Genomic DNA, 230,686 nt, shown 5'->3' with positions numbered 1-230,686 from the left:
TATCGCTCATGAAAATGGCATTCCGCTGATCGTCGACAATACGTTCGCTACCCCTCTGCTCTGCCGTCCCTTTGAGCATGGCGCTGACATCGTAGTTCACTCCACCACCAAATTTATCGGCGGCCATGGCACGGCAATTGGCGGCATTATCGTCGACTCCGGCAAATTTGACTGGAACAACGGCAAATTCCCCGGACTGACTACGCCAGACCCGAGCTATCACGGCGTTGTCTTTACGGAAGCAGTCGGCCCGCTGGCCTACATCATCAAGGCGCGTGTGCAGCTTCAGCGGGATATCGGGGCGGCAGTTGCTCCGTTCAACTCCTTCTTGTTCTTGCAGGGGCTGGAGACCCTTCATCTGCGGATCGAGCGCCACAGCGAAAACACGCTGGCCGTCGCCCGTTATCTGGAGCAGCATGAAGCCGTCGAGTGGGTCAACTATCCTGGACTGGAAAGCAGCCCGTATTATGAACTGGCGCAAAAGTACCTGCCGAAAGGGGCGGGAGCCATCCTCACCTTTGGCATCCGCGGGGGAGTCGAGGAAGGGAAGAGGCTGATTGAATCCCTCAAGCTGTTCTCCCATCTGGCCAATGTGGGCGATTCCAAGTCCTTGGTGATCCATCCTGCCAGCACCACTCACCAGCAAATGACTGCCGAGGAGCAGCTTGCCGCCGGTGTCACTCCGGGGCTGATCCGCCTCTCTATCGGTACAGAAGCGATCGACGATATCATCGACGATCTGGAACAAGCGCTGCAAGCAGCCCTGCAGGTTAGCAACGCGTAGGCTCGGAGCGGATAAGATTGCAACGCATGCGAATAGCTATCTGATGGATCAGCACGGCTCCATCACCAGAAAAGAGACCGAGATTTCTCCCGGTCTCTTTCTTCATTATATATGGTGCGGTTGTAGGGACTTATTTTGGCTCGCCAGCTGTTTGCTTGCCTTCGAGCTTCAGCGTCAGGTTGAGGCTGTCTTCCTGGAAGCGGTTTTGGTCGGTGTTGTCATCATGGAACTCGATACCCAGGTAGATTTCGTCAGTCGTGTCAGGAGGCAGAGTGAGCAGTTTTGTCGCCCAGCTGCTGATATCCAAATCGCCGCCGGCTTTCAGTTCTTTCAGAGTTTTTCCGTTGCGCGGGTGGATGATGATGCGCTCGGAAACCGGGATGTTCGGGTCAGCACTGGACAGCCAATACACTTTCAGATGGTTGTCGAGATCGTCTGCACCGTTGTCACCTTTTACGTCATTAATGCTGTAATCAATGCTCATGAGCAATTTGTTAATGTCGATGGTGCCTGTATTGGTGATTTCGAATGTTCTTTCAAACCAGTCGCCCGGCTTCATGTTCTCCACTTGGAATACGGATTCAGCGGGTGTCGCGCCGATTTCCATTTTACCAGCGGCAAATGTGTTGTTTTCGATCGCTGTCGTAGCGTTAAACCATGCAAAGGTTCCCCCGCCGATCAACGCTGCGCCCAGTCCTACGGAAGCCAGTGTGACTGCAAATTGCTTTTTCAAGCCCATTTTTCTTCCTCCCACATCTTCAATATAATTTTTATGATGACTTGAAGCCTGATACCAGAATTCCTGTTATCAGCCCACAAGGTATCACCACGCTGGGTGATTATGGCTGCGTTTTGGCTGCCGTCTTTGCTTCCTCTTCCTTGATCATCCGAAGCAGCTTCCAGACCTGGCTGACGATCAGATAGATTCCCGGCACTGCGAGCATGATCAGCATTCCCAGACCCGATTTGGCAAACTCGATGAAGTATCCGACCCAAGGAACGGAATACTGCACTTTACCGATCAGACGATCTGGCGTGACCGGGGCTGTGTCCTTGCCGTCATTGGCGTCCCCTTTGGTAATCAGTTGTCCCTCTCCTACCTCAACGACGCGGTGGGTGATCGTCAGGCCTTCCGGGTCCTTGAAGGTAATGATGTCGTTCTCTTTCACATCCTTGAAATCGACCGGCTTGACAGCGACAATACTGCCAGTGTCAAAGGCCGGAGACATCGAGCCGCTGAGTACCACCATGATCTGACTTCCGAACAGGACTGTTTTTCCCCCGCTGATCTTGCCGACGAAGAGAATACCCGTAATCACTATGACCAGGATCAGGAACAGACTCGTCAGAATCGATATGCTTTTTTTCAGTAGCTTCACTGGTTTATCTCCTCGCTTTCCTGGTGTTTGGCTGTGTGCCGTTCACTGTTTTCATCTTACGTTTTTTTCCATTTCCCATCTTCCTGCGTCAGGGTGAACTTCCTGTATGATCGGGATGAACCGTTGTATCATCTGGTATGGATGCCGCCTCATACTGAGGGATGATCTCGTCTCCGCTTTGCGGAAAAATAATGGGAACGATGCCTCAGGTATCTGAAAATAGTCCTCGCAGATGCCTGCCTTGGTGAAAAAAAGAAGTACCAGCAAGCTGCTGCCCGCTGGTACGTTTATGCTGTACGGAAAGATGGCTTTTGCTGAAACGAGGAAGCCCCTGTGGAATCCGGCGGGTCTCTCCGTTTCGACGTTGGTGGCGAAGGGTCTAAACACCTCCCGCATCTGGAGACGGCGCTTTGTCTCCCCCTGCTCCCGGCGGGGATGGTTTCTCGCTACCCGTGCCCGCTGACGGCGCGGGTTCTCCTCCTGCTCCTGGCAGGGACGGATTCTCGCTGCCCGTTCCCGGGTGCGGCGCGGGTTCTCCCCCTGTTCCCGGTGGTGACGGGTTTCCGCTGCCCGGTCCCGGTTGCGGCGCGGGTTCTCCTCCTGCACCCGGCGGTGACGGGTTCCCGCCTCCTTGGCCCGGTGACGGCGCGGGTTCTCCTCCTGCTCCCGGCGGTGACGGGTTTCCGCTGCCCGTTCCCGGTCGCGGCGCGGGTTCTCCTCCCGTTCCCGGCGCCGGTGGATTCTCGCCTCCCGTACCTGGTGGCGATGGATTTGCCGCCTCTCCCGGACTGGGCGGTGCCGGATTTTCTGTGCCGGGCACCGGTGGTACGGGCGGTGTTTCTGTCGGCGGCTGTTCAGGCGGCAGCGGGTTGGGGACTGGTGCGGGAGTCCCTCCCGGAGGCGGACTGCCCGGCACCCCAGGGATGGGAGGCGGACTTGGAACACTGATCACATGTGTGCTCTCTTTATACTGGGTCTCCACAGTCAACGGAATGACATGCTGGTAAAAGCCGCCCAACGCGGTGATATGCAGCTCCCCTGTCAGGAGGTCATCGCTGTATTCCACCTTGCTGCGGATATGGCCAATCCGAAAAACGATGTCCTCCTCGCTGTCCTGCCGCTCAATCTGGAGAAGATCTTTCGCCTCCCCCGTCACTTGTAAATCTTGTTCATCCAGATCCAAATGTGGACGCTGCGGCTTCAACCTCAGATAAAAAGCCCCTTCCTGTATGCTAAATTTCACATCACGCTCTTCCGAGGCCTCTTCTCCGCCGCCTTCCTCCCCGTCCACTGATTTTCTGGTAATCGTCACCTTTTTGGTTACTTCAGTCACGATCTGGATGGATTCCGTTTCGGTCAGAAATACATCCTCATTCGTTCCCAGGCTGACAGGAGCCCTCTGCTTTTTTTCGCTGGTCAAAAATGAGACCGTCGTCTCAAGGGGATGGAGCATACTGATCAACGCTACTGCCATGACAACAGACACCAGCTTTTTCAATGCACTCCCCCCTATTCCGAAAAGATTGCATCCGGTGTCGCCTGTTTGGCCAGAAATCGAATTTCCAGCTCACCGGCAAGCGCTTGATAGGTGTGATCGACACCCTCTTTCGGCAAATAGACCGTGATCAGAAAGGTTTTCTTCCGCTGATCCGCTGAAAAGTGATCTTCTGTCCCGTTGAGATGGCGCAGACCGGGCTTTTCCTGATGAAGGCCGCTCACCGGTCCGTCATACACCAGAGAGCCGCCGCTCTCGATGCGCATGTGCAGGACTTCCTCCAGCTTTTCGGCTTCCTCCAGCTTTTCTGCATCTTCCTTTTTTTCTGGGTTCACCACTCTGGCGACGATCTTGTAGTCAAACGCCAGGTCGCTCTCTCCCCGTGAGAGTGTAGCTTCGAGCTCGCGGGCATCTCCCGGAATCATCCGAGCTAAATCAAACGTCTGATTGCCTCCCTCCAGAACCCGCCACTTCTCCCCAAAAGAGCTGCTGGTGATGTCCAACAGACCGATAACAAAGCTGTGCCCCGTATCTCTGGCTTCCTTCCACATCCAGCTGTAAGTCCCCGCTGGCTGTGTCCACAGCGCAGTCGTCAGCCCGAGCAGAAACACTCCCCCTGCCCATCGCTCCAAAAGGCGTGAATGATTCCGTTTGATTTTACGTCTGCCGGGGTTTTCAGTATTTGTTGTCTTCGAAATAGAGGTCTGCTTTGAAGAGATGAAGGGCGAGTTTTTGGACATCTCCGTTCACCTCGCTTGTCTCCCTGAATCCCTCGATTCCATCTCCTACCCGAACACCGCCGCTGTCTACTGCGTATTTGTTTACCCGCGTAAAGTCATTGCCGACCATTTGAACCTCGGACTCTTTTTGACTGGCAACGACGACAGCGTGATTGACAGCCTGGAATGTATTGTTGGCAATGAACACCGCCTTCATCGTCTGATCCACCACGATCGCTTCCTGCGCCCCGCTAAAGACGCTGTCTTTAACCGTCAGTCCCTCCAGCGTCTTCTCACCGGAGAGATCCGGTTTTGGCCGGATCGCCGCATCGAAGCTGCCGTCAAAGGTGCAGCCGCTAAAGCTGACATTGGACCCCACATACAAGCCTGTCCCCCTGCCCTCAAAGCGGATTCCCTCAAACGCCGCGTTGCTCACCTGCAGTTCATCAGCACGCACGATCACCTTGCCCTCTTTGCCGGGGGCCGCTTTCCACGTGATCTTTTCCGGCAGTTTCATGGAGGACAGATCATAACTGCCTTCCTCCAGCACAAAGGTCATTCCTTTGGCGCTGTCCCGCTCCGCTTCCTTGCTGGCCAGCCGCAAGGTTTCCGCCAGCTTGATTCCGTTCAGGTCCTGCGGGGTAAAGGTCATGACAGGGCCGCCCTGGGCAAAATAATGACCGTTTTCCTGCTGGGTGGCTAAAAATCCGAATGTCACATCTGCCGACTTTTGCTGGACGTCATTTCCCGTGCTCTCCGGCAGATACACAGAAAAATGAAGCTGGTCGCTGTCATTTTTGGGCAGTTCGGCAATCACGACATTGGCCTGGTTGAGCTGATTGACCCGCCCGTGGTAGAGCAGCTCGCCGCCCTCGCCCTCTCTTCTTACTTCCACGACCAACTGATTGTAGACGATGTCATCACCGTCTTCTTTTTCCGCCAAAAGCGCATATTTGACCGGAACGTCACTGCGATTTTGAACCGTCAGTGTTTTGCTGAACCGGACGCCGGGCAAAAACGGACGGTCGTCATCGGTCTCAAACCGGGCTTTGTTCTCCCCCAGTGAAATCTCCAGCTTGCCCGCGGCAAATGTACTGGATTCCTCCACGGAACTGGTAAAGTACGCATAAGTCCCAAAGCCGGTACTGATGATAATCGAGGAAATCACAGCCGTTCCAAGCGCGATCCGCTTCCATGGCCAGTGTTTGACCTGTTCCCACTTCATGAACGTTCCCCCTCAATGGTCTTAAGATTGTATCTGTGCGGGACCGCTTCGCTCCCGGCGATGCGAATACATCAGGACGATGATAAAAAGAGCCAGAACAGACAGGAAAACGGGCGGCTTTTGCAGCCCCTCCTGCACGGCAGCGGCGTAGGGAATCCTGGCGACCACTTTGCCTACCAGCCGTTCGGGATCGGTCCAGCCTCCATCCAAATCCTGATTCGCGTCTCCCTTGGTTTGCAGATAGCCGTTTTCCAATCGCTGCACGATCCGGTGAGTGGTGAGGGATTGGCTGTGTTTCTCCTGCCAGTAGGTGACAATATCCCCTACGAGCGGCTCCTCTTTCCCGTACGCCCGGACAATGACCATATCCCCCGCTTCGATTGCAGGGGACATACTTCCCGTAATGACCGAGAGCACGCGCCAGCCGCCGACCCCGGGCATGCGGTCATCATTCAGATGACTGGTTATGTACAAAAACAGATTGATAAAGACAAAAAGCCCCAACAGGACGATGCAGATTCTTTTGGTCACACGAGAAGCCACGCCGCTCACCTCTTTCCCCCATTTTACGCAGAATTCAGGGGGGCATCTTCCACCACGGGAAGGACAGCGGATACACATGAGGAGGAAGATTTTTATTCGCGGGGATGGGAGGATCTCATACTGAAGAATGAGGAAGGGGGAAAATGAAAAAGCCTGCAGACCTGCTTTTCGGCTGCGGGTCTACAGGCTGATCCGCTTCCCCTCCGGCGCTTTTTCTCCTGAGGGGTGCTGCGGACAGGGAGGGACAAGACGGATGGGAACAAAGTGGACGGATGCCGGGGTGGCACGCAAGAGGGTAAGATTCTTGCCGCAATAGGGGCAAAGCCACTCATACCACTCCTGGCTGCTGTACGAACGCTTTTGGCAATCCAGACACCGTTTCTGCCACACAGTCCTTCCCTCCTGAGCCACCAACTCTTTCCAAATACATTACCATAATTTCCATATATCGGTATCATCACTGAGAATGTAAATGCCTAGCTTTCAGGTGTAGTTCTAGCCCACCATGGGGGGCACATCAGGTACTCTTTTCGAGGCTTGGATCTGCACGGTTCGCGTAAAAGCTTGCACGATTTGCTCATCATAGGCTGTCCCGGCCATCAGGCAGATTTGCTCGTAGGCCTCTTCTACAGTGAATGGGCCTCGGTACGCCCTCACTGCCGTCATAGCGATGAAGCACTCGACAATCCCAAGCGCTTGTGCCAGCAAAGGGATTTCCTTCTCTTTCAATTGGGCTGGATAACCCGTACCGTCATACCTCTCATGATGATGGCGAAGAGCCGTAATCACCCGTTGGTAGGACGGATCATCCTTGAACAGCTCCGTGCCCATGTAACAATGCTCCTGGATCAACTGATATTCATACGTCGTCAGCTTGCCTTCTTTTTCAAACAGATAGTCCGGCCATTTGATACGACTGACATAGTGCAGGAGGGAGAGTAAATTGATCTCCCAGTCGCTCACCGTTTCCTCGGGAAACTCCTGGAGCAGCCTTTTGATCAATCGCCCCATCTGTTCGATTTCCCGGCTGCTGGTGTGCGTTTTTCGCTCAACTACCGGAACCAGTTCATTCAGCAGGCTCATGACGTATTCCCGCTTTTTGATATCTGCTTCCCGCTTCGCCCCCCCGACCCATTTGCTGAGCGAGAAGAAGCCTAACCAGGCACAAATCACACTGCCCATCGCGAGCGTGACATGGGCAAAGACATCCATCAAGGCGTGCTGCTCCATTCCTGCAACAACGGAAAGCAAATAGACCAGACCGCTGATCGTCCCCCAAGTAAACAGAAGCCATTTTTCGTGAAAGAAGCTCAAGTACAACGGATAGATCAAAAACACGTTCCAGATACCGGTGAATTCAAGGGGGTTGTAGAGACAAAGGAACAGCAGCAAAGCGATACCGAGAAAAGCAGATGGATGCCGTGAATCCGTATCTGGCAACACGTAGCGCTGGTGCAGGAAGTACACCGTCCAAGAGACCGCTCCGCAGATGGTAAGCCCGATGACGTTTGACCAGGTCGAAGAGACGAGACCCGCCGAAACCAGAAACACAGCCATGGCCGCACCAGCCGTGACCAGCACCGACAGCCAGTAAAACATGCTGTCAGCCAAAACTTCGGTATGATTTCCTTTCCTCTTTCGCAGTTCCATGAAATACCCTCTTTACCGTTTTTACAAAAGGTTTCCCGAGACTAGCGGACTACTTTCACCATACCTTTTTTCAGCCCGTACAAGACGGCTTGCGAGCGATTGGGTTGGCCCGTCTTGCGAAGGATGCTGCTGACGTGCGTTTTGACGGTTGCCTCGGATATAAACAGCCGTTGGGCAATCTCCTGATTGCTGAGATTCTCGACGATCAGTTCAAAAATTTCCTGTTCCCGTTCGGTCAAAAGAACATTCGTCTCTTCCTTCCGTCTTCTCTGCAGCTTGGAGTGGAAGCAAGAGTAGCCCATCATGACCATATCCATCGTGTGCAGGATTTGTTCGGGCACGGTATCCTTCATGACATACCCATCCACCTGGGAGTCAAGTGCCCGGAATACGTCTTCACTCTCATCATACGCGGTCAAAATCATCACTTTCAGTTCAGGCATCTCCTCCTTCATCGATCTGCAGCTATCGATGATGGAGGTTCCCGGCATTTTCAGATCGGACACAATCAGGTCCGGCTTGCAGCTCATCGCCTTGGCTACCAGCTCGTCGCCATTGTTCGCTTCCTCAATCACGGCGTATTTGGACGAACTTTCCAGGATCATTTTCAGACCCTCGCGTACGATCCGGTGATCATCTGCAAGCAGCAATCTCACCTTATCCATATCTCTCCACTCCTTTTTTCGGTACGATCGCGATGATCTCCGTTCCTTGCTCCGGTTTCGAGCGTATATGCAGGGTTCCCCCGACATCGGCGATGCGCTCCCTCATCCCCAGAAGTCCATAGCTGTCGGCAAGACCAGCCTTTTCCTCGGGAACAAACCCGATGCCGTTGTCCTTGATGCGGATTGTGATTTGCAAGGCAGACGACTCCACGCTGACCTCCAGCATGGTGGCAGCCGCATGCTTGACGACATTGGCCGACGCCTCTTCCACCAACCGGTAGATCGCATCCAGGACCGGCAGAGGCTCTTCTCCCAATCGCCCCCGTTTCACGAATTCCACCTGCAGGTCTGTGCCCACCGTAATTCGTGTCAGCAATTGCTGAACAGCCTCTTCGATACCCTGATTGGGCCGGGCATCGCGCAGATGGGTGATGTAATTGCGCACCTCGCCGTGGCACCATTGAATGCGTTCTTCCATCTGGCGCAGCTTCTCCAGCAGGTTTTCCCTTTCTTCGGGGGGCAGTGTCTGTTTGATTCGAAAAAGCTGGGCGGACAAAAGAAATAACTGTTGGGCCAAACCATCATGCATGTCTTGCGCCAGCTTTCTTCTCATTTCTTCATGAAGGGAGCGAGCCATCTGATAGCGAATCCGGTTTTGCTGCAAATACTGGAAAAGAGAGACCGCCATAAACCGAAGTAAAAACTGCTCAAAACGGCTCAGTTGTTTTTTCGGATGGACGGAAAAAAGCAGGCACCCCCAGGAATGTCCTTTCTGTCTCAACGGCCAGCATACGTATGTATCTTCTTTCCCCGTAAAGTCTTGCAGTGAAATTGTTTGGTAGCGCCCCCACCCTTCCGCTCCCAGATCGAGCAATCGCTGAACAAAATAATCCCTCCGCCAGTTCCCCTCACCCTCCCGTTCTTCAAACAGACAAAGATAGGCACTATCTGCACGAAAAAGGCGTTTCAGCGTTTTTTCTGATTCTTCACTCAATAGAAGGTCTGGTTTGGACTCCGCCACTTTTCTCATGAACAGATAGATTTGCAAAGCTTTGGAATAGGCCCCTTTTCCTAAATAAATGATCATAAATACCCAGTAAGACAAACTGGCCCATAGCAAAAGATCGAGCAGAAAACGAAGAAGATTCAGATCGGATTGTGGAAGGAGCAAATCGTGAGGCAGCCATGCTTGAAAAGAAGGGTATGCGAAGAGAACGATCAAGGCGACAACAAGAAACTGCTCGAACCGTAAAATCGCTGTCAGCCACAAGAGCGTGGTGTACGCATACAGCATGAACGGACTATTCCACTTTCCCGTCAGGGTAATGAAAAAGAGCGCCATCCCCAAATCGACCAATCCCATCAGGAGCCAGCGTCTTCTCGGGAGTGCATACCACAAACATGCAGCGTAGATGATAATCAGGCCAAGCAAGAGGAAAAACAGGGAGTTTTGTTGGGAATGGGAATTTATGTAGAAGTAAAAAAAGAACAGAAACAGAATCCATTGCAGCACATACAGCATCAAACGGATTTCTTTCAGGATTTGATTCATTTGAATCCCTCAATGCGCGGCCCAGGGAGTCCATAGACCGATTTACATAACAGACGACCTTATCGTACTGTAACTGCCAAAGATTTACAATAAGGAAAAAGGTCGATTTGCCCCTTTCATTTTCAGACATTTCGACGGCGGCCAACAAGCTCTGAACGAATCGTTTTCCTGCCTTGTTCGAAAAATATTGAATATGTTGTTCGAAAAATATAGGATATAGTTAGAAACTTTTTCTGGAAAGTGGTGCATTGATCTTGAAAATACTGGATATGAGTTTTGGACGCAACAGTTACCATGTCAGTTTCTATTCCTCTCCCCTCTTCGAAGGGGCATTGGGAATAGCAGCCGCTACCTATGACGAAATCCATCCGACTTTGGAGAAACCTCGGGAGTATTGGCAGATGATGATCGAGGCTTTGCCTGACCGGGTCCAAGCGGAGTTACTCTACGCCAAACGGCATAACACCTGGAAAACGCTGCTTCAGTTGCTGCACACCCATCCCTTTCCCGACCTGGAAGCCTTTCTCTCCTTTTTGGAAAACCTTCCCGATCAGCAGCTCCTCTATGAGGCGCTCCCCTGTTTGGGACAAGAGCGTGAGGAAGCGCGGCGGCGAGCAGTCGAAGGGGATGCGGCGGCCGTGGAAGAACTTTTGGCCGCATGCAGCGCGCACAAGTTTTTCCCTGCATATCTCTCGTATCTCTGTCAGTTGGATATGGGTGTTCTGCGCCGTCACCTGATTACGCTTTTTCAAGGCTGGTACACCCTTCATGTCATGCCGAGAGAAGACGAGCTCCGCCGCCTTTTGCAGCGAGATTGCGACCAAAAAAGCGGCATGCGGGAAAAGCTCTCGCCGGAAGCCTTGGTCGAGTGGGCCCTCGGTGGTGCGGCCTATCCTCCAGAGCCTTCCATCAGTCGGGTTCTGCTGATCCCGCACACACTCTATCGCCCCTGGACCATTCAGGCCGATGCCAAGGGCACGAAAATCTTTTATTATCCCGTGGCCGATGAAAATATGGCGGAAGAGATCGATCCCTACCAACCGCCGCTTCGGCTGATCCAGCTGTACAAAGCAGTAGGCGATGAGCATCGTCTGCGAATCATCAAATTTTTGACGGAACGGGCACATAGCTTGCAGGAACTGACAGAACGGATGGAAATGGCCAAGTCTACACTGCATCACCACCTGTCGATGCTACGTTCTGCACAAGTAATCGAGATGAACGGCACGAGATATCAGTTGCGTCCTCACGTCCTGGGGCAGCTTCCGCTCTTTTTGGACGACTATCTCGGCAGGGGGTAATCGGATGAAAAAGACGGGCCAAACAGGCTTTCCTGCTTCTTTTTGGCTGATTCTCTCGGGACAAGCAGTGTCCGAGATGGGGGCCAGCCTGGGGACGCTGGCCAACAGCTGGGTGCTTTTGCAGGCTACCGGCTCTCCAACAGCCGTAGGCAGCATGTGGCTGCTCTACTTTCTGCCCTCTCTTATGGTTCAGCTCTTTATCGGTCCTTATCTGGACCGCTGGGACCCGAAGCGGGTGATGATTGCCTCCCAGCTGGCCCGCGGTGCGGCTTTTGCCTGCAGCTTTGCGGCCACCTCCGCGGGATTTGCAGGCTTGTGGCCGGTCTATCTCACCTCCCTGGTCAATGGACTGGTGCAGCCTTTGTACGTTCCGGCCAGTTTGTCACTTTTGCCTTCTGTGGTGCGGCCGGATACCCTGACGCGGGCGAATGCTGCGCTGGACGGCTCCCTGCGGCTGGCCATGATCGCCGGACCAACGCTGGGCGGTCTGCTGATCGGCCTTCTCGACGGCCCGGGAGCCCTTGCTTTGACGGCAGGAGCTTTTGCCATCAGCGGCGTTCTGCTGTCATTTTGCCAAAGCAGCACCCCTCTTGAACGAGCGAAGCAAGAGGCCTGGGTGTCCATGTTTGCCGCCGGTTTACGGGTCTTTCGGGAGGAACCGCTGCTGCTCCGTTTGGGCGTATTGCTCTCGTTTGTCCAGTTTGCCGTCGGGGTTTCCATGGTGCTGACCTTGCCCTATGTGACCGCCGAGCTTCAGGGGACTTCGGCACATGCAGGCCTGCTGTTAGCCGGTTTTCCGCTGGGGTATGTCTGCGGTTCCATGCTGGTAGTCCCGCTCTCTCGCAAATGGTCCCGCTCCGCGCTCATGATGTTCTCCCTCTTGGCCGGCGGCGCCAGCTTTGTCCTGCTGGCTCTGGTCCATTCCATCTGGCTGGCCATCCTGATCGAGATTTTAGCCGGGATAACGGCTCCCTTTTTCCACGTTCACAGCACCAGTCTGTACCAGACCAGAGTTCCCAGCCATTTGCTCGGGCGGGTGCTCTCTGTCCGGCTGCTGATTATCCGCGTTACCATGCCGCTCGGCGTTTGGCTGGGTGGCCTCCTGGGTGAATCAGTTGGGATTCGCCCCGTCTATGCCGGCATGGGCCTGCTGGTCGTGATTGCGGCCGCGCTCCTTCCGCTGCGAGCGCGCTACCTGGAGGCAGAGAAAAGGGAGTCAGCGGTCAAGTATTCTTGATCAACCGATAAAATTTTGTGAAAATTTGGCAATGTCAGGATTCCTGATTGTATAATGGAGAGCGAGTATTCGATTTTCCATTTCTTCGAAAAAAGGGGAATTTCCGAACATGACACATCCAAAATTACAGCTATTACTTGATACCATCAACCGGGTAATCGTCGGCAAAGAAGAGCAGGTTCGCCTTTTGCTGACAGCGATGCTGGCCCGTGGCCACATCCTGCTGGAGGATCTGCCCGGCATGGGCAAAACGGTTCTCGCCAAAACCTTGGCCCAGGCGATTGGCGGCACTTACAACCGCGTCCAGTTTACCGCAGACCTGCTCCCTTCGGATGTTGTGGGGCTTCACGTCTTCAACCCTCAGTCCCATTCCTTTGAGCTGCGGCGCGGACCCGTTTTTGCCGATGTGCTGCTGGCCGATGAGATCAACCGCGCGACGCCCCGTACGCAATCCGGCCTGCTGGAATGCATGGAGGAGCGTCAGGTGACGATTGAAGGGGTCACGCTGCCGCTGCCCGCTTCCCTGCTGGTGATCGCTACGCAAAACCCAATCGAGTCGGAAGGTACCTATCCGCTGCCGGAAGCGCAGCTCGACCGATTTTTGTTCCGCCTCTCCCTCGGATACGGAACCCGAGAGGATGCGCGCGAGATTTTGCGCCGCTTCCGAGGCCAGTCTCCGTTAGAGCGTGTACAGGCGATCGTCACCCCGGATGAAATTGCCCAGATGCAGCTTGAGACGACGACTGTTCACGTCAGTCCAGCCGTAGAGGATTACGTGATCAACCTGACTGAGGCGACCCGCCATCACCGCGCCATCGACATCGGGATCAGCCCCCGGGCGATGCTGGCTTTGCTTCGTTCATCACAAGCCGCTGCCTATCTGGACGGCCGTACCTATGTACTGCCTGATGATGTCAAACAGGTATTCACTCCACTTGCTGTGCATCGGGTACGGCTTTCACTGGAAGCGGAGCTTCACACAACCGAACAGGAAGTGATCCGGGAAATCCTGAAAGAAGTGCCCGCTCCGGTAGAAAAGGGCGTGTAGCCGATGAGCACCAGGCAGAAGTATCACGGATTCGGCTTTATCATCCTGCTGTTCGCCCTTTTCTCGGGCAGTTTGTTTCTCTGGCTGTTTGGCGCGTTCTTTTTCTTCATGGCCTTGTTTACCGCCTGGTGGAATCGCCGTCTTCCCCAATGGGTGCAAGTAGAATGGGAAGCGGATCAAAGCCGCGTCATGCCGGGGACTCCGATTACAATTCGCCTCCGCCTGCATAATCGCTCCTGGCTTCCGCTGCCGGGTACGCTCGTCCAGTTTTCCTTTCCTGACCATGTGGTTTGCGAGCAGGCGGATGAAGTCGTGATGCGGAACCAGCGGACATTTCTTCGTTTTCACTTTCATTTGCCACTGCGAAAAAGTGCGGAGCGGCTGTTCGTCATCACCCCCCACAAAAGGGGCGTGCTCTGGTTGAGCGAGGCGCAGTTCGAAACCATTCCGTTGTTTGGAGAAGAGTCTGTTTCGCTGCCGCTCCCGCTCTCTTTTTCCGTGCTTGTCTATCCGCTGCCCCTGCCGCTGCCTCCTCTCGATCTGACAGCGACCGAGCCGGAAGGAACAGTCGTCACCAGACGCCATCGGATGGAGGATGTGACTTTTTTGCGAGGGGTCAGGGCCTATACTCTAGGGGATCGCCTGAAGCATATTCACTGGAAAGCGAGCGCCAAAACCGGTCAGCTGCAAACACGGCTGTTTGAGCCAACGGCCAGCCCAAAATGGAAGCTGATCGGACATATTTTGCCCTCCTACGAACCGCTGCTGCAAAAATACAACGACACCGTCAATGAGCGCACCATCTCTGCATTGGCCGCTCTTTCGGTCCAGTGCCGGAAGCAGTCTCTTACCTATGAGCTGCTGTTGACGGTCAAACAGCGCGGGCGGGAGCATTATCACCTCCATGCAGGCAGCGGCAAAGCGCATCATGTCCAGGTCATGACGCATCTGGCGAAGCTTCATCAATACGGGCCAACCTCGCTGGCTGCTGTTCTCCATCGGCTGGAGCATCAAAGCGCTGCCGGAGAAATGATTATGGTCGTCACGCCTCGGCTGGACGAGCAGGCCCGGGACATGATCGAAAGGCTCGCGCGGCGCGGCCATCGCTTTACGGTATTGGATGTATCGGAGGAGCAGCCTGTCATCCGCCGATTTGAGCAGGTCGGCTCCGCCTCCGCTCGTAAAAGGAAGGTGAGCCAGCAATGAACCGTGCCCATCTGATCCGACAGTCGATGATGTTCTGGCAGGAATCAACGTTGGCGGCCATCCTGTTGATGCTGGTCGGTTGGCTGCCATCCACGCTGGAGAGCTTCGCCGGATTCGCCGTTTCCGCAACCATTCTGCTGGCGATCGGCCTGTGGCTGTACGAAGGCAGCAGCGGACGGTCTGCGCTCCACCTGCTGCTCTACCCACTGGTGATCGCAGCGGGAATTTTGATGTACCAGACGTTTGATTCCTTGCTGCTTGCTGCTTTGGCGGCCGCTCTCTTGTTTTGGAGAATTCACACTCTCTCGTCTCTCTCCTACACGAGTGATTCACTGCAGCGCATGTTTTTGATTACACTGGCCATCTGTCTGTTTCATCTGGCGATCACGGCCTTATTCGGATCGATGATGAAGGAGGTACAAACCGCGCCAGATCAGCTCTTTCCCGTTCTGGCTCTGTTGCTTGCCGGCTATCTCCTGACCAGTTTCGTAGAGTACCTGACCCGCGAGCAAAATGGCAATACTTCTGCCTCATCCCGCCTGCCTCTGTGGATGGGCGGTCAGCTTGTCGGCTCCCGTCTGCTGCTGGTGGTTGGGTATATGGCTGCAGGCACCCTTTGCCTTGCGATTTTGAATCTATTTTGGGGACTGATCAAAAAGCCGCTCGGCGATTTGCTCACCTGGCTATTGGGCCCTGTTGTTCAGGCAGTCAGCGACATGGTGGAAAATCTCGCAGCCTTCCTGAACAAGAACCAGAAGGTGCACGATCTGCTGGACCAAAAAAACGAATCGAATCAAGAAATACCGCTGGAGGAAGCCGTTCATACAGGTGACCCCCTGATGACTTTGTGGCAGCCCTATCTGATCGCCGGTGCTGTGGCGATCATCGCAGTCGTCCTGGGCTGGGTCATCTGGAAACGTAGAAAGACATCGATTCGTACAACAGAGATTGCAGACGCTTCCGCTATCCCGGAGGTGCTGCTGAGCGAGCTGCCTTCCGATCACGCGGATGAAAGTAAACCTGCCTGGGACTTGGAGGCGCTCCGCCAAAGCGTAGCCAACTCGGAGGATGATCCGGTTCACTACAGCTACTTTCGCTTTTTGCTTCACATGGTTGGGATCGGTCTGCGGATTGCGCCCTACGAAACAACACAGGAATACCTGCGCCGTCTGCGCCAGCAATGGCCTGATCCTGCAAAGCTGGAGCTGGCTGCCCACATCACGAGATACTATGAGCAATCCCGGTATGTGGAGAAGCCGCTGACAGCGGAAGAGCTGGCGCATTTGCAGCAGTGCCTGGAAGCTCTTCTGAAGGAAAAAGGCAACTGAACGGGGCGCTGACAGAAACAGCGGCAGTCTAGGGCTTTAAACGCTCTTCCTAGATTACCGCTGTTTTCTTTGTCCGGGGCAGAATAAAACTATTTCCGGATTCATTTTAAAAAGCAAGATTTTCTGGCCGAATCTCATACTTATCGTACAGCTCCTGATTCTCACCAATCGGCATTCGAACCATTAGCTCTTTTTCTGCCGAGAAATAATACCAGATGGTAACATCCTCTTTTGGGTCTTTAAGGGATTTGGTAGCGGCGCGCACAAAATAGGCACCTACCATTTTCCCGTCCTGATAGATAACTCTTGGGTCAGGAAGAGAAACCACATTTACCTCATAGCCCAAACCTTTTGCATCATTCTCAGCGGTTTGGACAACCTCTCGCAATCTTTCGAATGACTCTTCCTCAATTTTCAAGCTGTTTTTTGCGATATCGTAAGGCTGTTCTGAACAGCCCGTCATAAGCAAAAAAGCAAAGCTGGCAACAATCAGAAATAGCAAGGCACGTCTCATAATTTTCCCCCTTTCAGCACAACCTATATATTACCATTTTTTCAAATCGGAACAATGGCACGAATCCTCGCTTTTCCCCGCCTTCAAAAAATCAGACCTTTCCCGTTGACAGAATCCTCTCCCCCATGCATAATATCTTCACTTTTGCCCTTTTAAAATTTCAATTAACCATTTTGTTAATTAATCAGGAGGGATAGGATGCAAGACTTGCAGCAGTGGCTTCGCAAACGGGTCACCGTCTCTTACATACCCGGATATGAATTTTTCCTCAGTCTGCACGTGCTGGGAAATCCTGAACACCACACCTCCCGCATCAGTTGGATTCGCGAGACCCAGGATCAGCTCCCCCGCACGCTGCTGCGCGATTTGAAATCATTTGATGTCATTTCCAACCACTTCCTGGAGGTCATGGACTTTTTGTTTCCCTGGGAAGAGAAATACCAGCATTCCGTGGAAGCCGGGCTGGAACGGATTGAGAAGATGAGTCCGGAGGAATTCGTCGAGGCGATGATTGGTCCGATCCACCATCGCCGATTGGTAAAAAGCTGGATCGACGGCCATACTGACAGCGCCTTCGAACAGTTGAAGCCGGAGCATCGGGAGCTGATCCGCCGTCCGTTGCGAGCCCAGCGATTGTTTCTGGAGTTCTGTTACGCCTACTTGCCTTTTTTCAAAGAGGAAGAGCGACGCATCGAGCCCTGGCTGATTCGCTCTGTCCATGAAAGCGTGGAGGTTCTGCAAAAGGACCCGATAGCCTTTCTCTCGCAGATTCATCCGCGCCTGCACATCCGTGATCGGTTTGTCCAGTTTCACAAGGCGAAAACCTATCAGTTCGCCTATGAAGATCTGTCCCATATCCATCTGTTCGTCTCCAGCTTTATTTCGCCGCATCTGCTGCTCGGCGTCTATCCCCAGCGGATTTTGACTGGGATTCAAGTGAACGTGCCGGGGCGGGCAGAAAAACCGGTGATTGCCGCAGACTTTGTGGCCAAAATGAAGGTGTTCAGCGATCCGACCCGCATCGCTATCTTGAAATCCTTGCTCAATCATCCGTACTGTATCCAGCAGTTAGCTTGTTTGCATAAAATCAGCGAACCGGCTGTCGTCAAGCATATGAAGCTGATCGTCGACGCCGGCTTTGCCTGGAGCGAAAGACGGGGGCGGTTTGTCTTCTACCGGGGGGTACCTGCGCGACTGGAAAAACTCGCTGTCGATATCCATGAGTTTATCGACATGCCGGACCCCAGCTTTCTTCTGGAAAACGACACGACGGAACGGGGGACCTAAGATGTATGCCATCCTGCAAGTGGCCAAAGCCACCTTTATCCGCAATACGCGGGTCATGCTTCGAGCTTACCCGTGGTCTTTTGTCATCGGTCATATCCTGGCCGGTGTGTACACCGTGCTGTTTGCTTTTTTTGCATACCAGTATGTATTCGACCGACAGTTGGACCCCCGCTTTGCCAGCTACGCCGGGTCGCCGGACTACCTGAGCTACGCCATTTTGGGCGGCGCCTTTTACTCGTTCGCCGTTTCCACCCTGATGAACGTCAGCCGGTCACTGATTACCGAGCTGCGCGAAGGGACGCTGGAAGCGCTGCTGCTGACTCCTTCTTCCCGCAAAGGCTACTTTCTCGGCAACGTCTCTCAGCAGCTCATGCGGACGATCTTTGAGTTTGCTGTTATTTTGCTGGCTGGTTCGCTGTTTGGTCTGACGCTGGGCGGGGCCAATAGCGGCGGCGCGATCGCGGTGTGGCTGTTTTCGACAGCAGCTTTTTTCTGTCAGGCCCTGGTTTTGGGTGCGCTGATGCTGCGCTTCCGCGATACCTACATCACCCAGAACACGCTGTTTGTGGCTATGGCCTTTCTCTCCGGCGTCACCTATCCGGTGGCGTACCTCCCGGAATGGCTGCAGCCGCTCAGCATGCTGATGCCGCTCACCCCTGCCCTCGAAGCCTTTCGCGCTTGCGTTATTCTGGGAAAACCGCTTGCGACGAGTGCTCCTGCGCTTTTGCATCTGGGAATCCTTTCGCTGATCTACCTGGCACTTGGCACCGCCGCGATCAGGCGCATGGAAAAGCGGGTGCTGGAATCCATATTCGGCTAATTTAGCGCGGAAGCTTGGCTTTTTTCAGGTTGTTTGCGCAATGTGCTCGGCTTTAATCAAGTGTTTAAACACTGTCGTGTGTACGCGTCGGCCGATAGGGCTGACGATACCGGCTTTGGTGTTTCCCCAAGCGGCAGAAACGACTGTAGCTGCCGGATTTTGATAAAAACAGGAGGGATTCGCAGATGTTGATCGTTGACGATGTGCGGAAAATTTACCGGGTAAAGGAGAGAAGCGGCTTGTTTCGCAGCCAATGGCGAGAGGTGGAAGCCGTGGGCGGCCTCTCTTTTCACATGCGCCCGGGGAAAATTATCGGATTATTGGGAATCAACGGGGCGGGGAAGACCACCACGATCAAAATGTGCAGCACTCTGCTGGAACCAACCGACGGAACGATTACGGTAGACGGTTATGATGCTGTACGGGAGGATCGGCAGGTAAAGGCGCTCGTCAACATGATCGCCGGCGGTGAACGAATGCTGTACTGGCGCCTGACCGGAAGAGAAAACCTCCAGTATTTTGCCAGTCTCTACGGGCTGTTTGGCAGCCGCATGACAGAGAGAATCGACTTTTTGCTGGAGCAGGTCGGTTTGACGGAAGCAGCCGATACCCCGGTAGAGCGCTATTCCAAAGGGATGAAGCAGCGTTTGCAAATCGCCCGCGGACTGATCAATGACCCGAAATACCTCTTTCTCGACGAGCCGACGCTCGGTCTGGACGCCCCGATCGCCCGTCAGTTGCGCCGACATGTCAAGCATTTGGCTGCGGAGCAAGGAAAAGCTATCCTTCTGACCAGCCATTACATCCATGAAGTCGAGGAATTATGTGACGAGGTGTTTATCATCGACAAAGGCCGGCTCATCGCCCATGATACTCCGGCCGCACTGACGCGGATGCTGGCACACGGGACCAGACTGGAGGTGGAGATTCCTGCCCTCTCCGACGCTCTCCAGCGTGACCTGCAAAAAATGGTGACCCAGCATGGCGGGACGTGGCACATCGTGGAGACGCCCGCCCAAAGCTGGAGCGTTCTTCTGCAAAGTGAGACGGATATGACAGCTCCCCTGCTCTCCTTGCTGGCTGCCCACCAGTCCCCTGTTCTGCAGCTTCGCACACAGCAGCCTTCACTGGAGGACGTCATTTTGGAGCTGGCTGAAAGGAGAAGCGCATGAAACAGACCTTCCAACTGCTCGCAGCCGAAATCAAAAAAGAGCATCGCCACTCCTTTCACAGCCGGATGGTCTACTTCAGCCTGCTGATCTGGCCTGTCGTCATGTTTGTCACGGCGTATTACTCCTTCGCGCCGTTTCGCATGGGAGCCGACAGCCCGCTCGCCCGCTTCGTCGCCCCCGATCAGCTTCCGCTCTTTCTGTTGACCGGTTATCTGGGGTATATCTTTTTCTGGTGTCTGGTCCAATCTGCTTGGCAGATGAGCTTCGAAAGACAGGCGGGCACGATGGAAATGATCTTTATCAGTCCGGTGAACCGGCTTGTCTTCATCTACGGACGCTCTCTTTCCTCTCTCCTCGAAGGCGTCTGGCTGTTTTTTACCTTTGCCCTGCTCGCCGTGGTGCTTGTCGGCGGTATCCAGATCAGCGGCTGGTGGGCGATTCCGCTCTCCTTTTTGATTCTGCTCAGCTCGGCTGTGGTCTGGGGCGGTTTTCTCAGCGTTTTGTTTCTCTTTTCGCGAGATGCCAGCTTTTTGTACACGGTATTGGATGAACCGATGCTGATTTTTTCCGGCGTCAGACTCCCGCCGCTCGCCTTTCCCTTTTGGGCGAAGCTGCTCTCCTTTTGCTTTCCGCTCACCTATGCGCTTGATCTGATCCGCGCTTTGCTGATGAAAGGCTCCGGTCTGACGGAGCTGGCGCAGGAGCTTTTCCTGTTGGCCGGCGTACTGTCGCTATTGGTGGCAGCATCCGTCTTTTTGTTAAAAAGGGCAGAGCGGCATATGAAGCGCACAGGCAATATGGTCCTTTATTAATCTGTAGATGTTCCAGTAAAGTCAGGACAGTGGTTCCAAATGCTTCAGAAACAAAACCCGGTCATGCCCTTTTCCATCGTAATTGGTGGTGACGGGGACGCCGTCTACCTCGCCATCTCCCATTTCCACCTGAAATCCCATGCGGGTGTGAAAGGCGATCGACACTTTATTCACCGGAGAGGTTACGCATCGGACTGTCCTGCACCCTTTCCGCTTTACTTTCTCAAAAAACAATTCGTACAACTGCTTGGCGATCCCGTCTTTTCGATACGCGGGGTGAACACCGACAAAGTGGATATAGGCCTGGTTTGGGTCCGTCTGCGAAACAAGCCCGATCAAAAAGCCGAGCAATTCGCCCTCCTTTTCCATGACCAGACTGGTGTCCTGAAAATGCTGAAAAAAGAGCTTGGGGAGCATGTCGGCCATCTGCCGTCCTCCCCACCAGTCATTAATCACTGAAATCACTGGTACATAGTCGCTTTCACGTACATGCCGGATGTTCATGGGATTCCCCCTCTTTTTCTCGCCGAGATTATCACAGCCGAGGCTATTTTCGTATGGTTTCATTGTGCTTTTTCTCCTTTTTTGATACATTCTTTTGAATCATTCGAATGGAAAATCTGCGAACGACCCGAGGAGATTTACTGCGAAACAAGCGGGAAAGGCCATTCGGATAGCAACCATGCTTATTCTACCACGAAATGGAAGCAGAAATTGACGATCTGATGATTTCATCCCCCGCCCTGTGGACAAGCCATTAGAAAATGTTTATATTATAAGAGAGAGCGATACCCATAATTTCCCTTCACATTGAGAATATACCTATACACATCATTGAGGAAACGATGATCTGCCGTTTGTACGTGGGCACTTGAATGGCGGGGAGTAAGTAGTGCAACCGACCCTAATCTTCCTGATAGGGTCGGTTTTGATTTTACATGGCAAAAAATTGAAAAATAGGAACACTGGGGGCAAACAATGAACCTGTTTACGAAAAAGCCAAAGTCATGGAAAAACTATTTGGAGTATTCCCATTCGACAAATATCACCCAAGTGGAAGATCACATTCAGGAACGCCTGGCTTTTATGGGGATCACCCAGGACACACTGGATGCGATCAGAGAAGCTTCCCACGTGATTGCGCCGCATAAGTCTGAGATGATCGACCAGTTTTATGCATCGATCACCTCTGTGGAGCATCTCCAGCAGTTGATCCAGATCAATTCTACTGTGGACCGGCTGCGCAAGACCATGGTGCGCTATCTGGATCAATTCCTGCAGGCCCGGATTGACCATGAGTATGTCATGAACAGAGTTACTATCGGACAAGTTCATAGCCGCATTCATCTGACAGCCGAGCATTTCATTTCCGCTCACCATTTGCTCATTCAGGCCATGACTTCGATTCTCATGGAAAAATGGCATCATCGCCCCGATCAAATGATGCGGGCTGTACTGGCTGTGCAGAAGCTGGCCGCATTCGATCAGCAGCTGATCGTGGAAATCTATATGGAAGAAACGTTTAAATCCTTCCTCTTCGGAGTCTCCGACATGCTTAATCACATGACCCAACTGGACACAACAAAGCAACTCATTACTGTGATGGATCAGCAGATCGAGGAGTGTCATAGTGTGACGGCCGCGACAGAGGAAATGAGCGCCTCCATCCAAGAGGTCGCCAACCACGCGGTCAAAGTAGCTGAGGTAACGGACGAGGCCGTTCAATCCGCCGAACAAAGCAAAGAAGTCATCAACAGAGCGCTGGAGGATATCCAAAAGGTTGGTCACGTCTATACCGAAGTTGCTCAACAAGTCCAGCGACTTCACCAAGATATCGGCTTGAACCAGGACGTTATTAAAATCATCCGGGACATCGCCGAACAAACCAATCTGCTCGCACTCAATGCCAGCATCGAGGCGGCCAGGGCCGGAGAGCATGGACGAGGTTTTTCCGTGGTCGCGACTGAGGTGCGAAAGCTCGCTGAGCATACCAAAGAACAGATTTCCCGGATTACAGCCAATATGGAGTCGTTGCAGGAAGTATCCCATCAGGTCATGCAACAAATTGGCGAGACCGGAAAACTGGTGGGCCAGAGCGTCCATGATGCACAATCGGCCGATTCTGCTCTGGAAAAGATTGTGGACGCGATGCAGGGGCTCAGTCAATCCACCTCCCAGATTGCCGCCATGACGGAGGAGCAGTCTTCCACGGTGATGGATATCGCCGAACGCAACTCCACTATTTTTGATTTGAGCACGCATTCGCAGGAGATCTCAAAAGAGACTGCCAAAATTATTTTGGAACTCAGCAGATACATGGATGATTATCGGCAAAGCTTTTTTTCAATCAACGTCAAGTTCTCTTCCAAGGATATTGTCCGCGTAGCGAAAACCGACCACCTGCTGTGGAAGTGGAGAATCTACAACATGCTGCTGGGATTGGAAACATTGAACTCCAACCAGGTCGCCTCACACCATGCTTGCCGGTTGGGAACCTGGTACTATGGAGATTTGCCTGACCAAGTCAAAGGTCATCCCGTATTTGCACAGCTCGAGGAGCCTCACAAAGCCGTGCACACCTATGCCAAACAAGCGGTGCAGTGCTATGAAGAAGACAATATCGCCGGGGCGCAGGCAGCCTTTGAACAGCTTCAACTCGCCTCCAGCCAGGTGATCTCGCTGCTGACGGAATTGGAGGCAGCCGTGTAGGTATTTTTTTCCTTGAAACAAGAAAAAACAAGCCTCCAGCGCACCTTCTGCAAGGTCAGCGTGGGGGCTTGTTTCTTCCAAGGGGATCAGCCAGCCGCTACAGCATCTTCTCCATCATCGTAAACGACCTTCTACAGAAGAGGATGGGGAGCTTTTTCGCTTTGGCCTGACTTTTGACGTGATAGGACAGATTGTGATTGACGAAGTCGGTAAACACTACGATCATTTTTGTGTCTGACGGGATGTTCACTTTGTATTGCGAATGCTTTCTCCCCGTGACATGGTAAATTTGCTGATAACCTCGATCATGCAGCAGATCGGTGATATTGCCTAAACGGTCTCCTCCAATAACCAGAACGGCTGACATTAGCTTCTCCCCTCCTTGTACAGGAAACCTCCTGATGCTTCAGCAGGTTATCTTTTTAATACCGAGTATTTAGATAGGTTTTTGTTTAATTATAGGAAGAGAAACGTTATCTGTCAACTTTGTGGTAGTTTCCATGCTTGGGTAACGTGCTACGTGGCCATAGCGAGAAGAATCATGGTTCCCTGCTTGGCTCCGTACTCCGCCCGCAAGGGAGGGTTCACTGTCCGCTCCACAGCGGCTGGCGGGGGTCCGCAAAAGCAGTAGCGCTTCGTGGTCATCCCAAGGTTGCGTCCCTTTTTCCCGCCATCCACTGCTCCGCTGAGTGGGGCTTCACAGTCGCACCGCAGGGAACCATGATTCTTCTCCGGACATTTGCTTCTCCGCGGAATCTTAATGATGAAAAAAGAAGGTAATACCAAGCGCTAAAAAAACAAATTAATTTTGTTTAAAAAACCTAGTGCCTTTCGGTCAGCAGATCAAACACTAAAGAAACGTTACATCCATTTTTTACATTTCATTGAATTAGAAATCATTTAATTTTCATCTGTGAAAGAGCCAAGAACTTAACCGATCAACGTTGTATCATAATATTACTTTCAACGTTTTTGATCTGTGTAGTCTATCTTTGTTTCTATCTTTGCTTTTCATCATCGATTCACCCACAATTCTTTTATCAGCACCGGTATCGCGAAGAAGCATGTTTCCCTGCGGTGCGACTGTGGAGCCCTTGCTCAGCGGAGGGGTGATTCGCGGGAAAAAGGAGCGCAACTTTGGGATGACCTCGGAGCGATGCGGCTTTTGCGTCTCCCCCGCGAATCGCCCTGGAGCGGACAGTGTATACCCCCCTTGCGGGCGGAATACGGAGCTGAGCAGGGAAACATGCTTCTCCACCACAGCCCCGCTCCCAAACGTAAAAAAAGCCCGCGCAAGCAAGGAACTTTGCTCACACGGGCAATTACAACGGATGTATGATCTATTGTTTCTATCAAAATTCAATCAAAAAGCGCGCTCGTACTGCTTCGGAACGGCTGGCTCCCCTCGGAGACTTTTGATTGCATGAAGCGCCCAGTAAGGATCGCGGAGCATAGCGCGCCCGATCGCGACCAGATCGGCATCTCCATTCCCCAGCGTGGCTGCTGCCAGATGCGGATCATCCAGAATGCCGACCGCGATGACAGGAACATTCAACGCTTCCTTGATCGCGCGAGCCATCGGCACCTGATAGCCGGGATGAATGCCGGGTTTGCCTGCAGAACCGATGGGCCCCTCTCCGCCGCTGGTGATATGGAAGAGATCGACGCCAGCTTCCTGATAACGGCGGCACAGCTCCGTGCTGTAGTCCAGCCCGTAGCCTCCGTCCACATACTCTACGGCTGATACGCGCATAATCAGCGGCATCTCTGGCGGCAATACGCTTTTCACCGCCTGGATCACTTCAATCCCGAACAGCGCCGGGTCTTGTCCGTACTCATCCTCGCGTCTGTTGGTCAGCGGAGAATGAAACTGATGAATCAGGTAGCCGTGCGCTCCGTGCAGCTCGATGGTATCCACCCCTGCTTCCACTGCCCGGCGTGCTGTGTCGCGGAACCTTTCCACCATCTCTTTTACTTCTGCGGTCGTCAGCTCGCGCGGCGTCTTGAACTTCTCATTAAAAGGGAGCGCAGACGGTGCGACCGGGACCTCGGCATCCTGGGCCTTGCGTCCGGCGTGGGCGATCTGGATGCCGATTTTCGCCCCGTATTTATGTACTTCGGAGATGATCCAGGCGAATGCGGGAATCTGCTCATCCGACCACAATCCCAGATCATAATCGGTAATCCGGCCATCCGGGTGGACATCCGTCATTTCCATAATGATCAGACCCGCTCCGCCTACGGCCCGGGATACGTAGTGAACAAAATGCCAATCGTTCGGCACGCCGTCCTTGGCTTCGACGGAATACTGGCACATCGGAGGCATGACAATGCGGTTTTTCAGTGTCAATCCCTTGAATTGAAATGGCGAATCCAGCTTGATGTTCGTCATAATTTGGCTCCAGCTCCTTCTCGAAATCCTTTCTTTCCGTTATCATCTCAAAACTTCCCGGGATACGCAAAGCCTCTCTGCACTTTCAGCTTTTGGAATCCAGGCTACCCGATACACTGACTTTCCCGCCTCTTACATTTAGGAGAAGAATATGAAATCCACTGTCTGCCGGGGCCTTATAAAAGATAAAACCCTTCAGGGGTACGACTCCACCTGAAGGGTTTCTGCTTCTTCGTCTCGTTAGGCTCTTGGGGCCGGACCGATATCTGGCCAGTTCCCGGTGCCCAACCAACGGTTTATTCCGGCATCGAGCCGATGTAATTGGATTGCGGACGAATAATCCGGTTATTGCTCGCCTGCTCCAGAACATGGGCGCTCCAGCCCACCACTCTGCTGACAGCAAAGGTCGGGGTAAAGAGGGAATCATCCAGTCCTACGGCACGCATCACGGCAGCAGCGAAAAACTCCACGTTGGTGTTCAGCTTGCGGCCCGGCTTGTATTCGTCCAGCAGCTTCAAGCCTACCTGCTCCACATGTGTCGCCAGATCAAACCACGGATCGTCTGCGGACAGCTCGGAGGCGACGACGCGCAGTGCTGTTGCGCGCGGGTCGATGGTTTTGTAGACGCGGTGTCCAAAGCCCATCAAACGGCCGCCGCTCTCCAGCTTGGCCCGGAGCCAAGGCTCAGCGTTTTCCTTGGTCCCAATCGCTTCGATCATCTCGGTAACTTCGGAAGGCGCTCCGCCGTGCAGCGGTCCCTTCAACGCACCGATCGCCGCCGTGATCGCGGAGATCAGATCCGACTGTGTGGAGCTGACAACACGGCCAGAGAAGGTAGAAGCGTTCATTCCATGCTCTTGTGTCAGGATCAGATAGGCATCCAATGCCCGTACATGAGCGGCAAGAGGCTCCGCGCCTTTCAGCATGTACAGGTAGTTGGCTGTATGACCCAGGTCCGTACGAGGAGAAAGAGGCTCCCGTCCAACGAGACGCGCATAGCGATGAGCAACGATCGTCGGCATTTTGGCCGTCAGGGAAATCACTTGTTCCAGGCTAGGCGGCCATGCATGGTCAGGAGTACCCAGCGCAGATACACCTGTCCGCAGAACACTCATCATGTCGACATCAGATGGAATCAAATCAAGAATGCCTTTGACATGAGCGGGAAGCTCCCGATTTGCTTTCAGCTTGTCTTGCAGCTCGGCCAATTCCCGTTCGCTGGGAAGATGACCGTACCACAACAGATAGGCTACCTCTTCAAACGTATGATGAATCGCCAAATCACGTGCCCAGTGACCGCGGTAAACCAGCAGGCCGTTGGTTCCATCGACCAGACTCAAATCTGTTTCCGCAACCGCAATTCCATCCAAACCAATTGCTAACGTATGTGTACTCATTGGTCGCCACTCCTTCATTCCTTATCTCTTCCTATAGTATATCGATTAAAAATCAACAGGTGAAATAAAAGAAACGACACTTTTTGATCATAAACTATAATTAATCATCTGCATGTCACTAATGAATCGGCGTCATCGGTGCGTACAGGCCCGCCAAAATGTCGGTAAATCCTTGTGCCGCCTCGCTGATGCCTGTTTTCGGTACCAACAGGTAAGAAGCTGCCTTGGGCATCAGCAGGCCCGGTGTTGGAAGTTCGATAAAACGGTTTTCAAACAGTTCACGGCTAATCGCGGAACGGGGCAAAAAAGAGACACCCAGCCCCTCCTCAATAAACCATTTGGTAATATCGACATGTGAAACGGCCATCGTCCGCAGTGACAGACCGCGCTGCCGCAGCATCAGCAGCAGATCATCCCAGTAGACGGGATGATTATGGGTCAAAAGCCGTTGTGTCTGCAATTCATGCTCCCAGTCCGGAAGGGGTGCATCCATGTCTCCTCCGTTATGCGGCACGGCAAACACCACCGGGTCTTCATACAGCTTGTATACCGATAGCTGCAGCTCTCCCGGAATCATCCGCGTCAAGCCAATATCTGCCTGACCGCTTTGGACAAGAGGGCCGATCTCCACAGAATCTGCCAGCTTGATGGATACATCCACGTCGGGATACTGCTTGGTGTAGCGATGGAGCAAATGGGGCAGGCGGGTGCGAGCGATGATCGGCGAGACAGCCACGTGAAGCTTTTCGCGGTACCCTTGCCGCCACGCCATCAGATCCTCCATCCCGTTATGCCATTGTTCCAGTATTCCTCTGGCATGCGGCAAATAGCGCTTGCCCGCTGGCGTCAGTCGAACCCTTTTTCCGACGCGTTCAAAGAGCTTAATGCCCAATTCCTTCTCCAGCAGCCGTATATGCTGACTGACTGTCGGCTGCGCAATGAACAGCGCCTCCGCCGTCTGGTGAAAATTCTCTGTCGTAGCAGCCATCACAAAAGTCTGCAACACGCGAAAATCCAAAAGGGCGCACCTCCTTCTCCCCTCCTACTATTGTGCCATTTTGCGCGGATAACCGAAAGGGTTGAAGTTATCACCCTTTCTTCCTGGTTCCATATTCCTCTTTTTTCAGGAATTTACCAAAATTCGACATCTTTTCTATTCACTTGTGGTACAATACGAAATCGGGTATGAAAAAGGACTTTTTTGCCCTACAGAGAGAAAATCATTGAGGAGGAAGAAAATGGAAACCAGTACACAAGTGACCCCGCCACGCAAGAGCTCCAAAAAGATGTGGATCATCGCCGGAGTGGCCGGGATCGCGATTCTGGGCGGATTGGGAACGGCCTATGCCAAGCTTGATCTGTTCAAAAGCCCTAAGGCAATTTACCTAGAAGCAGAGGCAAACAATCTGAAACAAATGGCGGATGACCTCTCCCGCTCCTTTGAGGAATACGAAGCATATGTAAAGCCGTACCTGGATCAGCCGGTGCACTCCACCATGGAACTGAGCCAGTTTCAAATTGATGCAGACATGCCAGACCCAGAGTCGCAAGTCGTTCTGGATCTGCTGAAAACAGCCAAACTCGTTGTTCAATCCCAGTCCGACGAACAGAAAAAGCAGCACTACGGAAATTTTGAAATCCATCTCAAAGATAACAAGCTGGCAAGCGTAGATTATTTCTTGGACGATACCAAAATGGGCTTCCGTTTGCCGGACTTTTATCCCAAATACGGCTATCTCGATCTGAATGACCGCGATGCCATCAAACAAAAATTTGGTGAAGATCTGCCGAAACGCCTGATGACAAACAAGGATTTGTACGAAGCGATGAAAATGAATCGTGAAGAAGTATCCAGTGCCCTCGCCCCATACGCTGAGCTGTACGTGAACAGCTTGAAAGACGCGCAGGTGACCATAAATAAAAACGCCTCTTTCTCGGAGGATGGCTATCAGACGAACGCCCGTGAGCTGACGGTGACCTTATCCGATGAAGAAGCGAAAGTCCTGTTCACACAGTTGGCAGAGAAAGCAAAAGCCGATGAAAAGCTGTTCGACCTGCTCTACACCCGCTACCACAATGTATCCACCCTGCTGATCGACAGCGGATACCCGGATGTCAAAGCACTGTCCAAAGAGGATTTCAAAAAGGAATACACGAAAGTATTTGACGATTTCCTGAAAGACACCAAGGATACCAAAGCTTCGAAAGATCAACTGAAAATGACGGTATTGGTAGACAACAACCATCAGATCCTCTCCCGCAAGCTGGTCATTGTCGACGAAGCGGGCAAAGAAGATTCGAGCTTTTACACAAGCGCCGGCTACACGAACGGAGCTGACACGTACAAGCGCTACTCTGTGAAGATTGATGAAGATGGCGAAAAAGGCGAGATGACATTCCGCTACAAAGCAACAAAACAAAACGACAAAACGACAGGTACCGTCAGCCTCCTGTTCGACGGACAGCCAGAGGTGCTTTTGGACCTCTCCACCAAGTTTGAAACGACGAAGCAAGCCGACAAAGAGACGGGCACGTATGATTTCACGCTGAAAGCAAAATCGGATACAGACCCTGAAACGGTTTCGCTCTCTGGAAACATTACCTCCTCGATGACAAAAGCCGCGAACGGCCGCGACACAGACAGCACGGTGAAATTGAATTTTGACCAATCGACACCTGACTTGCCAAAGAGCATCGGGCTCAGCATCAAAACCAAGGAGGAATTTGGCAAGGCTGTATCCATGCCGTCACTGGGTGCAGACAATGCGATCAACCTGACCACACTCACCGATCAGCAAATGATGGAGATTCAAGAAGAGGTAGGCATCGCCGCCCAGTCCTTCATGATGAAAAATATGGAGCTGTTCCAGGAATTCATGCCGTCGATGGAATAACCATTCGCGGGCGAATTCGCACCGAAAAAGCTGCCTCACTCCCTTTCGACCCAGAAAGGGAGTTTTTTTAACGATAAAAAAAAGTAAAAAAATTACTTTTATCCTAGAGGAAAATTCTTACTTTCAGTCGAATGATTACCAATATTTTGAATTTATTTACAAGACAGGAGGAGAAGAAGTGAAAAAGCGAAAGAAATCGTTAGTACCCTTATCTCTCACCGCCGCCTTGCTGTTCAGCGCAATTCCTGGCAGCGCTTTTGCATCGGAGGGATTCAGCGCCCGAGAGCTTTCCTCACTGAACAAAGTGACCCAGGCAGCAGCGGAGGCAGGCTCATCTGCCGCCAAAATCTCTCCCCGTCTCAACACAAAGTCAAGCAAAGAAGTAAGTGTCATCGTCCAGTTGAAGGGGGAGCCTGCAGCTGCGGATCAATCGTACAAGCGCGGTTCCCGCTCGACCGCCATCCGTTCTGCCGAATCCCGGGTATCTCGCGAGCAATCCACCTTTATGAAGGAAGCGCGCAACAAGAAAATTGACGTGCAAGTCGAGCGAACATTTTCACATGTGTTTAATGGAATGGAAGTGACGCTCCCGGCCAACGAAATCGAAGAGCTGGCGAGCCTGCCACAGGTAAAGGCGATTTTTGAAAACACTCATTACTCGATTCCCGATGTGGAGATCAACCGTTTGGGCGGCGGTCGCGAGTTTAAGTACGACATCGCTCCGCTGAAACAAATTGGCGTGCTGGACATGTGGGATGCCGGCCTGACGGGCAAAGGGCTGAAGGTAGGGGTCATCGACACCGGCGTCGACTATCTGCACCCTGATTTAAAGGATGCCTATAAAGGCGGCTATGACTCCTATGACAACGACAAGGACCCCTATGAAGAGGCGCCCATCGATCCTGATGATGACGCGACCAACAAAGGCGGCTACGAAGGCTCCTCCCACGGCACGCACGTCGCAGGCACAATCGTCGGCCGGGCCAAAAACAAACAGTCCGACGTACAGGTAAAAGGGATTGCCTATGAGGCCGATCTCTACGCCTATCGCGTACTCGGACGAGATGGCGGCACCTCCGCCCAGGTTATCGACGGGATTGAAAAAGCAGTCCGCGACGGCATGGATGTGATCAACCTGTCGCTGGGCGCAGACAACGAAAAGAATGCTGATTCTCCGGATTCGATCGCGGTCAATTACGCGATGCGTGCAGGTGTTATCACGGTCGTAGCCAACGGGAATGCTGCGAATAACGAGCCCGGCAGATTTTACTATACGGCTGGCTCGCCGGCTGGCGCCAAGCTGCCGATCTCGGTCGCAGCCGTCAACTCCCCCAGCTTGCTCTACGATGGTTCCGCCACCTCGTCTTTGGGTCAAAACTATAACTTCCATGTCTTTGCTTGGCAGATCAAAGAAGATAATTTCCGTGACATCATCGGTACCAACCCACTTCCTGTTGTCTATGCCAACCTGGGCTCCCAGCAGGATTTTGCAAAGGTAGATGTGAACGGAAAGATCGCACTCATGTCTCGCGGAACGCTGGCGTTCACAGACAAGATTGCGAACGCGAAAAAAGCGGGCGCTGTTGCCGCCATCATCTTTAACGGAAACGACAAGGACGGTGATGGACAAGCGGATCTCGACCTTGCGCCGGATGATCGCGGCGGTTATATCGATACCATTTTGGGCGACCAGATGGATGCGATTCCAACCTTCGACATGAAGGGAACAGAGGGACGGGCTCTTGCTCTGGAGCTGCTCGCCAACCCGGCGACACCCATCACCCTCACCTTCTCCGCTAATTATCCATCCACACAGGATGAAGGGGATCAGGTCGCCAGCTTCAGCTCTCGCGGTCCTGTTCTGGGCGACAATTACTCCATCAAGCCTGATGTAGGCGCTCCGGGTGTCTCCATTCTCTCGGCCTATCCTGCTTGGGCAAAACTGATCGATGGCGCCAGCTACGAGAAGGCTTATGCCCGCAGCAACGGTACCAGCATGGCAGCGCCGCATGTCGCCGGTCTGGCCCTGTTGTTGAAACAAGCTCATCCGGAGTGGACACCGTTTGATGTGAAGGCAGCCCTGTCCAACACATCCAAGCCGCTGTACGAAGAAGATGACGTTCTCTACGACGTCTACTCTCAAGGCGCAGGCCGTGTTGACGGATTCGCCGCCATGAACACGCCTGCTCTCCTGCAGACCGTGGAAAAGCTCACGATTCTGAACGAAAACTACGAGCCGGAAACCATCGACTACTACGGCTCCAACTACAGCTTTGGCCTGCTGCAAGCCGGCAGCAAAGCGGTTTCCCAAACCCTGCAGGTGAAAAATACCTCCAACAAAGCTGTTACGTATACTGCGAAAGTCAAGCTGCATGATTCCGTGACAACCGATCCGTATCGTCCGAAGGACACGCCAGATCCGGATAACATCAAGGTCAAACTCTCTTCCACATCCCTGTCCGTTCCAGGGGGAGAAACCCAAACCTTCAATCTTACTGTCCAGCCGACTAAAGGCGCCGAGGAAGGTGTGTACGAAGGAGAAGTGCTCCTGACAAGCAGCAACCGATATGATCCGGAACTGCACCTTCCATTCGTGATTCACGTTGGCGAGCCGGAAGATACACAGTTCGGCTTTGATAACATGACACTCTCCAGCACGATTCTCTCTCCAGGCGGCGATCCCATCACCGTTGAAGCATTGCTGCAAGCGGAAGGCGTCAATGTCATCGAGCTGGAAGCTTGGAACCTGGACGATGAATACGTCGGTACCCTCGCTGCCCTGTTCAACAATTACGAACCATTTGCACCGGGCCCTATCACCTTCTCCAACATCGACGGCACCTATGTGAGCGGCTCTCTGATTCCGAAGAAGCTGGAGCCGGGCGTCTACAAGCTGCGACTCGCTGGTCACATCGTTGACCCGGATCTGCCAAGAGGGGAACAGATCGTCGAAACCTATGAAATCTGGAAATCCTTCAAAGTCGAAGCGAAGAGCAACCGCAGCACTTTGAGTACATCCAAAGAGCTGAAGCAAATCGCGGATCAATTCAAAGCAGACGTGGTCAATACGGAAGAAGTGGGCAAAGCTGTGCTGGAGCTGCCCGAGAAATCGGATCTGGTGACCTTCTCTGTCACAGAAAGCTCCCATCCGGACCTGATTGACAATGAGGGTGTGCTGGTTGCTCTGCCGGAAAAAGGTGCACAGACCGTCACGCTGTGGATCACGCTGACATCCAAAGAAAACCCGGATGAGACCGCACAGGTGAAAGTAAACGTGAAGCTGAAGGCTGAGGCCAAAGAAGAGGCTGAAAACGACGCGGACGAAGCATCTGAGGGCTTGACCGAAGGATAAGAACTGTAACCAATTCGTAAGGCTGTCCCTACACGCGTAGCATTCTACGCTAGGGGCAGCCCTATTTTTCTATTCCAAAGATGTATCCTACATTTTCGGTTCGGGCCAGATGACGCAAATCCTCCAGCAAAAAGGACACAACCCGAAGATGCAAACCGGGCTGTGTCCTCTTTTTTCTTTATGCCTGCTACAGCTTCTCAATCACCTTATCCACGATCCCGTAAGCCAGTGATTCCTCTGCTCCCATGAAATTATCCCTGTCTGCATCCCGCTCGATCTTTTCCAGCGGCTGTCCCGTGTGTTTGGCCATAATCTCATACAAGTGGTGGCGCTGGCGCAAAATCCGGTCAGCCTGAATCTTGATGTCGCTGGCCTGTCCTTGGCTCCCGCCCCAGGGCTGATGAATCATGATCTCGGCATTCGGCAGTGCATACCGTTTCCCGGCTGCACCTGCAAGTAGCAAAAAGGAGCCCATCGAAGCGGCCATTCCGATGCAGATCGTGGAGACATCCGGCTTGATGAACTGCATGGTATCGTATATTGCCATGCCTGCGGTAATCGAACCGCCAGGAGAATGGATATACAAGTGAATATCCTTTTCCGGGTCCTCAGCTGTCAGGAAAAGCATCTGGGCCACGACTGCATTGGCTACCTGATCATCAATGGCACTGCCCAAAAAGATGATGCGGTCTTTTAACAACCGCGAGTAAATATCATAGGAACGCTCTCCGTAACTGGTTGATTCAACAACTACCGGTATCAAATTCATCGGTATGCCTCCTTTTAATGGATGGTTAGGTGTTCACCGCTCTTGTTTATGCAGCCAGTCTCATACCCAGCATGGCAGAAGGGGCTGCCTGCGGGGACCGCTGCTGTTTGGTCTCAAAGCCTGACGAGACGATGCGGACAGTAGCCGGTCTTTCCGTAGGACCCACTGTCCAGCTGCTCACAGTAGCTTCCTGCTCCACGCGTCTTGTATTGTGGCGGACAGCATCATTTTCCCAGATGACGACCGCCTGTTTTTGCAGCTTCTCAATCATTGTTCTTCTCCTCCTTGAACGGGCTTCGGATACAAAGCCAAAACGACTTGATACGAGGCTGCTCCTGTGTCCGCAGACTGGTATTTCTCCACGAGCCGGTTGACCAACTGCACATACTCCTGGACAAAAGCACTCCGCTGCTCACTGCTGCCCAACCGGATCAGCGCATCCAATGTAGCACTGGGAATCTCCTCCTGCTGATCTGATTTTTCCAGAAGCACGAGTGCGTCCCGCTTGATTCGCTCGGCTGCCGTTACCAGGTGGGACAAAGAGCCCTGATCCTTGATGCGATCCACCGTTTCTTTGGGCCAGTTTAGCGTCTCTGACAGAATATAGGTGCGAGCGATGGCCTGATACAGCACTTCCACCAAATTCCGTACCTGACGTGTACCGACGCGGCGAACCAAGCCCACCTTTTCCAGCGCCTTCAAATGATAATTGACGCGCTGCGGGATTTCATTGATTTCGCGTGCCAGTTCTGCAGCGGAGGCTGGTTCAGTCAACCGGCCGAGAATTTCCGCACGCAGCGGATTGAGCAAGGCCATGGCCTGCTCCGGCAACTCCACCAGATACGATTCCAATACTTGTTGCTTCACCATAAACACCTCAGGAAATTTGTCATTCACGTAAAAACATTTTATTACGTTATGCTTGTCAATGTCAAATGTTTGGAAGTCAGAATCAAAAAACTTTTCCTCTTGCCGGATTGCCCTTTCCGATTTACAATGAGCAATACCAAGAACCACGGTTCTTGCAAGCGCTAAAAAAGGGGGGAAATCGCCATGGAAGAGTTTCTTCTTCTCCTGTCGCTGGATGATTTCTTCGCCTTGCTTTCCCTGTTTGCGGGCTTCTATACCTCTGTGGTCTTTATGCAGAGATATTACCGTCCGCAGTCGTTGCCCCTTCGATGGCGTAACATTGATACTTACGAACCCTCCATCAATCGCTGCTTGATCGAGACGTATCCAAGGGCGGCAAGGCAGCCGTATCGCAAGCACATCCTGCGATGCCTGTTGTATGTCGACAGCGATTGCGAAGGGTCTCCCCTCCTGTTTTCCGGCATGATGATTAGGTGATCAGTCGAAAAATAAGGAGGACGATTTGAATGGTAGCGAAATTTATCGGTGAAGCACTGTTGTATGTGGTTGCACTTCCGTTGCTCGGGTATCAGACGATAGAAGGTCTGCATGCTCTTGCAGATGTCTTCGCCCAAATGTCCGACTATATGTACTGGAAATAAGCACAGAACGCCTGACCGTATGACTGCGGTCAGGCTTTTTTTGGAGGATATCCATGTTTTTCTACAAAAAAAGTACGAAAAAAGCGTTTACAACCCTCCTTTACTACGTTATAATCAACTCATAATTAAAAACGTACGAAATTTTAGGAGGAGCCTGTCACCAGTGGCTTTCTTTTGCCTTTTTTCGGCAAAGGAGCTAGTGGTGGCAGGCTTTTTTTGTTTCTTTGCTTTTGCCACATTATTTAGAAAAAGGTGGGGATACCGTATGCTAATCTTACAACTGGCTATCATCTTGCTCGCTTCCAAAATCGCCGGAGACATCAGTGCGCGCTTGGGGCAGCCCTCCGTTCTCGGCAAATTGCTGATCGGGATCATCCTGGGCCCGTCTGTTCTGGGCTTGGTCAATGATACGGAGATTTTGAAGGAAATCAGTCAAATCGGTGTCATCCTGCTGATGTTTATCGCTGGATTGGAAACAGATATCGACGAGTTCAAACGCACCGGAAAGGCTTCCATGAATGTCGGCATAGCCGGAATCATCGCTCCTCTTGCTCTGGGCTATGTCGCCGGTATGGTCATTGGTCTGCCGCCGTTTGAATCCGTATTCCTGGGTCTGTTGCTGTCTGCTACTTCTGTTAGTATTTCTGTCCAGGCGCTGAAAGAGCTGGGCAAATTAAAATCAAGGGAAGGCGCTACTATTCTGGGTGCCGCTGTCATCGACGATGTCGTCGTGATTCTCATTCTGGCGTTTGTGATGAGCTTTGCCGGAGGCGACGTCAATCTGGGAATGATCGTCCTGAAGAAAGTGCTCTTCTTTGGTATCGTCATCCTGTTGTCCTGGAAAGTGGTGCCGTGGGTTTTGCGGAAGTTCGCTCGCCTGCAGGTAACCGAATCTGTCGTAGCTTCTGCGCTGATCATCTGTTTCCTGTTTGCTTATCTGGCTGAATACACCGGGGTGGCCGCGATCATCGGCTCCTATATCGCGGGTATTGCCATCAGTCTGACCAAGTTCAAAGAGGAAGTCACGGAAAAGGTGGAAACCATCAGTTACAGCGTGTTTGTTCCGGTCTTTTTCACCTCAATTGGGGTATCTGCCCAATTCGCCGGGATCATCGACCATCTGTGGCTGATTATCAGCCTTAGCTTATTGGCAGTACTGACTAAATTCATTGGCGGTGCGTTTGGTGCGAAAATATCCGGCTTTGACTGGCGCAGCTCCTGGGGAATTGGTTCCGCGATGGTTTCCCGCGGAGAGGTGGCCTTGATCATCGCCTCGATCGGGCTGGAAGCAAAACTATTGGCACAGGACATGTTTGCCGTACTGATTGTCGTTGTTCTGGTCACTACCGTGGTGACGCCGCCGATGATGAAGATCTTCTTCTCCGAGAAAAAGACAAGGCCGGAAGAGCTCGCCTTGAGAAAAGAAGCGTAAAGACAGGCGGTCGTATTCACCGCCCCCCGTCATCTCCTTCATCTAAACAAAAACTCTCCTCCTGGACGCTCAGGGGAGAGTTTTTTGTGTAAAAAGATGTTACTTTGTTTCCCGATGAAGGGTATGCTTTTTCAGCCGGGGCGAGTATTTTCTCAGTTCCAGACGCTCCGGGTGATTCCGTTTATTTTTCGTGGTGATGTAGTTACGATCTCCTGTTTCTGTGCATTGCAACGTCACCTGCACACGCATGTCATACTCCTCCTTTTGTAGAAAATAGTGCTGGATCGAGCAGGCAGCGGGTCCCGGTTTTGCTTGCGGCCTTGCCCTAGACCAATGTCTCCACTACGGTGTCACTGGTTGGAAGCGGGTCGGGAAGTGTGCTCCAATCCCCTTGAAGCTCAACGTCCGTCAGCAGACAATCATCCAGCTCCCGCTCGATTCTCTCGCGATCCATCCCGATGCCGATAAAGACCAATTCATTTTGCCGATCCCCGTGCTGCCGGTCCCAAGTGCTGACCCACTCCGGATCTTCTGCCATAATCGCTGCCTTTTCCGGTTCAGGCAAAGCCGCTACCCAGTAGCCGGCAGCTCCGATTTCGATCGAAGTACCCGCCTGACTGAGGGTCATCGCCAGGTCATTGCGGGTCGCAATCCAGACAAAGCCTTTGGCCCGCACTACCTCTTCCGGCCAGTTCTCCAGCCATCTGCCCAAGCGCTCTGGATGAAACGGTGTCCGTCTGCGGTACACGAACGAAGAGATTCCGTATTCATCCGTTTCCGGCACATGCTCTCCCTGCTCCAGTTCTTTGATCCAGCCGGCAGAGCGGCTTGCCTTTTCAAAATCAAACAGACCGGTATTCAGAATATCCCGCGGATCGATCTTTCCACGGCTGGTGCGAATCAGCTTGGCTTCCGGCTGCAATTTGCGCAGGACGGCTTCCAGTTCGTTCAACTGATCCGGTTCGACGAGATCACATTTGTTGAGAATCAGCACATCACAAAATTCAATCTGGTTCATCAACAAATCGACAACGTCCCGGGTATCCTCATCCCCCGCCGCCTGCATCCGTTCCAGCAAGCTTTCACCAGAGGAGAAATCATGCCAAAAACGATTCGCATCCACCACGGTCACCATCGTATCAAGACGGCAGTAACGGGACAGATCGATCCCCATCTCTTCGTCGACGTATGTAAAGGTCTGGGCAACCGGGACAGGCTCCCCGATTCCGGTTGATTCGATCAGGATATAATCGTATTTTCCCTCTGTGGCCAGCCGCTCTACCTCTGTAAGCAAATCCTCCCGCAGGGTGCAGCAGATGCAGCCATTCGACATTTCGACGACCTTCTCCTCAACCCGAGAGAGTCCGCCGCCCTGGGCAATCAATTCTCCGTCCACATTCACTTCACTCAAATCGTTGACGATGACCGCCACTTTCATGCCCTCACGGTTATTCAGCACGTGATTCAGCATCGTGGTTTTCCCAGCACCCAAATAACCGCTCAGCACCGTTACCGGAATTCTTCTATCTGTCATGATCCGTACACTCCCTGAACAAATATAAATCGTATTGATTACGATTTAAATACTATCCTAACCCGACTCTTCATCCGAGTCAAGACAAATCGTAAGCATTACGATTAAAAGGCAAGCGCTGTCATTCTCTGCATATTTTTGTGAGAGATTATAAACATTTAGTTAGAACAACCAAAAAATACTGAATTATTCGCACATTTTTTGGTTGCGCTGCCACATGCAAAAACCTGTTCCACTTCTGTATATTCATGGTACCATTCCAGGAAATGCGGGGAATTCTGATGAGCTCATTTTCCTTTTTACAGGACGGTTTTTTGACGAGATTGTACAACTTCTGCATGAAGAGACTGGCCAGCATATCAATATTATGGGCGAAGGCGGCTTGATTCTCTCTTCGACACGCCCGGAACGTATCGGGACGATCCACGAAGCTGGAAAATCGGAGGGCCGAAAACAAGAGAGGTGCCCCTTCTGTCTTCACCAGACAGGAGGAAGCACCTTCTCTTTTTTATTGCGTACCTTATTCGCCGGCTGGCACCGCCTTTTGCACGGCGAATCCGACCCCGTGAGTATCCGTCACGACCTTGTAGGCCTGCGGGTTATTCAGCTCTGCCTGGTCAATCAAGACCACCGGGTGGCTATCCTTCCAGCTGATCGCGCTGTACACATTGCCATGTTCGGTTGGAATCGTTACGAGAATGTTCTTGCCCCCATCCTGATTAACAGGACCGATGCTCAGCTTTGGCAAGACTCCTTTATCCATGGCACCGACGGACGCATGGGTCTGCTGTTTTGTTTTCCCGTCCAGGACGACGATGTGGAGGTTTTCCGCCGGCAGCCCCAGGTATAGGCCGGGTTTGTCGCCAATCAGCAGGACGTGATCTCTGATTCCATCCCCCGTAACATCGGCGTACTTGGTATCCAGTACAAAGGTAATATCTGTAAACATGCTAAACCCGTTGTTGATGAACACGTCTAAAGAGGGCATGTTGTCTGAATCACCCGAAGTTACCGTCAAACTGACGAGCTCCGCCTTCTGATCCTTGACTGACCACACGCTCGTGGCGTTGGCAATCCGATTCTCTCCATTTATCCCCCAAATTATCTGTCTGCCTACGTAATGAATCGATCCATCTATCGCCCGGTAAGGGATCAGCTCTACCAGCTGCTCCGCAAAGCCGTTCGTTGGTTTTTTCAATCTCCCTTGGGCATCATAGATTCCTCTAAGCAAGTACTCTTCCCTGCTTGGCGTCAAATCCACCCAGGTTGTTTTTCTCGTCTTGTTGTCCGTCACTTTGGCCCGAAAGCCATCCATGAATTGTATGCTAAACAAAATGGTCTGCTCCGGTAAAATACGTACGATGCTGGCAGGCTTCTGCAGTTTTTCTTCTGCTCGTACAGGGACACCCGTCCAGGCAGAGGTTGTCGTGATAAGGACGCCCAAAACGGCTGCCCAGAATGATCGATGCCATGCTTTCATGCTCTCTTCCTCCCTTATTCTCCATGCTTCTTCTCTGTATCTCCCGCTGTCATTGGAAACAGGCCTTGGAGTGGCGCTGCTGCATGCCATGTGTTCTCTCATACATAAACGGAGTTTTTCCGCGAATAGTTGCAAAAAGAAGCCTTTCTCAGCCTGTACTTTTTTGGAAATTCTGATTCTCTATTTTTACCGGTTTGCAACAACTTCGCCCATCTGGCAAGCTACAATAAAAGAAAAGGAAATGATCCCTCTCGATAAGCACCAACAGAAAGGAACGAATAGACAGATGAAAAAACTTGGGCTGTCTCTCGCTATCCTGTCTGTCATTTTGACAGGCGGATGCGGTTTTACGGATACTCCCACTGAGTTGATGCGGGCTCCTGCCGCCGACGGCAATCAGCAGTCGATCAACCAAGCAGTGATGCAATTCCTTCCCCCTGGCTCACAGTTGACCGTACCCTTACATCCGGAGGAATCCAGTGCTGTGTCCCTGCAGGATTTGACCGGAGACGGTTCACCTGAGGTGATCGCCTTTTACAAAACGGAAAAAACCGACTACGAGATTGGCGTACTGGTCTTGACGCAAAGCGGGGGAAACTGGAAAAAGGCAGCTTCTTTCTCCGGGATCGGTCGTGAGCTGGACTATGTGCAATATGTTGATTTGACCGGGGACGGAATCCCGGAAATGCTGATTGGCTGGGGTGGAGGCGACGGCCTGAACAAAGAGTTGTCCGTCTATTCGTTTAAAGAAAACACACCGCAGGAACTGCTGAAGCAGTCGTACACCGTCATGGCTGTTGGCGATCTCATCGGGGATGAGCAGCAAGAGCTGACATTGATTATCCATGATCACAGCAGCCTCACCTCCAAGGCAGAGGTGTACGGAGCGACAGACAACACCCTAACCAAATGGACGGAAATTTCACTGGAAGGCAGTATAAACGGCTACGAAAAAGCCATCATCGGGAAAGCCTCCGCCACAACAAAAGGGATCTTTATCGAGGCCGGACTGGGCGCACATTCGGCGATGACGGAGCTGTTGATTTTCGACGACGGCCATTTGCGTCGTCCCCTGGCAAATCTCGGCGAGGAAAACCCGACCTTCAAGCCCTATTCCTTGTACAGTGAAGACATCAACGGCGATGGGATTATCGAGATCGGCATTCATACCCAGCCTCCAGGTACCGATGATCTGTCCATGGCGGAAATCCCCTGGATTGCCTCCTATTATCAATGGGACGGGGGAACCGGACTTACGCATGTCGAAGATCACTTTCAAAGCTATAACCTCGGCTTTGATTTCCGCATCCCGGAAAAATGGAAGGACAAATTCACCGTCGAACGAAACCCTGATCCGGGGGTAAACGTTGTCCATATGGTTTATAACGGCCAAAATGGAGAGAACAAGGCGACCCTGCTGACGTTCCAGATGATTCCCCAACAGGAATGGGCCAAGATGGAAAAGTCTTTTGAAGGCAAACAGACTCCTTATCTGGTATTGTCAGAAGCAAGCAAGAAAGTTCTGGTCGCCATTCAACCGCAAAAACCCGGTAATCTGAGTGGAGCTGCCCTGCGGGAGTACAATTCCTTGCTGCTCACCACAGATGAGATCAGGCAGTTGTTCCGGCCGTTAAAAATGCCGTTGTAACATCGGCCGATTCGGTTTTGTAAGGAGACGTCAATCATGAAAGTGTTGCTGTTGGAAGATGAAAAGTCGATCCGCGATTTCGTCAGAATCAATCTCAAGCGTCACGACTGCGAGGTGATCGAGGCTTCCTCCGGTGAAGAGGCTTTGGAGATCGCAGATAGGCAAACCGATATTGAGATTGCCATCCTCGATGTGATGCTCCCGGGCATCGATGGTTTTGAGGTATGTGACCGGCTGCGCCGCAAATACCCGCGCATGGGAATTATCATGCTGACCGCCAAAAGTCAGGAGCAGGACAAGGTCATGGGGCTGGAGTACGGAGCGGATGACTACGTGGTCAAGCCCTTTAGTCCGACGGAGCTTTTGGCCCGCGTGAAAGCATTGCATCGCAGGCTGACCGCCCTTGACGTGAAAGCGGAGGAACCGCATGTGATTGACATTCCCCCCTTTCAATTGCTGCTGGACGAAAGAAAGCTGGTCAAACAGAAACAAGAGATTGATCTCACGCCGAAAGAGTTTGCCATCCTGAAGCTGCTGGCGGAAAACGCCAACAAGGCCATCAGCAGGGATGATATTTTGACAGAGGTGTGGGGCCAGTTTTACGTCGGCGATCTGAAAGTGGTGGATGTCAATATTCGCCGCATCCGTCAAAAGATCGAGGATGATCCCGCCCACCCTGCCTATGTGGAAACCGTCTGGGGCTACGGCTATCTCTGGAGAAAGGAAAGCACCGATGAAGGGAATTAGAGCACGGCTGATTATCCATTTTGGATTGATCTTGCTCTTGATCGTCCTTCTGTTGGAAGGATTGTTTTACTGGGCCGTGCACACCTATTACTTTGGAACTGCCACGGAAACACTCGTCACCCGATCCGTAACCTTCACCAATTTTGTTAACAAGTATGCGGGCGGCTATGGGCTCAAAGACAAGTCCCGCTACATCCTGGAGAATGTCTCCAAAGAGGAAAATGCGAAGATTGAAGTCCTCGCGCTGGACGGGAGAGTACTGCTGAATTCATACGGCTTCCAGACAGCCGAAGTGATCGGCACGCCAGATGTCTCTTCTGCCTTGCAAACGGGCATGGGCTTGTACGTCGGCAAAGCCCCGCAGACAAAGGAGCGCGTGATCGCTGTTTCCAATCCCCTCACGTATCTGGGGGATCATGTCGGCGTATTGCGCTATTCCATCTCGGCAGAGCCGCTCTACGCTGCCGTGAACCGTATCGCTATGTACGGAGCGGGCGTCGGCTTGATCGTCGTCGTATTTGCCTTTGCGCTCAGCTTGATCATCGCCAACCGCATCGTCGGTCCCATTCAGGATTTGACTCGCGCAGCCACCCAAATGGCGACCGGCAATTTCTCCACGCGCGCCAAGAAACAATTCGATGATGAGGTCGGTACGCTGGCCGAAACCTTTAACTACATGGCGGAAGAAATCGGCAAAAACGAGGAAATGAAAAATGACTTTATCTCTTCCGTTTCCCACGAGCTGCGTACGCCGCTTACGTCGATCAAGGGCTGGGGAGAAACCCTGATTTCCGGCGGGCTCGAAGATAAAGAGGAGACGATGCTGGGACTGGAAGTGATCTCCAAAGAAACGGACCGTTTAATCGGGCTGGTCGAAGAACTTCTCGATTTTTCCAAATTTCAATCCGGTGAACTGCGGCTGCATGTCGAAAGGCTGGATCTTCGCGATATCCTGGAGGATGTGCGGATTCAGTTTACTGTTCGCGCCCAGGAGAAAAATGTGGACTTTGATGTCCAAATTCCCTCAGCTCCTCTGCCTGTTTCGGTTGATCCCAATCGAATGAAGCAGATTTTCGTAAACTTGCTGGACAATGCCTTTAAATTTACTCCCGGCGGCGGCTCCGTTCAGGTGTCCTGCCAAACGGACCAAAGCCATGTGCGGGTCTTCGTTCGCGACACCGGTGATGGCATTTCCCCGTCAGACATGCCCCGCATCACGGAGAGATTTTACAAAGGCCAATCCAAACAGCCGGGAAGCGGCCTGGGCTTGTCTATCTGCCGGGAACTCATTCATTTGCATAAAGGCCAGTTTCACATCGATAGCACGCAGGGAACAGGAACAACCGTCTCCGTCGAGCTTCCTCTCGCCCAGAGCCTGCCATCATCGTAAGGAAAACCTCTATCAAAGCTACGTCCAACAGGAAAAAGTAAAAAGAACACCCGGCACTGCGGGTGTTCCTCCTCATCGAGGGTTTGATCAGAAACTGTTTTCAATAACCAGCTCATCCAGTCCAAAGCGCGATGTGGGGTGAGCCGGTACACTCGCCTTGCCCACAGTGATGATCATCGATGGCAGATAGCGGCCGGGAATGTTGAATGCCTGGATCAGCGCATCCCGGTCAAACCCTCCCATGGGGCATGTGTCATAACCTTTGGCCTTCGCTGCCAGCATGAGCTGCATGGCGGCCAGAGAAGAATTGCGAATGGCTTCATCCCGGGCGAGCTGCGGATTGTCACGATACGCATTTTCGATTTGAGCTACCAGCGTATCACGCACCTGCTCGTTCACGAGGCCCTTGGCAAGCGAATCATTGTAAATCGGCAGCGCAGATTTGTCTGCCTCCAGATCTGCCAAAATCACAATCACGGCTGGGGCATCTACGACCTGCTGTTGTCCATAGGCAATCGGCAGCAGGCGCTCCTTGTGGGTCTGATCTGTCACGACCAGGAACCGCCAGTGTTGAAGGTTCCAGGAGGATGGGGCTGTAGCCGCCAACCGAAGGATTTCGTTCAGTACTCCCCGAGGGATCGCTTGGCTCGCATCGTATTTGCGTACACTGTGACGTGCTTCCATCACTTGTTCCGTGGTAAGTTTGACTTCTGTTTGCATGAGACATCCTCCTCGTCACTTCTAAGATGAATAGCGCTAACACTCACTTTACTATAGTTACAAACGGGATTTCCACCCCGAATGTTGCTTGAAATTCAGCTAGAATCAAAAATCATTGCTTACAGTGTTCGGTAATCAGGGGTTTTTCATGCAGCCCCCTATCTATTCTTAGCGGGAGGTTTTTTATGCCGTTTTCTGAAAAAGTTGTCGTCGTCACAGGTGCAGGACAAGGCATCGGTTATGCGATTGCAGCCATGTACACAGCGCGCGGGGCGAGAGTTTGTATCGCGGAAAAGAATCCGGAGCTGGGAGAGAAGGCCGCAGCCAGGATTGCCAAGACGGGCGGACATGTCTTTTTTCAACAGACAGATGTCAGCAAGCCCAAAGATATCATCCGGTTGATGGAAGAGGTGGCCGAACGGTGGGGGCATTTGGACATTCTGGTCAACAACGCCGGCGTCTCCAGGTGGAAATCCCCATATGAGCTGTCCGTTGAGGAATGGGATGATGTCATCCATACCAATCTGCGCAGCGTCTTTCTCTGCTCACGCGAAGCTGCCCTGCTGATGCGCAGAACCGGCGGCGGCGCTATCGTCAATCTCTCCTCGACGCGTGCCCATATGTCTGAGCCCCACTCCGAAGCATACGCCGCTTCGAAGGGCGGCATTTTATCACTGACCCACGCTCTGGCCCTCTCACTCAGCCCCGACCGGATCAGAGTGAACGCCATCTCACCCGGTTGGATTGAAACCGGCGATGAAGAAGCCCTCCGCCCGCAGGACCATGAGCAGCACCCGGCCGGACGCGTGGGCAAGCCCGATGACGTAGCCCGTGCCTGCCTGTTTTTGACCGATGACGAGAACGATTTCATGACAGGGACAGAGCTTGTTCTGGACGGCGGCATGACGCGAAAAATGATCTATCAGCTTTGAGGAGAATCGTATACTTCTACCTCTATCGCGTTAGCGAAAGTAAACTTTCTGAAGGTACAAGAAAGCCACTCGGTACAAAGGCCGAGTGGCTTTTTTACATGTCAGATGATCGATGCGCCGCCTACCAGGTGCGGAATGGCGGAGATCCAGGCGGGTTATGCGTAAGCTGCTCGGCAATCGGCAAGCCGTATGCCAGAACACAGAGGAGAACGAGGACTCCCAACCAAACCGGCCAGCGCTCGAGGATTTTCGGTGTATGCTGCTCGGTTTCTGTCTCCGCAGTCGGGTATTCCGTATTTCCTTTTGGAGCGAAGAAAGTCAGATAGCCCAGGATCAGAATCAGCAGAATCGCTGCTACGAACAGAAGTCCGCCGCCAAAGGCCATCACGCGCTGATAATCCAACCAGCCTACGGCCAGCGGGTGATCCATGTAAGTGGTGAAACTGGTACGGCGCGGAGAGCCCTGCAGACCCAGGTAATGCATCGCGTAGGACATCAGGAACATTCCCACCGACCAGAATACGGTTTGCACCATTCCCATCCGGTTCGCGGTCGGTGTCAGAGTGCGGCCAGTCAGTACAGGAATCAGCCAGAAGCTGACACCGAAGAAGGTGAGAGCGACAGCGGCACCCACGGTAATATGGAAGTGACCGGTGATAAAAATCGTATTGTGAACGACTGCGTTCATCTGGTTACTTGCGTTGATGATTCCACCCGCACCTGCCGGGATGAAGAAGAGCATTCCGACAAAGGGGGCAAAGAAGCGAACATCGGACCAAGGCAGCTTTTTGAACCAGCCAAACAGCCCTACTCCACCTTTTTTACGGCCGGTTGTCTCGAAGGTAGCGAACATCGAGAAAGCCGTCATAAGTGAAGGCACTACGACGATCAGCGTCAAAATAACGTGGATCATTTTCCAGCCGGGAGAGATACCGGGCTCCATGAGCTGATGGTGGAAGCCGACCGGCATGGAGAACAGAAGCAGCGAGATGAAAGCCAGGCGAGCCAGCGAATCACTGAATACATGTCCGCCGATAATCCGCGGGACGCATACATACCAGGCGATGTACGCAGGCATCAGCCAGAAGTACACGAGTGGATGACCGAAGAACCAGAACAAGGTACGGCTCAGCATAATGTTGATGCTCGACGTCCAGCCCAGCGACCACGGAATCAGCTGAAAGAGAACCTCTACAGCCACCGGAATGGTTGCGATCAGCCACAGGACAAAGGTCGTCACCGACATGAAGACGAACAAGGGAGACATTTTTCCTCTGTTTTCCCGTCTCCATTTACGGTAGCTGCTGAAGACGGCGAAGCCGCCAAACCAGCTTCCGACGACCAGCAACGCTGCTCCGATGTAAAAGAACGGAGATGCCTTCAACGGCGCGTAAAAGGTATAGAGAACCGATGCGTCATTCGTTACGATGGTCACGACCGCCATCGCGGTCCCAACTGTCATCAGAATCCAGCCGATCCAGCCAAGTCCGAGCGCAGTACCGTGCAAGGACCCTCCCGTTGTTTTGGCAACTCCGGACAGCAGGAATCCGACGATAAAAAATGTGGTAAAAATGAGTGCCATCAAGACCCCATGTGCGGTCAAAATCTGATAATAGTTGGTCCAGCTCGGCAGCTCAATGAGTCCGCCGCGCACCATGCCTTGCAGCATTCCAGCCAGTGCGGCCAGCCCGAAAGCTGCGTATGCAACCCAAATGTATGCCAGACTGAGACGAGCAGACGGACGATCCACCTGCGCCTTTCCCATATGTGTTTGCATCATATCGAAATCACCTGCCTTATTTTACAATAATGGTTGTCGCCATCACCTGGTGGCCGGCGCCGCAGTATTCATTGCAAAGGATCAAGTATTCACCAGGTTTTTCAAAGGTGTACGACGCGGAGTTGATATGCCCCGGCATTACCATGAAGTTGACGTTTGTACCCGGTATTTGAAATCCATGAACCACGTCGGGGCTGGTTACGTGAAAATTCACCTTTGCCCCTGCCGGAACTTCCATCTTATTGGGGTTGAAGCCAAAAGCAAACGCCGTCATGTAAGCATCGTACTCCGTGTCACTGATCTTTTTCAGACCAGGATTGTCAAACGGAGGTGTCTCCGATACTTTCGTCGGGTCGATCATTTCCATGTTGCTCGGAGGGGCCATACCCATTGCGAAGGCGTTCACACAAAGCAGCACAATAAACAGCGCCAGGCCTCCTGCCCCCAGAATCAGCCAGATTTTTTCGTAACGGTGCAGATGCATCGTTTCACAACCTCCCTCTCTTCCCTGCTATGCACGATCCAGGAATAATCCGAATACACCAAACCAACTTAGGAGTATGATAGCGCCAACCAGTAATACAGCGATAAATGTCCCTTTCAGGTCCTGCGATTCAGGCTTCAGTTTCTTTGCCTCTTCGAGTTGACGCTGTGTTTCTGTCTTTGTCTCCACGGCTCTCTCCTCCTTTCCCGATACCGTACGAGCTGTTCCTTTTTACGACTTCATTCTACTCTCTGGCGGCTTGCACTGTAATTCAGGGAAAACCCCTAAAAACCCCCGGGAACCTCCTGATATTCCCTAATTCCTGACACATTTTGGACATAACCGACAATCTTCGTCATCCACTTCTTAACAAAAACCGGCAGCCCGTATGTACAGGACTGCCGGTCGTGATTCGTGATCGATTTTATGGCGTTTCTATGCTAGTTCCGACGTTATTCTTTCATGCTCGTACGTTTTTTCTTTCATGCCTGTTCGCGACGGTTTCTTCTGATCTCGTAGCGTTCTTTTGCTTGTTCATGCTGCCGCATTTCCTCTTCTGTTTCAGGAATAACCTGTGGGACAGGAGCAGGCTTGCCGTTTTCATCCAGGGCGATAAACGTCAAATATGCACGTGCGGTTACTTTCCTTTCGGCTGTTATCAAATTCTCCGACTCTACCTTTACATAGATTTCCATCGACGTTTTGTGCACCCACGTCACATACGCCTCCAGGTTGATCGCTTCTCCGGTTTTGATCGGGGCCAGGAAGTCAAAACTGTCGCTGGAAACGGTGACGACGGGCTTGCGGCAGTGTCTCATCGCCGCTATACACGCGATTTTATCGACATAGGCCATTACTTTGCCGCCGAAAATCGTATTGTGGTGATTGGTATCTGGGGGAAAAACCAGATCTGTCATACATGTTCTGGATTCACGGATGGGTTTTGCTGGTTGTTGCATGAGGGACCTCCCATTATTGCGTATTGGCAAAGCAAGTGCTCTTGTCTTGCGCCCGCATCTGCTGTTTCGCTGAAAATAGAAAAGGCATCTCTATCGATCCAATGGAAAGTTAGAGATGCCAAAATGAGCAGGGGCTTGCAAAGCCTCCTGCGTGATTCACGCTAGCCACCCTAACACCTCCCTATCTCCCGTAGGTCAAGCAGTGTCGTCGAAACAGGCAGGTCTCCTGACTAAAGGCTCTCCATCAGCAACCGCCTTCCCAATCCTTCCGGATCAGTGGCTCATATGGTGCTGACTCCCCTCTTACAGTGGCGGGACCGTGTCGGATTTTCACCGAGCTTCCCTTTTCATCCTTGAACGCCGCGTTCAAAGAACCTGTTTCCACTTATGTAGTTCATACGACTGCAAAATAAACACTGAATCCATGGTAGCATTTTCGCCGAAGCTCGTCGACATGCAGAACACAAAAAAAGGCAAGCTGCTGTGCTTGCCCATGCGACCTATTCAAAATCAAGCCAACCTTTCTTAATCGCATACCGCACCAGATCAGGACGGGTGCGCAGATGAAGCTTCTCCATGATGTGCGCCTTATGGGATTCGACCGTCTTCACGGATACGGTCAACTGTTCGGCAATCTCCTTGTTGCTGAAGCCTTTGGCGATCAGGATCAGGACTTCCTTTTCCCGCTCGGTCAGAATCTCGTATTTCGCCTGCTCTTCCCCATTTTTCACCATTTGCAAAAACTCTTCGATCAGCGATTTGGTCGCGGACGGATACAGATAGGCCATCCCTTTTGACACCGTGCGGATCGCCGCAATCAGATCCAGATCAGGAGCGCTTTTTAAAATATAGCCAGCCGCTCCTGCCTGCAACACACGAAACAGATATTCCTCGTCATCGTGCATTGTCAGGACGAGCACCTGAATTCCGGGAGCTGCTTCTTTAAGCCGCCCTGTAGCCGAAAGACCGTTCTCTCCCGGCGGCATGCTGAGGTCCATCAGCACTACATCCGGCCGAATTTCAAGCGCCTTGTCAAATGCCTCTTTGCCGTCCGCTGCATAGCCGACAACCTCCATATCCGGCTGGGCGTCAATCAACATGCCCAAGCCCGTGCGCACGACAGCGTGATCATCCGCGATCAAGACTCGAATGCCCATCTTCTGCTTCCCCCTTTGCGACTGGTATACGAACAATCACCGTGGTTCCCTCTCCGATCACGGAGCGGATATCAACACTGCCTTTCAAGAGTTGAGCCCGTTCCTTCATCCCGAACAGCCCCAGACCAGAGCCTTTGTTTTCAGCCAGCTCCACATCAAAGCCGACGCCGTCATCGACAATGGTCACCACCAGTTCTTTTTCCCGAGCCTCAAATATAATGCCCAGCGTGTGGGCTTGTGCGTATTTTGCTGTATTGGTCATCGCCTCCTGGACGATGCGGTAAAGGGCGGTCTCCACAGGCGCAGAGTACCGCTGCCACTCTCCCTGAACATGCAGGTCTACAGATAGGCCAAAGCTTTTTTCCACCCGTTTGATCAGCGAACGCAGAGCTGGCAACAGCCCGAGATCATCCAGAGCGGAAGGGCGCAGCTCCAAAGCCATGCGCTTTACTTCCTCCATCGCCTTCGCCGTCATCTGTTGGATTTCGGTGACATGCTGCTTCATGGGACCGCTCAGCTTTCCTTGTCCCAGTACGTTCAGCCCGACCAGGATGCTGTATAGTGCCTGCCCAACGCCGTCGTGAAGCTCGCGGGAAATGCGCTTTCGCTCTTCTTCCTGAGCCTGAATCACAAAATTGGTCAGCTTGTGTTGATAGCGTTCTTTTTCCGCCCGCAACTGCATGGTCATATCACGGAGAATCATCACCATTTTTCCATCTGCCCCCTCGGGCAGCCTCGTAGAGCTGGCTGCGACGGGATACTCACGCCCATCTTTTGTCCTTACCCGCATTTCAAAGGAGGGCATCTGGGTACGCTTGAAGAAACAGTCCGTACAGGTACTCTCCTCCTGACAAGTAGCCATGCCCAAACAGATTTCACATATATGCTTGCTACCGACCAATTCTTCCTTTGACCAGCCTGACATCCGTTCCATAGCGGCATTCACGGTCACGATTGTTCCGCTGTGATCCACGACCAAAACAGCGTCACTGATATTCGCAAATATGGACTGTAAGAGCGTATCGGTTTCTTGTGACGCACCCATTTCTTCCATCCACGCGTTCATGGTGATCCTCCTCACAGACAAACATCCTATCGCTATTGTAGGGGGTGGGGCGTGGAAAGTGAATCGGGGAATTCCCTTAACATCCGGGGAGCTGACTTAGGAAGCTGCTTCCCCAACCCGCAATTTTGGGGATTTTCTGTCTAAACAAGTGGAAGAATTCCCTGCTTCGTGGTACTTTTTGATCATGCATCATCCAAAATCACGGAAGAAAGAAGGGCGCCCCATGGACCAAACCCATGACCTGACGATCAGAATCTTGCAGCCGGAGGACGCAGAGTCGTATATTGCCTTGCGTCTGGAGGCTCTTCAGCAAAATCCCGAGGCCTTTTTAACCACCTACGAGGAAATGCGCCAGGATCCCAACATGCTGGAGACCTGGAGGGCCCGCTTGAAGCCGACAGCGGATTTATTCACGGTAGGGACATTTATGGGGCGCTCTTTAATTGGCGTAGCCACACTCAGGCGGGAAAGCCATCTGAAATTACGCCACAAGGCTTCACTCGTAGGCGTTTATTTTACGCCTGCCCAAAGAGGTCGCGGCTCCGCCAAAATGCTGATTTCTCACCTGATCGAAATAGCGCGGAAACAGGAAGGATTGGAACAAATTCATCTCACGGTCGCAAGCGACAATCTTCCCGCTGTATCGCTCTATGCCGCTCTTGGGTTTACGAGATTTGGCACAGAAAAAAACGCCCTCAAATACGACGGCGTTTACCAGGATGAAGACTACATGACATTGTTCCTCTAATCAAACCGGCATGAGCGTGATGGGTAAAATAGCAAGAACCCCCGGCCAGATCAGGAAAGCTGCCGGGCTACGTGTACATTTTTCCAAATCCCGTACAAGTATCTAAGCATTTTCCACTCGAGCCTCGTACCATGGTAAAAGCATGGGAAGGGAGGTATCTCTTGGTGGATCCTATTCAACATCATCGTGATCGCATGCATTATCACACCAGAATGGCTGATCATTTCCATCGTCAGCGCATTGCCAGCGGACACCATGGCAGGCTTCATCACATGTATGCTGAAAGAGAGCATTTTCACCGGGGGCGCGCCCACCATCATAGAATGATGATGGAAACCTATCGTCATCATCACCACTGATGGCCGCTCCACTGAAGTCATCTCCTTGCTAGACTTCCTGACAGTGACAGGGGGTCTTTTTTTTGTCTTGCCTTTGACGATTCATTCATTTTTCACCGTTTTCGGTGTTCTCTCCACTCCAACCCGGAAGCTCACCGGCATGCAATGCGCAGAGGGCATACGTCTGGATCGCAATTTCCATCACGCGCTCATCGATGTCAAATTTCTCGTTGTGATGCCCAGCCGCCAGCGTCGTCCCAATCACCAGATAGGAAGCCAGACCGCCGTTGTCCTGCACTCGTTGCAGCATGTAGGTAGCATCCTCCGAGCCCCCCGCTACGACAAAATCACGAACCGCATGCACTGCTTCCACCTTCTCCGCCTGCGACCGGATAAAGGGGATCAGCTCGCTGCTGGAGTCGCAGCTATTCGCCATGCCGACGATCTCGATGCTCTCTTGGACATCATGCATCACAGCGGCGCCTTTGATGATTTGAATCGCTCGCTCCAGCATGTATTCATTGATATCCGAGGTAGCCCCTCGCGTCTCCACCTTGAGATAAGCTGCGCCCGGCACGATATTTCGGCCGCTGCCAGCCTGCAAAACCCCGACGTTGATCCGGGACGAGCCTTGGGAATGACGGGGAATGCTGTGCAAATTCAGTGCAGCAGAGGCCGCCGCCAACAACGCGTTTTTGCCATCCTCCGGGTGTCCGCCGGCGTGGGAGGAGTACCCCTTGTAGGTGACATCCAGCTTGGTGGTCGCCAGATATCCTCTCGCTCCGCACACGACCTCGCCCAGGGGAACCCCGCTGCCGATATGCCCGGAGAAAAAGAAGTCGACGTCGTCCAATACGCCCGCTTCCACCATTGCCTTGGCTCCCCGCACGCCTTCCTCGGCCGGCTGGAAGATGAGCTTGATCCGCCCCTTCAGTTGATCCTTCATTGCCATCAATACCTGGGCCAGTCCTAAGCCAATCGTCGTATGGGCATCATGGCCGCAGGCATGCATCATTCCCGGGTTGATCGAGACATAGCCGTTTGCTGCCGGCAAGTGATCCTGCTCGTCGGATTCCTGAATGTCCAGCGCGTCCATATCGACGCGAAAGCCTATCGTAGGGCCAGGTCTTCCGGTATCGAGAATGCCGACCACACCGGTAAAGCCGCCAGAGAAGACAGGCAGCCACTCAGGCCTTGCGCCTTGCCCCAGGGCGCGCTTTTCCTGCTCGGCCAGAAACGCTGCCGACGGAACACCCATCCGCGCTTCGTCTCGGATGACTTCTTTCCCTGCCTGAATGACATATCCCCACTCCTGCAGCTTTTCTGCCACAATAGAGGCTGTACGGAATTCGACCCAGCCGGATTCGGCGTACTTGTGAAAATCGCGTCTCCACGCCGTCCATTCTGGAGACAGGCTCTCCACCAATTGCTTGAGCTGCTGATTCATTTGCATCTCCTCTTTTCGATCATGATGCTTTCCTGTGAAAAAGGCAGCGGTCTCTCATTTAGAGAGAACGACTGCCTGATCACGGAAACCTGTGTCTGCCTTCCTACTGTCAGTCCTGTTTCCGTTTACAAAAAACTCGCATCTATTCGTACAGATGGCAGGCGACATGACGGCCAGGCGACACCTCGCGCCATTCCGGCACAATTTCCCGGCAGCTGTCCTTGACATACGGACAACGCGTATGGAAGGTGCAGCCGCTCGGCGGCGATTGCGGATTAGGCACATCGCCTGTCAGCACGATCCGCTCGCGTGACGATTCCGGGTCAGGGACCGGAACGGCGGACATCAGCGCTTTTGTATAGGGATGAAGCGGTTCCGCAAACATCTCAGCCGTAGGCGCCAATTCCACCATCCTGCCCAGGTACATGACGCCCACCCGGTCGCAGATAAACTTGACCACGGATAAATCATGCGAGATAAACATATAGGTCAGCGAGAACTGACTTTGCAAATCCTGCATCAGGTTGAGCACCTGTGCCTGAATAGACACGTCCAAAGCGGAAACTGGCTCGTCACAAACCACGAATTTGGGTCTGAGTGCCAATGCACGGGCGATCCCGATCCGCTGCCGCTGTCCACCGGAGAATTCATGCGGAAAACGGCTGGCATGATAGGGAGCCAATCCCACTACGCTCATCAGCTCGGCAATCCGCTCCTTGATTTCCGCATCCGAGAGCTGCAGATGCGTGCGCAGCGGCTCTTCCAGCGTCCGCTGTACTGTCCAGCGCGGGTCCAGCGAGGCGTAGGGGTCCTGAAAGACGATCTGCATATTTGTGCGGAATTTCCGCATCTCGTCTGGCTTCAGTTGGCGGATATCCTGTCCTTCAAAAAGAACTTCTCCTGCCGTCGGCTCAATCAAGCGAAGAATGGCCCGCCCGGTTGTCGATTTGCCACAGCCTGATTCGCCGACGATCCCCAGCGTTTCTCCGGGCTGGATGGAGAAAGAAACGCCATCCACCGCCTTGACTGCACCCACCTGTTTGGCAAACAGCCCTTTCTTGATCGGAAAGTGCTTTTTCAGATCCTTTACTTCCAATAGCGGTTTCACGCTTCCACCTCCTGATACAAGAGACAACGGCATTTATGTTCAGCCTCTACCTCCACCAGCTCCGGTTTCACACTGTCGCAGGCATCCGTCTTGAACGAGCAGCGCGGGGCAAAACGGCAGCCCGGGGGCATGTCCAGCGGATTAGGCACGTTTCCAGGAATCGACTGCAGCCGGGTCTGGTTCCCCGCCAATTGCGGCAGGGACGCCATCAACCCTTTTGTATACGGGTGCTTGGGATCGCGGAACAGCGTCTTCACATCCGCCTCCTCGACGACCTGCCCGGCATACATCACCACGACCCGGTCACACATCTCCGCTACGACGCCGAGATCATGCGTAATCATCAGAATCGCCGTGCCTTCCGTCTTTTGCAAATCCCGCATCAAGTCGAGAATTTGCGCCTGAATTGTCACGTCAAGCGCAGTCGTCGGTTCGTCGGCGATCAAGAGCTGCGGATTGCAGGCCATCGCCATCGCGATCATCACCCGCTGCCGCATCCCGCCGGAAAGCTGATGCGGATATTCATCGGCGATTTGCTCGGGGCGCGGAATTCCCACTTTTCTGAGCATCTCGATGGAATGCGCCCAAGCTGCTTTTTTCCCGAGCTTCAAGTGGAACCGGACGGATTCGGAGATTTGGTGACCGATTTTAAACACGGGATTAAGCGAGGTCATCGGCTCCTGAAAAATCATCGCCAGCCGGTTTCCGCGAATCTTGCGAATCTCCGCTTCCGAGAGGGACAGAAGGCTTTTTCCTTCAAATTGGATGTCGCCCGAGGAGATGCGGCTCTGGCCTTTGGGCAGCAGCCCGATGATCGACAGCGACGTCACGCTCTTTCCGCAGCCTGATTCGCCCACGACGCCCAGGGTTTCGCCTTTGTGCAAAACCAGATCAACCCCGTCCACCGCCCGAACCACGCCCCCCTGGGTTACAAATTCTGTTTGTAAACCGGTGATTTCCAGCAGTGGTTGCATCACGAGTCGCCTCTCTTTCCTATTTTTCAGCAGAAACGCCGCCGAGTGTCTGCAGGTGTTTCATCGAGCCGTACAATTCCTGAATACGGGCAAACTCTTCTTCTGAATGGAACGAGCATTTGCCTCTGCCGTAGTTTTTGGCTGTCTCTACCGCAAAGCGGGCAGCCAGCGCGATATCGGTTTCGTGTGAAGCGCCTGTCGCGCATCCAGGCACTGTGGACATGGCCGTGATCGCGACACCGACAACCGGAGCCGAGGTGGCAACGGACGGCTGCAAAATGCTGTTGATATGATACAGTCCGTTTCCATAAGGGGTAATATCCTGTGTCGTCACGGCGAACGTCACCGCAGGCTGACCTGTCACGGTCTGGAGAATCTCTACCAAATCTTCGCTGATCCGCAGGACGTATCCTTCTCGTACGGTCGGGGAAATGGCGATGCCTTTGTGATTGATAACGCGGTTCCCCTTTGTCGTATCAATGGAAAGAATCGCTTCCATCTCAGGCGATACCTCGTGTCTGTTCATGGTCAGAATATCCGTCGGTGAATCCATAAACGGAACGGGATCATGCGGTCTTGTCGGCGCATCGGGGCAAATATGAGTGGCGATAATGACGTCTCCGTCCAGGGTATCCCCTTTTGCTTGCATTTCAATCAGTTTGGCAGCCGCCGCGATCGCTGCAGCCGCACCGTCGCCATCGGAGACAAAGCCGATTTGTTCGGGACGGGCACCGATGCCGCCGAGACGACCGATGATGCCAAGCGTCGGACTTTGTCCGCCGCTGATCCGGCCTGTTTTCCCCGGGATCTTGATTTGGATGAAGTCTGTCGAGCCTTTCGGTGAAGAGACCGTTTCTACGTGAATCGTCGCAGCCCCCTTGCTACGCAAGTACGCTTCTACCTGTTTTCCGTCTACTGTTGCGTCGTCGAGCAGATTTACTACTTCCAATACTTGTTTTAACAAGGTGGTACCCTCCTTTTACTTGTTTGCATCTGTGGTGCCGAGATATTTCAAAGCTGTCAGCGCGTACACTTTTGCCGCCTGGATGACCTGATCGACAGGTACTCGCTCGTTGAAGGAATGAATGCCGGCCAGCTCGGAAGGGCCGTACTGCAATACCGGTATTCCGTGTTTTCTGAAATGGCGTGCGTCACTGGACGCCCATTGCAAGACGCCGTAGGCTTCTTTTTGACTGACGTCGGAGATGCTTTCCACCAGCAGACGAACGATGTCTTCGGAGTCCGATGTCCAGTTGGCGTTGCCCTGGAATCCAAACGGCTTCAGCTCGACGTCGATGCCCACTTCAAGCAGCAGACGCTTCGCCTCGGCCAGCACGTCTCTGTAATCGAGACCAAACGGGACGCGTGTATCCACTTGGACCGTGCAGCGGTCTGCCACTACGTTCACCTTTGTCCCGCCGCTGATCGTCCCGATGTTGATCGTGACATGATCGTGTACCGCGCTGACGTCTTTGCCGGGATTTCGGACAAGCGCAAATTTTTTCGAGATATCGATAATTTCCTGGACCTCTGCCGGGATGTCAGGCTTCAGCTCCCACAGCTTTTGCAGGGCTTGAATCGCTTTTGCCGCCTTCAGAATCGCGCTCTCCCCATTGAGCGGGGAAAGGCTGCCGTGACCAGGAGTTCCTTCGACGGTAAATTCAAACCAGCAGCTTCCTTTTTGCCCAATCGTCGGGTTCTGCGGATGGGATGGTTCTGCAATCACCGCCGCCGTTCCCGTAATCAGGCCGCGATCCAGTACCCAGGGAACGCCGAGATCGCCGCCGGTTTCTTCGTCAGGAACGATAAAGAGCGACAGATTTCCGGCCAGTGGCACACCCAGTCTCGCAAACAATCCGGTGACGAAAATCAGCCCGGCCAGACCGCCCTTCATATCGGTAGCTCCCCTGCCGTGGATGAATCCATCCTGGACCAGGCCGCTGTATGGCGGTACGTCCCACCGCGAGAGATCGCCAGCCGGTACGACATCGGTATGTCCGCAGTACAGCAGGTGACGGTCGGGTGACGGCGTGCCAACGGTAGAGATCAGATTCCACATGGTTTCCCCGGACTCGTGAATCGCCGTGTCGATTCCTTCCTGCTTGAGGTAGTCGATGATAAACTTGCTGATCGGGCGGGAATCCCCCGGCGGATTTTCGCTGGGAAACTGAATCAGTCTGGAGCATAGCTCAATCAGTTCGTCTTGTCGTTTCTCAATTTCTTCGATAACCAATCGGTTCCAATCAGTCATGGGTACACCCCTTTTCCAGCAGTAAGTGAATGTGTCCGCTCACGCAAATGAAATGAGCCACATGTCGAAAGTGAGTGCCCCCGTTGTGTGAACCGGGGGCGAAATACGCTTTTGACTACTCTTTGGAGAGCGGGTAGAAACGGATGATTTCATCTGGATAGAACGAGTAGCCTTTCAGGTTCTTGTTCACACCCACCACCCGGTTGTATTCGTACAAGTACGCCCACGGCGCTTCCGACGTAATGATCTCCTGCGCCTCTTTGTACATTTCATAACGCTTGACCGGATCAGACTCGACATCTGCCTTCTCCCACAGCTCATCCACCTTGGCGTTTTGATAGTTGATGTAGTTGGAAGACCCTTTGCCGTACAAAAGGAAGCCCAGATGATAGCCCGGATCGTTTACAAAGGAAGTCCATTTGGACATAAAGGAAGTGAGATTTTTCTCTTTTTGCATTTGCAGGAACTGCGCGCGCGCCACTTTTTTGATATCCATCTTCACGCCGATTTTTTCCAGCTCAGCCTGGATCAGCACAGCGTCATCTTCCCAATCCTGGAATCCGGAACCGAGCGTAAAGTCAAAGGAGAATCCATTTTCATAGCCGGCTTCCTTCAGCAGCTGTTTGGCTTTTTCCAGGTCGTTCTTGTAGACAAAGCCCGCATCGGTAGAACCTGGCGTGTTGCTCGGAACGGCGCTCTTCAGTTGTTTGGCCTGCCCGTACATGACGTCGTTGATCAGCTTGTCATACGGGATTGCATAGGCGATGGCCTGACGAACACGGGCGTCGTCAAACGGCTTTACTTTGTTATTCATGGCGAAGTAGAGAATCCGGTTACTCGGATTGGAATGCACCTGTACGTTTTCGTTCTGCTTCAGGCTGTCTACGTCTTTGGCCGGAATTTCAATCGCCAGATCGACGTCTCCCTTGCCCAGCAGCAGCACGCGGCTGGATGCTTCTTTCGTAAATTTCATGGTGACCTTCTCTACCTTTGGTGCGCCCTGCCAGTAGTCGGTATTGGCAACCAGGATGGCTTCAGAAGCAGGGTCCCACTTCTCCAGCTTGAAGGGACCGGAGCCTGCTGCGTTGTTCTTCAGGTAGTCGTCTCCCTTTTCTTTTATGACCGACGGATCGATAATCGAGAAGTTGTACTGGGCCAAATATTGAAGAAGCAGCGGATTTGGCTTTCTCAGCTTCAGCTCGACAGTGGTCGCATCTTTGGCCGTGACGGTCTCGATACCGGACAGCTTGAAGATGCTGGACTGCCCGTTCTTCAAGTGATCCATTGAGAAAACAACCGCCTCGGCGTTGACCGGATTTCCACTGTGAAACTTCACGTCATCACGCAGCGTGAATGTGTAGGTCAGTTTGTCGTCAGAGATTTTCCATTCCTTGGCCAGCATCGGTTTGACCACTTCGGTATCGGCGATGTCCGTGCCGTCTACATTTTTGGTTCCGAACTGAACCAACTGGTCGTAGGTTGACACGATCAGGGTATCCGAAGTCAAATCGCTTGCCATTGCCGGGTCCATCGTCGTTCCGCCTTCGGAGTAGGCGATGGTAATGGCTTTTCCTACAGGAGACTGGGCCTGTTGTTGGTCAGGCTGTTTCTGTCCCTCCGCCGGCTTTTGCTGGTTGGCATTGGGACTGCAGCCTGCAGCTACCAGCATGGCTGATAAGGTTAGTACGGCTAGCCACTTGCGTTTCTTCACATGAATCTCCCCTTGCTATTCTTTATTTTTTTACCTGCTGGAGCGAAGGCGCGGATCAAGTACATCGCGCAGGCCATCACCCAACAGATTGAAACCAAGAATGGAAGTAGCAATTGCCAGACCCGGGAAAGTGACCAGCCACCATTCACCGGAGATGATGTATTCTCTCCCCTCTGAGATCATCGCTCCCCACTCGGCAATCGGCGGTTTTACCCCCAGCCCGAGGAAGCTCAAGCTGGCAGCAGTCAGGATGGCAAACCCCATGCCAAGCGTCGCCCGAACGAGCAGTGGTGCCAAAGCGTTGGGGAAAATGTGCCGGAACAGAATCAGGGAATCCTTCACACCGGTTGCCCGGCAAGCCTCTACGAATTCCTTTTCCCGCAAGGAGATCGTCTGTCCGTACATTAACCGGGCAAACTCGGGAATCCCGACAATCCCAACCGCGATCATCGCACTGATCAATCCCGGTCCGATGGAAGCGGCAATCGCCATGGCGAGCACGAGCGACGGAAAAGCGAGCAGCGTGTCCATCACCCTCATGATCACCGTGCCGGTCACGCCGCCGTAGTAAGCAGCGATCCCGCCGAGCGGCACTCCGATAAAAAAGGAGATTCCCACGGCGATCAGGCCTGTCCAAATCGAGATTTGCGCACCGTAGATGACACGGGTGTAAATATCGCGGCCGAAGTTGTCTGTACCGAACCAATGCTCCGCGCTTGGCCCCTGCAGCTTGACGGAGGTATCCGGCGTATTCGGCGAATAGGGAGCGATCAGCGGTGCCACCAATGCGGCTACCGTCCACATCACTATGAAAAACAGTCCCAGAGCCGCCAGTCTGTTTTGCAGCAGCAGCCGAAATGTTGATTTTGGCTTGATTGTCTTTGTCTTTCCAACGGTTGTAGTACTCTGTGTAGCGCTGTTCATGAAATCCCCCCTTTGCTCTTGTGTCTAGTCATACCGGATACGCGGATCAATGAATCCGTATATCAAATCGACTGAGAGATTAATCAGGCTGTACAAGAGTGCACTGACCAGCGTAAACGCCTGGATGGGCGCGTAATCAGTCGCCAGAATGGATTCGGTCACATAGCTTCCCAGGCCGGGCCAGGCAAAAATCGTTTCCGTGATGACCGCTCCGCCCAGCAAATGACCGAACTGAAGTCCCAGAATCGTGAGGGTAGGAATGAGTGCGTTCACCAGTCCGTGCTTGAAAATCACGATTCTCTCTACCAGTCCCTTGGCTCTTGCTGTCCGAATGTAATCCTGGCCGATTACTTCCAGCATGCTGGATCGCACCATCCGCGCCACGATCGCCATCGTCCCTGTACTCAGGCAGATCGCCGGCAGCAGAATATGGGAAAGCGCTTGCTTGAAGGCGATCATATCGCCAGACAACAAGCTATCCACCAGGTAAAGCCCGGTGATATGGGTCGGTGGATAAATCTCCCCGCTGATCCTGCCCATCGGAGCGGGGGACCAGCCCAGCTTGGAATAAAAGAAGTAAATCAAGATCAAGCCCAGCCAGAAAACGGGAACACAGGCGCCGATCAGGGAAAACACGCGTGAGATATGGTCGGTGATCGATTCTTTTTTCGTAGCGGCGACTACCCCGACGGGGATCGCCACCAGAACCGCGATCAGGATGCTGAACAGCGTCAGCTCCACGGTCGCCGGAAATCTCGTGAGAAAATCCTCGACGACGGTATGACCGGTATGCCAGGCAAAGCCCAGATTGCCCTGGGCCAAATCTCCCAGATAATCAAAAAACTGAATGTAGAGTGGATTGTTTAAGCCCAGCTCTTCTCTGATCTTCGCCAATTGGGCCGCGTCCGCTTGTTCTCCCGCTATCATCAGGGCAGGATCGCCAGGCAGCACCCGTGACAGAAGGAATGTGATCAGGATGATCCCCAATAAGCCGGGAATCATCAGCAGCAATCGTCGAAAAATGTAAACAAGCAATCCCCCAACCCCCTTATACTTCTGATCTAGGTCTGAAATATTATAATTTTCATATAGTTGTGGTTATTTTACCCGTATACCCCTTTCGTCCACTACGTCCGCGCCCGCTAAAAAAGGAGGGGAAGGTTTGTCTCCGGTGAACAAAGAGTCTCTGTTTGCCATGTGCCGGCTTGTGAGAGTGATGGCTTGTGCGGTGAAAATGTATCGGGGTGATTTGGCCTGAAGGCATAAGAAAAACGCGGAAATGCATCCGTGTAACATGCATCCGCGTTTTGCGCTGTAGTTTTGGGCTGTTAGTTCCATCTGACTGTTGTTCCAGCGTTACTGTTGTAGTACTGTTTCGTTGTTCGTCCTGGCCAAGTCCGTGCTACGGGGCCGCAGGGAGAAGAATCATGTTTCCCTGCTTGGCTCCGTATTCCGCCCGCAAGGGAGGGTTAACTGTCCGCTCCTCAGCGGCTGGCGGGGGTCCGCAAAAGCCGTGTCGCTCCGGGGTCATCCCAAGGTTGCGGCCCTGTTTCCCGCCATCCGCTGCTCCGCTGAGTGGGGCTACACAGTCGCACCGCAGGGAAACAGGATTCTTCTCCGGTCATTTACTTCTCCTCGGAATTTAAATGATGAAAAACAAGATAATACTGCTTTATAAAAAAAATCATTTTTGTTTAAAAACCTAGTGCCTTTCGGTCAGCGGATCAAACACCAAAGAAATGATGAATCCATTTTTTTACATATTATCGAATTAGAAATCATTATATTTTCATCTGCGAAAGAACCCTGGAACTCTTAAGCGATCAACGTTGTATCATAATATTACTTTCATCTAGTATTTGATCTTTGATTCTATCTTTTTATCTATCTTGTTATTTCTATCACGATTATTTCTTATCTCGTATATCTATCTCCTTATGCCTTTCCTGTTTGTATCATTCTTCTCTTTTTGTTTTTATCTTTGCTTTTCATCATCGATTCCACCCACAATTTTTTATCAGCACCGGTATCGTGAAGAAGCATGTTTCCCTGCGGTGCGACTGTGGAGCCCTGCCCCAGCGGAGGGGTGATTCGCGGGAAAAGGAGCGCAACTTTGGGATGACCTCGGAGCGATGCGGCTTTTGCGGCTCCCCCGCGAATCGCCCCGGAGCGGACAGTGAACCCTCCCTTGCGGGCGGAATACGGAGCTGAGCAGGGAAACATGCTTCTTCTCCCCGCAGCCCCGCTCCCAAACAAAAAAGCCGTCCAAAAGACGACTTTATAATAATCATGATCCCCGCTATTCATTCGTCTTCAGATAGTGATAAGTCAAACACAAATGGTAGACAAATCGCTGCCGGGCACAGCTCAGATCGATCGGAATGATCTCCCGAATCCTCTGCAGCCGGTATTTTACGGAATTCCGGTGAATGTACAGGCGGTTGGAAGTCTCGATCAGATTTCCCGATGACTCCAAATAATAGTAAAGCGTCCGCAGAAAATCGCTTCCGTGCTCTAGGTCATGCGCGTGGAGTTTCCCCAGCTTTCTTTCAAACAACTCGGAAAAATGAACCTGATCCACACTCTCCGCGAGCAGTTGGAAAGCCTCCACATCCGGAAAGGCCGTCACTTCCATCGGGCGCGACAGCTTCACCCCGATCGCCAGGGCCTTTCTCGCCTCCGTATAGCTCTGATGCACATGCCACAACGGATACGAGCCTCCTTTTCCGATATGGATGTCATGGCGCTTACCGCTCTGTTCCTGCAAAAGGCGCTCAATGACACTACACCAATCGATACAGCCTGTCTGATCCGTCTCAAGCAACCGCTTGCCCTTGCCGGATGGTTCCACAGCCACGGGCTTGCTGGAAAGCAGCAGCACCAGCGAGCTGTGTCTCGACTCGATATGCGCCTGCAAACCGTTCTGCTGAGCCTCTCTGTCCAATGTCTGCCGAAAGTGGGAAGCCTCACTCGAGAGTTGCTGCATAATCGTTTCATTGCCTTCAATGATTGCGACTTCCCAATGCTGGAGCGGATTCAAGCCCAGTTGTCTGCCCCTTCTCTCGACTTCATGCCTGGCTGGAGGAACAGCGGACAGGAGTTCATCAATCAGATTTCCACGCAATCTCTTCTCGGTATCGACAGCCGTCTTTGCCCGCATCAGCTCCAGAGCGACCACGACCCGGGCTTGTTCCACACAAACCTGCTGGATGTCATCCAGCCGCTCCTTGTCCACCTGCAGCTTCCCGACTATCTGTCTATCTACGGCAATGTCCCATTCCAAATGCTTTGACTTCGGTTTCCAGTCCGGCGGTACGGACACAATCACCTGACCGAAGTTATCCAGAACGCGGACAGCACCCTTGACCAAGCCGGCAATGTTGTCGGCAACCGCCTGCAGTCCGCTGTTTTCCAAAACCATGGTCGTCAACGTCCGGTATACTTCGTCCGAACGGCGCAGCAGTGCCGCCTGACGATCCAGCACTTGCTCCATCACGGCATGTGTGATGTCCATATACGGGATCATCGCCGGCAGTTCAATGATAGGCAGCTGGTAGCGATTGCTGACCAAAATCATCTCTTCTGGCAGATCATGAAGGAATCGCTCCGGCTTGATCGCCAATGCTGCTGCTCCCGCTTGCGCCATATGCTCGACGATCTCGGGCAAGCGGGAAGGATCGTGACGGATCGAGTACGCTGTCGTCAGCAACAGTTCCCCTTCTCGCAGCCACCCTCTTAAATCCGGCACTTCCATGATGTCAATATACCGAACGACGCGATCTACGCCTTCAAAGCCACTAATGACACGGGCATCCTTCAAGGGCGGGATTTCCATTAACTCCCGAATGGTTACTCCGTTCACAACCTTCCCTCCTTCGTCGTGCTGTATGAATGATAGTGTAGCAAAAAAATGAAGTCAGAATAGATAAAACATTAAAATTAGATGTATAATTTTTTATTATGACTGAAAAAATAGGAAAGCCGGAACAATCCGATCCAGTAGTTTTTCTACTCGTCGAACTGTCCCGGCCTGTTTATCCACTCCGTACCGTTCCTTTCCAATATGAGCCTACCCCAGCTCACCCAATACCCGGGCAACCATCGTTCTCGACAGGATTACCGGCTTTCCGGTGACGGCCTGAACGGTTTGCTTCATCGCCTCGGTGTAACCGATGCAGTCCAATACAATCAGGTCTACATCATGCTGCTTCAGAGATCGTGCAGCTTGCTCAATCTGGTCGCCCGGCAGATAGGGTGATCCCGCCGCTATGAACACTTCCAGCCCGTCGCGCTCCCATTTTTCGAGAGATGCCCCGCGCTGTTCCGGTACGGGATTGATGACACCCAGTCTGCCAGTGGAAAGCAATCCCCGCACAGCATGGTTGAGAATGCGGTCCGGCTCCAAGAGCAGCGTCTGGCAACGAAACGGCGGAAAGTGGCCGGTACATAATAGCAGAATCGCTTCGACACCCTCCTGTTCCAGCTCATCGATCCGCATTTGCATCAGATCCAGCACAGCTTGCTTGGACATCGTGACCTGGGAGCCGTCTCGCAACCGACTCACCAGAACGTTCTCTCCCGGTTTGGGGGCGATTGCAGCCAGTTCGTCAGGCCCCATCCCGTCCAACGCGCCTTTTTCCACAACCGTGACATCTCCAAGATACGGCAGCATCTCCGGTGTCACATCAACACGAGGCGATTGCCCGATCGTAATCGTCCCTAATTTTTTCATGCGCGAACACCATCTGCCGGTATTAAATTCTGTTTATTCAGAAACATGGAGGCAGACGCACCAATCGCCATGATGGGGTCCATCGCCGGCAGTTGCAACGTTTCCATCAATTCCTCAGCGAACCCGATGGTGGCAAAACCGGTACAGCAAAGCACAATGGACTCTGCCCCCTGCTCCTTCAGCTCCTTTGCGGCTTTGAGTGCGTTTTTCCTTCCTTCTGGTGTCTGCAGATCCAACGTGGTTCTAACACCCTCCGGTCTTTTGACGCCAATGTACGCATCACCCAGAATTTGCTTGACGAGCGGGGGGGCATCATCGAGAATGGTCAACACGCCAGCCTTTCTTGATACGGACATGGCTTGATGAGCAGCTGCTGAGCCTGCTCCGATCACCGGAATGCCCACTACCTGTCTCACATCAGCCAAAGCCGGATCAGCAGCACAACTGATCCCGATCACCTGGCAGCCCTTTTCCTTGAGACGTTTGGCCACTTCGATAATCTTGGGAATCGCGATTTCTTCTGTCTCCTGATCGTAAATGCCCGTTGGCTGATCCCAGATGCACTCGCTGATAACCGGGATCTGATACTTTCGTTCGATCAACTCCCCGTGACGGTGGACGTCACGCGGATCGGTCAACGTAATGACACGAATAATTCCGAGCATGCCTACTCCTCCTGTCTAGCTTGCATTGTTTTCCTTTCATTATAGGCAGAGGAAATTGGCGGGGAATACGGCCCGGTCAGCCAAACTCGCCGGGAAAACTTTGTCCCGTACGAACAACCATCGATTCCCCCTGCAAACAAAAGACACATTCTTCAAGAGAGAATGTGTCTTTTTGGGCATACCCGGTTATTCGGCCGCTAATTCTTCTGCAGGTTCTACCACAATTTTCTCGGCCACTCCCTGCGGAATCAGGCTGCGCGTCAGTTTGGGGCTATAATAGGCAAACACCTTCATGTCCGGCTTCACATCTGCCTTGGTGAGCGTTTTGCCGTCTGTCGTAAGTACTTTTGTTTCATCGGTAACTACCAGACGAATCTCTTCAAACGAGTTGTCCGTCAACCGTTCACCTTTTACGCCGATCAAGACATTGCCATCTGTGCTCTTTTCAACGGATTGGACTGTGCCAAAGGTGCCCAGCACTTCGGGTGTTTCCAGACTGTTTTTGATGACGATCTCTTTTGCTGACGTTTGCGGAGGGAGGCTGAGTGCCATGAAATTGGCGTGAACCGCCTCAATTTCCGTGCCCAGCTTCAGGTCTTCCACCGTTCCAGGCTTGCCGTCTGCTTTCACGATTTTGGTCTCATCCCCTATATGGAGCAAAATCCCTTTCTGATAGCCGTTTACAAGAATGGATACCTTGCCGTCAACACGATTGATACGAGTGATGGACCCCGCCTTTTTCACGCCTTCCTGCTCGGCTTGATCCGCAATGCTGACAGAATCACCGCTGACCTGTACCGGCGTCTGGAGAATATCCTGTACAAACGCTACAGTCACATATGTTTTGTCATTGATTACTTTCGGAACGGCTCCTACCGATTTGTACATTTTGGCATAAGGATAGTTATCTTCTCCCGCCTTGGCGTAGCTCCACTGCGCTCCCTTTTTTACCTCTGCAGCTTTATTGGTACTGTTCCAACTGACTTCATAACCCAGTGCCTCTGCTACCTGACGCAGGGGGACCAGAACCGTCTGTTGTTGCTTGTCATCAATCGCGTGAAGCTCCAGTTGCTGCCCGTTTACCTGGATGGACAATTCCCGAACGGGCTCTGATGTCGCAGAGGCACCTGTTATGTTTGCTGACAGGATCGCTGCTGTCATAAGGGTCAGGGAAGCATATTTCATTTTTTTCATGCTGTCATCTCCATTTCTATAGCTTCTATGTTGTCCTGGTAATGAGACGACAGATTCACGGGAAACGTTTCATTTTTTTGCGGAGCGCATCGTTTGTGCTAAAATTGACTCCTCTTTATGGCTGTCCTGCCGCAGGCTTTAGCTGCGACTGCGGGTAGGGGACATCGGGCTTGCCGTACGGATTATTGTAGAGATAGTCGGGAACCTTGCCTACGATAATGGCTTCGGTTATCGGGATCATCGTCGTCACTGTTTTTTGCTCTGTGGCAAAAGGGATGACAATCCGCAGATTGACTTCTACGTTAATATAGACCGTCACCAGCACCATGTTGATACCCGCCTGCTCCATCCCGGTTTCCAGCCGAGTCTTGACTGAACCGACCGGCACCAGCGAGACGGGGATTTTCGGTCCGTAATGCTCCAGAAACACGCTTTTGGTAGCCAGGCCCAGCGGAACCGCAATCTTTACATTTTCTTCTTCAAACTCTTTCATCCGGTTCTGTATCCGGCTGGTCGTCTCCCCCACAATCCGTGAGTATTGCTCAAAATTAAAGTTGACCGCCATGATTTTCCCTTCTTTGTCTTTTTCCATGACGATGATTTCATCGAAGTCGACCCCTTGTTGTGTCAACCGCTTGGTAACCGCATCGGTGATCGCCAGCTTTGCCATCTGGTCTGCCTTCTGGGTAGCGATCAACATCAGCGTCGGTTCCATCCGCTTCTCTGCGATGAGGAACAGGACAAACAGGATGATCAACCAGATGATCAGTATGAGCAGGAGACGTTTTCCCCGCTGTCGCCAGCTTCCTTTTCGATAGCGCGCCACGTTTTCGCTCTCCCCCGCCGTGTATATTTGCTTCTTTGCAGGGTCAGGAGCGAGCCGTACGTGCAGAGGACCGCCGTGCCCCTCCTAAAGCCCCTCTTCGCAGCACGCCTCCCATGCCCGCGACAAATGTCGGAATCCCCGCAGCGACGAGAATTAATGCCCAGTCGCGGAAGTAGAGATTGGTCGTTTTGAAAATGGGCTGCAGCGCTTCCAGATAGACAACGCCCAGAACCAGTACAATCGAGGAAATCACGGCCCAAACCAGATATTTATTTTCAAAAATATTGCGATGGAACACGCTGTGTTGACTGCGGCAGTCAAAAACGTGGATCAACTGTGCCATCACCAAGGTCACAAAGGCCACGGTCTGGGCATGAACCAGATCGTCCGGATTCTCCCGCCAGGTCAGCCAAAATGCCAGAAGGGTCATCAGCCCGATCAAAAACCCGCGGCTGATAATTTTCCAGCCCAGCCCCCGTGCGAAAATATTCTCGTGTTTGTTGCGGGGCCGCTGATACATCGTGTCCGCTTCAGGCGGATCAACCCCTAGGGCCATGGCAGGCAGGCCGTCTGTCACGAGGTTTACCCAGAGAATCTGGATCGGCACCAACGGCAGCGGCATCCCCAGAATCATCGCAAAAAACATAACCAGAATTTCACCGACATTGGAAGCGAGCAGATAGCGAATGAATTTGCGGATGTTGTCGTAGATATTGCGCCCTTCCTCTACTGCTGAAACAATCGTGGCAAAGTTGTCATCACGCAGCACCAGATCGGCGGCTTCTTTGGTCACATCGGTGCCGGTAATCCCCATAGCAATCCCGATATCCGCCGTTTTGATCGCAGGCGCATCATTTACGCCGTCACCGGTCATGGCCACGACGTGCCCGTTGCTTTGCAGAGCGCGGACAATTCGCAGCTTGTGCTCCGGCGAGACACGCGCGTAGACAGCGACGCGCTCTGCCCGCTCTGCCAGCTCCTCATCACTGATGCGATCCAGCTCCCGGCCTTCCATAACCTCTCCGTATCCGCGCATCAGCCCGATTTGCCGGGCAATGGCCTCGGCTGTAATCCGGTGGTCGCCGGTAATCATTACGGTCTTGATCCCCGCCTGGTGGCATAGATTGATGGCTGCACTCACCTCTTCGCGCGGCGGATCAATCATCCCGACCAGCCCCACGAAGGTCAGATCGCTTTCCTTGATCTCTCCCGTATGGCCGGTACGATACCCCTGCAGCGGTTTGTAGGCAAATGCCAGCACACGAAGGGCTTGGGCGGCCATCTTTTCTGTCTGATCCAAAATCCGGTGACGCATCGTTGCAGACAGCGGCTGTACCTGCCCCTTCCACAAGATATGGCTGCATCGGGAAAGGACTGCTTCGGCTGCCCCTTTCGTCTGCATCACGAAACTGCCGTCTGCCTTTTTATCCACAACCGACATCATTTTACGGTCAGAATCAAACGGCAGCTCTTCGACGCGGGCAGCCATCTTGCTTCCTTTTCCGTGTTCAACATCAAAGCCCAAGCCCTTGGCAGCCAATACCTTCAGCGCTCCCTCTGTCGGATCGCCGATCACCTGCCATCTCTTCACGGTTTTTCCCATGCTGAGAAGTCTGCGCGCCTTCTCCTCTTCATAGGTCAGCTGCGCATTGTTGCAGCTGTTTGCGATCTCCAGAAGCCTTGCCAATGCCTGATCGCGCTCCGGCGCGCACTGCTTGCCCTGCAGGAGGAAAGCCCCCTGCGGCTCATAACCGCTGCCTGTAACCTGAAACGTGTCATCCCCATGCCAGATATGTGTAACGGTCATTTTGTTCTGGGTCAACGTCCCGGTCTTGTCGGAACAAATGACGGAAGCGCAACCGAGTGTCTCTACAGAGGGCAGCTTGCGGACGATGGCATTTCGCTTGATCATCCGCTGAACGCCCAAAGCCAGCGCTACCGTCACGATCGCAGGCAGGCCCTCGGGTATGGCTGCTACCGCCAGGCTGACTCCGGCAAGGAACATCGTGAACAGCTCATGTCCATGCCACACCCCGGCCCCGATCACCACCATGGTAAGCAGAACAGCAACCACTACGAGGATTTTCCCCATCTGCTCCAGGCGAATCTGCAGCGGTGTTTCGGCGATCTCCGCTTCGTTCATTAGATGGGCAATTTTTCCGATCTCCGTCTGCATCCCGGTAGAGATCACCAGTCCTTGCCCGGTCCCCCCTGTGACCATGGTTCCCATGAAGGCGAGGTTTTTCTGATCTCCGAGCGGCACTTCATCCGGGCTGCCTGCTGCCAGCGTTTGGGCTGTTTTCGACACGGGAACGGACTCTCCGGTCAGGGCCGATTCCTCGATCTCCAGTCGATTGGCTGTGAACAGACGAAGGTCAGCCGGCACCCGATCTCCTGCTTCCAGCAAGACCAAATCACCGGGAACCAGTCTGGATGCGGGGAGCATGGAAAGCTGTCCATCGCGCAGGACCCGGGCCATCGGGGAGGCCAAATCCTTCAAAGCCTGCAGTGATCGCTCTGCCCGTGCCTCCTGAATGAAACCCAATACCCCGTTGATAAAAATAATGGCAATAATGGTGATCGCATCGAGGTATTCACCGAGAAAATACGAAATTAGGGTAGCGACGAATAGAATCAAGACCATAAAATCTTTAAACTGATCCAGCAAAACCGAATACAACGGCTTGCGTTTGCTCGCCGTCAGTTGGTTGGCGCCGCTTTTGGACAGTCTTCGCTCAGCCTCATCCCGCGAAAGGCCCTGCTTCAAGTCGCTTTTCAGCATCCTGGTCACTTCGACTGCCGCAAGTGTGTACCATTTTTGATTCGGCCTCGTCTCCATCTGTATCCCTCCATCACGTTCACACTTCATCTCATATGTATGCAGACGAGCCTCAAAATAACCCACCTGTCCCATCAATCCTTTTCGATGGCTGGCTGAGCTTTCGTTACGCGCAACGGGGCTGTGGCGAGAAGAATCATGTTCCCCTGCTTGGCTCCGTATTCCGCCCTGCTGGGAGGATTGACTGTCCGCTCCACAACGTTTGGCGGGGGTGCGCAAAAGCCGCTTCGCTTCGAAGTCATCCCAAGGTTGCGCCCCTTTCTCCCGCCAAACGTTGTTCCGCTGAGCTGGGCTTCACAGTCGCACCGCAGGGGAACATGATTCTTCTGCGAACATTCTGCTTCTTACTTGCTTTATAAAATAATTTAAAATGATGAAAAACAAAAAAAGATTTTTCTAATGAAATGAAAAGACTGGTGCACCCCCCTAATGCAAGAAACCCATCTGAAAATATCTTCAGATGGGCCTTTACGTTAATCCTTCACTTCTTTCCAATAACCGCGGTAGACTCCATTGGGGCTGATATTCAGTTCCCCTTTAAGAGTTAATGTTTGCATAGTTAATTCCCAGACCTTAAATTTACATTTAGGGTATGGTGTAAACTGTGATCCTATCTACAATAGAGTATATGTCCACAGTTCAAAACCAGCATGATGCACGAAATAGAAAAATTGTACAGGGTGTGAATCTTTATGAGATTTTTATTTAGGCCCAGCGTGATCATATTTTTGGTCGTCTTGATAATAGGAATTGTAAATCTAATTCCAAGTGACAATATGATGTCACTAGTTTTAGCATTGATACTCATTGCTAGTTTTATTGGTTTAATAGTTGAGTGGATAATAAAAAAAATCTCAGGGTCCCGATAATGGACCTTATGTAACAGGCGTCCCAATCTTTTAAGTTTGGGCGCTTTTCGCTGTTTTGGTCGATTATTCTCTTTCTGGCCTCCCCCCCAAAAAGTCCTTTCCTCGTTTTTCTTCATCGCTTTCACCCGCATTTGCTTGCAAAAGTCCGGCTACATGAAGAAGCATGTTTCCCTGCGTTGCGACTGTGGAGCCCTACCCAGCGGAGGGGCGATTCGCGGGAAAAAAGGAGCGCAACTTGGGATGACCTCGGAGCGATGCTGCTTTTGCGATCCCCCGCGAATCGACCCGGAGCGGACAGTAAACACTCCCTTGCGAGCGGAATACGGAGCATAGCAGGGAAACATGCTTCTTCTCACTATAGCCCCGTTTCCACTCGCCTTTCGGCAAGAAAGCTGCTAGTAAAGACGAAGAGTAACCACCGAAGCTACCATCTTCCGTCAATGAGAAAAACCCGTCTCATAAAAAAAGAGACGGGCTCAACCAGTATGCTAGGTTATGCTTTTGACCAAACCGATACAGATCAGCAAAACAGGGGGAAACCAGGTAAGCCGGGACAGCCATTTGAATCTCCCTGCCTGCCGTCCTAGTCCAATGCCGACAAACAACAATCCTCCGCTCATCACAGCAATACATGCAGCCACCGAAAGTGGCGGATAGCCCAAGAAGGTCAAGCTAATTCCTGCACCAAAGGCATCCAGCGACAGTGCCAATCCCAGCATCACGGCTTCCCAGCCCATGATATGGCCGGACCGATCCGTATCGGCATGCGAAGGGTCCTTGAGAATCTGAATGATCAGCCCAAACATCCGGAATTGGGAGACCAGCGCCGGACTGTTTTCTTCGGCAACACTGCTGTCTTTTGACTCATCTGTTGTTTTTGAACGCGCCGAGATCAGCCGCCATAGCGTAAATGAGCCCATCCCGATCAGTACGAACGCCCCAATTTGTTGGCCCCACTCCGGTGACAGCCAAAAGACAAGCGTCGAGCCCACCCACATGACTCCATACACTACGGCAAAGGAACACCCTGCCACAACGGCAAGGGATGTTAAAGGAATCCGCATATGCCTGAGACCGTAGGTCAAACCGACAGTGACGCTATCCATGCTGATCGCCAGGGACACAAGAAGAAGAGAGAGCCATCCGCTCATTTTGCCATCACCTCTTTTTCCCGTTGCCCTTTAGAATACGCTGCGTGTTTGTCCTTGGTGCCCGTATCCGACTTGACGGTTATGCGAACGTTTCTCCACGTTTTCATTGTTGGGCATCAGAAACGAACGCAAGCAAAAAAAGGGCCGAATGATTCCGCGCCCCTCTTGCCCAAAAGTGTACCGGGCAATGCACGCAGCATCACCCGATACACAGTCCAGCCAGCAGCTTTTTTATACGACGTCATACCCCTGGTCTTCAATCGCTTCTTTGATCGCTGCCTCCGTCAGGTTGTTTTCATCAAAGGTGACTTCCACGCTTTTCCCCGCAAGGTCCACTTTTCCCGCAGCGCCGATCTCCTTGAGTGCTTTCTCGATCGATTGAACGCAGTGATTGCAAGACATTCCTTCTACTTTCAGGGTTACGTTTTTCATTTGGACTCTCTCCTTTTTTCCTTACTGATTTTTTTGGTTAACCATACCGCTCGGGTTCCCGAAAAGCAACCCGGGCCTCCTTCTGTTACAATTTGACCCTTTGCAGACGCAAGGCATTCAGCACCACAGAGACGGAGCTGAAGGCCATAGCCGCCCCGGCCAGCCACGGTTCCAGAAACCCGAGGGCCGCAAACGGAATCCCCAGCGTATTGTAGGCAAAGGCCCAGAACAGGTTTTGCTTGATATTGCGGATCGTTTTGTGACTCATGACGATGGCGTCTGCGACACTCATCAGGTCACCGCGCATCAGCGTGATATCAGCTGCTTCCATGGCTACATCGGTACCGGTTCCAATGGCCATCCCGATATCGGCGGTCGCCAGAGCGGGCGCATCGTTGATTCCGTCCCCCACCATGGCTACCCGGCGGCCTTGTTTTTGCAGCTTCTTCACTTCATCTGCCTTGCCCTCCGGCAATACCTCGGCAATCACCTGGTCAATCCCCGCCAGGGGAGCGATGGCCTCGGCCGTCTGCCTGTTGTCCCCGGTCATCATCATGACGGACAGCCCCATTTCCTTCATCCGCTTGACGGCTTCGCGGGAAGTTGGCTTGATCGTGTCGGCCACCGCAACCATTACGGCCAGCTTTCCATCAACGGCCGCGAGCATGGCTGTTTTTCCTTCCCTCTCCAGTGCCGACATGGCTTCTTCGGCCTGTGTAAAAGGAATCTGATGCTCAGTTAGCAAGCGGCGAGTTCCCACAAGCACTTCCCTCCCGTTTACCACAGCGCGTATGCCGAATCCGGGAATGGCTTCAAATGAATCGGTGCTGCCGAGTGCGATCCCTTTTTCTGTGATTCCCTTCACGATGGCTTGTGCCAGCGGATGCTCGGAGTTTTTCTCGGCCGCTCCAATCAGGGTCAGCAGTTCGCTCTCTTCGGCGTCATAGCTGAAGACATCGGTCAGCTCCGGCTCTCCCTTGGTCACGGTGCCTGTTTTGTCCAGCACCACGGTATCCAAGCGGTGGGCCGTTTCCAAATGCTCTCCACCTTTGAACAGGATACCCAATTCGGCAGCCCGGCCTGATCCCGCCATAATCGAGGTGGGGGTCGCCAAACCGAGTGCGCACGGACAGGCGATCACGAGGACTGCGATCCCTTTTTCCAGGGCAGACGCGAAATCACCCGGCGCAACCAGCCAATACCAGATGATAAAGGTCAACACGGCAATCCCTACGACAACCGGGACAAATACGCCGGAAATACGGTCAGCCAAACGCTGGATCGGAGCTTTGGAGCCTTGGGCTTCCTCGACGACTCGAATAATTTGGGCAAGCGCTGTTTCCTTCCCAACCTTGGTCGCCTCAATCTGCAGAAAACCATTCTTGTTCAGCGTTGCCCCGATCACGTTGTCACCCACGGTTTTGTCGATCGGAATACTCTCTCCCGTCAGCATCGATTCATCGACTGCCGACTGACCTTCCCGCACGATTCCATCGACCGGGATTTTTTCACCTGGCTTGACGGAGACGATGTCACCCGGTCGCACCTCTTCGACGGGAATGGTCAGCTCCTTGCTTTCCCGTATGACAACGGCGGTTTTGGCCTGCAATCCCATCAGCTTGCGAATCGCCTCGGAGGAGCGTCCTTTGGCCTTGGCCTCGAAGAGCTTGCCGAGCAGGATCAAGGTGATCAAGACGGCGCTGGTCTCAAAATAGAGATCAACCATATGGGCCTGCGTACTGAGGGATTGAATCGACAGATACAGACTGTAGAAATAGGCTGCCGAGGTTCCGAGTGCGACGAGGACATCCATGTTGGCACTTTTGTTTCGCAGTGCCTTGTATGCTCCTACATAAAACTGTTTCCCCACGATGAACTGCACGGGAGTAGCCAGTGCAAGCTGGACCCAGGGGTTCATCAGCATGTCGGGCAGCCAGATGAACGAGGTAAAGGAAAAGTGGCTCACCATCGCCCAGAGAAGCGGCAGGGACAGGATCAGCGAAAAGAGAAACTTGCCCGTCTGCTGCTGGATCTCCCGGGCGCGGCGGTCTGCCGTCTCCGACTCGCTCTGGTCATCCTTTCGCACAGCCTGGTAGCCCAGTTTTTCCACCTGTCTGATCAGATCTGTCACACTGGTCTGGCTGGGTTCGTACTCCACGGAAGCCGTCTCCAAGGCGAGATTGACATGAGCCCCCGTCACGCCTGTCAGTTTGTTCAGCCCTTTTTCAATCCGCGTGGCACAGGCTGCACACGTCATCCCGGAGATGTTCAGCCCCACTTTTTCGGTAATCACCCCATACCCCAGATCCTCGATTTTCTGGTGGATTTTCTGCAGGTCTGTTTTCTCGGCGTCATAGACGACGGTTGACTTTTCGAGAGCGAGATTGACATTGGCTGATTCCACGCCCTCCAGCTTTCGCAAACCCTTTTCTATCCGCATGGCACATGCTGCACACGTCATGCCGGATATCGCGACGATCGCTTCTTTTTCTTTGCCGCTCATGTTTGATTCCTCCGAATCACATACCTATGAGGGGTATATTTTTGTTAGTCTTCCCTGAAGAGATGTTTTTTATCTGAACTCAGTATACAATACCCCCATACGGTATATCAAGCGGTTTTTTCAAAAAAATTCCCTGCTCCTATTTTAGAAGCAGGGCTTTGCCATTTTTCATGCTACTTTTTATTTTTGGGTGGCCTGGTAGGCAGCCGCAATCTGTGCAGCAACGGCTGCATTATGCTTCACCAGCGCAATATTGGTTTTCAGACTTTTGCCTTCGGTCAATTGTTTTACTTTCGCCAAAAGGAAAGGGGTCACCTTTTTACCGGCGATGCCGTTTTCCTTCGCTTCTTTCAGGGCCTGCAGGATGACCGCTTCAATCTCGTTGTGATCCAGAGCATCGGCCTCCGGCACCGGATTGGCGATCACCATGCCGCCCTTTTGTCCCAGCTTCCATTTGGTATCCATAACGGCAGCCACTTCTTCCGGCGTATCCAGACGGAAGTCAACGCCGAAGCCGCTCTCGCGGGCAAAGAAGGACGGGAAGTCACTGGTCTTGTATCCGACGACAGGTACCCCTTGGGTTTCCAGGTATTCCAGCGTACGGCCCAGATCCAGAATCGATTTGGCCCCGGCACAAATCACCGCTACACCGGTCTGCGCCAGCTCAGTCAAGTCCGCCGATACATCCCAGGTAATTTCGCCTTCGCGGTGAACGCCGCCGATGCCGCCTGTCGCGAAGACGCGGATGCCAGCCAGCTGAGCCCCGATCATCGTGCCGGAAACCGTCGTGGCGCCGATTTTTCCGCTTGCCAGGATGTACGGGAAGTCCCTGCGGCTTACTTTTTCCACAGACTGATTGGTAGCAAACTCCTCCAGCTCACTCTCCGACAAGCCGATTTTGATTTTGCCGTCCATGATCCCGATTGTCGCCGGAACCGCCCCGTTATCGCGGATGATTTGCTCTACTTCTTTCGCCATCTCGATATTTTGCGGATAAGGCATGCCGTGAGAAATAATGGTGGTCTCCAGCGCTACGACAGGGAGATTGTTCTCCAGCGCATGTCGGACTTCTTCTGTATAGGTCAGAAATTCTTTCATTGTTTATCGTTCCTCCTCGTATTTTTGCATGGTTTGTTCCAGCATCTCCGGCTTGAGCTGCGGAGATACCGAGTGTTCCGTACTCAATGTCAGAGCCGATGCGGCCATCCCGAACCGGCACGCTTGGCCCAGCGATTCCCCGTTCACGATGCCGTACAGCAGCCCCGATGCGAAGGCATCCCCGGCCCCTGTCACATCCACGACCTCGGTTGGGTAAGGGGTCAAAAGCTCCGCTTCTTCCTCCGACTGGCAGTAAACACCCTGCTCGCCCAAAGTGACAACGACACTCTTCACACCTCTGGCCCGAATACGGCGGCAGGCTTCTTCACAATCATCCTTGCTCTCAATCTTCATGCCAGACAAAATCTCTGCTTCTTCGCGATTGGGGAGAATTGTCTCTACACCCGCCAGACGCTCAGGCAGCTTTTCGGCCTTGGCCGAAGAAACCGGGTCAACAAACAGCGCTATCTTTTCCTCCCGGCAACGCTCGATGACGTAAGCCAGACAGTCGGCAGGCAGATTGGTATCCAGATAGACAGCGCGGGCTGCGGCGATATGCGACCAGCGCTCAGCCAGCATTTGCGGCGTCAGCGCGTCGTAGATATCCATGTTGGCCAGCGAAACGACCATCTCGCCGTCTCTGTCCAACAGCGCGGTGTAGGTGCCTGTACGCTGGGTAGGCAACCGCCATACCTGACTGATATCGACGCCGTGCCTGCGGGTCTCCTGCAAAATCCAGTCGCCTTCCTTGTCCTCTCCGACACAGCTGATCAACGCGACATTGCAGCTCAGACGCCCCAGATTTTCAGCGATATTGCGTCCGACTCCCCCGCAAGATTCCGAGATCGTGACCGGATTGGACGAGTGCAGCCGAACCTCTTGCTTGGCGCGTGCTTTTCGGTCCAGATTGGCCCCGCCGATGCAGACGATTCGCTCTTCATCGCGCAAAACATACGCTCTTCCCTTGATATCGCCACGCTTGGTCATTTGGGCAATATAACCGGCAACTGCCGAACGGGATATCCCCATTTTATCGGCAAGCTCCTGCTGACTGACAAAAGGGTTTTCCCGAATATAACGGAGAATCTGCTTTTCCTTATCCATCGCTCTCCTCCTTTCTCTCAGACAGAGAAGATCTGCTTATTGGACAAACGTTTCGCTTTCACAACAAAAGTTTAACATACAAACAAATGTTTAGAAAGAGGAAAATGCTTACCATCGCAAAAAAGCTGCCGAGTTCTTCTCGACAGCCCATTGTCTTTCGTTATCCGGGAATCACTCTTCGGGCAAAGAGGTAATTCTGGTACCAGTACTCTCCCTCTTTTTCATCCTTGTGAATGTTGCTGATGACAACGCCGATGCCCGGTTCGTAGGTGTGCAGGATTTTTCCGTCCCCCATGTAAATGCCGACATGCCTTACCTTGTTTAAACCGGTTTCATTGGGATAATCCTCATCGGAAAAGAACATGAGATCTCCCCGACGCATGTTCATGAAAGGAATTTCTTCCCCTTCCACTGCCTGCTCCCGGGCATTGTATCCGAGCTTAATCCCTTGTTTGGCGTAGAGGTACTGCACATAGGAGGAGCAGTCAAATGTCTTGTCATTAAACCGCTCTGCCCCGTAGACGTACGGTGTCCCCATATATTTCATACCGTCTGAAATGATCGCATCCGCCGTTTTTCTCCACCGGGGAACCGCAGCCTCGTTAATCGTCAGATGCGGCTGAGTTCCGTCTACGCGATACGGATGAACCCTCGGCTCTGGCGCAGGCTGCGCACTCTTCCGCGGACCGCAGCCGGCCATCGAGCTGAGCATAAGTACGGTCATGGTGATCCATATGACAAGCTTCCTTTTGGGCTTCATCTGACACCTCCTTCTGTCTATATTGTTTAATCAGAGGAGGTGTCCTATGCGGAGAGGGAGATCGCTAAACTTTTTCCAGCTTCCCCCGCCTTGTTTCGTCACTGGCGACGCCGAGCGAAACCTCTTTGGGCTTTTCGCGATGACGTGAGAGAGCAAAAACGGTCCCGATAATACAAAGGCAGCCGATCCATTCAAACAAGCCGAACGATACATGCAGCCAAAAGACAGCAGTAATAACGGCAGACAGCGGTTCCGCCGAAGCGAGCAGGCTGGTTTCTGTCGGCCGGATGTAATTCAAGCTATCTACGTACAAATAAAAAGGAATCAACGTCCCGAACAAAATGATAAACAGCACGGCCAATACAGAAGGAAGTGTCCAGATCATCTCCGTATAGGTCCAGGTTTGCGTGCTGAGCCCCAATACCACACCGCCGATCAGCATGGACCAGCCCAATACGACAGTAGATCCCCAGCGCCCCAGCAACAGTGTGGGGTAAACCGTGTAAAAAGCAAGCGCCAGCGCCGAGGCAAGCCCCCATGCAAGTGCGCCAGCGGAAATCGTCAGCTTGCCGGGATTTCCTCCTGTGATCAGAAAATAGGTTCCGCCAAGAGCCAGAACCAAGGCTGTTACTTGGGCCAATGAAGGCAACTTCCGCGTACGAATGATGAAATAGAGAACCAGAAAAACTGGCCCCAAATACTGAAGCAGAGTCGCTGTTGCGGCATTGCCCGCTTCAATCGCGGCAAAGAAGGTATACTGCACAGCGAGCATCCCCAGGATCGAAAAGATGAGCAGCCGTACAAAATCGCCGCCCGAGCGCAAAAGATGCCAAACATTTTGACGATGCTGGCCCAATAAAGAAAGAGCCAACAAAATCACTCCCGAAGAAAGCAGGCGAACGGCAACCAGCCAATCCGTCTGAAACTGGTAGTGCTGCATGAGTGACTGTGCCACGGTTCCCGACACTCCCCATAAGATGGAGGCCACGATTACCATGGTAAATCCTCGTATCCGTACTGAAGCAGACATGATTTTCTTTCCTCTCCACTTCTTTTTACCTGCAATATATCGCGTACTGCAACTAAACACAACCTGAAGATGCGTCCCTGCGCCAAATCGAATTACTTTGACAGGCGGGTTCATGGTCTGTATAATTATCTTTAAATTAAGATATGTTTCGTTCACACCTGAAAAAAAGGGGGTTCCACGATGTCTGATCCACAGCAACAACGAGACGATTCATTGCAGCTCATGGTTGTTTTGGCCCGCGCTTACAACTGGGTAACTGCAAATACAAACAAGGAAATTCGCGGACACGGATTGAATCCGACCGAATTTGGCGTACTGGAATTGCTGTATCACAAAGGTCCCCAACCGCTTCAGCAAATTGGCGAAAAGATCCTGATCTCCAGCGGAAATATTACGTACGTAGTGGACAAACTTGAAAAGAAGCAGTTGTTGGTCCGCAAGCCCTGTGCCGAAGATCGCCGGGTGATTTACGCAGAGCTGACGGAAAAAGGAGAGCAATTCCTGGCCGCCATCTTCCCCTCCCATCGAGAGGCAATCGAGCAGGCCGTGAGCGGTCTGAACCAGGAAGAGAAGCAGCAGGCTATTGAGCTTTTGAAGAAATTGGGGCGTTCTGCTCAAGAGCGCTTTCAGCTATAACAGCACCGAAGTACATTGGCGGTGAAAAACCTCTTGACAAACCACCTCAATCGTAATAATCTTAAAATCAAGATTTACAATTTAAATGTTAGCTACTCACATTTCGAAAGGGGATTAACCGCAACATGAGCAAAGTACTGTTTATCAAAGCAAATAACCGTCCCGCGGATCAAGCGGTCAGCGTGAAGCTTTACCAAGCATTCGTGGAAACCTATAAAGAGACTCATCCAAATGATGAGATCGTCGAGCTGGACCTGTTTGCTGAAAATCTTCCTTACTACGATAACGATAAAATCACGGCCATGTTCAAAGCCGGCAAAGGGATGGAACTGACAGCGGAAGATCAAAAACATTTCGAGCTGGTCAGCAAATACCTGAATCAGTTCATCGAAGCAGAGAAAGTGATGATCGCTTTCCCACTGTGGAACTTCACGGTACCGGCTGTCCTCCACACCTACTTTGACTACCTGTGCCAAGCTGGCAAAACATTCCGTTACACCGCTGAAGGTCCAGTCGGCCTCTTGGACAACAAAAAAGTAGCTCTGTTGAATGCTCGCGGCGGCAACTACTCCCAAGAGCCAATGGCTTCGATCGAGATGAGCGTGAAATACGTTCAAACCCTTCTCGGCTTCCTGGGTGTAAAAGACATCTCCACTGTTATCGTGGAAGGTCACAACCAAGCACCGGACAAAGCAGAAGAACTGGTGCAAGCAGGTATTGAAAAGGCTGCAAAACTGGCGGAATCCTTCTAAGGCCCGCCGGCCTTTTTTCTCAAATATCTTAAATTTAAAATACTTTAATTTTAAATACTTTTATGAGGAGTGAATATGATATGGTACATGCAGGTTTGTTGATTATTCGATTGGTGATTGGTCTTACCTTTGCCGGTCACGGTGCACAAAAGCTGTTTGGGTGGTTTGGCGGTCATGGCGTGAAGGGAACAGGCGGCTGGTTTGAATCCATCGGGATGAAGCCGGGTATCATGATGGCCCTGCTCGCCGGTCTGAGCGAATTGATCGGCGGACTGTTGTTCGCTGCCGGGGTCGGCACATGGCTGGGCGCTCTGTTGATCATCGGCACCATGATTGTTGCGACTGTCAAGGTGCATCTGGCCAATGGCTACTGGGCCACGCAAAACGGCTACGAATACAACCTGGCGATTATCGCTGTCGCTTTGGGTGTCGCTATGATCGGGCCAGGTGCTTACACGCTGCTGTAATCTCGCTGTACGTTTGACCAAAAAGGAGGAGCCCTTATGAACATCTCCCTGTATTCAAAGGATCAACAAGGAAAAGGACATTTCGGCAATGGCGAGATCGTAGAGAGCAAACCGATTGCCTTTCCTCACGAGGATACCGCCGTCAAACGGGTCGGCCCCCTCTTTTACTGGGCCTGGGCCAAGTCGCTGACCACTTTTGAAATCCCGCTGCATCCCCACTCCGGCTTTGAAATCGTCTCGTACGTGCTGGCCGGAACAGTCGGCCATCGCGACACGCTGGGCAATCTGCAGCAGGTATCGACCGGCGGCGCCCAGGTGATGCAGACCGGCTCCGGGGCTTACCATGCCGAAGAGATGAGCACAGGCACAGAGATGTTCCAAATCTGGTTTGAGCCTCACCTCTCACAGGCTGTCAAGGTTCCGCCAACATACAACCAGCACGATCATGAGGAGTTTCCGCAAGAGGTCATCGATCAGGTGCAGGTAAAGCGGATCATCGGTGCAGACGCCCCGGTCTCCCTGGTAACTGACTCGGTCATGCAGGATTTGCACATTCCGCCGTCCCATTCCTTTACCTGGACGCTTCCAGCCGGTTATTCCCTGGCGATGGTCGCCGTCTCTGGAAAAGGCGATCTGCAGCCGCTGGCGGATGAGGCTGGCACAGCAGTCATTGGCGGAGATTTTGCAGTCGTGACCACCGATCAAGACGGCGAGATTCGCTTCACAGCCGATTCGGCAGAATCCCTTCGCCTCGTCGTGATTCAGGTGCCCGCTGAGGTGGACTATCCACTGTATCGAAAATAATCCTTTTCACAGGCAAAAAACACCTGGACGCAAGATGGCAAAAAAGCCAGGCAAACAGGCTGCTCGCTAACCTAGCGAAGCGGCCTGTTTGCTTTTCCGTTGCATACTCAGGTCCCTTTCAAGAGACATTAACAAGGGTAGATTTACAATGCACGGTCTGAAGGGAGCCAACTGGTTTAGCTGGCATGTTTCCATTAAATGCAAAATTCTACCCATACGTTTTCCTCATAGGCGAACCGCTCTCCCGGACCTGCCGCAACCTCCAGTTCCTCTGCGCCGACAGCGATTGTGTAGAGCCACTCTCTGCCCTGGAACTGCACATGTTTGATCTGTCCCTCCAGAAAGCCGGCTTCGCGGCTGGGCTGGCTGTCCCTTGGATGAAGACGAATTTGTTCGGGCCGCACCGGCAAAACACCTTCTGCCTTGAAAGCAGAAAAATCCCGAGATACCCGTAAAGGGCGAGGACTCCTGCCCGCCATGATCAGCTGAAAGGTGCGGGAATCACTCCAGACCCCCGGCAAAAAATTGGCCTTCCCGACAAAGCGGGCCACAAACGGCGACTCAGGAGCAAAGTAGATGTCATCCGGCGTGCCGTCTTGCTCTATTCGCCCATCCTTCATCACCACGATACGGTCCGCCATGGCCAATGCCTCTGACTGATCATGCGTGACATAGACGATCGAGGCGCCCAGTTCCCTGTGGAGATGCTGAATTTCTTTGCGCATCTGGACGCGCAGCTCCACATCCAGGCTGCTCAGCGGCTCATCCATCAGGAGCAGAGACGGGTGAAACACGATGGCCCGAGCCAGAGCTACACGCTGTCTTTGTCCGCCTGACAACTGACTGGGGTAGCGCTGTCCCATGCCGCCCAGACCGACCATTTCCAATACTTCCTCAACGCGGGAGCGCGGGTTTTTCCTGTACGACTCGGGTACTTCACGCTGGTGCTGCAGGGGAAAAAGCACATTTTGGAAGATGGTCATATGCGGCCATAGTGCAAAGGATTGGAACACCATCCCGACTCTCCGCTCTTCGGGCGGTTTGTTCAAGGCCGCATGGGCAGCAAGCTGGCCGTTAATCCAGACTTCGCCTGAGGTTGGCTGTTCAAACCCGGCCAGCAACCGGAGCAGTGTGGTCTTGCCGCAGCCGCTCGGCCCCAGCAAGGCCACAAATTCACCGCTGCCCACCTGCAGTTCCACCTCGCGCAGAACCTTTACCTCTCCAAATTGCTTATAAAGCCCCTTTACATAGGCACTGTTCATGCTTTCATCCTCCGTTGCCAATATCGTTTCAGCAGATGGCCCGCTCCCAAAGTCAGCAGCACCGCCGCAACGATCACCGTCGAAAGAGCTGTGCTCTGAACCGTAGAACCAGCCTGCTCAAAGCTGAAGATGACCACGCCAATCGTTTCCGAACCGGACGACCACAGCAGCGAGGAGATCGTCAACTCCGTCAGGGCGGTCAAAAACACCAGAAAGACACCGGTCAGCATGCCAGGGGCGTAAAGGGGAACAAGGATTTTTCGCCAGCGTACCGGCGTTTTTCCTCCATTGATGCGCGCTGCCTCCTCAACCTCCGCTCCTACCTGCATGATCGAGGCCGAGCTGCTTCGCACCTGCAAAATCAAAAAGCGCGTCACGTACGAGAACAAAAGCAACCAAACCGTCCCGTAAATCCCCGGCTGCCATCCCGGAATCGGTTCGATCCAGGTCAGGATCATCGCGAGTGCGACCACCATGCCCGGCAGCGCATACGGCAGAGAAATGATGCCTTCCATTCCTTTGTTCAAGGAAGTGGGGCGCTGAATCCGCCAGAAGGCAAAGGCCGTCCCGACCACCAGACAGATGAGCGCAGCCATGCCCGCCAGCATCAGGCTGTTTTGAATCGCGCGGGTTGTCGCTGCATGCTGCAACAGCACAAAAGAAAAGTGCTTCCACGTCAGATTCTCCAGAGCAAACGGCAGCCCATACGCCTTGAGCAGCGCCGTCGTCGCCATGGCAAGCAGCGGCAGTACACCTGTCACAAGCAGAAACAACCAGACGCCGGCTTCCACGGCCACACGCTTTCGGCCCAATGTGTAACGAACTGACTTATCCTCCCCATACGTCTGATCTGCTCTGCTTTTGCGCAGCAAAAACCACTGCACCCCTGTTCCGGCCAGCGCGATCAAGCCGAGCAGGACAGAAAGCGCGGAGGCGGTAGAAAAAGCCGAGGGTCCAAAGCCCACCACCTGTTCGTAGATCAGCGTGCTCAGCACGGAGACGCCGGCGGGAATGCCGAGAAAAGCGGGAATTCCAAAATTATCGAGACTGGAGATAAAAGCGAGCAGCCCGCCGCTGGCGATGCCCGGCAATGCCAGCGGCAGCGTCACTTTGGACAGAACGGCGAGTCTGCCGGCTCCTGATGATCGCGCAGCCCACTCCAGCTCCTTGGGAATGCGGTACAGGACAGACAGCGTCAGCAGATAGACCAGGGGATAGTGAGTAAGCCCCATGAGCACGATAATGCCGTCCAGACCGTACACATTCCACAAAACGGTCGGCTCTCCCAGCAACTGGGATGCCCAGCGGTTCAGATAGCCCTGCGGCCCCGCGAGCTGCGTCCAGGCCAGCGTCACAATATACGATGGCAGGATAAAAGGAAGGAGTGCAAACAGATGGACCCAGCCTTTCCCCCGGATATCGGTGTACGCGCAGATCCACGCCAACGCGACGCCGATGAGGAGCGAGAGAATCGTGGAACCAAGCACGGTCCACATCGTGTCCTGGATCGTCGTCCACGTCCGCTCGCTGGACAACAGCTCCCGATAGTGATCCAGGCCAAGGCCTGTTTCCGTCTGCACGCTCAGGATGAAAAGCCGGAGGACCGGATACGCGAAGAGAAAGACGATGACCGCGTACAGGAACCAGGTCCCCAGCTTTTGCACAGCCCGTTTGCCAACAGGCAGTCTTCCTTTCCTCTCATGCGGTTTCGTCAGGAGCGGTTGCCACTCACTTGCCACCCATCATCTCTCCAAACTTTTTCTTGTCCTCTTCGCGGGCAGCTTCCAGCTGGGCGATGTCAGCGGAGAGTATCTGCAATTCTTCCACACTCTTCAAGCCTTCGGGAGCCTGCACGCCTTTTTGGATGGGGGTATAGCCTTGGCTGGCCGCCAGCTTTTGCCCTTCCTCGGAAAGAACGAAGTCGACAAAGGCTTTGGCTGCATCCGGATTCCGGGAATCTTTCAGAATACCGATAGGCTCGGTAATAACAGGAACCCCCTCTTTGGGATAAACCAAGTCAATCGGAGACCCTTCCTTTTTGGCGCGGGCGGCCATATAGTCAACAAGCATCCCGTATTGCTTTTCACCGCCTGCCACACTTTTGAGCACCGCTCCATTCCCTTTAATAACGGTCATTTTGCTTTCTTTCAGTGCCTGGAAAAACTCCCAGCCAAAGTCCGGATGACGTGTAAACACACCGACGTTGTAGGCCGCAGCCCCCGAATAGAGCGGGCTTGGCATAATCGCCTTGTCTGCCGCCGCAGGCTCCGTGAGCACTTTCCAGCTTTCCGGAGCTGACTTGGTCAGATTGGTATTGTAAGCAAGCACCGTGGCCATTACCTTCGTGCCTGTATAGGCGCCGTCTGCGTCTTTCCATTCAGCCGGAATCCCTGCTGCTTCCGGAGAAGAGTAAGAAAGCAGGAGATCCCGTTTTTTCAAACCGGCAAAGGTTGGAGCATCTGCCAGCAATAGAACATCTGCCTTCACCTGCTTGGCTTCGGCTTCAGCCAAGAGGCGGCTCACCACCTCTTCCGTGCCGGAGCGAAACAGCTCTACGCGAACCTCGGGGTATTTTTGGGTAAACGCTGTGATCAGCGCATTCGCATCCTCATCAGGCTGAGATGTATAAAACAGCAGCGTTCCCGCAGCTTTTGGGGCTTGTGACGGTTCCGCCCCGCCAGTGGCTGGCTTCGCTTGCGGCTGTGCATTTGTCTGTGTCTGTTCGCTGGTGCCTGCGGTGGGAGATGCCTGCTGGGGCTGTGTTCCGCACCCCGTCAGACTGATCAGGGATAAGGCTGTTGCCAGTGCAATCGACCATCGTTTTACCATTGTGAATACCTCCTCAGATTCATTTCGCGTTCGTTGTGTGGGGGGCGGGAAACCATTTCATCATTTTGGCCCGCATGGCTGTATTGGTCATGTTGAGCTGCAGGGGTGTCACAGTCACGTAGCCATCCTGGAGACGCTGGTAATCGCTCTCTTCTTCCGCAAAAGCGAGCTCCCCCAGATTGTCGCGCAGCCAATAGCAAAGGTAGCCCTGCGGGTCGTTCAGGCCCACGTATTGATAGCGGAGAACATCCATCGCGAGCGGAGTTACAGCCACACCGCGAGCCATTTCTTTTGAAAGATAGGGAATATTGACGTTCAGCACCGTGTCCGGGGTCAATTTGTGCTGAAACAATGTTTCAAACAGCTCATACACCAGCGGCTCGACAATGCCATAATTGAGATTTTGCTTAAAAGAGGCCAGCGATACAGCAATAGACGGAATTTGGTACATCGCGCCTTCGACTGCCGCTGATATGGTTCCGGAGTAAAAGACATCCCGTCCCAGATTGGGCCCCAGGTTGATTCCGGATACAACCACATCCGGCTTTTCTTTCAAAATGACCTCAATCGCCATCTTCACGCAGTCCGCCGGCGTTCCGTTGACCGCCCAGGCTTCGCATGCCGTATCGAAGAAATTCACTTTATTTGCTTTTAACGGGGAACGCAGGGTGATCGCGTGACTGATCGCACTGCGCTCCTGATCGGGACAAACGACATAGATTTCGCCAAAGGGCTGAAGCGCCTTGACCAGGCTGTGCACGCCCCCCGAAAAAATACCGTCATCATTTGTCACCAGGATTTTCATTGCCATATCCTCGCTCCTCGTCCTGTGTTCAACCACTCGTTCCGTTCCAAATACGAAATATTTTCACGCAGCAGCGGCAGTTCCCGGGATGTGTCCAAACCCTCGACGACCATGATCTCTGCCCGTTCTTTCATCAGGGACAAAATCGGTTCCAGATCCAGCTCGCCCTTGCCAAGCGGCAGATGAAGCTTGTCTTTGGTCGCATCACTGATGTGTACCTTATCGACGTCAAGCAAGTCAAAGTAAAACTGAATAGCTGAGAGATCAAGCGGAACATGGGCGATATCAAATGTCGCGGTCGTCGGATAAGAGAGTTCGGAACGCAATTGATTCAAAGCACTGGCTGTTGTGATCAGCTCTTTGGGCAGCGGCTCGATATGCTCGATGGACAGGATCAGCCCTTTTTGATGAGCCATGCAAGCCAGCTCATCCAAACTCTCCGCCAGCAGTGAGAGATGATGTTCCCGCCAGGCGTTTGTCAACGTCAGCTTGCCCGGATGAACCGTCACACTGTAGGCTCCAATCGCCTCCGCCAGTTCGATGGACCGCTTGATCTCCCGAACAGACTGCTCGCGGATGCCGCGATTCAGTGCACATAGATTCAAATCCCAGCTTGCGGCATGCAAAGAGAGTTGCATCCCGTTTTTCCGGGCGGCGCTCCGAATCTTTTCCGCGCTGCTTTGGTGATACCAGACGTGCTCTGCCCACACCTCCACCCCGGAAAATCCATGATGTGCGGCGACTTCAATCGCCAGCTCAACCGGATAGACCCACATCAATGTTGATGAAACATACAGCATGTCCACCATTCCTTTACTTCAGGAGGCATGCCGACGCTTCCCGGCAGCTGGGGATTGCGTGACCCATGTCCGTGAAAATCGCTGCCCCCTGATCGTATCAAGTTGTGTTTTTTTGCCTCCCGTTCCCATTTGACCGTCTGGGCTGGCGTATGCTTCGAGTAGTACACCTCGATGCCATCCAAACCGTAGGAGAGAAGCGCGGAGAGATTGACTTCAAACGAATAGATGCCCGGATGGGCCAAAATCGCGATTCCGCCGATTTCATGCGTAGCCTCGATCGCTTCCCGCGCAGAAAAGGAAGGGCGCGGCATATAGGCCGCTTGACCTTTGCGCAGATATTGTTCAAAAATCGCTTGCGGGGAGCGTCCGTACCCGTGGTCTGCCAGTTCTTCGGCGATATGGGTGCGAACGACGACGCCCCCTTGTGCTCTGGCCACACAGGCCTCAAAGGAAATCGGCATGCCCAGCGCTCTGCATCTTTCTACGATCTCAGCCGCCCACTCCAGACGCTCTCTTTTCCGCCGATCGAGCAAATAATGAAGGCCCGGCGCCTGCAGGTCAAAGCCGTAGCCGAGAATATGCAGCTCTCCGTCCGGCCCGTCCGTATTCCATTCCACCCCGGAAATCAGGCTCACCCCCTGGCGTTTGGCCTCTTCCCTCGCCGCCAGATACCCGTCAACGGTGTCGTGATCCGTGATGGCTGCATAACGAATCCCCCGGTGATTCAGTTCTGCTATCAGTTCCTCGGGCTGCATGCATCCGTCGGAGGCGGATGTATGCATGTGCAAATCCATATGCTTTCTCCTCCTGCTGTCCATCAGATTTTCAGTGATTGGAAACACTTGAGACTCATTGTATGGGTCCAACGTTAACCCCGTATAAAGGGAGAACCAAGATTTGAATCGAGTAGGAGGGGGTGGCTAACCCCCGTCCTCTCACACCACCGTACGTACCGTTCGGTATACGGCGGTTCACCAAGCTTGACGAATGTCAAAATATCGCTGTGTTAAGCTTTTGAGCCCTTGTTGTTGCCAGTAGGCAATGCCGAGGGCTTTGTGTATATGCGGAGTCTTTGTAGTACGCCATGCCCCCTTGCGGGTGTTTGCAATTTCAATTGCTTTTGTGTGAGATATACCAAGAGAACGGAGTTCTCGATATCTGGTTCTCACTCGTTTCCACTGCGTCCACAAGCAAAGACGGAGCCTACGCCTTGTCCATTCCTCAATGGATTGTAAGATTCCCTTTGCGTCTGCAAGGGCAAAATATCCAATCCAACCCATGAGATACTGGTTTAACCTTTCAACCCGTTCCTCAAGCGAGATACTCCACACTGGATTCGTGATCGTGCGGATTTTCTCTTTTAACTTGAGAAGGGATTTTGGGTGGATACGAACCGTTGTCTGTTTAACGAAAGTAAAACTAAAGCCAAGGAATTTACGTTTCCACGGCCGGTCCACCGCACTTTTCTCCTCATTTACTTTTAGCCTAAGCACCTTTTCCAAGTAATCTTTCATGCTCTTCTTAACCCGTTCTCCTGCTCGTCTTGTTTTCACGTAGACGTTGCAATCGTCCGCATAGCGGCAAAAGCGATGTCCCCTCTTTTCTAATTCCTTATCCAGATCATCAAGCAAGATATTTGCTAATAGTGGGCTTAGCGGTCCACCTTGCGGTGTCCCCTCACTTGAGGTAGTACAGATTCCTTTTATCATGACACCTGCGTTTAGATAGGATCGAATCAGCTTTAGAAGGCGCTTGTCTTGGATTTTACGAGCCACGCGGCTCATCAGGATATCATGGTTGACACGATCAAAGAATTTCTCTAGATCGATGTCCACCACGAATCTGTATCCTTCCCTGATATACGCTTGCGCTTTCCTTACTGCCATGTGGGCGCTACGTTTCGGGCGAAATCCGTAACTGGACTCCGAGAAGGTGGGATCGAAGATCGGTGTTAATACTTGGAGGATGGCTTGCTGGATGAAGCGGTCCACCACGGTGGGAATGCCTAATAACCTTACGCCTCCGTCAGGTTTCGGGATTTCGACTCTGCGGACAGGTGAAGGTCGATAGGTTCCTCTTTCCAATTCCTCACGGATAGTTTGCCAGTGTTCGTGTAGATAGTCGCGTAGTTGTTCGGTTGAAACACCATCGACTCCACCAACACCTTTGTTTGCTTCTACTCGTTGAAGTGCCATCCGTAAGTTTTCCCGTGATAAAACTTTCTCCAGCAAGTCCATAACGATATTCCTTCCTTCGCACATGCGGGTTCCGTGTTTGCTGAACGATACTCAGCCCTCTTTTGTACCCTCGGGGCTTCACCCCTGCTCTTCAAAAGTAGTTCCTTTCTGGAATTCTGCTTCGACGTATCGTAACAAAAGACATGGATCGCGTGCTGACTTGATGTTCAGCCCTTCCCCATTCAAGCGTCCTCTACTCGGGTACTATGGCCTCTGCTGACTTCTGCATGTTCAGCGCCTCCTTACGGAGGCGGTTACCAACAGTTGAAGGCGTTCCATGCAGACCTCCCCAGGTAAGAACGATAACTTTCATCCCATGTACCTGCCCAAGTTTACTGCTGTATCCCTTGGCTGTATGGGGCTTTGTCTTGTTTAGCAGACTCGCCCGAATACAACAGCCTCAAATTGGGTTCGTGTACCTCAGGTCGGGATTTTGCCGCTGGCTTCCTTCAGATTCGACCTCACGGTCGACACCCTTGCCTTGAGCTAACGGTTGGGACAGCCACCCCCCGTTCGGGACTTCCACCCTATAGCTATCGCCCATGCTGGGCGCACTAAAAGAAAAAAGCCGCAACCAGGCGGCTTTTGAACTTTGCAGAATGCTTTTATCTAGTTTTTGTAAAGGATTTACACAATCTTCATACAGATTTGGCAGGAAGATCGTTTTCCATATGGCGGGCAGGCATATTGAGGTGAAAACCTATCTTCGGTGATGGACCAGTTCATTGGCCAAACGGATATCTTCTGGACGCACCAAAATATGATAGGTGGTGGCAAATCCGTATCCGCCGCCCTCTCCCCCGCCGCCACTAACCGACTCCGTTTGAAAAGGCACGTTGGATGCCGATAGTGCGCCGACGATCTCCGAGTAGCGTTGAACATCTTGCGTGGAAAAAATCACTTCCCACTTCTCCCTCCCGAATATGTTGAGGAAACCCATTTTGTCCACCATTACCTTCCTATTTTTTGAATCTCGCTGATCAACTTTTCCGGCAAGATGGTTGCTGCCTTTACATATTTCATTTCTGCCCGCCCCTTATTTATTTTGGTAAAAGAAATCAGGAGCAAAGCCAAACTATCAGAAATGATATATGCTTACGCCGGTGATCATTGTTAAATGCTCTCCCTTTACATGGACGGGTTCACTGTTCAGTAGTTGCTTTTGCCCAGCACGGGAAGAGGATCGACATCATGGCGGCAAGCTTCACTCCATTTGAAACTTGTATCCCTTTCCTACAATATTCACAATGATATCGACCCCCGCCGCTTTCTTTAGCTTGCGTCTTACATTGCTCAAATGCACGCGAATTGCGTTAGTGAAAGGATTTACCTGTTCCCCCCAGATATGTTCCAGCATATCTTCCAGCGAGACAATTTCGGGATGGCGATAAGACATATACTGCAAAACATCAAATTCCTTCGAGGTTAGTTCAATCTCTTGACCGTCGTAGGTGACTCGATGAGCGCCTGGATCAATTTCCAATGGGCCGATACGGATGACGGGACTCATTTTATTGAAGCTCCTTCTCAGTACCGCATACATGCGCGAGAGCAGTTCACGAAAATCAAATGGCTTGACCACGTAATCATCTGCGCCGATATCCAGGCCATTGATTCGATCCGACACTTTATCATTGGCCGTTAGCATGATGACTGCTGAATTAACCTGATGTGCCCTGATGCTTTTGCATACCTCCAGTCCTGTTTTGCCGGGAAGATTGATGTCCAGGATGATCAGATCGTATTCGTTGACCAGTGCTTTCTCCTCTCCGTCGATCCCATCATAAGAGACATCGACGGCGAATTTTTGCTTTCTAAGCCCGAGAGCCAAAAGATCATTCAGTTCTTTCTCGTCTTCGATCACCAGAACGCGCATGTAATCTCCCCTCCTTTCATTCCACTTTTAAGGGAAGCAGTCGCCCGTTCTGAATCGTCCATATTTCATCGCAGCTTGCAGCTACCTCCTTGGAGTGAGTCACAATGATCACGCATTTCTTTTCCTCGTGGGCTATTTTTTTCAACAGGTCGATAATCATCTCTTGATTTGCTTCATCCAAATTCCCCGTAGGTTCATCGGCCAGTACCAGATCAGACTGGGATACCAAGGCTCTGGCAATCGCAACACGCTGCTGCTCTCCGCCGCTTAGATGAACGGAGCGTTTATGTGCCTTCTGCCTATTGATCCCTACTTGCTCCAAGATCTCGACAGATTTCTTGTTCATATCTCCTGGATATCCATTAACGGTAAGCCCTAACTGTACGTTCTCAATCGCAGTGTAATGGGCAATCAGATTATAGTGCTGGAAAATAATGCTGATCTTGCTGCTGCGGTATTCGTCGCGATCGATCTCGCGCAGATTCTTCTCTTTAAAATAGATGGCGCCCTCTGTCGGGTGATCCAATCCGGCAAGCAATGACAGCAAGGTCGTCTTCCCGGATCCCGATTGTCCGACGATCGCATAGGTCTTTCCTTGGACGAATTCGCCGGTTGCTTCTTGAATGACGCAGGATGCACCTGTTGATTGCGCGTACCTGTATTTCACATGATCCAAAGTGATAACTTTATCCATTGCGGGTCCCCTCCTATTTGTCGCTCGCCAGGATTTTGATCGGCTCGTAACGCACAATCATATAACTTGCGGTAACGGTTCCGGCAGTGGTAATGAGCAAGCCCATGAACACAATGAGCAGATAAGTACTGGCATCCAGTGACGAATCGACTGCCTGGAGCCCTTGAGCACTCCAATCAAAGCCCTGCATCGACGCCTGCAGCTGGTCATTGGCGGCAATCTCATGCTTCGTGAGCTGCCCATTCACCATTCCCGCGGCAGCATGCCCGACGCCCAAGCCAATCGCCAGCGCCAGTACGGTAATCACCAGCGATTCTGCGATTAGCTGACACACGATCGTTGGTTTCCTGAATCCTAATGAGCGTAAGACCCCGATCTCTTTCTTCCGCTCACGGGCCGCAACCGCCATGATCAAAATCATTATCGCCGCTCCTGCAATCAAAACCGATTTGATGGTCAGTTCGGCGAATGATTTCATGTTTTCAAGCGGCGCTAACAGGGGTTTGAGCATGATGTCATTCGAGACAAAGTAGTAATGGTCTGTGCCCAGTTTTTCTTCTCCTTGTTTGATGAAACGATCAATATAGTTGGCGTCCTTCAGATAAAAGGTGGCGTAAGCAATCGTCAAATCCTTTTGGCCGCTTTCTTCTTTTGCACTCTTCAAAAAGCCGTAGGGCGCATAGAGCATGGCGAGAGGGTTTTGCGATGTTTCGGCATTTTGCCTGAAGATCCCCACCACCTTCACTTCCTTGACGGCGTCTATACTAATCAAATGGACCTTAAAAGTATCGCCTACCTTCAGCTTGGCGTGTTTTGCCATATTCTCGTCGATGACGACGACGGGCGAGCCTTTTTTCATCTCTTCCTCGTTATAGAAACGGCCATCAACCACCTTCCAATTTCCGTTGGCGAAGTTTTCGATCCGGTCTGGTTTTTGGCTGGTTAATATACTGCCGTTGACCGGAAGCTCCTTCCCGTACATGTTGACAGTAGCAAAAACAAAATCCTCCAGTCCGGGCAGATCAATCGAGACAGAATCCCCCATGAAAAAGTCGTAATCTCTTACATCCTCCGTGAGGACACTTTTCGCTATCTCATCCGTCAGCTTATTTTTTTCATAACTGGAATCGGGATAAAGTTGGACTTGATTCCCTGCTTCATTGCGAATTTTCCTGATGCTCTGTTCCGCTCCCTCTTTCACGGTAAAACCGATCACCGAGAGAATGACCACGATCGATAGCACCGCAATCATTAAAGCGCTGCGGCCGTAAAATCTAAGCAGGTTTTTCATCGACCTCGAGACCAAATTCACGTTTATCACACCCTTTTATTTTTCGCTCGCAAGAATTTTGATCGGTTCATAACGCACAATCATAGAACAGGATGTAAGTGTTCCCACGCTTGTGATCAGCAAAGCCATCCATACGACCAGCAGGTAGGTGGTGATTCCGAGCGACGGGTAGACTGCTTCAATGACTTGTCCGTTGAGGTCGAAGCCTTGCATCGAATGCTGCATCTGTTCATTCACTTTCATCCCCTGGTTCAATAGCTGCTGGCTTGCGGTATCAGAAGCAACCCTCCCGACAGCCAAACCGATTGCAAGCGCCATCAACGCAACTGCCAGTGCTTCTGTCACAAACTGGAGCATCACGGTCGATTTCTTGAATCCCAAAGAACGCAAGATCCCAATCTCTTTTTTCCGTTCACGCGTAATTATGGCCATGAGCAACATCATCACAGCCGCCCCGGCAATCAGAACCGCTTTAATGGCAAGATCAGCAAACGAACGCATATTCTCGAAAGGAGCCAAAAGGCGTTTTAACATTACATCATTTGCCGTAAATTGAAATTTGGGGCCTGCTTTTTCTTTGCCTTGTTCGATAAAGCGATCGACAAACGAGGCATCTTTCAGATAGAAAGTGGCACTGCCAATCGTGATTTGCTTGATTCCGCTTTCTGTTAATACGTTCTTCAAAAAACGGTAAGGCGTGTACATATTGGTCAAAAGATTAAGATTTACCTTTTCCGCATTTTTTCGATAAATGCCGGTCACGGTCACTTCTTTTGTCGCATCCGCATCATAAAAATAGATGCCGAAGCGATCCCCTACTTTTAGCTGAAAGTGGTTCGCCATTTCTTCATCAATCACCACTACGGGGGCACCGCTTTTCTGCTCTGCTTCATTGTAGAAGCGGCCATCAATCACTTCCCACTTCCCGTTGGCAAAATTCTCGATACGTTCCGGCAGCAGATTGGGATTCAGGCTGGCATTTACATGGATCTCTTTGCCCTTGTAGTTAATGGGGGCGGAAGAGAATTGGTCCATATTCGGCAAATTCACAATCACCGATTCCCCTGCCGAGATGTCATACGCCTCTACATCCTCTGTGAGAATGCTTTTGACCAATTCATCTGTAAGCTTTTGAGAATCCCTGTTGCCTGTAAATGCCTTTAGCGAGAGCGTCACCGAATTCCCCGCATTGGTACGAGCTTTGGCGATGGTTTGTTCCGCCCCCTCTCTGACGGTAAAACCGACCATCGAAAGGACGATGATCACCGATAAGACAGCGACCATCAAAGCGGTGCGCCCATATAACCTGAAAAGGTTTTTCATTGATCTTGACAGTTGATTCAAATGGATCCCTCCCGAAAGATCAGCTCTGCTTTCTTTCAGGGGTCATTATATAAAACCGGCTATAAAGAGAATATAAAGAACCGGTTACGCCGTCGCTTTAGGAAAAGAGAGGTAGAAGGTGGTTCCTTGCAGCTCATTGCTTTCCACCCACACGTCTCCGCCCGATAACCGCACGACATGATCTACAAAGGCAAGTCCAACTCCTTTTCCGCGTTCCCCTTTATCGGTGGTATAGTATGGTTTCCAGATATTTTGCCACTCCCTTTTGGGGATACCGGTCCCTTCATCTTGTACGGTGAGGATAACGGCGCCTGCCCGCTCCCTGAGGTGGACGACAATCCGCTTCTTTGCCCCTGCATACTTGCGAGCGTTATCGAGCAGATTGCTGATGGCCCGGTACAGCCATACTTCATTCGATTCAACCGCAAACTCCCCATCTTCCAGCAAAAAATCAATGCTGGCTCCGATCGATTGGTATTCATCCACAGCGGAGGCGACTACCAGGGCAAGATCAACAAGTCCGTTGTTCCCGGCAATACGGTCCGCGGACAAAGTTAGCAAGTTGTCCACTGTCTGGACTAATTTGGCGCTATACTCCTTTACTTCGGCCAGCGCCCTTTTGGGATCATCTTCTCCGATTACCTCGATCTTGGCGTTGATGACGGCAAGCGAGTTGCGCAATTCATGGGAAGCATAAGCGTTAAACTCCTCGCGATTTTTAATGAGCTGCTGCTTGTTTTGGATCGCTTTTTCGTATTGGTCGATGAACGACTTAAGTTCGACATACGCTGTGACAGGCTGCTTTTTCGTCTCCTGCTCGCCCCTTTCTGTGATATCCGTTATCGTCTGGATGACAGGTCTGAGGATATATCTGGACAAGTACAGGTTCAGGGCAAAAGATCCAACCGACATGACGAGAATGATAATGACGCCCTGAGTGATAAGTCTGATCTGCACCTCTGATTTCACTTGGGGATTGAGATTGAGAGCTGAGGAATGTCCACTTCCTGGAATTAAATTGGCACCTGGCAAGCCTGAGTTCGTATCTGCAGATTGAGTGGAAATGACGGGAAGGATCGGGTTTCGTTCAATACTAGCATTAAGGGAAAAGTAGATAGACAGGAAGAGAACCACTCCAAATAGAAACAAAAAGATGCTATTAATAAGGGCCGTTCGCAGCACTATTGATTTTGACTTCATTCGGTTGTCTCCTCTCTGGTATAGATGGTAAAGCGAGCGGGGAATCCCGTGATGACCAGTATACCATCCTTTTTCTCCCCCTAATTGGGAACGTAAGGGTATTAGCAGCTGAAGATGAATGGCGGAAGACCAAAAAACAATCGCTGCGGCAGTTCCTATCCCATCGCGACTTCCAAAATAGAAAGCGTGGGAAGATAGCGACGGTAGCGTATAATAATCGCGTAGAGTTCATCTCATAATGAGAGGATTGCTTTACACATTCCCCTTCTGTTTTGGAGCATACACATAGAAGCCTTCTCCTTTTTCAGAATAGGCTTTTCGAAGTAACGGCTGAACTTGTTTTTAAAAAAACTGGCTTCCTCCCATTAACGGGAGGAAGCCAGTTCCTTTATGAGCATGCTGCCTTCCTGTGCATAGCGGGTATGCCAGGAGAAAGCCTTTTCCAGTACGTGGGGCGTGTGTCCGCCGCGGGTCAGTGCCTCCTCGAAATATTCGCGAAGCTGGTCCCGATACAGCGGATGGGCACATTTTTCGATGATCAGGCGGGCTCTCTCACGCGGAGCCAGTCCGCGCAGATCAGCCAGTCCCTGCTCTGTCACAATGATGTCTACATCATGCTCCGTATGGTCCACATGGGAGACAAACGGAACGACGCTGGAGATATTTCCGTTTTTGGCGATCGATTTGGTGACGAAGATCGCCAGACGGGCGTTGCGGGCAAAGTCGCCCGATCCGCCGATGCCGTTCATCATCCGCGTGCCCAGGACATTGGTAGAGTTGACGTTGCCGTAGATATCTACCTCCAGGGCCGTATTGATGGCGATCAGACCGAGTCGGCGAATCAGCTCCGGATGGTTGGTGATCTCCTGGGAACGCAGCAGCAGCTTATCCCGATAGAGATGCATATTTTCCATCACATGCTTCATGGTTTCCGCTGTCAGCGTGATCGAGCAACCGGAGGCAAACGCTATTTTTCCCGCGTCGATCAGTGCAAATACGGCATCCTGAAGCACTTCCGAAAACACGGTCAAGTCAGAAAACTCTGATTGGAGAAAACCGTTAAATACGGCGTTGGCGACGGAGCCGATGCCCGATTGGAGCGGAGCCAGATTCGGCGGCAGATGCCCCTTTTCCACCTCATGGCGCAAAAACTGAATCAGATGCTGCGCGATGACAGCCGTTTCCTCATCCGGCTCCACAATCGTCGAAGGGGAATCAAGCTGATTGGTGATCACGATTCCCTTTACTTTTGCCGGGTCGATGGGAATCCCGATTTGACCGATCCTCTGATCGACAGCGGTGAGCGGAATCGGCTCTCGCTCCCCCTGCAAACCAGGAGTATACACATCATGCAAGCCTTCCAATGCCATCGGCTGTGCCATATTTAGCTCAATAATGACCTGCTTCGCATGCTCGACAAAAACATTGGAGTTGCCTACAGAAGTCGTCGGGATAATGAAGCCGTCCTCTGTCACTGCAATCGCTTCCACGATCGCAAAATCGATGTCTCCCAGCACTCCGGAACGAACCCACTCGGCGGTGTGCGACAGATGCTGATCGATAAACATAATCTCGCCGCTGTTGATTTTTTTGCGCATCACGGGGTCAGCTTGAAAGGGAAGCCGTTTGCGAACGATGCCCGCCTCGGCCATGATGGCGTCCACTTCAGATCCCAGCGATGCTCCTGTATATACGTTGACAGACAGCTTTGTTCCTTCACGCTTCACCCTCTCTGCGAGGGCGATCGGAACTGCCTTGGCGTCCCCGGCTCGAGTAAATCCACTTAATCCAAGTGTCATTCCATCCTCGATCCAGCTCGCCGCTTCCTCTGCTTGAACCACTTTATCATGAAGGCGTTTATCACGTAAGCGCTCCCATACCATTTGTGACCCACCTGCCATTAATGTTCTTGTTTTTCTAAACAGTATCACACACAAACTGAGCGGTCACTCAATCTGGAGTGAACCAGGAAATTTGGCGTTGAAGCAGAAAATTTAAAGGTAAATCATCCATAGAGAAATACTCCGAAGAAATGCCTTCTGACTCCCCGTAATACCTTTTGGATTGCTACGCGAAAATATTCGTCAGTCTGTGTGTTTTCTGCTTCACTTACATTGTATCGGAAAAGGAATGGGCTGCTTGTGATAAAAATCACAATATTGAATTTGGGTGACTTGTTTTGGTAACCGAAAGCATTTTTCTGTTTGACCCAAACTCAATATGGATCTGTTCTTCGTTTACCCGAACGATTTGAACCCGTTCCGAAAACTCTATGTCTTACTGCCTTTCCAACAACCAGCTTGATTGCCCTCCACAACTCCACTCCTGTAATCCTCCAAGGATGGAATAATCCTATCGATTAGGTCAGTCGCTTTTTCTTTGAATGGATCCGTCTAAAACATCACTCCCATCAGACAAACATTTAGTAAATAATGGATAAAACGGTTGACGAAGTAACCCCCCCAAACTAAAATACAATTCAAGGAAGAAAATAGGCAATTCATCGTATTTATGGATAAATTTAACATTTCGGTTTGCCCCGCAATTTCACTTTAGTGAGTTCTCAAATACACTCCCATGAATTTGACCATGGGAGTGTATTGTTTACTAATTGAGGATGGGGAGGGAGATTATGAAGAGCAAACGTTACCTGATTCTTTTCGTATTCATCGCGGTTGCAATAGGAGTTTTATTTTCAACAGGAATAATAGGAGGTTCCTCTCAAGTGAATCAATCAGCAAAAGAAAATGACGTAATTCATGTGGTTACGACAATGAAAGATACCGTAAAAATAGGATTATCCAAGAATGAAATTAAGAAGATTTATGGAAATGACTATATCCTGGTCAATCATAATGGTGATTTAGAGAACGAGGAAGATGAGTATTGGATGTATCGCCTACTCTCTGATCCAGAATATAAATCGAATGTTCCTGATCATGTAATCGATCGAGAAGGTTTTCGTAGTGGGAAAATCGGTGTTCAATTATTTATTGGTTGGAAAAATGAACGAATCTCCTTATACACCATCCAATATTTAGGCAAAGACAACAATTTGTATATGTACGGAAACGTTAATGGAGAGATTTCGGAGGACATTGTTGATTAACTAGTCCTCCTCACAAATCTCGAAAGGAGTAAGAACATGTTCAAGATACAATACCTCCCCAACATTCCCATAAGCGAATGGAGTCAAATGAGTTTAGAAGATTTTGAGGGAGAAGAATACGGAAATGTGATCTACGGGCAGTTGGAGATCAATGTAAACGGGCAAACGTATGGTTTTTATGATCCAGATGCGCCTACTCCAATCGCTGATTTTTTCGAGGAATGCATTGATGCTTGGCTCGGTTACTTAAATGATGTTGTGCTTCTATTATCTAATCACGACTATACTGCTCTCCATACGATTGATGATGTGTTTGTATGGTTTGAATTTCAGAAAACCCGAGATGAAAATCTGCTCGTGAGTTTGGCTTATGTGGAAAATACGAATGTAGGAATGGTTGAAGAAGGAGAGAATTATGCAATACTGACATCCATACTAACCGAACCGATAGATTGTGTCTCGAAATACCTTTGGAGGGAAGAGATCAAACTGCAGGAGTTTGTCGATGAAGTTCAGAACAAAACAAAGGAGTTTATTGCATTTTTTGAAAAAACCAATCCGGCCTTACTGAAAAGCCAGTGCCTGAAAGTACTGCGAAGCTATATCAGGAGCTCGTAAAAAAGAAAATACGTCACCATCCCCCCCTTTTCCAATCAAACCAAAAAAACAAGCCACTTTCCAGCAGCTTGTCTTCAAAAACCCAAAATTTGACGAAATGAACTGGCATACGACTGGCTTACCGGCACCCGCGTCCGATGCTTGTCTTTCATCTCCAGCAAAAACGTCGAATGAAAGTGCGGATGAATAAAGCCGATCGCTTCGACATTCACCATATACGATCGGTGACAGCGCAAAAAGCTGGCAGGTGACAGAAGCTGCTCCAGCTCGGTCAAGCTGTACCGATTCACATACGAATCAGCAGCGGTATGCAGCCAGGTTTTGCCGTCCTGGGAACGGATAAAGGTGATATCCGCCAAGCGAAGCGGCACCCAGCCGTTTTCTCCTTTGCCAATCAGCACTTTAGGCTCCGGCATCAAAGCCGTGAAGGGCATCATGTCCTTGGGGTAAATCGCTGTAATGCACCCGACCACCTGACCGTCGCGAACAAGCGGCTTGGAAATGCCGTAATAGGGGACACCAAAAACGTCACCCTCCACGTACTCGGCTATTTTTTCTCTGACCGCCAGCGCTTTGTCTGTTGCTGATCCTTCTCGCACCTGGTCTCCGGGTTTAATTTTCAGATCAATTACGGGACTCGGCTGGTAGTAAATGTAGCGACGCTCGTAGGAGATCGCCACGGATACATCAGCCGGTATGACCTCGCCGACCATTTGCAGTACTTCGGGCACTAATGTCGTTTCCATTTTTCATCCCTCTGCATCCCATTTGTTGTTACTTCTATTAAACCATATTTTGAGCGGCTGCGATAAACCAAAAAAAACTGGCATTGCCCAAGGACAATGCCAGCATCTGTTTCACTGATAACCTTGGCTCCATCAGGAAGTTTTGCGTTTCTCCTTGGGAGCATTGTATTCCTTTTCCCAGAAATCGGCGTTCTCGATCCCCAGCTTCACGGGATCAAACACGGGATCTTTCCCTGCCTTTTTCTGCTCCTCGTAATCTTTCAGGACCTTCAGCGCCGGTTTCGTGAGCAACAAAATGGCGATAATATTCAGCCATGCCATGCTGCCTACACCGATGTCACCCAATGTCCACGCCAGGTCGGCCGACTTCACGCTTCCAAAGATTACCATACCCATGATGACAAGTTTCAGCAGATGCTCGGACCAGACACGTCTCACCTTGCTGTTAAGATAAGTGAGGTTGGTCTCGGCCATGTAGTAGTAGGCCATGATCGTTGTAAACGCGAAGAACAGCAGGGCAATCGCCACAAACGGCGCTCCAAAGCCTGGCAGGACAGACTCAACCGCATGCTGCGTGTAACCGGGACCCGGCCCCATGTCACCCAGGTTGTTTACAATGGGTGGGACACCATCCGGCGTTACGTTGTACTTGCCGGTAATCAGGATCATAAAGGCAGTTGCCGAACAGACGAACAAGGTATCTACATACACGGAAAACGCTTGAACAATCCCCTGCTTGGCCGGGTGAGAAACTTCGGCTGCGGCTGCCGCATGAGGAGCCGTACCTTGACCGGCCTCATTTGAATAGATTCCGCGCTTGACCCCCCACATGATGGCCGCACCGAGAATTCCGCCAAATGCCGCCTCTGTACCAAACGCACTTTTGAAGATCAACGCAATCATATTGGGCAATTCCGAAATATTAAGAAGGACAATGATGAGAGCGACTAAAATATAACCCAAAGCCATAAACGGAACCACTACCTGCGCCACGTTGGCAATACGTTTGACACCGCCATAAATGATAAAGCCCAAAACAGCAGCGAGGAAAATACCGGTTATCCATGGACTGATCCCAAATGCATTTTCAACGCCGGATGCGATACTGTTCGCCTGAACGCCTGGCAACAGCATGCCTGTAGCAATGACCGTAACAACTGCGAATAATACAGCGTACCACTTCAGTTTCAACCCTTTTTCAATATAGAATGAAGGACCCCCGCGGAATTGGCCTTGCTGCTTCGTTTTGTACACCTGCCCCAGTGCGGCCTCTACATAACCGGATGCTGATCCCAGGAAAGCCATCACCCACATCCAGAAAATCGCGCCAGGACCCCCGTAGGCAATTGCCGTGGCGACACCCGCGATATTCCCGGTACCGACGCGTCCAGAGAGGGCCATGGATAAAGCCTGAAAGGAAGAAACGCCCGCTTCAGAGCTTTTTCCTTCGAACATCAGCTTGATCATGTCTTTGACGTGTCTGATCTGCATGAAACGCGTAGCCAGTGAATAAAACAAACCTGCTCCCAGACAGAGGTAAATCAATGCCTGACTCCAGATGATGTCATTTAGCCAGTTTACAAATGCCTCCAAAAAATAACCCCCTCTTTATAAAGTAAATATGATCTTGGTTAATTATAAAATATTGAATATATTCGCACAACATAAAACGTTTACATTTCACATAAAAAAGGGAATTTTCAACCGATTGAACCAGGCAAAAAGCGCGTCATGACTAGCCTGAGCCGCTCTGAAAATCCGTGAATTTTTTTTAGAAAAAAGAAGAGCAGTTGACATTTTTGCCTTTTTTTCACTCTGCCAACAGCCTGATCTCCATAAAAAAAATCATCTGCTTGCCGGCTTGGATGCTTTGTCTTTCAACAACACACCGTATCGTCGGTGGCGAAAACAGCACGTGAACGAGTGCGTGCCACCTGAGGCCCTGCGTACTATAATAAGAGTATCTGCCATGATCAAGGGGGGAGCATGCTTGGGCAACAGTCTGACTTTTATCGAACAAATCACTCCAGATTTTCTGGCTGAACTCTATGCGCTTTCTACTGAAAAAGCAGTCTCCGCCGGGTCCGTTCTCTACATGGATGGGGACCGAGCCGATTATTTGTACCTGATCTCTTCCGGGCAAGTGAAGCTGACCAAAACCACGGTCGACGGAAAAGAGCTCACGCTGCAGGTCTTTGGAGCAGGTGAGCTTGTGGGATTGGCCGGTTTGTTCGAGGCCAATCTGACCTACGATGCCAGTGCCGAAATGCTGGAGGGGGGAGCAGTCCGGCCAATCCCCCTTGCCGGTCTGGAGCAGCTCCTCAGTAGCCATGGAGAATATAGTGTGCCCTTCATGCGCTGGATGGGGATGATGAACCGCCGGATGCAATCGAAATTCCGCGATCTGCTGCTCAATGGCAAGGTGGGCGCCCTGTATTCCACGCTGATCCGGATGTGCAACACCTACGGAGAGGAACGGCCGGATGGCATCTATATTCAATTATCCCTGACCAACCGCGACCTGGCCCAATTTATCGGGCTGACCCGTGAGAGTGTAAACCGGATGCTGGCCGACTTGAAGCGACAGCAGGTGATCGATCTGCTGCCGCATGGGCATATTCTGATCAAAGACCTTCGCTATCTCAAGGAAACGATCTGCTGCGATGACTGTCCGCCCGAGATCTGTCGGCTTTAGCAGCCAAAAGACACCCTGTCTGTTTTTTTCAGCGGGGTGTCTGTCTGTCAATCATCACAGGTGCAGTTTTTGCGACTTTCGTTATCGGGCTTGAGCGATCAGGCCATAGTTTCCGTCATTTCGTTTATAAACCACGTTAACCTGGAGATTTTCCTGGTTGGTAAAGACAAAGAAGCTGTGTCCCAATAGCTCCATCTGCATCACTGCCTCTTCCACATCCATTGGCTTGAATTCAAACTCTTTCATGCGGACTACGCGCTCACTCTCTTCAGCGTCAGCCGCGCTGTTGAAGTGCTGATCATATCCCGTCTTGCCGCGTTGTTCCGCCCTGTTTTTGTATTTCCGGATTTGCCGGTTCAATTTATCTACTACCCCGTCAATCGAGGCGTACATATCATCGGAGGATTCCTCCGCCCGAAAGATCATGCCCCCCACCGGGATCGTCACTTCCACGGTATGTTGTTTGCGGACAACCCGCAGAGTTACCCGACAATCTGTCGCCTGCTGCATCAGATCGAATTTTTCCAAACGGAGCAGCTTTTGTTCCACGTACTCTTGCAAGGCAGGGGTAACTGTCAAATGTTCTCCATGAATCGTGCAATTCATTGTGCATTCTCCTTCCGCCTACTTCGGTAACGATTGCTACACCCTGATTATCTCTTCTTTTTTGCTTGCAGGTTGTGATATTTATCACAGGTACCCTGCGGCTTGTCCATTTCCTAGAGCCTGCATACTTCTTTGGCGCAATTCATGCAATGGCACATGTTTTTTAATGCATGGGAATCCTGAACGATCAGGTAGCCGTCTTCCACCGAGAGAATCTGTTTTTTCCGCCATTTGTTGACCATGCGATTGACACTCTCTCTGGTTGCGCCGATGAACTTCGCCAGATCGGCGTGTGTAAATCGCTGCTCGATGCGGATTTCACTGTCCCTGCGAACTCCGTACGTATGGCAGAGACGCAGCAGGGTGGCCGCCAAAGCTCCTTGTTTTCCGTATAAAAACAAATCGCGCAGCTTTAATTGCAAAGAGCGCTCCATGAGCGTCAACCACTTCACGAGCTGTACGGCCAACTCCGGATGCTCTTTCATTAGCTCGCGCAGCTTCTCGACTCCGATAACCCCCACTACGCTGTCCGCAGTCGCTTCTGCCTGAAAGCAGCAGGGAATGTCCGGTTGCTCGGTGCTTGCTCCCAGCAAATCGCCAGGATGGTACAGTTGAATCACAAAGAGCTTTTCATCCCCTGTCGTATTCATCACCTGAATTTGTCCCTCCCAGACATAATAGAGATGTTTGGAAGGTTCTTGCTCCTGAAACAGCGAGGTTCCTTTGGGCACCTGTCTGGTTTCCATGTTTGCCTTCAGCAAATCCATCATCTGCTGGGAAAATGGCGTCGTATTCACGTTCGATCCCCTCTCATTCTCTCTTTTCCGTTCACATCAAAAGTGTCTACTCTCATCCTAACGGATTGTGCCATTCCGTCATGTGACGAACATCACATCTGCGCCAGGAAAAACAAAAAGAGGCGGCAGTATGCCACCTCTGTGATTGTGGGAGGGAAGTAGTGAAGTATTCAAACGCGACCCAACAGGTGAAATCGATTAGTTGCTCGTGGTGGATGAAGGAGCCTGATTGGCTTCGCCATCACTCGATCCGGACGAAGAATCCGGTGTGGATGCATCTGTGGAGCCAGACTGCGAATCTGTTTCCCCGGCGGACGCATCTGGCTTCGCAGCATCATCCGGTTTGGACTGATCCTGAGAATCAGCGCTATCAGCAGATGGAGTAGATTCCGTTGGAGAAGAAGAGCCTGGGATGGCTGCGCCTCCGTCTTGCTCCGTCGCTGGCTCCGGATTGCTGGTTGGGCTGGAGCAGGCCACCAGGCTGCCGGACAGTAGAAGCGCGACTGCCGCTAAAGATATCCATCGTTTGTTCATGATTGAACTCCCCTTTCCTTTTCTGTGCTTCGTGCCGTCTTTCGGCCACGTCTCTATGGTAGCTGGGAAAAATGTTCAATCTGTGAGGAGTGTGGGAAAAAATCATGAACAAGATATGAAAAAAGTATGACCATCCTCCAGTTTTAGGAAATCATGCGCTCGCAGTCCATGGCTGGCAGCCGCACCGAAAACGTGCTTCCCTTGCCTGGCTCGCTGGTAAGCGTCACCTCGCCGTCGTGAAGCTCGACCAGCTCCTTGACGATTGCCAGGCCCAATCCGGTTCCTTTGTTCTTTTTGGAGCGGCCGCGATCCACTTTGAAAAAACGCTCCCAGATGCGCTCCTGGTCATCTGCTGAGATACCGACCCCGCTGTCTGCAACCGAGATCTCAACCCACTCGGCTTCACTGCGAGCGGACAGACGTATCGTCCCTTCATCCGTAAATTTGATCGCGTTCTTTACGAGATTTTTCATGATCTGGGCGATCCGGTCTTTATCGGCGTAGACCTTGGGCAGTTTTTCCGGCATCTCCACGAGGATCTCGACCCCTTTTTCCTCTGCCTCCGGTCGGAAGGCAAGCACCACTTTATCGATAACGCCCCCGACATCAATCGGGAATTTTGCCAAAGCCAGCTCGTTGTTTTCCAGCTTCATCAGGTCCATCAAGTCATCGACCAGCCGCGTGATGTGCAGTGTTTCCGAATACATGACGGCATAGTATTTCTGCCTTGCCTCTTCTTCCTCAACCAGCCCGTCCTGCAGTGCCTCCAAAAAGCCCTGCATCGCCGTCAGGGGTGTCCGCAGCTCATGGGAAACATTGGCCAGAAAATCATTTCTCACCTGTTCCAGATGATGCCTCTCCTGCTCGACGCGCTCCAGTCTGCCGGCAAGTGTATTGATGGTCTGTGCCAGATCGCCGATTTCATCCGCAGTGTCTACCTTGACCCGCTCCGTGTAATTGCCGCGCCCGATCTCCGCTGTTGCCCGTTCAATCGTGCGCAGCGGTTTGGAAATCGACCAAGATACATAAGAAACCATCGCGGTGGACAAAAGAACGCCGAACAAGGTGGCCCAGAGGATCGTCTCCCGCATATGAGCAAAGGTGCGCTCGACTCCTTCAATCGGTGCATGCAGGATAATCCCCCCGTACACCTTCTCCCCTTTTCCCCAGGGGATGGCTACGGACAGCATCGGATCTTCCAAGCCTTCTATTTTTAATTCTGAAACGGCATTTTTCCCCTGCAGGACCGAATCCGCGATGGAACGGGCCACTGATTTTCCGGTAAACACCTCATCCTTCATCGACGTGGCGACAATTTTGCCGTTGCTGTCAAAGAGCCAGATCCGCGTATCAAACGACTCATCGAGCAGCGCCAGGGTGCCGATCAGCAGTTGATTTACCTCACTGTAGTCCTGAATCGCCGCATTTACCTTTTTCGCCTGACGCAGCATGGTTTCTTTTTGTGCTCCATAGATGTATTCTTTGGCAAAAAAGGAGATGAGGATTCCAGAAAAGCCCAGCCCGATGAGTACTGTAGCCAGAAAGCTAAACAGCAGGCGGCGAAAGATGCTTTTCGACATCCCCATCACGGTTCATCCACTCCGAATTTATAGCCAATTCCCCACACCGTGTGTATACACTCATACGGCAGTTTTTGCAGACGCTGCCTGATCTTTTTGATATGCACATCAATCGTTCGCGCATCGCCGAAATAATCAAAACCCCAGATTTGTTCCAGCAATTGCTCGCGTGAAAATACGCTTCCCGGCGATCGGGCCATGTGGACCAGCAAATCGAATTCCTTTGGCCGAAAATTGACCTTCTCCTCTGCCGCCAGAACCTCCCGTTTTTCGATGTCGATGACAAGCTGATCAAATGACAGCACATGAAGGGTTTCTTCCTCCTGCTTTTCCCTCGGCTGCATTCTTCTCATAATCGCTCGAATCCGGGCCAACAGCTCACGCGGACTGAACGGCTTGGTCACATAGTCATCTGCCCCCAGCTCCAGCCCGAGAACCCTGTCGAATTCTTCATCCTTGGCCGTCAGCATAATAATCGGTATGTCCCACTTTTTGCGAATTTCTCGACATGCTTCAAAGCCATCCATTTGCGGCATCATGACATCGAGAATGATTAGATCAGGAAGCTCCTTTTCAGCCAGCTCCAAGGCTTGCTTCCCGTCGTTTGCCACCACCAGGTCCATTTGTTGTTTGGAACAAAACAGACGGATAATCTCACACACATTCGGATCGTCATCCGCAACCAATATTTTGGTATTCGTCATGACCAACAACCTCCCTTCCGGGGACAATACCGGCTTTCCGAAGGCAGCGTAAAAACGAATTTTTTACATGGTACCACAGTTTGGCCCGCTTGGGGACCTGCATAAGTCATGCCGCCTTAGTATGATTTTCCAAAACAAAAAGGATGTGCCATTTTGCAGCACATCCCCTGCCTCTCTTACTTCATGATCGTCAAAAGCTTGCACACGCCGTATTCCGCTTCCTCTCGCTTCTCTTCAGGCAGCCGGCGCAGGAGATCCATGGCTGCATAAGGCACCTTCAAGGCATGCGGGTCTTGGTAGGTTTTGCTCCAGTATTCCAGGGAAAGAACGGAGGTAAAGAGCGGCTGCCGCACCTGTTCACTCAGCAGCTCCTCGGGCATCTGGCGATTGAGGTACATCTGGATGCGGTGGTTGACCATGCCCGCTTTCACCAGATCGGTGTAGCCGAATCGCTCCAGATCGGTCAGCGCTTGGGCAAATGTGACACTATGTTCGATCTCCCCGGCAAAATGGTACATGACACCGTCAATTTTTCGTCCGGCTACCACGGTATGCAGCTCGCCAAAGGTGCGCTCTGCCATCTCCAGTGTGTCTGCGTAGGGAGGAAAATCCTCGGCGATATCTGCTTCGGTTACCTCCTGGTAGTTGCGGATGCCCCAATAGCGATTGGCTCTGTCCCGGGTCGTATCGTCCAATACCTGGACCAATCCCTCCACCACTTCATGCGTGATCAGGTCGGGTCTTTGCCGCAGGGCTTTCAGTGCGAGAACGCCCAGAGCAAAGCCGTGTCCGGATGACGTCAGCTTTTCGGTGTTGACCGCCAGCCCGTTGATCACTCTCTCCAGCAAGGCAGGATCTGTCTTTGGCTCGTTGAGGGGCAGGTACCATTCCGGGTTGTTCCGCCGAAAGCCTTCTCCAATCTGTTCGATGCCCCGCCTTACATGCTCCGGGAGATCATGCTCCTGGTTCATGAAATACCCTGCCAACAGGGCGGCGCCGAAATGGGCATAAAACCATCCCTGTTTTCCTCCTCTTGCCATACCGATCAGACCTGACTCCAGATAGGAATCGAGAAGCTGCATGGAACAACACTCCCTTCTTTTGGTAAATCCATTATATATGATACATTATTGTTTTTAAAGTATGAAAATATAAAATATTCTAAGGGGAACATCGAAATTTATCTGCGTTTTCTTTACTTTTCTCTTGAATATTTGACTATGGTTATCCAGAGAGGGAGTATTTTCGTGCTGCGCAGTCGCGGTGAGAAGAATCATGTTTCCGTGCTGCGCAGCCGCGGTGAGAAGAATCATGTTTCCCTGCTTAGCTCCGTATTCCGCCCTGCGGGGAAGATTCACTGTCCGCTCCACAGCGTTTGGCGGGGGTGCGTAAAAGCAGCAGCGCTTCGAGGTCATCCCACGTTACGCCCCTGTTTCCCGCCAAACGCTGCTCCGCTGAGCTGGGCTTCACAGTCGCACCGCAGGGAAACATGATTCTTCTCCGAACATAGTGCTACTTCTCACTTTTTTAATTATGAAAAGCAATTACAGTAATGAGCAACGCTTTTGAATTCGCATACGAATTGAATGCCCTCCACGAATCGGTGCAAAGCGCGTTTGAGTCAGGTAAATGATCACTAATCGCCTCATCCAATTTCGTTGTCCGAATCCGTCTGCGTCCAAGAACGCCAGAGTAAGTCATTTTCTGTCGGTCACGGGCAACCAGTACACACACTTGGTCGTTGCTGATACCAAGATATTTGGCTTTGCCACCACGTTTAAGCGGCTTGCGTTCGGTGATGTTCCGTTTACCTTTTTCAGAGAATAAGAAATAAGTCTCGTCCATTTCGACGTTACCCTGGTATTTTTCTTCTTCATTTTTCATTTTGCATCAAAGCTTTTGCCCACAAATTTTTGAAAAACTCCGGCTCATGAAGAAGCATGTTTCCCTGCGTTGCGACTGTGGAGCCCTTGCTCAGCGGAGGGGGGATTCGCGGGAAAAAGGAGCGCAACGTGGGATGACCTCGGAGCGGTACTCCTTTTGCGTCTCCCCCGCGAATCACTCCGGAGCGGACAGTCATACTTCCTTGCGGGCGGAATACGGAGCTGAGCAGGGAAACATGCTTCTTCTCACTGCGGCCCCGTTTCCAATGCTAATTAATCGTTACGGGTACACTGGAACTTGTGTTCCTTCTATATTTCAACACTTTCACACATGAAAAAAGGCTTTGTCACTCCCCACAAGGGAAGGAACAAAGCCATGCTCCCGCGCTCACGCACTACGAACGCTTTCGTCTCAATTGATAATAGGTAACCGCCAAAGCAAGCGCCAGAACGATCCCCTTTACAATATCATACGCGTAATAAGGAAGGTTCAGCATCGTCATGCCATTGAGCAGGACACCGATCAGAATCGCCCCCACAAAGGTACCGAAAACATTGGGCTTGCCTGCACCAAAGACGGAAAACCCGACAAACGCCGCTGCCACGGCATCCATCAGCAAAGAGCCTCCGCTGCTGACCTGCCCCGTACCGATCCGCGCAGCCAAAAGCATTCCGCCCAGCCCGGCGAACAGCGCGGAGAGTACATAGGCCAGCGTGCGGTAGCGATTGACTGGAATCCCGGACAGGCGGGCAGCCTCCACATTGCCTCCCGTCATGTAGAGCATGCGCCCCTGGCGGGTATAGGTCAGGTAGATATGTGTCACCAGCACAAGCAGGAAGGTGAGCACGACAGGCACTGGCACGGAAAGGATTTCGCCCTGGCCCAGCCAGAGAAACCAGTCCTGGAACTTGCCGGGTGCGGTCGTTCCATCTTCCATCGGCATGTTGGCGTAGATGGAATACCCCTTGGAATAGGTCATGTGGACGCCGTTGACGATATAGAGCATAGCCAGCGTGGCCAGCAGGTCGGGAATCCGGATTTTCACGACCAAAAGTGCATTGATCAGTCCCACCAGAATGGCCAGGGCGATCGGGACGATCAATGTAGCCGCCGCTCCCTGCTCGTACCAGACCATCATCGACGCAGAGACGACCGTGGTCAGAGATACGGTCGACCCGACGGACAGGTCAAAGCCGCCCACAATCAAGGAAAAGGTCACACCCACTGCCACGAAGGTCACAATGGAGATGGACCGCAGAATATCCGTGAGATTTCCGTAGGTAAAAAAATACGGGTTGGTCAGGCTAAAGAGCAGAATGACGATGGCAACCACGGCAACCGTCCCGTATTTATAAACAAAATCGAACAAGTTCAGTTTTCTTGCTTCCATTCTACCCACCTCCGCTTGCGTAATACATGATGGACTCCTGTGTGGCTTCTTCCCGGCCAAACTCTTTGACGATCTGTCCCTCGAACATGACGAGAATCCGGTCGGCAATCCCCAGCACCTCGGGGAACTCACAGGAGAAATACAGAATGCCTTTTTTCTCTGCCGCCAGCGATCCGATCAGCCGGTAGATATCGCTCTTGGCTCCGACGTCAACGCCCTTGGTCGGTTCGTCGAACATAAAGAGACGGGCATCCGTCTGGAGCCATTTGCCGATGGCCACCTTCTGTTGATTCCCCCCGCTCAAATGGCCGACTGGCTGGCGTATATCGGCTGTTTTTACCCCCAGTGTCCGAACGATGTTTTCCGCTTGCTCCAACTCCGCTCTTTTTTGTACAAACCCGCGCTTCGACCATTTGGCCAGCGACGCCACTGACAGATTGCGAGCGACAGACTCTTCGACGAAAATCCCTTCTTTGCGCCTCTCTTCCGGCACCAGGACCACGCCCGCCTCCACAGCCTCTTTCGGCGAGCGAGGGCGGAGCGTACGCCCGTCTACGCGAAGCTCTCCGTCCTCCCACTCATCCGCACCGAAAAGCAGGCGGGCCAGTTCGGTTTTCCCCGCTCCGACGAGACCGACCACACCGACGATCTCGCCTTCGCGGACATGCAGGTCCGCTTTGCGCACTTTGCCCCCTTTGGCATTTCGCACCTCCAGGATCGTCTCTCCGATGGGAACCACCGTTTTTGGAAACTCCTCGGAGAAGCTTTTGCCCAGCATGGAGGCGATGACCTCATCCATGTTTGTTTCTGCTGTCGCTTTCGTGGAGATGCGCTGTCCATCCCGCATAATCGTAATCCGGTCACAGATTTCAAAGATTTCCGCCAAGCGGTGTGAGATGTAGATAATGCCCATTCCCGCCTGTTTGCACTGTTCGATGATCTGGAACAACCGCTCCGTCTCGTGATTGCTGAGCGGTGCCGTCGGTTCATCAAAAATAATGAACCGGGCCTTTTGCACGGCTGCGCGCGCGATCAAAATCAGCTGTTTTTCCGACAGCGTACAGGATTCCACCAGCTTTTTTACCGGGATGGAAAAGCCGAACTGACTCAAGACCGCTTCCGCTTGCTCGTACAAACGGCGCCAGTTGATCAGTCCCTTTGTCTGAATCTGCTGGTCCAGCAGGATATTTTCCGCCACACTCAGGTACGGAATCAACGCCGTATCCACCTCCTGGTAGACGCATTGGATTCCCAGTGCTTTGGCAGCCTGCGGCGATTGGATGGAGGAAGGCTGCCCGTCGATCATGATTGACCCCTCGTCCGCTTCATAGGCGCCTGTCAAAATCTTCATCAACGTACTTTTCCCGGCCCCGTTTGCTCCGAGCAAGGCATGTACCTCTCCTGCCTTCAGATCAAAGTCGACGGATCGGAGCGCAGGCACACCCGAAAATGATTTGGATATGCCGTTCATTTGCAAGGTTGTCATGTCGGAAACCTCCCCTCTTTTAAGGAAGAAACCCGTTGATTCGCCATCAACGGGAAACAGCTAACGATTTATGCGTACATCACTTGCCCCACTCTTTTACGTACTCGGAAAGATCGGCCATCGTAATTTTCTTGTCTGTCGGCAAATCCTCGCGTTGAACCAGCACCGGGTTCAGCTTCACGTTGTCGGGCACTTGCTCGCCTTTGATTTTCTGGAAGACGGTTTGCGCCTGAATGCGTCCAATGTTGCCCGGGTCTACGGCTGCAGTGGCGACCCAGGAGGCAGCCGGGTCCTGAATGAATTGCAGGTCCTCATCGCTCAAATCAATCGAGTAGACTTTGATCTCGGTGCGTCCAGCCTGTTGAATCGCACGAGTCGCTCCTTTGGCGAACTCATCCCAGGACGCCCATACAGCAGTGATATCCCCTTTGTTCGGGTATTTCTTCAGGATCGCTTCCATTTGAGATTGTGTGTCCAGCGCTGTGTTGTTGGTGGCACTTCCGAAAGCAGCCACTTCCTTGATGTCCGAGTATTTCTTCAGGAAGCCTTCATAGGTAATTTGACGTTTTTCCATTGGAGCAAAGCCCGCTACCCAGATTTTCACGATGCTTCCTTTACCGCCGTTATCGGCTGCCAGCTTCTCCAGGCTCAGCTCAGCCAGCTTCTGGTCATCCTGCTCGACGACCGGCACGCCCGGCAGTTTGATATCGGTGTCAAACAGCACCAGCGGAATGTTTTGTTTGACGGCCTTCTCGGCACCCTGCTGCAGGGCTTCGGCCGTACCGTGGTCAATCAGAATGCCGTCAAATTGCTGATTGACTGCCGCATCCAGATTGGAAGCCATTTTCACGAGATCTGTATCTGCATTGAAGACGGACAACTCTCCGCCATTCTTCTCTACTTCGGCTTTCACACCGGCGATGTACTGGGCTGAGAAGGTACCGACGTTTTGCCGCATGATGAGAGCAATACGCTTGGGCTTCTCCCCGGAACCGCTGCCTCCTCCGCTATTTCCTGTGGAAGCGCTGTTGCCGCCACCGCAAGCCGTCAGCATCAGTGACAGAGACAGGACAAGTGCACCAATCACACCAAACTTCTTTTTCATATCGGAAAACCCCCTTTTAAAGATAAAACGATGCGCTTTTCAGTCCTGAAACCGGAACATGAAATCATTTTCTCCCACCAAAAAACCCCTTTCCAAATGAAAGGGGCAGAATTCCAACTAATTCGCACCTCTCATCTGTCAGGTATTTCTACCTGTTGGAGTTAGCACCTTGGCTCGAAAGATCGGTGTCTTTCGCGCTAGGTTGCCGGGCTTCATAGGGCCAGTCCCTCAGCCTTCTCTGGATAAGAGTCATATTCTTGTATCAAAACCTTTTGTATATACAGAATATAATCGCTGTTTTCCCCCCTGTCAACCGGCATTTTTATTTTTGCTGGTATTCGATCTTGGTTACCTGCCAGCCGTAATGATTGGACGAAGCTGGCTCCAACATGTAAGTGACCTGGTAGCTGCCCGTTAACGGATGCTGGTAGCTGCCCTTTGCCCAGAGACGGTTGGGATGGTTTTCATCTTTGTTCAGTGTCAGATTTCCCGCGTAGTCATGAAGCGGAAGCGGCGCAATCTCCTCCAGTGTGCGCTGGGCGCTTCTGCTGAAGAACTGGTCAATCTGCTCCTGATCTCGCTGCTGATAGGCCCGATCGGCTGCCGTCAAAAAGAGATTGGTGATCGCTTTTTGCTTTGCCGCAGTGTCATGGAACTGCTTGGGCGCATCGTTTTTACAGAAATCATAGAGACGTTTCAGAACAACCGCGAACTGGGCACGCGTCATCTGTTTATTCGGCTCAAATGTCTTTTCGCTGACAAAGAGGTTAAAGTCAGCAATCGCGGCCGCGTACGGAGAATCCGTATCGACGTATTTCCGATCTTGCTTCCACTGGTAATAGCCGGAAAAATAAGGCTCTACCTCATCTACTCGAAAGTTGGAGGTCCGCATCTTGTAGGGCGCAAGCACGTGGAAGAGAATCATGCTCGCTTCTTCCCTCGTCAGGGGCTTATGCAAATATTCATCAGACAGCCACCAGTCGCCATTCTTTTTCTGCGGCTGCTTCATGCCGCCGCGTTCGGATAAGTGCAGATAATAAAGCATGCTGTCACCGGGGTCAAAGGAATTGACAAAGCCGGTCTGGACATTCAGCATCACATGCATGTTTGCAGCCAGTTGTTCGGTTTCCTGCTTATAGGAATAACGATGATCGATGTGGGAATTCGACTTCGCCACTCCGAGAGGACCGTAGACGCTCTCCAGCACACGGTTCAAAAGCACAAGCGCTTCTCCCCTGGCCATCGGGTTGTCGGGATAAAAATTCCCGTATTTGAGGCGGTATACGTTCACATTGCTTAGCTCCTCAATCTCCCTCTGTGCCCAATGCCCCTGGACATCCTCATAATAGGCGGCCGAGACGGCAGGAACAAACAGGGCTTGAAAACAAAGGCTAAGGACAAAAAACCAGACAAACGAACGTTTTACCATATCGGCACATCTCCTTTCTCCTTGCAAAACAGATAATAAAGGGCATTACTCGATTGCTGCTACTTGCTTGCGGATGAAATCACACTCCTCCGAAAGGATTCGTCCAAAAAGCGGACTGTGAAATCCATTTTTTCTCATACAATAAAATCATGCCGCATCCTCCTGCCAGATAACAACTATGATTTCAAAACATTTCCTTTATAGACCGAAAAACCTACGAAATGGTTGCAAAAAGTAAGAAAAAAACCCCATTTTTTATCATTTTTCTTCCAATCCCCTCTGTTTTCCTGAAAAACCTTCCTGCAAACAGCCCAGATCCGGATGTTTGGCATCATTTTGCCGTTTCTCCCTGTCCTTTTTGATAGGTATGCATGCCTACAGCCTGTTCATGACAAGAAGGAAGACGGATCAGATGCAATTGCACCTCCGGCGAACAAGGCGTCAGTATCTTCGGCAGTCCCAAGCCGAGTGTGGAGAAGTGCTGGGAGAGCTTGGATGGGCGGGTTGGCCAGGCTTTTGGCACGATCTGACGGCTTGGTTTTGGCCTCTTTACGCAAAAAAATCGGACTTGGCGAAAGTCCGATTTTTTCTATGCAATCACCTGCCCTGGCCGGTGATCCATTTTACGGCATCATCTACCTGAAACTCCACATCATGCGGTGTATAACCAAACCATCTGTCGAAATCGATCTCAAACACATGGTTATTCTTTACCGCCGGGAGCGCCTTCCACAATGCGCTTTTTTTGATTTCATCGTAATGACGCTTGGAGTCGCCATCCTGGAAAGTGGTGATAAAAATATAATCTGCCGCGTATTCCGGCAGCATTTCCAACGTGATGGGGGTCGCCCAGAAGTTCGGGTCTTTCTCGATTTCTTTCCGGACCGGATCAGGAGGCGTCAGCCCCAATGATTTGTACAGCGTAAAGCCGAAGTTGCGCACGCCGTACACGTAGAATTCTTTCGGGCGGATGTTGTAGATCGCTACCTTTTGCCCGTCTGTGAGCGTTCCTTGTATCTTTTCCTTCGCCGCCTGGACCTTGGCCTCAAATGATTTTTGCCAGGCTTCGGCTTCCGCCTGCCGATTCAGGATATCACCGATTACCTTTACGTGTTCGGGCATGTCGTAATCCATCCAGGGTATCACGACGGTCGGTGCGATTCCGGACAGCTTTTCATAAGTATCCTTCTCCACATCACCCGCGATAATCAAGTCAGGCTCCAACGAGAGGATCTTCTCGTAATTGAACTTGTCGATATCGCCCACGCTTTCGATTCCCTTTGCGACTTCCCCCATGTTTTCCAGCAGAAACTCCGGCGCGCCAATAGGCTTTACCCCGACAGAAAGCATCTGGCTGACATACTGAAGCGTCACGACCTTCTCCGGTTTGACCGGGATCAGTGTCTCTCCCATACTGTGTTTGTACGCGCGTACACCGGATGGGTGGGCATTTGCACCAACGGCCTCGGACGTTTTTTGATTTGCATTTCCGTTGCCGCATCCGACCATCGCCAGGACGAGCAGGAGGGCAAAAAAATAGGATATGCGTCGATACATCAGGAACTCCTCCATTCAAACAACCACTTTTATTTTGCTTTTGCCTCTTGTTCCGCCAGAAAGCGGAGCCGCTTTTCCTCCCGCTCCTCTTCGCTGATCCGCGGACAGGTATAGCAGTAGCCATGTCCGTTCTCCGTCCGGTAAGCAAGACAGCAGGTGGCTTTGCGCGGGATCATCGCCTCCGGATCTCGCGGACTCTTTACAAAGCTCAGCTTCGTTTGGTACGGATTTTTCTTCCTGCCGAAAATCTCCGGGGCCATTTCCGCTGTGACAAAATGATAGTCTTCCTCCATCAGCTTGCGCGCTTCCACTGTCTCAAAGACGTTGAGCCACTTTTCGCGGCTCCAGTACATGGCCATGACGACCTGGCCCCAGATTTGATGAAGATCATGACCGGTCGCGTGGGAAAGGGTGTCAAAAAGAGGGCGCACAGTCTGGGTATAAAAGATCTCCAGCGCTTCTTTTCGCCAGCTTGCACGGTCATGCTGATCCCTTTGCCTGGTTGCCACACGGGAATCTTTTATTTTGAACGTCAGCCATGTGTGATGATTCTTTTTATAAAACTGTACCTCCAGATTGGCTGGAGAAAAGTCCGGGGCAGCATGATAGCGAGAAATAAGATATTGAAACCCGGTGCAGACGTAACCAAACCATCCGGCAAAATACGCGGCGGCCACGTCCGGCCCCAGTCCTTTGATCTCCGCTTGATAAAAGGCCACCATGTCTGCCATTCCCTCTGCCTGCATCAAATTTTCCAGAGGGCAACGATGCAAGATGTTAGGGATATCCTCTGTGGTCAAGGCATGGTGTTCGCTGAGATATGAAAAATCAAAGAGTGTCATTCCTTTCACTCCCGTCCTTTTTTGTACAGGCTCGTTAGATTTTGACGGCCTTATCTCTAAACGGCCGGCATCTCTTCTTCCCCGGCGTTTGCTTTCCCGGCAGCCTGCTGCATCTCGGCCATCTCTGTCATCTTGGCCGCTTGCTCCCGCAGGTCCGCGTCCTCCATCCCGTCTGTACTGTCCAGCTCATAAGGAATGCAGACCGGGACACCTGTACGCGGGTCCGGGACGATATCCGCCAGCACACCGAAGACGCTTCTCATCGTCTCCGCCGTGACCACCTCGGATGGCGTGCCTTCCGCTTCCAGGCGGCCATTTCGTATCGCCACGACATGGTCGGCGAAACGCGTGGCATGGTTCAGATCGTGGACCACCATCACAATGGTCCGCTTTTCCGTCTGGTTGAGCCGATGCAGGAGCTTCAGCACCTCCAACTGATGGGCCATGTCCAGATAGGTGGTGGGTTCATCCAAAAGCAACATCTCTGTTCCCTGCGCGAGTGCCATGGAAATCCAGGCCCGTTGACGCTGACCGCCGGAGAGATTGTCCACCGGGCGATCGGCAAATTCCATCATCCCCGTCACGCCAATCGCCCATTCGATGATCCGCCTGTCTTCCTCGCGCAACGTGCCAAATCCCTTTTGATAGGGGAACCGGCCATAGGCAACCAGTTCGGAGACCAAAAGGCCCCCTGGCGCCTCCGGACTTTGCGGCAAAATCGCCAGTTTTTTTGCTACCTCCTTGGTCGACTCTTTATGTATGGCTTTGCCGTCCAGATAGACACTGCCAGAGACAGGTTTCATCAGTCGGGCGATCGCTTTCAGGATGGTTGATTTTCCGGAACCATTGGGTCCCACCAAGGCCGTGATCTTTCCCGCCGGTATCCGGATATCCAGATTTTCCACAATCAGACGGTCTCCGTAGGAAATCACCAGTTTTTCTGTATACAAGCGTGAACGCATACCGCTTCCTTCCTTTCATCCGGTTTTTAGGCTTTGGAGCGAGCCAACAAGTACAAAAAATAGGGGGCACCGATAACGGCAACGACGATCCCTGTTGGAAGCTCACTGGGCGCCATCAGGTTGCGTGCCGCAAAATCGGAGACCAACAGCAGCAATGATCCAAGCAGCGCTGTCGCAGGAAGCATTCTTTCGTGCCTTGGCCCCACCAGCTGACGAGCCAGATGCGGAGCCACCAAACCGATAAAGCCAATCCCGCCCCCAATCGATACACATGAGCCAGCCAATGCTACAGACGTGCAGAGCAAAATCAAACGCTCTTTTTCCACCGCGGTTCCGAGGCCTGCTGCAGCCTGATCGCCCAGACCGAGGATGTTCAGGCTGCCCGCCTTGTACATGGCAAAAGGAAGCAACAGGAAGATCCAGGGGAGGAGTACTGCCACGTACGTCCAGTTGCTCCCCCAGATACTTCCCGCCAACCACACCTCGACGTAGAGGTAGGTGTGCGGGTCCATTTTGATGGACAGCAGGATCATCAGTGCTGCAAAAGCGAGCCCGACGCCAATCCCGACCAGAATCAGTCGGATCGGGGTCACCCCGTTTTTCCACGCCACCAGATAAATCAGCCCCGCTGCTGAAAAAGCGCCCAGTAAGGCGACAAAAGGAAGCAGCAACACGGATTCCCCGCCGCCTTTTGCAAAGACCATCAGGTAGGCCGCGACAGCGAAGCCCGCTCCCGCGTTGATCCCCATCAGGCCAGGATCAGCCAGGCCATTGCGGGACACACCTTGGAGAATTGCTCCAGACACTGCCAGCCCCGCTCCGACCAGAACCGCAATCACGATGCGCGGCAGCCGAAAATCAAAGAGAATCATTTCTTGTTTGGCCGTTCCCAGGCCGACCAGCGTTTTGAACATATCAATCGGCGTCAAACGAACTTGGCCCGTACTCATGCTGACAACGAAACAAATGATGATCAAAACGGCCAGTACCGCCATGACGATATACGTCCGGGCCTTTCTCCGCCCTTCCGCCTGTTGGATGGATACCTGGTTCACCTACAATCCCCTCCGATCCCGACGTGCCAGATAGAGAAAGAACGGAACGCCGATCACAGCAGTAATTACGCCAATCGGTGTTTCCACCGGAGGATTGACCATACGAGCACCGATGTCAGCCAGGACCAAAAAGAGCGCGCCCAGTACGGCCGAGCTGGGAATAATCCAGCGATAGTCCGTCCCGACCAGAAAGCGTGTCAAATGCGGAATGATCAAACCGATAAAGCCCACCGGCCCGGCTGCCGATACAGACGCCCCTGCTAGCAGCAGGACAATGACAGAGCCAATCAGCTTCACCCGCCCCGTTTTTTGTCCAAGTCCGGTCGCAAGCTCTTCACCCAGACTCAAAATGCTGATGGAACGGGCCATGATGAACGCTCCGATCAGACCGATCGCAATCCAGGGGGCCAGGATCGCCACTTGACTCCATTTGGAACCGGCGACACCGCCCGCGTACCAAAAGCTGATCTCCTGTCCGACTTTAAAGGAAATAGCAATCCCGCTCGATAACGCCTGAAGCAGCGTCGCGACCACTGTGCCAGCCAGCGCCAGCCGCAGAGGAGTAAGCCCTCCCGGTGCAAGCGAACCGATCCCGTACACGATCATGGTCGCCAAAGCGGCACCCGCAAAGGAATACAGGATTACCATGTGATAGGAAAGACCGGGAAAGAAAGCAAACACAAGCGCCAGGACAAACGCAGCCCCCGCATTGATCCCCATAATGCCCGGCTCTGCCAGAGGATTGCGGGTCATCCCTTGCATAATGGAACCGGCTACGGCCATCGAAGCTCCTACCATCGCTCCCACAAGCGCTCGCGGGATTCGCAATTCCTGAATAATCTGGTGCTGGGTGAGCTCAGGCTGAAAAGCAAAAACAGCCTCCCAAACGGTCCCAAGCTTGATGTCTGCCGCCCCCAGCGAAATGGAAATACCGAGAGAAAAGAAAAGCGCCAGCAGACCAGCAGCAATGATGAGCGTAGCAGCAACTGGCCGGGATGCGATTTTGGGAGTCACTACACGCTGATTGTGTGTAACGCTGGCAGACTGGTTTCCTACCATTGCTCAACACCCAACCTTGCCGAAGGTAACGATACAGTCAAAGAAATCACTCCCGATAATAATAATCATTATCAACATACGCGAAAATAGTAAGGCTTCCTGCAGGAGCCTCTCGAAAAATCAATGATTATGATAATCGTTTTCAATTATAAAAGATGTTGTAAAAATTGGCAAGGAGGATTCCCTAAATTTGTGTCGCACATACACCAGAAGCTGCCTGGTCATCCAATCGCAAAAAAACTGAGCCTCCCGGAATCGTACCGTCAGCCCAGCTTCTTGTTCCATTCATCTGTTCATTTTTGCCCGATCACGCTTTCTGCTCTCTTGAAGCAACCTCCTACTGTTTGTTTCCATCAAACAGATAAAAGATGTAGTCCGTGGGTACCCCGGCCAATCCCTGCTGCCTGAGCATCGCCGTGATATTCCCCCGATGATACGTGCCATGGTTGACAACATGCTGCACGATATCTGCATACCGTGCCTCCAGCGATCCGAAATGCGGGTGAGTATATGTTTTCAACGCATCCAGATCAGATTGTTGGCCAAAGAAGGCCTGATACTGATCAGAAGCGCCCTGGAACAACCGCTCCATCTCTTCGATGCTCTTCCCTTTGGTCTCTTCAGGGATTCGTCCGACTGCTTCCCTTACTTTGTCAAAGCTATCGCCCCGCATCGTAAAGAGCCAGACATGATCCACCGTGTAGATATGTACCAGCGCCTCGAACACGGAAGGGAATACACTGTTTAGCTGCTCCGTGATTGCCTCCGCCGGCAACGCCTTCAGATGCTGAAAGAGTCGTTGATTTGCCCAAACATGATAGTCGTACAGCTTGAGTGCGTGGTGTTTCATGAAAAGACGCCTCCATTCTTTAGCCCAATCGGTTGAAACTTGCTTCTCTCTTGCTCCTATCATACATCATACCGGGGTTTCACTGACAGTCACAGTCAGTGAAGCACGGCCAGCAGAACTAAAAAGTTTGGTAATGCTTCAGAAGCTCTGTGGTGACGCTGACCATCCTCTCCTGCAAAAGCTTCGGCTCCAAAACCCGTATCGCTCTTCCATACGGCAGAAGAAAATAGGGAGCATACACGCGAATCGCTTGCTCGTCCAATTGAAACAAAGCCTCGTCCTCGGAGCGCTCCACCAGCATGCGCCCAAACAGCCAATGCTCGCAAAGACCCTGAAGAGCTTGCGGCTTCCCCTGAATACGGACCGCGATCAGCTCGTTCCTTTCGGCGTCGGGCAATACTTTTTGCAGGAAGAATTGCCCGGCAGAAAAATCTTTCGGCGGCTGAAAGCGATGCGGACTCCTGGATACAGATTGTATTCGGTCGACGCGGAAACTGCGAATTTCACTGCGCAGGTGGCAATACCCGACGACATACCAGCGATTCTTCCAAAAAACCAGGCCGTATGGATTGAGGAGGCGTTGACTCGGGGCTTTGTCATTGCCTTTTTGATAAGTCATGGAAAGAGTATGCCCGTCTCCGACTGCTATCTGCAGCTCCTGTAAAATCAGCTTGGACGAGGAATTGGCAGGGGATTGAATCACATCAAAGCCCCGCTCATGGCTCTGGATGCGTTGCAGCTGCTCCTCATTGGTATACAATTTCAGCTTGGAAATGGCATTGTCCAATGCTTCGTCGAAGGGATAGCCCGCCTCTTTGGCAAATACGGCCGCATGAATCAGCGCTTTTTGTTCGTCCAGATTAAAAAACAAGGGTGCGTCCGCAAAGTTGTCCGGCAGGCTGTACCCTCCGTTATGCCCGGCATCCGCGAGAATCGGCACCCCGCTCGCGCACAAGGCATCGATATAGCGATAGACGGTTCGGACATGAATCTCCAGCTCATCGGCCAACTGCTTGGCCGTCATGCGTTTACCTGTTCGCAGCAGCCAGAGAATGGACAGCATACTGTCGGCTTTTGACATGGGATCGAGGTTCCTTTCATTTCTTGTATAGACTGGTTTCGTGTTTTTACATATTGGCTACGCTTGCCTGTTCTCCCTGTCATTTTTGCCGAAATTTTATGGCCAGCCAAAATCCCTGGCGGTTCTGCCAAAATCATTCACGGGGATCAGGCTCTCCAATCCGGCATCTCCGCGCTGCACACCCCCGTTTGACGGGAACGATGGGGATTTCCGGACTAAATATCAGAGAATCCGCTGGCGTATCGAATACCATCGAACATGTCATGACATCTGTATCTCCGATCAAGATCAGTGACGCCCGAAAAACATCATTTACCTGAATCGACCCTACCTGTAGCTTGTGATTGGTAACGGTCATTTTCACAACTGCACACCTCCCTGCCCAGACATCGCCTATTTCGATAACATGATCATTAGTTTATGCATCACTTTCAGGTTAGGTGTTTGCCCGGGTACTGAGAAATCAGAATGAACACCTAGTCAATTGTCACATACAATACTGAAAAGGAAGCCTGAAAAGGGTGTAATGCGGATGCCTGCCATCGTTGGTGTTGTCAATGTAGTCAGCGTAGACCGAGGCATATTTAATATTGGCGATGTAAGGATCATCTCGCCGCGAATATCCGAAAAAACGTTCGCGGGTGGGGGATCTTTCAACTCAGGTACCAATTTGAAAATAGACAATTCAAATACTGCATTGAATGTGTATGAGTCTTCGGTTGTCGATCAAGGCATATATATGCAGAATGATTTGCTGAGTTAAGGGAGGGATGCTAATGAATTTTTTTATCAATCAAACAATCGTAATCCATAACTTGAAAATTGATAGCATTTCCAATTCCTCTGTCTGTCAGATTGGCAGTGCCGGTATCATAAAGCCTTTATCCATTTTTTTCAATACAGGAGGTTTTACAGAACCAGCCCCACCTGCCGGACCACAACCAACTAGTGAGCGACCACGATTCTTTGTACCTCTTGTAGGACCAAGATGATCATTGGCAATAAGCTGCCTGTGAAGTGAAGAAGGTGACAGACTGATGTACATGCGTTCGGATTTCATGCAGTATTTCCAACAACTGCATGGTTACCTACAAGCACAATGCGAAAAAATCGAAAAAATGAACCAGTTGATCCAACAACTGCAGCAAGACCTCCATCAGATGAAGGAAAAACAGACACCGCCGCCTGTGATCAGAAATGAATACAAATTTGACCTGCTGAAGATAGAAAAATTGGAAGGAACATTAAATATCGGGCTGACCCCCGGCGGAGCTGATTCCTCCATCGGGGAAATGGATGTGAACCAAACCATGAATGTGCCGACCATGGTCAAGCAAAACTCTCCTCTGGCCACAAGTATTCGTGAGAAAATTGATCATTATTTGACATGCGAGGCCCCTCAAATACTGGAATGTTATGAATATCAATATCACTACCCATTGGACGAATCGTATCGTCAGTTTATTCTGGATGATATTCGAAAACAGATCGATCAACGCATACTGCATTACGTCGGGCGGCTAGGTACAGAGCATCTGGATGCCGACCAAGCAGCAGCAACGGAAGAAGCGATCGTGAAAAAAGTAAAAAAAGATATCGACCATACATTGGAGGCATTTGTAAAAAATCTTCCCAAAGGGCAGGAAAACGCATGAACTATAAAATGATCAACGGTGATGTCTCCGTGAAATCAATACAGATTACCAATCTGGCTGGCGCCTCCACTGTTTTTGTCGGCGATACGAATTGTGTGTCCTTATCCATGTTCTTTGAAGGACCGCCCGAAGAGCTGATTGTAGGTGTCTCATTGGGAGTTGCCCCACCTGTTCGATTGATTCCCCTTGTCTAGTCCTTTACAAAGGTGGTTGTCCCTTGCAAAAAAGAATTTCATATGTACAACGTATCGATATTCTTTCTCTCGGCCCCAGTTGTGTTGCGGAAATCGGTGACACGGAAAAGCTGACGCCGCGATCACACGTGCTTGCACTCCAACGCGAACAACCGATTTTTTTTGATGATGAGCTGAATTTTCGTGATTATTCCATGTTCTGCGAGGAAATACCTCAACCGATCGTGAATGAACAGATGGAAATGATGACGGTCAATCAATCACCGTTTATTCGCGTAAAGGATATCTCCATTAACAACGTCGCCGCCTCTGCGATCGTACACCTCGGTTCAACCAATCTTATTCGTTCGGAAGCACGTGCGAAGAATATCCGACATCTACTGAGATATAAGGATGAATCAAGATTGCGGTGAGTCATGTACAGGCTGGTTTTTCGTAATCATGTGAGGAGGGAGATTCCTTGCCGTGCGTGATTGGAGCATTGAATATTAACAGTAATTCAGGGACTATCAATTTTGGCGATACACTAAATCTGTCTCCGAAAAGTACCTCCAAGTCATTCCTAGGTGCAGGGAGTTCGAATACGGGAAATATTGTAAACGCGGTGGTTGGAGCCAGCTCGATCAATACGCTTGAGCCCCATCTGGCCGATCAGGTACAAATCGGGAATCTGTAGAAAGCAGTCTGTTCATGAACAGCGGTATGAAAAAACAGGTAGACAGCGAGCTGTGCAACACGCTGTCTACCTGTTTTTTCATCTAGTACCCAAAATGAATCGTAACCTTCTCTCGGGACGCTGATTTTCTCGCTTTTTTAAAAAAATGAAATTCCAATATTCCGTTGACGTACTGGGATTTGAGTCCTTCGGTTGTGACGCTGTGCGGAAGCGTGATTTTTCGTTGAAAGGCCCCAAAGTACCTCTCTTTTTTTACGACGTAGGTAGCATACCGGGACTTCGCGATCTGGCCCTTTATAAGCAGCTCCCGGCCATTTGCGAGCGAGATTTCCATGCTGTTTCTCTCCAGCCCCGGTGCTTCACAGGCAACGATCACCTTATTATTCGTTTCATACACATCAACATAGGGGACGTACAGATCATCAAAGAGATCCTCTTGCCGTTCCTGCGGCTCCCTTTCCGAATCGTTTTCCGACACAACCTCCTCATACTCTACTTGTTCGCTCTGTACGTTTTTTCCGATCGTGTTGGTCATTTGGACCATTTTCTCCCAAAAATCCTCATTAAATATTTCTTGAATATTTCCGATCGATTTGAGAGGCTCGGCATAGTCGCTGTGGAAGTGGCCTAATGACTGGGTCAGTTTTTGCAGATTTTTCATCGCATCTTCCAAATGCTTCACGAAATCACTCCTTTCACCAGAAGAGATGGATCGCGGGCTGGAGAAGTTCTGACACAGTATATGTACAAATGCCCCGGTTCGGTTACACAGCCAATCGGGCTTGTTCCCCCAAAAAAGAGGCCTTCACCTGGAAGGCCCCTGCTTTCTTTATTGTAATCCCGCCGCGATCTCCTTCACCATTGCTTCGACGGAAATGAGGCCTCCGCCGGAGAGATACCAGAAGTCAGGGTCGAGGTAGACGATATGTCCTTCTTTTGATGCCTTGGTCTTGGCTACGAGTTCGTTTTCAACCACAGACTTCGCGGAGGATTGCCCGCCGATTGCCGCGCTGCGATCGACAACGAACAGGTAGTCAGGGTCCTTTTCCACGATGTACTCAAAGGAAATGCTTTGACCGTGGGTGGATACTTCGATGTTTTTGTCTACAGGAGCAACACCGAACACGTCGTGGATGATCCCGAAGCGGGAGTTCGGTCCATACGCACTTATTTTGCCATCGTTAGCCAGGATGATCAATGCATTTTTGCCGCTGGCTGTCGCTTTGTCGTGCAACTGTTTAATTTCTTCGTTCACCTTGGCCAGAGCCTCATCGACTGCCGACTCCTTGCCAAAGATTTGTCCGATGGTTTTTGCATTTTCCGTAAAGGACTCCATATAACGCTTGGTGTCTACACCCTGATAAATGGTCGGAGCAATCTTCGTGAATTCATCGTACATGGTGGACTGACGGCCGGAAATAATGATCAAATCCGGTTTGATCTCATTGATTTTTTCAAAATCAGGCTCTTTCAGGCTGCCGACGTTGGCATACTTCTCATCTTTGTACTTTTCCAGGTATTTCGGAATGCTGGTCTTGGGCAATGCAGCTACTTCAACTCCCAGTTTATCCAGCGTGTCGAGGGTACCGAAGTCAAATACCACTACTTTTTGCGGGTTTTTCTTAACCTTTGTCTCTCCCAGCTCGTGCTTGATCGTCAGTTCTTCTGTCTGCGCTTCCGGTGCGGGCGTTTCCGCTCCCTGTGCGGGCGGCTGCGCTGAGGCACCAGTTGAACCCCCTGTCGCGTTAGAACCGGCAGAGCCGCATGCTGCAGCGAAAACGGCCAGTACGGCAATCATGAGAAATAAAGCAAACTTCTTCATGTCGTCACCTCTATAAGAGAATTTTTTTATTTGCATCGACGATTGTCTGAAAGTGAGCAATCGGGCTGCCTTTGCAGAGTGTGGAGAGGCGGCCCCTCCTCTTCCAGAAAACCATCGAATCGATGCCACAACCTCATTTGCTGTCAGGAAAAGTAAATGCAAATCTTGTTCTCGTCAATGCTTTGGACCGGAATGTCCATATCGTAGACCTCTTTCAAAACAGGCGGCGTGATCATCTCATCTGTCGTACCCACCTTGACGATTTTCCCATCCTTCAAAGCCACGATGTGGTCGGAATAGCAAGATGCGAAGTTGATATCATGGATCACGATGACCACCGTTTTGCCCCATTCATCCACAAGCCTGCGGAGAATCTTCATGATCTGCACGGAATGCTTCATGTCCAGGTTGTTCAGCGGTTCATCCAGGAGGATGTACTCCGTATCCTGAGCGATCACCATCGCGATAAAGGCCCGCTGTTTTTGGCCGCCGCTCAGTTGGTCCAGGTACTTATCCTGCATGCCCTCCAGCTCCATATAGTGGATGGCTTTGTTGATATGCTTCTCATCTAAGTCGGTCAGCCTCCCCTGTGAGTAGGGAAAGCGCCCAAAGGCGACCAGCTCCCTGACGGTCAGCCGCAGATTGACATGATTGGCCTGCTTGAGAATTGAGATCTTCTTGGCCAGGTCGCCGCTTTTGCATCGGCTGACCTCGAGGCCGTCGATATAAATCTCTCCTTCATCTTTGCCGATCAGACGGCTGATCATGGACAGCAGCGTGCTTTTTCCAGCTCCGTTCGGGCCGATGAAAGAAGTTATCTTGCCTTTGGGAATGGTGACAGAAACATCCTCGACCACTTTTTTGGGACCGTACGTTTTGGAAACATGTTTTACCTCTACCATGATTTGCTCTCCTTCAACAGTAGATAGATAAAGTAGATGCCGCCGACAAAATTGATGATCACACTCAGCGTCGTCGAGAAGGTGAAGACTCGCTCGACGACCAACTGTCCCCCGACGAGCGCGATGACGCTGATCAGCATGGAAGCCGGTATCAGGTAGGAGTGCCGATAGGTTTTCATGAACTCATAGGTAACATTGACGACCAAAAGTCCCAGGAAGGTGATCGGCCCGACCAGTGCAGTCGCGATGGAGATCAGGATCGCCACGCCGATCAACAGTCGTTTGACGACGTAATCATAATCAACACCCAGGTTAATCGCCTGCTCCCGCCCCAGCGACAGGACGTCGAGATATTTGTTAAACCGCCAGAAGTAGGCAAATACGAGCACCATCAGAACGCCGGCTATGCCAAGCAGCTTGGTATTGATGTTGTTGAAGCTGGCAAACATTTTGTCCTGGACGATCTGAAATTCGTTGGGGTCAATCAACACCTGCCAGAATGTGGCCAAGCTCTGAAACAACGTCCCGAAAATAATCCCGATGAGCAGGAGATAGTAGATATTTTGCTGATCCCGCTTAAACAGAACTTTGTAGAGAATCGCTGAAAACAGCACCATCAGCCCGACGCACAAAAGAAAGTTCAGATTGCTGTCCATTACCGGACGGGTTTTCGAGCCGAAGACAAAGATCACAAAGGTTTGAATCATCATGTACAGCGAGTCCAGCCCCATGATGCTCGGTGTCAGGATACGGTTATTGGCGATCGTCTGAAACACCAGCGTCGCATAGGCAATGGCGCTTCCCGTCAGGATAATCGCCAGGACTTTCATCCCCCGCTTCGGCAGGATGTAATCCCAATTGCCGCCCGCCTTGATCGTCATGAACACAGCCACCAGGCAGAGCGCAGCCACCGCCAGTATTCCTGTTTTTGTCTTATAAGCCATATGCCTTTCTCCTCATCAGCAAGTAAGCAAAAATCCCACTCCCGATCACGCCAACGGTCAAGCTGATGGAGAGTTCATACGGGTAGATAACGACTCGCCCCAGAATGTCGCAAAACAGGACGAAGACAGCACCGAGCAAGGCCGTGTGCGGCAGACTGCTGCGCAAATTGTCCCCTCGGTAGATGCTTACAATATTCGGGATAATCAGACCCAAAAAGGGAATCGTTCCGACTGTCAGCACCACGGCTGAAGTCACGAGTGCCACCAGAATCAACCCGATATAAAGAATCTGCTTGTAGTTCAGTCCCAGGTTTTTGGAAAAATCCTCACCCATGCCGGCGATTGTGAACTTGTTGGCATACAGATACGCGATGAAAAGCAGCGGAATGCTGATATACAGCAGCTCGTAGCGCCCTTTCATGATCATCGAAAAATCGCCCTGCAGCCATGCCGACATATTTTGGATGAGATCGTACTTGTATGCGATAAAGGTAGCCAGCGAGCTGATGATATTGCCAAACATCAACCCGACCAGCGGAATGAAGATCGTATCCTTGTACTTGATCTTCTCCAGAATCTTCATGAACACCAGGGTTCCCAGCAGGGCGAAGACAAAGGAGACCAGCATCTTGACGAGCGGACTTGCGGTAGTAAACACCATCAGCGAGATCAAAATCCCCAACCGGGCCGAATCCAGCGTCCCCGCCGTCGTAGGAGAGACAAATTTATTTCGGCTGAGCTGCTGCATGATCAGTCCGCAAATGCTCATGCCCATGCCGGCAATAATAATGCTGATCAAGCGAGGAAAACGGCTTGCCAGCAGGATTTCCACCTGATCAGCTCTCAAGTGAAAAAGGTCCAGGGGCGATATATCCTTGACGCCGATAAAGACGGACGCAAATGAAAATAGAAGCAGGGCGAGAAACAAATATCTTTTTTTCATGGCTCTTTCCTTTGTGAAGATCTGAATTCATTCCATCTATGCAATAATGATATTCATTATCAATTACTTCCCAAGGAGTATTATAGCCACCATTTTACAGTACGTCAATGAGAATGATTTAGATTCTCAATTGCAAATGTGCTCCCAATCTCGCTCGGCCGCCTCGCCTAACCCTATGATAACGGGCTCTGCCAAGCTTTCTGACGGAACCACGTTTTCTACGAAGCCTTCGTTGCATGAGAAAAACTTGGCTTATCGCCAAGCCCAACAGGAGTTTACGCGTTAGCGAAATTAATTTTTCCGAAAGTACAAAAAAAGAGCCGCCCTTTTGGCAGCTCTGACGTGTCTATTTCAGTTTGATTTCAGTTTGACCGTATACGTAATCAACTGGTCGGTAAATACATCCAGTCTCTTTTTCAAATCCTCTGCCGCAACCTTGTACTGATCCCCTTCTCTGCTATAGTCGCTTTTGCAGGAAGCTACTTGCGTCGGAATCGCCACGCCCAGCAGCCCTCGCACGACGATCCGCAAATGGTCAATCGGTTGTGTACTCCGAATCCCTCCGCCATTGCCCACGAGCCCGACAGGTTTGTCCCGGAACATGTTCATATCGAGAATATCAAGCGCATTTTTCAGCACGCCCGAGTACGAATTGTGGTAATTCGGCGATCCAATCACAAAAGCGTCTGCTTGCTTCGCCAATTGGATCAATGCCTGTGCGGCTTTATCGGGGTAAGCCTCCGGTTCATGATGGTAAACAGGGTCTGCAAAGGGCAAGGGACGCTCCCGCAAGTCCCAGACGTCTGTCTTGCATCCTTTGCTCTCAAGCCTGTGGGCAATGTCTTCGATCAAGGCAGCGGTATGGGCTGGCCTCGCCAAACTTCCGGAAATCAACAAAATACGGGTCATGGTTCGTTTCCCCTTTCTTTTTGGCGGTCAACGCTACTCTTTGATCACCTGAGGCACACTTATGTAACGGTCTGAAAAAGACCCATCCTCCTGGCGGGTCCAGTCACGATGAGTCCTTCACGATGGGTCCTTTGTTCAAATCCGTGCATCCAACCTGCACCAGGCATGCTTAATCAAAGGCGTATACAATTTCATCCTGCTCTTTGTGGTAGTCGACCGTCATGTCTTTCCCGTCCAGATACCAGATTTCATCTTCGACGATGTAAAAGGTAATGCCTTCAGCCACCGTGGAGATCCCCATGTTGTCCGGCACTTCCCGGGTGAAGCCCATGGAGTACGAATCCTGGATGGTGCTGCTTCCGCCGTAGCGGGCATAAAAACGGACAAAGTCTCCAGACTGGAAGCCGCACTCCTCCTGAAACCAAGCAAGTGCAGATGGTGTGACAGTTATTTTCATGAAAAAACGCCCCCTTCGGCAAAGACCAACCAAGTTGTAGATGGGAAGAAGAGGGCTGCTTCTCCGACAGAAGATACCTGGGGAGACAAGTGGACGTACCCGAGGGAAACCTACCTGCTATCGGGAGAAACAGCCTGAATCAAAGTATGCTCTACCTGTAGTATAAGGAACTAACAAAACTAATTCAATCATTTTGTTTCAAAACATTACAAAAAAAGGGAAACATTTTTCGAATCAAGAATCCAACGGCTGTTCTTTTGGTACCTGTGCCTTTTTTGCCCCGTAAAAATTGCTGCCAACCACTCCGATTACAATCAAGGCTCCTCCGACCAAGTGAAACATTTTCAGTTCCTCTTGCAGCCAGATCACCCCCGCGATGATCGTAACCAAGGTAGAAATCTGATTGAATACACTCATCTTGGAGGCCTCTATTTTAGACAGGGCATAATTAGACAAAAAAGAGGTGACAAGCGAAGATAAAATCCCCAGATACAGTACGCTGATCAAAAAGGAAGGCTGCGTCAACGGCTGGAAAAACGTCGTGAGCGTCCCCGCCGAGATATGCTGGACGACCGACATTCCATTAAAAAAGAGAAAGCCAAAGACTGTCATCACATAGGTGACATCGAGAAAGTGAAACCTTCTCACTACTTTCCTGGCCAGCACGTTGTACCCCGCCAGCGAAAGAGCGGATAAAAAGATCAGAGCCGTCCCCGTCATATTTGCCGATTTCAGGTCGACTCCTTTGGAAGCAAAAATGTAAATCACCCCTGCAACCGACAGCATCGTGAAGACCTTTTGCGCCCGGCTGGTTTGCTCCTTCAGAAAGTAAGCGGCCAGGATCATGGTAAAGATGGGCACCGTCGCCTGGATAATCCCTGCCTCTGACGAGGATGTGTAGACCAGGCCAAAAGCTTGCAAGGAAAAGAAAAGGACTGGATAAAACAGCGCCACCGGAAGAAATGACACCATATCACGTAGCGTCGTGTTCAGCCGAATCCAGCCGAATAAAAGCGGTACGGACGCTGCTAAAAAGGAAAAGGTGAAGCGATGGGCCAAGGTATCCAGCGGGCTGCTGCTCGTCAGCGCCACTTTGACGAAAAGAAAAGACAGCCCCACGATCAGCGCGTTGATAATAGCCGCCAGATATGCTTTTTGAATCGAGTTGTTGTCCATAGAATCCTCCTGTCCCACATCTTTGCCAAGATGCGATCTTGGCTTCATCGTAACCGGCAAAGGCATGTGCTACAATGTAAAAAATACTCATCTGTATCGGTACAGATGGAGGGAGGAGGAGGACATGCATCGATATCTGCTGCTCCTCAACGAGCTGGAATCACTGATCGAGAGCGGCCAATGGAAAGACGGGGAAAAGCTCCCTTCGATTCGTACACTCGCGGACCGGTATGCGTGCAGCAACAGCACGATCATCCGCGCATTGGCTGAACTGGAACACCGCCACATGATCTACTCGGTGCCCAAAAGCGGGTATTATGTTGTGAAGAGCGCTTATGCTCCCTCACTCAAGCCATCCGGTGTCATCAATTTTGCTGCTTCTTCACCTGATCCGGATATTTTTCCTTATCTCGATTTCCAGCACTGCATCAACAAAGCGATTGACACCTACCGAAACGATCTCTTTATTTATGGCACGCCGCAGGGCCTCCCCTCTTTGATACAGGTGATCCAAAAACAATTTCGTGACTATCAGGTGTTTACACAGCCTTCCCGTATCTTTATCACTTCTGGTGTTCAGCAGGCTTTGGCCATACTCGCCGCGATCCCCTTTCCCAACCAGAAGACAAAGGTGGTCATCGAACAGCCCAGCTATCATTTGTTGATTGAATATCTGGAGACGCATCAGATTCCGGCCATCGGGATCGAACGCACGGCCAGAGGGATCGACTGGGATGAGCTGGAGCGCATTTTCCGCTGTGAGAATGTCAAATTCTTCTATACGATGCCGCGTTTCCACTCCCCCCTGGGAACTTCGTATACCAAACAAGAAAAGCTAGCCCTGCTTGAGCTAGCTCGCAAATACGACGTGTATATTGTGGAGGATGACCATATGGCCGACTTTGAGGAAGACAGCAAGGCGGACCCCTTGTTTGCGTACGATCAATCCGCCCGCGTTATTTACCTGAAAAGCTATGCCAAGATCCTGCTTCCCGGTCTGCGGGTAGGGGTGGCTGTGATCCCGGAGGAGCTGTCGCGGGCATTTACCCAGTACAAGCGATTAATGGACATTGACACCTCAATGTTCTCGCAGGCCGCGCTGGAAATCTACATCAAAAGCGGGATGTTTGAACGACACCGACACAAGATTCGTTCCTGTTATGCCAAAAGGTCCAGACTTTTGGCAGCTTCGATTCAGCAGCATTTCGGACATCGATTTCCAGGCATCGTCTCTGCCTGTGAAGTTAAACAACCGATGATTCATACCCATATCATGCTAAACGAGCGCATCTCCCTCTCCCCGATTATCACCCGGCTGAAAAAGGACGGGGTGCTGCTTGAACCGATAGAGAAGCATTACTTGAAGCACTTCCCGAAAAGAAACCTCCTCAAATTGAACGTGTCCAACGTCAAAGAAACGGATATCGAGACAGGGATTGCCAAGCTTGCTGACGCCATTGGCGATTCTCTAGAGCGGTCAGGATTGCGGATTTCGTACGGTATGAGTTGACGGCCGATTATTTGACGGCCGTATTTTTTTTCGACGGGAAACCAGCCTTCTACCGTCATGATCCGCTCCCACAGCGGACCGGGAATCTCCAGCCGCTCCTGCGCATCAGCGTTGACGGTGGTAGCGATCTTCTGTTCCTCGCCGTTCTGTACTTTTTCGACCCATTCCGGTTCGATGATGATACCGCGTCCCAGGGCAATCAGCGGAACGCCCGTCTGAATCGCCGCCAGCGCATGATCAGCCGTGTAGATCGAGCCGACGCCAATCAATGCTGTACGATCGCCGATGCGCTCTTTTATTTGCTCGATACGCGTCCGCTCCGGGTCTCCGCCCCTTCTTGCCTTCGACCAGAAGTCCTGCAGAGAGACGTGGAGGTAATCCAGCTCGCGGTCAGCCAGCGCGTCGACGAGCGCAAACGTGTCCTCCATCGTGATCCCGTCTGCGAACGGCTCTTCCGGGGAAAAACGGTAGCCGACGAGAAAAGGGCAATCGGCATGCTGGGCGACGACTCTTTTGACCTCATCGACAACCGCCAGGGGAAACGTCAGTCTTTTTTCCAGAGAACCGCCCCAGCGATCCGTCCGTCGATTGGTATGGGCCGAAAAAAACTGCTGGAGCAGATAAAAGTTGGCACCGTGGATTTCGACGCCGTCAAACCCAGCTTCAATGGCACGCCGGGTTGTTTCTCCGTACCCGCGGATGATGGCCAGAATCTCTTCCTCGGTCAAAGCGCGGGGCACCACACCCTTTGTCATATCATCGGAGACTGCACTCGCACTGACGACATCGCCATTTGGCACCAGTTCGGGCGGTGCCATGCGGCCGGCATGAAAAATCTGCAGCACGGCTTTCGCTCCATGTTCCTTCATCGCGGCAGCGACCCGACGCATACTCGGAATCATCTCATCGCGGGTACCAGAAAATTCGCCGGGGAATCCTTTTCCATTTTCTGTAACGTAGATGCAAGCAGAGATCGCCATCCCTACACCCGTCGTTCTCCGGGAGTAGTAGCGAATCTCGGCATCAGACACAGTACCGTCCTCGTGGGAAGAGTAATTCGTCAACGGTGCCATCACGATGCGGTTTTTCATCGTAACCCCGTTTCGGAATGTAAAAGGTTCAAAAAGCGGTTGATATTTTTCGTTCATCTCCAGTGCACACTCCTCTATCTTCTCTCTTTTTTCGCATGGTTCCCGGTTTGTCCCTTTGCTCAGGCTTTGACTGATTTGGCTATTTCGGCAATCACCTCAAAGGACCGCAGACGCGCCTGATGGTCATAGACGACCCCGTTGATAATCAGCTCATCAGCCTGGGTCGCATCGACAAATGCCTGAAGCTTTTCCTTTACAGTCGCCGGACCGCCCATAATCGTAGCCCGGAGCTGTGCTTCGACACTGGCCCTCTCATAATCTGCCCATAGCCCTTCCAGTGACTCCACCGGCGGCTGCAATTTTTGCGGTTTGCCCCTCACCAGACTGAGAAAGCTCTGCTGCTGCGAAGTCGACAGCCGCTTCGCTTCTTCGTCAGTCTCGGCTGCGATGACGTTAATCCCGATCATCACGTATGGCTCCTCCAGCACTTCAGACGGACGGAAGACACTGCGGTACAAACGGATCGCAGACTCGATATGATCAGGCGAAAACTGACCGGCAAAGGCAAACGGAAGTCCCAATAGTCCGGCAAGCTGGGCGTTGAACAGACTGGAGCCGAGCAGCCAGATCGGGATATTCAGCCCCTCACCCGGAGTGGCCCGCACACGCGGCCGACCAGGCTCATCCTCAGGCGGTTGCAGGTATTGGCGTAGCTCTGTCAACAGCTCCGGAAAATCCTCGCCGCCGTTTTTGTTTTCACGGCGCAGCGCGCGTGCCGTCAGTTGGTCCGTACCCGGTGCCCGGCCTAGCCCGAGGTCAATCCTCCCGGGGTAAAGGGATTCCAGTGTGCCAAACTGCTCGGCAATGACCAGCGGGGAGTGGTTGGGCAGCATAATGCCACCCGAACCGACACGGATCGTAGACGTCCCCGCCGCCACATACCCCATCACGACCGAAGTAGCTGAACTGGCGATTCCCGGCATATTGTGGTGTTCGGCCAGCCAATACCGGTTGTAGCCCCATTTTTCCGCATGCCGGGCGAGGTCCAGCGTGTTTCGGAATGAATCCGCCGGGGTCCCGCCTTCCAGCACCGGCACCAAATCCAGAATGGAAAGGGGAATCTCACTCAGCTTTTTCTGCTGGTTGGGCTCCCGTTCGGAACGAATGGTATCGTTTTGTTCTGTCATCGTGCTCATCCTTTCTCTTTGTACAGGTAGTCTCCCCACATCTCCAACATACACATATATGAATATCTAGAATTCTAGATGTAGATAAAACACGTATACATGGCTGGGTGCACTGCCTGGCAAATACGGCAGCCTACTTCCATGTATAGCTATGCCTGTATGGAGGCCGGCGAATTCCTTGTGATCCGCTCTTTCAAGCCAGCTACAGCTCTTCCCCGATGAAGCGGGAAAGCTCCTTCAAGGTTTGCTCATTTCGCTTGTAATAGGTCCATTGGCCATATCGGTATACTTCCAGCAATCCCGCTCGCTGCAGCGTTAACAGGTACTGGGAAACAGTCGATTGCGATAAGCCAGCCTTCTCGTGGATGTGGCTTACACACACCCCGATCTTTCGACAATCTCCTCCTTCTTGCGGGGGGAAGTGTTTCTCCGGGTCCTTTAACCATTCAAGGATTTGCAAACGGGTTTCATTGGATAACGCTTTAAAAATAAGAAGGGGATCCATGGGACTTATTATATCGCCAATTCCCGATATGTCAATGTAGGCAGCTTGCCTTGCCTTCATATTCACTCGCTGTTTCGGGGATACTTCTCTTATCGCTTTGATTTTGGAAAACTGCGGAGGTATTCATATGGCTGCTTCAGCGTCAGGACTTTATGAAAAGCTCGGGGGCGAGGAAGCCATCGCCAAGGTCGTCGACTACTTTTACGACCTGGTCTTGGCTGATGAGACGGTCAACCATTTTTTCGCCCATACCGATATGGCAAAACAGCGCCAGCACCAGACGAAATTTATCAGCTATGCTCTCGGGGGCCCGAATCAGTACTCAGGGGGCGCGATGGCCAAAGTGCATGCGGGCATGAATCTGCAGCCCGTCCACTTCGATGCCATCGTGAAGCATCTGCGTGACGCCTTGACCCATTTTGGGGTAGAGCAAGCGGATGTGGAGCAAGCCTTGAGCAAAATCGCCACCTTGCGAGACGATATCCTGTACAAGTGAGCCCATGAGCAAATGAAAAAAACCGATTGTTTCGTGAGCTGTGCTTCCGCTGCGGGAGTCACTGTCCTCACAAACAATCGGTTTTTTGGATTACCGTACCTCCAGCAGGACTTTCCCCGTACTCTGCCGGCTCTCTACCCAATCATGGGCCTGTGCTGCTTCCGCCAGCGGAAAACGACGGCCGATTTTAATCGCGAGCCGCCCGTCCGCCAAATACGGCAAGACTTTCTCCGCCGTATCCTGTAAAAGCTCCGGCCGTTTGCTGCGGGTCGTTCCCAGGCTGAATCCCCGCACCGAACGGCAGCTGGCATGCAGATCAATCGTCCGGATGTTCCCCACTTCGCCGCTGGCATTGCCAAAGTGAACCAGGCGGCCATAGGAGGCAAGGCATTCCATGCTCTTTTCCGACACCCACCCGGAGATTGAATCCAGAATCACATCGGCTCCCGTTCCCCCGGTCAGCTCCTGTACCTTCTGCGCGAAATCTTCCGTGTCCGTGCAGATGACATGATCGGCGCCAGCCTCCAGCGCGATTTTGGCCTTGCTTTGGCGGCCGACTGTCCCAATCACCTTGCCTGCTCCCAGCAGCTTGGCCAACTGAATGGCAGTCGTGCCAATCCCGCCCGCAGCCGCATGGATCAGTACCGTCTCTCCTTTTTCCAGCGCGGCGATGTCTGCCAGCAGCTTGTAGGAGGTAAAGGAAACAATCGGACACGCTGCTGCCGTATCAAAGTCAATTTCATCTGGCAGGACAAAGGTCAGATTTTCATCGGCGGCGATGTACTCCGCATAGGAGCCATTGTGCGGAAATGCGATGACCCGCTGGCCTGCTTGCAGTGACTTGACTTGTGCGCCCACCTCGACGATGACGCCTGTGGCATCCAGGCCGGGAATAAACGGGAGCGCCCCCCCGCCCTTTTTTCCATAACGCGATTTGATGTCGGCAAAATTGACGCTGGTTTTCTCCACGCGAATCAACACTTGTTTGGGGTGAATCTCGGGCATTTCCACGTCTGTATAGATCATCCCTTCTGTTCCCCCAAAAGCCGTAACGAGGATTGCTTTCATTGTGCCTCCCCCTGTCATTATGGTTTGTATGACTTTTTCCTTGTCCAGGCGCTTTTTTCCTGCTGTCCCGCTTGCGCTTATTGGTTGGCAGCTCTTATCGTCACCAGGTTTTATTGGCAAACAGCTTTTATTGGCGAACAGCCTCTATTGGCAGACACCTCTATTGATAGACCGCGCCAAACTGCGCCTGATGCAGCCGGTGGTAAATCCCGCCCGCGGCAATCAGCTCCTGATGCCTTCCTTGCTCGGCCACACCGTCCTCGTTGACCACAACGATGCGGTCGGCATTTTTGATCGTGGTCAGGCGATGCGCTACCACCAGCGTCGTACGGCCCTGGGACAGCTCGGCCAGCGACTGCTGGATCGCCAGCTCCGTTTCCGTATCCAGCGCCGAGGTAGCCTCGTCCAGAATCAAAATCGGAGGATTTTTCAAAAACATCCGGGCAATCGCCAGACGCTGTTTCTGTCCGCCGGAAAGCTTTACGCCACGCTCTCCGATCACGGTGTCCATTCCCTCCGGAAGGTTCCGGATCACATCGTCCAGCCGTGCCCGTCGCGCCGCTTCCCAAATCTCTTCCAAGTCCGCATCCAGCTTGCCGTATGCGATATTTTCCCGAATCGTCCCCGAGAACAAAAACACATCCTGCTGGACGATTCCGATTTGCCTGCGCAGCGAGGCCAGCGTCATCTGCCGAATATCGATCCCGTCAATCGTGATGCTGCCTTCATTCACATCATAAAAGCGGGGAAGCAAGCTGCAAATCGTCGTTTTTCCCGCACCCGATGGCCCTACAAAAGCAACCGTCTCCCCGGCGCGAATCGAGAGGTCCAGATTGCGCAGGATGCTCCTTCCCTCCTCATATCCAAACGTCACCCCTTGATAACGGATATCGCCTCTCAGCCCTGTAGCCTCGATGGCACCGGGAGAATCAGCCACATCCGGCTCCGTGTCGAGAATTTCCAGATAGCGTTTGAAACCGGCGATCCCTTTTGGATAGCTTTCGATCACCGCATTGATTTTCTCAACCGGGCGGAAAAAGACATTGGTTAACAGCAGAAAGCCGACAAATTCGCCGTACGTCAGCTCGTTGCGGATGACAAACCAGGTCCCGCAGATCATCACAAAGAGCGAGATCAGCCGCATCATCATGTAGCTGATCGACAAGCTCTTGGCCATGATTTTGTAGGCCAGCAGCTTGGTCTGGCGAAACCGCTGGTTATTCACCGCGAACAGCTCTTTTTCGTACTCTTCATTGGCGAAGGCTTGCACCACGCGAATACCGCTGACATTGTCCTCCACTCTGGCATTGAAATCGCCCACATCGCCAAACAGACGGCGGTACGTCGTGGTCATTTTTTTACTGAAAAAGAGTGCCAGCCAAGCCATAAACGGAACGACGATAAACGTCAAAATCGCCAGCTCCAGATGCAAATAGGCCATCAGGGCAAAGGAACCGACCAGCGTCATCACGGCGATGAACAGATCTTCCGGTCCATGGTGGGCAATTTCTCCGATCTCGTTTAGGTCATTGGTAATCCGTCCGATCAAATGACCCTTTTTGTTGTTGTCAAAAAAACGGAATGACAGCTTTTGCAAATGCTCAAACAGCTTTTTGCGCATATCCGTCTCGATGTTAACCCCAAGCATATGTCCCCAGTAGGTGACGATATACTGAAGTACGGTATTCAATGCATAAATGGCCAGAAGTCCCAGGCACGCCAGCAAGATCAGCGACCAGTCCTTGCCCGGCAGCAGCTTGTCGACAAACTGGTTTACTGCCAGGGGAAAGCCAAGCTCCAAGAGGCCCGCGATGACCGCGCAGGAGAAGTCCAATAAAAAAAGTCCTTTATAGGGACTGTAATAGGAAAAAAAACGACGAACCATTTGCGCTCACTCCTTCCCACTCCAAAGCTAGATGATAATTGTTATCATACCAGCAATTCCAAATTTTGAAAATGGAAGAAGGCGGGCGCAAACAGTTGGGATCTGTTTTTTCTGTAAATCGGCAATCAGGCTACTTCTGGGACGTGTATGGCTCTTTGGTCGGAACCACTCGCACCGAGGTTTGCTTTCCGATGATTACGGAGAGGACGACGAAGACAGAAGTCCCCAGTGTAAAAAGCGATATCGATTCATCTAGCAGCCATGCGGAAAACAGGATCATCAGAAACGGTTGCAGGTATTGAACTTGACTGACCCTCGCAATTCCCCCCATGGCAAGCCCATTGTACCAGGCTACAAAAGCGAGAAACTGACTGACCACCGCCAGATAGAGAAAGCTGATCCAGGCGTGCAGAGGCGCGTAGAGCATCTCTTCGGTGACGAACATCAAGACTGGAATGATAAAAAATGGAGCCGCGATCACCAAAGCCCAGGCAATAACTTGCCAGCCGCCCAAGTCTCGGGCCAGTCTTCCGCCCTCGGCGTAGCTAAAGGCCACGATAATCACAGCCGCCAGCAGCGCGAAATCAGCCCCTTTCAGTTGACCAAATCCAAGGTAGAAGGCATACACCAGGATCGCGGAACATCCCGCAAGGCTGGCCAGCCAAAACCTGACGGAAGGAAACTCCCCTGCCCGCAAAGTGGCAAACCCGGCCGTCGCCAAAGGCAAGAGCGCAAGTACCACCGCTCCATGCGATGCGGGCAAGCTCTGCATCGCCCAGGAGGTCAGCAAAGGAAATCCCAATACCGCGCCCAGCGCAACGATGGCAAGCCCCTTAAATTGTTTGGCCGTAGGCCGTTTTTCTCTCCTGATCAAAAGGACGATGGCGACAAGGACGGACGCGATTACCCCCCTGCCCAGCCCGACCATAGTAGGGCCAAAATAAGCAACCGCAATACTCGTAGTGGGAAGTGTCAGGCTGAAACACAGCACGCCTATAAATCCGAGCATCAGCCCGAGCCTTTCCCGTTTTCCTTCTACCGCTTCCTTCATCGATATCCACCCCTGACTCTTTGTACCCCAAAAAATGATGGAGACATTCCTTTGAAAGTAACGATCCGAATATTTACAATAGTAAACAGGGAAAGGCGTGAACGAAATAACGCTTTTCCTCATCTGTACGGGTACAGACTTGGAGAGGGGGACGTGCGCCGTGGCAACAAAGTACGCGATCATTATGAGCGAGATCAAGAAGCAGGTGGAGAACGGAACGCTTGGTCCCGGTAAAAAGCTGCCCTCCGTACGCGAGTTGTCGGAGCGGTATGCTTGTAGTAAAAATACCATTATCCAGGCGTATCATGAGCTGGAAAAAGAGCATGTGATCTACTCTGTGCCCAGAAGCGGCCATTATGTCGTCAATCGCCTGCGTCCGCACCCGGACGGGATCACCAGCGCCATCATTGATTTTTTATCGGCCGGTCCCGATCACGAGGTCATGCCGTACCTGGAGTTTCAGCATTGCATCAACCAAGCGATTGACATGTACAAAGACGAGCTGTTTCACTATACCGATCTGGCCGGCATACAGCCTCTGCGACTTCAGGTCAGCCGGTATTTGCAAAACCTCCAGGTATTTTCTCCCCCGGAGAGGGTGTTTGTCACTTCAGGAGTCCAGCAAGCGCTGCATATACTGATCCCTATGCCTTTTCCCAACGGCAAACGAAATATTCTCGTAGAGCAGCCCACCTATTTTGGAATGATCGAGTCGGCCCAGCTCCAGAACGTCACCACTTTTGGCATCGACCTGACCATGGATGGGCTGGATTTCGACCGTCTGGAATTCTTTTTTCGCCATCAAGAGATCAAATTTTTTTACACCGTGCCGCGGTTTCACAATCCGCTGGGCCACAGCTATACCAACGAGGAGAAAAAAAGGATCGTGCGCTTGGCGCAAAAATACGATGTCTACATCGTGGAGGATGATTTTTTAGGTGAGCTGGACCCCAATCCGAAGAGTGACCCCCTGTTCTCCTACGATCCTGACGGCAGAGTCATTTATCTCAAAAGCTTCTCCAAAATCATGCTGCCCGGTTTACGAGTGGCTGTGACCGTGCTGCCCACGATTATGACAAACACCTTTTTGCGCTATAAATTCAGCACCGATTTCATGACCTCCGCGCTTTCCCAAGGGGCCTTGGAAATCTATATCAAAAGCGGAATGCTGCAAGGTCATCTCAAACGGATCAAAGTCCTTTACCACAAAAAAATGCAACTGCTTCTCGCAGCCTGTGAACAGCATCTGCCGCCCGATGTTGTCTATACCCAGCCTGCCTCCGGCTTTTATTCCACGATCTTTCTCCCCGGGCATGTCAAAGCCAGGCGGCTGGCGGAGCTGCTTCAGCAGAAAAATATCTATGTGGATGATGCGCGGCGGATGTTCCTGCCCGAATTCCAGCGAGACGATATGATCCGCCTCAGCATCTCCCAAGTGAGCGAACACCAGATTGAACAGGGCGTGAAGGAGATCGGCCGTTGCATTCGTTTTCTTCTCGGCAAGAGAGATTCACCCAGCCAGCTTTCCACTGCGTGGTTGTAACGGTGAGTAAAAAAAGCAAAAGCAGGCCGCCCAGAAAAGACAGCCTGCTCGCATGACTTAATGCTTTTGATTTTTGGTCTGGTTCCACTGCTTGATTTGTTCGATGATGTCCCTGATCTGATTCTTTGCGTCCGCATGCTCGGGCTCACTGCCCCAATGCTGAATCAGCGGCGGCATCACTTTGCTCATATGTGCGTACAGGCACCAGACCTTTACCATTTCCACACGCTCGGGAGTCGCTTCTCCCGTCAACAGCTCGGTAAACTTGTACAGCAAATCATCCAGCTCGGGAACGAGAGCATCTTTTTTATCGTTCACGCCTTGAGACTCCCACCCCTAAAGGGGCAAGCTGACACCTTCGGTACCAGTGGGATTCCTGGGTGGTAGTCGGAAGTGCATTTCTGCTATCCGTAGTTCCCCCAGGTTCAGGGCTGTCTCATCAGCCCGTCCTAAGACAGTGCCTATAGCATCTTAGGCTGACAGACTGTTACCATCTGTCACAGGTTGACGCATGATATTGATGGCTCCAACCCGATCGCGATGAGCTTTGAATCCGCATGAACACTTGTACCTTCTGTCTCTCGCTTTGTTCTTCTTACCACAGGCAGGACAGCATTGAGAAGTGTAGGCAGGATTGACTTCCACAACCCTTATGCCAACTAAATTTGCTTTGTAGGAGATGAACTGCTGAAGCTGATAGAAAGTCCAACTGTGCAGATTCTTTGCGTGTTTACGGCTTGTTCTTGCCGTCTTGCGAATATTCCCTAATCGTTCAAGCTTAATGACCGACACGCCTTCCTGAATGGCTGTATTGACAATCTGTCGGCTGATCTTATGGTTTTGATCTTTCATCCATCGTTGTTCTTTGTTGCCTAGCTTGCGAACGGCAGACAACTTTTTGAGTTTCCCTAATTTACGTCTACGTTGTTGGTACTTTCTTCGTATGTACTTGTTCTGTCTGCCGTTTCCAAAGAATCGGGTTTTCCCTGTAGAAGTTACAGCAACAGCAGGAACTTTCAAACCAAGATCAATACCCATGATGTTTTCGTTGTTTGTTACGCTTGTAGGCACTTCTACCGAAATTTGAGCGTACCATTTCCCTGACTTTTCCATGATACGCATTAATCCAGATTTTCCTTTGCTTAACAGTTCCCTATCTCGGCTGGTCATCGTAGCACGAAACGCTGTTTTCTTCGTCTTTCCCTCTACAACGATAGGGAAAGCAACTATATTTTCGGATACCGTGTAGTTTTGATTGTTGACGAAATAAACAGGTTTTTTCAGAATAGGGCGAGTACCCAACTTCTTGATTTTTCGGTATACACTCTTGGCATCACGTATAGCTTGATTACAGACGGCTGATGGTAGAATGGTTTCTACATTTTTAGTGGTTGTTTTTGGAAACCCACCAAGTTGTTCCGCTTGTTCTGTTAGCTGATTGACTACACGAATATATTCCTTTCCTACATGACGAAGAATATCTGGTTGATCAGGAAATATGCGAATTTTAACGGTTAAAGCTTGCATATGTTCACCCCCTTTTCTTTTGTTCTTCCACATAACGCTTTACTGTTTCGCTTGATACGTTTCCTGCTGTACTTACGAAAAAAGAGCGTGTCCACAGACTCGGCAAATGAGCAAGATGCTTGAACTCCTGCCTCAATATTCGAGAGGTCACCCCTTTCACTTTTGCCATAATGTCTGATGGGGAATCGGAGGGAAGACCGTTCAGGAACAGATGGACATGATCTGGCATAACTTCCATTGCTACAATATGCCAGCCATTCTCTTGACATATTTTTTCAAGTAGTTCCTTGAATCGAATTTCCACCTGTTCCACGAATACTTTTCTTCGATAACGAGGGCAGAAAACAAAATGATAGTTGATGAGAGATACTGTAGTAGCTGTACGTCTATATTCTTGTTCCATATAATCATTGTATTAGTATAAATAACAAACTGCAACGATGAATAATAAAGAAAAGTACTCGCACATGTGCTATGTGTTTGCCCTGCCCGTCCCATGAAGGGATGTTCAGGCAAAGCCGTCTTTCATCCCACGATTAAAACCGTGAGCTTTCAGTCGGCAATTACTGTAACAAGCCATTCATTTTGTATTCGCAAACCCGCGCTTATTTCCTGCTCAGACCGCATGCTTTGCACAAAGCCAAAAAGGAGACGGGGCTCACCGCTGTCCCTTCTCCCTTTTTGTTGGTTCGGATTGCTTCACAAATTCCTGCGGCAGCTTTATGGTAAAGACAGTCCCTTCTCCCGGTTTGCTGTCCACCTGCAGACTGCCTCCAGAGAGCTGCACGATTTTTTTGACGATCGACAGCCCCAGCCCGCTTCCGGTGCTGGTACGATTGCGGGATTTGTCTCCCTTGTAAAAACGGTCGAAAATATGCTGCAGCTCCTCTTCCGATATACCCACACCCGTGTCCTTGACCGTGACGGTAATCTCCCGGTCATAGCGAATCCCGATAAATAACGATCCGCCCTGTTCCGTAAACTTGATACTGTTTGCAATCAGATTGATCCAGACTTGATTAAACAGTTGTTTATCAGCGTGAATCATCGTCTCGGGCAACTCCAGATCGATCTCGAGATCCTTTTCCCGCCACTGCTTCTCCAGCATCAGCAGCACCTGACGAATCTGTTCGTCCAGACGGTACCAGGCGGGGTCATAGAGATTCGCCTCTTTTTCCAAAGAAGCCAATGTCAGCAGCTGTTTGCTCAGTGACGACAGTCGCCTGCTCTCCTGTTCAATAATCGCCAGGTACGCTTCCTGCTGCTTCTCGGGGACTTCACCGGTGCGGATCGCCTGGGAGAATCCCTGAATCGACGTCAGCGGCGACTGAATCTCATGCGAGACATTGGAGACGAATTCCTGTCTCATCTCCTCCAGTTGCTTCAGCGACTCGGTCATTTGTGCAAAGTTAGCCGCAAGGACGCCGATCTCATCCTTCCTGGCAATATCGAGCCGGATGTCGTAATTCCCCTCAGCCAACTGCTTGGTTGCCTTCGTCAGCCGTTTGATCGGTCGGACCAGGTACCGGGTAAAGACGAGGATAAAAAAGATGCTGAGGAAGAACATCGCCGCCAGCAGGATCGCAAATAAGATATGCACTTCCCCGAACTGCTGCTCTGTATCGGGGCGAACGAACAGCGCGTAGGTCTTGCCGTCTGATGTGATCGGCAGCCCGATGCTGTTTTTCAGCGTATTCTCGAAAAAGCCGGTGACAAACAAGCCATGCTGTTCCTCCAGGATTCCCCGGTAGATACCACCGGAGAGGACTCGTTTAACGATCGCCGGATCGATCTTTTGTTCCCGGAAAGGGGCACCAAATAGCGTCCCCCTCCCTTGCTCATCTACCAGGTAGAGCTGAAAATTCATGTTGGCAATATGCGTGAGATAGTTTTGCAGATCCTGGGAGCTGTTCTGCTCGTAGAGCCCGACGATCTCCTCGCTGATCCGGGTTATTTTCTCGTCGTTATACGCCCGCAAATTCTTCTGGTAATACCCGTTGGCAAACAGGAAGCCCAATGTCCCGCTGACCATCAGAATCGCAATATACGTGAGGACAAGCCGGACATACAGCGATTTCACGATGAACGCACCTCCAGCTTGTAGCCCAAGCCGCGAATGGTCGAAATGACAAAGTCGTCCGTTTTCTCGGCAAATTTTTCCCGCAGCCGTTTGATATGCACATCGATCGTCCGGCTCTCGCCTTCGTAATCGTCTCCCCAGATCAGCTCCAGCAGCTCTGCCCTGGTGAAAGTGCGGCCGGGAAAGCTGGCCAGTTGGGCCAGCAACTCAAACTCCTTCAGGGGAAGGTGAATCGTCTCGTCTCCCACTTTTACAACGTGACTGATGCGGTCAATCACCGTCCCATTCATCACGATCACTTGCTTGCTGACCATCTTGTAGCGTCGAAGCAAGGCTCTGATCCGATAGAGCAGCTCTTGCGGTTCAAACGGCTTGGTCAGATAATCATCCGTCCCGGCCAGAAACCCTTTTTCCTTGTCCCACACCTCTCCCTTTGCTGTCAGCAGGATGACCGGAATGTCGAAGTTTTCCCGGATCTCCCGGCATAACTCCCAGCCGTTTTTTCCCGGCATCATCACGTCGACCACGGCCAGTTGGATTTGCTCCCGCTGCAGGATGTCTGAGGCAGCCGCCCCATCAGGTGCTTCGATCATCTGGTAGCCTTCACGAGTCAAATAATAGCGGACCAGCTCCCGAACATGCGGGTCGTCATCCGCGACCAGAATGGTGGTCTTCATACGATTTCCCTCCGTCTACGTCAATCTGAGGCTGACAACGAGAACAACCGCAGCAATCGCCACAACAAATGCCGAGGCCACTGCGGAGAATCTTTTCATGATCTGGGTAAAACGCGTTTCATTTTCCTGTTTCAACGCATGGCGCATGCTACGTGTCAACCATGTTACTAGAATCACGAACAGCAGCGCAACCATGCCGCCTCCCTCTTCCATCAGCTTCAGCCAGAGAGGTTTGCTTTTGCCAATCATCCCTGCGATAACGATCAGCCCGATACCGGACCCAAGCACAGCCACGGCCGCCGCTTGAAAAATCGTCCACACCCTTCCTTTGGACAAAACGGCCGCCAGCTTCTGCTGCTCCCCTGCCAATCTGGCGCTGCGGAGCAAAAGCAAAAGGACAATCAATGCGCCAAACCAGACAGACAAACCGATGATATGCGTAAAATACAACCCAGCGTACATGTTCATTCTCCTTTTCTTCCCGGTGGATTTTCCACAGTGACAAGGTCGTTATCGTTCAAATCTGCTTGCCCGGATACTGCGACAAGATCTCCCGGGGCGATTCCTGTGCCAATCTGTACAAAGCTGGTCGTGCTCGTGTTGTCAATTACAGTCACTTCCTGCTTGAACGCTCGCTCCCCTCTGACCAGAAACACGTAGTTCATTCCGTCTTCATTCAGAACAGCCTCACTCGGCACGACGATGCCCTTCTCTGCTTTTTTTCGCGCCACCGTCACGTCGGCACGCATCCCCGGCCGAAGTGCATGTCCGGGATTGGACATCCGGATTTCTACCGGATACAGCTTGCTCTGCCCCGTCGCGGTCATTCCGACAAAGCTGACCCTTCCTTCCGTCTCCAGTCCCAGGGCCGGGACGGAGATCTGCACGCTGCCCCCCTGCGCAAAATCAGCCAGATAGTCCTCTGCCACCTGCACCGCAATTACGACATGATCGAGAGAAATGATTTCTGCTATGGCGGCCTGCGTGGAGACGACATCTCCCTCAGCGGCAAACAGGTTGTTCACCGTTCCCGTCATGGTCGCCTGGATTTGCGTCTCGCTTAGCGCTTTTTTCGCCTTTTCCCAAGCCACCTGCGCTCCTTCTACGGCTGCTGAGGAGACCGTGATGCCCGCCTGATCCCTGGCATCCGCGATCTGTGCCGCCCGATCATTGCTTTGCGCCCGAATCCAGTCCGCTTCTGCCGCATCCAGTTGAGATCGGGGCAAAGCCCCTGCTTCCACCAGCTTTTTCACACGCTCATAGCTTACCCTGGCATTTTCCAGCGATTGGGCGGATAACGCAGATGCTGAGACAGCATTTCCGTCCGCTGCCTCTACGGTCTTGGCCTGGGCCAGTCTCGCTTTAGCTTCGGCCAGCTTCGTCTCCGCCTCCCGCAGCTCCAGCTCTTTCTGCGTGCGGTCCACCTCTCCGATCACCTGACCCTGGGTCACGGCATCCCCTTTTTTCACGTAGAGCTTCGCAAGCGTCCCCGCTGCCTTCGGAACCACCGTTCCCTCTGCATCAGCCGTGATAGTGCCGATAAACGTCTGCTTTTGTGAAACCGCCTCTTCTTTCGCCTCATAGACGGTTACCAGCCGAGCGGAAGGGGTCGGATGCGTCTCCACTTGAGACACACCTTTCTCCCCGTCCTGCGAGCTGCACCCGCCGAGCGCGAGCCCCAGCGATACCAGCAGAGTGGCACTCACACCGATCAACCTATTCATTTTCATCCGATCATCCCTCCAATGCCTCTTGGACTGTATGGCTCTGTTTGCGGATGCGCCTGCGGTTTGCCAGATGGTACAAGGCTTCATAGCCTACTGGAACGACTACAAGCGTCATCAGCGTCGACGAAAGCAGCCCGCCGATCACTACGATGGATAAGCCTTTGGACAACAAGCTCCCTTCCGAAAAGCCAAACGCCAGGGGCAGCATTGCCGCAATTGTCGCCACGGCCGTCATCAGGATCGGACGCAAACGAGTTCTCCCCGCTTCGATCAAAGCTTCGCGAACCGCCAATCCCTCTCTCATCTTCTGACCTACCCGGTCAATCAGGACAATCGCATTGGTCACCACGATGCCGATCAGCATCAGGAAGCCAATCAACACGGTCATATCCAGTACACCGCCAAACAGCCACAGTCCGAACAAACCGCCAATCGAGGCGAGCGGCAAAGACAGTAAAACCGCAAGCGGCGACAACAGGTTGCCAAACGACGCGACCATCACCAAGAGGACAAGCAGAATAGCGGCACCAATGGCGGCGAACATTTCCACGAACCCTTTTTGCATATCCTGCTGCACCCCCTCCGAGCTGATGCTGACTCCTCGCGGGAGCGGCAACTGCTTCAGGCTGTTCGTCTGCGCCTGAGAGATCCCGCCTTTGTCCGAGCCGAGAATATCGGCGGTAATCTGGATATACGGTTTGCCTTCTTTTCGCAGCAGAGAAGCAGGAGCTTCTTCTCTTTGCAGGGAGGCAATCTCCCTGAGGGCAACCTGCCCGCCCAGCGGAGACTTCAGCCAAATCTCCGGCAGCCGCTCCAGAGACTGAGGCTCCCCTGCCCCAAAGATCAGTTCATATTCCCTGCCGTTTAGCTTGATGCTTGGCAAGCTGGCGGTCCCGATGACACCGGCCAGTTCGCTGGCCGCCTGCTGGGGAGTAAAGCCCCACTGCAAAGCACGGTCCCGGTCCACTGTAATCGAGAGCTGTCCCCGTCGGTCGGAGACATTGTCTTTGACGTTGGCGAGCAACGGGTTTTCTTTCAGCTTTGCTTTGACCATAGTCGCTGCTTCTTGTATTTGCGCGAAATCATTTCCGTACAGAACGAGCTGATAGCCGCCCTGACCGCCTGCCGCCGGCTTGCTGAACGTGACCTGGGCTTCGGCCGGTATCATCGGAGTTACCCTTTGGCGTATTCGCGCCTGGACGTCATTCTCGTCTGCCCCGTCCTGCAGCTTGATCGTCATTTCCGCGAGCTGAGTTTGCTTCGCCTCCCCCTGCGCCCCACCGATCCGGCTCTGGATATAGAGCACCTCCGGCTCATCCAGAACTGCTTTTTCGATAGACTCCACCTTCGTGCTGGTCGTCTCCAGCGTCGTTCCTGTCGGCATTTTCAGCTTGATAAACAAGAGATTGGAATTCAGCTCGGGCAGAAAACCGGAAGGCAGAGTTGCGGCCAGGCCCAGGCTGCCGCCAAAGAGGAGCAAAGTAACCAGCGCCACTCTCCCTTTGTGCTTCAGTGCCCATAACAATGCTTTGGGGTAGACGGCAGCCAGACGGCTTTCCCGATGCACGCTTTGCTTTTCGGACCGCATCGTGACGCTGGCCAGCCAAGGCACCACCGTAACAGCCACCAGAAGCGATGCCAAAAGCGCCCACGCCACCGCAGCCGCGAACGGTTTGAAAAAGTCGCCCAAAATCCCGCTGACAAAAGCGATGGGCACAAAGACCGCTACCGTTGCCAACGTCGATGAGGTAATGGCACTCGCTACTTCACCAACTGCTTCGATGATCGTCCGGTTATGGCGTTCTTCGGTTTGGTACCGCCGGAAAATATTTTCAATCACGACAATACTGTCGTCTACGACCCTCCCGATGGCTACCGTCATCCCGAACAGGCTCATCAGGTTGATGCTGATTCCGTTGAGATAGAGAAACAAGACGCTGACGAGGATGCACAGCGGGATCGATACCATCACGATCAGCGTTGATTTGAGATGACGCAGGAACAGATAGATCACCAAAACTGCCATCACGATCCCCAACAGGCCCTCTTTGGCCATTCCCCCAATGGAGGTACGGACGAAGTCAGAGCGATCGGAAACGATTTCAAACGCCAAATCAGGGTATTGGGCGCGAAACGCATGCAGCTTTTCCCGTATCGCCTCACTGACATCCACGATGTTGCCGTCCGCCGTTTTGGTGATCTGCACGGCAACGGCCGGTTTCCCGTTTAACCGGCTGATTGAGCTGCGCTCCAGCTCCCAATGGACGGTAGCTACATCCCCGATCCGCAAATACGCTGGCTGACCGAAGCCATTGTCCGGTATCGGCAGCCGGGTTTGTTTCAACTGCTCCAGACTGGTATAGGCATTGTCGATGCGTGCGATGTAGTCCTGGCCGGCCTCTCTGACACTGCCCACAGATGACGAGATGTGCTGGGCTTCCAGCGCTCGCTTCAAGTCACCGGGAGACAGCTGGTAATAGCTTAAAGCCTCCGTATTCGGCCGAATCCGCACCACTTTTTTCTCCATGCCGATCACATCTGCAGCATCAACACCAGCAATCGCCTGCAGCTCTTCTACGAAAATATCCTCGACCAGGCGGTAAAAGGCTTCATTTGTACGCGATTGCCCCTGGTTGCTGATCGCCAGGAAATACATCGGTTCGCTGCCGATCATGCGAAGATTTACCTTGGGTCGCCTAGCTTGGGCAGGAAGCCTTGCGTTGCTGACGCTTTTCTCCACCTCGTCGCGCACCTTGTCCATATCGGCTTCGGCCTGGATGGAGACTGTCAGCAGGGAGTGATTTTCCTCGGAACTGGAGATGTACGATTTTACGCCGCTGACGGCATCGATGGCTTTCTCCAAAGGCTTGCTCACATCTTCCAGCACATCCTCGGCAGAAGCGCCCGGATACATCGTGGAAATCGTCAGCATGCCCAGCTTGGCCTGAGGCTCACTTTCGATGTTGATGACCGAAAAGGAGAAAAGTCCGCCTAGCGAGACAAGTATAGAGATCAACACAACCATGGCTGGATTCTTAAGTGACATCTTCGTTATCCACTTCACCCGATCACTGCCTCCTTTGATCCACTCGACCGTAATCCGGTCTTGTTGCTCTACAGATCAATATAGGAAGCCAATGTGAACAGCGGATGAACAAAGAATGACAAAAGCGGGAATAGCGACTGTTTCGCTTGATCCGTTGTTTGATTCCACCTATTGGGATATAATTAGTAGGATTTTTTACAGGAGAGGAGATTCTTTCATGAAAACGAGTAAATGGGGCAAGCTTCATCGCCTGTTGGCCAGTGGCTTGCTTGGCTTGACCGCGATTCTGGGGAGCGTTTTCACTGTTCAGGCGAACGAAGCGCCTGCGGTTCCCGCTATCAGCCAGTGGTCCATTTCGACCCTTCACGAGGGGGAAAAATACGGGATTTTCCCGCTTGCCTGGTACTATGACGGTACGTTTCAGAAGCCGATTACCGCTGACAAATATGAAGCCTTGCTGAACGCCACAGCTGCAAAGCTGGACGCGCTGGGATTGAAAAAGCGGGGAGCATCCTCTGCTCCATCCGTAGCCGCATCGCAAACGATTACCCGAGATGCCGTCCTGCACTCGCTGTACAATACGCTTGCCCAGTACGAGCTGCCTGAGGCATTCGAAATCGCGAAGGACAAACCGATCGATTATCTCCAGAAGAAAGGCATCGTGAACGGAACGAAAAACGGGCTTGAGCTGGAACAGCCCTGCACGACAGAACAAGCAGCCGTTCTCGCCAGCAGACTCATCGCCTATACGTATGATACTGCTCAGGGCGGAGCAAAAGGGCTGATGTGGAAAGTAACCAAAGGAGACAACACCCTTTATTTGCTTGGCTCGATTCACCTCGGCATTCCCGAGATGTACCCCATGCAAAAAAATATCAGAGAAGCCTTTCAGGCATCAGATACGCTATGGGTAGAGGCAAACCTGGTATCCAGAGATCAGGAGACCCTGGAATACTTTACAAATTCAATGACGTTCAGCGATGGTTCGATGCTGAAGGATCACGTATCCCAAGAAACCTATGAGAAGCTTCAGAAGGCCACTGCCAAACTGAACCTGCCTTCGCATGCCTACGATTCCGTCAAGCCATGGGCTATTTCCACCAACCTGTCTCTGATGACGCTGTTGAGCTCGCCTGACGATATGGTGCAAGCAAGCACATTGGGTATCGATATGTATTTCCTGCAAAGTGCACTGCTCACTGGGAAGCCGATTCACGAGCTGGAGGGCATGAAGCTGCAAGCCGACATTTTCAACAACGTCTCTTTGGAAGAGCAAGAAAAAGATTTAAATGAAATGCTCGACACCATTTTGAACCCGACCGCTGAAACAATTGATTCCGCGAAAGAGTTTAACCAGTGGCAGCAACTGTGGGCCAAAGGCGATTTGGACGGCTTTACCCAATCCTTTACCAAATCGCAGCAGTACACAGAGACCGATAGTGCCAAGCGGTTATTTGGCGAACGGGACAAGAATATGGCCGCCAAGCTGGCTGAATTGCTGGAGAAGGAAGGGAAATCGACCACGTTCGTTGTCATCGGTGCCGGACATTTTGTGATCAAGGATATGGTGATTGACCAATTGAAGCAGAAAGGCTATCAGGTAGAGTTTATTAAGTAGCCGGATGATGCAACAAAACAAGGCTGCCGCTTAGTGATAGGCTCCCTTTACGCAAGCAGGTGAAATACTATACCTGCTACTGTGTGGGGCCTATCATTCGAGGGCAGCCTTTTTCAATTGGAGTGAACAGGTCTACGTTCATCAACATCACTCATCAAAGATTTCACGCAGCATTTTCTCCCTGTTTCCGAGAAAGCGCTTGGTAACCATGTAGTGCATGGTTTCCTCATAGCGAATTTCCTCCAGCGGTTGGGCATCAAAATTTAGTATTTGCGCTCCGGGATAGCCCAGTAAAATGGGTGAATGCGTAGCGATCAGAAATTGCGCCTCGTTTTCCAGCTCTTTCATGATCTTCAGCAGCACCAGTTGTCTAGCCGGAGAGAGCGCGGCCTCAGGCTCGTCCAGCAGGTAGATCGCCTTTTTTCCAAAGCGATGCGTAAACAGGGAGAGAAATGCTTCCCCGTGTGATTGTGCATGCAGGGATCGTCCCCCGTAATACTTGAGACTCTCTGGCATCGTGTCCAGATGGGAGGCAAAATGATAGAATGTCTCTGCCCTCAGAAAAAAACCGTTGGTGATTTTGGGAAGCCAGGAAAGACGAATGGCCTCTCCCAATGCCGACCCGGATGCGTCCACCTCATAGAAATTATTTTTTCCGCCGCCCGCCGTGTGAAAGCCGCACTGATAAGCAATCGCCTCCAGAAGCGTCGATTTCCCGGAGCCGTTTTCCCCGACGAAAAAGGTGACGTTGGTGTGAAAGGACAGGGAATCCAGATCGCGAAGGGCCGGTATCGAAAAGGGATAGGTGGTTCGGTCCGAATTTTCACTTCTGAGAACTTCCAGACTTCGCAGATACATCTCCTCACCCCACTGTTTTTGTGATCAAAACCTCTTTTCCTCACGATACCCTTTTCCTTGCGATTATTCAAACCAGTCAAGCCGATTGGCCCTTGTGGGTAGTCGGTGTTTTTTCAGGCGGCAGTACACCGGTTTCATCGCAAAAAAAGAGCAGCTTGGATTGCTGCTCCCATTCGCTCTACATTTTCGATACAACCTTTAGATACGGCGCATGCTCTTTTCTCCCCCATCGCTGCAGCAGATGGGAGCGAATCCAGGGAATCACCCAGTAGTCGCCGCCAAAGCGTCCCGCATTGTATCCCGCTGCTGCCACGAAAAATCCTAAAAGGATCATCCAGGGGTTGGAAGAGACGGTTCCTGCGAACATAAACATGAAATTCATCAATAACCCGCAGAACGCCGCGGCTGTCGTCAGCACACCCAGCAACAGACCCAAACCGACCAGAAACTCCCCCAGCGGGATCAAGAAATTGAAGACCTCAACATAAGGCAGGGCAAAGCTTTTGACAAACGCGACAAAATTGGGATACATCAAGCTCTCAGTGCCTGATTCCAGCACCGGCTTGTTGACGGCATTCTCCAGGTATTTGGAGGCGTCAAAACCGGAGGTCAATTTATGCCATCCGGCCGTCAGCCATTCATAGCCGAGGTATATGCGAATCAATGCTAAAATCCCGCTGGCATATACATTCGTACGAAGCCAGTTCATCATGTGAATCTACTCCCTCTTTTTGAAAATGATTTGGTAATTTTATTCTAAAAGAGAGGGAGCGCTTCGTAACTCAGGGAGACCCCTTATTTCTGGCAGGGGGAAACCCTGAAATATGACCGGGTACATCCCTGTCAGGGGTTATTTGTGATTTTTACGACAAACGGAAACGCCCGTACTTTTCCGTTCTGCTGAAACTCAGCCCAGATTTTATAGGTTCCAGCGCGACTGAACGTCGTTTCAAAAACAGGCTTCGCCTCATCCGCTGGATGCACATGCAGGAAATTCTCCGCCTTTTCATCGAGAATCACGACATGTCCCATCGCTCCCAGGTAGGGGGTCAAATGGGTCTGATCCAGTTCAAATGAGAGTTGGACCGGGTGGTTGGCCTGAAACGAGCTCATCGTCAGTTTGACCGTCTCCCCTTCTACGGTTTTCGTCAAAGCAGTATCAGGCTTTAGCCCCTGTCCGCTTGCCGCAGCACCGGGATGCCCGACCACAAACGAAATGGGCTCTACATGATAGGCCAAATCCTTGGGTTTGATGTCAACAAATCCTTTGTAGTTCCCCTCAGGCAGACGATACGCTATCCGAAATTCACCATCACCCGCCTGTTCAGGATGCAGATGATAATATTTCTCCAGATTCTGATCGACGATAATGAAATGGAGCAGCTTTTCGTGATTCACTTCCAGCTCGTTCACCGGATTTCCCGCTTTGTCTTTCAAAGAGATCTTGACCTCGCTCGCATTAGCCTCAATCGACGCGTGTACCTCACTTTCTCCCGTATGCTCCTGATGTGCGGCATCCGCATGCCCGTGTTCGGTTCCGTGCCTGTTATCGCCGCCGCTCGCAGTATCATGTCCAGTCTCCGCACCGTCCGGCGCTCCGTGCCCATTTTCGGTACCGCTTGCTGCCCCATGCCGGCTTCCGCTTTCGTTCCCGTTTCCGTGGACATTCCCCGGATTGCTCTCGTTCCCCGCCCCTTGTCCATGGCCGCCCGCCTGCTCGTTGCCGGCTGCATGCCCTGCTGTTGCCGCTCCTGCCTGTTGATCCGCACTGTCAAAAAGCTGCTCATAAACCGTAAAACCGCCGATCACGAGTACCACATAAACAATTCCTGCGAGCACCCATTTATGCATCTGATTCACAACCCCTTTCCAAAATTGGCTTCCAATATTCCGGTTTTCATATCCATTTTATCCACAGCAAAATAATACAATACCCCCCTAGTGTATGTAAAGAAGTAACTTTTTATAGCCCGTCCAGTTTATTACACCACCGCTCTACCATTCCTCTTCTCCCTCTCTTGACAATCCCACCCTACAAACATTACCATTCCGCATAGGTTCTCTATTCGTATTTGTTGCCAGGCAATTGGGACCCGTGTAGAAAATAACCATCAATATTGTGATGCGGAATGTAGTACAATCGGGGTAGATCATCTACTAAAAGGGGAAGAGGGTAGTAATGCAGAAGGAAGAAAAACTAACGATGCCGAAACAGACATGGCCACACATATTAGCGCAAACCGTTAAAACCGGGATTATTAAATCGAATCTGATTCCAATGTTTGCTGGATTGACATTGGCTTTATATACATATCAGATGAGTCTGATTGAGAAGCTTCCGGAAATCCTGTTTGCTTTGATCGGATCAGCTTTCGTCATGGGTGCAGCTGGGGCATTTAATAACTTGTATGATCGCGATATCGATTCCATCATGGAGAGAACCAAAAACAGACCTACGGTAACAGGTGAAATCAAGCCGCAAACCGTACTATGGCTGGGCATTTTCATGACGATCGTCGGAATCATCGCTCTTGCCTTAACAACTCCCCTAGCAGCACTCCTCGGGTTTCTGGGACTGTTTTTTTATATTGTTCCGTACACCATGTGGACCAAACGCAGAACCGTTTACAATACAGAGGTCGGAAGCATTTCGGGAGCCATGCCGCCTCTTATCGGATGGGCCGCGATTCATCCGGACATCACACATCCCGCCATTCTCGGCCTGTTTGTGATCACCGTGATTTGGCAGATGCCCCATTTCTACGCGATCGCGATTCGCAAACACGAAGAGTATAAGGCGGCAGGAGTTCCCATGCTTCCCGTGGTCAAAGGTGTGAGAAGAACCTACCTGCAGACGAACGTATACCTAGTCGTGCTGATTGCCATCAGTTTTCTTTTTGGATCATTAAGCATCGGCCTGATGTTGGTAGCTCTTCTGTTGAGCATCGCCTGGCTGCTTTTAAGTGTGCTGGGCTACAAAAAGATGGATTCGGAAAAATGGGCGAAATCGATGTTTCTCTTTTCCCTGCTTCATATGACGGTTCTTTTCTCGACCGTTATTATCTACTCGTTGGTTGGGATTATTTTTGAATTGTAAGAGTTCCTTCTGTGCTGAGATTACGAGTGATATAAAAAGGGTAGTCAGGAACCAAAAAACTTGTTCCAGACTACCCCTTTTGATTAAACAATGCCCCGTTAGCAGGAGACACTGACATTTATTCAGCTGTATTTAGTTCAACTGCAATTTTTGCAGCAAGTTTCGCATTGTTTTTGACCAGTGCTATGTTTGCCTCCAAGCTTTTTCCCTCAGTCAGTTCCTTGACTTTCGCCAACAAAAAGGGAGTTACCTGTTTCCCGCCTATCCCCTGAATCTTAGCTTCCTGTAAGGCTTGGTGAATAATCTCTTCAATCTCGTTGTAATCAATAGCATTCTCTTCGGGTATCGGATTTGCAATTACCGCTCCTCCTTTCATGCCCAGACGCCACTTCATTTGCAGCATCTTTGCCATTTCCTCTACATGATTCATACGAAAAGTAACGCCGTGACCGCTTTGCCGGGAAAAGAAGGCAGGAAATTCATCGGTTTGATAGCCGGCAATCGGAACCCCTAGTGTTTCAAGGTACTCCAAAGTTCTACCGATATCCAAGATGGACTTGCATCCCGCACAAACGACCGCTACATTCGTCTCGGCAAGCTCAATCAAGTCGGCCGAAACATCCCAAGTGATTTCCCCTTCCCGATGAACACCACCGATACCACCTGTAGCAAATATTTTAATTCCCGCCAATTGCGCGCCCATCATGGTTGCAGCTACTGTGGCAGCACCCATGCGGCCCGAGGAAAGAATGTAGGGAATATCTCGTCGACTCACCTTGGCCACCGACTGGTTTGTTGCAAACTCCTCCAGGTCACTCGCGCTCAAGCCGATTTTGATTTTACCTTGGGAAAAACCGATCGTTGCCGGAACCGCCCCATTATCACGTATGATTTGTTCTACATCCCGCGCCATTTCAATGTTTTGCGGGTATGGCATTCCATGAGAGATAATTGTTGTTTCCAAGGCGACAATTGGTAATTGGTGATCTAATGCGTGTTGAACCTCTTCTGAATACGAAATGAATTCTCTCAACTTAAGTCCTCTCCTTTTCCCTTTGCAGCGGAGCTTTTCATTTTTTCTGTTTCAGTACACGTAATGTTTTCCGTTCGCTATCCTCTGCCCCTTGGACAGGCAGACCTGCCTCTTTATTTCTTGTTGTATATTTCAGATTCTCCTCGGAAATTACCTCACCGGGTATGAAAATAGGAATACCCGGAGGATAGACCATGACAAACTCCGCAACGATCCTTCCTGCTGACCCCTCAATGAATGGTTGCCACACCTGTATCCATCGCTGCCTTGGCTACAGCGGCCGCGACGCGGGGAGCTACCCGATGATCAAACGGATCGGGAATGATGTAGTCTGGATGCAGCTCTTGTTCGGAAATTAAATCAGCGATCGCATAAACAGCAGCAAGTTTCATCGCTTTGTTTATCTCTTTGGCGCGAACATCTAATGCCCCCCGGAAAATTCCGGGAAAAGCTAGTACATTATTAATCTGGTTGGGAAAGTCTGAACGGCCTGTTCCCACTACTTTTGCCCCTGCTGCTTTCGCCAATTGCGGCATGATTTCAGGATTCGGATTGGCCATAGCAAAAAGAATTGGATCAACATTCATTGACCTCACCATTTCTTCACGAACAGCCCCCTCAACAGAAACACCGATGAACACATCCGCTCCTTTCAGCGCATCCGCCAAATTTCCTTGCATCTTTTTTCTGTTTGTGATGCGGGCTATTTCTTCTTTGATCGGATTCATGCCTTCCCGACGGCCTTCGTAAATAATTCCTTTGGTATCACACAATAGAATTTGAGGAACGCCCATTTCATGCAGTATTTTTGTAATCGCGATCCCGGCTGCACCAGCACCGTTCACCACAACACAAATTTCATCAATGCGCTTACCGACAAGCTTTAAGGCATTGATCAAACCGGCTGCGGTCACAATTGCGGTTCCATGTTGATCATCATGGAAAACAGGTATGTTGCATTCCGCTTTTAGCCGATCCTCAATTTCGAAGCATTGGGGTGCTGCAATATCCTCTAAATTAATTCCTCCAAAAGTCGGCTCCAGAAGCTTGACCGTTTGTACGATTTGATCGACATCCGCGGAAGCCAGACATATGGGAAAAGCGTCTACACCGGCAAAAGCTTTAAAAAGTACCGCTTTGCCCTCCATTACCGGCAAGGATGCATGAGGACCGATATTACCCAGTCCCAAGACTGCTGTACCGTTAGAAACAACCGCGACCATATTGCCTTTCATGGTGTAGTCATAAACTTCATTCTTATTCTGAAAAATCGCCCGGCAAGGTTCCGCGACTCCGGGAGAATAGGCGAGACTAAGATCCTCCGTATTTTTCACCGGTACTTTCGATTGTACAGTTAGCTTGCCTTGATGATGCTTGTGGATCGCTAATGCTTGTTCACGGAAGGTGCTCATGGATAAAACTCCTTTCAAATAAATTTGGCTACATTATATTTCTTATCTCAAACATCGAACTGATCCAGTGACGTATTCTTTGCCTCATCCAATTGCCCTGTTATAGACGGAATCGCTGATTACATACTCGTTACGATGACAGAAGCCAAACAAATTCAACAAAAATGTGAACACCCCTTAACCGAGCAGTCATTGGAAAAACTTGGCTTATCGCCAAGTCCAATAGCGAAAGCCTTCGTTTTTCTTATACTTTCATCATTTAACACGTCATCGAAGCTAAACTTCCCGAAAGTATAAACAAAAAGGCGAATTCAATGCGAATTCGCCTTTTCCTGTGAGCTTTTCATCCAACGATTATGCATACCCCCAGATCATGCAGAGCAAGGTACCGAACACGGTGACCAGAGCAATGAACAAGGCATAGTAAAGATTGGTGTAGATCGCCCCTTTATCCGCAGTTTCACCGGCATGCATAAACACTACCAGTTGAAGGCCTGCCTGTAAAAACGCCGTGATCAGCAAGATTGTCATTCCTACCGAAAAAGACAGATCGAGGAAGTAGACAGCAAGAGCTATTACCGTAAGAATCATCGAATACAGAAAGCCCATTACTTGTTTGCGCGGGAATAGTTCACTCATGTTTGCATCATCCCTTTCAAGTAGACGAAGCTGAAGATGAAAATCCACACTACGTCCAAGAAGTGCCAATACAGGGAAAAAATGAAGGATTTATTGGCTGTCTCAGGTATCAAACCATCCCGTTTTACTTGCATGATGATAAACAGCCCCCAGAATAAACCAAAGGTAACGTGAGCTCCATGTGTACCTAATGTGGTTAGCAGGATCGCTGTAAATGCACTCGTCTGTAGTCCTGCCCCAATGTGAACATAATGAGTAAACTCATAGATTTCTACTCCTAAAAACCCAAGTCCCAGAAGAAGTGTGACCGCAAAGAATGTCAACATGGCCTTCTTGTTGCCCATTCGCATGGCATGAACACCTAGACCAATTGTAAAGCTGCTCGTCAAAAGTAACAGCGTTTCAACAACGACTGGAGCAATTTCAAAAATTTCGGCCCCACTCGGACCACTCCCAGTACGATCAAAAAGTGTAAAGTATGACGCGAAAAGCGTACCGAAAAGAACAATTTCAGCACCAAGGAAAATCCAGAATCCTAAAATTTTCAAACGGTTTTCTTCTGTACGATACTCCAGAGGCAGCGAGTGATCTATTTTCATCGATTAACACCTCGCAGTTTTTGTGTCTCTGTCCATTCAATCTCATTCACAGAGATATAGTGACCGTGATCCTTTTCAAACGAGCGGCAAGCCATTAAGACAAAGATACCCGCTGTGGCGAGGATCGCTACAACCCACATGCTGAATACAAACGCAAATCCCCATACGAAGAACAAACAACTCATGATAAACGGTACCCCACTGTTATTGGGCATGTGAATCTTTTCATAGTCACCCGTAAACAAGGTTTGATTCTTCTTTTTCATATCCCAGAATGCCTCAATAGAACGAGTCTGGGGCAGTATAGCAAAATTGTAATGCGGTACGGGGGTGTGGGTAGCCCATTCAAGCGAACGTGCATCCCATGGGTCGGTGCTTATATCTCTTGGCGCATACCGAACACTCCAGTAAATGTTGTAAACAAGGAGGACAAATCCGATCAGTAATCCAATGGCTCCAATGAAGGAGATGAAGTTGTATAGCCCAAATCCAGTTGATTCCGAGTACGTGTACATGCGGCGTGCCTGACCATCTAATCCGGAAAGGAGCATGGGAAAAAATGCTACGTTGAAGCTGATGGCGATAAACCAGAATGCCCATTTCCCTAATCTTTCATTGAGCATAAAGCCGAACATTTTGGGCCACCAGTAAGTCAGACCTGCGATCATGGCAAAGACAACGCCTGGGATAATGACATAATGGAAGTGAGCTACCAGAAACATTGTATTATGGTATTGGTAATCGGCTGCCGACATGCCAAGCATCACCCCGGTAACCCCACCGATTAAGAAAATCGGAATAAATCCCAGCGAATACAGCATGGGAACGGTAAAGACAATTTTTCCTTTCCATAACGTGAACAGCCAGTTAAAAATCTTGATCCCGGTCGGAACCGCAATGGCCATGGTTGTAATGGAAAAGATACTGTTCGTCAACGCTCCTTGTCCCATCGTGAAGAAATGGTGTGTCCATACCAGGAAAGACAGGAGAGAGATGATCACCATAGAGGCAACCATGGACTTATACCCATACAAGTTCCTGCGTGCAAACGTGGAGATAATCTCACTATAAATACCGAATGCCGGCAGAACGAGGATATAAACCTCGGGATGGCCCCATACCCAGAATAAGTTCGCCCAAAGCATGTCCATCCCGCCATTCGTCGAGGCGAAGAAATGTGTTCCAAACAGGCGGTCCATCGTCATCATGATAAGCGCCACGGTCAAGACAGGAAACGCGAAGACGACGATCACGTTCGTAGCCAGGGCAGACCATGTGAACATTGGCATTTTCATTAATGTGATACCTGGTGCCCTCATTTTAAGAATCGTCGTGATAAAGTTAATTCCCGATAGTAACGTCCCCAGTCCGGAGATCTGTAGAGCCAGCGCATAATAGTTGGTTCCAACAGAGGGACTGAAATCATTACCTGCAAGAGGAAAATAAGCAGACCACCCTGCATCGGGAGCACCACCAATCACAAATGCGATGTTGAATAGCATGGCCCCCATGAAAAACAACCAGAAACTGAGTGCATTCAGACGCGGGAAAGCTACGTCGCGTGCTCCAATTTGCAAAGGAACGACGAAGTTCATGAATGCGTAAATAAAAGGCATCGCCATAAAGATGAGCATGATCGTCCCATGTGCTGTAAAAATTTCATTGTAATGCTGGGCATCGAGCAACGTGTTATCGGGCACGGCTGTTTGAGCACGCATCATGATAGCATCTGCCCCGCCTCGGAATAACATCAACAAAGCAGAGATCAAATACATAATCCCGATACGTTTGTGGTCTACTGTCGTTAGCCATTCCCGCCACAGATACCCCCACTTTTTAAAATAGGTTAACCCGGAGACGATTGCGATTATGGTAAGACCGATGGCAACCATCGATGCGTAAATAGCAGGACTTGGATGGGGGACAGCAAATAGATCAAAATAATCCATACGCGAGAAGCTCCTTTCGGTAAAATCGGATGTTTGTTGTCAAGCATGACGAGAGATTCCCAATGTCTAGTGAGTACTGTGAGTGTCTTCTGACATCTGCTTGGAACCTGAATCACCTGAACCGTGATGATGCCCGCCATGTTCCCCTTCTGGGGCGGGTCGAAAAGCCAAATGAGTACCCGTAAAAGTGTATTGTCCCACGTGGCCTGGCTCCAACAATTGCTCAAACTTCTCTTCTGTAAGCGGATCCGCCGTATCTTTCACCTTCTCTACCCATTTATCGAAGGCATCTTCAGACATGGCTTTCACGTTAAAAATATTTTCAGCAAATCCCTTCCCGCTGAAGTTCGCGTTACGTCCCATGTATTCACCCGGAACATCTGCTGCCAAGTGTAAGGTGGTTACCATGTCTGCCATCGCATATTTTTGCCCGCCCAGCTGCGGTATCCAAAAACTGGTGATGGGACCATACGAATACAGCTTAAATTCTAAAGGTCGGTCTGTTGGGATATAGAGGTAGTTGACCGTTTCAATACCCTCTTCCGGATAACTGAAATGCCATTTCCAATTGGAAGAGGATGCGTAAATCACTAAAGGTTCTTTATTCTCATATCCTTCTGGTCTTTGTTCAACGATATAGTTGCTTTTCACAGAAATGACGGAAAGGCAAATGACCAATATTACCGGAATACCTACACAAATCAGTTCGACGAGTGTACTCCCTTCAATGTAGGGAGGTTCATAATCTTCCTCTTGCCTAGACGCGCGGTATTTCAGGATCATATACACAAAAATAACAACGACAACCAAGATTACAAAGGCCATCGTCCAAATGGATATCAGTATCACATCTGCCTGCGTTTGCGCTTGAGGCCCTTTTGGGTCTAAGACCATTAAGCTGCTACAACCTGTAAGCATGCTAAACGCAGCAAGTATGAAAGTGATGAATGCCCATTTCGTTTTCATCGCTACCCTCCTTAAGAATTCACAATGGTGCCTTTTCAAGCTCCAGCCCTGTGATTGCACGTTCGGCGGTTAACCTCCATCGCACAAACATATGCTACTGGACGCTGTTAAAAAAGTCGCCATCCAGTCCATTACCGTTTCCCTCCACCATGTTCAACATTTTGATACAAAGCCGCCAAATAATCTTCACAGGAGGATCAGAAAGAAACCCCAAATGCGGATGAACAGTGGCTTCATCCACATTTGGGGCATGAAAAAATGAATGACACAGTTACTTACTCATTCGCCCTTTTGCCTGTCAACCTTACAGAATAACCTCTTGCGAAGCCCTGTAATCTCTCGATAAGAATCAATGATCGATCCGGCAAGTTGAAATGAACATTCCAGTTGTATAGAATAATCTCCATCCGCCGAGAATTACGAGTGAGTATAAGGAAGTGACTCCTGTTATGGATTGGAAGCCCGATCGTGAAAGTCAACTACCTGTCTACAAGCAAATCGCCCAATACCTGGAACAGAGAATCTCCAATGGAGAGTTTCCTTCAGGAACTCCCCTTCCATCGGAGCGTTTGTTTGCAAAAGAATTAGGCGTAAATCGCTCGACAATTGTCGCTGCCTATGAAGAGTTGCATGGCTTCGGTATTGTAGAAAGATTACAAGGAAAAGGGACTATCGTCAGCAGAAATATATGGGGCAGACAAAGCAAACGTATTCCGAACTGGGGAAAATTAATTGAAACAGGCTCCTTTTTGCCAAACACAGCTATGATGCGAACGATACGGAAAGAGTCATCTGATGTTGACATCATTGATCTGGCTAGCGGAGAGCTTTCACCCGATTTATCTGCTTCGCAATATTTTCGCGAGATCATGTCCAATCAGGATTTCAATTACCATGTTGGCTATGATCATCCACAAGGCAACGTGAAACTTCGTGAAACCATCGCCAAACACCTCAAAGAGTTCAGAACCATTCCTGCAACCTCCTCCTCTATCTTGGTTACTTCAGGGGCACAGCAGGCTCTGTACCTGATCGTGCAGTGCTTGCTTCAACCAGGCGATGCCGTTGCGATCGAAGACCCCTCCTATTGCTATTCATTGCCTCTGTTTAAATCAGCCGGACTCCGGGCCTTTTTGTTACCTGTTGATGATCAAGGGATAAATCCGGATGATATTGTACAATTACATAAGCAGCATCGTATTAAAATGGTGTTTCTTAACCCCAATTTTCAAAATCCCAATGGCTCATTTCTCAACCTGGAACGAAGAAAAAGGGTATTGGAAATCTCCTCTTACTACGGAATCCCGATTATCGAGGATGACCCATACAGTTTAACCGCTTTTGATCAGTCACATGTGCCAACATTGAAATCCTTGGACCAAAATGGGAGCGTTCTTTACGTTAGTTCTCTCAGCAAAATCGTGGCTTCCGGACTGCGTATCGGATGGATATTTGGTCCCCAAACTGTGATCGAGCGTTTGGCGGATGCCAAACAGCAAATCGATTTTGGACACAGCATCATCCCGGAATGGATAGCAAACCAGTTTTTATCCTCCGATGATTTTTCAACCCATTTGCATCATCTTCGAGAGTCTCTGATATTTAAAAGAGACAAAATCGTCTTCTCACTCTACGATCAACTGAGTGATCAGATAGACACGTTGGTGCCTGAGGGCGGCATTCACATCTGGTGTAAAATAAGGGCAGACGTAAACGAACAACAGTTGTTAAAAGAGGCAATTAAAAGAGGAGTCGTATATGTACCTGGGAGTGTTTTCGGCACGCAGAAAGGGTATGTTCGATTTACATATGGACGAGTCCAGGAAGAGCAAATTGAACCGGCCATTTCTCGTTTTGCCGATGCCTTGCGCAGTATGACACGTGACAAATAAAATCAAGCAGTTGTGAGAAGGGACTATAGGTACTAGTCTCTTCTTTTCTTTGGAACTGTTATTTCCCGCTTTAATCAACCTCATGTACGCCGCATTTGATCATCACAATTATCTTTTTTAAGATCGTAGAAGCGGTTACGGAACGGAGCAAAATGCTCTGCATCTGTTCGCCCAATAACCCTACCGGCACCTATATATCGAAACGCGTCATGCATCATCTGCTCGATGTTCTGCCAAAACATATGCTTGTGTTGTTTGATGCGGCTTACAGTCAATTCGCTACGGCATCCGATTATACAAACGGGCTGGAATTTGTTCGCGCGGGTTATCCGCTTATCGTGCTTCAGACCTTTTCAAAAATATATGGGCTGGCGGGATTGCGGGTTGGTTTTGGGGCAGCTTCGGCAGACATTATCAAGCACATTATGAAGGTTAAGGAACCATTTAATGTAAATGCTTTGGCACAAGTGGCGGCAGCGGCGGCTCTTCAGGATGACGAGCATGTCCAGCTGTCTCTTCAATCGAATACCCGTGGCCGCGAGCAGCTTTACCATGCGTTCCAAGAGCTGCGCCTTCCATTCATTGAAAGCATGAGCAACTTTATCCTTGTCGAGCTTGGTCCAAATGCGAAATTGATTTATGAACAGTTGTTGAACAAAGGGATCATTGTTCGTTACGGAGGCATATGGCAGCTTCCCCACCATGTTCGTGTTTCGATAGGTAAAGAAGAAGAAAACACGGCCTTCATTAAAGAGTTAACAGAAATCTTGGCTTCGCAAAATCTTTTTGAATGGAGTTGAGCGATATGCTAACAGAACAAGATTTGCATGGAGTATTCGTTCCTATTGTTACCCCTTTTGATTTGGAGGGCGGACTTGACCTTGATTCGTTAAGCAAACTCGTTCAACAATTCATTACGAAAGGAATTCATGGCTTAGTTGTAAACGGCACGACTGGCGAATCTCCCGCTATTGAGCCAGACGAGTTGGAGCTTATCATTAAATCTGTACGAAATGCCTCTCCCGCATCGCAAGAAATTCCGGTGATTGTTGGTACAGGAACAAATAATACAGCGTCAACCGTTAAAAAAACGATACAAGCTAAAACACATGGGGCAGATGCGGCTCTCGTTGTCACACCCTATTATAACCGTCCTTCGCAGCAAGGTATAATCCAGCACTTCGCCTCCTTAGCTGAGGCAGGCTTGCCGATTATTGTATATGATATCCCTCATCGTACAGGGGTGTCGCTGGAATTGGATACACTACGAACCATCATGCATATGGCACATGTGATTGGACTTAAAGACAGTACAGGAAACGTTAAACAGGTACGTGAATTGACTTGCTCCATTAGCAAACCGGTGCTATGTGGCGACGACGAACTTTTTTTTGATTCGCTTTGCTGTGGCGCTACAGGGGGGATACTTGCCAGCGCTAACGTGAACACCGATCAATTTATTCGTGTGTTTGAGCTTTTTAAAGCAGGAAAAGTAAGTGACGCCAAACTGCTGTTTGACAGCCTGCTGCCGCTTGTCAATCTATTATTCGCCGAACCGAATCCGGCTCCACTTAAATGGTTTCTTGCCGAGATCGGCCACATTCGCTCTGATAAACTCCGCCTTCCGATGACAACGATAAGCCCGGAGTTGCAGCAACAATTGAAAGCTATCGTTAGTTTGGAGAAAAAAGTATCTCGTTGAAAGTTGTCTCCTACATTTCTGGCATTGAACAAAACATCCCGATCCACGGTCGAAGTGGAACGGGATGTTTCAATTACATGGGCCGGGTTCCGCTAATCGTTCTATTACCGGTTGCTTTCATGATGAATGCAATGACTGCGGCTCGATTCTTAATCTGCAATCATCCTACACTTGCATGACTTTTCCCCTCTGCCTCATTTCAAGCTTTTTATAAGCCAACAGTGAACTAAACATAAAAAAACATGTAATCAATGTACCGAGAGGCAGCTTTACTATGAGATCATCTGGGAAGACATACGGTAGCAAGGGAAAGGCGAATACCGCCGGGAGACGGATACCAATAATTTGTAACAGAATAAGCATCAAAATCATATCCAACACCGCTGCCAATATCCATGAATCAATAGCAAAGTATAACAGTGTTCCGACAGTGGCGGAAATTGTCAATGCCAGCCCTTGTTTAAAAGCCATCCTTCCATTGTACATCGGTTTTTGTAGCGACTCATAAACAACGACTAGGATGGGCGGGATGATAGAAAGCTGGTAACCTACGCACCAACATAAACCAATCCAGATGAATGTAAGAATTAAGAAAAGCAGCATGTACCGATACTGAATGTTCACATTTTTTTCAAGTCCCTTATGCAATCCAAACAGGATTACACCAAGCATCAATATGATCATGCACAGGATGGCGACGAAAATGAATGTCCAATCGCTTGCAGAGGTGACAACCGGCAGCAATCCCGTTGCAATGGATGGTCCCAAGCTTGATTGCATGATACGCAAAACCAGCATCACAAGTACTAGAGTCAGGCTCACTTTCCCCAGAAAAGCAATGTCTAATTGATTGATTAAAAATCCAATAACGGCAGTGATCGAGGGCGCGAGGAAAATCTTTGCTGGTTGTCTGATCCATCCAGCTTCCCGATACACCCACATGGCGATCGCCATTGCCGCGAATTCAGGAATAATTATTTCGTGATTCATCATTGCCTCAGAAATCCCAACCATCGCCATAATAAACGCAATAGCCACGATATAGGAAATCATCGTTTCTTTCTTTGAGCCAACCATATTCATATTAGCGTGTACTCCCCTCCGTTCATATTAACGCAAATCAATCCCGCGTAAGTACTAGCCCCCCTGTAGCTTCTCCGGCGTTATACTTTCATGCACCAGGTCGTTTCATCATAATATAACGAGGTTCAAGGGAAACCAGCCTCTCAGATGATTTCTCAACCATCCAATTCATGTCTTTCATTACAGCGAAAAGGATGGAGGATCGCTATGCCTCGCCCAACTATGGTTCGGTCCAGAAGGCGGCCTCAATGGAAAATCCATCACGAGCAATCCGAACCGAAAACAAAAAAGCAGGAATTCCTCCGTACAGGAAATCCTGCTTTTTTGCGTTTCACAAACAAAACCATTTCAATCGTTTCACGAGCCCTTCAAGCCTTCCCCAACCCCTTTCAGCAGGTTGATGCCAAATACGATCGCCCGATTTATGTCAGGATCGCGCAACGCTTTTATCAAATCGAAAATACCGACGGTGGCTTCAGAACAACTCCCTTCTTCAGCCTTTTGAAGTCCTTTGGCCAAACCGCTCATCAACTTTTTTGTCATGTCAGGATTCAGCTCCGCCAACCCTCCGGCTGCAGCCATTGCATTGTTGATCAATTGGGTGACAGGGGGGCGCTCCATTTGCCCTACGACGACTTTGGCAATATCTTCTCTCGCTTCGACGGCGGCGCCTAGGGCTCCTAGAATCCCGCTATGGTGCAGTTCCTGGAGCAATTTGATCGTTTCCTGGATTCCATCGGCATTTTGAACAAGCACTTGAATGACGCCTTCAACTGCTTGATTTTGTCTTTCTTTTTCGGTGACGGGCGGTACGACTATATTGGTTATGGGTCTTGCCATTATTTTTTTCCTCCCGCTATATTTACGTCGGCTATTGGCTGATAGTCGTCTCTGGCCCATTTACGTTCTACCTGTACTCCTAGCTGCGGATTGCGTTTGGCGAAACGAGGGTTGTACTTGGGCAGTGGAATCGTTCCTTTTTCCTCAAGAATCTGCATCCGAACCTTCATTTGTTTGTAGGCCGGCGTATTCGTTTGAACATCAAATGCCCCGCCGGTTAACAGATTCACGGCACTTTCGTGACTGGCCGAGTGCATCGGAACGTATATGTCTTTCCCCGACATGCGGTCGGTCACGAGTACATTTAGTTTGACTTTTCCATAGGGCGATTCAAGACGCACCAGCGTTCCGTCCTGGAGCCCTCGTTCTGCGGCCAATTCCGGTGAAACTTCCACAAACACCTTCGGGAGCTTGTACTGGATGCCTTCCGATTTGTTTGTAAGATTCCCTTCATGAAACTGTTCCAACAAACGACCGTTGTCCAGCGTCAAATCAAACTCTTCGGGGAACTCCACAGGAGGGACATAGTCAAAGAGCGCCAAACGCGCTTTTTTGTCCGGGAAATTGAAGCCCTTGGTATAGAGGAGCGGCGTATTGCTTCCGTCCGGCGATCCCCAGTGGAAGCTGTTCCAGCCTTCCAAAACGTCATAATTGCATTGAGAGAAGAATGGCGTGAGCGATGCCATTTCTGCAAAGATTTCACTTGGATGACGGTAATTCCAATCAAATCCCATGCGTTTCGCAACTTCGCTGAAAATCCACCAGTCTGGTTTACTGTCCCCTACAGGGTCAAGCGCTTGATAAAGCCGCTGCACACGACGTTCGGTATTGGTAAACGTACCGTCTTTTTCAAGCGATGGTACTGTGGGCAAAATGACATCGGCAAATTCGGCCGTCTTGCTGAAGAAGACGTCTTGCACCACGAGGAAATCAATTTTTGCCAGCATATCCTGAGTATGGTTGGAGTCTGAATCCACCCAGGCCATGTCTTCACCGGCAATGTACATGCCTTTCAGTTCTCCCCGGTCAACTGCTTCCAGCATTTCAATGTTATCCAACCCGCGTTTTCCTGGAATCTCCACTCCGTAGGCCGCTTCAAATTTGGCGCGAATCTCGTCATCTGTAACTTTCTGGTACCCCGGAAAAATATCTGGCATGGTACCCATATCTGCGGCACCCTGGACGTTGTTATGCCCGCGAAGCGGGAACGCACCGGCACCCGGACGCATAATGTTTCCGGTAACGAGGAGCAGATTGGCAATCGCAGTCGATGTATAAGAGCCGGCCACGTTTTGTGTGACGCCCATGCCCCAGCAAATTGCCGTTCCATCAGCATCTCGAATCATTTTTGCGATCTCGATCAAGGTTTTTTGTGAAATGCCGGTTTCCCGTTCAGCAAATTCCAACGTATACCGCTCAAGCAGCTTCAGATATTCCGGGAAGAAATTGACATGCTCGTCTATGAATGCCTGGTCGTGCCAGTTTTGATCGATCATGTACTTGGCAACCGCTGTTAACCAAACATAATCCGTTCCTTGTCTCGGACGAATGAACAAGTCTGCCCGGTCGCCCATTTCATGCCTGCGCAAGTCGACGGTAATCAGTTTTTGCCCGTGCAATTTCTTCGCACGTTTGATGCGAGTTGCGAGTACAGGATGCGCTTCGGCTGTGGCCGTTCCTATTAAAATGACAAGCCCTGCTTGTGCAATATCCTGGATCGTGCCCGTGTCTCCTCCAATCCCGCCTGTTTGCTGAAGACCCCAGGATGCCGGAGACTGGCAGTACCGGGAACAGTTGTCTACGTTATTCGTTCCAAATACTTGACGGGCCAACTTTTGCATCAAGTAGTTTTCTTCATTGGTGAACTTGGAAGAAGAAATGAATCCCAGTGATTCCCCGCCATAGGCTTCTTTAATGGCACCCAGCCTGCTCGCGACCAGACCTAAGGCCTCTTCCCAAGTGGATTCCACAAATTCATCGCCTCTTCGAATCAACGGTTTCGTCAAGCGTTGTTCGCTGTTGACGAAATCCCACCCGAATTTCCCCTTCATGCAAGTTGAAATTCCGTTGACGGGTGCATCCGGAGTAGGTTCGATTTTCAAGATTGTACGGTCTTTCGTCCAGACTTCAAACGTACAGCCTACCCCGCAGAACGTACATACCGTTTTCGTTTTCTTGATCCGCACATCCCGCATGGCCGCTTCCACTTCAGAAACAGCAAAAATGCTGCTGTAGCCAGGTTCAACCTCTTTAATAAAGTTGATCATCGGATTCAACAGATCTTTTTTTATACCGCTCATAAACCCTGCTTCACCAAGCATCGATTTTTCCATCAGCGCATTGCAAGGACAGACCGTTACACACTGACCACAGGATACACATGACGATTCATTAATTGATTTATTGTCATCCCAGATCACCCGCGGCATATCTCGTTCCCAGTCAATGGTGAGCGTTTCATTAACCTGATAATCTTGACAAACTTCTACGCATCGCCCGCAAAGGATGCACTGATCGGGATCATAGCGGTAGAAGGGATGGGACATATCCACCTCATAGCCTTTTTCACGGAACGGACGTGATTGATGCTCAATTTCCAACAACTCTGCCGTATTGTGAACCCGGCAGTTGCCGTTGTTGTTGTCGCAGACGGTACAATACAGCATATGGTTTTCCAGAATTCGATCCATTGCTTCCGTTTGCGCACGTTTTGCCGGTTCAGAGCTAGTCAGAATGTTCATTCCCTCTTCAATAGTGGTAGAACAAGCTCGCATGATTGTACCGTTGATCTCACACATGCAGGTGTCGCAAGTTTGAATAGGCCCTAGTTCGGGAGAGTAACAAATATGAGGATGCTCCATATCCAGTTTCAAAAGATAATCTAGGATGCGTGTACCGCCTTCTGTTTCATGCGTTGCTCCATTTAGTAGAAAACTCACTTTTTTCATCTGCAATACCTCCTGTACAAATTAAAAAAGCCAACCATAAAACACCTTGTGCACACATGCGCAAACTGTTTATGGTCGGTTAATTACTAAGCATCAAACGATACCAGTTATCCATCCGCCATAGGTATGAAGGTTATCAGGATGTCGTGGCAAACCTTTTTACCAAACATCAATGATCGATTATTTTACTCGCGTCCGCACCATTTACCAATTTGGTTGAAAACTCGGCTAGTCTAATGTCTATAGAAAATCGACGTTACTGGAACTGCTTCAATATTGGCAACACGGATTACGGACATGTAATAAAATTATACAGATGATTACAAGAATGAAACCATCCACTAACTGAATATTATGACCATCCACTTGCCCATCTCATGACTAGCCACTCGAAGATTGCATCTTTTTCTAAAGACCACCTATCCCCTTTTTCTCCCTCAATCTATCCGTTCAAAGTCGTATATCTCGATTTCGAACTTCCACTCGTTTCCGCTGGAGTAGAGAGGTGCATAATTCGCTTGATAAAGGCTGCAGCTCCCGGAGACTTCATCTAAGATACGGGAGCATTGCAATTAGTGGGTGATTGCGGTAGCCCTCCTGCCAAGGAGCTAGATGATGCATTTCTAGAAAAAACCGAGTGAAACCAGGAGGAATTGCCCTCCGTTTCGCTCGGCTTTTTGGCAAACATAATTGAGCTCTATCATGAAGCCAGCACCTGTGAATCCGTCCGTTTCTCACGAATCAGCCCGAGAACGAGCGGAACCAGGAGCAGGGAAAACGCAGCCAGTACATAGAGACAGAATGAAAAGGTATAGGCGTAGTTCGAGGCATGGGCCTGCTTCATCAGGGAATGAATCAGCGGCTTTATCTGGGCATCTGCCGTGAGAGCGGAGCAGCTTGCCGGGTTTGCAGCCGGATCACCTGCACGTGCATAATCGGCGTAGCATGCCTGGAACTCTTGGACAATCACGTCCGACTGAGCACCGCTTATGCCCAGCTTCGACAATTCAGTCTGCAGTTGAGGGGCTAGCTGTGCCGTTGTCGCGTTCGCATGCTGTCCCATTATATTGAGCAGCAAAATCCCGATCAGCGCAATACCGACAGCGAAGGAAACCTGCATTCCCGTCGTCAGAATACCGGAGGCGGAACCGGCATCCCGCTGATGAACCCGAGACAGAATGGCGGCGGTAAGCGGAGCAGCAAGCGCTCCCTGCCCAAAGCCCAAAACGGCCAGCGCCGGAGCCCATTCATAGCCTTGTACCGAGGTGCCCAATGCCTGAACCCACTGAGCCAGCAACAGATATCCCCCACAAGTGAGCAGAGCCCCCACGGTCAGGACGTGCTGACCAAATCTGGATACGGCCCTGGCGGAGTATAGCGACGCCAGAAAGTAACCGATTCCCATCGGTAAAATAATCAGGCCCGCTGCAAGCGCCGTAAAACCCAGCCCAATCTGCAGGAAATATGCAGACACCAGAAAATATGCGGATTGCGAACTCATCAAAACGACCACTATCAGCATCCCGACCGTAAACCGTCGCTGGCGGAACAAGTCCACGTTCATCAGAGGAGCACCGCCCAAACGAGCCACTCTGCGCTCGTACCAGACAAAGGCGGCCAGAACAGGAACGGACAAAAGCAGACAGGCAATCAGGCTAACCGGCCACTGCTCCTTCTGCCCCTGAACCAGCGGGTAGATCAGCATGAGCAGACCCCCCGCCGCCCACGCCGCTCCAAGCCAATCGAGCTTCATGGCAGAAGAGCCTTTGGACTCTTCTATGTAGGGAATCATGCTGAGAATAAGCAGACCCACAGGAACACTGAAAAAGAAAACCGTTCGCCAGTCCAGCCCGGCCGGGTCCCAGCTCAGCAGCAAGCCGCCGATAAGCTGTCCGCTTGACGCAGCAATTCCTTGTGCGGCGCCATACAGGCCGAATACGCCAGCCCGCTTTTCCGGAGGATAGTTCGTCTGTATCAGGGAGAGGACTTGAGGCATCATCAACGCTGCAGAAATACCCTGAAGGACTCGGAACACCATAAGAGTGATAACACTGCCCGCAATCCCGCACAGAAATGAAGAGAGCGTAAAACCAGCCACACCGAACAGCAGCAGCCGTTTGCGGCCAAAACGATCCCCGAGCCGCCCGCCGATAATCAGCGTCATGGCGTAGGCCAGCGTGTAGCTCGTCATCACGAATTGGACATCTGAAAAGCTGGCGTGAAGCCCCTGCTGTATCGCCGGGGTCGCCACATTGACGATAAAGATGTTGGCTACCGCGAGAAAGACCGTCAGCAGTAAAACGGTCAGAAGCATGAGAGCCGTAAACCGGGGTTGGCTGACTGCAGGAGGATTTGCCCGGTGAACCATCGGAGAGCCTGCAGCAGAACGTAACGGGATGAATGTCGTGGTCCCTGTTTCAGGCGTCTTCGTCATGTCTCCCCCTTCTGCCGTTGCAGACGGTTGAGTAGAGGGTGAACCAGTCGTTATGGACACTATGCATCCTCCTTTGGGATATGCTAAAATAAATGAGGGAGACAGTTCTGTCTCATGTGAGGTTATGATACAGACAGATCTGTCTCATGTCAACACCATAACTGTACAGAAAGGTGCGGGCGTTATGGAGAAAAAGGAATCTGCAAAGGAACGCATCCTCCAGGTGGCTTCAGATTTATTTTACAGAGAAGGGATTCGGGCGGTCGGAATCGACCGGATCATCGAGGAAGCGGGCGTCGCCAAAGCCAGCTTTTATCGCAACTTCGCGACCAAAGACGATCTCGTCGTCGCTTTTCTGGAGCGGAGCAATCGCCGAGCGTTTAAGAGGATCGAAGAAGCCCGAATCCGCTATCCACACGAGCCTTACAAGCAGCTTCAGGAGGTGTTTCGCCTCTTGGCGATTCGGATGGGCGAACCGGACTTTCGCGGCTGTCCGTTCATGAATACAACGGTTGAGTTTCCTGAGGGAGCGCATCCTGGAAACCATAAGGCCAGGGAATGCCGGATCGGGGTATGGCGCGTCATCAAGGAAATGGCCCTGCTGGCTGGTGCCCGCGATCCCGAAGCGCTCGCCAAACAACTGGAAATCACGTTCAGCGGGGCGATCATGACCGCTAGCTTATATCACTCAAAAGACAACGGGGAGCATTTTTTCAAAGTCGTGCAGCTGCTCTTGGACGAGCATATCCCGGCTGACCAAAAAAATCCCGCCGAGCTCAAGTAAGCTGCGGCGGGATTTTGACCAGGTTTGAGGAAAGAAATCATCTCTACTGACCGAGGCTGTCAGGGAAGTTTGTTTACAATAGCAGAAAGCGCAACCATCATCGACCGACATCCTGATAAAGCACGAACAATCTCCCGCAAAAACGCGGTACGAACGGAGGGCATGCGAGTGTATACAAAAACGAGTGATTTTCTTGCAGAATGGAAACAGGAAACAGCGGTTACCCAACGGCTGCTGGATTCGTTGACGGACGAGTCTTTAAAACAGGAGGTGGCCCCAGGCTACCGGACGCTTGGGCAACTCGCCTGGCATCTCGTGTGGTCGCTGTCCTATCTCAAAGACCTCGGCCTGCACGTGAGCAAACCAGAAGGGAAGAAGCGGCACCCGAATCGACCGCTTTCATCGCAAGCGAGTACCGCCGTCTCTCTGATGAACTCCAGCACGCGGTGAAAAGCCAGTGGCCGGACGACATGCTGGCACAGAAGATAACCCTCTGGGGACAAGACTGGCAAATCGGGGCAACCCTCCGTTTTTTAACTTATAGGTGGAGAAGTCTCCCTCTTCTAAAACCTTACAGCGTTTGGTTGTAAGTGGGGGATGAATCGACTTTGGACAAGGACAGGCTTTTGCCTGTTCAGTTGTCCGACACTTTGGTAAAATCTACTTATGATGTTCTTTGATAACTGGATATATGGGGTTGCATGGAGAAACAAAATGCGAAAACCAAGCTTATCCTTCCATGCGTAAAATATCCAAGGTAACAAAAGAACTCCGAAACGTCGGACATCTAGGGTAGGGACTACCCGAAGTAACGCTCGAGGAGACGAAAGGTTACTTTCGTCGTGGATTTGAGAAGCTCCCACTTCTAGGCGTTAGCCTAAGTGGAGAGTAGTTCACTCCAGCACGAAGTTCACCATCGTGGCCAATTGACTGTCCTGATGCGCCAGGCTGGTTTGCCCGTGCCCGGGGTGTACGGACCGTCCCGCGATGAGTGGATCGAACAGGGGCAGAAACCGCTCTTGTAGCACCCCAAAATAGAAGTCCTTTTGCCTGCACGGATGTCCAGGTGAAAGTCGGCCAAGCCTTTTGACTCAGTTGGAGAGGATTGCAGGCAAAGCGAAACGGCCTATCGTCCATGGGATTCAGGACGAAGGCCGCTTTTCTGTTTTCTGCGATCTATCTAACGAGGGCTAGCTCATTGCTTAGACGAAGCGCCCGCGATGTTGAAGTATGAATTTCGTCGATAAGCTCTGGGTGTTCCAATAGTGACACACCATAGGAAGGAATCATTTCTTTTATTTTCGGTTCCCACGTTTTTATATGTTGCGGGAAGCATTTGGTGATGACCTCGAGCATGACGTGAACGGCAGTAGAAGCACCCGGAGAAGCACCTAGCAGTGCTGCAATCGAGCCATCCGCAGCAGTAATCACTTCCGTACCAAATTGAAGCGTTCCTTTGCCGCCTGCTTCTGTATCTTTGATAACTTGTACACGTTGGCCTGCTACGACTAAGTCCCAATCCTCGCTTTTCGCGTTCGGGATAAACTCACGCAACTCTTCCATGCGCTGTTCTTTCGATAACAGCACTTGCTGGATCAGGTATTTTGTCAAAGACATCTCTTTTGCGCCTGCCGCCAACATCGTTAGGACATTATCCGGTTTGACGGAAGTGATTAAATCGAACATGGACCCCGTTTTTAAGAACTTTGGTGAGAAGCCGGCAAATGGTCCAAACAGCAACGATTTTTTATTGTCGATAAATCTTGTGTCAAGATGCGGTACAGACATTGGCGGAGCGCCAACCTTGGCTTTACCGTAAACTTTTGCATGATGCTGCGCCACAACATCCGGATTGTTACACACCATAAATATTCCGCTTACCGGGAATCCTCCGATGTGTTTCCCTTCAGGAACACCAGATTTTTGCAGTAAATGCAGACTTCCGCCTCCGCCTCCGATAAAGACGAATTTTGCCGTATGGCGTTCGACGCTACCGCTGCTCAGATTCTTCACTTTCAATTCCCACGAGCCGTCGCTCGTACGTTTAATATCATCAACGTTATGTTCGTAATGGATTTCGACATTCTTACTCTTTAAATGGTCAAACAACATGCGCGTCAAAGCGCCAAAGTTGACATCCGTTCCAGATTCGATCCTTGTTGCCGCAATCGGTTCATTCAATACCCGGTCTTTCATGATAAGCGGGATCCATTCCATCAGTTTTTCCGGGTCATCGGAGAATTCCATCCCTTGAAACAGCGGATTGTTTGACATCGCTTCAAAGCGTTTCTTTAGAAACGCTACATTTTTTTCGCCTTGTACTAAACTCATATGAGGCAATGGCATGATAAAGTCCTGTGGATTGCGGATCAGCTCGCTGTTCACAAGATAAGACCAAAACTGCATGGAAACCTGAAACTGTTCATTAATTTTTATCGCTTTGCTAATATCTATAGACCCATCCGATTTCTCGCTTGTGTAGTTCAGCTCGCAAAGTGCGGCATGCCCTGTCCCCGCATTATTCCATTCGTTAGAACTTTCCTCTCCTGCGCTTGCGAGTTTCTCAAACACTGTAATTTCCCAGTCCGGTACTAATTCTTTCAGCAGCGTTCCCAAAGTCGCACTCATAATTCCGGCACCAATTAAGATAACGTCTGTTTTGGTTTGTCTGTTGCTCATTTTTACCGTCCTACCTCGCTCATATTTGAAGAAAAGATGTCGGCGCTCCTGCTTAAACCCCATAGCAAGCCAGGGTGCGACCGAATGACACACCTTTTCTGGATGATTGATAATCTAACTATAGTGTATCACTATTATTTATAGATTAAAATATTTGCTATTAAATGCTAGTTAAAAGCTATTGAGTAGTCACAATACTATAGTAATACCATGCAGATACCATACAGTTACAACGAAGAAGCAGCAGCCGACCAGAAAACCCTCTTTCAAAGGATACAATGCAAATGAACCCCCTGTTTCTCGAACAGGAGGCTGATGAAAAGATTACCCGGTATGCGTTTTGTTTGCAGTTGCGAACAGGATGCCTCTTACCCCGTATTGATCCCCGATTGGAGCTTTCTCCCCTTTTCTGTTTCTTTAGACAAATGGATTTCCAGCACATCCTCATGATAGATGGTTTTCATGATATCGCTTGAAACTGAATGAGGAAGTTCAATTTGTCTGACAAAATTCCCGAGTGGTGGTTCTTTTGCTGTGGGATGATCGGCAAGAGACGATTCATAGACCCTTCCCTGTATGTTCAATTGATTTTTATCGATAACGGAAGTCTTTACGTTTTGATAATCAAGGCCGGCGATTTTACAATAGACGATGATTTTCGTTGGCGTTTCGTCGATGATAATTTTAGGGGTAATCTTTTCTATATTTTCAAACGAACCAAACATGTTCATCTCATTGGATATCTTGATGAACCTGGAAAGATGGTTCACGAGTTCTTCATCACAGATTCTGCGCATCTGCCTCAGAATTTCCCATGGATTTGGCTCATCATCGATCTGCAATTGATGAAGCTGCGCTGCCACCCGCTGGAATTTTTGTATGGCTTCCTCTACCTGTCTCATTTTTCTCAACCTCGCTTCATGATCCGATTAGATGTGAATCACGTATAGATTTTCCCGGAATAAGATGGAATGCGGGTGCAAGAAAAGGGAGGAGAAGCAATGATTGTCTTTTTGGGAGCGATGAAAGTCCTGAATATACGGGAAAACGGTTCTATTAACGTAGGTACTCAAATCTTGACCGGCTTAAAAAGCACGACCGTAACGAAAACGGGTGGAGCATATGTAATCGGCGATGGAAGCGTAACCTCTAGTCCGATTGGCATTAGCCAAAATAATGACATCACTGCGGCTACTTCAGATATTCAGTGAGTGCGTTTGCAGAGAAAATGAGGAAAAAATAGCGAAGGACTGTTAGGGTAACAGTCCTTTTTATTTTATTGGCGAGGAGAAATCGATATTTTTGACTTGATTCACTTTTTGCTCCAGGAGGTCCATGCGATCTTCCATTTCCCCAAGCTGCATATATATCGTTTGTATCATTTTTTTCAGTTCTGAAAACTGTTCCGCTTGCCCTCCTTGCCCATAGTAGTGAGGATGTGCATAGTTTGGGTAGCCATGATTCAAGTGATGTGAGCCGCTGCTCATGCTGAGGTCCCCCTTTTCAGCTCAGTCTGACTCTCCGCTCCTTGTTCTGCCGTCGGTTTTTCCTCTTTTTCCTCTTTTTCCTCAGTTTCCGGTTGGCGAATGTTGCAGGTCTCTCCTATATTCAGTGAGCCTGCTCCTGCAATCACTTTAACGGAGATGTTCCCCACTTCCACCCTTATCAGGGGTTCTTGCATTTCTTTTTCCATCGCTTTCTCCTTTTGGCTTATGTTCCAAGTGCGTATTTTCTTTGTTTTGGGATTCGGTCTTGAACTCTTTGGCGTTTTCATTGTGGGTTTGATGTTCCCTCTCTTGCGTACGTTCAGTTGGACCTTGCTGTTCATGGTGTGTTTCTTCGGATTCTTTTTCTTTTTCTTTCTTTCCAGAAAGTAAATCCTCAAGGGATTTGCCCCCGATTGAAAGCTGTTTCCCTTCCGCCGCACCCGAATGATTTTGGGCAACACCAATATTCAGAATGCCATTTAAGGTCGTTACGTCGAGATTATCTACTTTATTTTCAAGCTTTTGAATAACGATTTGGGTAGGGTGTGACTTCATCTTCTCCAGCTCTACCTTCATCTTTACCATTTCCAATTTTAACTGTGTGATTTCTTGCCACGACTCCAATGCCGCTTCGATTCGGTTACAACGCCGAGTTAACAGGCTGATCCTCATTTGAATCTGTTGGAGGTGTCTATATAAATTGAGCATCATCTCTGTTCCATCCTTCCGTTATATTGTATGTACGTGAGGAGGAATGGTGCCCATCCAGGATTGCCAGGAGAGTTTTGAGTGGAACCGTTGACAATGGCGCATTAATCCTTCGTATTGTCTGTATCGAAAAGTTTTAGGGCCACCCTTTTCAGGATGGCCCTCTTCGGAATTTCTATCGTTTGGTCACTATAACAAGTCTCGGCTCTAGGTAGTTGCGATCAGGAACTCCTCTCCGCTTGGCAGCCAAAAACCATCCGTTCGACCGGTAAAGTAGCGCTGGTTAAGCTCTGCCGAGGATACATGCCGGACTTCTCGGAAGCCAGCCTCGCGGGCAAGTTCCAGCATCTCCGGCGGTGTAAAGAAGCTGATGAAAGGCGTGCCGCTTGCTCGCGCTCCCTTCTCCGCTGCCTCAACCTCAGGACGTATCTCAGGTTCGGTGTTCTTTAGCGGCAGCAAGAACGTCATGGCCAGCGTGGAGCCCGGGGCGAGCGTCGCTGCTTGTCGCAACGTAGCCATGATCGCATCCTTGGTGAGGTACTGGGTGACGCCGGTGGATGCTACCACAGCGGGTCGGTTCTCGTCAAAGCCGGCGACCTTCAGCTGCTCCCACCAGGACCAGCCTGCCTCGAAGTCAACCGGCACGAGTCGCAGCCACTCGGGAATGCCAAAGCCAAGCTCGATCAGGCGTTGCCTTTTCCAGTCCTGCGTTCCTGGCTGGTCAACCTCGAAGATCCGCATCCGGGAAGCGATCTCTGGTCGCCGCTGAGTAAAGGTGTCGAGGCCGGCGCCGAGGATGACGTACTGGGTGACGCCGTGGCCGAGCTGTTCAGTGACCAAATCCTCTATAAAGCGAGCGCGGGCCACGATAGATGCCCGGAATCCGCTGGTGCTCTCCGGGTCCATGTCGGGGCGTTGGCGCCATTCGTCTTCCGGGGCCGCCAATCGCAGACCGACCTCGTCTTCAAGCACATGCGGCGGCGAATCGATCTGTACGTGCAAGGCCCGCCACAACGCGACCCGCACCGCCGTGTTGTCTGGTACCGTATTTTGCTTATCAGGCATGATGTTCTCCCTCCTATCGATTCGTTCTGTTCCAGGCTTCGATCCAAAATGGTTTGATATTACGATTACAAGGTTGTACGTACCATCGTTTAATATCTCCCACCCATTTCGTTTCATGCTGCTCATATACTCCATTTTAATAGATCAATCCTGAAAAATAGCAATCCATTCTTCATCAAAAAACTGATCTCGTTTTCTGCCACCATCCTGCCACTTCGCGTAGCGGTTTTACTACGCTGTTACTACGCTGACATTTTTTCTGATGCTCTCTCTTTTCGGCTGGCAAGTGACCATATCACAACGGGGATCAATAAAAGGGAGAGGAAGCCTCCTGCAAAAGAGAGGGTTGAATAACTGGAATGAGCTACAACCATGCCTGAAAGCGCTCCACCCGATGCTCCAGCTAAAGCAATCAAGACGTCAATCGTTCCTTGCATTTTTGCACGAGACGCTGGATCAGTCGAGTCCACGATGGTGGCAGTTCCACTGATTAATCCAAAGTTCCAACCAAGTCCCAGCAACGCGAGAGCAATGATTAGTACTGTCAGGGAATCGGCAGGCGCAAAAGCAGCGACAAGGCCAGCAGCAAGCAGAGTCACACCTGATGCAATCGACATGACAGTGCGTCCCAACTTGTCAACGAGAATGCCGGTTACCAGTGATGGGAGGTACATCGCGCCAATATGAATGCCGATTACGAGCCCCACCTCAGCCATGCCATGTCCGTGATGCTTCATATGTAATGGCGTCATTGTCATAATGGCGACCATTACGATTTGGGTCAAGATCATTACGGTAGCCCCGACAATGATTCCCCCTTTGTTAACTGACGGTACAAGATGATTCTTGTCTGAGTGGTTGTTCTTAATTTCCTGTGCTTCGGCAATAGCTTTTGCGACAACGAATGGGTCTGGACGGAGGAAAGCGAAAAATACCAATCCCGCAAGGATGTAGGCAACAGCAGCCAGGATGAAAGGACCCGCTAAAGCAGGGACACCGAGTGATGTTGCAAATCGCCCCATCACGTCAACCAAGTTTGGACCCGCAACGGCACCGAGTGTAGTAGAAACCATTGCAATACTGACTGCTGTTGCCCTCTGTGTCGGCCTTGCCAAATCTGTACCTGCATAACGAGCTTGCAGGTTCGTAGCCGTGCCTGCACCATAAATCAGGAGCGAAGCGAACAGAAGCACGATGCTATCACTTACAGCCGCAAATACTACCCCAATTGCGCCTATGCCCCCTGCTAAGAAGCCTGACGCAAGACCCAAGCGACGTCCGTATCGTTGAGAAAGACGCCCAACCAGCAGTGCGGCTACAGCAGAGCCAAGGGTGAATAATGCCGCAGGAACACCTGCAAAGCTTTCCGTCCCCAACATCTCCTGGGCAAGGAGTGCTCCGACAGTCACTCCAGCGGCAAGTCCTGCACCGCCGAAGATTTGCGACAGGACTACGATCAGCAAAGTCCGTTTATACAGGCGTTTCTGTTGATCTGGGGAATCAACGTAGCTTTGTAAATATCTTTCTTTTATCCTTTGGGGTTCATGCAACAACGCTGAAACACCGCCTTTCGAATTGGTTAGTGACACAGTCATTCACGGTCGAGATCGGGCAAGAAGTGCAGCGAAACCGCCTTCCATTGGTCTTTTCGAATGCTCAACATAATGATGCCATTCGTGCACGCCCTCCTCTAACCGAGAAGCTTTTATACCTTTCGTCCTCAAGATTTCCACCGCTTGCGCAGACATCAGACAATACGGACCGCGGCAGTAAGCAACGATCTCCTTATCGGCTGGCAAAGCTGCAAGATGCTTCTCTAATTCTTCAACGGGAACAGAAATGGCACCAGGAATATGCCCGATTTCGTACTCTTCCCTCGGCCTTACGTCTACCAACAAAACTTCACCTTTCTCCATTCGTTCCATGAGTTCTTCCAATGCAACAGGCTCCATGCTTTCGTAATGTTGCAGAATTTCAGTCTTTAAACGCTGAATCTCACCTAACTGTTTTTCACTCAACCGATGTAAAGAAACCATAAAGTCAGCAACGGATAATTCGGCAAGCTCATAAATCACATAATTGCCCTTCTTCGTGAATGTGACCAACCTTGAATCATGCAACGTTTGCAGATGCTGCGATACATTGGCAACGCTCATTCCCGTATTCTTTGCCAGTTGGTCTACAGATTTCGGACCTTGTGCCAGTAAATCCATGAGCTCCAAACGCTTCGGGCTTGAAAAGCATTTGCCAATGCGAGCAAATTCCTGATAAAGTTGGTCTTTCCATTTTCGTTCCAGGTTCAAGATTCATTCACCTCAACTATTCAATTGTATTATTGAATAGTTTCATTCTAAATCCACCGTATTTGAAGTGTCAAACCATTTCACATTTCTTGCCATAACAATCGAATATCGTGCGGTCATTGAATCATCCTTGAAAAAGAAGAAAAGTCCCGATGATGACAAACGCCATCCTCGGGACTGCCCATTCTTATTTGAAAGCCACAAATGAACCCGTCTGGATCATTCGCCTGTCCGGGAAGCTGGCAGATTCCGATTTCCCGAAATGGAGACTGTATGATAACGAAGGCCGCGTCTATCAGGTGAAGATCGATTATACCTCCTCAAGCATCATGGAAAACAAAGATGGCGCTGAACTCGACCAGACGTTGATCGTAAAAGGACTGCCCTCGCTTCCCGAGGAACTAACCCTTTCCTTGCTGACCATAAAGAAACAGTTCACCGATATCAACTGGAAGGTTGCCATACCGTCCAAGCAGTAGGCCCGGTATCAAAGCTCGGAAGGAGCGATTTGCTTCATTAAACGTTTGTTTAAGGGGAAGGATTTTACCGCGTTTACCGGGTCATGATCTCCTTTCCCTTTTTTATTTCTCAACAATTGGGACTCGCTTGATTACAGCGTCGACGCTGCTTGCCTTACCAGGGGGACAAACAGTTGGCTATCAATCTGATGTCCCTGCCGCAGCTTGATTGTTTTCCTCTCCGGCGGGCCATCAAACGGTTCATCGTCATATCCCCTTATTGAATTCGGTACCTTATCTGTTCCCCAACATGCCGATCTGACCTCGCAGCTCGTACTCTAGGCCTTTTTGGAGAGAATCAACGCCGGTCTGTGACTGCTCATAAACCCGTCGCAGCTCAATAATCCCTTCCCCGTAGCCATTGGGGTCCGGCATGCGCAATGCCCATTCAATCGCTTCCTCTTCGGAGTTTACTTCAATGAGTGTAAAGCCGGATACCAGCTCTTTCACTTCGCTGAGCGGGCCCCACGCAAGCACTGGCCGGTCGCCTGGCTTGGGGAAAGACATGCGCAGTCCGCTGGAGCTCGGATAAAACTGCTCGGTTGCAATAAGAATACCGGCCTCGTCCAGCTCTTGAAGATAGTTCTGCAAGGCATCCTTGCTCGCCTGGCTTGGTGGAATGCCAGCTTCCAAATGTCTGGTCGCTTTCGTCATCAATACGAACTTCATGCACGGCCTCCTTTCCTCGTCGACTCGCATTCTGCCGCACGTCGAAGCAGCAACTGCTGTTCCTGTTCATTTTTTGTCAGCGACGCCGCAAATCGAAATGCGTCACGAGCCTCCTCATTGCGCCCAAGCTTCTCAAGCAGATCACCTTTGACGCTGGGGAGCAAATGATAGTTCTTCAGAGCGGCCTCTTCCTCCAGCAGCTCTACAAGCTGAAGTCCGAATTCCGGGCCGAACGCCATCGCGATGGCTACCGCTCGATTCAATTCGACTACCGAGGAAGGCATCACCCGTGACAATGCTTCATAAAGAGCCGCAATCTTCACCCAGTCCGTCTCTTCGGCGGATCGCGCCACACTATGACAGGCCGAAATGGAGGCCTGCAGCGCATACGGGCCAAGCGGACGACCGAGAGACTGCGCACGTTCAAGCGCGGCCAATCCCCGCCTAATCAGCAAATGGTCCCATTGTGCCCGATTTTGGTCCTTGAGAAGGATCGGCTCACCAGAGGCAGTGACACGGGTTTTAAATCGGGACGACTGGAGCTCCATGAGAGCGACTAATCCGTGCACCTCCGGCTCTGCAGGCGCAACCTCGGCTAGGATGCGTCCCAATCTCAGCGCCTCCTGGCACAATAGCGGGCGCAGCCAGTTGGAACCGGAGGTAGCCGCATATCCTTCATTAAACAGAAGATAAATAACCTCAAGCACAGTCTCCAGCCGCTTCTTCAGCTCGCTGCCCGTCGGAACTTCAAAATCTGCACGCGCTTCGCGCAACGTCCTTTTTGCACGGACGATTCTTTGAGCAATCGTCGGTTCCGAGACGAAGAAGGCATGTGCGATTTCGTCAGTCGAAAGCCCCCCGAGCAGGCGAAGCGTCAGAGCGATACGTGCCTCACGCGATAGAATCGGGTGGCACGTCATAAAGATGAGTCGCAGGAGATCATCCCCGATCTCTCCATTCTCCTCATCACTGCTTTCATCTTCTACGAATAAATCGCTGCCGCGACCAAGCTCCTCAACTTTCTTGTCACGAATTTTGTTACGGCGTATCATGTCAATCGCACGCCTTTTCGCTGTAACCATCAGCCAAGCTCCGGGGTTATCGGGTATGCCGGTCTCCGGCCACTTCCGGAGCGCGATGACCAGCGCATCCTGTGCGAGATCTTCTGCAAGGTCGAGGTCACGAACCATTCTTGTCAATCCGGCGATGATCTTCGATGACTCCATGCGCCAAATGGTATCGATTGTACGCCGGGCAGTGGAATCTGTCACGACTGGGTGCGCCTCTGCAGCTCTGCCATCAGTGCAGAATGGTCCGCGATCATCTCTGGATTGTCTGTGAGCTCCGAACCTTCATAAACTTGACGAAGCTCGATTTGTCCCTCGCCGAACCCGTGGGGATCTGGCATGCGCATGGCCCACTCGATTGCTTCTTCTCGCGATCGAACCTCGATTAACGTATAGCCGGCGATTAATTCCTTCGCCTCACTGAACGGTCCATCGATAATTGTCGGTTTTCCTCCCGGCTCAGGATAAGAGATGCGAATAGCGCCTGAACTCGGATGCAAACCGTCGGCGGCAATCAATACCCCGGCCTTGGCAAGCTCCTGATTGTACCTCATCATCGCTTCGAAAAGCTCCGGCTTGGGCGGTAAGCCTGCTTCAGAATCCTTCGTCGCTTTGACTATTAACATAAATCGCATACGAGATGCTCCTCCTCTTCTATGTGAAACCTATTTAAGCTTTCTCCTCTTTCCTTTGTCTTCTGACTTCCATTATAATGTCGAACGAATCTTTTTTATTACCTTGCATTGATTCTCTTTAACCGTCATTGATCACTGCTTCACAATCTGCCAATTGACCCCGAACTTGTCCACGACTTCACCGTAATAGGCTCCCCACGGCTGCAATTCAAACGGATACTTTACTGTACCCTCCCGGACAAGATTCTCGAAGGACTGGCGAGCAAACGCTTCATCTTTATAGGAAAGTGCCAGCGAAATGAATCGTTGTCCTCCCCGAGATGGTTCGAAAGCGTCAGAAAGGAATAATATGTTTCCGCCGGCTACGGACAGTACCAGATGCATCACTTTATCCTTGATTTCTTCTGGTGTTCCGGGGGTTTGCCCATAAGTCATAATCGAAAGGATTTCCCCTCCCAATGCTTCCGCATAGAATGCAGCCTGCCCTCTCGCGTCCTCCGAATGAATGTAAGCGTTAAGTTGTGCTGTCATGTTTCAACGTCCCTTCCAAATTGGTTATTTGTACTTCTATTAAGGCGACGAACAGCAGATGACAAAATCGACACAACCGAAAATTTATTTTTCTTCCCCCTTCTCTTTTACCCTCCTTACCTGCATGCATGTACGGGTCTTACGGGTCTTCCCCCCTTTAGCCCAAAGAAAAAAGCCGAGGAAAATCAGGAGTGCAAATCCCTGTTTCGCTCGGCTTTTGGGAGAACATGTATAGGAAATAAGCTTTTGACTTCGAGCAATCGGCAGCCTTCGAAAAACAAGTTTAAGATCGCCCCCAATACAAAGTAGCAGCAGCAAAGCGCATGCCGATGCAGCATGCGCTTCTAAGCTCAAAAAGCTTCTTATTTATTATTTGCCGACTCCACATATCTTTTGAAATTGTCCAGGATTGCCTGCCACCCGGCTTGCTGCATCTCGATGGGGTGGGTCTCTTCCGCGTCGAACGTTTCGATAATTCGCGTATCGTTATCTTGACGAATAAAGTCGATCTTCACGTTTCTGCCGTCAGCAATCGAATAGGATATCCTTTCGTGAATACTCACTTCGTCGTATACCCCGCCGAAATCAAATCCAACACTGCCGTCTTTCGCTTCCATTCTCGAAACAAACTTGCCGCCGACCTTCAGGTCATTCTCAGCATATGGCGTGTGCCAGTCATCTGAAGCATTATTCCATTGTGTGATATGCTTCGGGTCTGTCCAATATTCCCACACGATTTCAACGGGGGAATGAACGACCGTTTCTACTGTTATCGATGCCGGATTGCTTTTTGCCATGATATAGCCTCCTTCATGAAATAAAAGCAAAAATGTCTTCCGTGTTGGATAAGAATCATTGATCTACACCAATTGTAACAGAAAACTGAACACCAGATTTCTTTTCGATTGCTAATCTAAGATCCGCCGATAACAAGTCGAGGCCACTTTCATTCCGTTAACCCAGCATCAAAGGTACATATGAGATATACGTGAAACTAACTGCCGAAACGAACATATAGCCGGAATAATCTTCATCTTGATGTATTCTTTTTATTGCAACTAATAATGAAATGACAAAAGCTAATGAAAACAGTGGGTATAGCCATAATAATACGATAATGGTAACCGCCCCCTATTACGATTTTAATAGCTATGCACGATCTCTAATAACCTGTTATCATTTCCTTATATAACCAACATTTCAATTAAATCACAAAATCGTTACGTAATCGTAACAACATGGCGATGTTCCATGCGCAAAGTAATGAAGTGTTGTACGGAGGGATTTTACGATGACGAAAGATGAAATCATGGATCACTGTCTGTCATATCCAATGTCTTATGAAGACCATCCTTTTGGAGAAGGTTGGGTTGCAATGCGGCATCAAGGGAATAAGAAAATTTTTGCACTTATCTTCCATCATGATAACCACTTATGTGTCAACCTGAAATGCGAACCCAATCGTGCTGATTTTTTGCGTGGCCTTTTTGAAGAGGTAAAGCCCGGATACCATATGAATAAGGAGCACTGGAACACTCTAATCCTAGATGGGAATCTCCCCGAGCAGGAAATTCATGATATGGTGAAGCATAGCTTTGAATTGACGAAACCAAAGAGTAAAAAAAGGCAGATTATTGAAGGATAGAATGAAAAATATTACAACTCCTAATTGTAAACTGTCCAAGTGTTAAGTGGTTTTTAGAGACTGCAAATAGCCTTCCTGTCCCCCATTTTTTGATTCTCTTTTACAAAATATAAGATAGGTTTTTTGTCGACCCGTTTCACTTACTTTTCCGCCTGTTGGCAAAGCTTCAATACTTCATCCGAAGTTAACGGTTCACCGTGTCCGTGAACATACCACTGGATGGATTCTTTCCGCAAGCGATTCAGCATGTTCCAATCCACCATATCTTCCGGCTTCCGTAGGTGAAACGGTGGTGGATAGAAGCAGTCGGCTACGAAGAGCACACCCTGCCCAACGACTTCCACGGTGATCGAATCGCTTGCATGGGGACCTCCTACCCATTGCAACTGCAAAGTAATGCCATCAACATTTAGCGTCATCTGATCGCTAAAGACGCGATTTGGCTTCACGATCCGCAGTTCACTCCAATCGTCGACTACAAGCAGCTTCGCCTGGTTGCTCTTCTCCATTAATGGATTCTCCCGTATTTCATGCTCCAACCACATTGGCCCCCACGGAATCTCAGCCATCTTGTCCAGTTCATGTGCGCACTGCTGGCAGGCAATTACCTCAGCATCAAACACGCAGCTCCCAAATGTATGGTCCCAATGATGATGTGTATAAATAATGGTTGAAACAGGAGGAGCTTTTCTCTCCTTCAGCGCCCTCTGTATCGCCTTAGCGTGGCTCGGACAGTTTCCGCAGTCAATCAATACGGTTTGGTTAGTGGTAATGATTGCGCCCACAACGGGTTCGACACGCTCCGATTTTTCGCCCTGCGGGTAAATCCAGACGTGATCCGAAATCTGCCGCAACAAAGTCTCCTTTTCCACCATGTTCCCCTCTCACTTTCTGGTATAAGCTTTTTTAAATAATTGTACAATTATCTTTGTGTTGGGGCGAATCGGCTAATATCGAATGTTTTAAAAGAAACGAATGAATATTTTTTTATATCATGATAGCATCCAAAATGTAGAAAATAACCAATAAGAAAGGAAGTTCAAGCCATGGATATTAGAGTCGAAACGCTTCCGAACTATCGCCTTGCGTATGTGCGACAAATTGGTCCTTATGGTCCTGCGAATGTTCAAGCAATGGAAAAACTAAAAAGTTGGGCGATGGGGAAAGGACTGCTTACTGAATCGGCTATTTTGTTCGGAATTCCACAAGATAACCCTCAAGCTACGCTTCCTGAGAAATGTAGATATGATGCATGTATTGCCATTACAAAAGATTATCAAATTGATGATTTAGTTTGTGAAAGTGAACTTTACGGTGGAGATTATGTTATTTTTAAAATCAAACATACAGCAGAAGATATTCAAAGAGCGTGGGCTGAAATGTTTCCAGCTTTGCACAGCATGGGATATCATATTGACAACAAACCGATTTTAGAAAAATACACGGGCGATATGGTTAACAATGATTTTTGTGAAATATGTGTTCCTAGTGAACTACTCTCCACTTAGGCTAACGCCTTGAAGTGGGAGCTTCTCAAATCCACGACGAAAGTAACCTTTCGTCTCCTCGAGCGTTACTTCGGGTAGTCCCTACCCTAGATGTCCGACGTTTCGGAGTTCTTTTGTTACCTTGGATATTTTACGCATGGAAGGATAAGCTTGGTTTTCGCATTTTGTTTCTCCATGCAACCCCATATATCCAGTTATCAAAGAACATCATAAGTAGATTTTACCAAAGTGTTGGACAACTGAACAGGCAAAAGCCTGTCCTTGTCCGAAGTCGATTCATCCCCCGCTTACAACCAAACGCTGTAAGGTTTTAGAAGTGGGAGACTTCTCGACCTATAAGTTAAACCCTTTTAGATTTGTTCGTACATTTTTACCTCGAGGCTTATTGGCAACACCTGATAGACACTTCTGATCCTCTTTTGCCGCAAAACTTTCGTAAGACATGCTCAAAAAACAGTAGCACAAAATTGCTAATGTTTGAGATTGGTATCAGACTGACCCTACGAATCAAAACAGCGGTAGCCAAGGACCAGTAAATAAAGTCCTGGACTCCCGCTGTTTTATACCTTATCCTCCCGCAATGCCTGCTTTACCCGCTCGATCTGGGCGAGGTGGGCACGGACATGCTGGACGCGCAATTCCAACAGCTCTTTGAATGTGTACCGCACTCCATCGGGATATTTCCCGACCCGCTCAAGCTGACCGGGAGTCAGATTTTCCAGAAGCGGCTTCATGCTGGCCCGCAGCATTTGGAACAGGAGCAGATGCTGCTCGCGGTCCAACCGTTCATATCCCAGGTTAGCCGTCCAGGCTTCCTGATCAAATGAGAGCAGAAGCGGTTCTTCCTCCGCCAAGACTTTTCTCAGCCGATGTGTCGACAGAATTTCGTCATCCGTCACATGGATCACAATCTGATGGATGCTCCATTTGTCCGGTGCGGGTTGGAAACGCAGCTCTTCCTCAGACAATCCGTCGACGGCTTCTCGCAGCAGCGCATAGTCTTGGCTGTACTCCTCGATCAACTTTTCCATCCGATCCCCTCCTTTATCATGATTTGTGTGGCAGGGAGCATTCGATGATAAATATTATTCTGAGTTATAGAACAAATACCTTCTTGGTTTTAGTCAATCATAAGTCACCCTAAGGTGATTTCTTCGGAAAGCCCATACCGACATCACAAGCCCGATTTCGCCGGTCCTTTCTACTTTCGGCAAAAGCTTGAGAAACGCCGGTATGGCAGCCACATACCCGCCGATCACCGGTCCGACTCCGATGGCAAATGACGAGGTCGACGGGGTCTACTTCTGCAGATGAATCAATGTCCGGGTGACAGCAGCCCTCTCAGGTACTGCCCGGTGTAAGACGACTCGATATGCTGCACCTCTTCAGGCGTCCCTTGCGCGATAACCGTTCCACCTGCTTTGCCGCCCTCTGGCCCAAAGTCGATGATCCAATCGGCAGCGCATATGACATCCAGATGATGCTCAATCACAATGACCGAATGCCCTTGGTCGACCAGCTTGTTCAGAAAAGCGATGAGCCGCTCTACATCCGCCGGATGCAGTCCCGTCGTCGGCTCATCCAGTAAAAACAGCGTATGGCTGCCCCCGTTTTTCCCGAGCTCTCTGGACAATTTCATTCTCTGCGCTTCTCCGCCGGATAACGTGCTAGTAGGCTGGCCGAGTTTCATATAATTGAGTCCCACTTCGATAAGCAGCTCCAGCTTGCTTCTAATATCCTTCTGTTCCCCGAACAGGGGAAGGCATTCCTCCACGGTCAAATCCAGCACGTCAGAGATGCTGTACCCTTGATATTTCACTTCGAGAACGTCTTTCTTGAACCTTTTGCCGTTACAGGCAGGACATTTCACTTCGACATCGGGCAGGAAATGCATGTCCATCTGTAGCGCACCAAGGCCTTTGCATTTCTCGCATCGGCCCCCCGCCGTGTTGAAAGAAAAGTGTTTGGCCGTCAGTCTCCGCCGTTTGGCATCCGGCAGCCCGGCGTAGAGGGCGCGGATCATCGTGAACAAATCCGTGTAGGTCGCGATATTCGAGCGAGAGATTTTGCCGACCGGTTCTTGAGTAACCGTGATCATTTTGCTGATATGCTCCATTCCACTGACGGGTGCATCCGAGCGTCCCTGCTGAATTGCTTGTTCCACGACATGGAATAAAAAGGTGGATTTTCCCGCTCCGGAAACGCCGGTAATTGCAACGAATCGATGCAGCGGAATGGATACGGTCACATTTTTCAAATTATGCGCCGAAGCATTCTTAACCACAAGATATTGGTCACCACCCGTTCGCCTGGGGGCACCGAGATAGGGTGTTTGTGCAAACAAATATCGGCCAGTAACGGATGAGGGGGTGCGTTGCAGCTCTCGGGGTGATCCCGCTCCCACGACATAGCCGCCGTCCTTGCCTGCTTTCGGCCCGATATCGATGATGTAGTCGGCCTGTTCCATCACATCGACGTCGTGTTCGATAAGCAGTACGGTATTGCCCAAATCCCGAAGACGCTTCAGCGCTGCCAGCAGCTTGTGCGAATCCCTCGGATGCAGCCCCGTCGTCGGCTCATCCAGAATGTACAACACCCCGGTTAGCCCCGAGCCGAGCAAAGAAGCGATCCGCAGCCGCTGCGCTTCTCCCCCTGACAGGGAAACCGCGGGTCGGGACAGTGTCAGGTAGTAAAGACCGATATCGAGATACCGCCGGATTCGTTCTGTTAAATCCTGAAGAATCGGTTGAAGGATCACATTCGCCTCCTCGCTGAGCTTCGACTGCAGCCTCTGCAGCCAATCCCACAGCTCATCCAGAGCGTAATCGCTAACCTCTACGATCGATGCGCCGTCTAGCGTAACCGCACGGCTTTCTTTCTTCAACCGAGTGCCTTGGCATGCTTCGCATGTCTGCGTGGCGAAATAAGCAGTCCACTTTTTTCGGCTCTCTTCATCGTTCAGAGCTTCTTGGTATCTTTTCTGAAAAGTGGTGATGATCCCTTCGAATTTGCCTTTTCCCACGGTTTTCGGTGGTTTCTTGCCAGGGAACATCGCCTGAAAGGACTCGCTGAAAACGCCGTAAAATAAAAGCGTACGCTGCACTTCGTTATAGTCTTTGATCGGGAGATGAACGTCAAATTCGAAGCCGTAGTGAGCCGCCGCCGATTGAAGCGAGTCCATATAATACGGAAGTATGAAGTCCGTATCCCATGCCTTGACGCCGCCTTGGGTGATGCTCAACGATTCGTCGAAAATCGCCTCCTGCTTCAACTGGCTTGTAAATCCCAGCCCCCCGCAAGACGAGCAGGCCCCTTGCGCTTTATTAAAGGAAAAATGAGCCATCGTCAGCTCGGGGAGCTTATGCCGGCAGTAAGGGCACTCTACGATGTGCTCTTCGTCGCCTTCTTCCTCCAGCAATTGATCGCTTTCCTTATCGGGAGACGACAGGCTGATCTGCCGTTCGAAAACCGGCTTCACCTGCCGCCCGCAAGAAGGGCAGGGACGTTCGCCGAGACGTGCGTACAGCACCCGAAGGTACGTATAAATCTCGGTCACGGTACCGACGGTAGACCGCGGATTCCGATTGTTATTATGCTGCCCGATGCTGATGGAAGGAGACAATCCGGTTATGGAGTCGACGTTAGGCTTGTTTAAATAATCGGTGACCATCCCCATCGATTCCATGTATTGTCTTTGGCATTCTTTTTGCAACGTATGCATGGCGATCGATGATTTGCCAGAACCGGAAACCCCCGTTAACACGATGAGCTTATGTTTGGGGATACGCAAGGAAATATTTTTCAAATTGTTCTCTCGGGCACCTTTGATTTCAATGACATCGTTCATATGTTCTCACCTGCCTGTGAGCGAAGCCCGTAATGAAAGTGGGTGATTTGTCCAAAGCGCCGAACCTCTTTCCCCTCCGAAGGATCCTCAGGGTGATTTCCTCGGCATAGTGGGATGTCGCGAGCGGGCAAAATTGCAATGCAAATGAAGATGCTTCTTTGATTTTCACTCATACAGAACGTCTCCTTTAGAGGTCTTATCACTGCATTAGCAGTGTAGCAAATGTAATACGACAACTACTGTCATATTACTAAGAGCGGATCGGCCATATCGCTGCTTCTCTCTAATCCGGCCAATCTGCTGGATGACCTTTGCATTCTGTTATAAGAGCGGATAGAAAAAGCGTGCTTTGATAAAAAGATTGATCAAAACACGCTCTTCGCATTTTCAGTTGACTCATTCTTTTGTAAAAAAGCTGGATCATATTCTAGCATGTTGCGCCACAATCGCTCCCTATTCTTGAATAAAGCGGTTTAATCATTCGGGTTAATAATCGCTAATACCTGATGGTCTTCCCATTTTCCATTAATCTTTACATTTTTCATGGCTATTCCTTCCTTATGGAATCCCGATTTTTCCAATACCCGAATGGAGCCAATGTTATGAGGCATTACACCAGCTTCTATACGATGTAAATGTAAATTTGTGAATGCAAATTCTACGATCAATTTAATAGCTTCCGTCGCATACCCTTTTCCATTATTCTCTTTGTCTATAAAGTATCCGATGAATGCACTTTGAAGGGAACCTCGTACAACCTGAAATAAACTGATTGTACCAATCAATTTTTTGTCGGCAGTCGTGAAGATTCCAAAGTTATACTCTAGATCCTTTTTACATTTCTCATCATACTCTTCAATCAACTTTCGTTGACCTTCGACTGTATAATAATCACTGTTTCGGGCCATCGAGTACATTTCAAAAAAATGACGGTTTTCCAGCTGTAGCTGTAATCTTGCTTCTACATCCCTTGGAGTAAACGGTCTTATAAAAATCTTTTCGCCCGCGAACATAAAACCTTCCAAGTGCGATTACCTCCTGGCTTTGATATTAATTATGTAAAGCTAGTTGAATATGTGCAAAATGGTGGTTACCATGCCATGCGTAAAGGGCGATACTTTGTTCAATCCGCATTTGACTCCCATCAGGATATTGATAGGTACGCTGTAATTGGGTAGTTGATAAATTTTTCAGAAAATACGCCCAGCGCTCATGGAGACTTTCCAAAAGCTGCAATGAAATGGTAACAGACAGATCATAATCTGTTAGCTTTACCCATTCACTTTCTTCATACGTTTTAACCACTGGATTTTCTTCCGTCAGGGCTAATTTCATTCGGGTATACCCAATTAGATGGCTATCGGCAATATGATGAATAAGCTGACGCACATTCCAGCTATTTTCCCTATATGTTTTTGTTAATTTACATTCATCAAGGGAAACAGTTAGCGCATTCAAACGACTAGGCAGTGTGGAAATTTCCCTAATCCACATTTGAATATCTTTCGCTTGAATTTCATGAGGACAATGGAATTGTCCAATCGGGTATCTATTATTCATATGAAAATCCCCTATCATTTTTATAATAAGTTACTCAATGATTTAGCCCGATTGTGGAACAAAGAAATTCTTTATAAATGATAAATGAGCTGCACAACGCCAGAGGGGAAAGTTCTTGTATGAACCATTTTTAAATTCAACCTTTGTTTCATATCCATAAACAACGGTTTCCCTTCTCCCAAAGCAACAGGGTGAACAGATAGTCTAAATTCATCAACAAGCCCTAAATGGATAAAAGTTGTAATCAGACTTGCCCCGCCATACAGCCAGATATCCTTACCAGGCTGATTCTTTATTTTATTTACTTCTTCAAGAAGATTATCGTTGATGAATATTGCTTTATCGTCTGCCCCTTTTTGTGTCCTGGAAAACACATATTTTTCTTTACTATGGACCAATTCCCACATTTCTTTTTCCGTATCACTTTGTTCAATTTCTGGAGTAAATTGTCCCCATACATCATAGCTTTTTCTTCCATAGAAAATGGTATCAATTTGATTTAAGAAATGATGAAACCCCATCTCAGGCTCCATAATGCACCAGTCGACTTCCCCATTTTTCCCTTCAATAAAACCATCTAAAGTAACGGCTAAATCTAAAATAATTTTGCGGCTCATAATTTGTGTCCCCTTTCGTTGATCTCCCCCCATTTTAGAACTCATTTATGTCACCTTATGTCATATTCATAACAGGGAGGAACTCTTTTCAACGATTCTATCTGGTTCTAGCCAAGCCAAGAGCTTTATGGTCCCAGAGTATATCTTCTACAACAGATGCCTGATGGTCCTCACACGTAACAATTAGGATGATTTCTCCCTTTTTCCCTTTTTTAAGTGGAAGTTGGTTTTTGTTTCGCTTCAAAAGGTAAATGAACCAACTCAGGGAAACTCCGATAAGAAAGCCTAAGATTGCACCGACAACTCCCCAGATAATTGGCCCTCCTTGCCATACGAACCCTTTACTAGCACCGATGGTACCAAACATAAAGGCAAAAATCATACCTTTATCGATAAATGACAGTCCATCAGCTCGATGGATACTGTCAAGAAGTCTCGGTTCTTTTTTACGCAAATCAAGCGGTACTGCGTAAATGGCTGTTATTCCCTTTTCCTCAAGTTCTGTAATGGCTATTTCAACGAATGTTGAATACTCAAATGTGGCAAAAATTTGCATCGCTATTTATCTCCAATTGTGATGAGATGCCCCACTGGCTGATAATTTTCTATAAGGTACTGTCTTTGAACATCATCAAACAGTTTGTTATTTTCTACGGTGTTGGTATAGGCATCATAAATTGCAAAGAAATAATAAGAGGGGAAATACAGTAACCATTGCTTATCGAGGACGAATGAGGAGGCGGCCACATCCCCTAAAATTAGATAGTGTATCGCTAGGATTAGATTTGATTGCCATACGATTACAATCGTACTCAAAAAAATAAATACAGCTAAAATCATTCGATGCAGGTACAGTTGGCCAAGGCTGGGGATTCCCATGGACCAGACAACAGCTATCCATGGTTTACGTTTATCAAGGTAATTGATCTCTAGTGCTCCGATGCTAAACGCATGAAAGCGTCCTTTCTCCCTTTGTGCCAGAAGATAAATTTTGTTCATATCAACAGCCGTTCGATAACTATCATAAATGGCAAATAAGTAAACGGGGATGTAAAGTAACATGAATTTCGGGTCCAATACCTCTCTGGCTTCCCGAAATTGACCGTTACATGTATAAACGATGGCTACATTTAAGTGTATTTTCTGGTTAATAAAGAACTCCCACAGAATCAGAGCATATCCATGCAAATATTTATGTAAGAGCAAATGTCCAAAGCCAGGACAAGCCATTGACCAACAGGCTACTGTAATTGGATTACGCTTATGCAGCTGCGTTGTTCCCAATAGGCTGACGTGCGCCATGTAACGTCTGTTACGAAATTCACTTCCAAAATTATCCATAATATCACCCTAGTTTTACCAATACCATGACAAGATTATGGTGCCTTTTTATTAAGGGGGATATGCAGCCGTAAGTGAATAATAAATGAAACAACCAAGATACTAAATCTTGAAGAGAGCAAAGTGCAGCGGAGGGAGTATATGTCATTTGAGAAACCTCAGGTAAAGCCAACAAATATCGAGTTAAGCTGTACGGAAATCGGGGGACTTTGGAGCGTTTATTTTCAAGAAGGCATGGCGGTATGCTTCCTTACCTACTTACTGCATCATCTTCAAGATGGGCAGATTGTTCCGCTGGCGGAAGAGGCGCTGAAGATTTCGCAAGATCGAATAGAGAAAATAAAAAAATTTTTTCTGGATGAAAATTTCCCGATACCAGCAGGGTTTTCAGAAGGTGATGTGAATTTGGCTGCCCCTCCGCTTTTTCACGACACGTTTACTCTGAGTTTCATCTATATGATGAATCGGCTGGGAATGATTAACTACGCATTTACTGCATCCAATAACGTTCGCCTCGATGTATTAGATTTTTTCAATGAATGCATACATACATCTACCGAGATGTTCGGCAAAGCGGTGCGAATGATGCTGGAGAAAGGCATTTACGACCGCCCGCCGAAAATGAATTACCCGAATAAAATCGAGTACGTCCAGAAAGTCTCATTCATAGACGGGATCATTGGCATGAAACGACCTCTCAATGCCATAGAGTTATCCGAAATATTCTTCAATATTGAGCGTAACTACTTTTCTGTTATGCTTATGCTCGGGTTTGCACAGGTAATGGAAGATAAAAAATTGAAAAACTTAATTATCAGAGGCAAACAAATCAGCGAACAACAAATCGAGTTATTTAACAGTCTACTGATGCAGGAAGAGCTGCTCGGAACGGTACCTGTAAGCATGGAAGTTACAGCATCCACTGTTTCTCCCTTTTCCGATAAGTTAATCATGTCAATGATCAATGTTTTGAACTCGGTAGACATCCTCTTGATATCACATGCCTTGTCGGTAACGATGCGAGCCGATCTCTCCTCTCACTACGCCAAAATCATAACTGACGTGATGGCGTACACCAAAGATACGTATGATGTTATGGTGAAACGAAAATGGCTCGAACAACCGCCTCTTACGACGGATCGAGGTCAGCTAATTAAATCCTGAGGAAAATGGCTCAGTAGCAAACAAGAAAAAACCCTTGCGATCAAGGGTTTTTCGTGTGTGCTTACGAACACCGATGATCCAGATTTTGGAGCCCTCCTGCTTCTTCAGCTTTTCAATGAACTCCGGTACGACCGGGCGTTTCATTGCTTCATCTCCTTTAAGAAAATGAAATTCTCTTGCTGACTATGAATCATAGCATTTAAGTATCTCATCTCATGTCATATAATATCTTGCCCTCAGATTGATGACTTACTTTTCATTTCCTGATCCAGCATGAATCTCTTGGCCTTCCATTCGGTCAATAGCGCCATGGCCTGGTCTCTTTCGGGAGTGGGCCAGCATCACTGCGCCCAAGAGGGCAGTCAGAATAGCTATCATGATCATTGGACTATATCGATTCACCTGATACAGAGTGGTGCTTAGAATAGGTGCGATGATAGCGGAAATTCCCTGCATTGCCGTAACCAAACCAGCAACGCCTCCTTGGTGTTCATTACTTACAGAAAGAGAAGCACCTGCCATAAATCCAGTCATCATAAATCACGATCCTAGTCCAAAAACAAAAAATGCCAAAAAGTAGAATGGAAGGTGGGTTGCAAGAAGGAATATGAGCATACTTGCGACGAGAATCATGGAACCGAGCAGGATCATCAGCCGCGGCTCCCATTTTAGCCATTTGGACTGAACAATTTGTGAAATTAGCATAGCCATGCCCGTAAACATTAACCCGAAGGAAACTATCCTCGCTAAATGATCAGTGGGGAGATGGAGCTGATCCTGCAAATAAAACCCGCCAACAACCTGAATCGTTACGACCCCTATCATCGTCACTAAAGCTGCGAGCAAATAAAGCCGCAAACCAGGGTGAAATGGACTGACTTTGACAGCCCCTTTCTGTATCGTCGGCTTCGTTGCAGGCATCAGCAGCAGAGTGACTGCAAATGCAACAGCTGCAATCGCAATACTAAAATATAAGGGCCACAGCAAACCAATTAATGTGAATATGCCGGCAATGGCTGGCCCAAAAACAAGTCCAAGGCCATTCGCGGCGCTAATGATCGCCATGCCTCTTCCTCTTTCCTTTCCCTCCGTCACATCACCGATATAAGCCTGTGAGGATGACAGGATTGCCGGAATGAACATGCCGACCAAGCTTCGCGCCGCAATCATTAGGAAGAGCAACAGTCCGCCGCTAAGCCAGTGATTGAGACCGCCATAAAAGGTGATCGCCAACAAGAAAGTACTAACGGACATGCCGATTAACCCGATTAGTATAACCGGTTTCCGCCCCTTCGCATCACTAATATTCCCCCATACCGGAGCCATCACTGCCATCATAATCGACCCGGTTGAAATCAAGATTCCAGAGTGGATTTCCCTCAGTCCTAATTCTCGTATAAGCGACGGCGTGATCGGCGCAAGGAGCATAAGCCCCAACATCGCTACAAAAACACTAAAAAAAATGCTGCCTCTTATTCTGTTCACTCTTTACACTCCTCTTCACAATATTTTGGTTTGATGAGGAGTATAATTGAATCTTGGCGATAACCGCTCCCTTGTCTAACGGATTAATAATATTTTTTTATCGATGACGGCCTAATTCCAAATTTTCGAATAAATTGCTCGGAAAACGCGCTTACGTTGCTGTACCCTACAATCATCGCGGCTTCGGTCACATTAGCGGTTTGTTCTCGCAGAAGCATCATCGCATGGTCGAGACGTACGTGTCGCAAATATTCGAATACGGTCATTCCAAAACATGCTTTAAATCCTGTCTTTAGTTTAAAGTCGTTTAACCCAACCATTTTTGCTAGTGCCAGCAGGGATGGAGGGTCTGTCATACAAGATTCAAGTATTTGCTTAGCTCTATGTAATTTTTGGATATCCCCTTTAGACAAGCCATTTGGTCTAGGCGTTAGAAAAAATAATTGATTCATGTGCATGTTTAAAAGCTCCAGGGCGGATGCTTCCATCATTAACGGGGATCTATTGGCATTTTCAAAATCTGCGATTAATCGTTTTACCAGTACCATGCTTCTTGTATCGTTTTCAAAATAATAGCAGCGGAATGCCTGCCCTTTTATGAGCCGGTCAAACTCGAAATGCATATTTGGTGAAGTCGCCAATTGATCAGCCGCATAATCGAATAGAGCAACCGGAATAGCCAGCGAAAGTGAAACATACTGCTCTTGTGCCGAGGGATAAAACTGAGCACGAAAGTCTTGAAGTGAACTACTCTCCACTTAGGCTAACGCCTTGAAGTGGGAGCTTCTCAAATCCACGACGAAAGTAACCTTTCGTCTCCTCGAGCGTTACTTCGGGTAGTCCCTACCCTAGATGTCCGACGTTTCGGAGTTCTTTTGTTACCTTGGATATTTTACGCATGGAAGGATAAGCTTGGTTTTCGCATTTTGTTTCTCCATGCAACCCCATATATCCAGTTATCAAAGAACATCATAAGTAGATTTTACCAAAGTGTCGGACAACTGAACAGGCAAAAGCCTGTCCTTGTCCAAAGTCGATTCATCCCCCACTTACAACCAAACGCTGTAAGGTTTTAGAAGTGGGAGACTTCTCGACCTATAAGTTAAAGCAAACGCACCCTGCCCGCGCGGAATTTCATGATCCTGACCGGACACAACCACCTGTCGTTGACCGGAAAGAGTAAACTGAAGCTCAACCATACGTCCTCTGGAAGAAAAACAAAAAGGATACGGTTCATGATAGCGAATATCGTGGTATACGATTTCGATCCCGCTGTAAGTAGTGACCTTGTAAGCTTTCCCGGCACCGACTTCGGACCGCAGCATATAAGATGCGCCATTCTTTGGGCCAAATAACGTTTCATTGAAATATCGCTGACAGATGGCCTTCAATGATTCCACAACAATCACCTCTGTAGGGGCTTAGCGTTGTAAATCCTCATTTTTCCTGACGGTACTCTTCTCGACGCTGTTCATTAGGTTAAATGTCAGTGACACAAACATACGCCAACCAACTCCACGAATTGAGGTCAAGTTACAGTGAAATTGACTCCATAAAAGGACAAGTCTGATTTTCTCGCCACACTTTGGGATGCCAGATTCTCCCACGAAGTACTGTATAGCGGGAAACCTCCTACTTTCCGCACCGCCATCGCCTATCCGGCAACAACTGCGGATGCATATCCCCTACCACGAAACTCTTCCAAGGTCTCAAGCCCTGCTTCGTGTGCCCTGGATGTGATGCGAACGCTGCGGCAGATCGAGACAGTACGGCTTTCGCGCACTAGCGCTATACACGGTTGCGCGTAGTCTATTTCTGAAGTCAGCCATTCGAAACCGCCGCGCAAAAATTCCGTCATATTTTCCCGAGTGATGCTGACCACCTGTATTGTCGGCGCCAGTTCACCAGGAACAAGATAACAAGGTCCCATTGTGAATCTTTCCCCTTGAAGCAGGTTCATATAGGCATCGAAATGTTTTGGCTTCGTATGTAAATCCTTAATGATGGGCTCGTCAGCACATAAACTCTCCAACTGATCGATAAGCATTTCCGGAACATCATAACGAAACCGAATTACGGATGTCCCCTCTATCGTACGGCCTAGGAAAAAACGGGGGGCAGGAGCCTCTCCGGGCCAGGGCTCGTTTATCGTACGAAGCCGCATGTTATGGTCATGTGTATATAGCGCCTCAACATGGAACTCCATCAAATCATGGGCGGTTGGTTTGATTTCTTCCCGATCACTCATACTTCCATCCCTACTTTCGTTGTTTGTTAGGCTCTCAATAGCCCCCCGTTCAAGTACGGGACGGATCATGTTTGAAGCCGTCCTGTAAGTGTCAACAGGTGACTTGAAGTGAATGAATAAAGCGTTGTCGAAGTGTTCCAACATCGAATACGTGAGGTGTCCCTCACATCTATTTCAATCGTAAAAATCACATTTTACAAAAAATAGAAAAAGCGAGCTCACGCTTTCACGTAGGCCCGTTGCCACTCTCACTTTTTCATTTTAGCTCAGTTTCGCAAATTTTAAATAAGTCAACGGAATATGCCGTACCAAACGCCCCCCAACATTGAGAGACTGTCCTCAGATTACAACCGACCGGTGAGGCTCGTAGGTTAAAACAGCAACACCTGAACGGAATGTCTTTGTTTCAACATGTTTTAAAACCTTCATATCATCATGGTCTCTAAAAAGACGTTTTCCATTCCCGACCACAATAGGAAATACCATGAGTCGATACTCATCAATAAGATGATGTTCCATCAACGTGTTTACTAATTGGCAACTGCCAGCGACTAAAATATCCTTACCGGGGAGTTGTTTTAACTTAGAAACTTCTTCTACGAGATTTCCCCTAATCAACCGGGAATTATTCCACGAAACCTCTTGCAAGGTCGTAGAAACAACAAACTTGGGGTAGTTGTTCATTCTGTCGGCAAAATCATCAGGAACAACAACGCCTTCAGCCACTTTATTCGTCACTTTAGGCCAAGCCGCTGCAAAGCCTTCATAGGTTACTCGCCCCAGTAGAAGAGTGTCGCATTCTTTCAGTTCATCGTATTTAAATTGATTCTGTTCATCCGTATTGAATTGGAATGTCCATTGTGGGTCCTCCATGACACCATCTAATGACACGAATTCAGATACTATGATTTTTCTCACCTATCTTACCTCCTAAGTTATTGGTTTGAATAGCCGGTGAACCGGATGAACACCGTTTTAACCGGCCTCTATTAATACAACGAACGGGAAACGATATAATCGACAGATCAAAAAATATTTTTTTGTTCCCTTTTTCATTTGTGTCCCTTGAAAGTCGAATTGGCAGTGACCCTTTTTCTCATTACGACTTTTTATCGAGAACGTTCGCTTAGTTCCATTTGGTAAAGTCCTTTTGCCTCAATAGCGGCCAAATCGGAGTTCGGCTTCAACGTTTGGTTATACTTCACCCTTACTTAACTAATCGCTTGGTTTTTCCTGCATTTGGCTTTCTAACCAATGCCATAATTCCTGCGATACCAAAGAACATGGTAGGAATGAATCCGAACACCGAAATAATACAAACCACTACCGATACAAGAATAAGTATCCAACCTGCGAGTTTCGGGCTACCGTTACCTTTCAACAAAACAATAGCTATAATACTTAGCACAATGCCGATAATTCCAGGGAGAACCCACATCGTTCCCGCTTGGTTCATCTGATCGAGCGAAGCGGCTACTTGGCTTTCACTCCAATTGGCATGCAAATAGTTCAAATAGGCTTTATCATCTTTGCGGTATAAGAAAACGAAGCCGATCACGATCATGATAAGACTCGATACGGCTCCAATGATGTTTAACACGATTTCCCCTGTTCGTTTCATGATAGAACCTCCACTTTACTATTTTTTCATGTTCTCTTGTGTCACTATTTCCAATGATTGCTTTCAAAAACTTAATTGTGTTCCAGAAGCCTTGTCGATGATACACATGTTAAAGGACCTTATGAAATATCCCTCACCCCTTTTATTTATCTTCGCAGGATGCGCGATGTATCTTTGCCCGATAAAGAAGTATCTTGGTCTGATTCATACCCCAAATATGAATGAATATTTTTAAATTCATTCATATTTGGGCCAAAAAGACTGTGGTTGATTCATCCTATTTTTTGAAATCGGTTAAGCCTTTCATGATAAACTCGGCCAAATACTGTATCAACTGCGGAAAATGCCGAACCCCAATTTCCTCCTTGTGTGTATCGATATATGCTAACGAGTCAAAAAAGGCGGGCAAAAGCTCATCATCAATATCCTCTCGTATTGCTCCTTCAGCTTTCCATTTTTTAAATAATCCAGTATATAAACTGCGGATGGAATCATCATCCCCTTTGATTTCTTCATAGTAGTGTTCCAGTTCCCGGAAGAGATCCCGGTTATACCACTCCTTAAGTATTTTATTTGAGTTCATAGCACTGATGTTCTGCTCCACTATTTGTCTCACAAGCGTTACGGGATCTTGATTCATGTCAATGGATTCGACAATACGCTTTTTAATTTTCTCGTTTTCTTTCATATAAATCTCAAAGAACAATTTCTCTTTCGAGGAATAGTAGTTATAAAAAGTACCCACCGCTATTCCCGCCATTTTTGCAATGTCTGAGATATTCGTTTCTTTGAATCCTTTGGAATGGAATAATTCCCACCCACAATTAAAGATGATCTTTTTTTTATCCATTTGTTAATCAACCTCTTGTGAATGAATATTTTTTTATTCATTCAGATTTAATCATGGTTTCATTTTCCTGTCAAGCTCCAGCGAAGAGAAGGACATAGGTCGGTATGGAACCATTGAATCTGAGATAGATCAGAGTGCGGAATATCGGGTGGCGCATTGACTATTTTCTTGCGTCAGAAAGACTTGCTCCATCGTTAGTGAGTGCGGGGATTGACGCGCATGTGATGCGGAGTGATCATTGTCCGGTTGTGTTGGAGGTTGGTGAGCTTCGGAAGTAATTCCGGGGCTTTTTTATATGGAGACTTTGATCAATCTGCGACTAGTTGGCGGTACGAGGGACTTGTTGCATCACATGGACAAGCCCCATCTCCTATAAAAGGGTACCGCCAACCATCCGCAGAAAATAACATAATTGATTAAAGTTTCCTATTTCTCCGAGAGAATGGGTACTTCCCAGTCTACGTTGCGGTGCTCAACCATCCTTTTCGCAGCGGTGATGATCAGTTGCTTTGGAAGCGGCTCGATGTTTTGCACGAACAGCGAGCCAGTAAATTGCGCCCGTCCATTTTTATAGTCGGTTTGCTCGATATAATACTGTACGTCGTCGTACTTTTTGCCGTTTTCGTCCTTGATGGACCAATAGGCACGAAATGGGAACATGGCCGCGGCCTCTTCCCCAAGCGTTCCTTCAAAGGCAAGATGATAACCTTCCAGTTTTGTAGTGGTTCCATCGGCATTCACGCTGTAGACACCATCATCAAAACCTTCGGCATCAACCACTCTGTTATCTTCTTTCACATACTTTTTAAAGGTAAATCGATCCCCTTGATCTTCTGCTGTAACCGGTGCTTTTTCTATACGATCAAGGTCAAGTGTTGCACGGAATGCCGCCGATTCTTCTGTATATACAGAACCAAGTCTGAAGGAAATCGGTGTACTTTCATCAATGGGCTGGAAGTAATGAAAATCTCTGGACCCGTTCTCCATTGGCAAAGAATGGCGCCATTTCAAACGATCGATCACGTTTCTTTGTTTGCTGGCTTTCCCCATCATTTCCTTAGAATCCCATGCGCCAAGAACAGTACCCCGGTCATCTACAAGCTCATAGCTGTAGTCTTTTCTCCGGTTGTTCTCTGTATTGCTTCGATCGATGACCATTTCAACTCCACTCGGTGCAAACGTTATCTGTTTCACATCTAGCTTGAGTCCTTGCGCAGTGGTATAGGACTTATTTATTTCGTGTGTTTTTGTCGCGGCTTTTGCTTTTTTCATGTCGACAGGCACTGTCAGCTTCCAGTTTCCTTTTGTATCGTCCATTTTTTTGATATGGAATTCTATAAGCAGCTCGTCTGGAATCTTGCTTAGATCATCAAAATAGCTTCGTAGCTCCCGATTCAAGAACAGAAAGCCGTCCGTATTTCTTGCACTATCCCAATCTTCATTGGGGGTACGGATTGATTCTTTTCTTGTGTCAGAAGGGTGTGCAGGCAGGAGAATGTTACCCTGTTTGTCCTTGATTGTAAAAATAGGTTCTTGGTCTGTTCTTGCAAACATATCCTGCCAAAAGATTTCGAGTGGCTTGCCGTTTTCATCTTTCACGGAAGCCAGTATGCTAATTCGCAGAGGATCAGCCACAACCTCTTTTATTTCGAACGTGATTCCTTGATCGGTCGTACTTTCATAAACCGGTTGAGCAAATCCATTTTGGGCAGCTTTCCGAATACCGATGTCGGAAGCCATTTGCCATATATCCTGACTCACAGAGGCTACGGGAGCAGATTTATCGATTGGGCTGCTCGTGAAAGCCGCACTTACATAGCTGGCAAAGGTCGGGGAAATGAGCATTCCCGAAGAGACTGCGACTGTTAAGGCGGCGGCAGCAAATGTCATTCTTTTCATGATGGTGATACTCCTTTTCTTCCATAAGGATGTGGTTGGTATAGGCTTGGCACGATTCAAAACTCTCACAGGATGTGGGGAGAGCGTGCTAATAATTTTTTGGTCCAGGTCCTCTGAGAGGGAGTTTTCCCAAGAGGTATCAACTGTTTCTTCCAAATGATCAATCCATTGCTCTAGCTGTTTTTGGCAGAAGCTACAGTGATCGAGGTGACTTTCTAGTTTCTGTTTGTTCACTGCTGATAAACGATCTTCCATGTAAGCGATCAGTTTCTCTTGCGTAAGACACTTCAAAGCGGGTGCCCCCCTTTTTTCTCCGTTTTGACAAGCTGCTCGCGTAGCTTTTTTCTGGCGTGGGACAGACGCATTCGCACCGTATCTACAGATAAAGACAGCTTGCTGCTGATCTCTTGATAGCTCAACTGCTGAAGATAATGAAGTGCCAGAACGGTTCGATGCTCCATATCGAGCACCATCATCTGCCGCCTGAGGCCAGTGCGTTGTTCCTTCACCAGATAGGCATCCTCTGGAGCAGGACCATCGTCTTTTACCTCTACATCCATCTCTGTGATAAAAGGAGCACGTTTTCGCTTGCGCCACTCATCAATCCCGCGATTAATGGCGATCCGATACAGCCAGGCTGAGAAGGAATGGTTGGGTTTGTAGTCTGGCAGGCTGTAGTAAGCTTTAATAAACACTTCCTGCACAATGTCCTCAATGTCATTAGAATGAGGGAAGTTTTTTTGGAGAATAGAAGCGACTTTTCCTTTGTATTTGTTGACGATCAGAGCATAAGCTCCTTTGTTTCCTTGAAGAACCTTCGCAATGATCTCTCGATCGTCTTGCATGCTGTTACCTCCTCGCAAAAAGGGTGCTGCGCAGCCGTTCCTTTTTGTTCGTTCACTATTGTATACGATGGGGGAAAGCTACCCCTCTCAAACTTTTTACAAAATGATAGAAAAAGATGCTCTTTGCTCGATTCTCGCCTGTCGAATGCTCAACCAAACGATTCACACGTCTGGATTGTCAACAGTAAATCTCATATTCCAAAATAAAAAAGGAGCTACCCGAAGGCAGCCCCGAATGGGGTTATGATGTAAATCTATTGTTGGGCGAAAATAAAGTCGTATCGCCGCATCCCCACCTTCTCCACACTGCTCAAACCCTTGCCACACCTGGATTATCGTCCCCTCTCCCCTGTATTTTCTGACAACTTGAGTAATTTAAAGTCTTATCGGAAAAACGGAGAAAAGGCTGGGAAATGCAATTTAAAGTCGTATGGAAAGGCAGAAAGAAGGCCAGGGAAAAGAATGACCAAAGGGTCTTAAAAATGAGTCGAAATGGGATAAAAATCCTGAGAAAATCCAAATAAACAATAAAGAGCCTCCCAAATAGGGAAGCCCTTCATTTGAGGCATATGCCTCTCGACGAAGCTCGTTTAGAGCCAGTGCCGAACTTTGGCTCGATAATGGCCATTGCCATCTATACGATATTATATGTGCGGGTTTGAAAAAACATGCAAAAAATGCATTGGAGTCACGTAGTTAACGTGACTCCTCGAAAAGCTTTTACAAGCCAGTGTCCAAATGGACTCGATAATTCTGTTATTGACTCAAGAATACATCAACTATTTACGATTGTCAACAGTTAAAAACACTGACAAACTAAAGTTCTAACTGCTCTTTTATTTTATTACAAATCTCTTCAAGTTTTACAGATTTAATTTGCCCAATTCTTCTCCCAAGTCTTGCCTTATCAATTGTCATAATATCAGCAAAGATAACTCTAGATGGATCTTTATCCAAATGCCCAAATTCAAGATCTTCATTAGTAAGCTTCAGGTGAACTGATGGTTTAATTTTGTTCCCATCCCCCTCAATAGGAACAACATTCACCTTTTCAGAGTATATATTCCCTTTTGAGTTTTGAATAATGATTACAAGATGATTTCCACTAAGTTCACTACCTATATTTTCACCAATTTCTGCATTAAATATTTGCCCTCTTATTGGTCTGACAGGATGTTTTTTGGGGGTTCGCTCTTCTTCTTTTTGAAGTTTTTTGTTCTCAAGAGAATCAAAATGTAATTTTGCCCACAATGGAATACAGCGTAAAAGGGCTATCACTTTTGAAAAAACAGGTCTCCTGAGCAATGGGTAAGCATTTTTTAGTTCTTGGGCCAAGATTTCCTCATGGCGTGTTTCCAACAAATGTTCTTCATCATATTTCCTTCTATCCATGAAATGAATCCTTTCGGTGTAATGGCATCATTTTCCATCGTTTCCTATTTGATGGTTTTTGACTAAATCCTTTGTAATAAGTGAATAATATGCATAATTCTACAAACATTTATCATCTTGGAACATACAAATCTGCCGTTGCCAGGAATTTTCCTAAGACACGTTTCCAGAAATATATATCCCATAGATTGTTGCAATGATGAATTGTCCATCAATCATGTATATTATGTAACAATCTTTTATAGATACTTATTTATGCAAAGTCTATACCGATCAGTTCTCATTTTCAAAGACATCGCCTACTTCATTGATGAATATTGCTGTAATTCCAGTCCGCTTCTTAGCTAATAAAGGAAGTCTGTTCCAAAGATTACGAAACTGCTTAACATCAGGTAATGCAATCGAATATTTCGCATTTGGATCATCCATTCGTTGGAGAGTTTCAGCCAGAACACCAAGAAAGAAATTTACATTCATTGCATTTAACGAACCCAACCCTTTTACCTCAATTATCCATCGCTCGTTACCTCGAACCGCATTAATATCAATCCCAGGCACTTTTCCCCATGCAATCTGTGTTTCCCAGCCATCAGCATGTAAGTAATCCTTCAAGATCTGCTTGAGATTATCTTCTTTAAACACCGAAGATGCCCCCGTCATATGTTCCGCCTGATTGACTGAAGGTAGATCAACATATCCTTCATCAGATACTAAGTAATTTCCAATTAGACCATCTATACGATTCACCCGTTTAATGATCCCTTTGCTTACTAATGCCCTACATGCTTGGTTTACCGCCTGTTGTGGCTCGTTTGTACCTAATATCGCATTTGCAATTTCTCGGTCAGTCAAGCCATCCTTGTCTTTTAAATAATTGATAATCTTATCTTTTAAAGTCATATCTCCAGTTCCCTTCACACCAGTTATTCCCTATTGTTCTATTATAGGTTACTTCCATTATTTGCGTAATTAATTGGAGTGTTGTGACTGGTGATTGTGATTTAGATTGTGAACCATATACAAACATCTAATGACTTGACTGCAGTAAACCCACTAAAAATGTATCTCATTTACTCCCCTGAGACCGCCTCTTTAACCCGTTGTGCAAAACGGATACTATCTGGTCATCAATAACGTTCTCACGCTTTATTTCTTCATCCTTATTCTTGAAAGTATCTAAGGTGATTTTAAACGAGTCCCAACCATTCGTCTCTTGCCCAACAAACATCACCTTTTTTTGGCCTTTCTATAAGAAGGTAACGCCTTGACCAAAAAAGGATTAGCCAACTGATCTAACTGCTGAGGATCTAATTGATCGATTGCTGAAATCAGTCTACTCCGACATTCTCGGTAAGCCCCTTTTAAAAAATCCTCCTGGCCAGCCTTATAATACTTAATTTGTCTGGGGAGTAAGAATTGTCTCATTGTTTTGTCTCTTGGATTTTGTGCAACTAGATTCAAAAAAACAAAAAGGCGTAGCAAAATTGAATTATTTTAGCTACACCTGTTGTCAGAAATTATTTTAAATTGTTCACTAGTCTAATTAAGTAATCAATTCAGCTTGTTGTAATACCAATCATTGATCCTCATATCGATATCGGATTAGTTACTAGTGCGTTTTTTAGCCCACAATCTTCACCGCATTATCCTTTATCTTTAATATCAACTCGACAAACTGCTTCTGTCTCACCCCATCAAATAACTTAATAAAACTCTGCGGCTTATCAAAAGGCGGCTTCATCAGTTCAGCTACATTTTCGATGTACCCATTCTGAACAACATAATCTACCACCTTTTTCACAAAAACAATCTGTGCTTGATTAAGCGACTGGTCATTGATAAACGCGGAAAAAGCAGCCATGGCCGCATCATGCTCCATCTTGGCAATTTTACGCACAAGCAAACCAAACGGCGTATCCTGAAACTCCCGCTTATAGTCTTCCTCTGTCCCAAGTTCACCAGTAAAAATCCGCTCCAAACTTTCATAATCAGAAGCAGTCAACGGAATATTATGACGCAGCTTATGAATAGCCAGATGATCGCGGTTGTTCTCAATATACCGGTTGACCTTCAGCTTGTAATCCTCAAAATCATAGGCTTGATACAGTACCTCGCCCTCTTTGACAGCCAATATCACATCGGAAAGATTCGTGTAAACAGGATTCCTTCCGCCTTCATCCATAATAAATTTCATTAATCCCCGCAGTTCCATGCGTACTTTCTCAAAAATAGGGATATCTGGATTTTGCCAAAACTCATCTGTTCCAATCATGTTGATTAACTCCAGCTTCTCTTTAATCTGTGGAATCGTTGCTCGCTTGGAAAGATCAAAGGAAACACGGATCAGCTGCTTTTTCCCTTTTTTGAATTGCGGCATTCCCTCGATCTGAGCGATCATGATCCCGTACATAAAATTATCAAAGCGCTTGGCGTATTCATCGGGATCATCCATATAGACAAGTGGAGCCAGATACGTGATCAGGTTGCGTTTATCGGTATCGGAAAGATAAACAAATGCTTCCCGATGCTTGTACTTCTCAATAAATTGCAGCTGCAATTTCACCGCTGTCAGCTCTGTATTCAACGCATTGATTTGATGATGTACCGTTTGAATCAAATCGTTCCGAATGTCCTGATACAAATCATCTACAAAGGTGGCATGCTGCAAGTGATGGATCAAGCGAACACGCTTGGAAAAGATCGCTTCTGACAGGCTCTGCGTCTCATTTCCCAGCAGCCCGTCTTTGTTTGCACGGAAAAACTCAAAATTTCCTAAATAATCAAAGATGAGAAAATGCGTTTTATCCTGTCCATCTCCAAACAGGTTTTTGCGGAGCCTTGTTCCACGTCCGATCATTTGCCAGAACTTCGCTTTAGAGCGAACGCGTTTGAAGAATACCAGATTCACAATGTCCGGCACATCAATTCCTGTATCCATCATATCAACCGACACCGCGATATGCGGCTCTTTGTCAGGCAACTTGAAGTCGTCGATAATCGTCTGGGCATAGTTGTCCTCGGAGACGACACGCTTCGCGAAAGTTCCGCGGTACTGAGGATACAGTTTGTTAAAACGCTCAACGATATATTCTGCATGCCTTTTATTTTGCGCAAAGATGATCGTTTTCCCTAGTCTGTCACCACCGGCAACTTTGATCCCCTTGGTCATCAAATCCTCCAGTACCATATCTACCGTTGCCTGGTTAAAGATGTACTCATTTACAGCAGGGGAGGGAATGAACTCTGGCATCGTGCCATCTTCGTCAACAAAATCTTCTTCATAACGTGCCTTGTCTTCTTCTGACAGATCATCGTAAACAATGCCCTGCCCTAAAATTTTCGTTTCTACTTCAATGTTATAGTAGGGAACCAGCACGTGATCTTTTTCAACGGCGGTTTCATAATCGTAAGCATACGTAGGTACGCCGCTTTCCATTTCGAAGAATTCGTATGTATTACGATCGACCTCGGTCTTCGGCGTAGCGGTCAGACCGACCAAGATGCCATCAAAATATTCAAATATCGCGCGGTATTTCTTAAAAATACTTCTGTGTGCCTCGTCGATGATAATCAAGTCAAAATGGGCAGGACTAAATAGACGCTTCCCGTCATCGCTTTTCACGGAGTCGATGGCGTTGAGCATCGTAGGATAGGTAGAAAATACAATCCTCGCCGTTTTATCATCCTTGTTGGACAGAAGATTGCAGAGCGACATATCCGGCAAGTAGTTTTTAAAGTCATCCTTCGCCTGCTTGACCAAAGCTGTACGGTCTGCCAAAAACAGTGTATTGGTCACATGTCCGCCCCGAGAGAGCACATCGGTCAGACTGGAAGCCGTTCTCGTTTTTCCTGTACCGGTAGCCATGATGAGCAATGCCTTCCGGTGCCCTGTTTCTATCGTTTCACTGACCGCACGAATCGCTTCTTTCTGGTAATAACGGTCGGTGATTTTGTCGTCAATCGGGACATCAGCCAGTGGTTTGCGTTCTTTTCGGCGGTTCATCAGCTTTTCCAGATCCGCTTTTGAGAAGACACCGCTTACTTTTCGCTGTGGGGAAGTGACGTCATCCCATAGATTCGTTTCAAAGCCATTGGTCGTAAACATCATGGGACGTCTGCCTGTCATTCTTTCCAGGCAGTCAGCGTACAGCTTGGCCTGCTGCGTACCAATCTTCGGGTCTTTGGAGGTTCGTTTCGCTTCGATGATTGCCAGAGGAAGTCCGTCTTTCCCGTAGAGGACATAATCCGCGTAGCCTTTTTCCTCCGGATTGGGCATACCAACGAGTTCGACGTCTTCCCTCACATCGTCTCCAAATGTCCAGCCCAGGAGTTTGAGGTCTACATCAATATATTTCTTGCGCGTCATGTACTCGGAAATGTCCTCTGGTGTGAACTGACGCTCTTCCTTGTGCTTCTCTTTATCAGCAGTCAGGCGGTCACTCATCGCTGCGATCTGGGCACGTAAAGCCTCAATCTCTGCGTCCTTTTGCTCGATCAGACTGTCTTTTTCCCGGATCTTCGCTTCATCGAGAACGACCTTTTCGGTAGGAATTTTGCTCTCGTCAAAGTGGCGTTCTTCATAGTTGGAGCCATAGCAATAGTCAAGCCATTGGATAAATTCAAAAAGCCCAGCAAGCGAAAGGATGGCATCGCTGCGGCTGATTGCTTTTTCGGTGTGCACCGCCAGATTGCCCAGCTTAACAATGTAGGGCAGCTTGCCCCATGTCTGGTTCTCCATCGCAAAGCGGAATGAGGGTTCGTGAATCAATGACTGCAAATTGTCCTTGTAGGGCATGGAAATGGTGTTGTCGGCAGAATAGACCCACTTCACCGCCAGTTCCAACGCTTTACGGCTGCCCACTGCCGACATTGCTGGGGAGGTGGTGAGGACACGCTCTGCTTCTATGCATGCTAGAGCAAATAGATTGTATTCAGTTTGTCCCTGCAGGAAATCGAAGTTTGCAGTCATTGTTTCACCTCAGTTATGGTTAGTCGAAATACTGGCTCATTAGGCTGTCGAATAGGTGTTGGGTTTCGTCGAGTGCTTTTTTTACTAGGTTTTTTTGTTCTTCGATTTTGATGACGATATTGACGAATTGGTTTTGATATTCAATTGGTGGCAGTGGGATGATTTGTTTTTTAATTAAATTGAATTCTATATTATCTGCAGTTACAGCCCTTACATTTTTTAGGATATTATTTTGCATGAGAATAAAAAAGAAAAGCAGGTATTCCGGTACAACGTATTTGTTAGTAATAAAAGCCTTCATATCTTGATTAATTGCTACATCAACTTTGTTAATGGCAACGGGCAGTAATCTTTTTAAAATCCCGCTTCTAATTACCATTAAAACTGAATTTTTGGGTATAAGTTTTGCTGAACTATTACTGATAGCATCCGCGGTAATATGGTCTATGCTATCGCTAACCCAAGTAGATTTCATATCTTTCGGTGTTACCCACGGTATATCACCAATGTAATATTCTGGGTTGCTTTTAGAAGGGGTTCCCCCACCCATGATTTTTAAACATACCTTTTCAACTTTGCTAACATCCCAACCCTTTTCATTCGTAACAGGATCACCAAACATCTCATAAAAGTTGGATTTAATCAGGCTATCCAACTCTGCAAGTTGCCGTTTGCGCATGGCAAGCAGTTCTGTTGCGGTGTCTAAGGTTTTGGCGATTTGTTTTTGTGTTTCTAGTGGAGGGAGGGGGATTAATACATTTTCTAAAAAAGATTTTGGCACTCTCTTTTGTCCAGCACTACCAGTCATATTTTTTTCTGCTGATTCTCTAAGTTTTGAATGTGAAAGAATTCTATAAATCCATTCACTTATAACCAAATTTTTGTTTGGGCGTAATATGTGAAATTCAGTAGAGCCGACACCAAGACCGTTAATTAGACCTCTTGCTATAGCACCCTTGCCATTTTCCATACAAGGAGTAATTTTGGCAAATAGAATATCGTCCTCAATAAAATAAGAATATCCACTACTAACTTCAGAATATGAAACTTTATTTCCAGTAAAAATTTGACCATCCTCAGACACATCAGACATTGGAACAAAAGATACTTCATTTAGACTCTCGTATAAGTTCAGAGTCATCCTTTTGGGTGGATTAATTGTGCAAACATCACCCAACTTAACCATTTCCCACTTACTCACTGATAAGCCCCCTTAACTCCGCCATCTTCGCTGCAATATCCAGGTTCAGCTTATCTAGTCGCTCCATAATCACCCCTGGAGCATCGTACTCCACCTTCTCATACACAACCTCTTTGTAACGGTTGATGGACAAATCATAACCGTTTTCCTCAATAGCAGACTTGTCCACGAAAAAACTCTGCTCTGTCGGCTTGCGATCTGCTTCACCTTCGAGATGATGAAATCGCGCCAGAATATCAGGAATATCATTCTCCTCAATCGCAGAGCGTTTATCATCCAAAGAATACCCATCTGCTTTCATGTCATAGAACCAGACCTTGTCCGTCCCACCGGCACCCGTTTTCGTAAAGATCAACACAGCTGTGCTAACGCCAGCATACGGCTTAAACACCCCACTCGGCATAGAAATAACAGCCTGCAGCTGATGGTTTTCCACCAACTCTTTGCGCAACGCCTTATGTGCTTTGGTCGTCCCAAACAACACCCCATCCGGTACAATACATGCACAACGCCCACCTTTGCGAAGCATCCTCAAAAAGAGCGCGACAAATAACAACTCGGTCTTTTTCGTATCGCAAACAGTTTTCAGATTATCGTGGATACTCTCCGCATCCACGGTCCCCGTAAATGGCGGATTGGCAAGGATCATATCGTAAGCCGCAGCGATATCATTTTGCTTGGAAACACTGTCTACATAATCAATATGCGGATTTGTAATCGAGTGAAGCATCAGATTCATCGCAGAAAGACGCAGCATGGTACGGTCTGTGTCCAAACCGGTGAACATGTCGCTGGCAAAATGCTCCCATTGCTCACTGGTCATTTCCGATTCATAAGTTTGCCGGATATACTCCGCTGCCGAGACCAGAAAGCCCGCTGTACCGCATGCCGGGTCACAGATCTTGTCATCTGGGGTAGGAGCGAGCAGTCGCACCATCATGTCACGGATGTGCTTGGGCGTACGGAACTGCCCGTTTTGACCGGCTGTAGCCAGCTTGCCCAACATATACTCATACAGATCGCCTTGCATATCCAAATCCTTGATGTCGTGTTCGTAGAGTTCGTCCAATCCGGTAATGATCTTTTGCAGAATCTGCGGCGTCGGAATCAAAAACATCGCATCTTGCATATAGCGGGAAAAGGCAGATGTAGTTTCCCCGTTCATCGATTTGATAAAGGGAAAAACCTTCGTGCCGACAATGTCATAAATCACGCGTGCATCTTTGGTCTTGAACTTGCTCCACCGCAAGGACTGTCCGTCTTCATCCTGTGGGAAGATCTTTGGCATTTCTTGCCCGCTTACTGCTTCGAAGCTCTCCGTTTCCAGTTCCTTTTCGTCCAGAGAACGAATGAACATTAGGTATGTAAGCTGTTCAATAACGGTCAGCGGATTGGTGATCCCCCCAGCCCACATATCGGTCCATATCTTATCTACCTTGTTGCGAATTTCTCCTGTTAGCATCCTGTTTAGCTCCAATCTATATTAAATCTTAGGTAATTTGTAATTTATTGGACTAGTTCTATTGTAGTATACCATAGTATCAATTAGCTTGCGGCGGAATGAAATAAAAGCAATGAGGGGATAAATACCAAAGGGGTTTCCTATGGCATACACTTAGAACCTCTTTCCGGTAGTAATGTAGTTTATATACCCTACGAGAGACCATTAAATTTCCTGGTTTTCACAAAATTATCCTCCCCTTCGACATCTTCTTTTAGTTGGGCATCTCTCTACAAAGAAAAAAAGCTACCCTGTACAGGTAGCTGAATTACAACAGACAGTTTCTAAGTTGTAGTATCGTGATGCGACAGCACCCATTCAAAGCATTAGCAGTTATCACCAGTCTAATACTTTATTTTCTAGTCTACAACTTTATTATTCAGTCTAAAACTATAATTTATTTGAAACTTTATTTTTACTATTTCTATTACCATCCACCCTACTCCACCGTCACACTCTTCGCCAAATTCCGCGGCTTATCAACATCCAAACCGCGCGCAGCAGAGGTGTAGTAGGCAAGCAATTGCAATGGAATGACGGTCAGGATTGGCGTTAACATCGGCGTGGTGGCCGGGATGTGAATCACTTCATCCACCGATTTGGCCAGCTCGCGGTCGCCTTCGAGCGCAAAGCCGAGGACGTGAGCACCGCGTGCTTTTACTTCCACGATATTGCTGACCATTTTTTCATAGATATCGGCTTGGGTAGCCAGAGCCACCACCGGGATGTCGTCTTCGATCAGCGCAAGCGTGCCGTGCTTCAGCTCGCCGGCGGCATACGCTTCCGAGTGAATATAGGAAATCTCCTTGAGCTTGAGCGAGCCTTCTAGGGAGACGGCGTAATCCAAACCGCGTCCGATGAAGAACAGGCTGGTCGCATTCTGAATCGTTTTGGCAAATTGACGAATGGGCTCTCCATTGTCCAAAATCGCGCTAATCTTCGCTGGCAGTGCTTGCAGATGCTCGACAACGTCGGCAACCTCAGCAGCAGACAGCGTTCCTTTTACCTGGGCAAAGTACAGAGAGAACAGGTACAGGGCGATGACCTGTGACGTGTAGGCTTTGGTCGAGGCCACGGCCACTTCCGGACCGGCCCAGGTAAAGATGACCTCGTCTGCTTCACGGGCGACGGAACTGCCCACCACGTTGGTGATAGCCAGTACCTTGACGCCGCTCTTCTTCGCCTCACGGAGCGCGGCCAGCGTATCGGCAGTCTCACCGGACTGGCTGATGACGATCATCAGGGTCTTGTCGGTGTAAATCGGATCGCGGTAGCGGAACTCAGAGGCCACAGCCACTTCCACCGGGACGCGCGTCCATTTTTCGAGGACATCCTTGCCCACCAGCCCAGCGTGCATGGAGGTACCGCAGGCCACGATGTACAGTCGATCATAGGCGGACAGCTCTGCGTCGCTCATATTCAGCTCAGGCAGAACCACGCGCTTGTTATCTTCGTCGATCCGCGCGCCCATCGTATCGCGCACAGCTTGCGGCTGCTCGTGGATTTCCTTGAGCATGAACGAATCATAGCCGCCTTTTTCGGCTTGGATCAGATCCCAGTCGACGTGGAAGATGTCCCGCTCGATTTTTTCACCCGTCTGGGCATCCATCAGCTCAACGCCGCCCTTGGTCAGGACTGCCATTTCCCCTTCGTTGAGGATGTATACATCGCGTGTATGCTCCAGCAGCGCCGGGATATCGGAACCGATGAAGCTCTGTCCCTCACCAACACCGACGATCAGCGGGCTGGCCAGTCGCACCGCTACCAGCTTATCCGGTTCGTGCTCTGTCATGATCCCCAGTGCATAGGCTCCGCGCATGCGTTGTACCGCTTTGCGAACAGTCGACACGATATCACCGTCATAAAGGTCAGCCAGCAGATGCGCAATTACCTCTGTATCCGTCTCCGAGGTAAACGTATAGCCCTTGCTGATCAGCTCTTCTTTGATCGGTATGAAGTTTTCAATAATGCCGTTGTGGACAACAGCAAATTTGTGGCTTGAATCGGTATGCGGATGAGCATTTTCGTCAGACGGCTTTCCGTGCGTCGCCCAGCGTGTATGACCGATCCCGGCATGGCCAGCCAGCGGTTGTACAGCCAGTTTTCCTTCCAGGACAGCAAGACGTCCCTGTGCCTTGTCGACGAGCAGCCCTTGCTCGGTCAGTACTGCGATCCCTGCTGAATCATATCCGCGGTACTCCAGCTTTTGGAGTCCTCCGATGATAATCTCTTGCGCTTGTTTATCGCCAATGTATCCTACAATTCCGCACATGTATGTGAGTCCCCTTCCTCTAAGACGGGGACACAACCCGATGTTATTGTTTGTACGGGGGTTGCGCCCCCGTCATTCCAGATGTCTATTTTCACGCATTCATTTTCCAAAAAAAGGTATTACGTATCATGCGCAGGTCTTGTGCAACAGGTTGCCCCGTTGTTTTGCCCCCGCGCTCCGCGGCCGTGATACCCGGCCGGGAGGCATCCGCCGAACGCTTCGATAAACCTCCACCTCGTCCACTACACTCCACATCGGGCAGCTGTAGTGCTGGCGCTTAAACCAACATTCATCTTTTTCTTGCTCGTCTTTGCTTCCTGACATTCCCCCTTTTTTCATGTGAGCCCAGGCACATTCCAAACTTTATCACAGTTGTCCAAACATCACAATCATTCTTTTGTCTTAGAATACCTGAGCGAATTCACAGGCCGCCAGAGCCACTTGTGAATCTTTTATACTTGTATGCAAAGGGGAGTGGCTCCGTACCACCCCCCGACTTTTTTACACGAGTTCCTTTTTGACTACCTCGGCAATATGCGTAACCAGCTCTTCCAGTTGTGCCTCATCCGGGCCCTCGGCCATGACACGCACAATCGGTTCTGTACCCGACGGACGAACGAGTACGCGGCCGTTTCCTGCCAGCTTCTCTTCGACCTCACGGATGGCCTGTTCGATGACCTCGTTGCCACTCAGCTTAGACTTGTCTTCTACGCGGACATTGACCAGGAGCTGCGGATACTTGGTCATAACCTGCTTGAGCTCAGAGAGCGGCTTCCCTGACTCTTTCAGAATGTTGAGGAGCTGCAAGCCGGTCAAAAGGCCGTCTCCTGTCGTGTTGTAGTCGAGGAAGACAATATGACCGGATTGCTCGCCGCCGAGGTTGTAGCCCCCGCGCAGCATCTCCTCCACCACATAGCGGTCTCCCACAGCCGTTTTGGTCGTATTGATCGAGCATGCCTCCATGCCCTTGAAAAAGCCCATATTGGCCATGACTGTCGTCACGACTGTATTGTTGTTCAGCTTTCCTTTTGCTTTCAGGGCGCGGGCACATATCGCCATGATATAGTCCCCGTCCACAATTTCTCCGTTCTCATCCACCGCAATGCAGCGATCCGCATCGCCATCGAAGGAAAGTCCCAGATGTGCTTTGTGCTTGAGCACTTCCTCCTGCAGGCGTTCCGGATGAGTGGAGCCGCACTGCTCGTTGATGTTCACCCCATTGGGATTGGCTCCGATGGTGATCACCTCGGCCTCGACATCTGCGAAAAGACGGGCTGCCAGTGAAGAAACAGCACCATTGGCACAATCCAGCACCACTTTCATACCGTCAAAGCGCTCGGAAACAGAGCTTTTCAAATGGGAGAGGTACTTCTGTCCACCCTCCAGGAAGTCGATCACCGATCCGATCTGCTCGCCAGTCGGGCGCGGCAATGTATCCTCTGCTGCATCCAGGTATTGCTCGATCTCCGCTTCTACCTCATCGGAGAGCTTGAAGCCGTTGCTTCCGAAAAATTTGATGCCATTATCCGGGAAGGGATTGTGGGAGGCAGAAATCATGACACCCGCATCGGCTCCCAGCGCCCGCGTCAGATAAGCAACTCCGGAAGTAGAGATGACACCAAGCCGGACTACCTCCGCTCCTACCGAGAGGAGGCCGGACAATAGCGCACTTTCCAGCATTTGGCCGGAAATGCGGGTATCACGTCCAATGACTACCTTGGGTTTGCCTTCCTGTCTATGTCTGGTGAGAGCATAACCGCCTACACGTCCGATTCGAAACGCCAATTCAGGCGTCAACTGTGCATTGGCGACTCCGCGCACACCATCTGTTCCGAAATACTTCCCCATGTTTGTCCCTCATTTCTTTCCTTGTACAAAACAGCTTATGCCCAGAATTATTTTTTGGTGATTTCGACTGTGACCTTCGTGATTAGATTTTTCGCCGGCTTTACGTAATCGGGCTGGTTGAAAATATAGGTGACCGGCACTTCATACACTCCGGCTGGCATGTTGCTGACATCCACCATAACCTGAACATCCTCTGGTCTTAGTTTTTCCAGTATGGATGGGGCTCCAACCGTATCGACATCCAATGTCGAGATTTCCTGTCCTTCTGCGGACATGACGCGCGCCTCCATCGTCTCAGCTAAGCCGCTGATGCGGATTGGGATTTTTTCCAAACGCTTGGTCGCGGACGGAACTACCTTCAGGGAAATCTTCAGGTAATCGGGTTCCACTTTTACAATATTCTCCAATACCGGCATCTTTCGTTCGATCACGCGATCCGAGGTAATGTCGCTCAAATCCACTTCCGGCCCCGGATACGTCTCCGTTTTCATCGCATCGATGACTTCCTTCGGTCCGTATACCGTCACCTCATCCACATTCGTATCCACACTAGCCAAACTATATCCATCGGGCAATTCATTCGTCAAGTTTAATTTGATCGGGACCTGGACATACGGGCTGGTCACCGGCACTTGAATCTCCGCCGTCAGCGGGATGACTTCCGCTCCCTGCAAGGTATTCCCCGACTTGTCCATTACTTTCAACGGCACGGTTGTTTTGATCGGCGAGGTTGCCCCTTCCAGGTCGACAGGAGCCTTAACAGCCGCCACCCGATCGGCCTGACTCTCCGGTACGCGAACCAGTACGCGGAACGGTTTGACCAGCGGTTCTCCCGCTTTGTACCCAGGAGCTACCTGGCCCAGTAGTTCTACGGTAACCTCTCGCTCTACGGTTTTCTTCTCCTCCAACGTCACTTCGACGATGCTGGGAATAATGCCAACCTTTACATCATCAGGAAAGCCCTTGTACTGTACGGGTACCCGGTGAGTCCCCTTTCCTTTATCCATCAAGTCCACATAGACCTCGCGGGAGTCTTGCGGAACGAGATTGTGCTTGTAAAACGGGTTGTTGGTCTCCAATGCGAGCTGGACCGTGCGCGGCATTTTGGCGACATAATAGCGGTCGGTATCGTACTTGACATGCAGGTTGACACTGTCAATCAACAGGGGAGGCGCAGATTCTGTAGAAGTTGGCGATTCTCCCTCCACATTGACAACCGTCCACATCATGACAGCCAGCAAAAGAGCAGCTATACGCGCAAACCAATGACTGTTTACCCACTTATCCATTGAGTTTTCGCCTCCATTGCCATAAACTTCCGGATTTGCTCTTCAGGGCTGGATGCAGTTTCTCGGTAAGGAGTTCAGCCAGCTGCTCCTCGGTCAGACCTCGGTTCATGAGTCCATTTGCGGTAAAGGAAACCTGGCCTGTCTCCTCTGACACCACAATAGCCATACCGTCAGATACTTCGCTTACTCCGATAGCCGCCCTGTGGCGTGTGCCCAGCTCTTTAGAGATGGAGCTGCTTTCGGAGAGGGGCAAATAGCTGGCTGCCGCCAAAATGACGTCTTTTCTCATGATGACCGCCCCGTCGTGCAAAGGTGTATTCGGAATAAAAATGTTGATCAGCAGCTCAGAACTGACTCGACCGTTAATCGCGATCCCCGTTTCCACAAAATCATTCAGACCGGTTTCCCGCTCGATGACGATCAGGGCCCCAATGCGGCGTTTCGCCATATAGGTAACGGCTTTACACACTTCCTGTACGACGCGATGTACGGTCTCTTCATCCTGAATCGTATTGGTTCGGGAAAACAGCTTCCCCCGCCCCAACTGTTCCAACGCGCGCCGCAGCTCCGGCTGAAAGATAATCACGATCGCCAACACCCCGAAGGTGAAGGCCTGTGACATCAGCCAATGCAGTGTCGTGAGCTGAAAGTACTTGCTCAACAGCCAGGTAATAATAATCACCATGATCCCCTTGAGCAGCTGTACAGCGCGTGTACCCCTGATCAGCATAATCAATTTATAGACAACGTATGTGACGAGCAAAATATCTATCACATACCGTAATATATCCCCATATTCCATCGATATCATATCGAAGCCCCCATGTCTCGCCCATCTCAATGCGGTCGCTCGATTCCCTGCGGAAAAAGCACGGCTTCTCGCGCCGTGCTGATTCTTTGTACTCTTTATTTTCTCCTATGGGAAGATGGGAAGCAAGTCATTTCCAATATTTTTCACTTCATACCAGATCCAATCGAAAATGGCTTCGATCGATTCGGCGTTTCCAGCGACCTGAGCAGTCGAGGCCAAAATGACCTTGCCCTCAATCGCGACTACATTCCCTTTCACTTCTCCCAGGACCTCTACGTTGCCGTTTCGCACCACAAGGTCACCGTCTATGGTGGTTCCAGCCGGCACCACAACGACATTGCGGGAACGGTCTATCTTCAGCTTATCCATATTGGAAGTGGCAATTTGCAGCGTATTGTCCCTCTCGTACCAGGAGGCGGCTGTACTCCCTGTCATCAGGAAGAGAAAAACAGCGGCAGCAGTAAGAAACGGATGGTTCCGCAGCCAGGCAGCGAACCTTTTCTTTTTGGTCGGTTGAGGAAGTTGTGCAACCACTCTGGCTGTAAAATCCGGAGAGACGTGTATATGGGACGCGCTTTGTAAAAAGGCGATCGTTTTTTGCAGCTCGTGAAGATGTTGACGGCAGATACTACAGGTTCTGAGATGAGACTGTAGCTGCTGGTTGGATAGTTCGTCGATATCTTCATCCAAAAATTCATGAATGAGAACGATCATTTCTCGGCATTCCATCGTAGTTTTCTCCTTTCCTACATAAATCGCAGCTTGCTGCGCAACGCTTCCCGTCCGCGATGGATACGGGTTTTGATGGTTGTAACCGGCAGCTTGACGATCTCACTAATCTCCTGCAACGACAGATCCTCAATGTAGCGCAATATCATGATAGACCGGTACTTGGGCGCCAAATGAGTCAAGGCCTCCTGTACTGTCTCTTGCAACTCTTGTGTAACTACTTTGTCCGCTGGATTTTTTTCTTCGGAGGACAGGCGGGAGTACCAATCCATCCCTTGGCCTGGCTCTACCTCTTCGTCCAGTGAAAAGTCCGGCCGTTTTTTTCTCCCGCGGTCGATACACAAATTGGTTGCGATCCGGTAAATCCACGTGGAGAATTTAAAGTTCTCATCATATGTGTGCAAATTGGCATAGACCCGTAAAAAGGTCTCCTGGGCAATATCCTCAGCATCCTGACGGTTTCCAACCATCCGGTATGCGAGTTGAAAAATCTTGTCTTTATATATATCGATTAACTCGGCAAAAGCCTCGCGGTCCCCGCGTTTGGCTCGCTGTGTTAACCGTTTTTCTACAAAATCCATGCGATCCTCCCCGCAATACCGTAATCCTTATATACGAATGATACAGCATTTGGTTTCAAATTTGGATGTGTTTACACCGCCATTTTTTTGGGAATGACAGGAATAAAGACGTGGGTTGTCTTTATATAGTAGTGATGGCACCTCTTTTATCCTGATGATGATGTAAAGGAGCGTGGAAGGATGAATCAGGATGACGTTCTTCTCGAGATTGAACAGCTTCGGCAAGAGCTGAACAAGAGATATAAAGAGCAGGAAACCATCACTGCTGAAATGATCGAGCTAAGCGTACGGCTGGATGAACTGCTCAATCAACTGCATCTCCATCCTTAGTACTGTACCGCTTTTCCCTATCGCATGTAAAGATGTGGAAACGTGAAAACCTCAAGATGTTTCAATCCCCGAAGAGAAGGGACGTTTTTAACAAGAAAAGGAGAGGATAACCTCTCCTTTCTTTCCGGCCGTTTATAATAATTTGTCTCCGAGGGCGGAACTCATCAGCGCAACAGCAACTCTGGCTGTCGCGTTTTGCTTATCCAGGATCGGGTTCACCTCTACAAACTCGGCTGAGCAAAGGACATCAGCATCCGCCAGCATTTCCAGGGCCAAATGTCCCTCTCGGTAGGAAATTCCCCCTATGACTGGCGTACCTACCCCTGGTGCATCATGTGGGTCCAGCCCATCGAGATCCAGGCTGAGATGGACACCGTCCGTATTCTTCGATACATGAGCGATTGCTTCTTCCATGACGCGTGCCATTCCCAGCTTATCAATCTCATGCATCGTAAATACTTTCAGGCCGACTCTTTTGATCAGCTCCCGTTCACCTTTATCCAAATCCCTGGCACCGATGATTACCACATTCTCCGGTTTCAGCTTGGGTGCGTAACCACCGATTTGTACCAGGCGGTCATGCCCGTAGCCCAGGCTGGCTGCCAAAGGCATCCCATGTATGTTTCCAGATGGGGATGTTTCACCGGTATTTAGGTCGCCATGGGCATCAAACCAAATGACCCCCAAATTCTTCTTGTGTTTCGCGACACCGGCAACCGTCCCCAGCGCGATACAGTGGTCTCCGCCCAGTACCAGCGGAAAACGTCCTTCTGCCATGATATCGCTTACAACTTCGGCCAGCTTTGCATTGGCCGCAACGACTTCATCCAAATACTTGTGATTCTCTGTTTCCGTAAAGTGGTGGGGCCTGGTAACAGGAATGTCCCCTCTGTCTTGGATGTTCAGGCCCAGTTGCTCCAAACGGGCTACAACGCCTGCGTAACGAATGGCGCTCGGTCCCATATCTACTCCTCGGCGATCAGCTCCCAAATCGAGTGGGACACCAACGATACTGATGTTTTTGTTCATGAACCTGACTCCTTCCTTGGCTACCTGGCTTGTTTCTGTAAAAAACGTCCTCTCTCTCGCGGACGGTCAACATCCCTCGATGCTTTTCAGCAACTGAGAGGTGACCGTTTTGGTCACATGAAAGTCACAATCGTTTTGTGTTCTTATTGTAGCCTTGAAAGGAGAAATGACTCAACTCGACAGAAATCTGCATAAATACACCGTAAAATAAAAACAGACAACCAGTTTGGTTGCCTGCTGTTTCGTTTAAGGAACGTATGGAGCGGGTGATGGGAATCGAACCCACGCGACCAGCTTGGAAGGCTGGAGTTCTACCATTGAACTACACCCGCACAAATATCATCATAACCACGCAAACGAATAATAATCCCATCATTCCATGGGATAAAACATGGTCGGGAAGACAGGATTCGAACCTGCGACCCCTTGGTCCCAAGCCAAGTACTCTACCAAGCTGAGCTACTTCCCGACATTATTTTTTTCACTTCACTTTTAGGGTTGAAGTGGCGTGCCCTGAGAGATTCGAACTCCCGACCTTTTGATTCGTAGTCAAACGCTCTATCCAGCTGAGCTAAGGGCACATCATATTCAGGTTTCAATCACCAGCATTAAAAAAACTGGTGAGCCATGAAGGACTCGAACCTTCGACCCTCTGATTAAAAGTCAGATGCTCTACCAACTGAGCTAATGGCTCATTACAAGTGGCTGGGGTACTAGGATTCGAACCTAGGAATGACGGAGTCAAAGTCCGTTGCCTTACCGCTTGGCTATACCCCAATGATGTTTAACTGGTGGGGAGAGACGGATTCGAACCGCCGAACCCAGAGGGAGCAGATTTACAGTCTGCCGCGTTTAGCCACTTCGCTATCTCCCCATATGGAAGTGTCGTTGATCAAATACTTCTGCCCTTTCTTCGAGGGTGAACCGGTACGGTGAGATCCCATATCGAAAGCGACGAAGAAAGAATGGTGGAGGCTGACGGGATCGAACCGCCGACCCTCTGCTTGTAAGGCAGATGCTCTCCCAGCTGAGCTAAGCCTCCATGTTCGGACCCCGCAAAGAACACTCGGATATGGATGAAACCACCCGGGCTTTCCTTGTGGGGAAATATGGTGACCCGTAGGGGATTCGAACCCCTGTATGACAGCGTGAAAGGCTGCTGTGTTAAACCGCTTCACCAACGGGCCATTAGTTAAATAATAATGGTGCTCCCGACAGGAATCGAACCTGCGACCTCTTCCTTACCATGGAAACGCTCTACCTACTGAGCTACAGGAGCATGGATATGGCTCCTCGGGAGGGACTCGAACCCCCGACCGATCGGTTAACAGCCGATTGCTCTACCAACTGAGCTACCGAGGAACATTTATGAAGGAACACAGCTCGTGCTGCTTCGCACCTTCAAAACTGGATATGCATGTTTGCTAAAGGGTTTTGTGGATAAGTCCTCGACCGATTAGTATTCGTCAGCTCCACGCGTTGCCGCGCTTCCACACCGAACCTATCAACCTCATCGTCTATGAGGGGTCTTACCAGCTTGCGCTGTGGGAAGTCTCATCTTGGAGGGGGCTTCACGCTTAGATGCTTTCAGCGCTTATCCCTTCCGCACATAGCTACCCAGCTGTGCCACTGGCGTGACAACTGGTGCACCAGCGGTGCGTCCATCCCGGTCCTCTCGTACTAAGGACAGCTCTCCTCAAACTTCCTGCGCCCGCGACAGATAGGGACCGAACTGTCTCACGACGTTCTGAACCCAGCTCGCGTACCGCTTTAATGGGCGAACAGCCCAACCCTTGGGACCTACTTCAGCCCCAGGATGCGATGAGCCGACATCGAGGTGCCAAACCTCCCCGTCGATGTGGACTCTTGGGGGAGATAAGCCTGTTATCCCCAGGGTAGCTTTTATCCGTTGAGCGATGGCCCTTCCATGCGGAACCACCGGATCACTAAGCCCGACTTTCGTCCCTGCTCGACTTGTAGGTCTCGCAGTCAAGCTCCCTTCTGCCTTTACACTCTACGAATGATTTCCGACCATTCTGAGGGAACCTTTGGGCGCCTCCGTTACCTTTTAGGAGGCGACCGCCCCAGTCAAACTGCCCACCTGGCATGGTCCTCTCACCCGATCAGGGTGACGAGTTAGAAACTCCGTACATCAAGGGTGGTATCCCACCGACAGCTCCACAGAGGCTGGCGCCCCTGCTTCTCAGCTTCCCACCTATCCTGTACATGATGCACAAAGTTCCAATACCAGGCTACAGTAAAGCTCCATGGGGTCTTTCCGTCTTGTCGCGGGTAACCTGCATCTTCACAGGTATTATGATTTCACCGGGTCTCTTGCCGAGACAGCGCCCAAGTCGTTACGCCTTTCGTGCGGGTCGGAACTTACCCGACAAGGAATTTCGCTACCTTAGGACCGTTATAGTTACGGCCGCCGTTTACTGGGGCTTCGGTTCAAAGCTTCGCTTGCGCTAACCCATCCCCTTAACCTTCCAGCACCGGGCAGGCGTCAGCCCCTATACTTCGCCTTGCGGCTTCGCAGAGACCTGTGTTTTTGCTAAACAGTCGCTTGGGCCTTTTCACTGCGGCCCCCTCGGGCTATAAACCCTACCGGGGCGCCCCTTCTCCCGAAGTTACGGGGCCATTTTGCCGAGTTCCTTAGCAAGAGTTATCCCGCGCACCTTAGGATTCTCTCCTCGCCTACCTGTGTCGGTTTGCGGTACGGGCACCTTGTTCCTCGCTAGACGCTTTTCTTGGCAGTGTGAAATCAGGGACTTCGGTACTAAAATTTCCCTCGCCATCACAGCTTGCCCTTGATAGTGTGCGGATTTGCCTACACACCAGGCTTGCTGCTTGGACGGCCATCCAGTAGGCCGCTCACCCTATCCTCCTGCGTCACGCCATTGCTCAAACGGTACAGAGGTGGTACAGGAATATCAACCTGTTGTCCATCGCCTACGCCTTTCGGCCTCAGCTTAGGTCCCGACTAACCCTGGGAGGACGAGCCTTCCCCAGGAAACCTTAGGCTTTCGGTGGACAAGATTCTCACTTGTCTTTTCGCTACTTACACCGGCATTCTCACTTCCAAGCGCTCCACCGCTCCTTCCGGTACGGCTTCACTGCTGCTTGGAACGCTCCCCTACCCAGTCCGTAAGGACTGCCATAGCTTCGGTGGTATGTTTAGCCCCGTTACATTTTCCGCGCAGAGTCACTCGACCAGTGAGCTATTACGCACTCTTTAAATGGTGGCTGCTTCTAAGCCAACATCCTGGTTGTCTGGGCAACTCCACATCGTTTCCCACTTAACATACACTTGGGGACCTTAGCTGATGGTCTGGGCTGTTTCCCTCTTGACGATGGATCTTAGCACTCATCGTCTGACTCCCGGACATAAGTCATTGGCATTCGGAGTTTGACTGAGTTCGGTAACCCGATGAGGGCCCCTAGCCCAATCAGTGCTCTACCTCCAAGACTCTAATTCCGAGGCTAGCCCTAAAGCTATTTCGGGGAGAACCAGCTATCTCCGAGTTCGATTGGAATTTCACCGCTAGCCACACCTCATCCCCGCACTTTTCAACGTGCGTGGGTTCGGGCCTCCAGTAGGTGTTACCCTACCTTCACCCTGGACATGGCTAGATCACACGGTTTCGGGTCTACGGCAACGTACTTGCGCCCTATTCAGACTCGCTTTCGCTGCGGCTCCGTCTCTTCGACTTAACCTCGCACGCTACCGTAACTCGCCGGTTCATTCTACAAAAGGCACGCCGTCACCCATAGATCGGGCTCCGACTATTTGTAAGCACACGGTTTCAGGTACTATTTCACTCCCCTCCCGGGGTGCTTTTCACCTTTCCCTCACGGTACTGGTTCACTATCGGTCGCTAGGTAGTATTTAGCCTTAGCAGATGGTCCTGCCAGATTCACACGGGATTTCACGTGTCCCGCGCTACTCGGGGTGGGTCTCGGAGAGACGCGCGTTTAGGCTACGCGACTGTCACGCTCTATGGTCAGCTTTCCCAAACTGTTCACCTACGCGCGTCTTTTGTAACTCCATGTGAGACGCCCCACAACCCCGCCAGGTAAACCTGACGGTTTAGGCTCTTCCGCGTTCGCTCGCCGCTACTGACGGAATCACTATTGTTTTCTCTTCCTCCGGCTACTTAGATGTTTCAGTTCACCGGGTCTGCCTTCTCGCCACCTATGTATTCAGTGACGGATACCATCCCATTACGGATGGTGGGTTTCCCCATTCGGAGATCCCCGGATCAAAGCGTGCTTACCGCTCCCCGAGGCTTATCGCAGTTCGCTGCGTCCTTCTTCGGCTCCTAGCGCCAAGGCATCCACCGTGTGCCCTTAGTAACTTAACCACATTTGGTTAGTACTAATAGTACTTACACTTTAAATATCCTTAGCAATTACATGCATTATCCAGTTTTCAAAGAACGAAAAACTTCGTTTTCCGTAGACCGCAAGCGGTCTAATTGAAGTTTTATGAAAAACGTCGAGACGTTTTTCACTGTAATTTAGTTGCTTCATAGAAGAAACAACCGCCTGGCAACGTCCTACTCTCCCGGTCCCCTGCGGGACAAGTACCATCGGCGCTGGAGGGCTTAACGGCCGTGTTCGGTATGGGAACGGGT

At 50.3% G+C, this 230,686-nt stretch carries 213 protein-coding genes, 10 tRNA genes, 2 rRNA genes, 7 pseudogenes and 3 riboswitches (2 of these 235 running past the window's edge); of the genes and pseudogenes, 54 read left to right on the top strand and 178 right to left on the bottom strand.

The annotated features are described in order from the left end of the window. Positions 1 to 784: the 3' portion of a homocysteine synthase gene (locus tag NDK47_RS02885; RefSeq protein ID WP_251873423.1), read on the top strand. The gene continues 518 nt to the left of window position 1, outside the view; the window shows 784 of its 1,302 coding nt (coding positions 519-1,302); its start codon lies off the left edge, out of view; the stop codon is at positions 782 to 784. A 130-nt stretch (positions 785 to 914) separates the two neighbouring features. Here NDK47_RS02885 and NDK47_RS02880 read toward each other — a convergent pair whose 3' ends face one another. The 10 genes from NDK47_RS02880 to NDK47_RS02835 form a co-directional block, all read right to left on the bottom strand. Continuing rightward, on the bottom strand, positions 915 to 1,523 hold the full coding sequence (locus NDK47_RS02880) for a TasA family protein (protein WP_251873421.1): 609 nt from the start codon (positions 1,521 to 1,523) through the stop codon (positions 915 to 917). A 100-nt stretch (positions 1,524 to 1,623) separates the two neighbouring features. Continuing rightward, positions 1,624 to 2,163, bottom strand: a complete 540-nt coding sequence (locus NDK47_RS02875) for a signal peptidase I (RefSeq protein WP_251873419.1) — start codon at positions 2,161 to 2,163, stop codon at positions 1,624 to 1,626. A gap of 379 nt (positions 2,164 to 2,542) precedes the next feature. Continuing rightward, the gene (locus tag NDK47_RS02870; protein ID WP_251873417.1) at positions 2,543 to 3,661 is read right to left on the bottom strand and encodes a hypothetical protein; all 1,119 of its coding nucleotides are present in this window, start codon (positions 3,659 to 3,661) and stop codon (positions 2,543 to 2,545) included. Positions 3,662 to 3,672: 11 nt separating this feature from the next. After that, positions 3,673 to 4,269, bottom strand: coding sequence for a hypothetical protein (locus NDK47_RS02865; RefSeq protein ID WP_251873416.1), 597 nt, complete (start codon positions 4,267 to 4,269; stop codon positions 3,673 to 3,675). 64 nt (positions 4,270 to 4,333) lie between these two features. Next, positions 4,334 to 5,602 carry a TasA family protein gene (locus tag NDK47_RS02860; RefSeq protein WP_251873414.1) on the bottom strand — a complete coding sequence of 423 codons (1,269 nt, stop codon included), beginning with the start codon at positions 5,600 to 5,602 and terminating at the stop codon, positions 4,334 to 4,336. 21 nt (positions 5,603 to 5,623) lie between these two features. After that, positions 5,624 to 6,145 carry a signal peptidase I gene (locus NDK47_RS02855; RefSeq protein ID WP_251873413.1) on the bottom strand — a complete coding sequence of 174 codons (522 nt, stop codon included), beginning with the start codon at positions 6,143 to 6,145 and terminating at the stop codon, positions 5,624 to 5,626. 180 nt (positions 6,146 to 6,325) lie between these two features. Further along, positions 6,326 to 6,535 (bottom strand): hypothetical protein, encoded by a 210-nt coding sequence (locus tag NDK47_RS02850; protein ID WP_251873412.1) that lies wholly within the window; start codon positions 6,533 to 6,535, stop codon positions 6,326 to 6,328. Between the two features lie 105 nt (positions 6,536 to 6,640). Continuing rightward, positions 6,641 to 7,795: an HD-GYP domain-containing protein gene (locus tag NDK47_RS02845; protein WP_251873411.1), complete on the bottom strand. Its 1,155-nt coding sequence runs from the start codon at positions 7,793 to 7,795 to the stop codon at positions 6,641 to 6,643. 41 nt (positions 7,796 to 7,836) lie between these two features. Then, positions 7,837 to 8,460 (bottom strand): response regulator transcription factor, encoded by a 624-nt coding sequence (locus tag NDK47_RS02840; RefSeq protein ID WP_251873409.1) that lies wholly within the window; start codon positions 8,458 to 8,460, stop codon positions 7,837 to 7,839. Continuing rightward, positions 8,453 to 10,012 carry a sensor histidine kinase gene (locus tag NDK47_RS02835; RefSeq protein WP_251873407.1) on the bottom strand — a complete coding sequence of 520 codons (1,560 nt, stop codon included), beginning with the start codon at positions 10,010 to 10,012 and terminating at the stop codon, positions 8,453 to 8,455. Before NDK47_RS02835 ends, NDK47_RS02840 begins: the two co-directional genes overlap by 8 nt. A gap of 254 nt (positions 10,013 to 10,266) precedes the next feature. Between NDK47_RS02835 and NDK47_RS02830 the strand changes: the two genes are divergently transcribed. From NDK47_RS02830 to NDK47_RS02810, 5 genes are all read left to right on the top strand, one after another. Continuing rightward, positions 10,267 to 11,313, top strand: a complete 1,047-nt coding sequence (locus NDK47_RS02830; RefSeq protein WP_251873406.1) for an ArsR/SmtB family transcription factor — start codon at positions 10,267 to 10,269, stop codon at positions 11,311 to 11,313. A gap of 4 nt (positions 11,314 to 11,317) precedes the next feature. Further along, a complete protein-coding gene (locus tag NDK47_RS02825) occupies positions 11,318 to 12,550 on the top strand; it encodes an MFS transporter (RefSeq protein WP_251873405.1) in 1,233 nt (410 codons plus the stop codon). Positions 12,551 to 12,659: 109 nt separating this feature from the next. Beyond that, complete coding sequence (locus NDK47_RS02820) at positions 12,660 to 13,598, top strand: AAA family ATPase (protein WP_251873404.1); 939 nt, start codon at positions 12,660 to 12,662, stop codon at positions 13,596 to 13,598. A gap of 3 nt (positions 13,599 to 13,601) precedes the next feature. Continuing rightward, positions 13,602 to 14,804, top strand: coding sequence for a DUF58 domain-containing protein (locus tag NDK47_RS02815; RefSeq protein ID WP_251873403.1), 1,203 nt, complete (start codon positions 13,602 to 13,604; stop codon positions 14,802 to 14,804). After that, the gene (locus tag NDK47_RS02810; protein ID WP_251873402.1) at positions 14,801 to 16,132 is read left to right on the top strand and encodes a DUF4129 domain-containing protein; all 1,332 of its coding nucleotides are present in this window, start codon (positions 14,801 to 14,803) and stop codon (positions 16,130 to 16,132) included. Before NDK47_RS02815 ends, NDK47_RS02810 begins: the two co-directional genes overlap by 4 nt. Before the next feature lie 106 nt (positions 16,133 to 16,238). Here NDK47_RS02810 and NDK47_RS02805 read toward each other — a convergent pair whose 3' ends face one another. Then, the gene (locus NDK47_RS02805) at positions 16,239 to 16,646 is read right to left on the bottom strand and encodes a hypothetical protein (protein ID WP_251873401.1); all 408 of its coding nucleotides are present in this window, start codon (positions 16,644 to 16,646) and stop codon (positions 16,239 to 16,241) included. 198 nt (positions 16,647 to 16,844) lie between these two features. Here NDK47_RS02805 and NDK47_RS02800 point away from each other — a divergent pair, with 198 nt between their 5' ends. The 4 genes from NDK47_RS02800 (at position 16,845) to NDK47_RS02785 (ending at position 20,737) form a co-directional block, all read left to right on the top strand. Then, positions 16,845 to 17,933, top strand: a complete 1,089-nt coding sequence (locus tag NDK47_RS02800) for an ArsR/SmtB family transcription factor (protein ID WP_251873400.1) — start codon at positions 16,845 to 16,847, stop codon at positions 17,931 to 17,933. A 10-nt stretch (positions 17,934 to 17,943) separates the two neighbouring features. Then, complete coding sequence (locus NDK47_RS02795; protein WP_251875933.1) at positions 17,944 to 18,753, top strand: ABC transporter permease; 810 nt, start codon at positions 17,944 to 17,946, stop codon at positions 18,751 to 18,753. Positions 18,754 to 18,938: 185 nt separating this feature from the next. Further along, positions 18,939 to 19,925 carry an ABC transporter ATP-binding protein gene (locus NDK47_RS02790; protein WP_251873399.1) on the top strand — a complete coding sequence of 329 codons (987 nt, stop codon included), beginning with the start codon at positions 18,939 to 18,941 and terminating at the stop codon, positions 19,923 to 19,925. Beyond that, positions 19,922 to 20,737 carry an ABC transporter permease gene (locus tag NDK47_RS02785; protein ID WP_251873397.1) on the top strand — a complete coding sequence of 272 codons (816 nt, stop codon included), beginning with the start codon at positions 19,922 to 19,924 and terminating at the stop codon, positions 20,735 to 20,737. Before NDK47_RS02790 ends, NDK47_RS02785 begins: the two co-directional genes overlap by 4 nt. A gap of 21 nt (positions 20,738 to 20,758) precedes the next feature. On the opposite strand, the gene NDK47_RS02780 is transcribed toward NDK47_RS02785, so the two are convergent. Further along, complete coding sequence (locus NDK47_RS02780; protein ID WP_251875931.1) at positions 20,759 to 21,241, bottom strand: GNAT family N-acetyltransferase; 483 nt, start codon at positions 21,239 to 21,241, stop codon at positions 20,759 to 20,761. A 325-nt stretch (positions 21,242 to 21,566) separates the two neighbouring features. Then, positions 21,567 to 21,650, top strand: a riboswitch (cyclic di-GMP riboswitch). A gap of 65 nt (positions 21,651 to 21,715) precedes the next feature. Between NDK47_RS02780 and NDK47_RS02775 the strand changes: the two genes are divergently transcribed. Then, entirely contained in the window at positions 21,716 to 23,446 is a 1,731-nt protein-coding gene (locus NDK47_RS02775; RefSeq protein WP_251873396.1) for a methyl-accepting chemotaxis protein, read from the top strand. Between the two features lie 97 nt (positions 23,447 to 23,543). Here the strand turns inward: NDK47_RS02775 and NDK47_RS02770 are convergent, their stop codons facing one another. The 5 genes from NDK47_RS02770 to NDK47_RS02755 all read right to left on the bottom strand — a co-directional run bounded on the left by NDK47_RS02770 (position 23,544) and on the right by NDK47_RS02755 (position 28,253). Beyond that, positions 23,544 to 23,813, bottom strand: coding sequence for a DUF2325 domain-containing protein (locus tag NDK47_RS02770; RefSeq protein ID WP_251873394.1), 270 nt, complete (start codon positions 23,811 to 23,813; stop codon positions 23,544 to 23,546). 149 nt (positions 23,814 to 23,962) lie between these two features. Further along, positions 23,963 to 24,091, bottom strand: coding sequence for a hypothetical protein (locus tag NDK47_RS27620; RefSeq protein WP_256481328.1), 129 nt, complete (start codon positions 24,089 to 24,091; stop codon positions 23,963 to 23,965). Positions 24,092 to 24,809: 718 nt separating this feature from the next. Next, complete coding sequence (locus NDK47_RS02765) at positions 24,810 to 25,838, bottom strand: NADH:flavin oxidoreductase/NADH oxidase (RefSeq protein ID WP_251873393.1); 1,029 nt, start codon at positions 25,836 to 25,838, stop codon at positions 24,810 to 24,812. A gap of 296 nt (positions 25,839 to 26,134) precedes the next feature. Beyond that, the gene (locus NDK47_RS02760; protein ID WP_251873392.1) at positions 26,135 to 27,235 is read right to left on the bottom strand and encodes a citrate synthase/methylcitrate synthase; all 1,101 of its coding nucleotides are present in this window, start codon (positions 27,233 to 27,235) and stop codon (positions 26,135 to 26,137) included. 118 nt (positions 27,236 to 27,353) lie between these two features. Next, positions 27,354 to 28,253, bottom strand: a complete 900-nt coding sequence (locus tag NDK47_RS02755) for a LysR family transcriptional regulator (RefSeq protein WP_251873391.1) — start codon at positions 28,251 to 28,253, stop codon at positions 27,354 to 27,356. A gap of 220 nt (positions 28,254 to 28,473) precedes the next feature. Between NDK47_RS02755 and NDK47_RS02750 the strand changes: the two genes are divergently transcribed. Further along, positions 28,474 to 30,129: a DUF6583 family protein gene (locus NDK47_RS02750; RefSeq protein WP_251873390.1), complete on the top strand. Its 1,656-nt coding sequence runs from the start codon at positions 28,474 to 28,476 to the stop codon at positions 30,127 to 30,129. 178 nt (positions 30,130 to 30,307) lie between these two features. Then, complete coding sequence (locus NDK47_RS27675) at positions 30,308 to 33,481, top strand: S8 family serine peptidase (RefSeq protein ID WP_305883364.1); 3,174 nt, start codon at positions 30,308 to 30,310, stop codon at positions 33,479 to 33,481. 187 nt (positions 33,482 to 33,668) lie between these two features. Here NDK47_RS27675 and clpP read toward each other — a convergent pair whose 3' ends face one another. Genes clpP through NDK47_RS02720 form a run of 3 tightly spaced genes read right to left on the bottom strand, consistent with a single transcriptional unit; the run spans position 33,669 to position 35,120 of the window. Further along, positions 33,669 to 34,250, bottom strand: coding sequence for an ATP-dependent Clp endopeptidase proteolytic subunit ClpP (gene clpP / locus NDK47_RS02730; RefSeq protein WP_251873389.1), 582 nt, complete (start codon positions 34,248 to 34,250; stop codon positions 33,669 to 33,671). A gap of 46 nt (positions 34,251 to 34,296) precedes the next feature. Beyond that, entirely contained in the window at positions 34,297 to 34,521 is a 225-nt protein-coding gene (locus NDK47_RS02725; protein WP_251873388.1) for a hypothetical protein, read from the bottom strand. Continuing rightward, positions 34,518 to 35,120, bottom strand: coding sequence for an ArsR/SmtB family transcription factor (locus tag NDK47_RS02720; RefSeq protein ID WP_407653424.1), 603 nt, complete (start codon positions 35,118 to 35,120; stop codon positions 34,518 to 34,520). Before NDK47_RS02720 ends, NDK47_RS02725 begins: the two co-directional genes overlap by 4 nt. 183 nt (positions 35,121 to 35,303) lie before the next feature. Between NDK47_RS02720 and NDK47_RS02715 the strand changes: the two genes are divergently transcribed. The 3 genes from NDK47_RS02715 (at position 35,304) to NDK47_RS02710 (ending at position 37,193) form a co-directional block, all read left to right on the top strand. Continuing rightward, positions 35,304 to 35,597: a hypothetical protein gene (locus NDK47_RS02715; RefSeq protein WP_251873385.1), complete on the top strand. Its 294-nt coding sequence runs from the start codon at positions 35,304 to 35,306 to the stop codon at positions 35,595 to 35,597. 29 nt (positions 35,598 to 35,626) lie between these two features. Further along, positions 35,627 to 35,761, top strand: a complete 135-nt coding sequence (locus tag NDK47_RS27615; RefSeq protein WP_256481327.1) for a hypothetical protein — start codon at positions 35,627 to 35,629, stop codon at positions 35,759 to 35,761. Positions 35,762 to 36,026: 265 nt separating this feature from the next. Beyond that, a complete protein-coding gene (locus NDK47_RS02710; protein WP_251873383.1) occupies positions 36,027 to 37,193 on the top strand; it encodes a cation:proton antiporter in 1,167 nt (388 codons plus the stop codon). Between the two features lie 99 nt (positions 37,194 to 37,292). Here the strand turns inward: NDK47_RS02710 and rpmG are convergent, their stop codons facing one another. Together rpmG and NDK47_RS02700 are read right to left on the bottom strand one after the other, a co-directional pair. Continuing rightward, on the bottom strand, positions 37,293 to 37,442 hold the full coding sequence (gene rpmG / locus NDK47_RS02705) for a 50S ribosomal protein L33 (protein ID WP_251873381.1): 150 nt from the start codon (positions 37,440 to 37,442) through the stop codon (positions 37,293 to 37,295). Positions 37,443 to 37,518: 76 nt separating this feature from the next. Beyond that, positions 37,519 to 38,727, bottom strand: a complete 1,209-nt coding sequence (locus tag NDK47_RS02700; RefSeq protein WP_251873379.1) for a GTP-binding protein — start codon at positions 38,725 to 38,727, stop codon at positions 37,519 to 37,521. Between the two features lie 217 nt (positions 38,728 to 38,944). Here NDK47_RS02700 and NDK47_RS27765 point away from each other — a divergent pair. Then, positions 38,945 to 39,109 (top strand): annotated as a pseudogene (locus NDK47_RS27765) (hypothetical protein); the annotation flags it as partial. A 138-nt stretch (positions 39,110 to 39,247) separates the two neighbouring features. Here NDK47_RS27765 and NDK47_RS02695 read toward each other — a convergent pair. Continuing rightward, complete coding sequence (locus NDK47_RS02695) at positions 39,248 to 40,207, bottom strand: YybI family spore inner coat protein (RefSeq protein ID WP_251873378.1); 960 nt, start codon at positions 40,205 to 40,207, stop codon at positions 39,248 to 39,250. Positions 40,208 to 40,493: 286 nt separating this feature from the next. On the opposite strand from NDK47_RS02695, the gene NDK47_RS02690 reads away from it, so the two are divergent. The 3 genes from NDK47_RS02690 to NDK47_RS02680 are packed head-to-tail and all read left to right on the top strand — an operon-like array spanning position 40,494 to position 43,992. Continuing rightward, positions 40,494 to 41,855 carry a VCBS repeat-containing protein gene (locus tag NDK47_RS02690; RefSeq protein ID WP_251873376.1) on the top strand — a complete coding sequence of 454 codons (1,362 nt, stop codon included), beginning with the start codon at positions 40,494 to 40,496 and terminating at the stop codon, positions 41,853 to 41,855. A gap of 36 nt (positions 41,856 to 41,891) precedes the next feature. Further along, positions 41,892 to 42,602 carry a response regulator transcription factor gene (locus NDK47_RS02685; RefSeq protein WP_251873374.1) on the top strand — a complete coding sequence of 237 codons (711 nt, stop codon included), beginning with the start codon at positions 41,892 to 41,894 and terminating at the stop codon, positions 42,600 to 42,602. After that, a complete protein-coding gene (locus tag NDK47_RS02680) occupies positions 42,589 to 43,992 on the top strand; it encodes a sensor histidine kinase (protein ID WP_251873373.1) in 1,404 nt (467 codons plus the stop codon). Before NDK47_RS02685 ends, NDK47_RS02680 begins: the two co-directional genes overlap by 14 nt. Positions 43,993 to 44,079: 87 nt before the next feature. Here NDK47_RS02680 and NDK47_RS02675 read toward each other — a convergent pair whose 3' ends face one another. After that, positions 44,080 to 44,712 (bottom strand): nitroreductase family protein, encoded by a 633-nt coding sequence (locus NDK47_RS02675; RefSeq protein ID WP_251873371.1) that lies wholly within the window; start codon positions 44,710 to 44,712, stop codon positions 44,080 to 44,082. A 185-nt stretch (positions 44,713 to 44,897) separates the two neighbouring features. On the opposite strand from NDK47_RS02675, the gene NDK47_RS02670 reads away from it, so the two are divergent. Continuing rightward, positions 44,898 to 45,644, top strand: coding sequence for an SDR family NAD(P)-dependent oxidoreductase (locus tag NDK47_RS02670; protein ID WP_251873370.1), 747 nt, complete (start codon positions 44,898 to 44,900; stop codon positions 45,642 to 45,644). Positions 45,645 to 45,765: 121 nt separating this feature from the next. On the opposite strand, the gene NDK47_RS02665 is transcribed toward NDK47_RS02670, so the two are convergent. From NDK47_RS02665 to NDK47_RS02640, 6 genes are all read right to left on the bottom strand, one after another. Beyond that, positions 45,766 to 47,424, bottom strand: coding sequence for a b(o/a)3-type cytochrome-c oxidase subunit 1 (locus NDK47_RS02665; RefSeq protein WP_251873369.1), 1,659 nt, complete (start codon positions 47,422 to 47,424; stop codon positions 45,766 to 45,768). Between the two features lie 16 nt (positions 47,425 to 47,440). Beyond that, on the bottom strand, positions 47,441 to 47,908 hold the full coding sequence (locus tag NDK47_RS02660; RefSeq protein WP_251873368.1) for a cytochrome c oxidase subunit II: 468 nt from the start codon (positions 47,906 to 47,908) through the stop codon (positions 47,441 to 47,443). A gap of 27 nt (positions 47,909 to 47,935) precedes the next feature. Further along, positions 47,936 to 48,097 (bottom strand): cytochrome c oxidase subunit 2A, encoded by a 162-nt coding sequence (locus tag NDK47_RS02655; RefSeq protein WP_251873367.1) that lies wholly within the window; start codon positions 48,095 to 48,097, stop codon positions 47,936 to 47,938. Positions 48,098 to 48,390: 293 nt separating this feature from the next. Continuing rightward, a complete protein-coding gene (locus NDK47_RS02650) occupies positions 48,391 to 48,867 on the bottom strand; it encodes an acyl-CoA thioesterase (protein ID WP_251873366.1) in 477 nt (158 codons plus the stop codon). Positions 48,868 to 49,066: 199 nt separating this feature from the next. After that, positions 49,067 to 49,261: riboswitch (cobalamin riboswitch) on the bottom strand. A 106-nt stretch (positions 49,262 to 49,367) separates the two neighbouring features. After that, on the bottom strand, positions 49,368 to 50,024 hold the full coding sequence (locus NDK47_RS02645) for a response regulator (protein ID WP_305883363.1): 657 nt from the start codon (positions 50,022 to 50,024) through the stop codon (positions 49,368 to 49,370). Next, positions 49,996 to 51,090, bottom strand: a complete 1,095-nt coding sequence (locus NDK47_RS02640; RefSeq protein ID WP_251873365.1) for a PAS domain-containing sensor histidine kinase — start codon at positions 51,088 to 51,090, stop codon at positions 49,996 to 49,998. The genes NDK47_RS02645 and NDK47_RS02640 overlap by 29 nt, the downstream gene beginning before the upstream one ends. Positions 51,091 to 51,313: 223 nt before the next feature. Between NDK47_RS02640 and NDK47_RS02635 the strand changes: the two genes are divergently transcribed. Both NDK47_RS02635 and NDK47_RS02630 read left to right on the top strand, forming a co-directional pair. Next, a complete protein-coding gene (locus tag NDK47_RS02635; protein ID WP_251873364.1) occupies positions 51,314 to 51,838 on the top strand; it encodes a GNAT family N-acetyltransferase in 525 nt (174 codons plus the stop codon). Between the two features lie 164 nt (positions 51,839 to 52,002). Continuing rightward, positions 52,003 to 52,197 carry a hypothetical protein gene (locus tag NDK47_RS02630; RefSeq protein ID WP_251873363.1) on the top strand — a complete coding sequence of 65 codons (195 nt, stop codon included), beginning with the start codon at positions 52,003 to 52,005 and terminating at the stop codon, positions 52,195 to 52,197. 85 nt (positions 52,198 to 52,282) lie between these two features. On the opposite strand, the gene NDK47_RS02625 is transcribed toward NDK47_RS02630, so the two are convergent. The 23 genes from NDK47_RS02625 to NDK47_RS02515 form a co-directional block, all read right to left on the bottom strand. Beyond that, positions 52,283 to 53,623 (bottom strand): amidohydrolase, encoded by a 1,341-nt coding sequence (locus tag NDK47_RS02625; protein ID WP_251873361.1) that lies wholly within the window; start codon positions 53,621 to 53,623, stop codon positions 52,283 to 52,285. A gap of 142 nt (positions 53,624 to 53,765) precedes the next feature. Further along, the gene (locus NDK47_RS02620) at positions 53,766 to 54,731 is read right to left on the bottom strand and encodes an ABC transporter ATP-binding protein (protein WP_251873360.1); all 966 of its coding nucleotides are present in this window, start codon (positions 54,729 to 54,731) and stop codon (positions 53,766 to 53,768) included. Further along, positions 54,728 to 55,705 carry an ABC transporter ATP-binding protein gene (locus NDK47_RS02615; protein ID WP_251875925.1) on the bottom strand — a complete coding sequence of 326 codons (978 nt, stop codon included), beginning with the start codon at positions 55,703 to 55,705 and terminating at the stop codon, positions 54,728 to 54,730. Before NDK47_RS02615 ends, NDK47_RS02620 begins: the two co-directional genes overlap by 4 nt. 19 nt (positions 55,706 to 55,724) lie before the next feature. Further along, on the bottom strand, positions 55,725 to 56,669 hold the full coding sequence (locus NDK47_RS02610) for a DUF1177 domain-containing protein (protein ID WP_251873359.1): 945 nt from the start codon (positions 56,667 to 56,669) through the stop codon (positions 55,725 to 55,727). Between the two features lie 15 nt (positions 56,670 to 56,684). Further along, positions 56,685 to 57,956: a M20 family metallopeptidase gene (locus NDK47_RS02605; protein WP_251873358.1), complete on the bottom strand. Its 1,272-nt coding sequence runs from the start codon at positions 57,954 to 57,956 to the stop codon at positions 56,685 to 56,687. A gap of 115 nt (positions 57,957 to 58,071) precedes the next feature. Further along, the gene (locus NDK47_RS02600) at positions 58,072 to 59,667 is read right to left on the bottom strand and encodes an ABC transporter substrate-binding protein (RefSeq protein ID WP_251873357.1); all 1,596 of its coding nucleotides are present in this window, start codon (positions 59,665 to 59,667) and stop codon (positions 58,072 to 58,074) included. Between the two features lie 30 nt (positions 59,668 to 59,697). Continuing rightward, on the bottom strand, positions 59,698 to 60,591 hold the full coding sequence (locus tag NDK47_RS02595; RefSeq protein ID WP_251873356.1) for an ABC transporter permease: 894 nt from the start codon (positions 60,589 to 60,591) through the stop codon (positions 59,698 to 59,700). Between the two features lie 24 nt (positions 60,592 to 60,615). After that, positions 60,616 to 61,626 (bottom strand): ABC transporter permease, encoded by a 1,011-nt coding sequence (locus tag NDK47_RS02590; RefSeq protein WP_251873355.1) that lies wholly within the window; start codon positions 61,624 to 61,626, stop codon positions 60,616 to 60,618. A 900-nt stretch (positions 61,627 to 62,526) separates the two neighbouring features. After that, a complete protein-coding gene (locus tag NDK47_RS02585) occupies positions 62,527 to 62,814 on the bottom strand; it encodes a hypothetical protein (protein ID WP_251873354.1) in 288 nt (95 codons plus the stop codon). A 76-nt stretch (positions 62,815 to 62,890) separates the two neighbouring features. Then, positions 62,891 to 64,453, bottom strand: coding sequence for a PucR family transcriptional regulator (locus NDK47_RS02580; protein WP_251873353.1), 1,563 nt, complete (start codon positions 64,451 to 64,453; stop codon positions 62,891 to 62,893). Between the two features lie 207 nt (positions 64,454 to 64,660). After that, positions 64,661 to 65,323, bottom strand: coding sequence for an AroM family protein (locus tag NDK47_RS02575; protein ID WP_251873352.1), 663 nt, complete (start codon positions 65,321 to 65,323; stop codon positions 64,661 to 64,663). Continuing rightward, entirely contained in the window at positions 65,320 to 65,988 is a 669-nt protein-coding gene (locus NDK47_RS02570; protein ID WP_251873351.1) for an aspartate/glutamate racemase family protein, read from the bottom strand. Before NDK47_RS02570 ends, NDK47_RS02575 begins: the two co-directional genes overlap by 4 nt. Positions 65,989 to 66,174: 186 nt before the next feature. Then, complete coding sequence (locus NDK47_RS02565; RefSeq protein ID WP_251873350.1) at positions 66,175 to 67,182, bottom strand: copper amine oxidase N-terminal domain-containing protein; 1,008 nt, start codon at positions 67,180 to 67,182, stop codon at positions 66,175 to 66,177. A gap of 115 nt (positions 67,183 to 67,297) precedes the next feature. Continuing rightward, the gene (yunB, locus tag NDK47_RS02560) at positions 67,298 to 68,008 is read right to left on the bottom strand and encodes a sporulation protein YunB (RefSeq protein WP_251873349.1); all 711 of its coding nucleotides are present in this window, start codon (positions 68,006 to 68,008) and stop codon (positions 67,298 to 67,300) included. A 43-nt stretch (positions 68,009 to 68,051) separates the two neighbouring features. Further along, a complete protein-coding gene (locus NDK47_RS02555) occupies positions 68,052 to 70,847 on the bottom strand; it encodes a calcium-translocating P-type ATPase, SERCA-type (protein WP_251873348.1) in 2,796 nt (931 codons plus the stop codon). A gap of 74 nt (positions 70,848 to 70,921) precedes the next feature. After that, positions 70,922 to 71,089, bottom strand: coding sequence for a hypothetical protein (locus NDK47_RS02550; protein WP_251873347.1), 168 nt, complete (start codon positions 71,087 to 71,089; stop codon positions 70,922 to 70,924). 1,115 nt (positions 71,090 to 72,204) lie between these two features. Beyond that, positions 72,205 to 72,867, bottom strand: coding sequence for a sporulation membrane protein YtaF (gene ytaF / locus NDK47_RS02545; RefSeq protein WP_251873346.1), 663 nt, complete (start codon positions 72,865 to 72,867; stop codon positions 72,205 to 72,207). A 231-nt stretch (positions 72,868 to 73,098) separates the two neighbouring features. Then, positions 73,099 to 73,299 (bottom strand): copper ion binding protein, encoded by a 201-nt coding sequence (locus tag NDK47_RS02540; protein ID WP_251873345.1) that lies wholly within the window; start codon positions 73,297 to 73,299, stop codon positions 73,099 to 73,101. 85 nt (positions 73,300 to 73,384) lie between these two features. Further along, positions 73,385 to 75,802 carry a heavy metal translocating P-type ATPase gene (locus NDK47_RS02535; RefSeq protein WP_251873344.1) on the bottom strand — a complete coding sequence of 806 codons (2,418 nt, stop codon included), beginning with the start codon at positions 75,800 to 75,802 and terminating at the stop codon, positions 73,385 to 73,387. 180 nt (positions 75,803 to 75,982) lie between these two features. Continuing rightward, the gene (locus tag NDK47_RS02530) at positions 75,983 to 76,900 is read right to left on the bottom strand and encodes a pseudouridine-5'-phosphate glycosidase (RefSeq protein WP_251873342.1); all 918 of its coding nucleotides are present in this window, start codon (positions 76,898 to 76,900) and stop codon (positions 75,983 to 75,985) included. Positions 76,901 to 76,903: 3 nt separating this feature from the next. Further along, a complete protein-coding gene (locus NDK47_RS02525) occupies positions 76,904 to 78,004 on the bottom strand; it encodes a carbohydrate kinase (RefSeq protein WP_251873337.1) in 1,101 nt (366 codons plus the stop codon). Positions 78,005 to 78,164: 160 nt separating this feature from the next. After that, entirely contained in the window at positions 78,165 to 78,764 is a 600-nt protein-coding gene (locus NDK47_RS02520) for a C40 family peptidase (RefSeq protein WP_251873336.1), read from the bottom strand. A gap of 64 nt (positions 78,765 to 78,828) precedes the next feature. After that, entirely contained in the window at positions 78,829 to 79,794 is a 966-nt protein-coding gene (locus NDK47_RS02515) for a DMT family transporter (protein WP_251873335.1), read from the bottom strand. A gap of 180 nt (positions 79,795 to 79,974) precedes the next feature. On the opposite strand from NDK47_RS02515, the gene NDK47_RS02510 reads away from it, so the two are divergent. The 4 genes from NDK47_RS02510 (at position 79,975) to NDK47_RS02495 (ending at position 82,453) form a co-directional block, all read left to right on the top strand. Beyond that, entirely contained in the window at positions 79,975 to 80,430 is a 456-nt protein-coding gene (locus NDK47_RS02510; protein ID WP_251873334.1) for a MarR family winged helix-turn-helix transcriptional regulator, read from the top strand. Between the two features lie 125 nt (positions 80,431 to 80,555). Continuing rightward, the gene (locus tag NDK47_RS02505) at positions 80,556 to 81,182 is read left to right on the top strand and encodes an FMN-dependent NADH-azoreductase (RefSeq protein ID WP_251873333.1); all 627 of its coding nucleotides are present in this window, start codon (positions 80,556 to 80,558) and stop codon (positions 81,180 to 81,182) included. A gap of 80 nt (positions 81,183 to 81,262) precedes the next feature. Then, entirely contained in the window at positions 81,263 to 81,649 is a 387-nt protein-coding gene (locus NDK47_RS02500) for a DoxX family protein (RefSeq protein WP_251873332.1), read from the top strand. A gap of 36 nt (positions 81,650 to 81,685) precedes the next feature. Then, a complete protein-coding gene (locus NDK47_RS02495) occupies positions 81,686 to 82,453 on the top strand; it encodes a pirin family protein (RefSeq protein ID WP_251873331.1) in 768 nt (255 codons plus the stop codon). 194 nt (positions 82,454 to 82,647) lie between these two features. Here the strand turns inward: NDK47_RS02495 and NDK47_RS02490 are convergent, their stop codons facing one another. The 14 genes from NDK47_RS02490 to NDK47_RS02425 all read right to left on the bottom strand — a co-directional run bounded on the left by NDK47_RS02490 (position 82,648) and on the right by NDK47_RS02425 (position 98,674). Then, positions 82,648 to 83,715, bottom strand: coding sequence for an ABC transporter ATP-binding protein (locus NDK47_RS02490; protein ID WP_251873330.1), 1,068 nt, complete (start codon positions 83,713 to 83,715; stop codon positions 82,648 to 82,650). Further along, a complete protein-coding gene (locus NDK47_RS02485) occupies positions 83,712 to 85,454 on the bottom strand; it encodes an ABC transporter permease (protein ID WP_251873329.1) in 1,743 nt (580 codons plus the stop codon). The genes NDK47_RS02490 and NDK47_RS02485 overlap by 4 nt, the downstream gene beginning before the upstream one ends. Then, entirely contained in the window at positions 85,444 to 86,544 is a 1,101-nt protein-coding gene (locus tag NDK47_RS02480; protein WP_251873327.1) for an ABC transporter substrate-binding protein, read from the bottom strand. Before NDK47_RS02480 ends, NDK47_RS02485 begins: the two co-directional genes overlap by 11 nt. Before the next feature lie 19 nt (positions 86,545 to 86,563). Then, positions 86,564 to 87,355, bottom strand: coding sequence for a 5'/3'-nucleotidase SurE (gene surE / locus NDK47_RS02475; RefSeq protein ID WP_251873326.1), 792 nt, complete (start codon positions 87,353 to 87,355; stop codon positions 86,564 to 86,566). Then, positions 87,346 to 88,149 carry a sugar phosphate isomerase/epimerase family protein gene (locus NDK47_RS02470; RefSeq protein ID WP_251873324.1) on the bottom strand — a complete coding sequence of 268 codons (804 nt, stop codon included), beginning with the start codon at positions 88,147 to 88,149 and terminating at the stop codon, positions 87,346 to 87,348. Before NDK47_RS02470 ends, surE begins: the two co-directional genes overlap by 10 nt. Next, positions 88,125 to 88,943 carry a PHP domain-containing protein gene (locus tag NDK47_RS02465; protein WP_251873323.1) on the bottom strand — a complete coding sequence of 273 codons (819 nt, stop codon included), beginning with the start codon at positions 88,941 to 88,943 and terminating at the stop codon, positions 88,125 to 88,127. Before NDK47_RS02465 ends, NDK47_RS02470 begins: the two co-directional genes overlap by 25 nt. Before the next feature lie 177 nt (positions 88,944 to 89,120). Next, positions 89,121 to 90,386: a group II intron reverse transcriptase/maturase gene (gene ltrA, locus NDK47_RS02460; RefSeq protein WP_251871428.1), complete on the bottom strand. Its 1,266-nt coding sequence runs from the start codon at positions 90,384 to 90,386 to the stop codon at positions 89,121 to 89,123. A 700-nt stretch (positions 90,387 to 91,086) separates the two neighbouring features. After that, positions 91,087 to 91,287 carry a hypothetical protein gene (locus tag NDK47_RS02455; RefSeq protein WP_251873322.1) on the bottom strand — a complete coding sequence of 67 codons (201 nt, stop codon included), beginning with the start codon at positions 91,285 to 91,287 and terminating at the stop codon, positions 91,087 to 91,089. A gap of 303 nt (positions 91,288 to 91,590) precedes the next feature. Then, a complete protein-coding gene (locus NDK47_RS02450) occupies positions 91,591 to 92,262 on the bottom strand; it encodes a response regulator transcription factor (RefSeq protein ID WP_251873321.1) in 672 nt (223 codons plus the stop codon). A gap of 16 nt (positions 92,263 to 92,278) precedes the next feature. Next, positions 92,279 to 92,956 carry an ABC transporter ATP-binding protein gene (locus NDK47_RS02445; RefSeq protein ID WP_251873320.1) on the bottom strand — a complete coding sequence of 226 codons (678 nt, stop codon included), beginning with the start codon at positions 92,954 to 92,956 and terminating at the stop codon, positions 92,279 to 92,281. Positions 92,957 to 92,969: 13 nt separating this feature from the next. Continuing rightward, positions 92,970 to 94,268: an ABC transporter permease gene (locus NDK47_RS02440; protein WP_251873318.1), complete on the bottom strand. Its 1,299-nt coding sequence runs from the start codon at positions 94,266 to 94,268 to the stop codon at positions 92,970 to 92,972. A gap of 15 nt (positions 94,269 to 94,283) precedes the next feature. Further along, positions 94,284 to 95,591: an ABC transporter permease gene (locus tag NDK47_RS02435; RefSeq protein ID WP_251873316.1), complete on the bottom strand. Its 1,308-nt coding sequence runs from the start codon at positions 95,589 to 95,591 to the stop codon at positions 94,284 to 94,286. 84 nt (positions 95,592 to 95,675) lie between these two features. After that, a complete protein-coding gene (locus NDK47_RS02430; RefSeq protein ID WP_251873314.1) occupies positions 95,676 to 96,548 on the bottom strand; it encodes a sensor histidine kinase in 873 nt (290 codons plus the stop codon). A gap of 608 nt (positions 96,549 to 97,156) precedes the next feature. Next, a complete protein-coding gene (locus NDK47_RS02425; RefSeq protein ID WP_251873313.1) occupies positions 97,157 to 98,674 on the bottom strand; it encodes a succinyl-CoA:acetate CoA-transferase ScpC in 1,518 nt (505 codons plus the stop codon). Between the two features lie 749 nt (positions 98,675 to 99,423). On the opposite strand from NDK47_RS02425, the gene NDK47_RS02420 reads away from it, so the two are divergent. Both NDK47_RS02420 and NDK47_RS02415 read left to right on the top strand, forming a co-directional pair. Then, complete coding sequence (locus NDK47_RS02420) at positions 99,424 to 99,900, top strand: hypothetical protein (RefSeq protein ID WP_251873312.1); 477 nt, start codon at positions 99,424 to 99,426, stop codon at positions 99,898 to 99,900. 36 nt (positions 99,901 to 99,936) lie between these two features. Then, positions 99,937 to 100,518, top strand: coding sequence for a hypothetical protein (locus tag NDK47_RS02415; protein WP_251873311.1), 582 nt, complete (start codon positions 99,937 to 99,939; stop codon positions 100,516 to 100,518). Positions 100,519 to 100,592: 74 nt separating this feature from the next. On the opposite strand, the gene NDK47_RS02410 is transcribed toward NDK47_RS02415, so the two are convergent. Together NDK47_RS02410 and NDK47_RS02405 are read right to left on the bottom strand one after the other, a co-directional pair. Further along, complete coding sequence (locus NDK47_RS02410; RefSeq protein WP_251873310.1) at positions 100,593 to 101,264, bottom strand: LytTR family DNA-binding domain-containing protein; 672 nt, start codon at positions 101,262 to 101,264, stop codon at positions 100,593 to 100,595. Positions 101,265 to 101,396: 132 nt separating this feature from the next. After that, on the bottom strand, positions 101,397 to 102,857 hold the full coding sequence (locus NDK47_RS02405) for an alanine/glycine:cation symporter family protein (protein WP_251873309.1): 1,461 nt from the start codon (positions 102,855 to 102,857) through the stop codon (positions 101,397 to 101,399). Positions 102,858 to 103,233: 376 nt separating this feature from the next. On the opposite strand from NDK47_RS02405, the gene NDK47_RS02400 reads away from it, so the two are divergent. Continuing rightward, positions 103,234 to 103,959, top strand: a complete 726-nt coding sequence (locus NDK47_RS02400) for a Crp/Fnr family transcriptional regulator (RefSeq protein WP_251873308.1) — start codon at positions 103,234 to 103,236, stop codon at positions 103,957 to 103,959. A gap of 81 nt (positions 103,960 to 104,040) precedes the next feature. On the opposite strand, the gene hpf is transcribed toward NDK47_RS02400, so the two are convergent. The 20 genes and pseudogenes from hpf to NDK47_RS02300 form a co-directional block, all read right to left on the bottom strand. Next, positions 104,041 to 104,565, bottom strand: coding sequence for a ribosome hibernation-promoting factor, HPF/YfiA family (hpf, locus tag NDK47_RS02395; RefSeq protein ID WP_251873306.1), 525 nt, complete (start codon positions 104,563 to 104,565; stop codon positions 104,041 to 104,043). A 113-nt stretch (positions 104,566 to 104,678) separates the two neighbouring features. Then, positions 104,679 to 105,362 (bottom strand): Crp/Fnr family transcriptional regulator, encoded by a 684-nt coding sequence (locus tag NDK47_RS02390; RefSeq protein ID WP_251873305.1) that lies wholly within the window; start codon positions 105,360 to 105,362, stop codon positions 104,679 to 104,681. Between the two features lie 198 nt (positions 105,363 to 105,560). Further along, positions 105,561 to 105,896, bottom strand: a complete 336-nt coding sequence (locus NDK47_RS02385) for a hypothetical protein (protein ID WP_251873304.1) — start codon at positions 105,894 to 105,896, stop codon at positions 105,561 to 105,563. A gap of 143 nt (positions 105,897 to 106,039) precedes the next feature. After that, positions 106,040 to 107,485 (bottom strand): sensor histidine kinase, encoded by a 1,446-nt coding sequence (locus NDK47_RS02380; RefSeq protein WP_251873302.1) that lies wholly within the window; start codon positions 107,483 to 107,485, stop codon positions 106,040 to 106,042. After that, positions 107,482 to 108,180: a response regulator transcription factor gene (locus NDK47_RS02375; RefSeq protein WP_251873301.1), complete on the bottom strand. Its 699-nt coding sequence runs from the start codon at positions 108,178 to 108,180 to the stop codon at positions 107,482 to 107,484. Before NDK47_RS02375 ends, NDK47_RS02380 begins: the two co-directional genes overlap by 4 nt. A gap of 176 nt (positions 108,181 to 108,356) precedes the next feature. Further along, complete coding sequence (locus NDK47_RS02370) at positions 108,357 to 109,262, bottom strand: hypothetical protein (protein WP_251873299.1); 906 nt, start codon at positions 109,260 to 109,262, stop codon at positions 108,357 to 108,359. A 241-nt stretch (positions 109,263 to 109,503) separates the two neighbouring features. After that, positions 109,504 to 109,671, bottom strand: a complete 168-nt coding sequence (locus tag NDK47_RS02365) for a hypothetical protein (RefSeq protein ID WP_251873298.1) — start codon at positions 109,669 to 109,671, stop codon at positions 109,504 to 109,506. A 66-nt stretch (positions 109,672 to 109,737) separates the two neighbouring features. After that, positions 109,738 to 110,049, bottom strand: a pseudogene (locus NDK47_RS02360) (transposase); the annotation flags it as partial. A 409-nt stretch (positions 110,050 to 110,458) separates the two neighbouring features. Next, positions 110,459 to 111,454, bottom strand: a complete 996-nt coding sequence (locus NDK47_RS02355; RefSeq protein WP_251873297.1) for an ABC transporter permease — start codon at positions 111,452 to 111,454, stop codon at positions 110,459 to 110,461. Position 111,455: 1 nt separating this feature from the next. After that, a complete protein-coding gene (locus tag NDK47_RS02350) occupies positions 111,456 to 112,940 on the bottom strand; it encodes a sugar ABC transporter ATP-binding protein (RefSeq protein WP_251873296.1) in 1,485 nt (494 codons plus the stop codon). Positions 112,941 to 113,019: 79 nt separating this feature from the next. After that, positions 113,020 to 114,045 (bottom strand): sugar ABC transporter substrate-binding protein, encoded by a 1,026-nt coding sequence (locus NDK47_RS02345; protein WP_251873295.1) that lies wholly within the window; start codon positions 114,043 to 114,045, stop codon positions 113,020 to 113,022. Positions 114,046 to 114,173: 128 nt separating this feature from the next. Then, a riboswitch (SAM riboswitch) is annotated at positions 114,174 to 114,294 on the bottom strand. A 73-nt stretch (positions 114,295 to 114,367) separates the two neighbouring features. After that, positions 114,368 to 115,474 (bottom strand): S-layer homology domain-containing protein, encoded by a 1,107-nt coding sequence (locus tag NDK47_RS02340; RefSeq protein ID WP_251873294.1) that lies wholly within the window; start codon positions 115,472 to 115,474, stop codon positions 114,368 to 114,370. 597 nt (positions 115,475 to 116,071) lie between these two features. Then, the gene (locus NDK47_RS02335; RefSeq protein WP_251873293.1) at positions 116,072 to 117,031 is read right to left on the bottom strand and encodes an ABC transporter substrate-binding protein; all 960 of its coding nucleotides are present in this window, start codon (positions 117,029 to 117,031) and stop codon (positions 116,072 to 116,074) included. A 29-nt stretch (positions 117,032 to 117,060) separates the two neighbouring features. Then, the gene (locus tag NDK47_RS02330) at positions 117,061 to 117,873 is read right to left on the bottom strand and encodes a (2Fe-2S)-binding protein (protein ID WP_251873292.1); all 813 of its coding nucleotides are present in this window, start codon (positions 117,871 to 117,873) and stop codon (positions 117,061 to 117,063) included. Positions 117,874 to 117,929: 56 nt separating this feature from the next. After that, positions 117,930 to 118,835 (bottom strand): ABC transporter ATP-binding protein, encoded by a 906-nt coding sequence (locus tag NDK47_RS02325; RefSeq protein WP_251873291.1) that lies wholly within the window; start codon positions 118,833 to 118,835, stop codon positions 117,930 to 117,932. Positions 118,836 to 118,861: 26 nt separating this feature from the next. Beyond that, positions 118,862 to 119,890, bottom strand: coding sequence for a FecCD family ABC transporter permease (locus NDK47_RS02320; RefSeq protein WP_251873290.1), 1,029 nt, complete (start codon positions 119,888 to 119,890; stop codon positions 118,862 to 118,864). After that, on the bottom strand, positions 119,891 to 120,949 hold the full coding sequence (locus NDK47_RS02315) for a FecCD family ABC transporter permease (protein WP_251873289.1): 1,059 nt from the start codon (positions 120,947 to 120,949) through the stop codon (positions 119,891 to 119,893). It lies immediately after the preceding gene. A gap of 337 nt (positions 120,950 to 121,286) precedes the next feature. Beyond that, entirely contained in the window at positions 121,287 to 121,799 is a 513-nt protein-coding gene (locus tag NDK47_RS02310; protein WP_251873288.1) for a DinB family protein, read from the bottom strand. A gap of 118 nt (positions 121,800 to 121,917) precedes the next feature. Beyond that, the gene (locus tag NDK47_RS02305) at positions 121,918 to 122,880 is read right to left on the bottom strand and encodes a helix-turn-helix transcriptional regulator (RefSeq protein WP_251873287.1); all 963 of its coding nucleotides are present in this window, start codon (positions 122,878 to 122,880) and stop codon (positions 121,918 to 121,920) included. Between the two features lie 133 nt (positions 122,881 to 123,013). Further along, positions 123,014 to 123,238 (bottom strand): hypothetical protein, encoded by a 225-nt coding sequence (locus NDK47_RS02300; RefSeq protein ID WP_251875923.1) that lies wholly within the window; start codon positions 123,236 to 123,238, stop codon positions 123,014 to 123,016. Positions 123,239 to 123,406: 168 nt separating this feature from the next. Between NDK47_RS02300 and NDK47_RS02295 the strand changes: the two genes are divergently transcribed. The 6 genes from NDK47_RS02295 to NDK47_RS02270 are packed head-to-tail and all read left to right on the top strand — an operon-like array spanning position 123,407 to position 125,405. Further along, the gene (locus NDK47_RS02295) at positions 123,407 to 123,643 is read left to right on the top strand and encodes a spore germination protein (protein ID WP_322112081.1); all 237 of its coding nucleotides are present in this window, start codon (positions 123,407 to 123,409) and stop codon (positions 123,641 to 123,643) included. Positions 123,644 to 123,656: 13 nt separating this feature from the next. Beyond that, positions 123,657 to 123,872: a spore germination protein GerPB gene (locus NDK47_RS02290; protein WP_251873285.1), complete on the top strand. Its 216-nt coding sequence runs from the start codon at positions 123,657 to 123,659 to the stop codon at positions 123,870 to 123,872. Positions 123,873 to 123,917: 45 nt separating this feature from the next. Beyond that, positions 123,918 to 124,535: a spore germination protein GerPC gene (gerPC, locus tag NDK47_RS02285; RefSeq protein WP_251873283.1), complete on the top strand. Its 618-nt coding sequence runs from the start codon at positions 123,918 to 123,920 to the stop codon at positions 124,533 to 124,535. Beyond that, a complete protein-coding gene (locus NDK47_RS02280; RefSeq protein WP_251873282.1) occupies positions 124,532 to 124,729 on the top strand; it encodes a spore gernimation protein GerPD in 198 nt (65 codons plus the stop codon). The genes gerPC (NDK47_RS02285) and NDK47_RS02280 overlap by 4 nt, the downstream gene beginning before the upstream one ends. Positions 124,730 to 124,752: 23 nt before the next feature. After that, on the top strand, positions 124,753 to 125,142 hold the full coding sequence (locus NDK47_RS02275; RefSeq protein ID WP_251873281.1) for a spore germination protein GerPE: 390 nt from the start codon (positions 124,753 to 124,755) through the stop codon (positions 125,140 to 125,142). Between the two features lie 56 nt (positions 125,143 to 125,198). Beyond that, positions 125,199 to 125,405: a spore germination protein gene (locus NDK47_RS02270; protein WP_251875921.1), complete on the top strand. Its 207-nt coding sequence runs from the start codon at positions 125,199 to 125,201 to the stop codon at positions 125,403 to 125,405. An 82-nt stretch (positions 125,406 to 125,487) separates the two neighbouring features. On the opposite strand, the gene NDK47_RS02265 is transcribed toward NDK47_RS02270, so the two are convergent. The 8 genes from NDK47_RS02265 to NDK47_RS02230 form a co-directional block, all read right to left on the bottom strand. Further along, complete coding sequence (locus NDK47_RS02265) at positions 125,488 to 126,087, bottom strand: Hsp20/alpha crystallin family protein (protein ID WP_251873280.1); 600 nt, start codon at positions 126,085 to 126,087, stop codon at positions 125,488 to 125,490. A gap of 147 nt (positions 126,088 to 126,234) precedes the next feature. Continuing rightward, positions 126,235 to 127,227 carry a siderophore ABC transporter substrate-binding protein gene (locus NDK47_RS02260; RefSeq protein WP_251873279.1) on the bottom strand — a complete coding sequence of 331 codons (993 nt, stop codon included), beginning with the start codon at positions 127,225 to 127,227 and terminating at the stop codon, positions 126,235 to 126,237. Positions 127,228 to 127,370: 143 nt separating this feature from the next. Further along, positions 127,371 to 128,129, bottom strand: a complete 759-nt coding sequence (locus tag NDK47_RS02255) for an iron ABC transporter ATP-binding protein (RefSeq protein WP_251873278.1) — start codon at positions 128,127 to 128,129, stop codon at positions 127,371 to 127,373. Further along, on the bottom strand, positions 128,123 to 129,073 hold the full coding sequence (locus NDK47_RS02250; protein WP_305883362.1) for an iron chelate uptake ABC transporter family permease subunit: 951 nt from the start codon (positions 129,071 to 129,073) through the stop codon (positions 128,123 to 128,125). Before NDK47_RS02250 ends, NDK47_RS02255 begins: the two co-directional genes overlap by 7 nt. Beyond that, positions 129,063 to 130,016 (bottom strand): ABC transporter permease, encoded by a 954-nt coding sequence (locus tag NDK47_RS02245; RefSeq protein ID WP_251873277.1) that lies wholly within the window; start codon positions 130,014 to 130,016, stop codon positions 129,063 to 129,065. Before NDK47_RS02245 ends, NDK47_RS02250 begins: the two co-directional genes overlap by 11 nt. Positions 130,017 to 130,367: 351 nt before the next feature. After that, entirely contained in the window at positions 130,368 to 130,925 is a 558-nt protein-coding gene (locus tag NDK47_RS02240; protein ID WP_251873275.1) for an NADPH-dependent FMN reductase, read from the bottom strand. 169 nt (positions 130,926 to 131,094) lie between these two features. After that, complete coding sequence (locus tag NDK47_RS02235) at positions 131,095 to 131,382, bottom strand: HesB/YadR/YfhF family protein (protein ID WP_251873273.1); 288 nt, start codon at positions 131,380 to 131,382, stop codon at positions 131,095 to 131,097. Positions 131,383 to 131,616: 234 nt separating this feature from the next. Beyond that, on the bottom strand, positions 131,617 to 132,558 hold the full coding sequence (locus tag NDK47_RS02230) for a DMT family transporter (RefSeq protein WP_251873272.1): 942 nt from the start codon (positions 132,556 to 132,558) through the stop codon (positions 131,617 to 131,619). Between the two features lie 124 nt (positions 132,559 to 132,682). Between NDK47_RS02230 and NDK47_RS02225 the strand changes: the two genes are divergently transcribed. Further along, positions 132,683 to 134,068, top strand: coding sequence for an aminotransferase-like domain-containing protein (locus NDK47_RS02225; protein ID WP_251873270.1), 1,386 nt, complete (start codon positions 132,683 to 132,685; stop codon positions 134,066 to 134,068). 29 nt (positions 134,069 to 134,097) lie between these two features. Here the strand turns inward: NDK47_RS02225 and NDK47_RS02220 are convergent. The 3 genes and pseudogenes from NDK47_RS02220 to NDK47_RS02210 form a co-directional block, all read right to left on the bottom strand. After that, positions 134,098 to 135,216, bottom strand: a pseudogene (locus NDK47_RS02220) (NADH-dependent flavin oxidoreductase); the annotation flags it as partial. 62 nt (positions 135,217 to 135,278) lie between these two features. After that, entirely contained in the window at positions 135,279 to 136,346 is a 1,068-nt protein-coding gene (locus NDK47_RS02215) for an LLM class flavin-dependent oxidoreductase (RefSeq protein WP_251873268.1), read from the bottom strand. Positions 136,347 to 136,548: 202 nt separating this feature from the next. Continuing rightward, positions 136,549 to 136,851 carry an ArsR/SmtB family transcription factor gene (locus tag NDK47_RS02210; RefSeq protein WP_251875917.1) on the bottom strand — a complete coding sequence of 101 codons (303 nt, stop codon included), beginning with the start codon at positions 136,849 to 136,851 and terminating at the stop codon, positions 136,549 to 136,551. A gap of 127 nt (positions 136,852 to 136,978) precedes the next feature. Between NDK47_RS02210 and NDK47_RS02205 the strand changes: the two genes are divergently transcribed. Beyond that, a complete protein-coding gene (locus NDK47_RS02205) occupies positions 136,979 to 137,347 on the top strand; it encodes a group I truncated hemoglobin (RefSeq protein ID WP_251873266.1) in 369 nt (122 codons plus the stop codon). Positions 137,348 to 137,437: 90 nt separating this feature from the next. Here NDK47_RS02205 and NDK47_RS02200 read toward each other — a convergent pair whose 3' ends face one another. The 3 genes from NDK47_RS02200 to NDK47_RS02190 all read right to left on the bottom strand — a co-directional run bounded on the left by NDK47_RS02200 (position 137,438) and on the right by NDK47_RS02190 (position 141,351). Further along, positions 137,438 to 138,415, bottom strand: a complete 978-nt coding sequence (locus NDK47_RS02200; RefSeq protein ID WP_251873265.1) for a quinone oxidoreductase family protein — start codon at positions 138,413 to 138,415, stop codon at positions 137,438 to 137,440. Positions 138,416 to 138,575: 160 nt separating this feature from the next. Next, positions 138,576 to 140,300: an ABC transporter ATP-binding protein gene (locus NDK47_RS02195; RefSeq protein WP_251873263.1), complete on the bottom strand. Its 1,725-nt coding sequence runs from the start codon at positions 140,298 to 140,300 to the stop codon at positions 138,576 to 138,578. Between the two features lie 130 nt (positions 140,301 to 140,430). Then, positions 140,431 to 141,351 carry a DMT family transporter gene (locus NDK47_RS02190; protein ID WP_251873261.1) on the bottom strand — a complete coding sequence of 307 codons (921 nt, stop codon included), beginning with the start codon at positions 141,349 to 141,351 and terminating at the stop codon, positions 140,431 to 140,433. Between the two features lie 160 nt (positions 141,352 to 141,511). Between NDK47_RS02190 and NDK47_RS02185 the strand changes: the two genes are divergently transcribed. Then, positions 141,512 to 142,894, top strand: coding sequence for an aminotransferase-like domain-containing protein (locus tag NDK47_RS02185; RefSeq protein ID WP_251873259.1), 1,383 nt, complete (start codon positions 141,512 to 141,514; stop codon positions 142,892 to 142,894). A 57-nt stretch (positions 142,895 to 142,951) separates the two neighbouring features. On the opposite strand, the gene NDK47_RS02180 is transcribed toward NDK47_RS02185, so the two are convergent. The 8 genes from NDK47_RS02180 to NDK47_RS02145 form a co-directional block, all read right to left on the bottom strand. Further along, positions 142,952 to 143,212 (bottom strand): YusU family protein, encoded by a 261-nt coding sequence (locus NDK47_RS02180; RefSeq protein ID WP_251873257.1) that lies wholly within the window; start codon positions 143,210 to 143,212, stop codon positions 142,952 to 142,954. A gap of 153 nt (positions 143,213 to 143,365) precedes the next feature. Beyond that, positions 143,366 to 144,421, bottom strand: coding sequence for an RNA-guided endonuclease InsQ/TnpB family protein (locus NDK47_RS02175; protein WP_251873256.1), 1,056 nt, complete (start codon positions 144,419 to 144,421; stop codon positions 143,366 to 143,368). A gap of 4 nt (positions 144,422 to 144,425) precedes the next feature. Beyond that, entirely contained in the window at positions 144,426 to 144,824 is a 399-nt protein-coding gene (gene tnpA, locus NDK47_RS02170) for an IS200/IS605 family transposase (RefSeq protein ID WP_251873254.1), read from the bottom strand. 255 nt (positions 144,825 to 145,079) lie between these two features. Beyond that, positions 145,080 to 146,501 (bottom strand): sensor histidine kinase, encoded by a 1,422-nt coding sequence (locus tag NDK47_RS02165; RefSeq protein ID WP_251873253.1) that lies wholly within the window; start codon positions 146,499 to 146,501, stop codon positions 145,080 to 145,082. Further along, positions 146,498 to 147,178 (bottom strand): response regulator transcription factor, encoded by a 681-nt coding sequence (locus tag NDK47_RS02160; RefSeq protein ID WP_251873251.1) that lies wholly within the window; start codon positions 147,176 to 147,178, stop codon positions 146,498 to 146,500. Before NDK47_RS02160 ends, NDK47_RS02165 begins: the two co-directional genes overlap by 4 nt. Before the next feature lie 15 nt (positions 147,179 to 147,193). Beyond that, a complete protein-coding gene (locus NDK47_RS02155; RefSeq protein WP_251873250.1) occupies positions 147,194 to 147,640 on the bottom strand; it encodes a hypothetical protein in 447 nt (148 codons plus the stop codon). Positions 147,641 to 147,642: 2 nt separating this feature from the next. Beyond that, a complete protein-coding gene (locus tag NDK47_RS02150; RefSeq protein WP_251873249.1) occupies positions 147,643 to 148,908 on the bottom strand; it encodes an efflux RND transporter periplasmic adaptor subunit in 1,266 nt (421 codons plus the stop codon). A gap of 4 nt (positions 148,909 to 148,912) precedes the next feature. Beyond that, positions 148,913 to 151,969 (bottom strand): efflux RND transporter permease subunit, encoded by a 3,057-nt coding sequence (locus tag NDK47_RS02145; RefSeq protein ID WP_251873248.1) that lies wholly within the window; start codon positions 151,967 to 151,969, stop codon positions 148,913 to 148,915. A gap of 199 nt (positions 151,970 to 152,168) precedes the next feature. On the opposite strand from NDK47_RS02145, the gene NDK47_RS02140 reads away from it, so the two are divergent. Beyond that, the gene (locus NDK47_RS02140; protein ID WP_251873247.1) at positions 152,169 to 153,569 is read left to right on the top strand and encodes a TraB/GumN family protein; all 1,401 of its coding nucleotides are present in this window, start codon (positions 152,169 to 152,171) and stop codon (positions 153,567 to 153,569) included. A gap of 147 nt (positions 153,570 to 153,716) precedes the next feature. On the opposite strand, the gene NDK47_RS02135 is transcribed toward NDK47_RS02140, so the two are convergent. The 3 genes from NDK47_RS02135 to NDK47_RS02125 form a co-directional block, all read right to left on the bottom strand. Further along, positions 153,717 to 154,427 carry an AAA family ATPase gene (locus NDK47_RS02135; RefSeq protein ID WP_251873246.1) on the bottom strand — a complete coding sequence of 237 codons (711 nt, stop codon included), beginning with the start codon at positions 154,425 to 154,427 and terminating at the stop codon, positions 153,717 to 153,719. Positions 154,428 to 154,605: 178 nt separating this feature from the next. Continuing rightward, positions 154,606 to 155,139 carry a DoxX family membrane protein gene (locus NDK47_RS02130; RefSeq protein ID WP_251873245.1) on the bottom strand — a complete coding sequence of 178 codons (534 nt, stop codon included), beginning with the start codon at positions 155,137 to 155,139 and terminating at the stop codon, positions 154,606 to 154,608. 131 nt (positions 155,140 to 155,270) lie between these two features. Next, positions 155,271 to 156,278, bottom strand: coding sequence for a DUF8832 domain-containing protein (locus NDK47_RS02125; RefSeq protein ID WP_251873244.1), 1,008 nt, complete (start codon positions 156,276 to 156,278; stop codon positions 155,271 to 155,273). A gap of 328 nt (positions 156,279 to 156,606) precedes the next feature. On the opposite strand from NDK47_RS02125, the gene cyoE reads away from it, so the two are divergent. After that, positions 156,607 to 157,524 carry a heme o synthase gene (gene cyoE / locus NDK47_RS02120; RefSeq protein WP_251873243.1) on the top strand — a complete coding sequence of 306 codons (918 nt, stop codon included), beginning with the start codon at positions 156,607 to 156,609 and terminating at the stop codon, positions 157,522 to 157,524. A gap of 118 nt (positions 157,525 to 157,642) precedes the next feature. Here cyoE and NDK47_RS02115 read toward each other — a convergent pair whose 3' ends face one another. The 7 genes and pseudogenes from NDK47_RS02115 to qoxA form a co-directional block, all read right to left on the bottom strand. Continuing rightward, positions 157,643 to 158,557: a pseudouridine-5'-phosphate glycosidase gene (locus tag NDK47_RS02115; RefSeq protein ID WP_251873242.1), complete on the bottom strand. Its 915-nt coding sequence runs from the start codon at positions 158,555 to 158,557 to the stop codon at positions 157,643 to 157,645. Between the two features lie 37 nt (positions 158,558 to 158,594). Next, a pseudogene (locus NDK47_RS02110) lies at positions 158,595 to 158,789 on the bottom strand (Orn/Lys/Arg family decarboxylase); the annotation flags it as partial. After that, on the bottom strand, positions 158,788 to 159,969 hold the full coding sequence (locus tag NDK47_RS02105; RefSeq protein WP_251873241.1) for an NADP-dependent malic enzyme: 1,182 nt from the start codon (positions 159,967 to 159,969) through the stop codon (positions 158,788 to 158,790). The gene NDK47_RS02105 and the pseudogene NDK47_RS02110, both read right to left, overlap by 2 nt. Before the next feature lie 354 nt (positions 159,970 to 160,323). Then, positions 160,324 to 160,608: a cytochrome aa3 quinol oxidase subunit IV gene (gene qoxD, locus NDK47_RS02100; protein ID WP_251873240.1), complete on the bottom strand. Its 285-nt coding sequence runs from the start codon at positions 160,606 to 160,608 to the stop codon at positions 160,324 to 160,326. Then, positions 160,605 to 161,207 (bottom strand): cytochrome aa3 quinol oxidase subunit III, encoded by a 603-nt coding sequence (gene qoxC / locus NDK47_RS02095; RefSeq protein WP_251873238.1) that lies wholly within the window; start codon positions 161,205 to 161,207, stop codon positions 160,605 to 160,607. Before qoxC ends, qoxD begins: the two co-directional genes overlap by 4 nt. Next, the gene (gene qoxB, locus NDK47_RS02090; RefSeq protein WP_251873235.1) at positions 161,204 to 163,156 is read right to left on the bottom strand and encodes a cytochrome aa3 quinol oxidase subunit I; all 1,953 of its coding nucleotides are present in this window, start codon (positions 163,154 to 163,156) and stop codon (positions 161,204 to 161,206) included. Before qoxB ends, qoxC begins: the two co-directional genes overlap by 4 nt. 66 nt (positions 163,157 to 163,222) lie before the next feature. Next, the gene (qoxA, locus tag NDK47_RS02085) at positions 163,223 to 164,122 is read right to left on the bottom strand and encodes a cytochrome aa3 quinol oxidase subunit II (RefSeq protein WP_251873234.1); all 900 of its coding nucleotides are present in this window, start codon (positions 164,120 to 164,122) and stop codon (positions 163,223 to 163,225) included. A gap of 449 nt (positions 164,123 to 164,571) precedes the next feature. Between qoxA and pdxR the strand changes: the two genes are divergently transcribed. The 3 genes from pdxR (at position 164,572) to dapA (ending at position 167,716) form a co-directional block, all read left to right on the top strand. Next, a complete protein-coding gene (gene pdxR / locus NDK47_RS02080; protein WP_251873233.1) occupies positions 164,572 to 166,014 on the top strand; it encodes a MocR-like pyridoxine biosynthesis transcription factor PdxR in 1,443 nt (480 codons plus the stop codon). A 95-nt stretch (positions 166,015 to 166,109) separates the two neighbouring features. Further along, positions 166,110 to 166,814, top strand: a complete 705-nt coding sequence (locus tag NDK47_RS02075) for a pyridoxal phosphate-dependent aminotransferase (protein ID WP_251873232.1) — start codon at positions 166,110 to 166,112, stop codon at positions 166,812 to 166,814. Positions 166,815 to 166,819: 5 nt separating this feature from the next. After that, positions 166,820 to 167,716 (top strand): 4-hydroxy-tetrahydrodipicolinate synthase, encoded by an 897-nt coding sequence (gene dapA / locus NDK47_RS02070; protein WP_251873231.1) that lies wholly within the window; start codon positions 166,820 to 166,822, stop codon positions 167,714 to 167,716. A gap of 165 nt (positions 167,717 to 167,881) precedes the next feature. Here dapA and NDK47_RS02065 read toward each other — a convergent pair whose 3' ends face one another. The 4 genes from NDK47_RS02065 to NDK47_RS02050 form a co-directional block, all read right to left on the bottom strand. Beyond that, positions 167,882 to 168,799, bottom strand: a complete 918-nt coding sequence (locus NDK47_RS02065) for a hypothetical protein (protein ID WP_251873230.1) — start codon at positions 168,797 to 168,799, stop codon at positions 167,882 to 167,884. A gap of 357 nt (positions 168,800 to 169,156) precedes the next feature. Then, positions 169,157 to 169,639, bottom strand: a complete 483-nt coding sequence (locus NDK47_RS02060) for a helical membrane plugin domain-containing protein (RefSeq protein WP_251873229.1) — start codon at positions 169,637 to 169,639, stop codon at positions 169,157 to 169,159. Next, positions 169,639 to 172,587, bottom strand: coding sequence for a formate dehydrogenase subunit alpha (fdhF, locus tag NDK47_RS02055; RefSeq protein ID WP_251873228.1), 2,949 nt, complete (start codon positions 172,585 to 172,587; stop codon positions 169,639 to 169,641). The genes NDK47_RS02060 and fdhF overlap by 1 nt, the downstream gene beginning before the upstream one ends. Before the next feature lie 700 nt (positions 172,588 to 173,287). Next, positions 173,288 to 175,081 (bottom strand): MFS transporter, encoded by a 1,794-nt coding sequence (locus NDK47_RS02050; RefSeq protein ID WP_251873227.1) that lies wholly within the window; start codon positions 175,079 to 175,081, stop codon positions 173,288 to 173,290. A 124-nt stretch (positions 175,082 to 175,205) separates the two neighbouring features. On the opposite strand from NDK47_RS02050, the gene NDK47_RS02045 reads away from it, so the two are divergent. The 3 genes and pseudogenes from NDK47_RS02045 to NDK47_RS02035 form a co-directional block, all read left to right on the top strand. Then, on the top strand, positions 175,206 to 175,805 hold the full coding sequence (locus NDK47_RS02045; RefSeq protein ID WP_251873226.1) for a TetR/AcrR family transcriptional regulator: 600 nt from the start codon (positions 175,206 to 175,208) through the stop codon (positions 175,803 to 175,805). A gap of 168 nt (positions 175,806 to 175,973) precedes the next feature. Next, a complete protein-coding gene (locus NDK47_RS02040; protein ID WP_251873225.1) occupies positions 175,974 to 176,255 on the top strand; it encodes a DinB family protein in 282 nt (93 codons plus the stop codon). A 446-nt stretch (positions 176,256 to 176,701) separates the two neighbouring features. After that, a pseudogene (locus NDK47_RS02035) lies at positions 176,702 to 176,830 on the top strand (DinB family protein); the annotation flags it as partial. A 151-nt stretch (positions 176,831 to 176,981) separates the two neighbouring features. On the opposite strand, the gene NDK47_RS02030 reads toward NDK47_RS02035, so the two are convergent. Next, entirely contained in the window at positions 176,982 to 178,484 is a 1,503-nt protein-coding gene (locus NDK47_RS02030) for a malate:quinone oxidoreductase (RefSeq protein ID WP_251873223.1), read from the bottom strand. 368 nt (positions 178,485 to 178,852) lie between these two features. Beyond that, on the bottom strand, positions 178,853 to 179,386 hold the full coding sequence (locus tag NDK47_RS02025; RefSeq protein WP_251873222.1) for an Hsp20/alpha crystallin family protein: 534 nt from the start codon (positions 179,384 to 179,386) through the stop codon (positions 178,853 to 178,855). A gap of 99 nt (positions 179,387 to 179,485) precedes the next feature. On the opposite strand from NDK47_RS02025, the gene NDK47_RS02020 reads away from it, so the two are divergent. After that, complete coding sequence (locus NDK47_RS02020) at positions 179,486 to 179,695, top strand: hypothetical protein (protein ID WP_251873220.1); 210 nt, start codon at positions 179,486 to 179,488, stop codon at positions 179,693 to 179,695. 60 nt (positions 179,696 to 179,755) lie between these two features. Here NDK47_RS02020 and NDK47_RS02015 read toward each other — a convergent pair whose 3' ends face one another. The 5 genes from NDK47_RS02015 to NDK47_RS01995 all read right to left on the bottom strand — a co-directional run bounded on the left by NDK47_RS02015 (position 179,756) and on the right by NDK47_RS01995 (position 184,041). Continuing rightward, positions 179,756 to 179,971: a hypothetical protein gene (locus tag NDK47_RS02015; protein ID WP_251873218.1), complete on the bottom strand. Its 216-nt coding sequence runs from the start codon at positions 179,969 to 179,971 to the stop codon at positions 179,756 to 179,758. A gap of 147 nt (positions 179,972 to 180,118) precedes the next feature. After that, positions 180,119 to 180,682 carry a spore germination protein GerPC gene (gerPC, locus tag NDK47_RS02010; protein ID WP_251873217.1) on the bottom strand — a complete coding sequence of 188 codons (564 nt, stop codon included), beginning with the start codon at positions 180,680 to 180,682 and terminating at the stop codon, positions 180,119 to 180,121. Between the two features lie 204 nt (positions 180,683 to 180,886). Next, entirely contained in the window at positions 180,887 to 181,744 is an 858-nt protein-coding gene (locus NDK47_RS02005) for a class I SAM-dependent methyltransferase (RefSeq protein ID WP_251873216.1), read from the bottom strand. A 242-nt stretch (positions 181,745 to 181,986) separates the two neighbouring features. Then, complete coding sequence (locus NDK47_RS02000; RefSeq protein ID WP_251873215.1) at positions 181,987 to 183,297, bottom strand: MFS transporter; 1,311 nt, start codon at positions 183,295 to 183,297, stop codon at positions 181,987 to 181,989. Between the two features lie 42 nt (positions 183,298 to 183,339). Next, positions 183,340 to 184,041 (bottom strand): ArsR/SmtB family transcription factor, encoded by a 702-nt coding sequence (locus tag NDK47_RS01995; RefSeq protein ID WP_407653423.1) that lies wholly within the window; start codon positions 184,039 to 184,041, stop codon positions 183,340 to 183,342. 158 nt (positions 184,042 to 184,199) lie between these two features. On the opposite strand from NDK47_RS01995, the gene NDK47_RS01990 reads away from it, so the two are divergent. After that, a complete protein-coding gene (locus NDK47_RS01990) occupies positions 184,200 to 184,526 on the top strand; it encodes a hypothetical protein (protein ID WP_251873213.1) in 327 nt (108 codons plus the stop codon). Between the two features lie 273 nt (positions 184,527 to 184,799). Here the strand turns inward: NDK47_RS01990 and NDK47_RS01985 are convergent, their stop codons facing one another. The 5 genes from NDK47_RS01985 to NDK47_RS01965 form a co-directional block, all read right to left on the bottom strand. Then, positions 184,800 to 185,234: a YciI family protein gene (locus tag NDK47_RS01985; protein WP_251873210.1), complete on the bottom strand. Its 435-nt coding sequence runs from the start codon at positions 185,232 to 185,234 to the stop codon at positions 184,800 to 184,802. After that, a complete protein-coding gene (locus NDK47_RS01980; RefSeq protein ID WP_251873208.1) occupies positions 185,231 to 186,505 on the bottom strand; it encodes an RNA polymerase sigma factor in 1,275 nt (424 codons plus the stop codon). The genes NDK47_RS01985 and NDK47_RS01980 overlap by 4 nt, the downstream gene beginning before the upstream one ends. Next, entirely contained in the window at positions 186,502 to 186,936 is a 435-nt protein-coding gene (locus tag NDK47_RS01975) for a YciI family protein (RefSeq protein WP_251873207.1), read from the bottom strand. The genes NDK47_RS01980 and NDK47_RS01975 overlap by 4 nt, the downstream gene beginning before the upstream one ends. Positions 186,937 to 187,068: 132 nt before the next feature. Further along, positions 187,069 to 187,467 (bottom strand): VOC family protein, encoded by a 399-nt coding sequence (locus NDK47_RS01970; protein WP_251873206.1) that lies wholly within the window; start codon positions 187,465 to 187,467, stop codon positions 187,069 to 187,071. Between the two features lie 362 nt (positions 187,468 to 187,829). Beyond that, a complete protein-coding gene (locus tag NDK47_RS01965) occupies positions 187,830 to 188,264 on the bottom strand; it encodes an SRPBCC family protein (RefSeq protein ID WP_251873204.1) in 435 nt (144 codons plus the stop codon). Between the two features lie 494 nt (positions 188,265 to 188,758). On the opposite strand from NDK47_RS01965, the gene NDK47_RS01960 reads away from it, so the two are divergent. Further along, complete coding sequence (locus tag NDK47_RS01960) at positions 188,759 to 189,112, top strand: MmcQ/YjbR family DNA-binding protein (RefSeq protein ID WP_251873203.1); 354 nt, start codon at positions 188,759 to 188,761, stop codon at positions 189,110 to 189,112. A 140-nt stretch (positions 189,113 to 189,252) separates the two neighbouring features. Here NDK47_RS01960 and NDK47_RS01955 read toward each other — a convergent pair whose 3' ends face one another. Then, entirely contained in the window at positions 189,253 to 189,966 is a 714-nt protein-coding gene (locus tag NDK47_RS01955) for an MBL fold metallo-hydrolase (RefSeq protein ID WP_251873202.1), read from the bottom strand. A gap of 192 nt (positions 189,967 to 190,158) precedes the next feature. Here NDK47_RS01955 and NDK47_RS01950 point away from each other — a divergent pair, with 192 nt between their 5' ends. After that, positions 190,159 to 190,620, top strand: a complete 462-nt coding sequence (locus NDK47_RS01950; RefSeq protein ID WP_251873201.1) for an AraC family transcriptional regulator — start codon at positions 190,159 to 190,161, stop codon at positions 190,618 to 190,620. A gap of 560 nt (positions 190,621 to 191,180) precedes the next feature. On the opposite strand, the gene NDK47_RS01945 is transcribed toward NDK47_RS01950, so the two are convergent. The 7 genes from NDK47_RS01945 to NDK47_RS01915 form a co-directional block, all read right to left on the bottom strand. Beyond that, positions 191,181 to 191,651, bottom strand: coding sequence for a DinB family protein (locus NDK47_RS01945; RefSeq protein WP_251873200.1), 471 nt, complete (start codon positions 191,649 to 191,651; stop codon positions 191,181 to 191,183). A 284-nt stretch (positions 191,652 to 191,935) separates the two neighbouring features. Continuing rightward, positions 191,936 to 194,467 (bottom strand): excinuclease ABC subunit UvrA, encoded by a 2,532-nt coding sequence (gene uvrA, locus NDK47_RS01940; RefSeq protein WP_251873199.1) that lies wholly within the window; start codon positions 194,465 to 194,467, stop codon positions 191,936 to 191,938. 473 nt (positions 194,468 to 194,940) lie between these two features. Further along, positions 194,941 to 195,480: a GNAT family N-acetyltransferase gene (locus NDK47_RS01935; RefSeq protein ID WP_251875915.1), complete on the bottom strand. Its 540-nt coding sequence runs from the start codon at positions 195,478 to 195,480 to the stop codon at positions 194,941 to 194,943. Between the two features lie 37 nt (positions 195,481 to 195,517). Beyond that, on the bottom strand, positions 195,518 to 196,027 hold the full coding sequence (locus tag NDK47_RS01930; protein WP_251873198.1) for a YfiT family bacillithiol transferase: 510 nt from the start codon (positions 196,025 to 196,027) through the stop codon (positions 195,518 to 195,520). 71 nt (positions 196,028 to 196,098) lie between these two features. Continuing rightward, positions 196,099 to 196,644, bottom strand: a complete 546-nt coding sequence (locus NDK47_RS01925) for a dihydrofolate reductase family protein (protein ID WP_251873197.1) — start codon at positions 196,642 to 196,644, stop codon at positions 196,099 to 196,101. Between the two features lie 97 nt (positions 196,645 to 196,741). Continuing rightward, complete coding sequence (locus NDK47_RS01920) at positions 196,742 to 197,200, bottom strand: hypothetical protein (protein WP_251873196.1); 459 nt, start codon at positions 197,198 to 197,200, stop codon at positions 196,742 to 196,744. A gap of 2 nt (positions 197,201 to 197,202) precedes the next feature. Further along, the gene (locus tag NDK47_RS01915; RefSeq protein ID WP_251873195.1) at positions 197,203 to 197,985 is read right to left on the bottom strand and encodes a hypothetical protein; all 783 of its coding nucleotides are present in this window, start codon (positions 197,983 to 197,985) and stop codon (positions 197,203 to 197,205) included. Positions 197,986 to 198,126: 141 nt separating this feature from the next. Here NDK47_RS01915 and NDK47_RS01910 point away from each other — a divergent pair, with 141 nt between their 5' ends. Then, the gene (locus NDK47_RS01910) at positions 198,127 to 199,149 is read left to right on the top strand and encodes a DUF3231 family protein (protein ID WP_251873194.1); all 1,023 of its coding nucleotides are present in this window, start codon (positions 198,127 to 198,129) and stop codon (positions 199,147 to 199,149) included. Here the strand turns inward: NDK47_RS01910 and NDK47_RS01905 are convergent. From NDK47_RS01905 to NDK47_RS01875, 7 genes and pseudogenes are all read right to left on the bottom strand, one after another. Further along, positions 199,135 to 199,293: a hypothetical protein gene (locus NDK47_RS01905; protein WP_251873193.1), complete on the bottom strand. Its 159-nt coding sequence runs from the start codon at positions 199,291 to 199,293 to the stop codon at positions 199,135 to 199,137. The genes NDK47_RS01910 and NDK47_RS01905 overlap by 15 nt on opposite strands. A 105-nt stretch (positions 199,294 to 199,398) precedes the next feature. Further along, positions 199,399 to 200,634 (bottom strand): annotated as a pseudogene (locus NDK47_RS01900) (MFS transporter). A gap of 83 nt (positions 200,635 to 200,717) precedes the next feature. Next, on the bottom strand, positions 200,718 to 201,392 hold the full coding sequence (locus NDK47_RS01895; RefSeq protein ID WP_251873192.1) for a helix-turn-helix transcriptional regulator: 675 nt from the start codon (positions 201,390 to 201,392) through the stop codon (positions 200,718 to 200,720). An 896-nt stretch (positions 201,393 to 202,288) separates the two neighbouring features. Continuing rightward, complete coding sequence (locus tag NDK47_RS01890) at positions 202,289 to 202,882, bottom strand: GNAT family N-acetyltransferase (RefSeq protein WP_251873191.1); 594 nt, start codon at positions 202,880 to 202,882, stop codon at positions 202,289 to 202,291. 339 nt (positions 202,883 to 203,221) lie between these two features. Next, entirely contained in the window at positions 203,222 to 203,800 is a 579-nt protein-coding gene (locus tag NDK47_RS01885; RefSeq protein ID WP_251873190.1) for a dihydrofolate reductase family protein, read from the bottom strand. 289 nt (positions 203,801 to 204,089) lie between these two features. Then, positions 204,090 to 204,503: a DUF4064 domain-containing protein gene (locus NDK47_RS01880; protein ID WP_251873189.1), complete on the bottom strand. Its 414-nt coding sequence runs from the start codon at positions 204,501 to 204,503 to the stop codon at positions 204,090 to 204,092. Between the two features lie 277 nt (positions 204,504 to 204,780). Beyond that, on the bottom strand, positions 204,781 to 205,353 hold the full coding sequence (locus tag NDK47_RS01875; protein ID WP_251873187.1) for a TetR/AcrR family transcriptional regulator: 573 nt from the start codon (positions 205,351 to 205,353) through the stop codon (positions 204,781 to 204,783). A gap of 128 nt (positions 205,354 to 205,481) precedes the next feature. Here NDK47_RS01875 and NDK47_RS01870 point away from each other — a divergent pair. Further along, a pseudogene (locus tag NDK47_RS01870) lies at positions 205,482 to 205,631 on the top strand (exodeoxyribonuclease III); the annotation flags it as partial. 148 nt (positions 205,632 to 205,779) lie between these two features. Here NDK47_RS01870 and NDK47_RS01865 read toward each other — a convergent pair. The 13 genes from NDK47_RS01865 to sigW all read right to left on the bottom strand — a co-directional run bounded on the left by NDK47_RS01865 (position 205,780) and on the right by sigW (position 224,690). Beyond that, positions 205,780 to 207,543, bottom strand: a complete 1,764-nt coding sequence (locus tag NDK47_RS01865) for a DUF4179 domain-containing protein (protein WP_251873186.1) — start codon at positions 207,541 to 207,543, stop codon at positions 205,780 to 205,782. After that, positions 207,540 to 208,097, bottom strand: a complete 558-nt coding sequence (locus NDK47_RS01860) for an RNA polymerase sigma factor (protein WP_251873184.1) — start codon at positions 208,095 to 208,097, stop codon at positions 207,540 to 207,542. The genes NDK47_RS01865 and NDK47_RS01860 overlap by 4 nt, the downstream gene beginning before the upstream one ends. Before the next feature lie 816 nt (positions 208,098 to 208,913). After that, entirely contained in the window at positions 208,914 to 209,489 is a 576-nt protein-coding gene (locus tag NDK47_RS01855) for a type II toxin-antitoxin system PemK/MazF family toxin (protein WP_251873183.1), read from the bottom strand. A gap of 273 nt (positions 209,490 to 209,762) precedes the next feature. Beyond that, positions 209,763 to 210,389: a winged helix-turn-helix domain-containing protein gene (locus NDK47_RS01850; RefSeq protein ID WP_251873182.1), complete on the bottom strand. Its 627-nt coding sequence runs from the start codon at positions 210,387 to 210,389 to the stop codon at positions 209,763 to 209,765. Between the two features lie 721 nt (positions 210,390 to 211,110). Next, on the bottom strand, positions 211,111 to 214,458 hold the full coding sequence (locus NDK47_RS01845; protein ID WP_251873180.1) for a DEAD/DEAH box helicase family protein: 3,348 nt from the start codon (positions 214,456 to 214,458) through the stop codon (positions 211,111 to 211,113). Positions 214,459 to 214,477: 19 nt separating this feature from the next. Beyond that, positions 214,478 to 215,659, bottom strand: a complete 1,182-nt coding sequence (locus NDK47_RS01840) for a restriction endonuclease subunit S (protein WP_251873179.1) — start codon at positions 215,657 to 215,659, stop codon at positions 214,478 to 214,480. Further along, on the bottom strand, positions 215,652 to 217,121 hold the full coding sequence (locus NDK47_RS01835; protein ID WP_251873178.1) for a type I restriction-modification system subunit M: 1,470 nt from the start codon (positions 217,119 to 217,121) through the stop codon (positions 215,652 to 215,654). The genes NDK47_RS01840 and NDK47_RS01835 overlap by 8 nt, the downstream gene beginning before the upstream one ends. Before the next feature lie 478 nt (positions 217,122 to 217,599). Then, the gene (glmS, locus tag NDK47_RS01830) at positions 217,600 to 219,432 is read right to left on the bottom strand and encodes a glutamine--fructose-6-phosphate transaminase (isomerizing) (protein ID WP_251873176.1); all 1,833 of its coding nucleotides are present in this window, start codon (positions 219,430 to 219,432) and stop codon (positions 217,600 to 217,602) included. A 501-nt stretch (positions 219,433 to 219,933) separates the two neighbouring features. Then, positions 219,934 to 221,280, bottom strand: a complete 1,347-nt coding sequence (glmM, locus tag NDK47_RS01825) for a phosphoglucosamine mutase (RefSeq protein WP_251873175.1) — start codon at positions 221,278 to 221,280, stop codon at positions 219,934 to 219,936. Positions 221,281 to 221,327: 47 nt separating this feature from the next. After that, positions 221,328 to 222,569: a CdaR family protein gene (locus NDK47_RS01820; RefSeq protein WP_251873173.1), complete on the bottom strand. Its 1,242-nt coding sequence runs from the start codon at positions 222,567 to 222,569 to the stop codon at positions 221,328 to 221,330. Next, a complete protein-coding gene (cdaA, locus tag NDK47_RS01815; protein WP_305883361.1) occupies positions 222,562 to 223,380 on the bottom strand; it encodes a diadenylate cyclase CdaA in 819 nt (272 codons plus the stop codon). The genes NDK47_RS01820 and cdaA overlap by 8 nt, the downstream gene beginning before the upstream one ends. 105 nt (positions 223,381 to 223,485) lie before the next feature. Beyond that, positions 223,486 to 224,109 carry a zf-HC2 domain-containing protein gene (locus tag NDK47_RS01810; RefSeq protein ID WP_251873172.1) on the bottom strand — a complete coding sequence of 208 codons (624 nt, stop codon included), beginning with the start codon at positions 224,107 to 224,109 and terminating at the stop codon, positions 223,486 to 223,488. A 17-nt stretch (positions 224,110 to 224,126) separates the two neighbouring features. Beyond that, a complete protein-coding gene (sigW, locus tag NDK47_RS01805; RefSeq protein WP_251873171.1) occupies positions 224,127 to 224,690 on the bottom strand; it encodes an RNA polymerase sigma factor SigW in 564 nt (187 codons plus the stop codon). Between the two features lie 180 nt (positions 224,691 to 224,870). Here sigW and NDK47_RS01800 point away from each other — a divergent pair, with 180 nt between their 5' ends. Continuing rightward, positions 224,871 to 225,020 (top strand): aspartyl-phosphate phosphatase Spo0E family protein, encoded by a 150-nt coding sequence (locus NDK47_RS01800; protein WP_251873170.1) that lies wholly within the window; start codon positions 224,871 to 224,873, stop codon positions 225,018 to 225,020. Between the two features lie 132 nt (positions 225,021 to 225,152). Here the strand turns inward: NDK47_RS01800 and rocF are convergent, their stop codons facing one another. The 13 genes from rocF to rrf all read right to left on the bottom strand — a co-directional run. Next, positions 225,153 to 226,049 (bottom strand): arginase, encoded by an 897-nt coding sequence (gene rocF / locus NDK47_RS01795; RefSeq protein ID WP_251873169.1) that lies wholly within the window; start codon positions 226,047 to 226,049, stop codon positions 225,153 to 225,155. A gap of 258 nt (positions 226,050 to 226,307) precedes the next feature. Continuing rightward, positions 226,308 to 226,381: transfer RNA gene (locus tag NDK47_RS01790), tRNA-Gly, on the bottom strand. Between the two features lie 60 nt (positions 226,382 to 226,441). After that, positions 226,442 to 226,518: transfer RNA gene (locus NDK47_RS01785), tRNA-Pro, on the bottom strand. Between the two features lie 35 nt (positions 226,519 to 226,553). Then, positions 226,554 to 226,630, bottom strand: a tRNA-Arg gene (locus tag NDK47_RS01780). A gap of 37 nt (positions 226,631 to 226,667) precedes the next feature. Then, positions 226,668 to 226,743 (bottom strand) — tRNA-Lys (locus NDK47_RS01775). A gap of 8 nt (positions 226,744 to 226,751) precedes the next feature. After that, positions 226,752 to 226,826, bottom strand: a tRNA-Gln gene (locus NDK47_RS01770). A 12-nt stretch (positions 226,827 to 226,838) separates the two neighbouring features. Then, positions 226,839 to 226,923 (bottom strand) — tRNA-Tyr (locus tag NDK47_RS01765). Positions 226,924 to 227,015: 92 nt separating this feature from the next. Continuing rightward, positions 227,016 to 227,091 (bottom strand) — tRNA-Val (locus tag NDK47_RS01760). 68 nt (positions 227,092 to 227,159) lie between these two features. After that, positions 227,160 to 227,236, bottom strand: a tRNA-Glu gene (locus NDK47_RS01755). A gap of 16 nt (positions 227,237 to 227,252) precedes the next feature. Then, positions 227,253 to 227,328, bottom strand: a tRNA-Thr gene (locus NDK47_RS01750). Between the two features lie 7 nt (positions 227,329 to 227,335). Beyond that, positions 227,336 to 227,411, bottom strand: a tRNA-Asn gene (locus NDK47_RS01745). 74 nt (positions 227,412 to 227,485) lie between these two features. Then, positions 227,486 to 230,413 (bottom strand): 23S ribosomal RNA (locus NDK47_RS01740). A 182-nt stretch (positions 230,414 to 230,595) separates the two neighbouring features. Next, positions 230,596 to 230,686, bottom strand: a 5S ribosomal RNA gene (gene rrf, locus NDK47_RS01735); it runs 26 nt beyond the window's last position.

The sequence above is a fragment of the Brevibacillus ruminantium genome (genome assembly GCF_023746555.1).
GTDB classification, from domain to species: domain Bacteria; phylum Bacillota; class Bacilli; order Brevibacillales; family Brevibacillaceae; genus Brevibacillus; species Brevibacillus ruminantium.
The sequence above is the reverse complement of the archived record's forward strand: the minus strand, read 5'-3'. Positions and strand labels throughout refer to the sequence as shown.

Coding starts and splice junctions, on each gene's coding strand:
- NDK47_RS02880 (WP_251873421.1), bottom strand. CDS start 1,523: ATGGGCTTGAAAAAGCAATTTGCAGTCACACTGGCTTCCGTAGGACTG.
- NDK47_RS02860 (WP_251873414.1), bottom strand. CDS start 5,602: ATGAAGTGGGAACAGGTCAAACACTGGCCATGGAAGCGGATCGCGCTT.
- NDK47_RS02845 (WP_251873411.1), bottom strand. CDS start 7,795: ATGGAACTGCGAAAGAGGAAAGGAAATCATACCGAAGTTTTGGCTGAC.
- NDK47_RS02840 (WP_251873409.1), bottom strand. CDS start 8,460: ATGGATAAGGTGAGATTGCTGCTTGCAGATGATCACCGGATCGTACGC.
- NDK47_RS02835 (WP_251873407.1), bottom strand. CDS start 10,012: ATGAATCAAATCCTGAAAGAAATCCGTTTGATGCTGTATGTGCTGCAA.
- NDK47_RS02825 (WP_251873405.1), top strand. CDS start 11,318: ATGAAAAAGACGGGCCAAACAGGCTTTCCTGCTTCTTTTTGGCTGATT.
- NDK47_RS02820 (WP_251873404.1), top strand. CDS start 12,660: ATGACACATCCAAAATTACAGCTATTACTTGATACCATCAACCGGGTA.
- NDK47_RS02815 (WP_251873403.1), top strand. CDS start 13,602: ATGAGCACCAGGCAGAAGTATCACGGATTCGGCTTTATCATCCTGCTG.
- NDK47_RS02810 (WP_251873402.1), top strand. CDS start 14,801: ATGAACCGTGCCCATCTGATCCGACAGTCGATGATGTTCTGGCAGGAA.
- NDK47_RS02805 (WP_251873401.1), bottom strand. CDS start 16,646: ATGAGACGTGCCTTGCTATTTCTGATTGTTGCCAGCTTTGCTTTTTTG.
- NDK47_RS02800 (WP_251873400.1), top strand. CDS start 16,845: ATGCAAGACTTGCAGCAGTGGCTTCGCAAACGGGTCACCGTCTCTTAC.
- NDK47_RS02790 (WP_251873399.1), top strand. CDS start 18,939: ATGTTGATCGTTGACGATGTGCGGAAAATTTACCGGGTAAAGGAGAGA.
- NDK47_RS02785 (WP_251873397.1), top strand. CDS start 19,922: ATGAAACAGACCTTCCAACTGCTCGCAGCCGAAATCAAAAAAGAGCAT.
- NDK47_RS02780 (WP_251875931.1), bottom strand. CDS start 21,241: ATGAACATCCGGCATGTACGTGAAAGCGACTATGTACCAGTGATTTCA.
- NDK47_RS02775 (WP_251873396.1), top strand. CDS start 21,716: ATGAACCTGTTTACGAAAAAGCCAAAGTCATGGAAAAACTATTTGGAG.
- NDK47_RS02770 (WP_251873394.1), bottom strand. CDS start 23,813: ATGTCAGCCGTTCTGGTTATTGGAGGAGACCGTTTAGGCAATATCACC.
- NDK47_RS27620 (WP_256481328.1), bottom strand. CDS start 24,091: ATGACCACGAAGCGCTACTGCTTTTGCGGACCCCCGCCAGCCGCTGTG.
- NDK47_RS02765 (WP_251873393.1), bottom strand. CDS start 25,838: ATGACGAACATCAAGCTGGATTCGCCATTTCAATTCAAGGGATTGACA.
- NDK47_RS02760 (WP_251873392.1), bottom strand. CDS start 27,235: ATGAGTACACATACGTTAGCAATTGGTTTGGATGGAATTGCGGTTGCG.
- NDK47_RS02750 (WP_251873390.1), top strand. CDS start 28,474: ATGGAAACCAGTACACAAGTGACCCCGCCACGCAAGAGCTCCAAAAAG.
- clpP (WP_251873389.1), bottom strand. CDS start 34,250: ATGAATTTGATACCGGTAGTTGTTGAATCAACCAGTTACGGAGAGCGT.
- NDK47_RS02725 (WP_251873388.1), bottom strand. CDS start 34,521: ATGATTGAGAAGCTGCAAAAACAGGCGGTCGTCATCTGGGAAAATGAT.
- NDK47_RS02720 (WP_407653424.1), bottom strand. CDS start 35,120: ATGGTGAAGCAACAAGTATTGGAATCGTATCTGGTGGAGTTGCCGGAG.
- NDK47_RS02715 (WP_251873385.1), top strand. CDS start 35,304: ATGGAAGAGTTTCTTCTTCTCCTGTCGCTGGATGATTTCTTCGCCTTG.
- NDK47_RS27615 (WP_256481327.1), top strand. CDS start 35,627: ATGGTAGCGAAATTTATCGGTGAAGCACTGTTGTATGTGGTTGCACTT.
- NDK47_RS02710 (WP_251873383.1), top strand. CDS start 36,027: ATGCTAATCTTACAACTGGCTATCATCTTGCTCGCTTCCAAAATCGCC.
- rpmG (WP_251873381.1), bottom strand. CDS start 37,442: ATGCGTGTGCAGGTGACGTTGCAATGCACAGAAACAGGAGATCGTAAC.
- NDK47_RS02700 (WP_251873379.1), bottom strand. CDS start 38,727: ATGACAGATAGAAGAATTCCGGTAACGGTGCTGAGCGGTTATTTGGGT.
- NDK47_RS02695 (WP_251873378.1), bottom strand. CDS start 40,207: ATGAAAGCATGGCATCGATCATTCTGGGCAGCCGTTTTGGGCGTCCTT.
- NDK47_RS02690 (WP_251873376.1), top strand. CDS start 40,494: ATGAAAAAACTTGGGCTGTCTCTCGCTATCCTGTCTGTCATTTTGACA.
- NDK47_RS02685 (WP_251873374.1), top strand. CDS start 41,892: ATGAAAGTGTTGCTGTTGGAAGATGAAAAGTCGATCCGCGATTTCGTC.
- NDK47_RS02680 (WP_251873373.1), top strand. CDS start 42,589: ATGAAGGGAATTAGAGCACGGCTGATTATCCATTTTGGATTGATCTTG.
- NDK47_RS02675 (WP_251873371.1), bottom strand. CDS start 44,712: ATGCAAACAGAAGTCAAACTTACCACGGAACAAGTGATGGAAGCACGT.
- NDK47_RS02670 (WP_251873370.1), top strand. CDS start 44,898: ATGCCGTTTTCTGAAAAAGTTGTCGTCGTCACAGGTGCAGGACAAGGC.
- NDK47_RS02665 (WP_251873369.1), bottom strand. CDS start 47,424: ATGATGCAAACACATATGGGAAAGGCGCAGGTGGATCGTCCGTCTGCT.
- NDK47_RS02660 (WP_251873368.1), bottom strand. CDS start 47,908: ATGCATCTGCACCGTTACGAAAAAATCTGGCTGATTCTGGGGGCAGGA.
- NDK47_RS02650 (WP_251873366.1), bottom strand. CDS start 48,867: ATGCAACAACCAGCAAAACCCATCCGTGAATCCAGAACATGTATGACA.
- NDK47_RS02645 (WP_305883363.1), bottom strand. CDS start 50,024: ATGGGCATTCGAGTCTTGATCGCGGATGATCACGCTGTCGTGCGCACG.
- NDK47_RS02640 (WP_251873365.1), bottom strand. CDS start 51,090: ATGAACGCGTGGATGGAAGAAATGGGTGCGTCACAAGAAACCGATACG.
- NDK47_RS02635 (WP_251873364.1), top strand. CDS start 51,314: ATGGACCAAACCCATGACCTGACGATCAGAATCTTGCAGCCGGAGGAC.
- NDK47_RS02625 (WP_251873361.1), bottom strand. CDS start 53,623: ATGAATCAGCAGCTCAAGCAATTGGTGGAGAGCCTGTCTCCAGAATGG.
- NDK47_RS02615 (WP_251875925.1), bottom strand. CDS start 55,705: ATGCAACCACTGCTGGAAATCACCGGTTTACAAACAGAATTTGTAACC.
- NDK47_RS02605 (WP_251873358.1), bottom strand. CDS start 57,956: ATGACTGATTGGAACCGATTGGTTATCGAAGAAATTGAGAAACGACAA.
- NDK47_RS02595 (WP_251873356.1), bottom strand. CDS start 60,591: ATGAACAGCGCTACACAGAGTACTACAACCGTTGGAAAGACAAAGACA.
- NDK47_RS02585 (WP_251873354.1), bottom strand. CDS start 62,814: ATGTTTCCCTGCTCAGCTCCGTATTCCGCCCGCAAGGGAGGGTTCACT.
- NDK47_RS02575 (WP_251873352.1), bottom strand. CDS start 65,323: ATGAAAAAATTAGGGACGATTACGATCGGGCAATCGCCTCGTGTTGAT.
- NDK47_RS02570 (WP_251873351.1), bottom strand. CDS start 65,988: ATGCTCGGAATTATTCGTGTCATTACGTTGACCGATCCGCGTGACGTC.
- NDK47_RS02565 (WP_251873350.1), bottom strand. CDS start 67,182: ATGAAAAAAATGAAATATGCTTCCCTGACCCTTATGACAGCAGCGATC.
- NDK47_RS02555 (WP_251873348.1), bottom strand. CDS start 70,847: ATGGAGACGAGGCCGAATCAAAAATGGTACACACTTGCGGCAGTCGAA.
- NDK47_RS02550 (WP_251873347.1), bottom strand. CDS start 71,089: ATGACTTCGAAGCGAAGCGGCTTTTGCGCACCCCCGCCAAACGTTGTG.
- ytaF (WP_251873346.1), bottom strand. CDS start 72,867: ATGAGCGGATGGCTCTCTCTTCTTCTTGTGTCCCTGGCGATCAGCATG.
- NDK47_RS02540 (WP_251873345.1), bottom strand. CDS start 73,299: ATGAAAAACGTAACCCTGAAAGTAGAAGGAATGTCTTGCAATCACTGC.
- NDK47_RS02535 (WP_251873344.1), bottom strand. CDS start 75,802: ATGAGCGGCAAAGAAAAAGAAGCGATCGTCGCGATATCCGGCATGACG.
- NDK47_RS02530 (WP_251873342.1), bottom strand. CDS start 76,900: ATGAAAGAATTTCTGACCTATACAGAAGAAGTCCGACATGCGCTGGAG.
- NDK47_RS02525 (WP_251873337.1), bottom strand. CDS start 78,004: ATGGATAAGGAAAAGCAGATTCTCCGTTATATTCGGGAAAACCCTTTT.
- NDK47_RS02520 (WP_251873336.1), bottom strand. CDS start 78,764: ATGAAGCCCAAAAGGAAGCTTGTCATATGGATCACCATGACCGTACTT.
- NDK47_RS02515 (WP_251873335.1), bottom strand. CDS start 79,794: ATGTCTGCTTCAGTACGGATACGAGGATTTACCATGGTAATCGTGGCC.
- NDK47_RS02510 (WP_251873334.1), top strand. CDS start 79,975: ATGTCTGATCCACAGCAACAACGAGACGATTCATTGCAGCTCATGGTT.
- NDK47_RS02505 (WP_251873333.1), top strand. CDS start 80,556: ATGAGCAAAGTACTGTTTATCAAAGCAAATAACCGTCCCGCGGATCAA.
- NDK47_RS02500 (WP_251873332.1), top strand. CDS start 81,263: ATGGTACATGCAGGTTTGTTGATTATTCGATTGGTGATTGGTCTTACC.
- NDK47_RS02495 (WP_251873331.1), top strand. CDS start 81,686: ATGAACATCTCCCTGTATTCAAAGGATCAACAAGGAAAAGGACATTTC.
- NDK47_RS02490 (WP_251873330.1), bottom strand. CDS start 83,715: ATGAACAGTGCCTATGTAAAGGGGCTTTATAAGCAATTTGGAGAGGTA.
- NDK47_RS02480 (WP_251873327.1), bottom strand. CDS start 86,544: ATGGTAAAACGATGGTCGATTGCACTGGCAACAGCCTTATCCCTGATC.
- surE (WP_251873326.1), bottom strand. CDS start 87,355: ATGGCAATGAAAATCCTGGTGACAAATGATGACGGTATTTTTTCGGGG.
- NDK47_RS02470 (WP_251873324.1), bottom strand. CDS start 88,149: ATGCTGTATGTTTCATCAACATTGATGTGGGTCTATCCGGTTGAGCTG.
- NDK47_RS02465 (WP_251873323.1), bottom strand. CDS start 88,943: ATGGATTTGCACATGCATACATCCGCCTCCGACGGATGCATGCAGCCC.
- ltrA (WP_251871428.1), bottom strand. CDS start 90,386: ATGGACTTGCTGGAGAAAGTTTTATCACGGGAAAACTTACGGATGGCA.
- NDK47_RS02450 (WP_251873321.1), bottom strand. CDS start 92,262: ATGCGCGTTCTGGTGATCGAAGACGAGAAAGAACTGAATGATCTTTTG.
- NDK47_RS02445 (WP_251873320.1), bottom strand. CDS start 92,956: ATGGATAAAGTTATCACTTTGGATCATGTGAAATACAGGTACGCGCAA.
- NDK47_RS02425 (WP_251873313.1), bottom strand. CDS start 98,674: ATGGTATGGGAGCGCTTACGTGATAAACGCCTTCATGATAAAGTGGTT.
- NDK47_RS02420 (WP_251873312.1), top strand. CDS start 99,424: ATGAAGAGCAAACGTTACCTGATTCTTTTCGTATTCATCGCGGTTGCA.
- NDK47_RS02415 (WP_251873311.1), top strand. CDS start 99,937: ATGTTCAAGATACAATACCTCCCCAACATTCCCATAAGCGAATGGAGT.
- NDK47_RS02410 (WP_251873310.1), bottom strand. CDS start 101,264: ATGGAAACGACATTAGTGCCCGAAGTACTGCAAATGGTCGGCGAGGTC.
- NDK47_RS02400 (WP_251873308.1), top strand. CDS start 103,234: ATGATCAAGGGGGGAGCATGCTTGGGCAACAGTCTGACTTTTATCGAA.
- hpf (WP_251873306.1), bottom strand. CDS start 104,565: ATGAATTGCACGATTCATGGAGAACATTTGACAGTTACCCCTGCCTTG.
- NDK47_RS02385 (WP_251873304.1), bottom strand. CDS start 105,896: ATGAACAAACGATGGATATCTTTAGCGGCAGTCGCGCTTCTACTGTCC.
- NDK47_RS02375 (WP_251873301.1), bottom strand. CDS start 108,180: ATGACGAATACCAAAATATTGGTTGCGGATGACGATCCGAATGTGTGT.
- NDK47_RS02370 (WP_251873299.1), bottom strand. CDS start 109,262: ATGCAGCTTCTCGATTCCTATCTGGAGTCAGGTCTGATCGGTATGGCA.
- NDK47_RS02365 (WP_251873298.1), bottom strand. CDS start 109,671: ATGTTTCCCTGCGGTGCGACTGTGAAGCCCAGCTCAGCGGAGCAGCGT.
- NDK47_RS02355 (WP_251873297.1), bottom strand. CDS start 111,454: ATGGAAGCAAGAAAACTGAACTTGTTCGATTTTGTTTATAAATACGGG.
- NDK47_RS02350 (WP_251873296.1), bottom strand. CDS start 112,940: ATGACAACCTTGCAAATGAACGGCATATCCAAATCATTTTCGGGTGTG.
- NDK47_RS02345 (WP_251873295.1), bottom strand. CDS start 114,045: ATGAAAAAGAAGTTTGGTGTGATTGGTGCACTTGTCCTGTCTCTGTCA.
- NDK47_RS02340 (WP_251873294.1), bottom strand. CDS start 115,474: ATGGTAAAACGTTCGTTTGTCTGGTTTTTTGTCCTTAGCCTTTGTTTT.
- NDK47_RS02335 (WP_251873293.1), bottom strand. CDS start 117,031: ATGTATCGACGCATATCCTATTTTTTTGCCCTCCTGCTCGTCCTGGCG.
- NDK47_RS02330 (WP_251873292.1), bottom strand. CDS start 117,873: ATGACACTCTTTGATTTTTCATATCTCAGCGAACACCATGCCTTGACC.
- NDK47_RS02325 (WP_251873291.1), bottom strand. CDS start 118,835: ATGCGTTCACGCTTGTATACAGAAAAACTGGTGATTTCCTACGGAGAC.
- NDK47_RS02315 (WP_251873289.1), bottom strand. CDS start 120,949: ATGGTAGGAAACCAGTCTGCCAGCGTTACACACAATCAGCGTGTAGTG.
- NDK47_RS02310 (WP_251873288.1), bottom strand. CDS start 121,799: ATGAAACACCACGCACTCAAGCTGTACGACTATCATGTTTGGGCAAAT.
- NDK47_RS02305 (WP_251873287.1), bottom strand. CDS start 122,880: ATGTCAAAAGCCGACAGTATGCTGTCCATTCTCTGGCTGCTGCGAACA.
- NDK47_RS02300 (WP_251875923.1), bottom strand. CDS start 123,238: ATGACCGTTACCAATCACAAGCTACAGGTAGGGTCGATTCAGGTAAAT.
- NDK47_RS02295 (WP_322112081.1), top strand. CDS start 123,407: ATGCGGATGCCTGCCATCGTTGGTGTTGTCAATGTAGTCAGCGTAGAC.
- NDK47_RS02290 (WP_251873285.1), top strand. CDS start 123,657: ATGAATTTTTTTATCAATCAAACAATCGTAATCCATAACTTGAAAATT.
- gerPC (WP_251873283.1), top strand. CDS start 123,918: ATGTACATGCGTTCGGATTTCATGCAGTATTTCCAACAACTGCATGGT.
- NDK47_RS02280 (WP_251873282.1), top strand. CDS start 124,532: ATGAACTATAAAATGATCAACGGTGATGTCTCCGTGAAATCAATACAG.
- NDK47_RS02260 (WP_251873279.1), bottom strand. CDS start 127,227: ATGAAGAAGTTTGCTTTATTTCTCATGATTGCCGTACTGGCCGTTTTC.
- NDK47_RS02255 (WP_251873278.1), bottom strand. CDS start 128,129: ATGGTAGAGGTAAAACATGTTTCCAAAACGTACGGTCCCAAAAAAGTG.
- NDK47_RS02250 (WP_305883362.1), bottom strand. CDS start 129,073: ATGGCTTATAAGACAAAAACAGGAATACTGGCGGTGGCTGCGCTCTGC.
- NDK47_RS02245 (WP_251873277.1), bottom strand. CDS start 130,016: ATGAAAAAAAGATATTTGTTTCTCGCCCTGCTTCTATTTTCATTTGCG.
- NDK47_RS02240 (WP_251873275.1), bottom strand. CDS start 130,925: ATGACCCGTATTTTGTTGATTTCCGGAAGTTTGGCGAGGCCAGCCCAT.
- NDK47_RS02235 (WP_251873273.1), bottom strand. CDS start 131,382: ATGAAAATAACTGTCACACCATCTGCACTTGCTTGGTTTCAGGAGGAG.
- NDK47_RS02230 (WP_251873272.1), bottom strand. CDS start 132,558: ATGGACAACAACTCGATTCAAAAAGCATATCTGGCGGCTATTATCAAC.
- NDK47_RS02225 (WP_251873270.1), top strand. CDS start 132,683: ATGCATCGATATCTGCTGCTCCTCAACGAGCTGGAATCACTGATCGAG.
- NDK47_RS02215 (WP_251873268.1), bottom strand. CDS start 136,346: ATGACAGAACAAAACGATACCATTCGTTCCGAACGGGAGCCCAACCAG.
- NDK47_RS02210 (WP_251875917.1), bottom strand. CDS start 136,851: ATGGATCCCCTTCTTATTTTTAAAGCGTTATCCAATGAAACCCGTTTG.
- NDK47_RS02205 (WP_251873266.1), top strand. CDS start 136,979: ATGGCTGCTTCAGCGTCAGGACTTTATGAAAAGCTCGGGGGCGAGGAA.
- NDK47_RS02200 (WP_251873265.1), bottom strand. CDS start 138,415: ATGAAAGCAATCCTCGTTACGGCTTTTGGGGGAACAGAAGGGATGATC.
- NDK47_RS02195 (WP_251873263.1), bottom strand. CDS start 140,300: ATGGTTCGTCGTTTTTTTTCCTATTACAGTCCCTATAAAGGACTTTTT.
- NDK47_RS02190 (WP_251873261.1), bottom strand. CDS start 141,351: ATGAAGGAAGCGGTAGAAGGAAAACGGGAAAGGCTCGGGCTGATGCTC.
- NDK47_RS02175 (WP_251873256.1), bottom strand. CDS start 144,421: ATGCAAGCTTTAACCGTTAAAATTCGCATATTTCCTGATCAACCAGAT.
- tnpA (WP_251873254.1), bottom strand. CDS start 144,824: ATGGAACAAGAATATAGACGTACAGCTACTACAGTATCTCTCATCAAC.
- NDK47_RS02160 (WP_251873251.1), bottom strand. CDS start 147,178: ATGAAGACCACCATTCTGGTCGCGGATGACGACCCGCATGTTCGGGAG.
- NDK47_RS02155 (WP_251873250.1), bottom strand. CDS start 147,640: ATGTACGCTGGGTTGTATTTTACGCATATCATCGGTTTGTCTGTCTGG.
- NDK47_RS02150 (WP_251873249.1), bottom strand. CDS start 148,908: ATGAAAATGAATAGGTTGATCGGTGTGAGTGCCACTCTGCTGGTATCG.
- NDK47_RS02140 (WP_251873247.1), top strand. CDS start 152,169: ATGAAAACGAGTAAATGGGGCAAGCTTCATCGCCTGTTGGCCAGTGGC.
- NDK47_RS02135 (WP_251873246.1), bottom strand. CDS start 154,427: ATGTATCTGCGAAGTCTGGAAGTTCTCAGAAGTGAAAATTCGGACCGA.
- NDK47_RS02130 (WP_251873245.1), bottom strand. CDS start 155,139: ATGATGAACTGGCTTCGTACGAATGTATATGCCAGCGGGATTTTAGCA.
- NDK47_RS02125 (WP_251873244.1), bottom strand. CDS start 156,278: ATGCATAAATGGGTGCTCGCAGGAATTGTTTATGTGGTACTCGTGATC.
- cyoE (WP_251873243.1), top strand. CDS start 156,607: ATGCAGAAGGAAGAAAAACTAACGATGCCGAAACAGACATGGCCACAC.
- NDK47_RS02105 (WP_251873241.1), bottom strand. CDS start 159,969: ATGAGCACCTTCCGTGAACAAGCATTAGCGATCCACAAGCATCATCAA.
- qoxD (WP_251873240.1), bottom strand. CDS start 160,608: ATGAGTGAACTATTCCCGCGCAAACAAGTAATGGGCTTTCTGTATTCG.
- qoxC (WP_251873238.1), bottom strand. CDS start 161,207: ATGAAAATAGATCACTCGCTGCCTCTGGAGTATCGTACAGAAGAAAAC.
- qoxB (WP_251873235.1), bottom strand. CDS start 163,156: ATGGATTATTTTGATCTATTTGCTGTCCCCCATCCAAGTCCTGCTATT.
- qoxA (WP_251873234.1), bottom strand. CDS start 164,122: ATGAAAACGAAATGGGCATTCATCACTTTCATACTTGCTGCGTTTAGC.
- pdxR (WP_251873233.1), top strand. CDS start 164,572: ATGGATTGGAAGCCCGATCGTGAAAGTCAACTACCTGTCTACAAGCAA.
- dapA (WP_251873231.1), top strand. CDS start 166,820: ATGCTAACAGAACAAGATTTGCATGGAGTATTCGTTCCTATTGTTACC.
- NDK47_RS02065 (WP_251873230.1), bottom strand. CDS start 168,799: ATGAATATGGTTGGCTCAAAGAAAGAAACGATGATTTCCTATATCGTG.
- NDK47_RS02060 (WP_251873229.1), bottom strand. CDS start 169,639: ATGGCAAGACCCATAACCAATATAGTCGTACCGCCCGTCACCGAAAAA.
- fdhF (WP_251873228.1), bottom strand. CDS start 172,587: ATGAAAAAAGTGAGTTTTCTACTAAATGGAGCAACGCATGAAACAGAA.
- NDK47_RS02045 (WP_251873226.1), top strand. CDS start 175,206: ATGGAGAAAAAGGAATCTGCAAAGGAACGCATCCTCCAGGTGGCTTCA.
- NDK47_RS02030 (WP_251873223.1), bottom strand. CDS start 178,484: ATGAGCAACAGACAAACCAAAACAGACGTTATCTTAATTGGTGCCGGA.
- NDK47_RS02025 (WP_251873222.1), bottom strand. CDS start 179,386: ATGAGACAGGTAGAGGAAGCCATACAAAAATTCCAGCGGGTGGCAGCG.
- NDK47_RS02020 (WP_251873220.1), top strand. CDS start 179,486: ATGATTGTCTTTTTGGGAGCGATGAAAGTCCTGAATATACGGGAAAAC.
- NDK47_RS02015 (WP_251873218.1), bottom strand. CDS start 179,971: ATGAGCAGCGGCTCACATCACTTGAATCATGGCTACCCAAACTATGCA.
- gerPC (WP_251873217.1), bottom strand. CDS start 180,682: ATGATGCTCAATTTATATAGACACCTCCAACAGATTCAAATGAGGATC.
- NDK47_RS02005 (WP_251873216.1), bottom strand. CDS start 181,744: ATGCCTGATAAGCAAAATACGGTACCAGACAACACGGCGGTGCGGGTC.
- NDK47_RS01990 (WP_251873213.1), top strand. CDS start 184,200: ATGATGACAAACGCCATCCTCGGGACTGCCCATTCTTATTTGAAAGCC.
- NDK47_RS01985 (WP_251873210.1), bottom strand. CDS start 185,234: ATGAAGTTCGTATTGATGACGAAAGCGACCAGACATTTGGAAGCTGGC.
- NDK47_RS01975 (WP_251873207.1), bottom strand. CDS start 186,936: ATGCGATTTATGTTAATAGTCAAAGCGACGAAGGATTCTGAAGCAGGC.
- NDK47_RS01970 (WP_251873206.1), bottom strand. CDS start 187,467: ATGACAGCACAACTTAACGCTTACATTCATTCGGAGGACGCGAGAGGG.
- NDK47_RS01965 (WP_251873204.1), bottom strand. CDS start 188,264: ATGGCAAAAAGCAATCCGGCATCGATAACAGTAGAAACGGTCGTTCAT.
- NDK47_RS01960 (WP_251873203.1), top strand. CDS start 188,759: ATGACGAAAGATGAAATCATGGATCACTGTCTGTCATATCCAATGTCT.
- NDK47_RS01950 (WP_251873201.1), top strand. CDS start 190,159: ATGGATATTAGAGTCGAAACGCTTCCGAACTATCGCCTTGCGTATGTG.
- NDK47_RS01945 (WP_251873200.1), bottom strand. CDS start 191,651: ATGGAAAAGTTGATCGAGGAGTACAGCCAAGACTATGCGCTGCTGCGA.
- uvrA (WP_251873199.1), bottom strand. CDS start 194,467: ATGAACGATGTCATTGAAATCAAAGGTGCCCGAGAGAACAATTTGAAA.
- NDK47_RS01935 (WP_251875915.1), bottom strand. CDS start 195,480: ATGTTCGCGGGCGAAAAGATTTTTATAAGACCGTTTACTCCAAGGGAT.
- NDK47_RS01930 (WP_251873198.1), bottom strand. CDS start 196,027: ATGAATAATAGATACCCGATTGGACAATTCCATTGTCCTCATGAAATT.
- NDK47_RS01925 (WP_251873197.1), bottom strand. CDS start 196,644: ATGAGCCGCAAAATTATTTTAGATTTAGCCGTTACTTTAGATGGTTTT.
- NDK47_RS01920 (WP_251873196.1), bottom strand. CDS start 197,200: ATGCAAATTTTTGCCACATTTGAGTATTCAACATTCGTTGAAATAGCC.
- NDK47_RS01915 (WP_251873195.1), bottom strand. CDS start 197,985: ATGGATAATTTTGGAAGTGAATTTCGTAACAGACGTTACATGGCGCAC.
- NDK47_RS01910 (WP_251873194.1), top strand. CDS start 198,127: ATGTCATTTGAGAAACCTCAGGTAAAGCCAACAAATATCGAGTTAAGC.
- NDK47_RS01905 (WP_251873193.1), bottom strand. CDS start 199,293: ATGAAACGCCCGGTCGTACCGGAGTTCATTGAAAAGCTGAAGAAGCAG.
- NDK47_RS01890 (WP_251873191.1), bottom strand. CDS start 202,882: ATGAGTGATCGGGAAGAAATCAAACCAACCGCCCATGATTTGATGGAG.
- NDK47_RS01880 (WP_251873189.1), bottom strand. CDS start 204,503: ATGAAACGAACAGGGGAAATCGTGTTAAACATCATTGGAGCCGTATCG.
- NDK47_RS01875 (WP_251873187.1), bottom strand. CDS start 205,353: ATGGATAAAAAAAAGATCATCTTTAATTGTGGGTGGGAATTATTCCAT.
- NDK47_RS01860 (WP_251873184.1), bottom strand. CDS start 208,097: ATGCAAGACGATCGAGAGATCATTGCGAAGGTTCTTCAAGGAAACAAA.
- NDK47_RS01855 (WP_251873183.1), bottom strand. CDS start 209,489: ATGGATAGAAGGAAATATGATGAAGAACATTTGTTGGAAACACGCCAT.
- NDK47_RS01850 (WP_251873182.1), bottom strand. CDS start 210,389: ATGACTTTAAAAGATAAGATTATCAATTATTTAAAAGACAAGGATGGC.
- NDK47_RS01845 (WP_251873180.1), bottom strand. CDS start 214,458: ATGACTGCAAACTTCGATTTCCTGCAGGGACAAACTGAATACAATCTA.
- NDK47_RS01835 (WP_251873178.1), bottom strand. CDS start 217,121: ATGCTAACAGGAGAAATTCGCAACAAGGTAGATAAGATATGGACCGAT.
- glmS (WP_251873176.1), bottom strand. CDS start 219,432: ATGTGCGGAATTGTAGGATACATTGGCGATAAACAAGCGCAAGAGATT.
- glmM (WP_251873175.1), bottom strand. CDS start 221,280: ATGGGGAAGTATTTCGGAACAGATGGTGTGCGCGGAGTCGCCAATGCA.
- NDK47_RS01820 (WP_251873173.1), bottom strand. CDS start 222,569: ATGGATAAGTGGGTAAACAGTCATTGGTTTGCGCGTATAGCTGCTCTT.
- cdaA (WP_305883361.1), bottom strand. CDS start 223,380: ATGATATCGATGGAATATGGGGATATATTACGGTATGTGATAGATATT.
- NDK47_RS01810 (WP_251873172.1), bottom strand. CDS start 224,109: ATGGAATGCCGAGAAATGATCGTTCTCATTCATGAATTTTTGGATGAA.
- sigW (WP_251873171.1), bottom strand. CDS start 224,690: ATGGATTTTGTAGAAAAACGGTTAACACAGCGAGCCAAACGCGGGGAC.
- NDK47_RS01800 (WP_251873170.1), top strand. CDS start 224,871: ATGAATCAGGATGACGTTCTTCTCGAGATTGAACAGCTTCGGCAAGAG.
- rocF (WP_251873169.1), bottom strand. CDS start 226,049: ATGAACAAAAACATCAGTATCGTTGGTGTCCCACTCGATTTGGGAGCT.